The organism is Bacillus sp. V26 (assembly GCF_034296245.1).
In the GTDB taxonomy this organism is placed as follows: Bacteria; Bacillota; Bacilli; order Bacillales; family Bacillaceae; genus Bacillus; species Bacillus halotolerans.
Genome location: NZ_JAXKQF010000001.1, coordinates 572,356 through 799,424, shown reverse-complemented (window position 1 = coordinate 799,424; position 227,069 = coordinate 572,356). Strand labels below are relative to the sequence as shown.

Sequence of the window (227,069 nt, the reverse complement as noted above, 5' to 3'; positions counted from 1 at the left end):
AAAGTTTGAAAATACGAAAGCAATCAAAAACACAACGACGAAGAACAAATAAAAAACACCCTTATACATACCAACTCTCCCTTTAAAAATAACTAACGTCATTTTACAGGATTCGCTGGTATTCTACAACAAAATCGATGTGAATTCAGCAAAAAAATTTCATGGCGAAAGAAGTCGTCTTTTGCGCTTTCCCGGGGAATATTTAAGAGGAATATTTCCTCTTCAGACGGGCAATTCTCACGTGCAGATTTTCCGTTTCTTTTTCTGATAAGGACGCCTCATCGGCAAGTAATTGTTCAGCTGTATGTAAAGCTTTCCCGAATTCCTTTTTCTTATGCTCAAAATATTTCGCAAGCTCTATCGCTGAAGTGTACCTGCATTTTTGGTGCTGAGACTGAGATAGTTTCTCCCAAAGCGGGACTGCATCTTCTAGGCGGTTTTGTTTTTTGTACAGCATTGATAAATCTAAAAGGGCTCTGTCTTTATTTTCAAATGACTTTTCTTTAAGTCTTTCAAGCTGATTGACTGCTTGGCCTGTTTCCTTATGGGCCATAAACCATTTCGCCATTGCGTAAGCTTCATCATGCTCTTTTGGCATATCAGAAGCGGAAAGAATTTTCTTTGACATATGAATGTACAGTGAAATTAACGACAGCACATCCATCTCATTATGGTGCAGCACACCCTTTAAAAGATCCGGTTCCTGTGCCTTAATAAAATGAAAGTACAGCATCGGCGCCAAATAGCCCGGGGTGTCTTCTTTTCTGTGTACGCCGAGCTCTTCTTTTTCAACTGAGCCAAGCGACACGCGTTCCATTTTGTGCTTCCACAAACGCCTTGCTCCATGCAAGAGGTCAAAATGCCCGAATTCCGGGAGCTTCGGAACTCTGTCACGAATCAGTGTATGCCTTGTTTTTACCTGCGGCCAATCAAAAGCTTTTCCGTTGTAGGTAACAAGTGAAGTAATATCAACCTCGCTTAAAAAGCTCTGATACAAGGCGACTTCATTCCCCGGTTTGGGCAGAAGATGCTGTTTGATTACCACTCGATCTTTATATACCCTTGCATGGCCGAGCAAAAAAATCGTATTGCCAACTCCACCGCCAAGACCTGTTGTTTCTGTATCAAAGAAAAAGAGGCTGTTGTTTTCATATCCTTTTGCAGATAGTGTATGCGACAGGCTGCTTTTATTCCATAACGCGATGACTTCATCAAGCTCGGAAAAACAGTAATGTCCGTGCCGATGGGAGAGCGGATATTCTACTTCCCTGATCAGACAGTATTCATCCTCAAAGAAGAAAGGCTTCACGCCATAAGCCTCCCACTCTTTAAGAAACGGTATATCAGAGCGAATGTCTGAGGTCCCATTCTCTTCTATCTTGTGTTCTGCTTCCTCCAGCACCATATGCTTTTTCATACGCTGGAGTTTTCCTTTTAACGACATGCCTAACCTCCTTTCCTTATGACATTTGGTCCAACAGCTGCAAAATTCGTTCCTTGGCTTTTATTCCTTCTATTTCAGTACCTATACAAGACGGACAGCCATCTTGACAAGGACATTGTTTTATCAGCCGCTTAGCCGCTTCATTAATGTCAGCAAACCGTTTAAAGACTTCCTCTGCCAAGCCGATTCCGCCCGGATAATGGTCATACAAAAATACCGTTGGCAAACCGGTATGGGCAGCTTTGATTTGCGAAACGACATGGACATCATTTCGGTCACACATAATATACACAGGGACAATATGCTGCAAAACATTCGATATGCCGAGAAGCAGCTGTTCGAGTGTCTTTTCTCCAATGTCTTCATCAATTGTTTTGATTTCAAGCCAAGCCGCACTCGTGTGGAGTTCTTCTTCCGGTAAATGGATAGGGCCTGATCCGATATTTTCAAAAGTAGTCATCTTAATCTTTTTAAAAATAGTGGGCAATGCATTTACCGTAACATCGCCGTAATGTAGGGATGTACGGCTCCTCTCTTTTGTTTTGTCAATTTCCAGCACCTTCAGCTGGACTGCCAGATTGGCATCCGTGTAATATTCCACATCAACTCTTCTGACATAAGCCTTTTTATGATCCCAATCAAGCTTTTCCACTTGGAATTGCACGCCTTCATGCAAATAAATCGCTTCATCATGAAGAAGCGTCATCGCACTAAACCGATCCATTTCACCGATGATTCTCACATTCGCAATATCCGTTTGATCGACAATGACCACATTTTCTTGTGAAGCCGAACGCAGACTGATATTGGAAGCAGGAAACGATTCGTTTGCCCAATGATAACGTTCCCCATTGCGGTGCAGAACACCTTCTTCCTGAAGGTACTCGAGAATATCACTGACGTCCAGCGGCCCAAACTCTTCATCGGCTTTAAAAGGAAGTTCATAAGAAGCGCATTTTAAGTGATCAACTAAAATAATTAGATTCTCTGGGTTGATTCTTGCCGATTCCGGCGAACGGTTAAAGAAGTATTCAGGATGGCGCACAATATACTGGTCAATCGGTGTTGAATTGGCGACCATGATAATCAAAGACTCACCGTGCCTTCTGCCGGCTCGTCCCGCCTGCTGCCATGCACTTGCCACACTTCCAGGATAACCCGTCATCACACACACTTGCAGCTGTCCGATATCAACACCAAGCTCTAAGGCATTCGTACTGACAACTCCTAAAATCTCGCCTTCTCTTAACCCTCTTTCGATTTCTCTCCGCTCTTTCGGAAGATAGCCTCCCCGATAGCCTCTGATTGACTTTGTCCCGATCTCTTTTTTCACAAGCTCTTGAATATGGCTTAAAATAATTTCCACCCGGACTCTGCTTCTGGCAAAAACAATGGTCTGCACTTTGTTCTTCAGGAACTCTTTCGCCAGCTCGTTTACTTCTACTGTTGCGCTTTTTCTGATGTTAAGCGGCTGATTAACAATTGGAGGATTATAAAATACAAAGTGCTTCCGTCCGCTTGGCGCACCGTTGTCATCGACCAGCCTCATTGAGTTTCCGGTCAGCTGCTCTCCCAATTCCTTTGGATTCGCGATCGTTGCCGAGGTACAAATAAAGATCGGGTCACTTCCATAAAACCGGCAGATCCGTTTCAGCCGGCGGATTACATTTGCCACATGGCTTCCGAATACACCGCGATACGTGTGCAGCTCGTCTATCACAATATATTTAAGATTTTCAAACAGACTCACCCATTTTGTATGATGCGGAAGAATTGCCGAGTGGAGCATATCAGGGTTTGTAATCACAATGTGCCCTGCTTTTCTGACTTTTTGTCTGATCGCTGGAGATGTATCTCCGTCATATGTAAAACTTTTAATATCAATGCCCATCTCATCAATGATTTCATTGAGTTCACTTTTTTGATCCTGGGCCAGCGCTTTAGTAGGAAATAAATATAACGCCCGGTTAGTATCGTCCTCAGCGGTAGATTGCAGGACAGGCAGGTTATAGCATAATGTTTTTCCGGATGCCGTAGGCGTTACAGTTACAATGCTTTCACCTTTTTGCACATATTGAAAAGCGGCATATTGGTGGGTATATAAGGCATCAATTCCCCTTTTGGAAAGGGCTGTTTTGAGTCTCTCATCTATACATTCAGGCATCGGACTTGTCCTTGCTTCACGAGGCTCAATTTCATGCCAGTTCACAACGTTTTCATTTCCTTTCAATTCAGAAATGAGTTCAGTCAGTGATTTCTTTTTCATTCTTTACACCTCTTTATCAAGTACAGTTTACCGAATATTTGTTTGCATGGCTAGGTGCAAATTTTATACAATCGGACAACAAAAAAGCAAGGCATCCGCCCTGCTTATTTCGCTCTTATTGTGAGCAGCTTTGTTTCGCCTTTGTGTGCAGCCTTTTCGCCTGCAGGCTCTATTGTTTCCACAGCTTCCCCATTCATAATGACGATTGGAATGACTGTGCTGCTCGCTTTTTCTTTTATTAACTCCAAATCACACGTGATGAGCGGGTCGCCGACCTTTACTTTGTCACCTTCTTTAATATGAGCGGTAAATCCTTCTCCATTCATATTTACGGTTTCTAATCCGACGTGAATTAACAGCTCGATTCCCGAACGTGTCCGGATGCCCACGGCGTGTTTTGTATGAAACAGCTGAATCACTTCACCTTCAGCAGGTGAAACAATTTCACCATTAGAGGGTTCAACTGCAATTCCTTCGCCCATCATTTTTTGTGAAAAAACAGGATCCGGCACATCTGTCAGATCCATTACCGTCCCGTCTGCCGGAGAATAGATGACCTCTTCCGTAATTTTTTCCTCTGATTTTCCCATTCCGAATAATTTTTTCAGCAATGTGTTATCTCCCTTCCAATTCATCAACGTTATCCCTTCATTCACCACCTATTTAACCACACTTTCAATTTCGCTTCAATTTATAACAACATCCGGCACAAACGCATAGTCTGATAAAAAAAGGCGGTGGCTCATTTGGAATTTAAAGATGACAAAAAGAATGAATTGTCTAAGAAAGAAGAGATCATCAATCAGGCAATGGACCATCTGTTTCAGTCTTCTGCATTAGGAAATCTTTTACATGGTTTTCAAAACTTGATCGGCTCTAGTTTCAAAGATGTACAGACAACGATAGACGTCAGAGAAAGTGATGACGGGCTGTATGTTGATATCACAATTCCAGCAACGTTTCGAGACGGCGAGATTCTCATCGACATTAAGTCCCGGTACCTCCATGTAACGCTTCAGGAAAAACAGAAGGAGCAAAACGCCTCCACATTAACAAGCATGACAAGAACCGTACAGCTGCCTTATGAGGTACACCAGGAAGAAATGGTAACGTCATGGAGTGAGCAGACAATGACGCTTTTCTTCCCAACAAATAAGCATGAATGATTTGATTCATTCATGCTTCTGTTATTTGAAAAAGCTGGTAAACCCCTTTATTAATGAGCCGACTTGATTCATGGCACTCATGACTTGGCCTGTCGTATCCATCATTTTATTAAAGTCAAACTGCCCGTTCGCTTTTTTGAATTGTGACATAATACTTTGAACCTGTGAAGGCTGCTGCTGATTCGGTCTCGGAATAGGATAAGGATTAGGAAATACCGGCGGCTGCATAGGCATAGACTGAGGCGGAATATACGGCTGATAAAACTCCTGTTGTCCGTAATGCTGCGGAACGTACTGTTCAGAATGAACAGGCGCATTCTGCTGATAATATCCCTGCACTTGCTGAGGATAATAATAACCCAATTGCCGAGGATCGTTTTGAGGTCTTCTTTTCATTGCGATTTCCCCCCTAGACTCAACAGTTTCTCTCCTATATATGTATGAATCATTTCTTTTGTTTGTGTCTGATGCCATCAAGCGTGTTTGTCAAATTGTGTCGAAAGTTTAAATTTTTTAAAAACAGAAAAAAGTCGAATCATTATGATATCATATTTTCAATACAGATGAGAGGGGATGCACCATAATGAACGTATCATACTTAAGCAAACGTTTTGCAGAAATGAAGAAATATGAAACAGACTGTGTGAATAAACTGATGGACTTTGCCAAGTTCCTCTATATTCAAGGACACCTCAACGCAACTGAATTTCGTAACAGTATGAAGGTTCTGGAAGCAAATGGAGCAGAAAGCCCGGCATATGAGCTGAGTTAATGTCCGGCCCCCTATAATAAAAATGAAGACAGCCTTTATTGGCTGTCTTCACTTGCAATTTCATCCTTCACTGTCTGCAATGTGTAAATGACTGATTCAGTGATGTCTTTGAATCGCTTTTTATGAATATGATGAACATATGATTGAAGAATCAATTCCAGGAAATTATCTTTTGCGGTCTCTATCTGCTCAGCATGCACATATTTCGGGCGGCGAGCCTTTATAAATTCAAGCGCCCCTTCCGCCCAGTGAGCTGCCAGGGCATCATTCTCCTCCACAGCAGGCTTTATCGTCTCAAAAAAATCGTACGAATGGTTATTTTCTTTCCCTTCCAGATATCGTGCAGCACCTGTTTCAGCGGCTTCAATCATCTGCTCGGTAACTTTCAGCAATGTTTGTGGTTGCAACATCCTTCACCTCAAAGCTTATCGTACCAAATTTTGCTCATAAATTCAGCCGGTACGGTATACCTTGTCCACAGCATACCTCTCTTGAGGGGATCGGTACAGCTCGTTTATACATATATGAAGATCCATGATTTCTTCTTCCAGAACACTCAAACGCTCGTCCTCCGTTTCACGCATTTCAGCCTCGAATACATCTATAGAACGGCTAAGGCTCTGTTCAGCACAGTTTATTTCAGTTTCTATATCAGAAAGCATTCGGAGAATATCTGTCTTGCTTACGTAACCGGACATTTGTGTTCCTCCCTTTACTCTTCTCTCCCGGTTAAATTCTTTGCTCGTACGGCGCAATCCTTCCGCATGACAAAACTAGAAGCAAATCGCCAAACAAACAGGTATTCCACGAAAAGCTGAAGTTTTCGACAAAAAGACACGCAAAAATTGTATGATCCTCACGCTTAATGCACACGATACTTGTGAGGAGGTGCCGTATGAAATCTAGACCGAAAAAAGCCGGCCAGCAAAAAAAGACGGAATCAAAAGCAGTTGATTCTTTAGATAAAAAACTAGGCGGCCCGAACCGTCCTTCTACGTAAGAAGCAAGGAAATTCCTTGCTTCTTTTATTTCTTCAGCCAATGCTCCACCGCAAAGAGCGCATGCAGCTGACGTTTTTTGTTTACATACCAGTCAGTCAATTCTATCTGCCGCGGCAATGCCTCCCGCGCAAAGAGGCCTTTCTTTATCTTTCCATGAAACCAATCTGTTTTCTTTCCGTCTAATGAGTGAGTTAATTCAGGGTAGCATGTCCTTAGCATAGGAGATGTCCTTTTTGTGATTCCGATCAATTTTTCCATATCAAAACGGGAGCCTGTATGCGGCACTGTGTGCAAAAAGTCATAAAAAGAGGAAAACAGTTCCGGACTGAACAGCAATTGTGACAGCTGTTTTCCGAGCCTTATCCTTTCTTCGGTTTTAGAAAAACGCTTGGCCGAAATACCGTAAAGAATGCCGTCTGAAGAAGGAAAAATAACGGTGTTGAAATGAAACCAGTCACTTAAATAAAAAGGAATCGTGCCAAAAACGTTCTTTTTGAACGAAGGATTTTGTATAATAGGTGTTTGGATAGTGTTTTGTTCATTTATAATGAGAGCATACATGAGCCGCTCCGTGTTTCGTTCATGCCAAAACCGGATCCACTCTTCTGTCATAAATTGTGATACGCCAAACAATTGCAGATAGTTGAACAGGGGCTTCCCGATTTTTACAGACCAGTGGTACAAAAGAAGCTGCGGATAGGCATCTGAAAAGATGAGCCAATTCGCTCTCTCGTAGGCCAAAAAGAACCACCTTTGCTGTGACTCACGCAGACCAAGCTGAAACAGACTGCCCTTTAAATCAGTCATTGACCAGCCGGCATTGCGTGAAACGAAGGAAGCTAAGAGCGACCATTTAATTTCCGGATGACGGTCATAGAATGCTTTATAAGCATTCGTTCTTGAAATATTATCGGCGTTTTTGACTGCCGTCTGCCGCTCAATCCGGCGAAGAAGCTTTCTGATGGCCTGTTGTTCTTGCACGTTCATTCACTTCCGTCACTAATAGTTTAATAAGGAGGATGAGAAAGTGATTCGGTATCCTAACGGAAAAACGTTTCAGCCGAAACATCCGGTTTCATCCCAAAACAGTCATAAAAGAGCGCCATCTTACAGTAATCGCGGAATGACCCTCGAAGATGACTTAAACGAAACGAATAAGTATTATCTGACAAACCAAATTGCCGTGATACACAAAAAGCCGACACCTGTTCAAATTGTAAATGTCCATTATCCAAAAAGAAGCGCTGCAGTCATAAAAGAAGCCTATTTTAAACAATCATCGACAACAGATTATAACGGAATTTATAAAGGGCGGTACATTGACTTTGAGGCGAAAGAGACAAAAAACAAAACCTCTTTCCCCCTGCAGAATTTCCATGACCATCAAATTGAGCATATGAAGCAGGTAACGGCTCAAGACGGTATTTGTTTTGTTATTATATCCGCTTTCGGCCAGGTTTATTTTTTAGAAGCCGATAGGCTGTTTTATTTCTGGGAAAGAAAAGAAAAAAACGGCAGAAAATCAATTCGAAAAGATGAGTTAGAGGAAGCAGCTTATCCGATTTCTCTTGGATACGCGCCAAGAATTGATTATATTAGTATTATTGAGCAGCTTTATTTTTCGCCATCATCTAGTGCGAAAGGTTGATTAACGAAAGGTTGAGATGTTATGTCAGATCAATTTACGAGTCGTGAAGCTCGACGTAAAGCGAACAGCAAGTCGAATCCTTCACCGAAAAAAGGCAAGAAACGAAAAAAAGGCGGTTTGTTTAAAAAGACGCTATTCACTTTACTCATTCTGTTTATCCTTGGGGTAGTCGGCGGCGCCGTAACATTTGCCGTCATGGTTTCAGATGCGCCATCACTGAACGAAAACAAATTGAAGACGCCTTATTCTTCAACTATTTATGATAAAAATGGAAAAGAAGTCGCAGAAGTCGGTGCCGAAAAGCGAACCTACGTCTCGATAGATGAAATACCTGATGTTGTAAAAGAAGCCTTTATCGCGACAGAGGACGCACGTTTTTACGAACATCACGGGATTGACCCTGTCCGTATCGGAGGTGCCCTTGTCGCCAACTTTAAAGACGGCTTCGGAGCTGAAGGCGGAAGTACGATAACCCAGCAGGTCGTTAAGAACTCCCTTCTGTCCCATCAAAAGACGCTGAAACGGAAGGTACAGGAAGTGTGGCTTTCAATTCAGCTGGAGCGCAATTACTCTAAAGATGAAATTTTAGAAATGTATTTAAACCGGATTTATTTTTCTCCTAGAGCTTACGGAATCGGAAAAGCGGCGGAAGAATTTTTCGGCGTCACTGATTTAAGCAAATTGACTGTGGAACAGGCTGCGACACTTGCGGGTATGCCGCAAAGCCCTACAGCGTACAATCCGGTTAAAAACCCTGATAAAGCGGAAAAAAGACGGAACATTGTACTCAGCCTGATGAAAAAGCAAGGATTTATTTCTGATTCTCAATATACTAAAGCTAAAAAAGTGGCGATGAAAGATGAAGGCGTTGTTTCACAGAAGGAATATGAAAAAACAAATTCAAACAAATACAGCGCGTTTGTCGATGAAGTCATGAAAGAAATAGATGAAAAATCTGATGTCGATCCATCTGCTGACGGATTAAAGATCTATACAACACTGGATACAAAAGCACAAGACACTTTAGATGAATTAATGGATGGGGAGACTGTCGGATTTACTGAAGGAATGCAAGGCGGCGTTTCGCTTCTTGACACAAAAACTGGTGAAGTCCGGGCAATCGGTTCCGGAAGAAACTCAACAGTTGGGGGCTTCAACTATGCCACTCAAGCAAAAACTCAGCCTGGTTCTACCATAAAACCAATCCTAGACTACGGACCAGTTATTGAAAATAAAAAATGGTCCACTTACGAGCAAATTGATGACTCAGCTTATACGTATTCAGATGGAACACCTATCCGCGACTTTGACCGTCGATATAAAGGGCCTATGTCCATGCGGGAAGCACTGGCACAGTCCCGTAATATCCCAGCTTTAAAAGCATTCCAAGCAGTCGGAAAAGACGCTGCAGTGGATTTTGCTAACGGATTGGGACTCGGTTTAAATAAGGAAAAAGTGTATGAATCGTATTCTATCGGAGGATTCGGAGATGACAACCCGGGTGTCTCTTCTCTGACAATGGCAGGAGCATACAGCGCATTTGGAAATAACGGAACGTATAATGAACCGCATTTTGTGAAGTCTATTGAATTTAACGATGGAACAAAGCTTGACTTAACACCGAAATCTAAGTCAGCAATGAGCGATTATACAGCCTTTATGATTACAGATATGCTGAAAACAGCTGTTAAGACAGGTACCGGACAGCTTGCACAAGTACCTGGAGTCGAGGTAGCCGGTAAAACAGGAACAACAAACTTTAATGAAGATACAATACAAAAGTACAATATCGCCCCGGGCGGTGTGCCTGATTCCTGGTTTGTCGGGTATACACCTCAGTACACTGCTGCTGTATGGACAGGTGTAGATTCACAAAACAAGTTAGGGAAAAAATCTTTAAATAAAACGGAACAGCAAGTCGCAAAACGTCTATTTGCACAGCTCATCGCCGACGTCGATGACGGAAGCGGATCATTTGAAAAACCTGATAGCGTAGTGGAAGCGACTGTGGAAAAAGGCTCTAATCCGGCAAAACTGGCAGGGCCGAATACGCCAAGCGATAAAAAGGTCACAGAGTACTTTGTAAAAGGTACATCTCCTTCTACTGTTTCTAAAACATATGAGAAAGAAGAGAAAGAAGAAACAGCAAAACTGTCTGGTTTAAGTGTGAAATATGATAAAGATAATCAATCATTGACATTAAGCTGGAAGTACGACGGAGATGCTACCTTTGCTGTTAAGCAATCTGTTGATGGCGGCAGCTACTCTGAAGTTCAAAACAGCTCTGCAAAAGAAGCAGTCATTTCGGGCGTACAGCCAGGCTCTGTATACAAATTCGAAGTGACAGCCGTCAGTGATGATGGCAAAAGTTCAGCGTCGACATCCTATGAAGTGCCAAAAGCCGAAGAGGATGAAGATAAAGAAGACCAGCAGCAAACGGATGATGAAAATAAAGATGATGAGAAGACTCAGGATGACACACAAACTGATGATTCTCAAACAGATGACAGTCAGACAGATCAAGATCAGACAGATAATTCAACAAACGATCAAGACAAAAAACAAGACAACACGAACACCAACCCGTCTGACAACAGCAACCAAGACCCATCTAACGATAACAGCAACAATAACAATGGCCGCAAAGAAGAGGACGCGTCAGATGGTGACTCAACGGATGATTCATCAGGATCTAATCCAGATAAAAACAAAACAAATACATCTGACAATACACAAACGAATTCATTATCAACTGAAAAAACGAATTAAAGACAAAGCCATCACCCTTTAAAAGGTGGTGGCTTTTTTCTGCACAAAAAAACCTCCTTTTTAGGGGAGGTTTTATCGTTTCATCGCGTGATGCTTATAGAAATGCTTCTTCATTTCTGTAAAAAGTTCATCTAGCTGGATAAAGCAATGGTACTGGGTCGGCTTCAGCAAAATGAACTCCACTCGTTCATCCCAATTAATCGGCTTAGCCGGAAAAGATTTCTTTGTCAGTTCTGACCAATTCAGCGATATCACCCGCTCACCCGCTGTCCAATGAAATGAAGCCAGTAAACATACAATACCTTTAAGCATGTCGTTTTGGTCGCATCTGGACTTTCTTGTTTGAAATACAGGGAGAAGTGATTCTTTTGTTTCTTCCCACACTTGAAATAGATACGGAACGTACTTGCCGCTGTTTTCCCATGGCAATATGTCCTGCGTGGTCTCGCAGAAGTCAAAATACAAAGGATTAATCCTTAATGGTTCCTTGATATCAGAGAAGTCAATGTGTCCTAGACTGCGCAAATATTGCTCATAAGAAGCTAACAATTCATTCGCTGCTGTCATCGTTTCACCAGCCCTTTTTTATCTCTCTTCTGCCCTTCTCTGCACAGAGAAAACAATGGACATTCCGCACAGCGCGGCGATTGTGCCTTACAGTGGTATCTTCCGAAGAATATGAGACGATGATGGGTAACGGACCAATCTTCTTTAGGAACCTTGCGCATCAGTGTCTTTTCGACTTCCAGCACCGAATCCTTCCACCGGCAGATTCCCAGACGCTTGCTGACCCTCTCGACGTGTGTATCCACTGCAATGGCCGGTACGCCAAAGGCAACAGATACGACAACATTGGCGGTCTTCCGGCCAACTCCTGGGAGTTTCACAAGCTCATCACGGTCCTTCGGTACTTCTCCGCCATAATCTTCAATAATCATTTTACTCAGTTTTTGAATATTTTTTGCTTTATTACGGTACAGACCGATTGATTTGATATCCTGCTGAAGCTCTTCCAGAGAAACAGATAAATAGTCTTCCGGCCGTTTATATTTTTGAAATAATGTTTTGGTCACCCTGTTTACAAGTGCATCTGTACATTGCGCAGATAAAGCGACTGCCACCACTAATTCAAAAGGATTGGAATGAACAAGTTCACACTCCGCGTGGGGAAACATGTCGCCTATCTTCTCTAAACAGAATTCAATTTGTTTTAGATTTAACACGATTGTCACCTTTTCACTTTATTGTTCAAGCCAATTGTAAAAAGGAACCTGCCTCTTATACTCTTTTTGCGGTTCATTCTGTTTTGTTTGAACACGCCGGAATTTTTGGCTGTGGATTTTGGCCTGTTCCACTGTTTTCAGCCCGTTTTTCTTCCATTCAAACAAAATCCGGTCAATGTAGCGGAAGCTGAGTTTTCCTGATAATACAGCCTCTTTTAAAGCGTGTTTAATCAGCTGTGCATCATGCTGATCCTGATCCTGCCAAATGGCCAGCGTTTCACACTCCAAAGGAGATAACGGTCTTGCAAACTCTTCTTCAAAAATCGTATAAAGGCTTCTTTGTTCCCCTTCTGCTTTTCTTTCTTGTGTTTGATTCTGTGCAAGCTCTATATACTCATAGAGCTTGCCCCATAAAGGCTGGAGTGAATATTTCTCAAACTTGATGCCGTTTTGGTCTTCGCCTTCCTCAATAAACAGAAATCCCTTTTGGATAAACATACGCAATCTGTTTGTGCATTCTTCAACAGAAATCGTCATGCCTTCCTGCAGTTCATGCGGTGTAGGAAAATAAGATCCCTTTTCTAAATGCATTTTGATTTTCAACAGCAGAATCAGTTCTGTTTCGTTAAGTCCAAGCTGTTTATAATGGGTCAGCAGAAGATTGGGGATCGTCGACATCCCCATCTCCTGCATATCAATAAATTGCTGTTTTTTCATCGTTACACCTCTTACTGTAAAGGATAGTGTTTTCCCCTTTACTGTAAAAAGTCTCCCTTGCAGGAGACTCTTTTTTTGTTTCATTAAAATGTATTACGGATACAGACGGTTCAACAGTCTTGGGAACGGAATTGTTTCACGTACGTGAGGCGCTCCGCTGATCCAAGCTACTGTACGCTCTAATCCAAGGCCGAATCCGGAATGTGGAACTGATCCATATTTTCTAAGTTCAGCATACCATTTATATGCGTCAGAATCCAGTCCATGTTCTTTAAGACGCGCTTCCAAAAGTTCCATATCGTGAATCCGTTCAGAACCGCCGATGATTTCTCCGTAGCCTTCAGGCGCGATCAGATCTGCGCAAAGCACTACATCTTCGCGGTCAGATGCCGGCTGCATATAGAACGGTTTTAAGGACGTCGGATAGCGAGTGATGAAAACCGGTTTGTCATAGTGCTCGGCAATCGCTGTTTCATGAGGCGCTCCAAAATCGTCTCCCCACTCGATATCGTCAAAGCCTTTTTCTTTCAGAAAATCAACCGCTTCGTCATACGTAATTCTTGGGAACGGCGCTTTGATTTGCTCAAGTTTTGACGTGTCTCTTCCTAGTGTGTTTAATTCAATTTTGCAGTTCTTAAGAACCGATTGCACGATGAAAGAAACGTAATTTTCCTGTACTTGAAGGTTCTCTTCAAATTCTACAAACGCCATTTCCGGTTCGATCATCCAGAATTCGATTAAGTGACGTTTTGTTTTAGATTTCTCTGCTCTGAACGTCGGTCCGAAGGAGAATACTTTTCCTAATGCCATCGCCGCAGCTTCCATGTACAGCTGTCCGCTTTGAGAAAGGTAAGCATCTTCATCGAAGTATTTTGTCGCAAAGAGCTCAGTTGTTCCTTCAGGCGCACTTCCAGTCAAAATCGGCGGATCTACTTTTACGAAGCCTTCGTTATTAAAGAATTCGTAAGTCGCGCGAATGATTTCATTACGGATTTTCATGATCGCATGCTGACGCTTTGAACGAAGCCATAAGTGTCTGTGATCCATCAAAAATTCCGTACCGTGTTCTTTTGGCGTAATTGGATAATCAGTCGCTTCGTGAATGACTTCAATATCTGTCACAGCTAATTCATAACCAAGCGGAGAACGCTCGTCCTCTTTGACAATTCCTTTTATATAGAGTGACGTTTCCTGCGTCACAGATTTAGCCGTTTGGAAAATGCTTTCTTCAACCTCCGCTTTTACAACGACACCTTGAATAAAACCTGTACCGTCTCTCAGCTGTAAAAACGCGATTTTCCCGCTTGAACGCTTATTAGCGACCCAAGCTCCGATCGTTACTTCCTCACCTACGTGCTTGTACACTTGGTTGATTGTTGTTTTCAAAATATTTCCCTCCAAAACAAGAAGACATTCGGAAGCTTTTGCCCCGCGAACTCTTTTATCATCACTTTATTATACCCGGTCTTAACTGACAGGGTCAATGCAGATAAAAAGCGGCTTTTTGTCAGCCGCTTTCTGATCCGTTAGCTATGTTTTTCTACAAAACGTTTGATTCGTTCCACCGCTTTTTCTAGAAGGTCTAATGATGTCGCGTAGGACAACCGGACATTATCAGGAGAGCCGAATCCGGAACCTGGAACAATCGCGACTTTTTCTTCTTCAAGAAGCGCCTTGACAAATTCATCTACATCTTTGAAACCGCAAGTTTGAGCTGCTTTTTTTGCATTCGGAAATAAGTAAAAAGCACCTTCCGGCTTCACGCAGCTGAAGCCCGGGATTTCAACGAGCTGATCATAAATCGTGTTTAATCTATGCTCAAATGCTTTTCTCATCTCCTCCATTGGCTCAGAAGGTCCGTTGTATGCGGCAATCGCTCCGTATTGTGCGATAGATGTCGGATTTGACGTGCTGTGGCTTGCAAGGTTTGTCATCGCTTTGATGATCTCTTCTGCTCCAGCCGCATAACCGATTCTCCAGCCTGTCATGCTGTGTGATTTTGATACGCCGTTGATGACGATCGTTTGCTCTTTCAAACGGTCAGACAGCTGTGCGATGGAAACATGTTTTTTTCCGCCGTATGTAAGTTTTTCATAAATTTCGTCAGATACTATCAGGATATCATGATCAAGGCACACTTCGCCAAGCGCGGCCAGCTCTTCTTCCGTATACATAACGCCAGTCGGATTGCTTGGTGAATTAATAACGATTGCTTTTGTTTTTTCTGTAATCGCTTTTTTCAGCTGCTCAGGAGAAATTTTAAAGTGATTTTCCTCAAGCCCTTCCACATAAACAGGCTGACCGCCAGCGAGTTTCACCTGTTCCGGATAGCTTACCCAGTACGGCGTTGGGATAATCACTTCGTCTCCTTCATCCAAAATCACTTGGAAAAGGGTATACAGTGCATGTTTGGCACCAGTACAGACAATCAATTGAGACGGTTTGTATTCAATATTCTGGTCACGTTTAAATTTCTCTGCAATGCTGTTCTTTAATTCAGCCAAACCGCCTGAAGGCGTATATTTCGTATGTCCTTCGTTCATTGAGCGTACAGCTGCATCAATAATGTGCTGCGGTGTATTGAAGTCGGGTTCGCCCGCTCCAAGGCCGATGACATCATGGCCTGCCGCTTTCAATTCTTTCGCTTTCGCTGTAATGGCCAGTGTGGTAGACGGTGTTAATGCGGATACTCTTTTTGCCAGTTTCAACTTGAACTCCCCCTAATTCGTCTTAAGGCGTGATATTTTTGAGAATCTTTCCAGTTGTAAAGTCCACATAACTTAAACTGTATTGCCCTTCTTTGTCTAAGTACGTTACTTCCCAAAGCAGGACGTTCCCTTCTCTTGCCAGGTGAACCTCTTTTTGCTTTGAAACCAGCCCTTCATCTTGTATGATTTTCGCCGCTTTGTCCTCGGTGATTCCCTCTTTTGCTTCTTTTGAGAGAATTTTTGCTTTTTTATCTTCAGGAACCCATACATATAATTTGATGCCTTTTTTGTCGGTTCCCTTTACGATATAATACTTTTCTTTTCCGACAAATGTTTCGACTTGATCAACGCTGGTGAGGTCGGTTTCTTTTTTCGCTTCAGCAGCTGCTGCTTCGTGCCCCTTTTCCTTTTGTGCCATGGCTGATTTATAAATGTTTGCCGAGACAAGAAGTACTGCTAAAAAAATAATACCAAATATGGCGGTAAATATTAATGCTTTTTTTCTCATCTTCTCACCTACGTACGATAAATGGTAAAAACGGCTTGGTTTTTGTTTTCTTCATCAAGCGCAAGACCGAACATCAGATTATCTCTTTTCAGTGTCCGATTCAGCGTGTCTACAATTTTATAAAGGTCATCCGAATGCTCTACATTAATTGTTGAAAGAATTTCGATTTTGCTTTCCATTTTTTCATCCTCCAAATTGAACAAATATTGTTAGTCATACTCCTTTTCAGGACGCGCCATACTAGTACCACAGAGCGGAAAAACCCGCTTTTACAAATAAAACACGTCCTACTCCCACACCGGAAAGCCGCTTTATGCGGCTTTTATTCACTTTTTCCGGCAACATAAGCTTCAATCTCACTGTCAGTCACTTCAGATATTGCGGACGTCGGCAGAGCGTCAAGAAACAGGCGCCCGTAACCAGCGGTTTTGACCCGTCTGTCTAATATGACAATCGTTCCTTTGTCTCCGGCTGTCCGGAGCAAGCGCCCAATTCCTTGTCTGAATGTCAGCACCGCTTCCGGCAGTGAGACCGTTTGAAACGGATTGCGCCCTTTTTTCCTCGCCAGCTCACATTTTGCAGCATGCAGCGGATGATCCGGAGCCCGGAAAGGAAGTCTCACGATGATCACTGTCGTCAGCTCATCGCCAGGGAAATCAACGCCTTCCCAAAAATGATTCGTTCCAAGCAAAATGGCCTGATTGGCTGTTTTGAACGTTTTCATCAGTTTTCCGGGACTGCCGCCGGTTATGCCCTGAGCCAAAAGCTGAATGCCTGAAACACTCATGGCGAGCTTGAGTTCCTGATGCACTTTTTTCAGCATGTCATGAGACGTAAACAGCACAAGGATTTTCGGCTGTTTTTCTTTTGCCATCAGTTCGATATAATGTGCGGTATCCTGTATAAATTCAGTCTGCCCCGTATCTTGGATCGATTTTATTTCTTTTGGAATCATTACCTGCATCCGCTCATCATAAGAAAAAGGCGACGCGATCCTCATTGTGCGGGGGAAAAAGTCGCTTAACCCCAAACGCTCAATGATAAATTGAAACGAATTTTCTATCGTTAGGGTTGCAGATGTAAGAACGACACTGTTTTTCCGGGCAAAAAACTGATCAGCAAGAAGCTCGCCCGGTTCCAGCGGCTGCGCATATATAGCTACTGCATTCTTCGCACCTTTAGCATCTATCTCAATCCAAACCGCTTCATTGTCATCTGAGCCAAAGAACAGCTGATTTAGAGTCTGGCAGTACTCCCCCAAATCATTCATGCTTCTATTATATTCATCGGCCAAAAAAGCATTTTTGCTTTTCATAACCGTCAGATGTTCTTCCATCAGAGCCGTCTGGGTCTCAAAAAGCTGCTGCAAATGCGCCAGCATAGAACAAAGCCTTTCCGCTCCATCTGTTAAAATAGGCCATCCTTTATCGTGACTTTTTTTGTTCACGTTAAAGACAAGACGGTTTAAGTCTTCTTTAGGTTTTCTTCGTTTGACAAAAGAATGCACAGAGCTGAAAAACGCATCACTTTCCGCCTGAATATGCTGAATCCACTCCTCCACTTCGAAAAATGAATCCACCGGCAGGCTGTGGCGCTGAAAAAGCTGTCTCATTTTTTTCAGAAGCCCCTGCTCTTTCAGCGTTCCGATTCTGCTCAATTTTGTATGCAGTTCTATGTAAGTTGCTCTTTTTCCTAAATGTTCGCTTGCAGCACGTTCAAAATGGTGTGCTTCATCAATTACAAAAGTCCCGCTATCCGGGAGTCTTTTTTTCCGGCTTGCCTCATCGGTTAGCAGAAGAGAATGATTCGTAATCACCAGATCAGACCGCATGGCACTTTGTTTGGCTCGTTCATAAAAACCAATCACTTGATCCCTCTGATTTCGTTTATAAGAATGATCATCATATGCCAATCTGTCCCACAGCAGTTTTCCGCCTGACGGCAAATTCAGTTCTGCTACATCTCCCGTGTTTGTCTCTGTCAGCCAAACAAGAAGCTGGGCTTTTGTCAAAACGGCATCATAGTTATCGTCTTCCTCATGAAGCACCTGCTCAAACTTATAAAGGCACAGATAATGCGTTAGCCCTTTTAAAATAGCCGCAGTCACCGAAAAAGGGAACATATCTTTGATGATCGGCAAATCCTTCGTCAAAATCTGCTGCTGAAGAAGGGTTGAATACGTGCTGATGACGACCGGTTTTTTTGATTTTTTAGCAAAAAGCGCAGCCGGAATCAGGTAGCCGATCGTTTTTCCGATTCCCGGAGCAGCTTCAATCAGCGCGTGTTCACGATTGGCAAAGGCCTCAGCCACTTCTTTCATCATCAGCATTTGGCCTTCTCTTTTTTCGTACTGGGGCATGAACTCAGAGAGCGCTTTTTCATTTCCTGCTGCCCAATTTTCTATCTCAAATAGAAATTCTTCATCTTCTTTGAGACGGTCAACCACAGGCTCAGGTTCTCTGACAGAAAAAGATGAAAAACGCGTAAAGCCTGGCATATCTGTATGTCTGTTTTCATAAATGAACATATCTAACAAATGCGTCAGATCACTGATAAAATGCTGTGACAGCCTTCTTAACTGCTTTAATGTCGGGTAAGGAAGCCGCCTTAGCTTTTCAAGAATTTCCAAAAAAATAAGTCCTGTGACTTCAGCGTCGCTGTCAGCTCGATGCGGCTGATCATGCCGCAGCTGAAGCTCTTCGCTTAATTCAGTCAGCTTATATCCCTCAAATCCCGGAAATGTGATACGGGAGAGCTCAACAGTATCCAGCACTTCACAATCTGGGAGCTGGACACCCGCTTTATGTAACTCATGCTTCACAAACCCAAGGTCAAAATGGATATTGTGGGCGACAAAGTAAGCGCCGTCAAGCAAATGAAACACTTCTTCAGCCACTGCTTCAAACGGCGGCTGATTTTCTACCATTTGATTCGTGATTCCCGTAAGCTGTTCAATAAAAACCGGAATGGATTTATTTGGATTAATATATTTTGAAAACCGCTCAGTAATTTGTCCATTTTCAATTACAACCGCTGCAATTTGAATGATTTTATCGCCCTTTTTTGGCGAATTCCCTGTTGTTTCTACATCTATAACAACGAACCGTTGCTTTTTCATTAAAATGGACACCTCAATTCTTGCATACGACAAAAGTGTAACACGTTTTGTACGGAAATGGAGCGGCAAAACCGTTTTACGCTGAAAATCTTAAACGAAAACCCCCGATAAAGGGGGCGGTATATCTACAAAATGGTGCTGGCAGGTTCTTGTCCAAGCATTTGTTCAATTTTGTTTTGGTCATTCAAAACGGCAACTTTCGGCTGATGGTTTGCCGCTTCTTGATCAGACATCATTTTGTAGGAAATAATAATAACCTTATCGCCTTCCTGTACAAGGCGTGCGGCAGCTCCGTTTAAACAGATGACTCCGCTTCCGCGCTGACCGGGAATAATGTACGTTTCCAGGCGTGCTCCATTGTTATTATTCACAATTTGCACTTTTTCATTAGGAAGCATTCCTACCGCATCAATAAGATCTTCATCAATTGTAATGCTGCCCACATAGTTAAGATTTGCTTCTGTAACTGTTGCCCTATGAAGCTTTCCGCTCATCATCGTGCGATACATCATTATATTCTCTCCATTTCTCGAATATCAATAATGATATTGTCTATTAATCGCGCTTTTGAAAATGCAACTGCTACAGCCAGAATAATCTTTCCTTCGAGCTTGTTTACAGGCTCAAGTTCCGGATAAGAATATAGCTCAACATAATCAATTCTGCCGCTTGTCGTTTCAATGATGTCTTTTGCAGCATTGATGACCGCTTCAGGATTTCTCTCACCTGCTCTGATCAGTTCGGCACTCGTCTGAAGGGCTTGGTAAAGCTTAGGCGCTTCTCTTCTTTCCTCAGGCGTTAAATACACATTCCGGGAGCTTTTGGCTAACCCGTCTTCCTCTCTGACCGTATCTACAGCAACCAGTTCAATATCCATGAAGAAATCACTGATTAAACCATCAACAACTGCCACCTGCTGCGCATCCTTTAAACCAAAATAAGCGCGTGTCGGTTTAACAAGATTGAACAGCTTCGTCAGCACGATGGCAACTCCGTCAAAGTGTCCTTCTCTTGAACGCCCGCATAAAACCTCTGTACGTCTCTCAACATGTATCGTTACATTTTTTTCACCGGGATACATGTCACGGGCATCAGGAGTGAAAAGAATATCAACGCCGGCATTTTCCGCAAGAGCGGCATCACGTTCGAGATCGCGCGGATACGCTTCAAAATCCTCCCCGGGACCGAATTGCGTCGGATTTACAAAAATACTCATAACGACGGCGTCATTTTCTTGTCTGGCTTTGTCTGCCAAGGTTAAATGCCCTTCATGAAGAAATCCCATCGTCGGAACAAATCCGATTGTTTTGCCTTCTGCCTGATATTGTGTAATGATTTCTTTCAGCTGTGAGATATCTGTAATCTGCTTCATCTTATTTTCCTCCGTACAAGCCTTCCAGGACTGCCTGATTCATCTGAAAGGAATGCTGTTGTTCAGGGAAAGCACGATGTCTTACATCATGGACATATCCACTGATTGCTGTTTCTATCGTGCCGTCAATTTGCGTATATTGTTTCACAAATTTAGGTGTTCTAACAACACCATGGCCGATAACATCGTGATAAACAAGAACCTGTCCGTCCGCTTTTACACCAGCTCCGATTCCGATGACAGGAATGGATAATGTTTCTGCGATTTTTGCCGTGAGTTCTGCAGGCACACATTCAAGCACAAGCATCATGGCTCCCGCTTCCTCACATTTTATACTGTCTTCTATTAATTTCTTGGCGCTTTGTTCATCTTTGCCCTGTACTTTATATCCGCCTAATACACCGACTGATTGCGGTGTAAGCCCTAAATGACTGACAACAGGAATGCCACCGAGCGTCAAGGCGCGGATGGATTCAAACACTCCCTCACCGCCTTCCAGCTTCAGCGCGTCGGCTCCGCTTTCCTGCACGATAGCTGCGGCATTTTTCAGCGTATCCTCTTTAGACAAGTGATAGGACATAAACGGCATGTCGGTTACGATAAAAGTATTTGGCGCACCTCTTTTGACCGCTTTCGTATGATGGATCATATCCGCAACTGTCACGCCGACAGTTGAATCAAGACCTAGCACGACCATTCCTAGTGAATCGCCGACTAAAATCATATCCACTCCCGCTTGTTCAGCAAGCTTGGCTGCCGGATAATCGTATGCCGTCAGCATGACAATCGGTTCTTCCTTCTCTTTCATTTTTAAGAAATCAAGTTTTGTTTTCACTTTTTCTCCTCCTCATTTTTAGAGGAGATGAGCTGCCGTTTCTTATACAAGCCAAAAAACCTTCCGCTACACGAGAAGGATTCTTCACTTTCTAAAGTTCGGCGAGTTTCATCCCTCTGTCCCAGTCCTTTTTGGATCAAGGCAGACTGCTGCTATGTCTATCTATTTTTTATGAATAGGTGCAGTTCGCAGGCGATACTGCCCAATGGAAGTATATCAAAATCAACAGGCTTGTACCAACTACAATGAACCCATTTCGATATCTGCCGAATAGATTTTTTTTATGCCTTCCTTTGTTTCTAAAAGAAGAACACCCTCTTCGTCTATTCCTAAAGCTTTCCCATAAAATGTTCCGTTTAGCGTTCTTGCTCTTAATTCACTGCCGATTCCAAGCGCATAGCTTTCCCACAGAAGTTTAATCGGCGTGAAACCATGCGCTAAATAATCGCGGTACCGTTTTTCAAAAGAAAGCAAAATATGCTGCATGACGCTGGCCCGATCTATCTTTTCACCGGCTGCCTGACTAAGGCTCGTTGCGGTTTCCTTTAGCTCCTCGGGAAAATCATCGGCCTCTTGATTAACGTTTATGCCTGTTCCGATAATGACTGAACGGACGCGGTCTTCTTCCGCCTGCATTTCAGTTAAGATGCCGACTGCTTTTTTTCCGTGAATTAATATGTCATTAGGCCATTTAATATCCGTTTGGAGACCTGTTGCCTCCTCTATTCCTTGCACAACAGCTACCGCAGCAAGAAGCGTAAGCTGAGGTGTTTTTTGAAGCGGAATGTCTGGACGCAAAATCAGGCTCATCCAGATGCCTGTTCCTTCTTGAGAATGCCACACCCTTGACATACGCCCTCTGCCGGCTGTTTGTTTATCCGCGACAACGAGAGTGCCTTCCGGCGCGTTATCATTAGCAAGCTCATGAGCCTTTTTTTGAGTGGATGAAAGGACGTCATGATAAAAAAGATGCTGGCCCATCACTTCTGTTTTCAGCCCAAACCGTATTTCACTTTCACTGAGTTTTCCAGGCTTTTTGATAAGCCGATACCCTTTTCTTCTGACAGCTTCTACTTCATAGCCTTCTTTGCGAAGCTCCTCAATATGCTTCCATACAGCTGTTCTCGAGCATCCGAGAGCATCACTGATTTTTTGGCCGGAAATAAACTCGCTTCCGGCCTGAGAAAATAATTCAATAAGATCATTTCTTAAGGTTGATCGCATGTCTTCAGCCACTCCTCTATGTGTTCCTTCTGATTGGAGAGCTTTCCCGTTACAACAGCCTGCTCTATCCGCTGTAATTCTTCAGACACCCATTTTCCAGCGGGCTGGTTTCGCAGTGCAAGTAAATCCCGACCTGTGATGGCAAGATCCTTTAGACTTTTGATGGGCAGGCTTTGATAAGCTTCTCTGACTTCCTTCAGTCTCTCACCGTTCAGCTGCTTGGTTTGCCGGAGCATTGATATTTTGACCGCGGATAAAAGCGCTTTTTCACCAGCCTTGTACATGGACATAGCGTCAAGACTCTGGCCAAACGTATCGGCAATGTGAGCGGCTTCCTTCATCACTTTTCCAGGGAGCTTCCAAGCTTTCAGGAAAAGCATCGCTTCTTTCAAGTCTATCTGAAGATCAATTAAAAGCGCTGCCCAAAGCTCCTCACGAGAAGCGAGAAGAGAAAACGGAAACTCACTCGCCGTCAGCAGGTTCTCTCGTTTGTGATAAAAACCGGGCAGTTCTTCATAAAGCCCCGTATGTACAAGCATTTGAATGGCCTCTTGGGACGCTTTTCCCAGTAAAAGCTTCTCGAACTCTATTGTTTTCCGTTCGACTGATACATGAGACAGAAGTGTTTTCTCTTTTATGATCGCTTCTTCTGTTTCTTTCGAAAGCGTAAATCCGAGCTGGCTCATAAATCGCACCGCTCTCAGCATGCGAAGCGAATCCTCCTGAAAGCGGTCCTCCGGTTTTCCAACCGTTCGAATCAGCTGCTTATCAATGTCTTTCTTGCCGTCAAAATAATCAAGAACTTGGCCGTCAGCTGTCATGGCCATCGCATTAATCGTCAAATCCCTGCGTTTCAAATCCTCTTCTAACGAGGTGATAAAGTGCACTTCTGACGGTCTTCTGTAATCTTCATAATCTGATTCAGTCCGGAATGTAGTGACTTCATAGGTATCATTTTCCCAGAGCACAATAATGGTCCCGTGTTCTTTGCCGACATCAACTGTCCGCTTAAAAAGCCGTTCTACTTGGTCCGGTGCCGCATCTGTCGCAATATCGACATCTCCAATTGTTCGTTTCATATAGCTGTCACGAACTGCGCCTCCGACAAAGTAAGCTTGGTGACCTGCTTCAATTAATGTGCGGAGCACGGGAAGTGCTTTAATAAAAACTTGTTCCATGTCATCACTCCGGTTCTGCTAAATCGGCATATATCTGTTCATACTGGCTGACAATCTTTTGTGACGAAAAATCATTATTGAGCATTTCCATGGCCGCTTCGGTAAACCGCTTGCTCAGCTGTTCGTCTTCTAAAATGCGAACCGCTTTGGCTGAAGCGGCTTCGACATCGCCGACATCCACCAAAAACCCGCTCACATTGTTTTTTATTACTTCAGGGATACCGCCAATATTCGTTCCGATGCAAGGTACTCCGCATGCCATCGCTTCAAGCAGGACAAGGCCGAAACTTTCTTTTTCAGACAGCAGCAGCTTCAAATCACTGATAGAGTAAAGCTCCTCGACACGGTCTTGATTTCCAAGCATCAGCACTTGTTTTTCCAGCCCATATTTTCTGACAAGCTCACAGGCCACTGATTTCTCAGGACCGTCTCCGACTAAGAGCAGTTTTGCTTTTGTTTTGCCGGCTATATTGCGAAACACCTGGATGACATCCTGCACACGTTTGACCTTTCTGAAGTTGGACACATGGATCACGACTTTTTCATCCGGCAGTATGCCGTGTTTCTCTTTAATGGCCGCTGTGTTTTTCTTAAGGTATACACGTTCATCTATGAAATTATAAATCGTTTCTATTTTTTTCTCCGGCTTAATTAAATCGTACGTTTCAGCAGCAAGGGCTGATGAGACCGCTGTCACCCTGTCTGAAGCCTCTATCGCAAAACGGATAAGATCTTTTAAGGATGGATCGTAGCCTAATACTGTAATATCCGTTCCATGCAAAGTTGTTACGATGCCGATATTCCGTTTCAGCATCTGCTTTGCGAGATAAGCACAAACGGCATGCGGCAGAGCGTAGTGAGCATGGATAATGTCTAAATTCTCCCGTTCCGCCACCTCAGCAATTTTGCTTGCCAATGTTAAATCATACGGCGGATATTTAAAAACGGCATATTGGTTAACTTCAACTTCATGAAAGTGAATATTAGGATGGTATGTATTTAATCTGAACGGGATGCTCGATGTTATAAAATGGATTTCATGACCCTTTTCAGCAAGCTGTTTCCCGAGTTCTGTCGCAATGATACCTGAGCCGCCGACGCTCGGATAGCATGTAATGCCTATTTTTAACTTTTTCATTGTTCGCCCCCAAGCACATCATGATCCAGCATCAGCATCCGATTGGAAAAGAAACCCTCGGCGTACCCTACACCCGCTTCTTTGCCGTACAGCTTTTCTCTTGCTTCAATAATCTCGATATAACCGTTCGTCAATGGTGTTGAAACAGAATTCTGTGACGGTACAAACTGGCTTTTGTAGGCATTGAGGCTTTTCTTTTTATCCTCTATTGTATCCGAGATATCAATAACAAAATCAGGCTGATGAAAACCATTTATCATATAATAGTAGACCTTACTTACTTTATGCGCAGGCAGGCTGTTTTCATCTTTATATTTATGAATTCCTGCTGAAAAGATCGCTTCTTCTACAAGTGCGGCAGCATTGCCGTGATCCGGATGACGATCCTTTTTATATGGCATAAACACCGATTTCGGCCGGCAGGTTCTAATGACTGTGACAATCGCCCGAATCGCCTCATCACTCATCATCAGCCCGCGGTCAGGGAGCGTCAGCTGAATTCTTTTGTCCACACCTAATATACGGGCTGCTTTGGCCGCTTCTTCTTTTCGCAAACTGACTGTTCCGTTTGAAGATAACTCCGCTTCAGTCAAATCGCATATCACAGCTTTTTTTCCCTGTTTGACAAGCTTTGCTATTGTGCCGCCCATACCGATCTCGACATCATCACTATGGGCGCCAAAAGCAAGAACGTCAGCATTATACATGAGGTTCTTCTCCCCGAAGAAGATTGCGGAATTCAAAAACGCCTTCATCAAGTGTGCGAACAAGAATTTCTGCAGTTCCCATATTGGTGGCAAGCGGAATCGAATAAACATCACATAAGCGAATTAATGCCGAGACATCCGGTTCATGCGGCTGTGCGGTCAGCGGGTCGCGCAAAAAGATAACTAGGTCAAGTGCGTTAGCGGCAATTAACGCGCCGATTTGCTGGTCTCCGCCTAAAGGGCCGGATTGAAAACGCTGAATTTTAAGGCCGGTTGCCTCTTGAATTTTCAATCCCGTTGTTCCCGTTGCATATAGATCATGATGACTTAAAATCTCTTGATAAGCGGTTGTAAATTGGATCATATCCTGTTTCTTCTTGTCATGCGCGATCAAAGCAATTTTCATCATTTATCCCCCTGTCTAATCAATGATATTTTCCAATCCGTAGACAAGCTGATCAATCTTCATGACTTGTTCTACAGACAGTTTTACACCGGACATGAAGGAAGCACGGTTATAAGAATCATGACGGATCTGGAGCGTTTGGCCGTCCATGCCGAACATCACTTCCTGATGGGCGATCAACCCTGGAAGACGAACACTGTGCAGACGGATTCCGTTTAGCTCCGCACCTCTTGCTCCTGGAAGAATTTCTTTTTCATCTGGATGTCCTTGCTGTTTTTCTTTTCGAACCTCGGAAATCATTTCAGCTGTTTTGAGAGCCGTTCCGCTTGGCGCGTCAAGCTTCTGATCATGGTGAAGCTCAATAATCTCAACATCATCGAAGTAATTAGCAGCCATTTTTGAGAATTTCATCATGAGTACCGCACCCAATGCAAAATTTGGAGCGATGATAGCCCCGATCCCTTTTTCTTCTGTCAGAGATGTAAGTTCTTTCAAATCAGTTTCAGAGAAACCGGTCGTACCCACTACAGGGCGGACACCGTGTTCTAATGCAACTTTTGTATGTACTTTCCCGATCTCGGGTGTAGTTAAATCAATCAATACATCTGGTTTTGTTTCTGTAAAGCAGGCATGGATATCTGTGTAAATAAGAGCATCAGACTCAACAGACATCACATCAGATAATTTGTGCTGATCGTATGTATGGTCAACTGCTCCGACTAGGTCAAAATGAGGTGTTTTTTCCGCCAATTTAACAGCTTCTTGCCCCATTCTTCCCCGCGGTCCTGCAATGACTACTTTAATTGTTTCGTTTGACATCTTGATCTCCTCTACTTTCCTTCTTCTTTTCTTGTCCAGCGGTCTTTATCTCTTGTATTAAATTTATGCATGACTCGGTCGTGGGCTTCCTCTAATGAAATATCAAGTGAGTTGGCTAAACAAACCAACACAAACAGCACATCGCCCATTTCCTCTTCCATGCTTTTATCATCTTCAGTCGCTTTTTTTGGTTTTTCTCCATAACGATGATTGACTTCTCTTGCAAGCTCGCCCAGTTCTTCGGTTAATCTTGCCATCATGGCAAGCGGGCTGAAATACCCTTCCTTAAATTGGCCGATGTAGCGGTCCACCTCAGCCTGTATATCTTTCATTGTTTTATCACTCACTGCACGAAACCTCCTATCATCCTCTTACATGTTAGCTAATTCGGTTACGTTTGACAAATGTTTAAGCACGTTTGCTGTTTTCTTTTGCATCCACTATAATATAAACGCTATCTAATGGAAGGAAAAGGGGTTTTGTGTGATGCTTGGAGAAATTAGATTAAAAAACATATTTTTTATTTTAATCGGTGCAGCAATTTTTTCATTTGGCCTGGTTCATTTCAATATGCAAAACAATCTGGCAGAGGGTGGATTCACGGGAATTACGCTATTGCTGTATGCCCTTTTCCATATTAGTCCTTCTATTTCAAACCTGGTTTTGAATATCCCGATCTTTTTTATCGGCTGGCGTTTGCTGGGCAAGACGATGTTTGTATACACCCTAGTCGGTACTGTAGCACTGTCTTTATTTCTCAGCATTTTTCAGCGATATGAAATACATATGCCCCTTCAGCATGATCTTGCGCTTGCCGCTTTATTTGCCGGCGTATTCATTGGAGCCGGCTTAGGCATTATTTTTAAGTTCGGCGGTACGACGGGCGGGGTTGATATCATTGCCCGTTTGGTCAATAAGTATTTTGGGATACCAATGGGCCGAACGATGTTTGCTTTCGATGCTTGCGTGATCATTTTATCATTGCTTACCTATCTCTCTTACAAAGAAGCCATGTACACATTGGTTGCCGTTTTTGTGGCGGCAAGACTGATTGATTTTATTCAGGAAGGCGGATACGCAGCTAAAGGTGCAACGATCATCTCTGCGAAAAACGACCAGATTCAGAAGAAAATTCTTGAGGAAATGGAACGGGGCGTTACCATTTTGAAAGGACAGGGATCCTACACGAAAGAGGATCTAGACGTGCTGTATTGTGTAGTGCCCAAAAACGAACTGGTCATGCTGAAAAGTGTGATTAACTCCATTGACCCTCATGCCTTTGTCGCGGTCAGCGATGTCCACGATGTGCTTGGAGAAGGATTTACACTCGATGAAAATAAAAATCCGCTCCCGCGCTAATGTTTTTTTGATAACAAAAGGCGGCTGCCGCCGCCCCTCTTACTCATTTTGGATAATCCCGCTTTTTTAGTTTCTTTTTCTCCGCTCTGTATTTTCTGTAACCGACATAAGTAAGTGCAGTAATGATGATACCGCCTGTAGTGATCATCACCCATAACAAAGACGGATCTGCATCATCCTCTTCCACCCTGTCAAATACACTCTTCAGATCGTTCTGGAGTAGGGAAAGCCGTTCAAGCTTCGTACTCTCGGTCATTTGCTGAAACCCCTCTTGCTCAATCACTTCAATATGTTTTCCGACTGTATCAAGCTGATCTTCTGATATATCGATTGTAAGACTTGGATAAATCAAATCATACAAGCTGATAAATTCGTTCCACTTTTCATGAAAGCTCGTACTTTCATTTTTTTGGACATCCTGCTTGAGTGCGGCAAAGACCTCCATAATCGGCTTCTCCAGTGACCCCCAAAGGGGATCAGACTGATTGTCAACAGCATCCATCAGCATTCTGAACTGCGCGGCTGCTCTGAGCTTTTGTGTGTCTGATGCATCAGCCTGTTTTAAACTCCGTACCATATCGTTATAGCCCAAAGTAATTTGGCGAATTTGGGCTCCAGTTAACATACTGTCTTGCTTCTGTTTTTCAGCGGATTTTAATGTTTTTTCAAAATAAGATAAGACTTGTAGCGCCTCTTCATATTTCGACTGGCGGGTCATTTGAAAAACCGTATCGGATAAATCATTCAATTCCTTGAGGCTTCCCCGCTCTTCAGCCTTGGCATTCCCATTATAAAAAATAAGAGCAATCAACAAACAGATCGTCAGCTTTCGTTTCATGCAGGTCCCTCCCACTCTCTCTCCTTACAGAATATGAAGGAAAGGACAAGGATAGACCAAGATTGTCTTTACGTTAGTTGAAGCTTTGTTTGCTTTTTCGAAATGACGAGATAGAAGGCAAGTCCGATTGAAAAGATGCTCAGCCAAAACGTTCCGTATCCTATGTCAGTCATATATTCAGAAAGCATGGAGTATTGCGGCATCATCCCAAACAGGTAATCAATGACATCATTATGAAGCGTCCAGACCGCAGCGATAACAAGATGCCATAACGAAAATCGAAAATACGGGCTGTACAGCACCCCCTGGACAGCCATTGCAAAATGCGAGGCAATCAGCATATAGCCTTCCCATGGCAAATCACCTGTGACAGACAATACGAGAAGATTCATTCCGACCGCCCACAAGCCATATTTCACGAGCGTCACTAACGCAAGCGCTTCAAAAAGCGGAGCATTCCGCTTCATGAGAAAGGCCAGCAGCACAAACAAGAAGAAAAACGTTGCTGTCGGGCTGTCCGGAACAAAGATGAGGAAACGGGCCGGCGTCTCCAAAAGCTGAGGCAAGTACCAATAGTAGCCGTAAACCGTTCCCAGAAAATTGATCGCTAAGACAAGAATAAGCATCGTTCGCTGTCCTAATACATATTGAAACCATTTCACATCAAATCAACTCTCAGTCTGTAAAAATAATGTGTCCATATAAAAAAGCTGACGCCTGGTCAGCTTTTGATAATAAAAGTATATCCTTCCGTTTCACAATTCACAATACGTTATTTTGCCGTTGTTTCGGAAATGAATTTCGCAAGTTCTTCGAGCTGCTTATCATTTCCTTTGAACACGCCTGCCGGCATTTGGCCTTTTCCTTCAACAGCGATCTTTTTGATTTCTTCCGGCTTCAGTCCGGTGTCTACCAATGAAGGCCCGGCCGCTCCGCCTTGAAGATTATCCCCGTGACATGAAATACAGCCCTGCTCCTGAAAAATTTTATATCCTTCGGCACTGGTATCGATATCCGCTTCTTTTGTGATTTTCCCCTGCTCCTCCGCCTTTGCCCAGTCGTGAGTAGCTACGGACTGCCAGGTCAAAAATACAGCCGCGGAAATAGCCAAGAGCATCATCCCGACAGCCACGGGACGCTTCCAAGGCCTTCTTTCCGTTCCCCTGTCGAGAAATGGCGCCAAAAGCAGAGCGCCAAAGGCGATCCCCGGCATAATCATAGCGCCGACCACCGTAAAGCTCCCAGCGGCGTATTCATATTTCAAAAGCTGATATAAGAAAAGAAAATACCAGTCCGGCAGCGGAATATAACCTGTATCCGTCGGGTCCGCCATCCGCTCCAAAGGCGGCTGGTGTACAATCGTCAAAACAAGAAAACCGATCAGAAAGACAGCTCCGACCATCCATTCCTTCAATAAGAAATTTGGCCAGAAGGCTTCTGTTTTACCGGGATACTCTGAGTAATCCTTCGGTATATTCGGCTTTTTCTCAGCCGGTATCCTTGAGTCTCCTACAAATTTCATCCCTTTGCCCCGGTGCATGTCATCCCCTCCCTTTTATTCGCAGATCAAGTTTAAAGCGGTCCTGAAATCCCCTGCTTGCGGATCATAATAAAGTGTGCGGCCATCAATCCAAACAAGGCGGCAGGAAGAAAGAATACATGGATCGCAAAAAACCTAGTCAGCGTTTGGGCGCCTACAATATCCGGATGCCCTGCCAGGAGTGTTTTGACTTGCGTCCCGATCAAAGGAGTGGCTTCAGCGATCTGCAGCCCGACTTTTGTGGCAAACAGAGCCTTCATATCCCAAGGAAGCAAGTAGCCTGTAAACCCAAGCCCAAGCATGACAAAAAAGATTAACACACCGACTATCCAGTTCAGTTCCCGCGGCTTTTTATACGCCCCTTGGAAAAAGACCCTCAGCGTATGTAAAAACATCATCACAATGACCAAGCTGGCGCCCCAATGGTGCATTCCCCTGACAATCTGGCCGAATGCAACTTCATTTTGCAAATAATATACCGATTCCCAGGCATTTTTAATATCAGGCACATAATACATCGTTAAAAACATCCCAGACAACACTTGGATAACGGTTACAAAAAACGTCAGTCCCCCAAAACAGTACACAAACGCAGAGAAATGATGGGCGGGATTCACATGTTCCGGCACTTCGTGATCGGCAATATCCCTCCACATCGGTGTAATATCAAGCCGTTCATCTACCCAGTCATAAATTTTGTTCAGCATGTCACCCTTCCCCCTTAGGCTTTGCTTTTCCAAGATACAGGAAGCCGTCTTTAACTTCTTGCTCGTAATGATCAAGAGGCGCAAGCGGCGGCGTGCCCGGGACATTGGTGCCGTCTTTTTCATAGAGTCCGTAGTGGCAAGGACAGAAAAATTTATTCGGATTTTTAGGATCGCTGTTCCAGTTCACCGTACACCCCAAATGCTTACAAATTGGTGAAAGTGCTACAATCTCATCCCCATTTTTGAAAACCCAAGCTGATCTCGACTCTTCCGACTCATACCAGGCATCGACTTGATTAATTTTGAAATCAAAGCGCTGCGGCTCTTTTGTCAGCTCATCTACGCTGACAACCTGAACCATGTCCTGCTTTCCTGTCGATTTTAATACCGGGTCGAGTGCAAAGCGAACCATAGGCATGAGCATACTAGCCGCCATAAACCCCCCTACGCCTGTTAGCGTATAATTTAAAAACTGACGTCTCGATATATCATGTCTTCCGCCCATCTCTTCTCCCCCCTCAAGGTCAACCCTGCAAACTGACTAAAATAGAAAATATTTCATAACTCTAGACACCCTCATAATATATGAATCTCTCAGCAAGGTCAATATAGCCAAAATATTGTTTATAAGGAAATGTAAGTGTTTTTACGAAGCGTTCCATAACTGTAACAAAACGTTCAAAATTTCAGCTGTGCGTTCATCTAATATTTTTCTTTTTATGGAGTCATTTAAGTGCTCTAACGGAACAGAAGGCGCAACAATAATCTTCCCCAATGACTCTTCGCTACTCCAATGATCATCAGCTGTCAGCAGTACAACATGCTGAAAATCTGATTTGGCCTCCTCCTGTAAATCTTTCAGCCCTTGAACGGTATTTTCATTTCTATCAACATATGTATAAGCCGGCAATAAATATACCCGTCCTTTTAACTGCCTTTCCAATTCATCCGCTAGAAGCTGCGTAAATTCGCCTCTTTCTGCTGCTATTTTTAATTGGTTCCCCATTTTTATGTTAATTAATGGTATGACAGCGGTATCAATGTAATCTTTAGATTGTAAATAGTCCTTGGCATCAGGCATTTTCCACCTCATCATCGTTCTCCCCTTTTTACGACAACCAGCCTTGCATTACACTGCAAGGCTGGTCATGTTATGTGAGCTGATTCAATTGGTGCGATAATTGTTCAAATGCTTCTTTATCGTGACGATCGAGCGCATCGTCAATGTCTTTTAATAATTTTTCTCTTTGGAATGTAGAAATGGCGTGCTCCAGGATTTGTTCAGCCAGCCCCTGATCTTTTTTGTTTTCAAACAGATCTTTCGGAATGTGAGGGTTGGACTCCAGCACCGCCGCATACTCAGGAGAACTGTAGGCTGAACGGAAATTAAGCTGGATAAACAAATCCTGCTGTTTATTTAATCTAATATCATGAAAAGATTTTTCCGCGTCGGTTGTCATGACATTCTCTTTATAAAACCGAAACGGAACTTCTTCAACACAATGTGTTGACATTATAATGCCTCTCGGGCAAAATTCTGCCTGCTCTACAAAATGAACCTTTTCCATTAAAGAATCGTGGCTCATTAAGTAGTTCAAGATCCATACGCACTCTCTGCGCTTTAGCTGATAATGGTTTAAAAACCAACGGATAAAATCCTTTTTCTCATTGACAGAAACAGGGGTCTGCATGTAATTCCCTCCTCTATCGTTCGTATAATCTATACTTATATGTTCCACATAAGCGGTTAAAATTCCTGCTTATCTCGAAAATTCATCCTCGATCCGCAAGATTATTTCTTCCAGCTCTTCATTGGCTCCGTCTATTTCGAGTACCTTTTTCAATAGCGGCAGCGCTTCTTGTTGGAGGCCTTCTTCTAATAAAAAGGTTGCGTATTCGTATAAGAAATCTCTGTCCTCACGATAGTGAAGAAAAGCAGCTTCAAAGGATTGTTTTGCTTCTTCGTACTGCTCTAATTCGGTGTAAGCGCTGGCCAGATACCAATTGTATTTCGGATCTTCTTCCCCGTAGCCCCGCACCTCTTGAATCAGATCAATAATTTGCTCATAATCCTCTTCCTTATGATACACAGCAAGTAAAGTATGGAGTGCTTCGACGAAGCCAGGATCAAGAGCAAGCGCTTCCTGAAGAAGTTTTTTCCCTTCTTCTGACTTCCCGATTTTTAACGCCATCTTTGCGGCATAGAGGAAAAGCTCTTTGTTATATTCATCATATCTGATACCCTCTTTTGCCGTTTTTAATGCCTCTTCATACATCCCTTCAGCCTCATAGCTCTTTGAAAGCGGCATATAAAGTGATGAATAGGATGGATCAAGCTCCTTTAAATCGGACAGCTGTTTAATAGCCGTTTTGATCAGTCCCGCCTGCGAGGCTGTAAATCCATAGCCGAAAATTGTATTAGGGTCAGGATTCTCATCTACAGCTTTTTCATACCACGGAATGGCCTCCTCAAAATCTCCTGATGCACTTAGCGATTCCGCCAGTCTTTGGTGGACATTAACGCCTCCGATCTCACTCTGCTCCCCAGCCGTTCTTTTAAAATATTGAACAGCTTTTGCATAGGCTCCTTGAGTAAAGTATAGCTCGCCTAACGCAAAATCAATGATTGGTTCATTTTCTAGAATAGACTTTGCCTGTAAAAGCTTTTGCTCACTTACTTCGAACAGCCCCTGCATCTGATAAAGATCAGCCATGAGCAGCAGGCTTTCCGGATATGATGGGTCTGATTCCGGGATCGTTTCCAGCACAGCCAATGCTTTTTCTTCTTCGTCAATATCTATTAAAAGTTCAGCATAAAAATTCGTCAGTTCTGTTTCATTCGGATATAAATCATGCAAATCACTGATCAGTGAGATCGCTTTCTCTACATTTCCCCACTCGTAATAAAGCTGTGCTGCGATGGCTTTATCTTCATCATGAAGCTGTTTTTCGGCCTTCGAGAGGGTGTTGAGTCCCTTTTCTGTTTCTCCTGCTTCAACTAATTTTATGGCTTCTTGAATTAATGTATTCAAATCGGACCGGTCCTTTCTTTTCCTAACAACATCAATCATACATAAAAGTCTTATTTGTTCGGGTTAATCCTATCATAATTCAGAGGATAGCCCTCGGCAAATAAGATGCTTACACTGTACGTCAAGGAATTTCTGAGTCTTATTAGTTTATCAAAAGATCCTGCGATAGCAAATAAAAAAAGGAAGATAGCCCTCTATTACAGTAAAGCAGCCCTTGACCTGCCGACTTGTAAGTAAAGCCCCCCTCCCTCATTTGAGTTTTTATATTCCTCTATAAGACAGGCTATGTTTTTTTCCTTCAGTTTATGACTGATAAACGCTCACACAACAAATCCTGAAGCATAAACTTCAGGATTTGTTTGAAAGCTTATTTAAATGATCAAAAAAGTTTGGATATGACACATGAATGGCGTCTGTCTGTCCGATCTCAACCGGCTCTTCTGTTAAACAGGAAGCTATACCGAGCATCATTCCGATCCGATGATCTCCATGACTTGATACTTTCGCGCCGCCTTTGAGAGTTTGTTTGCCGTATACCTTCATTCCGTCTTCAGTCGGTTCAATCTCAGCACCGAGCTTTCGAAGCTCTGAAACAACTGTATCGATACGATTCGTTTCTTTCACTTTAAGCTCTGCGGCATCCTTAATGACTGTTGTTCCCTCCGCCTGAGTCGCAAGAAGGGCAATAATAGGAATCTCATCAATCAAGCGCGGAATAATATCTCCGCCAATTTCAACCGCTTTAAGAGATGACGTTTCAATGATCAAATCTCCATAAGGCTCTGCGCTTTCGTCAACAGATGGTTTGATTTCCAGCTTTGCCCCCATGTTTTGAAGCACATCGATGACACCTGTCCGAGTCGGATTTAACCCCACGTTTTTCAGTACAATTCTGCTGTTTGGAATCATTGCGCCAGCTGCAAGGAAAAACGCGGCTGAAGAAATATCTCCGGGAACAAAAATATCTGCAGCCGTAAGCTGCTGGCCGCCTTTTATGGAGACACTTGTCTTGTCCTCTGCCAGTTTCACTCCGAAAGCAGACAGCATCCGTTCAGTATGATCTCTGGATTTATGAGGCTCGGTGACAGTGGTAGTTCCCTCAGCCTGCAACCCGGCAAGCAGAACAGCCGATTTAATTTGAGCGCTGGCCACAGGTGATACATAGTCAATGCCTTTTAATGTACCGCCGCTTACTGACAGCGGTGTAAATTCTCCGCCGGCTCTGCCGTCAATTTTAGCGCCCATTTGTTTCAGAGGCTCTGTTACACGCTTCATTGGGCGTTTCGCAATGCTTTCATCCCCAGCTACCGCGCTGTAAAAAGGGCGGCCCGCAAGGATTCCGAGCATCAGACGAATCGTTGTGCCTGAATTACCGACGTCTAACAGACTTTCTGGTTCTCGCAGGGAATCCATCCCTTTCCCGTGAATGACTACATCACTGCCGTTTCGCTCAATTTGAACACCCATCTTACTAAAGCAATCGATGGTGCTCAGACAGTCTGCTCCCGGCAGAAAATTTTTAACAGTTGTTGTGCCTTTCGCAAGCGCGCCAAACATAACAGAGCGGTGAGAAATAGATTTATCACCGGGAATATGTATTTCGCCGTTTAACGCCTGCACCTTTTCTCTTTTCATTGTTTCCACCTCAATCAGCATAAAAAGTTTCGTATTCCGCGCGGGCTTCTATGCACTGTTCGGCCCGTTTGCGGTCATCATCGGATTGAAAACTGATCCTTAAAATCCCGTTAATATCTTCTCTCGTTTCAATAATGCGGATATTCGTTATACTGATGCGTTCCGCAGCAAGTATAGCCGTTATCTCGGAAATCACCCCAGGATGATCTGGCACGTCTACGTATAAATCATAAAATGCCGGTATTGCGCCCTTCTGGCGGAGAGGCAGTCCATCACGGTAGTCCTTTGCCGTTTTAAAATAATTGAATAGTTTTTCCGCATCTCCATGCTCTACATATGTCCGGATCGTTTCAATCTCACGAGTCCACTCATCAAAACGATCTAAAATCTTATCTTTATTATGTAACAGAATATCACGCCACATTGCAGGACTGCTTGATGCAATCCGGGTAATATCCCGAAAACCGCCGGCAGCAAACCGCTTCACAAGCGGATAAAGCTCTTCCGAGTGATGGGTCTGATGCACAAGACTGGCTGCAACAATATGCGGAAAATGACTGATCACGCTTGTTACGCCATCATGCTCTTCAGGCGACATTTCTACAAATTGGGCATTCGTCCCTTGCAGCAAATGTTTTAACTGATTGACCGCTTGTCTGTCCGTTTTACGGCCCGGGGTTAAAATATAAAACGCATTTTCAAACAGAAATTCCTTTGCAGCGGCAACTCCTGATTTATGCGAGCCCGCCATCGGATGCCCTCCGACAAATTGGTAGCCGGCAGGCAGCACTTGATCGGCGTAATGAACCACTTTTTGCTTTGTGCTTCCTACGTCAGTAATCAAAAGCGGATGCTTAATTTCTGAATGGGCCAACTCTTCAAGCATAAGCAGCGTTTGCGCAACAGGTGTTGCAATAATAACGGTTGCAGCTTTTTTCGCGCCGTCAATAAACGATTCAGCACTCTCGTCTATCACACCTAATTTTAAGGCAGCCACTACCTGCTCATCTGAGATATCGACCCCAATAATGCGTTTTTCCGGATGTTTTTTTTTGATGGCTAACGCAATAGAACCGCCTATCAATCCGAGACCGGCGAGCAATATTGTATCTTTGATTTGATTCATTCATCATCACCTGGTTCATAGACTAAAGAGGTGATTCTTGACCACCTCTTATAAAATTTCAGCTAAAGTTGCGAGAATTTCCTCGTTTTGCTCTTTCGTGCCGATCGTAATCCGGAGTGAAGTCGGGAACCCTAATGCATTTCCTGATCGGACAATATAACCTTTTTGCAGCAATGCCTGAAACAACTCATCAGACGGGCGGTTAAAGTCTATTAAAACAAAGTTTGTCTGTGAAGGGTAGCACTTTAATCCGTGTGTTTCCGCAAAATCATAATACTGCTGAAGGCCTGCTTGATTTTTCTCGATACAAGAAGCGATAAATTCTTGATCGTCAAGGGCTGCAATCGCTGCAGCCTGGCCAAGGCGGCTGGTGTTAAACGGCTCTCTTGCCGGCTCTATTTGGCGGATCAATTTTTCGTCAGCAATACCGTATCCGACTCTAAGCGCCGCCAGACCGTATGCCTTTGAAAACGTACGCAATATCATCAGATTGGAATACGTATTCAAAAGCGGTATGCTTTCCGGGTAATCCTCAGCTGTTACATATTCATAATATGCTTCATCTAGAACAACGAGGACACGAGAAGGAACACGTTCCAGAAATGAAATCAATTCTCCTTCAGCTGTATAAGTGCCCGTCGGGTTGTTCGGGCTGCAAATCCAAACGACTTGAGTCTGTTCGTCAATCGCTTCAAGCATCGCGTCTAAATCATGAGAGCCGTCAGAACGAAGGGCAATTTCACGAACTTCAGCCCCTTCAATCACCGCATTATGCTTATATTGCGGAAAAGTCGGTGCTGCTGCAATCGTGTTTGTTTTGTCGTTTAAAAAAGCCCGGCATATAATTTGGATGATTTCATCTGAACCATTGCCGAAAATAAGTGATGTTTCGCTCACATTGAGGTGCTCACTGAGCCTTGTCCGCAAAGCTGCGCTATATCCATCGGGATAAAGCGCAAGCTGTTGAATTTCATGATGAAGTGCCTCTTTTGCAGCTTCCGAACAGCCGTACGGATTTTCGTTTGATGCAAGCTTCACGACTTTATCCAAGCCATATTCTGCTTTTACTGCTTCAATCGGTTTACCCGGCTGATAAGGCTTCAGTTGTTTTAAATGTTCTTTGATACGCAAATCCAGTCACCTCATTTTAAACTGTACAAACCGCCAAACGTCTTCGCGTAATCTTCAAACTCCTGCACTGCACGATCTCTCGTCTCAGTGCTGATGAGCCGATCCTTTAATTCTTCTATCTTTTTGACGAGCGCACTTCCCACTACGACACCGTCACAGATTTCATTCATCTTGACCACCTGCTCGCGGCTGGAAATACCAAACCCAACAGCAACCGGCACAGCGCTGAGATTCTTCACTGTCCGGATAAATGGATAAGATGATGAATTGAACTCATTTCGGACACCGGTCACACCTAACGAAGATACACAGTAGACGAAGCCCTCGGCTTGTTCAATAATCGTTTTCAAACGGCTTTCGCTTGTCGGTGCAACTAAAGAAATATACGTTACCTCATGGGTTTTGCATTCCGCTTGAAGGCTGGCGCTCTCTTCTAAAGGCAGATCCGGAACAAGCAGGCCGTCTATATGATTTTCCCGCAGTAAAGCGAAAAAGTATTCTTTGTTCAATTGTAACACAGGATTATAATACGTAAAGAGGATAATGGGAATATTGACGCCATTTTTTTTCATTTCTCCGCCTAATTCAATCGCTTTTACAATATTCATCCCGTTCTCAAGCGCCCGTTTTGAAGCTCGCTGAATCACCGGACCGTCTGCCAGCGGATCTGAGTATGCTACACCAATCTCAAGTGCCGTGGCACCCGCTTTTTGGAGAGACTTAGCCAGTTCGATTGATACTTCCGGCAACGGATCACCCGCTGTAATAAACGGGATAAACAACTTTCCCGACTGCTGCAGGTCTACTTTAAACATGCGCTTTCACCTCATCTTCCAATACGTTCATTAATGTGTTGACATCCTTGTCTCCTCTTCCTGATAAACAGACGAGGATAGTTTGATCCCGCCCCATCTCTTTTGCGATTTTAAATGCCTTCGCTAATGCATGAGCAGATTCGATCGCTGGTAAAATCCCTTCTTTTTCTGACAAAAGTTTTAACGCGTCTACTGCTTCTTCATCAGTTATGCTATCGTATGTGACACGGCCGCTTTTATGCAAATAAGCGTGCTCCGGACCAATTCCCGGATAGTCAAGTCCTGCTGAAATTGAATAAGGCTCAATAATTTGACCGTACTCGTCTTGAATGAGGTAAGTGAGCGAACCGTGAATCACACCGACAGTACCTTTCGTAATGGTAGCGGCATGAAGCAGGGTGTCAATTCCTTTTCCTGCCGCTTCAGCACCGATCAGTTCAACATCTTCGTCTAAAAATGCCTGAAACATGCCTATCGCATTACTTCCGCCGCCTACGCAGGCAACGACTTTATCAGGCAGTGTTCCCTCAATGTCCTTCAGCTGATCCTTCGCTTCCTCTCCGATCATTTTTTGAAATTCCCGGACAATTTGCGGGTAAGGGTGCGGTCCGACGACCGATCCGATCATGTAAAAATGATCCTCACAATGCTGAACCCAATAGCGGATAGCCTCATTTGTCGCATCCTTCAGTGTCCCGTTTCCGCTTGTGACCGGCACAACCTCTGCTCCAAGAAGCTTCATTCGGAATACGTTCAGAGACTGGCGGGCGACATCCTCTTCACCCATAAATACAATGCAGGAAAAACCAAACTTTGCAGCAACCGTGGCGGCGGCTACCCCATGCTGTCCGGCACCTGTTTCTGCAATGATTTTCGTTTTGCCCATTTTTTTTGCAAGCAATGCCTGGCCTAAAGCATTGTTGATTTTATGGGAACCTGTATGGTTTAAATCTTCTCTTTTCAAATAAATTTTAGCGCCGCCTAAATGCTCTGTGACTCGATCGGCATATGTTAATGCGGTCGGCCTGCCGGAATATTCAGCTAACAGCTTATGATATTCTCCCCTAAAAACAGGATCATCCTTTATTTCCTTAAATGCTGTTTCAATTTCTTCTAACGGCTGCATAAGAGTTTCCGGAACAAATTTCCCGCCAAAATCGCCGTATCTGCCTATTTCATTCGGATATGGATACATATCGGTTCATCCTTTCTTCTAAGAGCCTAATCAGTTTGACATCTTTTTGTCCGTTTTTTTCTATTCCGCTGGCAAGATCGACTCCGCCCGGTTTCCATTTCAATAAGTCTGCGATTGTGTCGGGATTCACACCGCCTGCGATGAAACACCGTTTCCCCGTTTGTTCAGCTTTCTGCTGATATTCAGGCACACACTCCCAAGCAAAAGCCACTCCAGTCCCGCCTCTTGCCCCTTTTACAGATGAGTCAATCACAAAACCGTCTACAGAACCGTTAAAGCGGTCCAAGTCCTGAATTGCTGTGCTGTTATGATGAAGCGCCTTCCATATTTCACAATTTGTCAGCAGACGGAGGACTTCAGCATCCTTTGGAGTCTCATCACCATGAAGCTGAATGACGTCAAGCTGCAAATCGTCTGCTATACGGGCAATCGTTCCCAGCGATTCATTCACAAAAACGCCTGCAATCTGTTTCTCGGTGCGAACTTGGCTCAGCCACTTTTTCACATCTGCCGGAGATACTTTTCGTTTACTGTCAGCAAAAATAAAACCCAGATAATCTGCCTGTGAATCCGCTGCAAGCCGCAGGTCCTTCAGTGACCGTATACCGCAATACTTTAATGCCGGTTTTTTCACAACCTCACTCCCCATACAAAGCATGGATTGCTTTTTGTTGTGAATGCTGTCTCATCAATGACTCTCCGATTAGAACAGCTTGTGCTCCATGTTCTTTGACAAATGTTAAATGTTCTAAAGAACCAATGCCGCTTTCACTGACAAGCAAGCATTCTTTCGGAACTAGGGATGCAATCTGTTTCGTCTGTTCGAGCGAAGTTTCAAACGTTTTTAAGTTTCGATTATTAATACCGAGAATATCAGGGGTGAATACCTTCACTATTTGTTCAAGCGTCGTTTGATCATGAACCTCCACTAACACGTCCATTTCCTTTTCCCCTGCTTCGAGATACAACTCGTGAAGCTGTACGGGATCAAGCACCTCTCCGATTAACAATATGGCATCTGCTCCGATTCTCTTTGATTCCTCCACTTGAATCGAATCAATAATAAAATCTTTTCTCAGCACCGGAATCGAAACAGCACGCTTTACGTCTGATAAATAACTGTTTTTCCCTTGGAAAAACGGAAAGTCAGTTAAAACAGAAAGCGCGTCTGCCTGCGCAGCTTCATAGTCTTTTGCAATCTGCTCCGGAACAAAATCTTCTTTAATGATTCCTTTTGACGGCGACGCTTTTTTGACTTCAGCAATCAATCCGATAAAACGGTTCGGGTTAGCCAGCGCCTCTTTAAAAGACCGTTTTTCAAAAGGCTGCTCTTCTGGCAGGATGAGAGTTTTGACTTCTTCTTTTTTTTGATTGATTATGTTTTCAAGCATAGATCTCTCCCTCTTTCTGTTTCAGTCTATCGAGCTGCGCTGCGGCACCTCCGCTTGCAATCGTTTCTAACGCAAGCTCCGTTCCTTCTTTCAGTGTTTCGGCAATACCCGCCGTGTATATCGCAGCGCCGGCATTAAAGGCTGTAATATATATAGCTGATCGGCTGCTTTTATTTTCAAAAATATTCTGAATCAGATGAGCGCTTTCTGTCGGTGACTGCACCTGTATATCTTCAAGTCTGCCATTTTTGAAGCCGAAGTCTTCGGGTGAAACAGTATATTCCCGGCGCTCTCCATCCTTTATTTCAATCACATCGGTCGGTGATGTAACCGAAAGCTCATCTAAACCGTCACGGCTTGCTGCGAATAGTACATGCTTCGGCTGGAACATTTCCAGTGCGCTTGCCATCAATCCCGCTTTTTCAGCAGAATAGACACCGATCACCTGACGCTTCGCCTGCAAAGGATTGCTGAGCGGTCCGAGCAAATTAAAAATCGTTCTGAATCCGAGCTCTTTTCTTGTGCCCGCCACATGTTTCATGGACGAATGATAAAGCGGCGCAAAGAGAAATCCCATGTTATTTGTTTCAATGCTGACTCTGACTTCTTCAGGAGTGGTTTGAATTGGTATCCCAAGCTCTTCAAGAACATCGGCACTTCCGCTTTTAGAAGATACGGAGCGATTGCCGTGCTTTGCAATTTTAGCTCCTGCTGCTGAAGCAACGATTGCCGATGCCGTTGAAATATTAAAGGTAGAGATGCCGTCACCGCCTGTACCGCATGTGTCAACCACATCATGAAGTCCGTCTACCGTAAGGGCATGTGTCCGCATGGCCTTCACAAACCCCGCCAGCTCTTCTGCAGTTTCGCCCCGATGAGCCAGGATTGACAATATACCGCCCATTTCAGAAGGAGTCATTTCTGCTGTCATCATCATATTCATAAGCGCTTCCGCTTCAACAGCAGTAAGTGTCTTACCGTCAACGCACGTTTGCAGAAATTGGTTCATCGGTTTCATCCCCCTTGCTACGAAACATGTCTTCAGCAATATGAATGGTTTTCAGCAGTGCGCCCGCTTTGTTGCAGCTCTCTTCATATTCGGCTTCCGGCACAGAATCAGCAACAATACCTGCTCCAGCCTGTATCGATGCAACACCGTTTTTTACGCTCATGGTCCGGATCGTAATACAGGAGTCGATATTCCCGTCAAATCCGATGTAGGCGATGCAGCCGCCGTATGTCTCTCTCGGTGTCGGCTCCAGTTCATTTAAAAGCTGCATGGCGCGGATTTTTGGGGCCCCGGTTAAAGTTCCCGCAGGAAAAGCCGACATTAGCGCATCGACAGGGTGAACTCCCTCTTTCAACCTCCCTGTGACGACTGAAATGATGTGCATAACATGTGAAAATGAGACGATCTTTGTGAACTCCGGCACAGCAACCGATCCATACTCTGCCACTCTGCCGATATCGTTTCGAGCTAGATCAACGAGCATATAATGCTCCGCTTTTTCTTTTTCATCTTTCATCAGCTCAATTTTGAGTTTTTCATCTTCCTCTTTGTCTGCGCCTCTTTTTCTTGTTCCGGCAATCGGATGGATTTCCAAATGCCCGTCTTGAACGTGGATTAACCGTTCCGGAGAGCTGCCGACAATCTCTCTGTCCGGGAGTTTTATATAATACATATACGGCGAAGGATTGACGATTCGCAGCACTCTGTACAATTCGAAGGAATCTGCTGTTATCGGAATCTCAAATTTTTGTGACAGGACACCTTGAAAGATGTCTCCTGCTTTTATATATTCTTTGATCTTTTCTACATCTGCCATAAACGCTGATTTTTCGTAATTTGAAGATACTGAATTGAAACCTGGTGTCTTATATGACTCAGATGAAAGAAACAGTTCTTTTATGTTTTTTTGATCCATCATCTTATCAATGAGGCCTTGGAGCTCTCGGTGATTTTTATTGAACACAGCAATTTTTTCAGCTTCAGTTTCTTGTCCATTCAATCTAGCATACTGAATAAAGTGGACGTTTTTTGTTTCATGATCATAAGCAATTAATGTGCTGCAAACAAACAGCATACACTTTTCAAATTCCGTTTCCTTCCTGTGGCGAGGAACAGAAGGTTCAATCATCGGCATCATATCATAGCTTAAATACCCGACAGCTCCGCCTACAAAGGGAATGGCAAGCTCTGGCGTTTTGATTTTGTATGCTGCATTCATCCAATCCAGAACCTCTTTTAATTCTTTTCCAGTGTAAAGGGATCGGTCATTCTCATCTTGAGCAGTAAAATCATTTTGCTGTTCTTTGATCGTGAGAAATGGCTGAAGGCCGATGAACGAATATCTGGACCAATTTGATGTGTCATCCTTGCTTTCAAGAAGGTAAGTGATCTTCCTGTCCAGCTGCTCGATCATTTGGATAGGTGTCAGTGTGTCAACTGTGAATGTCTCCACAATCGGTATGGTGCGGTAGGACATACTGTCCTCTAAAAATGCAGAAATGTTTGATTGGAAATTCATTGCTCTCACTCCTTTTGGCAAGGAGAATGAGAAGAAGGCATGAGAGGGAAAATCAAGATATAACAAAATAAACCCAAAAGAAAGGCTTCTTTTGGGTAGAATAAACATACATGTCTCAGCTCAACTACACTCATTCTCTGCTACCCTATTCTCTAACTCAACTCATTCACTAAGCTTTATACACACTCTTGTGTATTTCTAAGCTGTTCTAATCGTATTACAATTCATTATTTTTTGTCAATGATAAATCGGGTCTTAATACAACCGCTTTTTCTAAATAGACATGTCTGATTTGATTCTGAGGAACATCAGTCTGAACAGTCATCATGACCCTTATACATTTTTTCAGACCGCCTGTAACATCCATTTCCTGCATACATGTCACCGGCACATACTGCCAGCCAGAAAGCTCGCGGACAGCTTTTGCCGGGAAAACAGAGTGCAGGTCAGGCGTCGCCGATAGAAGCATTTGAACAACATCTTCCGGCTTTGTTTTGTTTTCTTCTATCATTTTTTCTAACAGCTGTTTGGTTTTTTGTAAAATCTCTTCTTCAGTATCCTTTTCTACTGTAGTTGCTCCGCGAATTCCACGAATCATCATGATGTCTCCTCCATTCGCCATTTGTTCAGCCAGCTCTCAAGTTCATCTCTTGAAAACGTATGGTCGGCGACTTTTCCTAATTCTTTGAGAACGATGAATTGAATCATACCGCCGCGGGTTTTTTTATCATTCATCATACGGTCTAAAAGCACGGAAGTTGCCGTTTCTTTTTTAATGCGGCTTGGATAGCCCAGGTTCTTAAGCCAGCTGACTAATCGATTTCTGTCCATTTCACAGCCGGCTTCCTGTTCACTTATATATAAAGCAAACTGCATACCGAGTGCTACCGCATCACCGTGGGTGATCTGTCCGTAGCCATACTCCGCCTCAACTGCGTGGCCGAGTGTATGCCCAAAGTTAAGATAGGCTCTGATTCCTTCTTCCTTTTCATCCTGATGAACGACAGACGCTTTAATCGAAATACCTTTAAAAATCATGTCATTCAGCTGCTCGCTGGTGATATCGTCCAGTGAGTGAATGCCCAGCAGGTCTTTCAGGAATTCTCTGTCATAAATAAAAGCATGCTTAATCACTTCTGCCATCCCGGACCGAAGCTCTTTTTCCGGTAGGGAACGGAGAAAGTCCGTATCGTAAAGCACGGCTTTGGGCTGATAAAATGCGCCGATCAGATTTTTTCCAAGCGGATGATTCACCGCTACTTTTCCTCCGACCGCGCTGTCATGCGCCAAAAGCGTTGTAGGCATTTGAATGAAATCAATGCCGCGCATAAAAGTGGCAGCCACAAATCCAGCAAGATCTCCTACAACACCGCCTCCAAAAGCGATGATGCATGAGGAGCGATCCATATGAAATCGAATCGCTTCACTCTGCAGCTTCGTGTACATATCCATTGATTTCGCCTGCTCTCCGCTCGGCACCGTCACTTTTTTCACAGGCCATTTTTCTTCCAGCAGGTGAAGCATTTCATCACCGTACAGGCGATCCACTTCTTCATCGGTAACAAGCATAATGCGTGTTAATGGCCTGTTTAGCGAGGTTAATAGTTCACAAGCCTTTTTTCTGATTCCTTGTCCGATAAATACAGGATACGAAGAGGAAGCGGTTTGAACATGCAGTGTTCTCATTAAAATTCCCTCGACAGTTTTCTCATATTCTCCACGTTTTCTCTAATGCGGTCAATTTGGTCTAAGCCGAATTGTTCAACAACAGCGTTCGCAATTTCCCATGCAACAGCAGCTTCCGCCACTACACTTGCCGCTGGCACTGCGCAGCTGTCTGAACGTTCAATGCTGGCAGAAAACGGTTCTTTCGTTTCGATATCCACACTTTTCAGCGGTTTATATAATGTCGGAATCGGCTTCATGACTCCGCGGACAACGATTGGCATTCCTGTCGTCATGCCGCCTTCCAATCCGCCAAGTCTGTTCGTAGCACGCGTATATCCTTTTTCTTCGTCCCAAATAATCTCGTCATGAACCTCGCTTCCGTTTCTTCCGGCCGCTTCAAAACCGATGCCGAATTCCACACCTTTAAATGCATTAATAGAAAGTACTGCCGCTGCAAGCTTGCTGTCCAGTTTACGGTCATAATGAACGTAGCTGCCCACGCCCACCGGCATTCCTTCAACAATCACTTCCACAATTCCGCCGATGGAATCTCCGTTTGCCTTCGCTTCGTCAATGGCATCCATCATTTTTTTGCCTGCTTCTTCATCGTAGCATCTGACCGGAGACTCTTCAGTCACACGCTTCAAGTCATCAATTGAAGTATAATCTGTTTTTTCAGCCTTAACTGCCCCGATCTGTAATACGTGGCCCGCTACCTTAATGCCAAGCTCAGAAAGGATCTTTTTAGCGACAGCGCCTGCCGCCACTCTTACGGTCGTTTCACGTGCTGAAGAGCGCTCAAGCACATTTCTCATATCGCGGTGGTTATATTTAATCGCACCGTTTAAATCTGCGTGTCCCGGTCTTGGTCTGGAAATTTGGCGTTTCATTTCCTTTTCTTCTTCTTCAGTAATCGGAGCCGCACCCATAATTTTAGTCCAGTGTTTCCAATCGTTATTTTCTACGACAAGTGCGATTGGTGAACCGAGAGTGCGGGCATGGCGCACCCCGCTCATAATTTTCGCCTGGTCCTTTTCGATCTGCATGCGTCGCCCGCGGCCATGGCCTTTCTGGCGTCTGCCAAGCTCAAAGTTGATATCTTCCTCAGTTATGTAAAGCCCCGCAGGCACACCTTCAATAATGGTTGTCAATTGGGGGCCGTGTGATTCACCGGCTGTTAAATATCTCATGACTTCTTCTCCCTTCATCGCATTAACGCTTTTAAGTAAAACTACTATAACATATTTTTCAGCAAAAAGTCAGTCTATCTTTTTTGATAAAAGAATGTATCCGCGGGAGAAAGGCCGAATTTCTCCGGATTGAAGATCTGCTCTGTGCTGCCGACAAAGAGAACCCCATTCTTTTTTAAGCTATGCGCCATTTTTAAGTACAGCTCTTCCTTTGCGTTTTCTGTAAAATAAATAAAAACATTGCGGCACACAATCAAATCAAAGTCTTGCTCGTAGCGATCCGCAAGCAGATTATGTTTTTGAAACCTAATGTTCTTCTTTATGTCCTGTTTCACTTCATAGCTCTTATCAGCGTTTTGAGTAAAATAACGATCCTTCACAGAAGACGGCACTTCTTGCAAAGACCGCTCCTGATACACGCCTTTTTTCGCTTTTTCCAATGCTTTATCATCTATATCAGTCGCCAAAATCTGATAGCCTGGGAGCCCTTTCTGCTGGTCTAAAATCATTGCGAGCGTATAAGGCTCCTCCCCTGTAGAGCATGCCGCGCTCCATATTTTTAAAGGCTTTGAATGTTTGATTAAAGGCAAAATAGCTGTTTCAAGAACTTCCCATCTTTTATAATTTCGATAAAATTCTGAAACATTAATCGTCATTCTATCCAATGTTTCATTTAAAAGCGCCTGATCCTTTTCTAATGCCGCTGCAAAATCCTTAAAGCTTTGAAAACCTTTTTTCTCATAAAGGGATGTCAGCCTTCTCTTCATTTGCGCTTCTTTGTATAAAGTTAAATCAACTCCGGTTAATTGCTTCCATTTGGTTGTAAATACGCTGTATGTATCCATCTCTTCTCTCCCAGTCTCGCTGTCTTTTGTCCTAGTATAGCTTGTTTTATCAGGAAATTGTATTGTTTCAAATAAAAAAATCAGCTTTTCAGCTGATTTCAGATGATTGGTAAAGACAGTGGTGGATCCCCTGCCGTTTAGCCATATATTCAAGTCAATGTAAACCTTTACAAAAAAGCCGGAACCGGCGGAGTGCAGATACCGGCTCTTCTCTCGGCTTTTTCAGCAATGATTAATAGATCCAGCCTGTCATGAGTTGTTGATATGATACTAACTCTTCATCCTTAAAGAAAATATTAATCTCACGCTCAGCGCTTTCCAGAGAATCAGAGCCGTGGATAATATTTTTTCCGACAAACATGCCGAAATCTCCGCGAATGGTGCCTGGCAATGCTTCTTTAGGGTTTGTTTTTCCAATCAGCTGCCTGGTCACTTCAACGACATTTTCGCCTTCCCACACCATCGCAAAAACTGGTCCGGAAGTAATAAACTCAACAAGTTCTCCAAAGAAAGGCTTCCCTTGATGTTCGGCATAGTGTTTCTCAGCCATTTGTTCAGTTACTCTCATCAGCTTTGCGCCAGCTAATTGTAAGCCCTTACGTTCGAATCTAGATAAAATTTCCCCGATCAGCTGCCGTTGGACACCGTCCGGTTTCACCATGATAAAAGTCTTTTCCATCACATTCTCCACCCCATCATATGTATGTATAGGCTTTCACATTGCACACCGAAATCGTAACATCTTTCAGATAATTAATCAATCCGGGGCGGAGAAATTTCTTAATATCTACAAAAAATTAAAATTTTCTTTTGCCGATATATTTTGCGATGGCTGCAAGAGAAGAACGCGCACGCCCTCTCGGAAGCGTGTTAAGTTTTTGGAAAGCTTTTTGCAGATACATCTCGCTTACTGCCATCGATGCTTCAATTGCATCTGTCTTTTTGATTTCTTCAATAATAGGCGCAAGCTGTTCTTGTGTCGTCTCGCTGTTAATTAATTTAAGCTGATTCTTTAAAGCTGGATTTTTTAATGCATATAGGACAGGCAATGTAACATTTCCTTGAAGCAAATCGCCTCCAACCGGTTTACCCAGTTCTTCTTCAGTTGAAGTAAAATCAAGAATATCATCAATGATTTGATAAGACATGCCGACATAATATCCAAACCAGTAGAGCGCCTTATGAATCTTTTCTTCAGCTCCGGATGCAATAGCCCCCAGCTGGCAGCTGACAGCGATAAGAAGCGCCGTTTTTCTCTTTATGCGCCGCAGGTACGTTCTGAGATTCTGTTCCATGTTGTATTTGTCTTTGATTTGTTCAATCTCTCCAAGACACACTTCAACAATGGTCTGCGACAAAATCCGATGAGCTTTCGGTTCATTAATTCTCGTCATCATTTCAAGAGATCCGGCAAGCATATAATCGCCTGTATACATCGCAATTCGGTTATCCCATTTGGCTTTGATCGTCGGCTTTCCCCGGCGAAGCTCCGCATCGTCAATGACATCATCATGAACCAACGATGCCATATGAATCATTTCCAGAGTGACAGCGACATATTTAATCTTATTGATATCGTAATCGCCAAACATGCCGGAAAGCAGAACGAAGACAGGCCGAATCCGTTTGCCTCCTGCCTGCAATAGATGAAGACCCGCCTCGCTCAAAAGCGGATAATCGGAGCGTACGGTTTGTTCAAGCTCCCTTTCAATTACATCAATATCGTCATTTAAAAAAGAGTAGGCCATTTTAAATTTCATATCATTCACCCAAACATCTGTGTTTTCATTTCCATCCGATATGCGTGGCAGCAACTCCGCCAGTAAACGAATGATATTTGACATTTTTCAGACCCGCCTCTTCAAACAGGCCTGCCAGTTCCTTCATACCAGGGAATTCTCTGGCTGACTCTTGGAGCCACGAGTATTCTTTATAGCTTTTCGCAAACAGCTTCCCGAAAAACGGCATAATATACTTAAAGTACATAAAATAAGCCTGTCTAAATCCAAACATTTCAGGCTGTGAGGTTTCCAGGCATACTACTTGTCCTCCAGGCTTCACCACACGTCTCATTTCTTTCAGTACGGTCAAATAATCAGGCACATTACGCAGACCGAAGCCAATTGTTACAAAATCAAATGTATTATCATCAAAAGGGAGCTCCATTGCATTTCCGTGCAGCAGTTCGATTTGACTGAAACCGCCGTCTTTTACTTTCTGTTTGCCGACGCTCAGCATGTTTTCGCTGAAATCCAAACCCTTTATCTCACCGGTTTTACCGGCTGCTTTTGCAAGAGCAATCGTCCAGTCAGCTGTTCCGCAGCAAACATCAAGAGCTTTGGCGCCTTCTTTTACACCCATGATGCGCATCGTTTTATCACGCCATTTTTTGTGCTGCTGAAAACTGATGACAGAGTTCATTTGGTCGTAGTTTTTATATATTTTTTCAAATACTCCGTGTACGCGCTGTTCTTTTGAGTCCTGCATAATGGTTACCCTTCTTCCACTTTCTGATGATAAGTTTGGTCTTGGCTGATTGTCTTCAGGCGGTTTAATAAAATTTGCTGAATAGGTGAGCTTAGAGGCAGAAGTGACTCAATGCTGTTCTTTGCTTTCTTAAAACACTCTTCCAGCATCTCTTCTTTTGTATTCCCCAGCTGTATAACACTGCCGATCACATCTAAAAATGTATCATTTCCGGTCATAAGCCGCTTATATACAAAAAAATCACTCGATAGCTTCTTCCAGCGCGGGAGATTGAAATGTTCAGACACCCGATGGAATAGAGCTGATTCAACGATGCCGACACTTTCGAAAAAATGGTGTTCGTCCTTTACAGATCGGTCATACAGACGAATTTTATGTTCATTGATTTCTTTAATTGCTGTAGCGAGCGTTCTAATCATGTAGATATCCTTCATTTCAGATAGTAATGAATAGTACAGTCCGCTGAAATAATCGCCTGCAAGAACAGTCAATTGGCGATTCTTGTTTTCGTCTCGTTTTATGACTCTGGCTGTCGTTACTTCATCATGGGTATCAAGGGCGCTTTGTACAAGCATCGCTGTTACAATATAATTTTCTCTGTCATTGTTTTTTATGTCCGCTTCCTCAAATAATGCATGAAAAAGAAGAAGCTTATCCTCATCGATCTTAGGCGCAGAAATATGCTTCGCTAAATAAGGATGAGACAGCTTTTGTTTTATTTTCGTGTTCAGATTGGCTAAAGTTCCGTAGATGTCTTGCAAAAATATCACCCTTGTCCCCAAATTCACATTTATTTCTAAATCATATGTATGAGTTTTATTTTGTCATAAGATTACGCAGGTATCATTATAGCATAAAAAAAACAAATTGGCTGTATCCTCCCGCTGTTTGCGAGCATTGCTTTAAAACAGCGGGGACAGCCAGCTTATTTTTTTTCGCTTTTCATTTCTCCGTATGCGGTTTGAATGAGCGCCTCTCCTCTGACTTTAATGGCAGAAGTATGCTCTGTAAACTGAGCAATGATCACTTCTCCCTTGTCGAGTTTTTCGGAGTGGTGAAACTTTGTGTCTGTTCCTCTTGTCAGGCCGATCACATTCACTCCGTCCTCAACCGCTTTAATGACGACAAAATCACTTGAATGCTTTTCGTTCATTTATAGCACCCTCTATCTTTATTAGTCCTGGCGTTTAATATGTTCCAATACTTCAGCGCGGGCAGCGGCATCATCTTTAAAAACGCCTCTGACTGCTGAAGTGACAGTTTTTGCACCCGGTTTTCTGACACCGCGCATCGTCATGCACATGTGTTCTGCTTCAACCACTACCATTACGCCATGCGGGTCAAGCGTTTCTACGATGCTTTCCGCAATTGTAGAAGTGATGCGCTCCTGAAGCTGCGGACGCTTTGCAACTGCCTCAACGGCACGCGCCAATTTGCTGAGCCCTGTGACTTTTCCGCCCCGCGGTATATATGCAACATGTGCTTTTCCGTAAAAAGGAACAAGGTGATGCTCACACATAGAATGAAACGCGATATCTTTTACTAGAACAAGCTCCTCATGGTCCTCACCGAAGATAGTCTGGAAATGTTCTTTTGGATCTTCATTCAAGCCGGAGAATACTTCGGCATACATCTTTGCGACTCGTTTCGGAGTATCAAGAAGCCCTTCTCTGTTTGGGTCCTCTCCGATCGCTTCTAAAATTTGACGAACAGCTTGTTCGATTTGTTCTTTATTAACTTCTTTCATGTTCTGTGTCCTCCACCAATGAATACATTTAATTTCGATTCTAGCACACATGCCCCGCTAAAAGCAAAGTGAATGCACACGCTCCTAAAAAAATGAAAAGCCCCTTAAGAAGGGGCTTTTCTGTGAAGAAATAAAGTGTATGTAATCTAGATGCATACACGATCTATATTCACAATTATTTTCCGGCAACTGCGTCTTTAAGCGCTTTACCTGGTTTGAAAGCAGGTACTTTGCTTGCTGGAATTTCGATTTCTTCACCTGTTTGAGGGTTGCGTCCTTTACGTGCAGAACGTTCACGCACCTCGAAGTTACCAAAACCGATCAGTTGGATTTTATCACCGTTTTTAAGTGCATCTAAGATCGTATCAAAAACAGAGTCAACTGCTTTTGTCGCGTCTTTTTTAGACAATTCGCTTGCTTCCGCAACCGCATTAATAAGTTCTGTTTTGTTCATGCCTTTCACCTCCTCCCAAAAGGAATAAGCTCAGTTCGTTTATTATCATTTCTTCACAGTTCAGTCTGATTCTAAACCTGCCTGAGAAAAAAATCAGACAAGCAAGAGAAAGACAATTAAACGGCTTTTAAGAAAAACTGCACTCCAAGGAATGTTTGTCCATCAGAGTGAAGAATTTCTGTATGTAGAGTAACACATATAAAAAGCCATATCAAGCATTTTAAAGCGTCAATCCCTTGCTCGTCAAGGATTTAACGTGATTTATCGAACAAATATTCCTTTTTTTCCTTTTTTCATCCTATTCCTTGATCCTTTTCCAATATTAAGAGCAAAGAAAAAAGACCTCCTATTCTATAAAGAGGTCTCCCCGCATTACAGGATAATGGCGATTAAGCCGCCTGATCCTTCGTTTATGATTCTTTCTAATGTTTCTTTTAATTTATATCGTGCGTTTTCAGGCATCAGTGACAGCTTAGCCTGAATCCCTTCTCTCACGATAGAGCTGAGCGATCTTCCAAAAATGTCAGAATTCCAAATTGAAAGCGGATCATCCTCAAAGTCCTGCATTAAGTAACGCACCAGTTCCTCGCTTTGTTTTTCAGTTCCGATAATCGGCGCAAATTCGCTTTCGACATCCACTTTGATCATATGGATTGACGGTGCGACAGCTTTCAATCTTACGCCGAATCTGGAGCCTTGCCGTATAATTTCCGGCTCATCCAGACTCATGTCAGTTAAAGCAGGCGCTGCAATGCCGTATCCCGTCTGTTTGACCATTTTTAAAGCATCGGACACCTGGTCATATTCCGTTTTCGCATGGGCAAAATCCTGCATCAGCTCAAGCAGGTGGTCTCTGCCCCTGATTTCAACGCCTACCACTTCTTTTAGGATTTGATCATATAAATGGTCGGGCGCATACAAATCAATTTCTGCAACCCCTTGGCCGAGCTCAATCCCGGCTAATCCGGCACTTTCAATAAACTCAAACTCGCTGAATTGACCGACAACCCTGTCGACATCACGGAGCCGTTTAATATCCTTAACAGTTTCCTTCACTGATTCCTGATAGCTCTCGCGCAGCCAATGGTTTTCTTTCAGCACCATGACCCAGCTTGGGAGATTTACATTTACTTCAAGCACCGGAAACTCATAAAGAGCCTCTCTGAGAACATTCAGTACATCGTTTTCCCGCATACTTTCTACGCTCATTGCCAAAACAGGGATATCGTATTTCTCGCTTAAATCCTGGCGCATCGCCTCTGTCTCCGGGTGATACGGTTTTACTGAGTTAATGACCATAATAAAGGGTTTTCCGACTTCTTTCAGCTCTTCAATGACTCTTTCTTCCGCCTCTATATAGTCACTTCTGGCGATATCGCCAATCGTGCCGTCTGTCGTAATAACCACTCCGATGGTCGAATGTTCTTGAATCACCTTCCGCGTTCCGATTTCAGCAGCCTCATGAAACGGGATCGGTTCTTCGTACCAAGGTGTATTAATCATCCGCGGGCCGTTTTCATCCTCGTATCCTTTTGCACCCGGCACTGTATAGCCTACACAATCTACTAATCTTATATTGACATCGAGTCCGTCTGATACATGAACAGACATCGCCTGATTCGGAACAAATTTAGGCTCTGTAGTCATAATCGTTTTTCCGGCTGCGCTTTGAGGCAGTTCATCCTGCGCACGTGCCCGGTCTGCTTCATTACTGATATTCGGGAGCACCACAAGCTCCATAAATTTCTTAATAAACGTAGATTTCCCTGTACGGACAGCACCAACGACTCCTAAGTATATATCGCCTCCTGTTCGTTCAGCGATATCCTTGAAAATATCGACCTTTTCCAAGTGATCCCCTCCCGGACTTCCTATCCTTATCAATTTTATTAACCTTTTTCAATCAAACACAGGACACTATATGTGTATGACGTTGTCCTATTTCAATATGACATCTTTAGAAAATTTTCCATCCTTAATCTATTAAAGTATAAAAAAACCTTTCTCCCTATTTGTATGCAAGGGAGAAAGGTTCATTCCTTTTTTATATCATTTTCTAAAAAAACAGGTTCTTGTTTGTCATTAACGGTATATTTCACTGAAAATGCGGGGACGAAAGGCGTCTCTTCCCATATTATGTCCTGTATTTCCGTGCCGGGTTTAAAAGTTTTTTTGCTTTTTTTGAGACAGGAAACGAGCTCTGTCCGATAGTCGGCATAAATTTCTCCGTCTCCGTCAATCATAAGCGGCAGGGAGTTTCCTGAGATTGGGCTTGTGACAGAAAGAGAGTCAGCCTCCCCTAGTTTTTTCCCATCAAGCGTAAACAAGTCACGCGCTAATACATCCTGATATGGCGGATATTTATGTTCTTGGCGGTACATTTGAACGCGTAATTTGATATCACGTATTTTTTCCGCCATCTTTACATCAATCAGTTTAACAGTCGGATTATTCTCTACATCGACAAGCACGTATTGATAGTCTCCGCCGCTTTCATATGCCGTGCTTGGAGGTTCAGCCATATATCTCGGCGCTAAACGGTTAAAATCTATCGGATATTTTTGATAAAGCGGTGTTGACATATCTTTTGTTTGAATCGGAAGCAGTCCTCCGTTTGCCTTTTGAAATTCATCAACGGCTGATTGAACCAGCTTTAATTGGTCCTGATATGGAGTGGCTTGTACACTGCTTTTCCGTTCATGCGGATATAAACATCCAGATAAGAAAATCACTGCTACAAAAATCATAGCGCACTTCAGTTTACCCATACAGCACTTCCTTTTAACAGCTTTATTCATTAACAGGGCCGCTGAATACCACCATAAATACAATAATTCCCGAAATTAATACACACATGTAAGCAAACGATGAAACCGCAATCTTCAGAAAACGGTTTCGGCATTTAAAACGGCTTAAATAGATGCATGCTACGGCCAGAAACATCAGCCCCATGGAACCAAGGGCAAACCACATTTTGATCAATGCCAGACTCAAATGACCCGCGCCCCCTCCGACATTTGTTTTGTAAGCGTTACATTTTATTTTAATATACAGCGCTTGAAAAGATCAACCAGATTTTCCATCCTTTGATAGAATAAAAAAACTGAAGCAAAGAGGGGGACTTTGCTTCAGTCAAATTGACTATATTCACCTACGTTTAAGAAACACTCTCTTGGACTTCGATGCTATAGTATGCGACTTTGCATACAGATGCATCCTCTCTTGCCTAAATCGGCAAAATGTTTCAGGAGATCCCAAGGCATGGGTATTCTTCTGTGTTTCGGGCTTTCGTGCAATTAGAATATGCGGAATTCTATTCCGTTGACACTTTTATTTAACTTGGTTATCAAATGTATTCACCAAGTCCTCCATCTCGTGGGTTTTCCCTCTCGCCATCAAGGATTCAACAGCGGTTTCTACCTTTTGTCCATTAAACAGAACTTGATGAAGGGCTTCTGTAATCGGCATTTGCACCTGATATTTTTCTGAAAGCTGGTAAGCCGCTTTTGTCGTGCGCACTCCCTCAACGACCATTCCCATTTCTTCGAGAACGTCCTCAAGCTTGTACCCTTTTCCGAGTAAATTGCCGGCACGCCAGTTTCTGGAGTGAACACTTGTGCACGTAACAATCAGGTCTCCGACACCTGTCAATCCGGAAAACGTTAGCGGATTCCCGCCCATTTTTGTGCCGAGTCTCGCAATTTCAGCAAGACCCCGCGTAATCAAAGCAGCTTTGGCATTATCGCCGTATCCTAAGCCGTCTGTGATGCCAGCAGCAAGGGCGATAATATTTTTCAGAGCGCCTCCGATTTCAACACCGATAATGTCAGGATTTGTGTACACCCGAAAATTGTGGTTTATAAACAGATCCTGCACCTCTTCTGCAGCCTGCATGCTCTTTGAAGAGGAAGTGACGGTTGTCGGATGCCGGAGTCCTACTTCTTCAGCATGGCTCGGCCCGGAGAGCACGACAATGTCCTTTCTGACATCACTCGGGAGCTCAAATTCCATAATTTCAGAAATACGCAGGAGCGAATCCGGCTCTATCCCCTTACTCACATGAACAAAAACTGCTTTTTTCGTCATAAAAGGCACTGCCTGTCTCAACACTTCCCGAATCGCTTTGGTCGGAACAGCAACTATGATGAAATCTGCGTCTGACACAGCTTCTTTCATATTGGTTGTCCCTTTCATAGTTGTAGGCAGCTTAACATTTGGCAAATAGTCTTTATTCTCATGCAGCTCATTGATTTGATGTATTAACTCTGCACGGTGAGCCCAGACGCATACTTCATTTCCGTTATCGGTTAAAACTAAAGCCAGCGCGGTTCCCCAGCTCCCTGCTCCAAGCATTGTTACTTTTTTCATTTTGATTCACACCTTTTTATTTTCTAGCTCTTGCAAATATTTTGATTGGTGTCCCCTCAAAACCGAACGCGTCTCTGATTCGGTTTTCTAAAAATCGTTCGTATGAAAAATGCATCAGTTCCGGATCGTTTACAAACACAACAAAACTCGGCGGCTTCACCGCAACTTGAGTCGCATAATAAATTTTCAAGCGTAACCCGTTATGAGTCGGTGTCGGATTCATTGCCACAGCATCCATAATGATGTCATTTAAGACATTCGTCTGGACACGAAGTGAGTGATTTTCACTTGCTTTAATGATTGCAGGCATGAGCGTATGAATCCGTTTTGTCGTTAATGCTGACATGAACAGAATCGGTGCATAGTCAAGAAATTGAAAGTGGTCGCGGATATTTTGTTCAAATTCTTTCATCGTGCTTTCATCTTTGTCAACAGCATCCCATTTATTCACTACGATCACGACAGCCTTGCCTGCTTCATGTGCATAACCCGCGATTCGCTTGTCCTGTTCGATAATGCCTTCCTCGCCGTCAAGCACCACCGCAACAACTTCAGAGCGGTCGATGGCTTTCAGCGCCCGCAGCACGCTGTACTTTTCAGTCGTTTCATACACTTTACCTTTTTTTCTCATGCCGGCAGTGTCTACAATGACAAAATCCTGCTGGTTATAAGTAAATGTTGTATCAACCGCATCTCTTGTTGTTCCTGCCACGTTACTCACAATGACACGATCTTCGCCAAGAATCGCGTTTACCAGAGAAGACTTCCCTACATTCGGGCGTCCGATCAGGCAAAATTGAACGACTTCATCATCGTATTTTGTCTCAGGGATATTTTTGAAATGCTCCGCTGCGGCATCCAATAAATCACCTAGGCCCAGCCCGTGTGTTCCTGAAACCGGATACGGTTCACCAAAGCCCAGCGAATAAAAATCATAAATATTCGCTCTCATTTCTGTGTTATCCAGTTTGTTTACCGCTAAAACAACAGGCTTTTTCGTGCGGTACAAAATTTTCGCTACTTCTTCATCAGCAGCAGTCACACCTTCACGGCCATTCACCATAAAAATAATGACATCCGCTTCATCCATGGCGATTTCGGCCTGCTCGCGTATCTGTGTTAGAAACGGCTCATCACCGATATCAATACCGCCCGTATCAATCAAATTAAAATCATAATTCAGCCATTCAGCCGAGCTGTATATCCGATCCCTTGTCACACCAGGGGTATCTTCTACTATTGAAATTCTCTCACCCGCAATCCGGTTAAAGATTGTGGATTTTCCTACATTCGGTCTCCCGACAATGGCTACGACAGGTTTACCCATAGTACCCTTCCTTTCGATCCAGCCGCTTTCATTTTTACATAAATTCTCAACCGGTTATTTAAATCATCTCATTCACTTTTATGAAAAGAAACCCTTCAGAGGAAGGGCTTAACTCATTTATTATATCAGTTTTTACTGGGATCACAACTATTCTTAAAAATGTTTCACGATCAAATAAACATCTTCCCCAATTCTATGGGCAATTCCGTCAAGGATTGCCTCAAGGTTTTTAGCGAAAAGCTCCATCTCTTTTTGGTCATTACAAAAAAAGATAGGTGTCCCTCCTGAAGCACGGTTCCGGTTTGTCGTGATAACAGACAAAATCACTTTCGTCAGCGATTCACTCATCCTATCACCTTATCCTGTTTTTTGATAAATTCCGTAGGCATTCTGATCGCGTTTTCCAAGGTCGGAACATTGCTGATAATCTGAACAGCTGTTTCCGGGTGATGAATTTGCGGCAGGACAAAAACGCCCACTCTTCCGTCATTAAGATCCCTTTTCGCGATTGGCGTCAGGGACGGCTCTCCTGAGTCCCGATACACCCCCAGCACATTGGAGACATCAAATAAAATGGCCTGGCGCTGACCCAGGTTGGCAATGGTTGCAGCTGAATTAAAATTTTTAGGCGTTAAAATAAACCCCATGCCATGCTTTAAAATCAGCTCCTGTTTCTCCGGAAGTCCGATGTTCATCATATAAATATTATCTACAAACAGACCCGGCCCTTCAAAGTGAGGCTCTATGTACTCAATATCGACAATATCTTTCAATACACTGCCGGACATAAATTTCATCGCTAACAAAAAACAAACAACAGCGGTGATGACAGCAGCCCAGATTGAGAAAAACACGTACGCCGATGTTGTCAAAAGAGCAGTAAAAATTACGATATAATTTCTGCTTTCAAACGCAATGGCGATTCCTTCAATGTAAGTGCTTCCTCTTGAGACAAGTTCGTACGAATCCATTTGTGTCAGCGTATTCCGCTCCATATTTCTGACATCTCTGAATTGAGTGGCTGCAAGTGTCAAAAACGTGATGGCCGTAAACTCCTCCTGTAATAGCGCCGGCATAATAATTGCCCCTAACCCTGCCGCAATAAGCCCAAGTGCTATATGAATGACTTTTCCGTGAATATAGGTCGGATACTGACGGTAATCTGTTTTCAGCATATACAGCCTTGTGGCGACTCCTGCTACGACCCCCGCAATAATCGGATAGATGTAATCACTCATGACATTTTAGTAGCTCCTTTGTTTGATCTTTTGCCTCTCTGGCCAATTTGACTGGCGAGCTGTTCATATTTTGATATGCCAAACAGCAATATCGTTCCCGCAGAGCACGCGTTAAGCCATTGAAAACCTCCGACAGCTGTATGCCCTGCCAATTGTTGAATGACAAAAGAATACACCAGTTCGCCTTGGCACATTCCTAGAACATATAAGGCAAGCTGCATCTGAAAATCCCTTTCAACAGAAGCAGTCAACAGCACACATAATACAACAGCGGTCCACTCAGGTTTTATGATGAACCAAACCGGATCATATAATGCAAAAAGATAAACAAACGCATACCCGGAAACAAGCGTCAGGTGCACCATGATATAGCGAAATCGTTTATACATCCCTAAATATCCGGCATAGGCGCACCCGCAAACGAAAAACATCACGTACGCCGCATTCAGAGAAAAATATAAAGTAAAGTGATGTATGCTTAAGATGATATTAGTCAAAATAAATACTGAGACGGCAAAGCGCCTTTTCGTCTTTCCAAGAATAAAGGTTGTCAGCACCCACAAAAACCACATTGACCAATAATAATAAAATTGTTCCATATCGCTTCCTCCATACTCCCAGTATGGAGTCTAAACACTTTTTTTAAACAAACCGCTTTACGTAAAGGAGAATGATCATGGGAAAAGACAGACAGGAGAAAAAACTCAAGGCTTCGGGCAGAGTGGAATCAGACCGGGACCAATCGATTCACTATGACGGAGCCACCAGCCTTGAACAAAACGGCAAATTTAAAAAGCGTAAATCATAATACAAAAAGCCCAAAACTCACACCGTTTTGGGCTTTTCTTATACAGCTGTCAACGCACATTGTAATTGAAAGTATGAATGCCTCTCTCTGTCAGCCAGTGATGAGTCTCACCTTTTATGACAAGAGGAGCCTTTTGCAAATCAGAAATCGTACTGGTGCCAAGCACAGTCATAATCATTTTTAATTCCTCTAGGATCAGCTGAATCTCTTCAAGCAGCCCTTCTTCGCCTTTTTCAGTCAGCGCTTTTAAGAAGTGCCCTGCCATTCCGGTACAGGAAGCCCCAAGAGCTATCGCCTTCGCGACATCAAGCGCATTTTGAAGGCCGCCGGACGCAATCGTTGTTTTACTGGGAAACTCAGAGCGGATTTCTGCCAGGCTCGCTGCTGTTGAAATCCCCCATGAGTTGAAAAAAGTGATCTGGCGCTGTCTTCGGAGATTTTCTATTTTCGAGAAATTTGTCCCTCCGTAACCGCCGATATCAACAGCTGCCGCACCAGCTTCATACAGCTTCCTTGCTGATTCTTTGCTCATTCCGAAGCCTACTTCTTTTATTATGACAGGCACTTTGACTTCGCTGCAGACCTGTTCAATACGGGAAAGAGCGCCGTTAAAGCTTCTGTCACCTTCGGGCATGACAATTTCCTGAATCACATTCAGGTGAATCTGCAGCGCATCCGCCTCAATCATTTCGACAGCTTCCTTCGCCTGACGAGCTGTCGCCTCACTGCCCAGATTGGCAAAAATCAGCCCATTCGGATTTTCCTTTCGGACGATTTCATACGAATAGCGTTCAGACGGGTCTTTTAACGCCGACATTTGTGAGCCGACAGCGAGAGGAATATCAGCTATACGAGCTGCTCTAGCAAGCGCCTTATTAATTTCATATGTAAGTTGTCCGCCGCCGCCAGTCATTGCATTGATAAAAATCGGCGAACTGCTTGAAAGTTCGCCGATTTTTGTGGAAATATCTACTTGTTCTAATGCAAGATCGGGCAGACTGACATGAACAAACGTAATATCATCAAGACCCGTCTCCCGCTTTTGGCCGGTAGACAGGGCATGATTGATGTGTTCTCTTTTCCGTTCTGCTCGAGTCACGTTTATCACCAATTATTTTAGTTTATTAAGCTTATCTCCGATCAGATCTCCAAGCTGGAAGCCAGTGCTTGTTTCTTCCTTCGCCTGATATTGGCGGTAATCCTCTTGATCGGCTTTAGGAGCTTCTTCAAGCTCACGCATGCTTAATGAAATGCGCTCTTCATTTTCATTCACATCAAGAACCTTCACTTTTACAGTCTGTCCTTCTTCAAGAACTTCATGCGGCGTGCCGATGTGTTTATTAGAAATTTGAGAAATATGAACGAGACCTTCTACGCCAGGAAGAATTTCAACAAACGCACCGAAGCTCACGAGGCGCTGAACCTTTCCTTCAAGCACATCACCCGGCTTGACCTTCTCCCCAATTTGGCTCCAAGGCCCAGGTAGAGTTTCTTTAATAGATAAAGAAATACGCTCATTATCCCGGTCAACCGATAATACTTTCACTTTCACTTCCTGTCCCTCTTCCACAACATCAGACGGCTTTTCAACGTGGGAGTGGGAAAGCTGTGAAATGTGCACAAGCCCGTCGATACCGCCGATATCAACAAACGCGCCAAAGTCAGTCAGGCGCTGCACTTTACCATCGAGTACACTTCCAACTTCTAGAGACTGAAGAAGGTCTTGTTTTTTATTCGCCTGCTCACTTTCAACAACCGCACGGTGTGAAAGGATGACGCGGTTTTTATCACGGTCAAGCTCTACTACGAGCAGAGACAGTGTTTTTCCTTTATAGTCGGTAAAATCTTCTACAAAATGCGCTTCTACAAGTGATGCCGGAATAAAGCCTCGAACGCCGATATCAACGACTAGACCGCCTTTTACGACATCTTTCACTTCAGCTTCAAACACTTCTTTTGTTTCAAATTTTTTCTCAAGGTCTTCCCAAGCGCGGTCTGCATCAACAGCACGTTTAGATAAAATCAAAGCATCGTCTTCCACTTTTGTTACTTTCAGGTCAAGCTCGTCGTCTACTTTTACGACATCCGATGCTTTCTCTACATGAAGACTTGATAATTCACTGATTGGAATAATACCGGACTGTTTGACATTGATAATTTCAACATCCACATGCTTGTCCTCTACCTTTGTCACAATCCCTTTTACTACATCTCCAACCTCTGGTACTTGAACATCAATTTGATTCATTTCCTCTGTCATTTGAATAACCTCCTTGGTCCAAACCTACACAGCTTAATTAAAAACGGTTTGAAAGCTGAACACGTATCATGCATGTCCGCTTTTAGCCGAATATGTATTAAAGAATCATCCAAAAAAGATTTTGAATGATCAATAAAAAGTTTTATTAGTATTAACTTCTAATAAAAGGACAGGTTTGTCAAGCAATAACATTCTTTCTTTGTTGAAAAATTCAAAAAAAGTGGCCTCCGCTGGTATCAGCGGGACTTTTGCTCCACTACATCAAGGATTTTTTCAGCAACTTCCTGAATGGAGAGAGAAGTCGTGTCGATTTCAAGCGCGTCATCTGCTTTTCGAAGCGGAGAAACTTCACGCTCTGAATCAAGTTTATCTCTTCTTGCAATTTCCTCAATTAATGTTTCGTAATTGGCATCGTAGCCTTTTTTTACATTTTCTTCATAACGGCGTTTCGCTCTCTCTTCAACAGATGCCAAAAGAAAGATCTTCACTTCGGCATTTGGAAGCACATGAGTTCCGATATCACGTCCGTCCATGACAACGCCGCCTTTTTCCCCGAGCTGCTGCTGGCGTTTCACCATTTCTTCCCTGACGCTTCTGTGCTTGGCAGCAATTGAAACTTGATTGCTGACCTCGTCTTTTCTGATGTCCTCAGTCACATCTGTGCCGTTGACAAGCACCTTTTGTCCTTCTTTTGTTGTAATCAGCTCAATATCGGTTTGCTTTAACAGCTCAGCCAATTTTGCTTCATCTGTCAAATCAACTTTTTCTTGTAAAGCCACATATGTAATGGCCCGATACATCGCTCCCGTATCAATATATATGTACGATTTTTTTTCAGCCACAATTTTGGCAACGGTGCTTTTCCCCGCAGCAGCCGGGCCGTCGATCGCAATCGATATTTTCTTTTCCATAATTCCTCTCCTTGCTCTTTTCTCCTCTATGGATTGTATCATGAACTTTATGAAAAAGGGTGAAAAATTCATGAATAATTAATGTTTGAAGGTTTCTATCCAATCATTAACTTCCATTTTATCCACCCCTTCATATTGAATCACTTTTGAGACATAAGGTTCAATATGCTGATAGTGAAAAAGAAACTGGATACCAAGTAAAATCACTGCCTGAATGAACAATAATTTGAGCAGCAGCCGTTCAAAGGTCTTCATCAGCCCACCTCCATCACAAATAGTATGGAAGTGTTAGCCGATGTTTATTCCAATCGTCCCTTTCTTCTCTTGTTTACCTGGCGGCGAATGCAATACTGAAGAAGGAGCTGCTGATCACCGGCTGAAATCTCCGAATACTCCAAGGTCATTTTACGTTTGCCTGATTTTGAATCATTAAACACACGCCTGACAACCGCGTCAGCCTCTATTTGATGCGTTTTTTCCTCATCCTGAAGGCTGATGAACAAGCGCAGCGTATCCCCGTGCTGAAAAGAATAGCCATCTGTCACAATCAAAGCAATACCGCCGGCGCTGATATTGTACGAGAGTGTATGAAACCCGTCTTTTTCATCTGCCGGCTCGACCAGCACATCCAATACCGCGTCAGTTCTTACATATTGCCGGCGCTGAATTCGCTTCATTTTTTCACGGGGAGGCACTTCAAGGCAGATCATTTGAAGCTTGTCCGTCACTTTTCCCTTCATGCGGCTTGAGAAGCGGTAAGGCACTTCGTCTTTACCAACAAATTCTACCGTTACTTCAGTATCATGATGCAAAATCACGGTTCTTCCTGTGTTTACATCAACCGGATATGCGATCAGGAGCTCTCCGTTTTCTATACTCACGGCTTTGCTATTTGCTATTTTTAAATCATTTTCTTCAATGTATTCTAAGTGTACAGTTTCACCAATCTCTATCATTGACTTCACTCTTTCGCATTCAATATACTCACTTTTTTATTAAATCATGTAATGAAAAAAAGGAAAAGACTTTTAGTCCTTTCCTCCTAGTTTTTATAGGTCTTTATATATAGGTTCAGCATTTTTTAGTTTTTCAACTTTCTCTTCCGTTCCGTCATTAGCATTTATATACATTCTGAATGTATCATTTTCAATCGTACCCAGCATTTCATAGCATAATACTTCCTGTCCTAATTCATTTGTGATCACAGCAAGCCTTGTTTCTCTCACTTCTACATTTTTGTTTAATTTTGCTTTCGCATCTTGTTCAGAGATAGCCGGCTTTGGTATGTCTCTTTTTCTGTGGGATGTTAAGAAATCTCGCGCTGAAAAACCGACAACCTCGCCGTCATCCAAGGCAACTTTCATACGGATGGCTTCTGGATACATCCGGACATTATTTTCTATTGGAACATATGAGAATACACCGATTTTATCGTATTGCGCACTTTCATCGATTTCCAGATCTTTTGTTTCATATCCGTTTTTCTTTAGAAAAGCAAGGGCTCGATTCGATCCGTCATTCAAGCTGATTTTCTGATCTTTCACTTCTCTGTTTTGGATTAAATAAACCGGGTGTCCGCCTTTTTTTGTAATATCCATATATATCGCTGCTTTATGATCAGGATCTTTCATACTGATACTGTAGACGTCACGGTTTGTTTTTTTTCCGCTCTTTATCACTTTGATTGCATAATTGTCATCAGGTGCAAAGCGTTGGGCAATTTGTTTGGCTTCCTGTGCAGAAATTTCTTTTCCCTTCAGATGGGCAAAACCCTTCTCCTCTTTTTTGGTGCTGGTGAAACTTGGCCCAAGATCTGTTCCTGAGGCGAAGGATCCGACATTTTTTTCAACCGTTTTAAAGCTGTTGATGATCGTGTTATCACTCTGTTTTTCATCAGAGGCCAGCGCCATCTCTACATCCATCCAGCGCAAGTTCTTGCTCATGACAAGGTGCTGAACGTGGCGCAGTTCATTTTGTATATCTTCTGATTGCTGATAAAGCTTATTTAACGAAGTATACTCTTTTTCATCGAGCGGTTTTTGATCCAAATCTCTGATTGACGTTTTATAGCTGAAATCACCGATCTTGGATAACAGCTCTTCCGTTTTGTTAAACGGCATTAATGTAAGCGGCAGCTGACTGACACTGTTATGGGCTTCTGATGTAATTCTCCAAACATCTATCAATGCGGGGGACAGTGATTTTTTGCTGTTCATGGCAAGCGTTGCACCAATTTTATCATGCAGCTGGTCTACCTGATAGGTGAGCTCATGAAACGCCCGCTGATAGTTATTTTCAGCATGAAGAAGGACAGCGTCTTTTTCCTGGTGCTCTTTGTATCCCCAGTAACTAGTACCGACAATTGCAATACCGAGCACTGCGATTAAAATAGCTCTGATCATTTATCACACCTCATTTTTATGCTTTCTTATGTCCTGCTACTCACAGAAAATGTGTTTACCGATTCTCTTAATCTGCGGGCGTCCCCAAATCCACGCGCTGGTAGCTGTATCCGGATTAAAGTAATACAGCGCTTCCTCGGAAGGATCCCAGCCATTAATGGCGTCTAATACTGCTTCTTTTGCTGTTTCGTTCGGCTGCATATAAATTTGTCCGTCAGCCACCGCTGTAAAGGCAAGCGGTTCAAAAATAACACCTGATATTGAATTTGGAAATAACGGACTGTTTAAACGGTTCAAGATAACTGCTGCAATAGCAACCTGTCCCTCGTACGGCTCGCCACGTGCTTCCCCGTAAACCGCTTGAGAAAGCAGCCGAATATCATTATTGGAAAAACCGCCCGGCATGTTAGCTGCAACCGCATCCTGTTTTCTGGTTTTTGCAGGCGTGTTGTTGTTTTGCTGTTTATTCGCTTGCGGCTGCTGTGTTATTTTTTCAGCAGGCTGTTTCTGCCGCGTCTCTGCTTGCTGTCTTGCTTTTTGAGTCGCTGTTTTTGACGGTTTTGTTTGGTATTTCAGCGGTATTTTTCCGTAATGCGTGAATTTATTTCCTTTTTGAAGCTGCTCCATGACATATTCACGGTAATATTTAGACTTACATATCAAGGTCTTTTTGGTTTGGGCTCCGACCAGACCGTCTACCTCTTTTAAGCCGAATTGATCCTGAAAGTTTCGTACTGCCCAGTATGTCCCCCATCCATAAACCCCGTCAATTTTCCCATTATAATATCCGTTATATTGAAGACGCGCCTGCAGCTCGATCACATCGTCCCCTGTTGCCCCTCTTTGAATGACTTGATTAGAAAAGGCTGAAATGGTTTCAGTATTGATAAACGTCGTAATTATAAAGGAAAATAAGATGAGACATGCCATAATCGATCCTTTGGACTTCATTTTTTCAAGCCTCCTACAGCAAATTTTTGAGTGTAATCGTATTTTCTGTAACGAGGTTATTTTTATACACTCTTTCCTTCTTATCCCTCACAGCTTAAAAATTTCAGCAAATCAAAAAGCCGCACTATCGCTGTGCGGCTCTTCTAAATCTGCATCATATTAACAGAACGGGCTTTTTTTGCTTTTCGCAAACCAAACCACCATAAAAATAACATAAATGGAAGCATGTAATAGATCCAATTACTGAGGGCTGTCAGGATAAAGTCATACGACCCATGTAAAAGTGAAGGTACGGCCAACGAAAGAAAAAGCCATTTTACACGTGCTTTATCAGCGGAAAAACGCGCTTTCCCTAGGTAAAACCCCATAATCACTCCAATTAAGGCATGGCATGAAACGGGCAGCAGCGCTCTGACAAACGCATGCTCCACGCCATGACCGATTAAATAAAGAATATTTTCGAGTGTCGCAAATCCGAGCGAAACACTTGCGCCGTATACAATTCCGTCATAATGTTCATCAAAGTGGGCGTGCGGGTAAACACTGATCATTAAAATAAACCATTTTAATGATTCCTCCAAAAAGCCAGAAGACAAAAAAGAAACAAAAAAGCTTCCGCCTCCCACATTCTCTTTTTCAAGCACATACTGGATAAACATGGTGGGAAATACAAGAACAACCCCAAGAAAAAATGACCGAAGCACCATATGTACAGGTTCATTATCATACTGATCTTTTAAATAAAAATAACTTAACAGCGCGATGCCGGGAGCAATTCCTGCAGAGATGATTGCAAACATCAGGCAACCTCTTTCCTTTATATTCCTATGTCTATCCTACCATGTTGTGTATGAATTTACATCTGTCTGCCCTTAAAAAAACAAAAAGAGCATACGAATCCTTCAGTATGCTCTCCTCTTTTCATTTATCTTCTCTTTTTGCGATTTCATTTGCGATGTGGCCGCCGTGAAATCTTCCGTTTTCAATAAATATTTCATTTGCATTGTTTCCGGCAGCGATGACCCCGGCAATAAAAACGCCCTCCACATTGGTTTCCATCGTTTCTTCATTAAAAAACGGACGCCCTGATTCCTCATCGATTTTCACACCGATTTTTTTCAAAAATTGATGATCAGGATGATAACCCGTCATGGCAAATACAAAGTCGTTTTTAATGGTAATCAGCTCCTGCTGGCCGGAGCGGAAAACGACTTCATCTTCAGTGATTTTTTCTACACAAGCGCCAAATTCCATTCGGATTGTACCGTTTCTTACTAAAGATTCGAATTCTGGCAGAATCCATGGCTTAATGCTTGAAGAATACTTATTGCCCCTATATAAAACGGTGACACGCGCTCCTGATTTGACGAGTTCAAGCGCAGCATCTACACTTGAATTTTTCCCGCCGATAACGACGACGTCTTTATCGAAATACGGATGTCCTTCCTTAAAATAATGGAATACTTTCGGCAAATCCTCACCGGGTACGTTCATATAGTTTGGATGATCATAATAGCCTGTGGCAATAATGCAGTATGGTGTTGAATACGTCTCTTTTGACGTTTCGATAACAAATGAATTGTTTTCTGCTTTTGTCACTTTTTGCACCATTTCAAATGCATTCACACGGATCTTTTTCCGCTTCACGACTTCCCTGTAGTACGACAAAGCCTGAATTCTGACAGGCTTTCTGTTTTCGGTAATAAATGCCACGTCACCGATTTCAAGCTTTTCACTTGAGCTGAAAAAGGTTTGATGCGTCGGATAATTGTAAATACTGTTAACGACATTGCCTTTTTCAATGACGAGGGCATCAATGCCAATTTGTTTTAGGTGAATGGCCGCAGATAACCCGCAAGGACCTCCGCCAATAATTATTGCTTTTTCTTCAATCATTTCCGTCAACTCCTGCGATTGGCATTCGATTCACATTTTTCTATTTCCAAATAAAAAAATCTCCTATTTTATCATAGGAGATTTTTATTTTTTATGCAAATCATCAACTTATATCCAGCCTCTAAAGCGCGAAGCCTCCGCCATTTTACGCACGCCTACCATATAAGCGGCAAGTCTCATGTCGATTCTTCGGTTGTTGGCCATTTCATAAATATTGTTGAATGATTTTACCATCATTTTTTCTAATTTCTCTTCTACTTCTTCCTCGCCCCAGTAGAAGCCCTGATTATTCTGAACCCATTCAAAATAAGAAACGGTTACGCCTCCCGCGCTTGCCAGTACATCCGGAACAAGCAGAATGTCACGGTCTGAAAGAATTTTTGTTCCCTCAAGCGTAGTTGGGCCGTTTGCTGCTTCAACAACGATTTTCGCCTGAATGTTATGGGCATTTTCTTCTGTAATTTGATTTTCAATCGCGGCAGGAACTAAAATATCACAATCCAGTTCCAGCAGCTCTTGGTTTGTAATGGTATCGTTGAAAAGCTTTGTCACTGTGCCAAAACTGTCGCGGCGGTCGAGTAAATAATCAATATCCAGGCCTTCAGGGTCATACAGTCCGCCGTATGCATCGGATATGCCGACAACCTTTGCCCCTGCATCATGCATAAATTTTGCCAAATAGCTTCCGGCGTTTCCGAAGCCTTGAACGACAACTCGCGCACCTTTAATATCGATGCCTTTTTTCTTCGCCGCTTCTTTTATGCAGATGGTTACACCTTTTGCTGTCGCTGATTCTCTCCCGTGAGATCCGCCAAGCACAAGCGGTTTGCCTGTAATGAACCCAGGCGAATTAAATTCATCAATTCTTGAATACTCATCCATCATCCAAGCCATGATTTGTGAGTTTGTAAATACATCCGGTGCCGGCACGTCTTTCGTCGGACCGACAATTTGGCTGATAGCTCTGACATAACCCCTGCTTAGACGCTCCAGCTCTCTAAACGACATATCCCTTGGATCACAAACAATTCCGCCTTTACCACCGCCATATGGAAGATCAATGATACCGCATTTTAAACTCATCCAAATGGAAAGTGCCTTCACCTCTTTTTCAGTTACGTTCGGGTGAAAACGTATCCCGCCTTTTGTCGGACCGACAGAGTCATTGTGCTGGGCACGATAACCCGTAAAAATCTTGACTGAACCGTCGTCCATACGAACTGGTATTTTTACCGTTAATAATCTCATCGGCTCTTTTAACAGTTCGTATACTTCTTCAGGATATCCCAATTTTTCCAGAGCCTTATGTATTACGGTTTGGGTTGATTTTAATACATCAAGTTTGTCCTCTTCTGTATGACCGGTGTTTCGATCGGCTGCCATTTGAGTTAACCTCCTAGAATCTTCTGTTTCTCACATGCTCCCTTTCAGAGAATAGTATACACCTTCATATGATCTATGCATAGGATAAACGTTATGTTTTTCCATGTTTTTTAACAAAAAAAACCGCTGTAAAAAACAGCAGTTTTTCTTCCATTCTTATGAAAAATGAGTTTGGATTGTCTCTACAGCATTTCCGTCCATAATGAGCTTACCATACTCTTGTAAGCGATAAATCGTTAATGTTGTCGGATTGCCGTATTCAGCCAGGACCGCCACAACACCCTCGGCAGTCTGTGATCCCAAGTCTTCAAGGCTCAGAAAGTACTGTCCTTCATAGTGGTAGACAGTTCCTCCTGTAATACCGATCCGCTGTAAGCTTTCAGAAAGCTGAATGATATCTTCAAAGGAATGGAATTGATATATGATGTCCGCGCTTTCGTCAAGCTTGACTTGCATTTCGATGTAATCATCATCATACTCATCTTCTTCTGAATCCGCTTCTTGGTTCTTTGTTACGATCACAACCATCCCTTGTGCTTGGAGAGAATACACTTCCACTGCAATCGGTCCATTCGCTTCAAAGCCGAGCTCTGTATTTGCTTCATTCATCATATCTTTAAATAACTGGTGGACTTTAAATGAGTCCTTCCAGAGGTCTTCTTTTGTTAATCCACGATCAGTTAAATCATCGAGGGTCAAGAAGATTTTGATCTTATTATAATTCAGACGCTCAAGCCGCATAACGTTCCCTCCTGCCTCTACTTGCACACAAATCATATAACACATTATATGAGATGATGAGTCATAGGTTCTTAATTGTTATCAGTTTACACTGAGTTCACTAGTAAGACAAGCACAATGCAGTTTTTTATTGACACACTCTTTGGGAAGTCATTCAGGTGCTGCAAGTGTCACGATGTGTGCCTCAGGCTCCGCCCCTAAACGAAGGGGCACTTTTGTTGTGCCGTACCCATTGCTGATGAGGTACGCAGCATTTTTAACAAAACCGGTTGTCCCAAGCTCATAAGGGCCAAATTTCCCAAATCGAATCTGCCCGCCATGGGTATGCCCGCTGAATATCACATCAATACCGTCAGTTTCATTGATTTGTTGATGGATCTCAGGGTTGTGGCAAACCAGAACGTTCACCTGGTTCCCGTCAATTTCTTTAATCGCTTCTTCATAATCATCCATCTCCATCCTGATGTCATCCACTCCGGCTATGGTGATGGTATGTCCGTTATACGTAAAAGGAACCGATTCATTTCGCAGCGTAATAATACGGTGCGTTTTAAATATAGCATACAGTTCCCGCTGACTGATTTCATAATCATTGTTTCCCCAGACAAACATGACAGGAACTCCCAAACCCGCAAGCCTTCTGACGTTTTCCTCAATTCTCGAGCAGGACACCCCGCCCTCAGCTAAATCACCGCCGATTATAACCAGATCCGGCTGATGACCCTGCACTTCCTCTAAAAGACCGTGATCAACAATACGTTTATGAATGTCAGATATAAAAAAGATCGTAAGAGGCGGCTTCCCCTTCATTTTTGATAACGTAAATGTATGGATTTTTAGGTGATTGCCTTTTGCCACTGAATACATTTTTGCCGTCATTGCCGCTGCTGCAATAGCCAATGCACCGGCAATTTTCATTGATCGCTTCATTAAAAACTCTCCATTCTTTTAGAACTTATCAATAAGACGGACAATAAAAAAAAGACGTTTCTATCGTTTGAGAAAACGCCCCATTTTATTTACTTTCAAAATATAGATTAATATCGTATTGGTGCTTCATCAATTGAAAAACAGATTCTCTCGCCTTCCATTTATCAGGCTGCGGCCAAAGATCAGTGCTTTTCTGAATAATTTCACACCTCAGTTTATGGAAATCACCCTCGGCTTTTTCTTCTTTTTTCTTAAAATAATATGAAGTGCAGTATGCAAAAGCAGTTGCCATCATCCAAAATAAATAAAAGGTATGGCTGAGCATTTCTTGAAGAATGAGCTGAGGCGCCGGACTTTTGATCATCATTAAAAGACATAATAAGCCCAGGCAAATGAGTGAGGTCCACCGCCACCTGCGGCATTGCGCAGCATAGTTTTCGTATTTTTGTTTTCGTTTCACCAACGCCTGTAGCATCTGTTTGGTCGGCGCGTCCGTAAATCGGTCCAGTTGGTTCCATAAGGATTCCATACGCTTCACACCTTGTCCCTTTTCATTGCTACAATATATGAACCTGCGATCAAAAAGATGCCCGCTAATACGTCAAAGGGATGTCCAAAATTTGCCCGGTATAAACGTCATTTCCGTTCAAATGGTTATAGGCACGGATCTTTTCTTCTCCTGATCTGCTTTTATAATATTTCATGGAAATGCGGTACAGCGTTTCTTTCTTTTGAACGGTGTGCTGAACGATACGTTTTGCCTCCGTATCTTGAACTGGTTCAGACTGCTGCTGTACCTGTTCCTGCTCTTTTTGGACTGTTTTTTCCGGGGAAGGGGAAGCAGCCGCGCTTTTTGCTTCCTGTTTGTTTGCTGTGTCCTCTTTTTCCGCTACAGCAGGCTGCTTCTTATCAGTTGTTGCTTCTGTTTGTTTCTCTGTCTTTTTGCCTTCAGATTTTTTTTTTAACTCTTCGCGCAGAACTGTCTCTGCCGTTTCTTTTTTGGCCTCTGGTTTTTGGACCACCTCGTATTTACTCTGGCTGCTGTTTATAAAAACATCTTCATAATCATCGGGATTTCCTGGATGGCTTTTCATTAGATAAAATAAGGTGACAAAGACGATAACCGGCACAAATACAAACAGTACTGCGAGAGTGGTAAATAACGGCGTTCTTGTTTTGCCTTGCTTTTTTTTCTTCTCTCTTTGATTTTTTACAGATTGTCTTGTCGGAAGGCTTTCTTCATCATCTTCGAAAAGGTCATCCGCCAATGCGGTTTTATGGTCTTCATAAAGATTCTGGGCTTTTCTTCTCTCTACTCTAGACATGTTCGTCATGTGTATCCCTCCTAACATGTTCAAAACGAATCTGACAGGCAAACACGGCATCAATAATAAAATGCGCCGTTACCGGAACAAATAGATTGCCGGTCCATTCATAAATCAGTCCAAGCAAAAAGCTGATTGCCGTCACCATGATAAAAAGCAGCCATTTTGTCAAATACCGAAAATGAAGAACAGCAAATACAAGACTGGACGCCCATAAACCAATATGGGTCTGCAGCACTCCCCTGAATAACATTTCTTCAGCAAAAGAAATCAGAAGCGTTAAAAATATAATATGAGGGATTGGCCTTTTACTGAATAACTTTTTATTGATTCCGCCGTCATCATATAAATGAGTCGGACACCATTTCATGATTGCCATGTCGGCTAAAATGACAATAACCGCCAAAGAAACACCATAGTAAATGATTCTTGTATCCCTAATATGCCAGAGCCTGAAAAAATCACTTGCATCCTGAAAAAAGAACAAAACGGCAGCAGCGGACACCATGATGATCAGAAGCTGTGTCATGTATAGCTGCTTCAGTATATCACGGTCAGACAGATGCTGGATCAAATCCTTTTGCTGTTTCAGTTCGGCTCACCTACAGTCTGCAGACTGAATATACGGTGCAATTCCGATCTCCAGCCGTCTAATGGCTCTATTTTGACGCGCTCCTCTTTTTGTTCATACAGCGAAAGATCAAAACCGCAATGTGAACAGCATGGCATGCTTCCCTTATCGGGCTCGTAGGTTTCATCAAAATAGGCTAACAGCGATTGTCTTAAACAGCCATCGCGATGAAGCAAAGCTGATACGTGACGCATTTTATCAAGTTTCAGCTCCATGCGATACGTGATTTCCTGCTTGATCAGTTCAATTGATGTTTTCCCCTGCATAAAGAGATGGATGATCATTCGCGACTGCGTCTCTGTGATACCACATTGCATTAATAATTCGCGCAGTTTTCTTTCGTCCCGTTCTTCCGTTTCTTCCAGCACGCGAATAACATTGGCGATTTCTCCATCCGCAAGGCTCTCCATTTGGAAAATCTGCTCCTGCAATTCGAAATCTCCAGGCGCTCTGAGCAAAATGCTGACACTCGGTTTTCCGTCACGCCCTGCTCTGCCGATTTCCTGCATAAAAGCTTCAGCCGTCTGCGGGAGATAAAAATGGATGACATATTTGATATCAGATTTATCAACACCCATTCCGAACGCATTTGTACAGCAAATGACATCAAGCTGGTTATTGATAAATTGCTGCTGAATTAACATTCTGTCACCAGAATCCATGCCGCCATGGTAATAATCAACCCTGCTGCTTGTTTTATTTTTAATTTCCTCCGCTAATTCCTCTGCCCATTTCCTTGTCGGACAATAGACAATTCCCGGGCCTTGCAGGTTTTCAACCAGCTGAACGACCCTAGCTATTTTTTCGGCAGTATCCGCGGTATTTTCAACTTTGAGTGCAATATTCGGCCGGTTAACCGAGTTAAGATGCTGTTCGGCATGATGCAGATCAAGCAAATTCATGACATCATGCAGCGTATCCTTCGTCGCCGTAGCCGTCAGAGCAAGCACCGGCGGATGCCCAAGTTTTTTTCTCAGCTGTCCAAGCTTTGAATAATCAGGCCTAAAATCATGTCCCCACTCCGATATACAATGCGCTTCATCAATAACAAAAAGACTGATCGGAACGCTCTTTAATTTTTCCAGGACATATGACGACTGCAAAGCTTCGGGCGACAAATACAAAAATTTGTAGCGGTGGATATGCTCCAACACGAAATGTCTTTCCTGCCTGCCGAGCATGCTATTTAATGCGGCAGCTCGTTTTTCTCCCCGCGCTTTCAGCTGCTGCACCTGGTCCTCCATTAAAGAAAGCAAAGGAGAAACGATTAATATCATACCGTCAAGCATATAACCGGGCAACTGGTAGCAAAGAGACTTTCCTCCCCCTGTCGGAAGCATTGCAATGGTATCCTTTCCGCTGAGTACGCTTCTGATGATGTCCTCCTGCCCTTTTTTGAAGGAATGAAAACCAAAAAACTGATATAACGCTTGCTGTAATTTAGTCATACTGTTTCACCTGCTTTGCCAATGCCAGCCTGATTTGAAAGTAGCTGAACCGCTGCTCTAGGCCTTCTCGAATTTGTTTGATCTTGTTTGTCCGCATTTGTTTGGCGAACTCAGCAATTTTGAGCTGATCTTCAGCCGAAATATATCCATCAATCACAAAAGCCGGCTCATGAAGAGAAATTTCGACGATATGGTCTTCAATTGTGGCGGTTTTCAGCTTTCTGATTTCTGCAATTCGCTGAATCGGAATCCCTTGTCTGACCATCTGCCATGTTTTTCTCGTAGACTCAGTCAGTGCATTCTCCAGATGCACATCAGAAAGAAGATCCTTTAATATAGAATCTTCACATTGCGGCAAGGAATGAATAAAATAATGTACCGCAGCCCAAAACAAGACATAAACGTACCACTCGTCTTCTTTCAGATTGTCAGCAAGCTGCCTGCTCGTATAACCGATCCTATTATATGAAGTTAATGAGTAGACAAAGATAAGAGCTGCTTTCTCGTCAAGCTTTTGCAAATGATTCTCCAGCATATCCTGCAAGCCTCTTGCCAGTTTTTCATGATCCTTTTGCTTGTGCATGTATCGCTTGACCCAGTGAAGCGTCTTATAGTCTTTTGTGACGGGAATATACTGTCTGCTGCTGTGCTGCTTATTTGACAATACCTGTACGAGAAGGGAAAGTCTTTTCCAGAGCACGCTTGCGGCCTGCTGAAAATAAGCGCCGTGGCAATGGGCTGGCCAAGGCCGTTCACTCAGTGCCTGCCTCAACATGCTTTCGCCTCTAATAGTCACTCTGTATGTATCTGTTTCTGACATCGGTTCCAGAAATGACTGCTGTTCAAGCTTGCGGAGTGAGGCTGAAATGTCGCTTCTTGAACATTGCGGAGCCATTCCAAAATATCTTGCAGTCTGAAATAAGCCGGCATCTTGAATGGTTTGTGACGATCTTTTCCCTTTGAATAAGTGAAAAACGGCACTTCCTGTCCGTTCCCCGTTTATTTTAGAAAGGCAATCGAGAACCATGATATCAAAGTAATTTAATGACAACCTATCCACCCACATTCTTCCTGACAAAAATCGCTGGTTTGTTCTTTTTATTTTAACAGATTTTAAACAGAAATCGACGTTTAAAGTCATCATTAGGGGGGATGTTATGTAGATAACCCCTTATGTGATAAGCATTCTCAATCATTTTTCTGTTGAAATGTGGCATCAACATCATTACAATAAGTAAGAGGAATAGGTGTTAAATTGATTAAATATAAAGATTGATCCATTTGTTCCACCAAGAACAATCTGGGAGGTTTTATTCATGGCAAAGTACACAATCGTAGACAAAGATACATGCATTGCATGCGGCGCTTGCGGAGCGGCTGCACCAGACATTTACGATTACGATGATGAAGGCATCGCGTTCGTAACGCTTGACGAAAACAAAGGCGTTGTCGAAGTTCCTGAAGTACTGGAAGAAGATATGATTGACGCATTTGAAGGATGCCCTACTGATTCCATCAAAGTGGCGGATGAGCCGTTTGAGGGCGACCCGCTTAAATTTGAATAGAAGTAATCGAAAAAGCTCCCCTGCGGGAGCTTTTTTTATTTAATGAATATGCGCGCTTCTTTGCTGTTCAATCCACGGTTTAAGCTTGATAAAGATAAGTGTGAATACAATCGTAATGACAATGCCTTTTATGACGTTAAATGGCAGGATACCAGCGACTACCGCTGTTTTCAGCGCACTGTCGGATAATGCCGGGGAGTGTAAAAACCATGTGTAGGCCGGAAGGATCAGAACATAATTCAGAATGCTCATCAGCACCGTCATAGCTGCAGTTCCAAGCAGAAGACTTACTGCCAGGCCTTTTGCTGAGTTCAGCTTTTTAAATAAGAAAGCAGTCGGCAAAATAAAGAGTGTTCCGGCAATGAAATTTGCAATTTGTCCTACAGGCACTCCAGCCATGCTCCCCTGAATGATATATTGAAGAACGTTTTTTATCGCTTCAACGGCAATACCCGCTAAAGGTCCGTATATAAGAATCGCAATAATGGCAGGGACATCACTGAAATCAATTTTTAAATAATCAGGAAGCCCCGGAAACGGAAAATTTAACAGCATCAAAACAAATGCGATGCTGCTCAGCATGCTGATCACGACTAATTTTTTTACTTTCAATTTGCTCTCTCCTTTTCGATCACATCTTACTCGAAAAGCGGAAAGGTTCTTTTTCCAGCCAATAAAAAAACCGCTCTATGATATAAAAGCGGGGTTTCAAAAATTTGGCTTGGTAAAGAAACGTTTGAAAACCTTTCTTTCAAAACGCTGCTGAACCTCCATCTTCTCCCATCCAGACTATACTGTCGGCTTCGGAATCACACCGAATCCTGCTGTCAAAAACAGCTCGCGGGCTTAGAGCCATTGCTCATCACCGCCGGTAGGGAATTTCACCCTGCCCCGAAGACTGATCATATGAATTTGGTTCCATTATAAACGATAAACGGCTGGTTGTATAGATAATTGCTTCAAATTAAATATAACGCCAAAAGTCTCTAAAACTGGTCAATTCCTCACTTTCCTTTTATCCTTTACTGCGTCAATACACATTGACACTCTATTGAGAATATGTTAAATTATCAGATATTTAGTTTGTCAATTTAGGAGGAAATCTTACGATGTTTCGAGTATTGGTCTCAGACAAAATGAGCAACGACGGCTTACAACCACTTATTGAATCAGACTTTATTGAAATCGTACAAAAAAACGTAGCAGATGCAGAGGATGAATTACATACCTTTGATGCTCTATTGGTGCGAAGCGCGACAAAAGTAACAGAAGACCTTTTTCAAAAAATGACTTCTTTAAAAATCGTCGGAAGAGCCGGTGTCGGTGTGGATAATATCGACATTGACGAAGCGACGAAACATGGGGTAATTGTTATTAATGCACCAAACGGAAACACAATTTCCACAGCTGAGCACACATTCGCGATGATCTCATCTTTAATGAGACACATCCCTCAGGCCAATATCTCTGTAAAATCCAGAGAATGGAACCGCACAGCATATGTCGGTTCGGAACTTTACGGCAAAACACTTGGAATTGTAGGATTAGGAAGAATCGGAAGCGAAATTGCACAGCGTGCGAGAGCCTTCGGTATGACCGTGCACGTTTTTGATCCTTTCTTAACAGAAGAAAGAGCGAAAAAAATCGGTGTAAACAGCCGTACGTTCGAAGAAGTCTTGGAAAGCGCAGATATCATCACTGTGCATACACCCTTAACAAAAGAAACAAAAGGCTTATTAAACAAAGAAACAATTGCAAAAACGAAAAAAGGTGTTCGCTTAATTAACTGTGCACGAGGCGGCATTATCGATGAGGCAGCTCTTCTTGAAGCTTTAGAAAGCGGCCATGTTGCCGGTGCGGCTCTTGACGTTTTTGAAGTTGAACCGCCAGTTGATAATAAACTCGTTGACCACCCGTTAGTGATTGCCACTCCTCACCTAGGGGCATCGACAAAAGAAGCGCAGCTGAATGTTGCAGCGCAAGTGTCAGAAGAAGTTCTGCAGTTCGCAAAAGGTCTTCCTGTTATGTCAGCCATTAACCTGCCTGCCATGACAAAAGATGAATTCGCTAAGATTAAGCCGTACCACCAAATCGCAGGAAAAATCGGCAGCCTCGTATCACAATGCATGAAAGAGCCGGTACAGGATGTCGCGATTCAATATGAAGGCACAATTGCTAAACTTGAAACATCGTTTATTACAAAAAGCCTTCTGTCAGGCTTCTTAAAACCACGCGTTGACTCAACAGTTAACGAAGTAAATGCGGGCGGTGTCGCAAAAGAACGCGGCATTAGCTTTAGTGAAAAGATTTCCACTTCTGAATCTGGATACGATAATTGCATTAGCGTAAAAGTGACAGGAGACCGCAGCACCTTTACCGTTACAGCTACCTATATCCCTCATTTCGGAGAACGCATTGTCGAAATCAACGGGTTTAATATCGACTTTTATCCAACAGGCCACCTGGTTTACATCCAGCATCAGGATACGACGGGGGTCATCGGCCGAGTGGGACGTATTCTCGGAGATAACGATATTAACATTGCAACCATGCAGGTTGGCCGTAAAGAAAAAGGCGGAGAAGCCATCATGATGCTTTCTTTTGACAGACATTTAGAAGATAAAATTGTGAAAGAACTAACAGATGTTCCTGATATCGTGTCTGTGAAACTTATTGATCTTCCATAAGAAAAAAACTCAAGCTCTGCAGCTTGAGTTTTTTTCTGCTTTTTAACGGTTTCCTGTTTATGTATGTTTGTGCAGTACTTCTAACACGTTTCTCAGCTCGGATACAGGTATTTGCCCAGGTGCTGAAGCCTCTTCTCCTGCGCCGAATGTGCAAGCTGATCCAAATATCTCACCGCTCAGCCTGCTGACTAATCCCGTTCCCGCCATTGACATTGTGATCATTGGACGGTCCGCATATTTTGTCTTCATCGTATACGTCGCATCAAGCAAGGTTAAAAGATCTCCTGCATCCTTCGGCATTACGGCTATTTTCGGAATATGCGCTCCTAACTCCTGCATTTTACGAAGCCGAGAAATGATCTCGTCCTTTTCAGGTGTTTTCTGAAAGTCATGATTAGACATAATCACATAGACACCATTTTCTCCCGCTAAAGATACTAACGCTTCAACGTTTGCCTCTCCTGAAAATAATTCAATATCGATAAAGTCTATATCTTTTGTGCGGATTGCCGTTTCCAGCAAAGCGATGTAGGAACTTACATCCATTTCTTTGCTCCCACCTTCTTTATGCGATCTGAATGTAAATAGAAACAGCTTGTCTCTCAAAGACTCTCGCAGCTTTGAGATCATCTTTATGACTGCTTCATTGTCGTCTGCTTTTTCAAATACATCGACTCGCCATTCGACAATATCCGGATCCAGTAATTTCACAGCTTCTGCTTCTTTTAAAATTTGCTTTTCTGTTTTCCCCATCAGCGGAACGATGATTTTCGGCATCCCTTCACCGATGGAAACTCCTTTGATTGTTAACACGTTCACTCGTCTCAAATCCTTTCAATCTTTACCTTGTTTTATTATACACGGACAACTTTTTTTTGAAAATTTCTATTATATGAAAAGCAACGAAAAAAGAGCCTGAAAAAAGGCTCTTTTAATGTAAGGAAATCGGATTTGGAGCAGCAGGAACCGGAATAGCTTCTGTTACATCGTATCTGCCGATTTTTTTTGTTCCCGTTTCCGCAAAGGTCACTTCTGTAAAGCCAAACTCCTTTGCTGTTAAAAGAAGTCCCTCCAGCATTAAGATGCCGGCAATAGAATCCTCAACCCCCGAGTGTTTTGTGAAATGGATATATAAGTGATTCTGTTTCTCCGTTACAGATTTGACGGCACCCGCTTGAATAAGAGGTGCAGTATTTGTTTGATTGCTCGATTCCATTTCCTTAATAGCTTCTTTTACAGTATTAAATGTTCTTTCTGTTGGAACGAGAAAGTCTTGTCCTTGTTCATTTTGGTACAAGGAGTAGGCTCTGTTCGACTGTTTAGGAATAGGAATTTCAGTAAAAGTACCATTTGAGCCAATACTGGCGCCGTCCTTTTTCTGCTCCGATGAAAAAATTTTGATTTTTTCATAAGGACTCCATTTTAAAGATTCTTTCAGCAATTTTTTTAGTATTGCGTCGTCTTTTACAGAAAAAGCCTCAATGGGCTGATCGACTTGTATATTTAATTCCTTATGATTTTGGTTTTCCTTTACTTCTACTTCATCCATGAAGGAGGGAATCGTGATGGCGTGATCAAGGATATCCAATTGATCACTTTCAAACAGCACCTCCTGTATGGTTTGGTTTGATTTCGTTTTTTTAATGCTGACGGGTATAATTGTGGATGTTTCGGCATCGGCAATTGCTACAGTCGTATAGTTGTTCTGCTCCTTTTCAGGAACAACTAACGATGACTGATCCAGGGATAATGCAGCTTTTTTGCTGTCTGCTGTCTCAGTTTTCGTTATAGCGTTTTCTTGGGACGCTTCTTTTTGTTGAGGCTGTGCCTGATCAAAGAAATGAGGAGAAATAAAGAAGGCGATATAAACCGCAACCGCAGTGGCACATGTGGGGCCAATCCACCTAACAGCGGACTTTTTTTTGCTTTTTGCCATCGAAAGCCGCTTATATATGTCTTGCGGAGAACGATGGTCTTTAACTGCCGGCAGTTGACTTAACAACTCCTTTATCTGTTCTTCGTTCCAATCTGACTTCATCATCCATTAGCTCCTCCCTCAAAAGCTCCATATGTTTCCGAAGTACTTTGAGCCCTCTGTGTTGGGTCGTTTTCACTTTGCTTTCCGAGAAGCGCAGAGCATTGGCTGTTTCCTGTATTGAATATCCCTGAATAAACCGTAAGATAATCACAGCTCTTTGATCGATCGTACATTGATCGAGCGCAGCATAAATTTCCCGGACATTTTCATGTTGAACCGCGAGTTCGTCCGGAAGCAATTGCTGATCTCTGACATCCTGTGTATCCCAATCAAATGTCCCGAGTACACGCTGTCTGATCGTCTGCTGCTTACGGAACCAGTCTATCGCCACATGGCGTGCAATCGACAAAAGCCATGTTTTTTCACTGCTTCTTCCTTCAAACGTATGATATGAATTTAATACACGGATATAAACCTCCTGAAGAAGGTCTTCAGCCTGGCTTTTATCCTTTACCATATAAAATAAAAATTGATATAAATCTTGATGGTAAGTTTTATATAACGCTTGAAAGGTTTCTTCCATAGGAAACCCCTCCGTTCCTTTAGTCGTAATAATAGCTTAAAAGTTACATTACAACTATATTACGAGAAACTGGAATTTGGAAGGGAATTTATATTAACATATCCTTAAATTTTATTAAGAAAAACCTTTTAAAAAACACCCGCTTGGATCAGCGGGTGTTTCTTATGGAACAAGATTCTTCGGCAAATTCAGACTCGACTTGATCATTTTGTCGGAATATAAAACGTAAACGTCGTTCCTTTGTCCATCCGGCTGTGCACCGTAATGGTACCGTTGTGAGCTTCCACAATATTTTTGACAATAGCAAGTCCCAGTCCGGTTCCTGCTCTGCCTCTTGTCCGTGCTTTATCTGCTTTATAGAACCGCTCAAAAATAAATGGCAGATCCTCTTCCGGTATGCCGGAGCCGGAATCTTTGACGTCTATTTTTATTCCATCCTTAACCGTATGAACGGAGATGGAGACACTGCCGCCTGATTGAGTATGACGCAGCGCGTTATCGATTAAATTGGTAAACACCTGCTCCATCTTATCTTCATCAAACATTAATTCCTCTTCAGTGAGAGAAATGTCCTGATGCAAAGAAATATTTTTTTCCTTGGCAACGCCGGAAAATTTGCGCATGATCTTTTCTATAAATTCATTAAGATTGATTTGTTCATAATGCAATCCAGTATGCCCTGATTCCATTCGCGCTAAATCAAGCAAATCGTTGACAAGCCGGCCCATTCGCAGTGACTCGTCATATATAATTTGAGCAATCTCTTTTCGGTCTTCTTCGGAACTCGCAATGTCATCGACAATGGCTTCACTATACCCTTGAAGCATGGAGATCGGCGTTCTTAATTCATGGCTGACATTTGCGATAAAGTCTTCGCGCAATTTATCAAGGCGGCGTTCTTCGGTCATATCTCGAAGAACGGCAACCGCGCCTCTGACATGCGATTCCGCATACAGCGGCGACATCAGCAGCACCCATGATCTGCCCTGCAGCGTCATTTCAATCATTTGTTCTTTTTCTGTGCTGACAGCATTTTGGAACAGTTCTTTTGCTTCTGGCGGAAGATTGTCGCCTTCTTTAATATTCATATTCTGCTCATAATACCAAGCCTGCAGAAAACGTTCGGCCGGCGGGTTTGTCACGAGAATCGTGCCGTCGATATTGATGGTAATCACTCCGTCAGCCATACTGCTTAATATGTTTGAAAGCTGTTCTTTTTCTTGGTTGAGTGCATTGATATGAAAGTTAAGCTGCCGACCCATTTGATTAAAGGCGGTTGCCAGCTCACCGATTTCATCCTGGGTTAAAATCGGGATTTTCGTGTCAAACTTGCCCTTTGCCAAATCCTGTGCGCCCTCTCTCATTTTTCGAAGCGGATACGTGACCCTGCTTGATAAAAAGAAAGCAAAAAATGTGGTCAGCACAATCGCAATGCCTGCGGCAAGGAATATATAACGGGTCGTGTGTTTTGTTGTGTCTTTGACAGCAAGCAGAGACTGAGATAAAAAGACCATGCCTTTTTTTCCGTCTTTTTCATACGGAACACCCACAATCAGGCGTTCATTATCCGTGTCTCTGCCGCTCAGGCCCGTACGTTTACTGACTTTTTTATGGTTGTCCAGAGCCTGATGTAAATCCTTGTCCCGCTGTATTTGCTCAAGCGTGATAGATGAGAGCCGATTTTTATCGTTCGGCGAATACCAGTATTTTTTCTCATCCTGTATGATCGCAATGCTTGTTAAGTTATCAGCAAGCTCCCAGGTGATCGACCTTGCCAGCGCCTGATCCTCGTGTTTTTCTAAGATGACTGCGACTTTATTTGCAAGCTGGGTTAAATCATTTTCGGCTTCTTCCACATGATAATTTTCGATAAACTCGAGTAAAAGCACTGTTAAAATAAATAATACGATCAGGACAAGAGAAAGGATCGTAGCCCACAGCTTGCCTACTACGCTTTTCCAAAATTTCATTCAGCGCCTACCTCGAATTTATAACCGACGCCCCATACGGTGACGATTTTTTTGGCAGCTCCCGGTGATACTTTATTGAGCTTTTCCCGGAGACGTTTGACGTGTGTGTCTACTGTACGCAGATCGCCAAAAAATTCATACTGCCACACTTCCTTGAGAAGCTTTTCCCGATCATACACTTTGTCAGGTGTTTTCGCTAAGAAGTAAAGGAGCTCATACTCTTTCGGTGTTAAGCTCACTTCAGTTCCGTCAGCAGTTACCCGATGGGCATCATGATCGATTGACAGATGAGAAAACACCAATACGTTTTTCGTCGGCGTATTCGCATTGAAATAAGAGTTTTGAGATGCCCTTCTCAGAAGCGCTTTTACCCGCAGCACAACTTCTCTCGGACTAAACGGTTTGACAATGTAATCATCTGTTCCCGATTCAAACCCCTGCACCCGGTTTGCTTCTTCTCCTTTTGCGGTCAGCATGATGATTGGTGTAGCTTTTTTTTCGCGAATTTGGCGGCAGACCTCAATTCCGTCTGTGCCAGGCATCATTAGGTCAAGCAAAATTAAGTCATAATTGGTTTCGAGGCCTTTGGCAATGGCTTCATCACCATTTTCCGCTTCTTCAATCACATAATTTTCACGTTCAAGATACATTTTTAAAAGGCGGCGAATTCTGGCTTCGTCATCAACTACTAATATTTTGGTTTCATTGGTTTGGTCCATCGTTTTCCCCCTGCTTTCCTTCTGTTACTTTCATTTTATCAAATCGTGAGAAAGGTTGAGAACTGTATCGCTTTATTCTGGACTATGCATAAGAATGAAGTCCGGCAAGCACAAGATTTACAAATATTAAATTGAACATAATGATGGCAAAACCGATTACGGCCAGCCATGCTGATTTCTCACCGTGCCACCCTCTTGACAGCCTTAAATGCAAATAAGCGGCGTAAAACAAAAACGTGATCAGCGCCCATACTTCCTTCGGGTCCCAGCCCCAAAATCTCGTCCAAGCGAGCTGAGCCCAAATCATTGCAAAGATCAGCGCGCCGAGTGTAAAAATCGGAAAACCGATGGAAACGGCTCTGTAGCCAACCTCATCCACCAGATCAAGATTCACATTTTTCACCAGAGGATGTAAACAAGCACTGATTCTTTTTCTGACGATCAGGCGAAGCGCTCCGTACAATAGGAGTCCAGCTCCAAACGACCAAATCACTGTGTTTACCTTTCTGCCTGAGAAAAGGGCCGGAAGCTCTGCAATGGGCTGCATTTTCCCCTCGGTGGTAAGCTCACCCTCATGCGGACCTACAAGTGCGGGCATTTCATAGACCATCACGCTTTTTTCCTTATTCTTATCCACCCAGTTAAACTCAGCTTCATAGCCGGCAAAACGAAACACAGATGTTATCACAATAAAGGCAACTGCCGTCACCATAATAAACATGATAGCTTCAAGCCAAAAGGTTTTTTTACTTGGTTTTGTCTGGTCAACATGCTTCAAAAGAAAAATGACACCTGCGACAAAACTGATGGCGAGTATAGCTTGCCCCAGCGCAGCCGTAGTTACGTGGATATACAGCCAATTGCTCTGCAATGACGGAATTAAAGGCGAAATGTCCGTCGGAAACATGCTGGCGTATGCAATCAGCAATAAAGCGATCGATAATGTAAACAGACCTAATGAAGGCAATTGATAGATAAAATAAAGGATAATAAACGCAAGCACAAGCATCATGCCAAAGGCCGTTGTAAATTCAAACATGTTGCTGACAGGCGCATGGCCGCTGGCAGCCCACCTTGTAATAAAATAGCCCAGGTGGCAGAGAAAACCGATAATCGAAAGGGTAATCCCGATCGTCGCCCACCGGTTTGCCCTGTCTTTTTTATTTTTCCTTCCGCGTATGGCCCCGCCGAAAATCGGGACCGCGATTAAATACACGAGAAAGGCCGCATAAAGAAAATTTCCGCTCAGCTCCGCCATGACACCACTCCCTTTTCGCCTATTTCTGTGTTTTCATTAATTCTTTTTGGTCTGCTGGTTCAGTCAGCCCCGTATCGGCTAAAACAAATTTTAAATCCTGCTTCATTCCGTACCAGTTTTTATTGGTATGGCCGGCAACCATGACTGCACCTTCCTGTGTATGCAGCCAGATTCTGCGGTGCTGCCAGTACATTCCTTGAATGACGCCAATCATAAAAATGGCTCCGCCGATGGCAAGCACCCAAAGCGTCAGATCTTTTCTGACTGTCAGACCGGTTATGTTTTTCGTTTCGACATGGTCAAATTTTAACTTGTACTTATTGCTGCCCGACCCTTCAATTGTTTCTTGAATGACAACAAAGCTTTTTTCGCCTTTTGGCTTATCTGGCGTTATGATATTAAAGACAAACGCCGGATTGTTAGGGATTTTTGTTTTTGTGCTCGGCTCTCCGTCCTGATTAAAATAGAAGTCAGGAAGGTAGCTGGCGACCTCAACTTTGTAACCGTTGCCAAGATCATAAACCGAATCTGGATCCAATAGGTTGATCTGTAAGCTCCCAAAGGATTTTTTTGATTTTTTGTCAATCAGCTGAAACACCATCTGATCGAGCTGATTCTCTTTATAATCCACCTGATAAACAGAAAACGAATCAAAGCGCAGCGGCTGGTTGACACGAATATCTTCTTCTTTTATTTTTTTCAGCTTCGGCTTCTCTCCATAGACAATTTTGCCTTCCCGTTTATAGAGAACCGCGTCTGTTTGAAAATTTTTCGCGACCTTTCCGCTTCCGACTCTGTCAATGGCATCAGCGAACACCTTTTTTTCTGTATCGCTGTTATAAGTCTCTACACTGAATTGATTGTTTTTCAAATAATATCTTCCGTCTGTGCCTGGAATTGCCGCAGTTTCGCCTTCTCTGACCCAGAGCGTTTCATCGACGTACATGCCCGGCACAAACCTTAGCATTGCGCCAATCAGGAAAATGATTAGTCCTATGTGATTGACATACGGACCCCAGCGGGAAAAACGCCCTTTTTCCGCCAGAATGCTGCCCTCTTGTTCTCGTATTCTATAACGCTTTTTCTTTAAGAGAGTCACAATCTTTTCTTTTTCTTCAAGGTTGAGCTCGGTCTCCGTTTCACTGAACAGCCGCTGCCTTTTTAAGAAAACAGGGCTTCTCCTGACCCCCTGATTTTTCAATGCTCTGTACAGGGGGATCACGCGGTCAAGGCTGCAGATGACAAGAGAAATGCCGATAGAGGCAATCAGCAGCAAATACCACCAAGATCCATATAAATGATGGAACCCGAGTAAATAATAAAGCTGGCCGAACGTGCCGTATTGTTCTTTATAATATGTATCAGCCTGAGCGCCGGGGGGCAAATAGGCTTCTTGAGGAAAAATAGTCCCGAATGCTGATGCTGCAAGGGTTATGACGATAAGCCATATTCCGACCTTAACCGAAGAAAAGAAGTTCCATATTTTATCAATGAACGTTTTGTTATAGGTTTGTGAACGTCTCGCACTTCCATCGTATCTCATATCAGCAAGCGGGGGCTGCGTTTCCTGAAGCGCCCTGCCGCACGATTCACATAAAACGGTTCCGACCGGGTTGATATGTCCGCATTCACATTTTACCTGCTTCATCCCGAAGCCGCTCCGGGTTTTATCAGATTCATATAGTCATGGATCATGCTTTCTGTCATAGTGCCGGTCACCACCTTGACAACTTTTCCTTCCGGATTGATTAAAAAGGTTGTCGGAAGCGGAGATACGCCATAGGCATCAAGCACCTGACGATCTGTATCCAGGACAACCGGAAAATTTACTCCGTAGGATTTCATAAAATTATGTACTGCTATCTTTGACTCCCCAACATTTACCGCGACAATTTCAACGCCCTGGTCTTTAAAATATTTGTATTGGTTCGCCATATAAGGAAATTCTTTTTTGCACGGCTCACACCAGGTGCCCCAGAAATTCAAAAAAACACCTTTTCCTTTTAAGTCACTCAGCTCAATACGTTCCCCATTCGTATCTTCAAGGACAAAATTCGGTGCCTCGGACCCTTCGGATATGCTCTCTTTGTCGGCAAATACAGCATTGTATATTGTATAGCCCAGCGCGCAGATTAAAACGAGAAGGATGCCGGTCCGAATGAATAAACGCCTTTTTTTCTTCATTGTCCACTGCCCCCTTCCCCTATTGCAGATCCATTCAATTATATCATTTCACAATCATTTCACATTTCTAACTTTTTGAAGGTTATGTGAAACTTAGAAAGCGTTTTTACCGTGTTCCGCTAGCGCTCGGAGTCTTTTGACTTCGTGCGGCGTAAGCTCTCTTGCGTCTCCCGTATTTAAGCCTCTCAGATTTAAAAATGCGTATTCTTCCCGCTTCAGCTTGATTACTTCATGTCCGATTGCTTCAAACATGCGGCGCACTTGCCTGTTCCGTCCTTCATGGATGGTCAGCTGTATAATGCTTGTTTGTTTTTTCTTATCCAATGAAAGCAGCTTCGCTTTGGCAGGCGCTGTTTTGCCTTCCTCCAGCATAATGCCGCGCTCCAGCTTTCTGATCAGCTCTTTAGACGGTATGCCTTTTACCTTTGCTACATATGTTTTGTTTATTTCATATTTAGGGTGCATCAGCTTGTTGGCAAACTCGCCGTCATTGGTTAAAAGCAAAAGACCGCTTGTATCGTAATCCAGACGTCCGACCGGATAGATGCGCTGCGGCACTTCTCTAAAAAAGTCCGTCACGACTTTGCGCCCTTTGTCATCGTCCGCTGCGGAGATCACGCCTCTTGGTTTATATAGCAGAAAATAAACAGGCTCTTCACGTTCGACCTTCAAGCCGTTTACTTCAATCTGATCAGAACCGGTGACTTTAACACCAAGCTCTGTTATTACTTTGCCGTTCACCTTTACTTTTCCTTCTTTAATCAGCTCTTCTGCCTTTCTGCGCGATGCAACTCCGGCGTGAGCAATTACTTTTTGCAGTCTTTCCATGTCTTTCACCTCAAGTATTATCTTACTTTTTTCAACCTGAACAAACAAGCTTTTTCAGATTTCGCATGCTTTATCTAAAAAAACGCCATTTTCAGGCGCTCCCAAATAATAACGTAACGATGATGATAGATGCAACTACACCGATTAAATCAGCAAGAAGTCCCACCTTTAACGCATCACCCATTTTTTTAATGCCGACAGCTCCGAAATACACCGTCAGCACATAAAGTGTTGTATCCGTTGATCCCTGCATCACCGATGCCAGCCTGCCAATAAAGGAGTCCGGTCCATACACTGCAATTAAATCAGTGGTCATACCCAGAGCAGCCGTACCGGAGATCGGACGAATCAGCGCAAGCGGAACCACCTCAGCCGGTATGCCGATGGCGGAAAAGGCCGGCTTTAATAGATCCATAAAAAAGTCAAGCGCCCCTGATGATCTGAAAACAGTAATCGCAACTAGCATCCCGACTAAGTAGGGGATAATCGAAAATGCGATCTCAATTCCTTCTTTTCCGCCTTCAACAAAGGATTCATATGTCGGCACCTTTTTGATTGTCCCATAAAGAAGAATGCCGGCTATAATAATAGGGATCATGGCTAAAGACAGCCAGTTGATAATTTCCATCGGCTTACCTCCCCTTCTTTTTACGGCGGTAATAAAAATACCGGTCAATAATAATGGCGCCGATTCCAGAAATAAGAGTCGCCAAAATGCTCGGTCCGACGATATCTGTCGGCGTTTTGGAGGAATAGGCCATTCGCACGGCGATAACCGTTGTCGGGATGAGAGTAATGCACGAAGTATTAACAGCTAAAAAAGTGATCATGGAACGGCTCGCTTCCGAACGGTTTCCATTCAGCTTTTTCATTTGCTCCATTGCTTTAATGCCAAGAGGTGTGGCCGCGTTCCCGAGGCCGAAGAAGTTCGCCATGAGATTTGATAAAATGTAGCCCATTGCGGGATGATCCGGCGGTATGTCAGGGAACAGCTTAGAAATAAAAGGCCTGCACATACGGCTGAAAATATCCAGCAGTCCTGACTGTTCAGCTATTTTCATTAAACCCAGCCAAAAAACAAGCACGCTCATAAGTCCAAATGAGATTGTGACAGCTTCTTTGGCTCCTTTAAACACCGCCTCATTTACATCCTGCAGCGTTCCATTGCACATCGCAAATACTAGCCCGATCACAGTTAAGCTGACCCAGATTATATTGACCATTTTGCCCCGCCAGCCGCATTCAGAAAAATGGATTGAAACGTTTCAAAAAACTTTTTTTTCGGTTTTTGATTTCGTTCGTTTTCGTAATAGATCGGCACATTTGCGATGGTTTCATCGTTGAACATGACTTTCATGTGTCCTACAATATCCGGAATTTTTGAGACATCCTTTTCCCAGGCTTTTTTCGGTTTGAGCAGGGTAGTGTTGATTTTGACATCTTCTTTTTCTTCTTCGGTAAGCAAATAGGTGATGTCCCGTTTGATGAAAGCTTTAGACTCATAAAATGTACCTTTGAGCTTCGGAATGTCTCCTTTTTTTGCGATTAAATATGTTTGATAATGATCAAATACATAGTTAAACATATTCATATGATCATCCCAATCGTCGGGGTCATTAATGGTAACGGCTATCAGATTTACGCCGTCCTTTGAAGCGGTTGAAACGAGTGTGCGTTTTGCAAGCTTGGTATAGCCTGTTTTCCCCCCTGTGCTGTATGGATACAGCATCGTCAGCAATTTATTTTTGTTTTTCCATACGCTTTCCATTGTTTCTGCTTTGTATATTTTTGTGCCGGAGATGGTTTGATAGTCTTTGAGCTTCATGGCGTATTTCGTTAAAACAGCCATGTCATAAGCTGTTGAATAGTGATTTTCATGGTCATCCAATCCGTGCGGGTTTTGAAAACGGGTATTCTCCATACCGATTTGTTCTGCTTTTTGGTTCATCATATAGACAAATCCATCGAGGCTTCCCCCGACATACTCAGCAATCGCAACAGCAGCATCGTTCCCGGATCTCAGCATCAGGCCATACACAAGATCCTTTAATTTTACTTTTTGCCCTTCGGTTAAATAAATGGCCGAACCCTCTGTTCTGACCGCATTTGCAGAAACAGTCACGGTTTCTTCCATTTTTCCGGATTCAATGGCGAGAACAGCGGTCATGATCTTTGTAATACTGGCAATCCGCCTTTTTTCATGCTCGTCCTTGGCAAATAACACTCTTCCTGATGTGCCGTCAATGACAATGGCGCTCTTCGCACTGACATTTATAGCTGCATGTGCTGTGTTCACATTTACATTTGCAAATAGAAAAGAAATGATGACGATTAATACAGCTTTTTTAAAAATGCGCATGTTTGTTCACGTCCTTGTGGTGGTTTGTACAAGTTTATGCGCATGTCCATCAGTTATGAATAACAATTGTGTCCTGGCCTGCAAACATAAAAAAACTCTCCCGTAAAGGGAGAGTAAGTGTTATCTGATTGATGCCATGCTAGATCCGGACGCTTCGTAATGAGCCAGTTCTTCCCTCATCTTCAGAAACGCTGCGCTCAGCGGCAATAATAATTGCTCCAGAGACTGCGGAACAGCATGGTAGAACTCAATTGCGCTGACTCCGGTATATGACGCCCGGCTGTTTTCACACCAGGTGTCTTTCTTTGGCATAAAGAACTCTTCAATGCATTGATGATACACATTGTAAAGTGTTTTTTCCGCTCTGGTTTCCTGAAATGGCTCTTGCATAAGGAGACGGCGGCATGCTTCAGCGCCTCCTTCACAAAATACTGTCATTCTTCTCAGCGTGCTCAGCACATCACAGCAGTATGCCTCTTCAACAGGCAATTCAGCCTGCATAGACGCCAGTGTGGTTTGATTTAAATAATCATTAACGGTATTGACAACCATTGATAAGAATTCGCCTGTTTTTTGAGTCTGCACTCGCACAATCGAATGTCCCATTTCGTTTGGTATCTTCCCCTCATGTCTTTGTCTCTCACATTTTGCTTCTTTCATGATAGCTACTTCTTCCTTATATCTTATGTTGATGAAAAAGCGCGATTCATTAAATCTCTATTTTATGTCTTCAAAGGTTTGGTTAAAGTTTTCAAAGAATAAATCCGCTTCTTCTTGAAGAACGTCATCTTCCGCATTTTCAGGCAGCGGCGGAAGCTCGTCCAGCGTTTTTAAGCCGAATTGCTCAAGAAAAGTCGGCGTCGTGCCGTATAAAATGGCCCGTCCCGGACCGTCAGCGCGTCCGACTTCACACAGCAGCGCCTTGGCGACAAGGCTGTGTAAAATTCTTTCTGATTTCACGCCTCTGATATCTTCAATTTCCGCTCTCGTAATCGGCTGTTTATATGAAACAATCGCCAGCACCTCTAAAGATGCCTGGGAAAGGCCTTTCGACGGTACTTCGATCAGTTTTTTCAAGTACGGCGCAAAGTCCTTTTTGGTGGAAAGCATGTACGTATCTGCATATTCAATTAGTTCAATGCCTCTTGTATCATGACGGTAATCGTCTGCCACATCCGCCATAATGGTGTTCAGTTCAGGCTCTTCTATTTCAAGCACTGTTAACAGCTGTTTTTTAGTCAGTCCTTCATCGCCTGCCGCATATAGAAGGGCTTCCACTATAGCTTTCCAATTCACGATATCAAGCCCCATGAATGGATTCACTCCCCATAATGTAAATATCTGAAAAATTTTGCTCCTGCTCAATCAAAATCAGCTGATTTTTCATCAGTTCTAAAACCGCCAGGAAGGTGACAACCAAATGTTCTTTTTGCTCATATGAAAAAAGATCCATAAAATTGATTCTTTTCCCTTTTGATTTCAGGCTGTGCACGATTTCATTCATTCTGTCTTCGATTGGTATTTCCTGTCTTGTAATTGTTGTTTCCATCGGCCTTGTTATTTTTTTTCGCTTCAGCACTTTTTGAAAAGCGCCAATCATATCGTAGACTGTGACTGACAGCTTTTGCTCCGACTGTTTCACTTCTTTTGCATATTCGCTCAAGTCACTCGGCGGTTTCGTGAATGATTTTTGTCTTTCTTCTTCCCGTTCCTTTAATTCCTTCGCCGCGTCTTTATATTTTCTATACTCAATCAGCTTTTCAATCAGTTCCTCCCGCGGGTCTTCTTCCTCAAGCAATTCATCCTCAAACAGCTCTTCCTCTTGCTTCGGGAGCAGCATTCTGCTTTTAATACTAAGCAGCGTGGCAGCCATCACCAAATACTCGCTGGCGATATCAAGCTCAAGCACACGCATCGTATGTACATATAATAAATATTGTTCAGTAATCTTCGCCACAGGTATATCATATATGTCAATTTCAAGACGATTGATTAAATGAAGCAGCAGGTCCAATGGGCCTTCAAACGTATCAATTTTTACTTGATATTCTTCCATCATCTCACCATTTTCAAGTATCACTCTCATTGCCGGATAAACTGGCTACCCTTTAGTATAAGCCACCAAAAAGCTCTCGTCCAATACTATTTCATTTCTGTATTTCAAGAGATTTGTGCTGAATATTCAAATAACAAGATATCCGCCTACACAAAAAAGGGCAGGTGTACATAGGATGCTCGCGTAGACCACAACAAAGGAGGCTGAATGTTCATGGGAGAAAAGTGCTTCAGCGGCGGTTTCGCTTTAATTGTCGTTTTGTTTATTCTGCTGATTATCGTAGGTGCCGCTTGGATTTGCTAGAACTAAAAATGAGCAGGTCCAATGCGCTGTTTTTTCCTTTTATCTGTCCTGTGTTACACTAAAGGCGGATTAAAAGGAGGAAGCATCTTGTACCCGAAAGCTTATATCGATTATCTCGTTGAATTTCACGCAACACGGGATTATTTTGAATGCCATGAAATACTAGAAGAATATTGGAAGGAAGATCCTCCGAACAAACGAAAAATACTTTGGGTCGGCTTTATCCAGCTTGCTGTTGCTTTGTATCATCACAGAAGACAGAATACAGCCGGGGCCAAAAGATTGCTGGCAAACAGCATACGGATTCTTCAAGCGAAAAAACAAGCGGTGGAAGATTTGGGGCTTGATCATACCCGTTTACTGGAGCTTATGCAGTCGGTTTACGAACAAATTGAACTGGGATCTTCCTATAAAAGCATCATGCTGCCAATTAAAGATGAGAAGCTGAAGGAAGCATGCCGCATTGAATGCAAGCGAAAAGCTTACACGTGGGGACAGCCCAGCACACTCACTGATAGATTTCTAATTCATAAACATTGTTTGCGGGATCGGACTGATGTCATCCGCGAACGCGAGAAAGAAATTGAACGAAGAAAAAAAAGCAGAGGCTGATAACAGCCTCTGCTTAATTATTGTATGAAATGTCTTGATCCTGCTGACCTTGACAGCGTTCGAAAAAGCTCTGCGTTAATTCATTCGGAACCAGTACCTGCGTTTTGAATAAATGCTTTAAAGCATCCATCATCTGTTTTCCGATTCCTTGATGGCGATGAGAAGGATTCACACTGATATGCCGGATTTCAACCTCGGAATCCTTTTTTTCAACTCCGATTGCTCCGACGATATCCTCGTCCTCTTTCCAAAGAAAGAGCTGGCGGTCTGTATCCGTTTCGTAGTCCTTAATTGTCTGCTGAAGCTGCTTAAGATCTTTTTCATTTGGCATAAATGAAAGAAGTCCCATCGCAATCTTTTCAAACGATTTTTTATAACGAATTAACATAAAAACCCCTCTATATCCTAATGTCCAGTTCTATCAAACGGATAAGTGTAGGTGATCCGTTTTCTCACATTATATCATTTTCGCCATATTTTTAAACTGTTTTCAGCAAATTATTCAAATGAACGGTTTAAATTTGCCATTTCTATGGCAGAAACAGCACAATCTACGCCCTTATTGCCTGCTTTTGTTCCAGCTCGTTCAATGGCCTGCTCAATGTTTTCCGTAGTGACAATTCCAAAGATCACAGGTACGCCTGTTGTGTTCGCTGCTTGCGCGATGCCTTTTGCTGCTTCGTTGCAGACGTAATCGTAATGAGTTGTCGCGCCTCTGATGACAGTGCCGAGTGTAATAACGGCGTCATATTTTTTTGTTTCCGCCATTTTTTTAGCAGCGAAAGGAATTTCAAATGCGCCCGGAACCCAAGCCACATCAATATCGTTTGTATCCACGCCGTGTCTGAGCAAAGCATCTTCTGCCCCGCTCAAGAGCTTGCTTGTAATAAAATCATTAAATCTTCCTACTACGATTCCGATTTTAAGACCTGTACCAACTAAATTTCCTTGTATGATATTCATATGATTCCCATCCTTTTTTGTGATTTTTGTTATTAGAAATGAAGTAAATGACCTAGTTTGTTCATCTTTGTTTGCAAATATTTTTTGTTGTGCTCTTTGGCCTCCATTTGAAGCGGCACTCTTTCTGTAATGCTAAGACCATACCCTTCAAGCCCGGCAATTTTCCGCGGATTATTCGTCAAGAGCTTCATATTCCGCACGCCGAGATCGCGTAAAATTTGAGCACCAATGCCGTAATTGCGCAAATCAGGCAAAAAGCCGAGCGCTTCATTAGCTTCTACGGTGTCATACCCTTCTTCCTGAAGCTTATAAGCTTTTAACTTATTGATCAGACCGATGCCCCGGCCTTCTTGGCGGAGATACAAAAGCACTCCCCGGCCTTCTGCGGCAATTTGCGTCAGCGCGGCGTGAAGCTGCGGGCCGCAGTCACAGCGATGAGACCCAAACACATCACCTGTGAGACACTCTGAATGAACCCGAACCAATACTGGTTCTTCATTAAACGGCACATCTCCCATCACAAATGCGACATGCTCTTTTCCATCGATCTCATTTGTGTATCCGTACACCTTAAATGTGCCAAAATCAGTAGGCAAGGTAATATTGACTTCCCGCTCTACAAGTGTTGTCAAGTTGTAGCGGTACTCAATTAAATCCTTAATGGTGATCAGTTTTAATTGATGCTTTTTCGCAATTTCAATGAGCTCAGGTACCCTTGCCATCGTTCCGTCTTCATTCATGATTTCACAAATGACGCCAGCTCCCTGAGAACCGCAGGCTTCAGCAAGATCAACTGCCGCTTCTGTATGGCCCGCTCTTTTCAGGACACCTCCCTTTTTCGCAATCAGCGGAAAAATGTGCCCTGGACGCTGAAAATCTGCCGGCACTGAATCGCTGTCCAGCAAAGCTTTGACAGTAAATGATCTTTCCTGTGCGCTGATTCCCGTTTTTGTCTTACGGTGGTCAATGCTTACTGTAAAAGCAGTGTGGTGGGAATCTGTATTGTGCTCAACCATAGGATGAAGATCGAGCCTGTCAGCGATTTCCTCACTGAGAGGCGTGCAAATCAGCCCTCTTCCGTGCGTCGCCATAAAGTTAATCACTTCAGGAGTCGCATGCTCCGCAAGAGCCACAAAGTCTCCTTCGTTTTCTCTGTCTTCATCATCCACAACAATGATGACTTCGCCTTTTTTTAAAGCGTCTAATGCCTCTTCTATCGGATGAAACATGCAAATCTTCCTCTCTAAAAGCCGTTTTCGCTTAAGAAGGCTTTTGTTATGGTTTGTTGGTTCTTATTTTCATTGGCTTTATGCAAAAATCGATACATATATTTTCCGATCATATCGCATTCGATATTCACTTTAGAGCCGATTGTTTTTTCTGAAAAAATCGTTTCGCTGATGGTGTGAGGGATTAAAGAAATCGTCACGGTATCATCTGTCAGCCCGAAGATGGTTAAACTCACGCCGTCCACGGTAATAGATCCCTTTAAAACCAACGTTTTTGTTAATGACGGATCCATTTTCAAATCATAGTAAACTGCGTTGCTTTTTTCTTCAATACGCGTGATTTCTGCGGTTCCGTCGACATGACCTGAAACGAAATGGCCTCCAAAACGCCCGTTTGCCGCCATGGCTCTTTCCAAGTTCACTTTGCTGCCTTTTGATAAATCGTTCAGCGACGTTGCTTTGACCGTTTCAGGCATGACATCAACTGTGAAGTGACTTTTCGTGAAATCAGTAACAGTCAGACAAATGCCATTCACTGCAATGCTGTCGCCCAAATGAACATCCTCTAATATTTTTGAGCATTTAATTGTTAAGGCCATAGAGGGGCCTGCTTTTTTCATGGATTCAATCGTGCCTGTTTCTTCTATAATCCCTGTAAACATGGTCACCATCCTACTCGTTTTTCGGTTTTGCCGTCAGTCTGATATCACGGCCAATTTGGGTTATATCTGTGAATTGTAATAAGGGGACATCTTTCATTGATTGAAAACCTTCACCGGAGATTAAGCTGGGAGCAAGCGTTCCTCCGATTAATTTAGGGGCAAAATAGTAGATGATCTCTTGAAAACAGCCTGCTTTGACGAAGCTTCCGTGAACAGCTGATCCGCCTTCCACATACACCGACATGATGCCTTCTTCCGCAAGGATTTTCAGTACATCGGAAATTGGTATACGATCTGTTTCCAGAGTAAATATTTTCACGCCAAAAGCGGAAAACCGTTTTTTCTTCTCCTCATCAGCACGTGTTGTTGTAAAAATCCAAGTCGGCGCTGCCTGATCGCAAATCACATTCGCGTCATCGGGAATCGAAAGTTCGGTATCAAGTATCACCCTGACCGGCTGTTTTGAAACATTCGGGAGCCTGCAGGTTAAGCTTGGATTGTCAGCTTTCACAGTGCCTGCTCCGACCAAAATGCTTTGATGTGATTTCCTGTATTGCTGAGCATCCTGTCTTGCAGCTTCTGATGTGATCCATTTGCTGTCACCTGTACTGGTCGCTGTTTTTCCGTCTAGGCTTGCGGCAGCTTTTAATGTGACGTAAGGGAGGCCTGTCCTCATGAAATGCAGAAATTTTTCATTCAGCTGTTCCGCCTGATCTGCCAGAATGCCTTCCTTTACTTCGATGCCGGCTTCTTCTATCATGCTGATTCCCCGTCCGGCCACAAGCGGGTTAGGATCTCTCATTGCGACAAATACTCTCTTTATCCCGGACTTGATAATCAGTTCGGCACAAGGCGGTGTTTTTCCGTAATGGCTGCACGGTTCAAGGGTGACATAAATATCAGCGCCTTTCGCATGTGCGCCTGCCATATGAATAGCATGGACTTCCGCGTGAGCTTCACCGTATTTTAAATGGGCGCCCATCCCGACAATCTGTCCGTCCTTCACCACAACAGCGCCTACGAGCGGATTCGATTCGGTCTGTCCTTCACCCTGCTTCGCAAGATCCAACGCCAGTTTCATATAATACTCTTCCATCTGTTTTCCCCTCCCTTCTTTATTCATTTACCGTCAAAAAAGCCCCGAATTTAAGAAAAATTCGGGGCTTTAGGTATTTTACGCAATAGGAAATAACACTATGCATGTTGATACATTTTGCATAGCGGTTCTTCATCCTTCTCCCATCCAGACTTTCACTGTCGGCTTCAGCTTAAACTGAATCCACCGCGTACATATGCACACGGGTCACGGGCTCTAAAGCGCATGTCGCTTTACTACCGCCGGTCGGGATTTCCACCCTGCCCCGAAGGATACAATCTTTATTCATTTGTCCTTAATGGCTATTATAGCGATCCTTTCTTAAGTACGCAATGAAATAAACTTACAATTTGAGAAATCAAAAAAACACCCATCGTTCCGAAAGGTGTTTTTTCACTTAATCATTTACTTTTGCAACCTTGATTAAACCGTCGATCCGCTTTGATTTGCTGAAGTACGCCTTGATCTTATCGCCTTCTTTTATATCAGACAAATCTTGATTTAACTTTTTTCCGTTGAAGATGATCTTCGTGCCGTTTTCTGCTTCTCCATGATATTCTGTGCCGTCAATTTTTGTCACTTGATATTCCTCGATTGTATACTCTTCTTCTTCGGAGGACAAGGTTTGTCCAATCGCTGTCGGAACGTCCTTCAGTTCAACATCATTTATGTACATATACCCCCCTGCAAGTAAAACCAGTAGCACTAACAGAATGGTAATCTTGGTTTTTATTCTTCCCATTTTAAAAAACCTCCAGCCAATATGAATCTATTCATTCATATGAGTTATTCCTTTTTTTCATGAATAAAAAACCGCAAATTCTCGTAAATTATTAATATAACGATGCATAACGGGAATATGTTTCGCATTTCTGCAAAAATTTCTTTTCTATAGATATACGAATTTATGTTCTGGTTTTAGGGGATGCATGAGAAAAAGAATAAAAAAGCAGCTCCTTTTCAGGAAACTGCTAATACCTAGTTGGTTTTACGAATGTCGTTAAATGGGAAGAAAACAAACTTTGACGTACCCGCAATTTGTTTTTTCGTAAAGAGTCCAAGCCCGTTTCGGCTGTCCATTGAGTTTCGGCGGTTATCACCCATAACAAAATACTTGTTATCAGGCACTTTGATCGGGCCGAAATCATCAGTTAGATGGTCATATCCATCTTCTTTTGCTTGCTTTTTATTTGCCTTCAAATAAGGCTCAGCCACTTTTTTTCCATTGATATAAAGCTGGTCGTTTTTCATTTCGACTGTGTCTCCGGGCAAGCCGATCAGCCGCTTGACATAGTGGACATCATCCCCGTTTAGCACGATGATATCCCCTCTCTTAAACTCGCCTATGTACTTAACTGTCATATTGACAAATACCCTTTCATGGTCAAGAAGGGTAGGCTCCATGGACTCACCGTCAACGACATACGGCGCAAAAATAAAATTGCGGATGAGTAATGCCAGAACAACTGCGATAATAATCGCTTTGGCCCATTCAAATATTGATTTTTTCTTAGAAACGGTTTCCGCTTTCAACTGAGTTCCTCCAATAAACAACGGTCTTCAATTTATGTTATCACGAATCGATAAGAAATCCCATTAGGACCATTGAAGAAAATTTTCACATCTATTTATTCTTCTGCCAGAATCAATTTGTTCCCATTTCCTAATGAAATCGGGAGAAGAATCAATCAGCCTCCAAAGAACAAATCCAATATATTGCCGGCAGCTGAAGTTTCTTTATTATAAAACTCCGAATATCCGCATTTCTTACAGTAGACGACGAGAAAACGGTTATGCTGCACATCAAACAACTTTGACAATCCGGTTCCAGTTGTGGCAATTTCTTTTTGGCCAGCTTCAGTGCTTCCGCATTTTATACAGCCTTTGTTGTTCATCAAACGCAGCTCCTTTTCAAAAAAATGACATTGATATTATTTCATTTTACTACAAATGCCGTTTGGGATGAAGCATGTCAACTTTAAAATTTGTTTAATTTTCCCTGATGAGTGTATCTGACTGTATGAATGCCCCACCCATACAAGCGCGGACTAGCTTACAATCTCATTTTGTTTTTTACTTGTTCGTTTAAGCTATTTCATACGGTCTCTAATATGTATAAAGAGGAGAAGAGATAGGGATGATTTCCCCATTACGATGAATCATATTGAAGGGAACAGCGTAGTCAGTGCATTTTCTATAAGCCCGCTGAACGTATCAAAATCAGTGTTTTGGTTCCGTCGGATTGAATACAATTGTGGTTGAACACTTATGACTTGAAACATAGCTATAGGATTCCTATCAAATCTCTCTATGCCTCCTCGTTCTACCTTAAAAACGTCTGTTGTTAACTGCCACAACCAGATCAGGCTGTGAGCGAAAAGAAAAAGCTCCCCGATATGAGGGAGCTTTCTGCCTGCCTATTAGCCTTCTACGCGAACTTCTTTCATCACGTCACCGTTAGACATGTTTTTCGCGAATTCTAGACCGCTTGTTACTTTGCCGAATACAGTGTGAACACCGTTTAAATGAGGCTGCGGCTCATGGACGATGAAAAATTGGCTGCCGCCAGTATCTTTTCCTGCGTGTGCCATAGAGAGTGCGCCTGCTTCATGTGTGTGCGGGTTTCCTTCTGTTTCACATTTGATTGTGTATCCGGGACCGCCTGTTCCAGTACCGTGCGGGCATCCGCCTTGGCTGACGAAGCCTGGAATGACTCGGTGGAATGTAAGGCCGTCGTAAAATCCTTCGTTTGCAAGCTTTTCAAAGTTTGCAACTGTACCCGGTGCTGCTTCCGGATAAAGTTCAAATTCAATTTTGTTGCCATCTTCTAATAAAAAGTAACCTGTTTTCAATTGTATGCCCACTTTCTTTATTTTAATTTTCAAAGGAGAAATTTATGTATCATCATTATGGCTTGTCTCTCCTTGTCGCGGCTATTATACCACACCTTTTTGGGGAAAACGACTCTCCCGGCTTTTCTCCAAAATAAAAATGAAACCTGAACCTCTCTATCTCCGTCTAACCTATCGGAACTGTATTTTTCATCATGATTCAGGTCCTCGCAAAGCAGCTTTAACTGCTGCTTGTGAAATGAAGGAGGTCAACTGCTTTGAAAAAAATATGGATTGGAATGCTGGCAGCGGCCGTTTTGCTGCTGACGATTCCGAAAGTCAGTCTCGCGGATGCCGCAGTCGGAGATGTCATCGTGACACTTGGTGCAAATTTGTCAGAATCAGATAAGCAAAAAGTGCTTGATGAAATGAATGCCCCTGATAATGCCACAACCGTGACCGTTACCAATAAGGAAGAACACGAATATTTAGGAAAATATATACCAAGCGCGCAAATTGGCTCAAGAGCGATTTCATCATCGTCTATTACCATTGCCAAAAAAGGCTCCGGATTAAATGTTGAGACACATAATATCAGCGGCATTACGGATGAAATGTACCTCAATGCCTTGATGACAGCCGGCGTTAAGGACGCGAAGGTTTATGTTACCGCTCCGTTTGAAGTGTCCGGTACTGCGGCTTTGACAGGCTTGATTAAAGCATATGAAGTTTCTTCTGACGAAGCGATTTCTGAAGACGTTAAGCAAGTCGCCAACCAAGAGCTTGTGACGACCTCAGAGCTTGGTGACAAAATCGGTGACGAAAATGCGGCTGCGCTGATTGCAAAAATAAAAGAAGAGTTTGCTAAAAACGGTGTGCCTGACAATAAAGCCGATATTGAGAAAAAAGTGGACGATGCGGCTTCCGATTTAAACGTCACACTGACAGACAGCCAAAAGGATCAGCTTGTATCCTTGTTCAATAAGATGAAAAACGTTGATATCGACTGGGGACAGGTCGGTGACCAGCTTGATAAAGCGAAAGATAAGATTAGTAAATTTTTAGACTCAGATGAAGGCAAGAACTTTATCCAGAAAGTCATTGATTTCTTCGTTTCCATCTGGAACGCGATTGTTTCTATATTCAAATAAAAAAAGCGCCGAATTCCCGGCGCTTTTTTCATTGCTTCACACTCGTTTTAAATGGCAGATCCAGTTTTACAATATCCTCGTACGTTTCTCTTTTTACGACTAAATGAGCCTCTCCGTTTTCTACAAATACAACGGCAGGTCTTGGAATTCTATTATAATTATTGGCCATGCTGTAGCCATAAGCGCCTGTACAAAAAACAGCAAGCAGATCTCCTTCTTTTACTTCCGGCAGGTCAATATCCCAAATGAGCATATCTCCGCTTTCACAGCACTTGCCGGCAATCGATACCGTTTTATCGTGCGCTTCACCGATACGGTTAGCTGTAACAGCTTCATATTTTGCCTGATAGAGAGCCGGACGGATATTGTCGTTCATTCCTCCGTCAACTGCTACATACTGCCGGACACCCGGCACTTCTTTTTGGGAGCCGACTGTATAAAGTGTTGTGCCTGCGTCTCCTACAAGCGAGCGGCCCGGTTCGATCCAAATTTCCGGTATGTCAAATCCATAGCGGGCTGCATTTGTTTTTACAGCTTCGATGATTTTTTCTACATATTCAGTGGCATGAAGCGGTTCATCTTCTTCCGTATAACGAATGCCAAAACCGCCTCCAAGGTTCAGCACCTTTGAAACAAATGAGTAAGCTTCTCTCCATTCGTCAAGTTTTTTGAAGATTTTTTCTGCCGCTAGCACAAAACCGGCTGTATCAAAAATTTGCGAACCGATATGGCAATGAACACCCAGCAGCTGAATGTGTTCTGATTGTAAAACCTGTTCAATCGCCTGTTCAGTTTGTCCGTTATGAAGGTCAAAACCAAACTTTGAATCTTCCTGTCCCGTTGTAATGTAGTCATGTGTATGCGCCTCTACTCCGGGGGTAATCCGCAGGAGAACATCAATTGAGTGCCCAGTTTCTTTGCACAGGTCTTCAAGAATCGAGATTTCATAGAAATTATCAACCACAATGCAGCCGATACGGTGTTTAAGCGCCATCCGCAGCTCTTCCCTGCTTTTGTTATTTCCGTGAAAGTGAATGCGCTCCGCCGGAAATCCTGCTGCAACAGCTGTGTAAAGTTCTCCTCCAGACACGACATCTAAGGAAAGCCCTTCTTCCTCGGCAAGCTGAATCATCGCAACAGAAGAGAATGCCTTGCTCGCATACGCGACCTGCGCTGTCAGCCCTGCAGTTATAAATGCCTGCTTAAAGCTTTTAGCACGCTCACGTATTAAAGCCACATCATATACGTAAAGAGGCGTGCCGTATGTTTCAGCTAAATAGAGAGCGTCCACACCTCCGATTTCCAAATGCCCATGTTGATTTTGTCTGCTAGTGCCGTGTAAGAACAATGTCATTCCCTCTTTCTCCGCTTATGGGTGAAAAGGACAGTTTTATGGACTGTCCTTTCATAATTAAGACATACATTATCATACTCTTCAGTCAGTTTCAATGCGATTATGAATTGGTAGGCTGTCTTAAGCGATTTCTTGGGTGAACAATGCTTGGTCTTACTTTCGCACCAGGTTTCGCCGTGCGAATCAGCACCTGCCACAGCGCCTTTCCGTTAAACGGAATGAGCGGCCATAAGTATGGGGTTTGAAGGGATTTTATGCTGGCCATGGCTATAATAAGAACAGTAAATCCTATAACGAGCCCTTTTACATGAAAGAGCGCTACTAATATCATAAGTGTAAGACGGGCCATTTTATTTGCCAGGCTTAATTCATAGCTTGGCGTCGTAAAGGTTCCAATAGCGGCAAGCGAGACATACAGTATGACCTCAGGAGAGAACAGCCCCACATCAATGGCAATTTGCCCGATTAGAACCGCGGCAATTAATCCCATTGCGGTAGATAAAGCGGTCGGTGTGTGAATAGCGGCCATTCTGAGAAACTCAATTCCTAAATCAGCTAAGAAAATCTGCAGAATGATCGGGATATGCATATCTTTATTCAACCCGATAAATTTTAGATTCTCTGGCAGCAATTCCGGTTGAAGAACAAAGAGAAACCAGATGGGGAGAAATAAAGTAGAAGCAAGAATGCCGAAAAATCGTACCCATCTTAAAAAGGTTCCCACAGAAGGAGCCTGTCTGTATTCTTCAGCATGCTGAACATGATGGAATAAGGTTGTCGGCGTGATGATCACACTAGGCGATGTATCAACCATAATCACGACATGGCCTTCAAGTACGTGATTGGCCGCCACATCGGGCCTTTCTGTATAACGGACGAGCGGAAACGGGTTGTAGCTTTGTTTGATAATAAACTCTTCGACTGTTTTGTCTGCCATTGTTAATCCGTCGACATCAATAGCAGCAATTTCTTTTTCCACGATGTCAACCAGATCCGGATCTGCAATGTCTTCGATATAACAAATGCTCAGATCCGTTTTTGAACGCTCGCCGACCTTTGTCATCTTGACGCGAAGGCGTTCGTCCCTGATCCGTCTTCTGAGAAGTGCGGTATTGACGACGATATTTTCAACAAATCCGTCTCTGGCGCCTCTGACCACCTTTTCCGTATCCGGTTCTTCCGGATTTCTTCCCGGATAGCTTCTGACATCAATGATAAAAGCAAATCCTGCATCTTCAACAATAACTGCGACTAACCCGGACAGCACCTGGTCGGTGGTTTCATCCAGCGTTTTTACTTTTTCGACCTGGGCGTTGAGCAACCTGTTTTCAACGATATCGACCAGCTCTTCAGGGTCCTCTTTTCCTGTCCGGTTGTTTATGGTAACAAGCTCTCTCATTAAGTGAATGATAAAGGCAGTGTCACATAATCCATTCAAATAGTACAGCTGAACTTCTCTGTCTAAAATGGTAAGCTTGCGAACACCTACATCATAGCTGATTCCCATTCCGACGCGATTTTTAAAATAAGCTTCATTTTTGTCTGGATTCCGATAAACCCGGATTTTCTCTTCCTTTTTGTCCGGCATGATACCCGCTCCTTTCTAAAATAAACTCGACCGCTTTCATGGTGATTGGCGACCCTTTCGATATATCGTCTTTCCTGCCCATTTTGCCGATATCCCCGATACCAACGATAAGCGGCAGATCAAGTTTATCAAGGCAATAGACCGTATCCCCGTTCATTCTGTGTTCATCGAATTCCCTCTCTCCGATTTTATCCACGCCGTATTCTGTTATCTCTCCATTGCGGTCAATGCTTACGTCAACCCTGGTCCATTCAGCCTGATGGGTTTTCGATGCTATCGCAATCACACCGAGCACTTCAATTGCCGGATGAGTGGCCACATAGGTCAGAGCGGTTTCTCCCGGTCCCTCTCCTTGAAGGCCGGAGTCGTCAAACATGACAAATACAGGGTCATACGGTGCTGATGTAATCAGCCTGACAAGCTCGGCGCCGCTGCGGGTGGAGGGATTGCCTTTTGATTGAGAAATACATCTCCCTCCAACTCTTCTTGCGGCGTATTCAATTGTTTTAGCAGCATACACATCTCCGTCTGTTACCAGTATGACCTTGCGTTTTGTCGTCATCTCGGCATTATCCTTTCGGTTTAAAAATAACAGCGACGATAAAGGCGAATAGAATGGCGGCTGAGATACCGGCAGATGTCAGCTCGAATATCCCCATACCAATTCCGATAAATCCGTGTATATGCGCCTGATGCATGGCACCGTGCAGAAGGCTGTGGCCAAAGCTGACAATCGGAACCGTGGCGCCTCCTCCAGCAAACTCAATAAATTTATCGTAAATGCCAAAACCATCTAAAATCGCCCCGATGACGACAAAGGATGTCATGACGTGGGCAGGCGTCAATTTAAATATGTCCAGCAGCAGCTGCCCAACAATACAAATGGCGCCTCCGCAAACAAAAGCCAAAAGATAGTCCACTTAAGATGCACCTCCTGCACGTTCAAATACAACCCCGTGTGCGATGGTCGGAATAGTTTGTTTTTGCTGGATCATGGTCGGGCTTAACAGCGCCCCGGTTGCTACTACAAACACACGGTTTAATTTTCCTTCTTTCAGCTGCTTGAAAATATGTGAGTAGGTTACAACCGCGGAACAAGCGCATCCGCTTCCTCCGGCAAACACCTGCTGATCTGGTGTGTAAATCAGAAGCCCGCAATCATCATGTTTTGTGCCGACCGGATATCCCTCTTCTTTCAAGATATCTTTGACAATAGGAGATCCGACGCCGGAAAGGTCTCCCGTCAGGATCAGATCGTAGTCGTCTGCTGTGCGGTTCATGTCTTGAAAGTGCTGTTTAATAGTATCAGCAGCAGCAGGAGCCATGGCTGATCCCATATCAAACGGGTCTGTAATTCCTAAGTCAGCCACCTTCCCTATAGTTGCACTTGTAATTTGAATATCACTCGGTGTCTGACTGATGACAACCGCACCGCTCCCAGTTACAGTAGATGTCGCAGTATCCGGTTTTTGCCCGCCGTATTCCGTCGGATAGCGGAACTGTCTTTCAGCTGTGGCATTGTGACTGCTTGTAGCAGCAATCGCCCGATTTGCAAATCCGCCGTCGACTAAGGCAGATGCAACAGCAACTGTTTCCATTGATGTTGAGCATGCGCCAAACATGCAAAGAAACGGGATTTTCAGATGCCTTGCCACATAGTTGGCTGTGACATTTTGATTCAACAGATCGCCTGCAAGCAAAAGATCAATATCATCTTTTTTCAAATTGTTTTTTTGCAGCACGGTATTGATGGCGTCCTCCATTAGCTGCCTTTCAGCCATTTCCCAGCTTTTTTGATTACAGTGCATGTCGTCATAGGTTTTATCATATAAAGACCCGAGCGGACCGTCTTTTTCCTTAGGCCCTACTGCTGTTCCCGCTGCATTGACAAATAAGTGATGCTCAAACACCCAGGTTTGCTTTCCTGTTAATTTCATTTCTTTCTCCTCCTATGACATCAGTTTCTCAAAAGCAAACCGAATCATTCCGACGATGTAAGCAGCCACAACACCGAATACGATGACGTTTCCCGCCAGTTTAAACATGTTTGTCGCTACTCCCAATACTAAACCTTCGCTTTTATACTCAAGAGCCGCGCTTGCCATACTGTTGGCAAAGCCGGTGACAGGTACAGCTGATCCTGCGCCTGCAAACTGACCGATTCTGTCATAAATGCCGAATCCGGTGAGCAACGCTGACAATAGGATCAGCGTTGCCGCCGTAGGGTTTCCTGCTGTTTTTTCGTTAAAATCAAAAAAATGGATATAAAAATTCTGCAGACCTTGCCCGATCATGCAGATCAAACCGCCTACAAGAAAGGCTTTTACACAGTTCCATACGTAAGGCGGCTTTGGCTGATATGTTTTTACTTTTGATTTGTAGTTTTCTTTTATGTTTGTCATATTGAAACCTCCTTATGAATGATGAATAAAATACAGCCAATGAAATAAAGATCCCGCGATTTTTCCAATGACAATGGCCATTAATAGAATAATGATTTTACTTCTGAGGCCGATTCGTTTAGCCAAGATCGGCAAGACATTTAACACTTCTGTCAGCGCGGCTGCAAGCATCCCGACAAATACTCCGGCCAACAGCCCGACCGGCACGGCAATCCACTTTGATAAAAAGAGATGGTGCATATGCAGTGTTTCCCAGCCCCCGCAAACCGCACCGAGAATAACAGCCGCTTCATAAGCTTGAACAAATCTCATCGTTTTGGTGAGCTGCATCAGACGCGGAATGATTCCCATCACGGTTAAAAAAGCCACGAAACCTGCCCCGACTGTGATGCCTCCGCCGAGCCCGACAAAAATGATGAACAATACACTAACGATCATGCAGGTCCTTTATTGTTTCTTCATTTTCATGCATGGCCACATATTGATCGAGATCAAGCTGATAGTTAAACATTTCAACCTCCAGCGGGCTGGGCTCTTCATTAAGGCGCTTTTTAAAAATGTGGTTAAAAAACACAATCATCCCCAGTCCCAAACCGATGCTGTAAGGGATTTGAAGTAAATATGGATAGTCATTCCGCTCTCCGGTTATGATTTCATATAGCGCAATATGAACATCTCCCATACTGACATCCTCATGGAAGTTCATGATGGCAAGGCACGATCCGATAAACAGCAGCAGCCAGACACCAATAAAAAGAACGGTTGATATGTGCCGTTTCTGATACTGAATTTCAACAATGGTTTCAGCTCCGCCCACAGTTTGAACATCAAGTGAGGGATCCTGCTGATAAATGGCTTTGAGCACTTTTATGATATCCAGAATTACGATATTTTTATCTTTTTCGCTCACCTGATACAGCGGCATAGCCGACAGTTTCTTTTTCAGCTGATGCTGCCCTTCTATTTGCGCGGCATCCCCGACCGTTATGATATCCCCCGGATGTGCCAAAACGCGGTGGCGAAGCCTGATAAATAGTCGTCGTTCCATCATTGATCACCATCTTTCGGTGGTTATATATGTAGTATGTGGTTCGATTTTGTTCTCATTCATCCGCTTGAAAAGACCATAAATTACCACGCTTTTGCAAAACAAAAAGCCAGCCTGCAGTGACAGACTAGCTTTCCGTATGATCCATTTGAACCTTGATCTGCTTTAATATTTTCTTTTCAAGCCTGGATACCTGCACCTGAGATATCCCCAGCCGCTCAGCAACTTCTGACTGCGTCTGATCTTTATAATACCGAAGATAGACGATTAATTTCTCCCTTTCTTCTAAATCGCTTATGGCTTCTTTCAGCGCAATTTTATCAAACCATTTCTCTTCTGAGTTATCGGCGATTTGGTCAAGCAGGGTAATCGGATCTCCGTCATTTTCATAAACTGTCTCATGAATCGAAGACGGAGCTCTTACTGCCTCTTGGGCTAACACGACATCTTCAGCTTCAATCTCCAAATGTTCGGCGATTTCCTGTACGGTCGGCACCCTGCCCAGTGTTTTTGAAAGTTCATCTTTCGCTCGGCGGATTTTGTTGCCAAGCTCTTTTAATGATCTTGACACCTTGACAGTTCCGTCATCACGGATAAAACGCTGGATTTCGCCGATAATCATCGGCACTGCATATGTCGAGAAGCGCACATCATAGGTTAAATCAAATTTATCAACAGATTTTAACAGCCCGATGCAGCCAATCTGAAAGAGGTCATCAGGCTCATATCCTCTGTTTAAAAACCGCTGTACGACAGACCAAACAAGACGCATGTTTTTTTCTATGAGGAGGTCTCTTGCCTGCTGGTCGCCATCTTGGCTCTGTTTGATTAATTCTTTTACTTCATGGTCCTTCAGCTGAGCGTTCTTACCGTTTTTCTTAACCTCCACATCCATAACAAATCTCCTTAATTACAAAGCGCTTTGCTTTTTGATAAGTGCTTTGTTAAGCGAATCGTCGTCCCCATTTCGGGCGATGAATCGATACTGACATCATCCATGAAGTTTTCCATAATGGTAAAGCCCATTCCAGAACGCTCCAGCTCAGGCTTTGTCGTGAATAAAGGCTGCCGGGCTTCTTCCAGATCTGTAATGCCGAGCCCTTCATCACGGATGGTCATATATACGACATGATCTTCCAGCGTCACCGAAATATATACTTTTCCGTCGCCATTTTCTTCGTACCCATGGATGATGGCATTCGTCACCGCTTCTGACACCACGGTTTTGATCTCGGTGAGTTCATCCATGGTCGGGTCAAGCTGTGCAATAAATGAAGCAACTGTCACACGCGCAAACGATTCATTTTGGCTGAGAGCTGAAAATTCAAGGTGCATTTCATTTTTCATGATGCCACCCCCAGCGTGAGCAGTGCCTGCTGCTCAGATTGTTCAAAACGAATAATTTTAAACAGGCCAGACATATCAAACAGCCGTTTCACTGCCGGAGAGATGGCGCAAACGACCATTTCCCCGCCAATTTGCTTAATTTGTTTGTATCTGCCTAAAATAACGCCAAGCCCCGAGCTGTCCATAAAGGAAAGGTCCTCCAGATTCAGCACGATATGACGAATATCATCCTTTTCCAATGATTCCGTTACTTTTTGTTTCAGCGTTTCAGCCGTATGGTGATCGAGTTCGCCTGTTAATCGAATACAAAGCACTGATTCTTTGACATGCATGTCAATTCCAAGGCTCATGCTCATTCCTCCTTGATATGATCGGATAATGAGTGTTTCGATTTCGCAGGAATGAATTCCTTCACCGTGACAAAACTAGTGATCATTCGGCATAATTACTTAAATTTTGTCCAATCTCCCATTGCCCTCTTTAAAAACGTTAAGTATCCGGCTTTTTCCATATCATCTTTAGCTACGACAGGACTTTCAGCAAGCACTTTTCCGTCCTTTTTCAACACCAGCGTGCCAAGCTCTTGGCCCTTTTGAACCGGAGCGCTAACATTGTTGTTCATTTTAATTTCTTTTTTCACATGTTTCATATCCTCGCCTTTTTTCGTCAATACAGAAATCGGCTCAGAAGTGGTGAGTTCTATCACTTTTTGTTTGCCTTTTTTGACCTTTGCTTTTGCTACTGTTTCATTTCGTTTGTATAAAGGATGTGTCTCATATTGGCTGAAAGCATAATCAAGCATCTTTGTGACTTGCGCATTTCTTTCCTTAGGTGTGCTTGCCCCGAACACAACGGCAATCGCCCGCATGTTCCCTTTTTTAGCCGAAGCGGTCAGGCAGTATTTCGCTTCTCCTGTATAGCCTGTTTTGACGCCGTCTACACCGGGATAAAATTTGATAAGCCTATTTGTATTCACTAACCAAAACTTTTTATCTGTGTTTTCACGTAAATAATCCTCATACGTACCTGTAAACTTGGTGATTGATTCATATTTCAATAATTCCTTAGCCATAATTGCCATGTCATAAGCCGAGCTGTAATGCCCTTCCTCGGTCAAGCCGGTCGGGTTTTTAAAGGATGTATCTTTTAATCCCAGCTCTTTCGCTTTTTTGTTCATTTTTTTCACAAATTCATCCTCGGAGCCTGAAATAAATTCAGCCATCGCTACGGACGCGTCATTTCCTGATGCAATCGCAATGCCCTTCAGCATTTCTGTAACTGTCATTTCCTCCCCGGGCTCAAGGAAAATCTGTGATCCGCCCATTGAAGCAGCATGTTCGCTCGTACGGACCTTATCACTCATCTTGATTTTTCCTTCGTCTAAGGCTTCCATGATTAAAAGCATCGTCATGATTTTTGTCATGCTTGCAGGCGCCAGTCTCTCACGGCTGTTCTTGTTGTAAAGCACTTTTCCAGTATCACGTTCAATCAGCACCGCAGACTTGGCTTCATGAGCAAGCTCCGATGTATGTTTTCCGTCTTGTTTTGCAAATGCGGACGGTGCAAATGTAAGCAGCATGATACCAATCAACAAAGTGGATAAAAGACGTTTCATCTCAAAAGCCCTCCATTTCATAATCCCTTTTATTTTTTCCAAGCTGAATGGTTTTATACACCACTGTTGGAAAATGTTTCGGGACTTTTTCGACATAAAAAAAGACAGCTGTTTCAATTAGAAACAGCTGTCTTCTTATCTTTTCTGAATTCCATTTTTATTCGTACTTAGCAACTACCGCTTTCACAAGCTGCAAGAATCCGGCTTTCACCTTTTCTGTCACTTCCATGACCTCATCGTGAGATAAAGGCTGATCCAAAATTCCGGCTGCTGCGTTCGAAATGCAGGAAATGCCGAGTACGCGGAGACCCGCATGGTTTGCCACAATCACTTCCGGTACGGTAGACATGCCGACTGCATCAGAACCCATTGTTCTTAAAAAGCGCACTTCCGCCGGTGTTTCGTAGGAAGGACCTGTCACAGCGGTATACACACCTTTTTGAATTGGAATGTTAAGGTCTTTCGCCATTTTTTCAGCCAGGCCGGAAAGATCTTTATCATAGGCTGAAGACATATCAGGAAATCTGGCGCCGAAATCTGCTTCGTTCGGCCCGATTAATGGGTTTGTCCCCATAAAGTTGATGTGATCTGTAATGATCATTAAGTCTCCCGCACGGAATTCAGTGTTTACGCCCCCTGCCGCATTTGTCACGATCAAAGCCTCGACTCCGAGCGCTTTCATGACGCGAACAGGAAAAGTGACTTTTTCCATTGAATAGCCTTCATAGAAATGAAAGCGGCCCTGCATGGCGATGACGGCAACTCCCTCAAGTGTGCCAAGCACAAGCTGTCCGGCGTGTCCCTCAACCGTTGATACCGGGAATTCCGGGATATCCTCATATTTCAGCTTAACAGGATTTTCGATTTCATCAGCCAAAATACCAAGACCTGAGCCTAAAATAAGGCCGATCTTTGGTGATTCAGGCAAGTTTTGTTGAATAAAAGCGGCTGCGCGTTCAATTCTGTCTTTCAAGAAACAGTCCCCCTATTGTAATAAAGATAAAAAGCTTTTACCGTATTTCGGTTTTTTTGTTTGGAAGTTATCCGCGATGGTTGCGCCGATATCGGCAAATGTATCTGCGAGCGGCAACATTTGTGCTTTCTCATGTTTTTTGCTGTACGCAAGAATCGGCACATACTCACGTGTATGGTCTGTTCCGTGATGAATCGGATCATTGCCGTGATCGGCTGTAATGATTAACAGATCATCTTCTTTCATTTGTTCGAATACTTCCGGAAGACGAGCATCAAATTCTTCAAGCGCGCGTCCGTAGCCCTCCGGATCACGGCGATGGCCGTATAAGGCGTCAAAATCAACAAGGTTTGCAAAGCTCAGACCCGTAAAGTCTTCTCCGAGCGTGTCAACCACCTTGTCCATTCCGTCCATATTGGATACCGTTCTGCGGGAAGACGTAATTCCTTCTCCATCATAAATATCAGAAATTTTTCCGATTGAAATGACATCTAAGCCGCTGTCTTTCAATTCATTCATCACAGTGCGGTCAAACGGCTTAAGCGCATAGTCGTGGCGGTTTGGCGTCCGTTTGAAATGTCCCGGCTCGCCGACGAACGGCCGTGCGATAATACGGCCTACCATATATTTCGGATCAAGCGTCAGCTCTCTCGCCGTTTCACAAATGCGGTACAGTTCTTCAAGCGGAACAACTTCTTCGTGAGCGGCAATTTGCAGAACAGAATCAGCTGAAGTGTACACAATTAAAGCGCCTGTCTCCATATGCTCTTTGCCGAGTTCGTCCAAAATAGCTGTGCCAGAAGCCGGCTTGTTTCCGATAATTTTGCGGCCCGATCTTTTCTCAAGCTCCTGAAGCAGTTCATCAGGAAAGCCTTCAGGGAACACTTTAAACGGTTTATCAATGTATAAGCCCATGATCTCCCAATGGCCTGTCATTGTATCTTTGCCGTTTGACGCTTCTTGCATTTTTCCAAAGTACGCGAGCGGCTGTTCTGTTTTTTCAACGCCCTTGATATCACCAATAAGGCCAAGGCCAAGTTTTGCCATATTCGGCATATGTAATCCGTTCATGTGCTCGGCAATATGCCCGAGCGTATTGGCGCCAACGTCATTAAAGTCGGCGGCATCAGGCGCTTCGCCAATACCGACTGAATCCATTACGATTAAAAACACGCGATTATATTTGTATGCAGGCATCATAAAAGCCTCCTTTTTTTCTATACGTCTATTGTATCGCCTAGAGGTCTGACAACTCAAGTATAAACCGTTTTCATTCCCGTTGACAATGCATTTGAAAATAATGAGAAACTTCATTATTTTCTGTCTGGCCTAAAGAAAAAAGCCGCAGCCTGCTGCGGCTAGGCACGCGGATGGTACTGCTTGTACACATCCTTCAGCCTTGTTTTCGTCACATGCGTATAGATTTGCGTCGTAGATATATCCGCATGACCGAGCATTTCCTGCACCGCTCTTAAATCAGCCCCGTTTTCAAGAAGATGCGTTGCAAAGGAATGCCTGAGTGTATGCGGGGTGAGCTCTTTTTTGATTCCGGCTTCGAGCGCAATTTTCTTCAGATTTTTCCAAAACCCCTGGCGGCTGATCTGCTTTCCGTGATGATTTAAAAAGAGTGCGTCCGACACTTTGTTCTTCAGCAGTTTCCCCCTGGCTTTCATCATATATTCTTCAATAGCAGAAGCAGCGGTTTCACCGATCGGCACAATCCGCTCTTTCCTCCCTTTTCCGAAACAGCGGACAAACCCCATTGACAAATGGACATCTGTCGTTTTCAATTCAATCATTTCACTGACTCGGATACCTGTGGCATAGAGCAGCTCCAGCATCGCTTTATCCCGATAGCCAAAAGGACTCGTAAGCTTAGGCGTGTCCAACAGCCGCTCAACCTCGTTCAGCGCCAGCACCTTTGGAAGCGTCCGTTCTGTTTTTTGTGTTTCGATATGTACGGAAGGGTCTTTGTCCGTCACCTTTTCCCTAAGCAGAAATTGATGAAAAGAGCGAATCGATGCCAAATGCCGCGCTGATGTCTTTCCGGATTTCCCCGAGTCCTTCAAGTGCTTCAAATATTGGATAATATGTATACGGGTCACATCGTTCCAATTGTTGATATGAAGGGTTTCTGTTAAATAAAGAGAATAGCTTTTCAAGTCACGTTCATAGGAGACCACCGTATTTTGAGAAAGCCCTCTCTCTACCATGACGTAGTGGATGAAATCCTTTATTTGATCTTTCACTCTAGATCTACTCCCCATTTTGGTAAAAAAAGATTAACCGGTCAAACCATCCGCCTTTTTCTTCCGCATCCATTTCAACAACTTTTACGGCAGAGCCTTCCGGTTTATCGTACCGATGATAGTTTTCATACTCTTGATTTACCCATATCATAGCATAATAGAAGAGAGCGGTAAAACCTGTGAACAGAATAAAAACCTTCAATGTATCAACAGCCGTTTTCAGGAATCTTCCCATGTCCCAATCGATCCTTTCTCTATGGTTCCAGTTATTTAAACCATATGCCAAATCAGAAAGGAATTATACGTCGAAACAGCAAAAAACCCTTTCCCCAAGAGAAAAGGTTCGAGCCCGGCATCGTCTATTCAGTTTCTTTTCCGTTACAGCGGTGGCAAATGCCGTGAAACGTCAATCTATGATCTTTGATCTTAAATTTCCAATCACGTTCAATGACTTCTTCTACGTCTTCAAGCAAATCTTCTTCAATTTCATCAACGGCTCCGCACTCCATGCACACCAAGTGGTGATGAAAGTGAGCTGCCCCCTCCTTACGAAGATCGTAACGGGACACGCCGTCTCCAAAGTTAATTTTATCAACGACTTTTAATTCAGTTAGTAATTCAAGCGTACGGTATACTGTTGCGAGACCGATCTCAGGAGATTTCTCTTTTACGAGGAGGTATACATCTTCTGCGCTTAAATGGTCTTCTTCGTTTTCAAGCAGCACTCTTACTGTCGCTTCACGCTGAGGCGTAAGTTTGTAGCTGGACGAGTGCAGCTGTTTCTTAATTCGATCAATACGGTTTTCCATGTCTTTCCCTCCTACGCCGCATTCCATGACTCATTATAACAAAATAAGCGCGGAGTTCCAACTATAATTATTATAAACTGATAAATAAAATGATTTTCTTTTAATAATGTTTTTAAAAAAGTCGCGATGTCAGCTTTTCCATCAAAACAGGCGACATGTATGCTTCAAAGAGAGACGAGATCAGCGCTAAAAATAAAATGATCAGGAGAACAACAGCATACCGCCCGAACCACTGGATCGGCGCATCATGCAGACTTCGTTTGACGAACAGCTGCCTGATCAGCTTTAAAGAAAATGCAATCGCACACGTGCCCATAATGAGGTAAGCTGGAATGAGCAGCACATTTTGCGGCAAAACCGAGACAAAGGATAAGAAAAAACCGCTGATTCCCATCTGGTTGACGAGAAATCCCACAGTAAATCCGACGACAATTCCTTTTAGAAAGATCATAATAAAAATGATCGGCATACCAATCACAGAAATGCCTAAAATCCACATCAGCCCTAAATACTTTACATTATGAAAAATGCTTTGCCAAAACATATCGGATGAGCTGGCCTGCTTTCCGTCTGATAGCTGTCCGAAAAATTGGCTTAAATAATAATATAAATCTTCTTTCTGGCTGATCGTCATGCTGTTGACAATAATAGCGCCAAAAATCACACCCATGAAAAACAGGACAGACACAAATATATAAAGAGAGAGATGATCCTTTACATGCCCGAGAAACATGTCCTTATAAGAAATTTTCCGCATATCGTTTCCTCCCGCCCGCTCTATTGATTTGATTTAATAGATTGTATGAAAGAAACGGAAAAACATGCTCTTTTTCAAAAAGAAACGATAGAGATTGCTAGGCGGCGGTTTCGGGCATAAAAAAATCCCTATCATCAAATGCATTATGATCATAAGGATTTTTGTGTTTATGCTTTCTTTTATTCAATATGTCTTTTATGCTTTTTGTCATTCTTTCATGGGTGCTGAAGGATGGAAAACTGCCTCTTGATAATAAGGCGTCCCGTCCGCTGTTTCTAAGCAGATGCTCCCGTTTTCTTTTCGCTCGGCTTTTTGCCATGCTGATCACTCCCTGTTTCATTTTGGTTCATTATAGCAAATGGAACTTGTTATTAAAATGTTTTGAACCTGTCAGAAAAAAACAGCACCTGTCGTGCCAGGTGCTGTTTTCATTTTAATGTTTGACCGCTGTAAGAGCTGCGCGTTCAACGGCGGCTGTCACTTCGTGATGGACCTTTGAATCCAGCGGCTGCGGAACCACATCGCCTGGCTTTGTGCAGGCTGCAATGGCCTCTGCTGCCGCCACAAGCATATCGTGATTGATCTCCTTGCTTTTGGCATTCAGTGCTCCTCTGAATATACCCGGGAAGCCAAGCACATTATTCACAGACCGCCCGTCAGCTGCATACGCTGCGCCGGCCTGCAAAGCAGCCTCAGGCTCAATTTCCGGCTTCGGATTGGATAAAGCCAATATGACCTGACCAGATCGTACGAATTCAGGTTTAATTAAACCAGGAACTCCTGTGGTGGCAATGACAATATCACATGTTTCCATTAACTCTTCGATGCTGGCAGCTGTCTGTCCGCCGTATTGCTTAAGACGACTCATCGCCGCCTCTGATTTATCTGTACCGCATACAGCTTTGACGCCGTAAGCCATAAACATCCGGCAGATGGCTACGCCCGCTGCGCCGAGGCCGATCTGCCCCACTTTTGCTTCTTTCAAGTCAACGCCCGCGCTTTTACATGCCGAAATGGCAGCTGCCAGCGTGACGACAGCTGTCCCATGCTGATCATCGTGCATGACAGGAATATTGAGCTCCTCTTTTAGGCGATCTTCAATTTCGAAGCAATGCGGTGACCCGATATCCTCAAGCAGGATGCCGTTAAATCCTGGTGAAATATGTTTTACCGTATTGATGATTTCTTCAGGGTCACTTGTATCCAGCAAAATCGGGATACCGCTGATCCCTGCCAGCTGATCAAACAGCGCGGCCTTTCCTTCCATAACAGGCATTCCCGCCACAGAGCCGATGTTACCAAGGCCGAGAATCGCTGTTCCATCGGTTACAATTGCGACCGAGTTGCTGATTGTTGTATAGATATCAGCCTTCTGAGGTTCTTTCTCGATCAGTCTGCAGACGTCTGCTACACCTGGCGTATAGACGCGCCCGAGCTCTGCCAGCGAACGGATTGGCATTTTGCTTTTCATTTGGATTTTTCCGCCTTCATGAGCAGACAGGACTTCATCAGATACCGTGTGAAGCCTGATCCCTTCGCCAAGAGCCTGAACAGCCATGATCACTTCCTGAAGCTGTTCTTCATTTTCCACTTGTACAGTAATATTGCGCATCGTGTAATTGGGTCCGACTTTTACCGTCTCCACATCACCAATGTCTCCGCCCAGAAGGCCGATTGCTGTAGCCACTCTTCCGAGATTTCCGGGAACCGAAGGCGTTTCTATCATCAGTGTCCGAATCATGTGTTTCGCTATCATTCAGTGATCCTCCCCTTAGCCTAGTTTTTCAGCTTGAGCTGTATCGTTTTTCGTATACCATATACATTTTCCTGTATAACCATAGATAATGGCAAGACCTATTGCGACAAAACTGAGCCACATAAACGGCAGATAAGAGAAGGTAGAAACTCCTAAAATCCCGGCCATGTAAATGCCGTTATCAGACCAAGGGACCATACCTGAAGTCAAAGTTCCCCCGACCTCTGAATTACGGGATAGAACTCTTCTGTCCAGATGCAAACGGTCATAGCTGTCTTCCATAATCTTCGGTGTCAAAATAAGAGATACATACATGGCACACCCAAAGATGTTCGCCAAAAATGCTACAATCAGCGTAGATAACGTCACATTGCCCGCTGATGTCAATTTCTTTTCAAACAATGAAACAATGACTTTTAACACACCTAGCTTCTCAAGCAACCCGCCAAAACCGAGACCAAAGATAATCACGACGAGAGACCCGAGCATGCCTACGATGCCTCCGCGGTTTAAGAGGCCGTTTAAAAATTCAACATCTGTTTTAATAGAGAACCCGTTGTACGCTGTTGCAATCGCATCCGCGAAATTCATGCCTTGGAAAACAGCAGCCCAGACAGCGCCAAGCAATGCACCAATTACGATAACCGGCATAGATGGCTTTTTCATCGCTAATAAGACGATAACGATTACAGCCGGGATCAGCATCCAAATATGAATGTCAAATGTATTCTGCAATGAAGATTTCAAAAATTCAACTTTGTCGAGGTCAATATTTTTCCCGCCGTACATAAATCCAACAGCTGTAAAGAGAATAGCCGTAATCACATATGCTGGTATTGATAAATAAAGCATCGCTCTGACGTGGTCCAATACATCCACTTTTGATAATGAAGAAGCCAGGACTGTGCTGTCAGACAGAGGAGACAGCTTGTCCCCGAAGTAAGCTCCGGAAAGAATGGCTCCAGCTACAAGAGGAAGCGGGATTCCGAGGCCTTCACCAATTGCGATCATGGCGATGCCGGCTGTTCCTACTGTTCCCCATGACGTTCCTGTTGCCACAGACATAATAGAACAAATAATTAATGTTGCGAGTAAAAAGATACTAGGATGAATAAATTCTAATCCATAATAAATCAAGGTCGGCACGACGCCTCCGGCAATCCATGTTCCAATGAGCGCTCCGACTGAAACGAGAATCAGAACAGCTTCAAGACCATTAGATATCCCATGAACAATCGCGTTTTGCAGATCTTTATATGAATAACCCAGTCTGATTCCGAGAATCATTGCAATAAACCAAGAAACAAAAAGCGCTAGCTGTATTGGCAAGTCTAAAAAGACTGTAAACGACAGAACAAGTGCTAAAAATGCTCCTAGTACGATAATAATTTCAAATAGTGTTGGCAATCTTACATCCTTCAAAAGAAGTCCCCCTTAATGAAAAAGCTAAAACGCTTTCAATAAATAGTGCAACACGTATACTATACTTCCTCATCCCTATGCTTGTAAACAGCTTATTCACCGGCTATCCAGAGGTGAATAAGCTGCATTTTGTTTAAATTTTATTTTTCTAATAGCTCTTTTCCGGCAATCCCTGGCTTTGTCATCTCGTATGGATTTAAAATGATATCCAGTTCTTCTTCTGTCAGCACATCATGCTGAAGGCAAAGATCACGGACGGATTGGCCTGTCATAATCGCTTCCCTGGCGATTCGGGCAGCCGCTTCATAGCCAAGATGCGGATTCACAGCGGTAATAACGCCAGCGCTTTTTTCTACGTATTGTTTCAAGCGTTTTTCATTAGCTTCGATGCCTTTTAAGCAATAGTCAGTGAAGGAACGGAAACCATTGTTCATAATGCTGATTGATTGCAGCAGATTAAAGACGAGCACTGGCTCCATAACGTTTAACTCAAGCTGACCTGCTTCTGAAGCTAGGCAGATGGTATTATCGTTTCCAATCACCTGGAACGCAATTTGGTTAATGAGCTCCGCCATAACCGGATTGACTTTACCCGGCATGATGGAAGATCCCGGCTGGCGGGCAGGCAGAGAGATCTCCGCAAGTCCGGCGCGCGGTCCCGATGCCATTAAACGAAGGTCGTTTGCGATCTTCGACATGTTCATCATGCAGACTTTTAATGATGCAGAAACTTCTGTGTAAGCATCTGTATTTTGCGTTGCATCGACAAGATGGTCAGCGCCGACAAGAGGCAGTCCGCTAATATCAGCAAGGTGTTTAACGACTTGTTTGATATATTCCGGATCGGCGTTCAGTCCAGTGCCGACAGCAGTAGCGCCCATGTTGACTTCATACAGGTGCTGCCGGGATTGTTTAATGCGTTTAATATCACGCTCAAGAACACGGCTGTATGCTTCAAATTCCTGGCCGAGACGAATCGGAACAGCGTCTTGGAGGTGAGTCCGTCCCATTTTAATGACAGAATCAAATTCCTGTGCTTTTTGTTTAAACACACCATGCATGTCTTCCATCGTCTTAAGCAGTTTTTCCAGCAGATTCAGTGTGGATATATGAATGGCTGTCGGAAATACATCGTTTGTTGACTGAGACATATTAACGTGTGTGTTAGGGCTTAAATGGATGTATTCTCCCTTTTTATGACCCATGATTTCAAGCGCGCGGTTTCCGATGACCTCGTTCGCATTCATGTTCATGGATGTACCAGCGCCGCCTTGAATCGGATCAACGATAAACTGGTCGTGCCACTTGCCTTCCAGAATCTCGTCAGCGGCTTGTACGATAGCTTGGCCAATTCCTTCATACAGCCGTTTTACATCCATGTTTGCAAGAGCGGCAGCTTTTTTTACAATCGCCAGCGCGTTAATCATTTCTTCATGGATTTTATATCCCGTAATCGGAAAGTTTTCTGAAGCACGCAGCGTTTGGATGCCGTAATAGACATCTGCTTCAATTTGTTTTTCTCCAAGGAAATCTTTTTCCACGCGGTATTCTTTTTGGCCGTTCAACATAATCTTTAACCTACTTTCTCTATAATGGTTATAGTTTTAGCTTTTTTACAGGACAACGTCATCGGCAATCGGTGTTTCCATAATTCTTTTTACGACTGGCAGATCTGAGGATTGGCCGAGTGCCCACATTAATTTAGGAACGATTGCTTCAGTGTTCATGTTTCTAGAGCGGATAATCAAGTCCTGATTGACTCTGCGGCCGACTTCGTAAATACTCATATCTTCGCCTTCTTCCAAGCATTGAGTCGTAATGACGACAACGATGCCGCTTTCAATCAGCTCATTTACTTTGGACAAAATGTCTCTGCCTTCAAACGGAACGCCTCCGCTGCCATAACTTTCGATGACAATTCCTTTGTACATGCTTCTCAGAGCGTCCAGCATTTCCGGCTTTAAGCCCGGATGCAGCTTAAGCAGACAAACATCTGTGCATAGTGACGTGTCAACTGTGAAAGAGTCGTTCTCTGGTTCCGTTACTTGTTTGTTGTATTCAATCCCGTCTTCTGTAATAAAAGCGATATATGGATAATTGATGCTTTCAAACGCGTCATAGCTTTTCGTTCTTAACTTGATCGCACGTGTTCCTTGAATGACTCTGCCGTCAAACACAACATAAACCCCACCTACGCCTTCACAGGCAAAGCGAATGGCATCTGTAATATTTTTTTTGGCGTCTGTCTTTTGAAAGGTAATCGGAATCTGCGAGCCTGTAATCACAATCGGCTTTTTAGCATGCTGCAGCATATAAGATAATGCGGCAGATGTATAGGCCATTGTATCTGTACCATGGGTAATAACAAACCCGTCATAGGCATCATAATTTTCCTTAACGGCTTCCGCTATCTCCACCCAGTATTCAGGCTGCATATTGGTGCTGTCTATATTCATAAGCGATTGGGTTTCCATCGTGTAATCGTTATCAAGTTTTGATACGTAACTTAACAACTCGTCAGCCTTCACCCCCGGGGCAAGCCCGTTTTCCCCTTCAACTGAAGCGATCGTTCCCCCAGTTGTCAACATCAATAATTTTTTCATACCATACACCTCTTCACTATATCTAAAGATGGGTTTGCGAGAAGGCATTCGCTTTTCGCATACTTTTAATGCAATTATAGACACGGAAAATAAAATACGCAAGACATTATTATTCAATTCGCGTACACTTCCGAATACCTATATGATATAATCAGCTCAAGTTGAAAAAGGAGCGGAAGTCCATGAATTTAGATCGTTTAACTGAATTGAGAAAAAAGAAAAATTGGTCGCTTCAATATACGGCTGACCTCCTGGGCATCGCAAAAAGCACATACGCGGGATACGAGTCCGGCTACCGTCGCCCTTCGCTTGAGGCGCTGGCAATGCTGGCAGACCTTTTTGACACAACCTGCGATGACCTCTTAGGCCGCCCAAAGCAAAAGCAGACTGCTCCTCAGACCATTGAATTGACCACGTGGAGCAGCCTTGACATTGACATTGCTGTTGACGGCAAGCCGCTGTCTGAAGACGAAATTATACAGCTGATCACCTTTATCCGGACAAAGAGAAAAGTCCAGGAGGAACTGAGTTAATTTTCACTCAGGACTTAACTTTCCCGTAGGTTCCTCCTCCTCCGGCTTTCAGTTCAAGCTTTCCTGACCTCGCTTTCACAATAAGAGCGGCGGTTTTCGGCGGAACAACCCGCGCCAGATCCTCCTCTGAAGTCTCATGGAGAACAGCCATTTCTGTGCCAAAGGCAGTCTTCAGCTTGTGCAGGGTTTTCGGTCCGACACCCGGAACAAATTGCAGCGGTATTTGATGGACATATCTAGGACGCGTTATGCCTTTTCCAAACTGATCACTCAGTTCGCGCAGTCTCTCGCTGACACCCTTTGTCAATCTGGCACTTCCGCATTCCGCGCACGCCGTTGCCCCGCTCACTGTACGCTCCCCGCATACTTCACAAGCCGTTTGATAATACTTCCCCAACAGCGGATCTAATCCGTAATTTGCAGTAATTTTCCTGTTATCCTGTCCCTTTAATGCAAGAGCAAACTCAGAAAAATCAGCTGACTGCACATATAGTTCATTATATTCTCTGCCGATCTTCCCTAAGGAATGCGCATCAGAATTTGTTAAAAATGAATATTTATTTAATTCGGATACCCGTGAAGCCATAGGAGTGTCACAGCTTAAACCAAGCTCGACCGCATCTATCATAGAAGGATCAAAAACCTCAGTTAAACTTGACTTAACCCCTTTTCCGTACAAGCTTTTGTGGGGCGTGAAAATATGGGCGGGGATAAACAATCCGCCCATTTCCTTTACTTTTTTTTGAAGGTTCAAGCCTGTTTCGTATATCCGCTGCGAGCTTAAGTGAATATTTTTCATCCGCGCTGAAAGCCAGGCTGAAAATTGTTTCATATCAGCGAGTGTCGGCATAAAAGCGAGCACATGAATCGGCCCGCTGCAGGCTTCATCGTAAATCTCCAGCTCGCTTCCCAATAAAAGAGTTGTGCTGCGATAACGGATTCCGCCGCCCTCAAGCTCGTGATACCTGCCTGAAGCAATGCCTTCCTCAAGCTCTAATATTACTTCCGGGGAATGGCAGTCAATAATCCCCAGAAGTTCAATCCCTTTATTTTCACTGGCCTCAACCAAAATCCGGTCCAGCGTCAGGGTTTTTGCACCTGTTATTTTGACAGCCCTTCCTGTATAGGTCCGGCCGATATGAATGTGTAAATCCGCGTAAATCTTTTTCATTTTTATGCTTGCAGCGCTTCTTTCAGCTGAAGATATTGAATCGCATAGGCTGTCTTTGCGTCGTATACCTCACGCGACACAACCAGCTTCAGTGCGTCTTCAAGCGTCACCTCCATCACTTCAACAAACTCGTCCTCATCAAGCTCCCGTTTTTCTTCAAGCACAGACAGCTCTTCCGCAAGAAAAACGTGAACAATTTCATCGGCAAAACCGGGCGATGTATAGAATGCTGTGATTTTCGTCAGCTTTTTCGCTGTGTATCCTGTTTCTTCTTCCAGCTCCCGAAGCGCCGTATACTCCGGCTCTTCTCCTTTTTCCAGCTTTCCGGCCGGTATTTCAACGATCGTCCGCTCCAGCGGCTTCCGGAATTGTTTCACCATTATGATTTTCCCTTCGTCTGTGACAGCCAGCACCGCTACAGCACCCGGGTGTTTTACAATTTCGCGTTTACTCGTTTTTCCGTTTGGGAGCTCGACGTCCTCTACATAAAGATCAATAACTTTACCCGAAAAAATCTGTTCTTTAGCAATTGTTTTTTCTTCTAAGTGTTTCATTTCTTCATCTCCCGTTCTGTCTCTATATCATGCCCCATACATTTTATCATACTAGAGAAAAGGGGGCTTCTTTATGAAAGTGTACCGTATGCAAAAGGGCGTCGTTTTAGTGGGAAAAGCGTGGGAGGTGCGGGCGAAGCTTAAGGAATACGGGCGCACATTCCGGTATGTGAAAGATTGGGTTTCCGAGCCGTAAAAGTTGAAAACTCCGCTCCTTTATATTACGGTCATTACAAAGCCTAAAAAAAGGAGTGTGCACATGAGAAAGCGCAAACTAGGTTCATCTGATTTAGAAATAAGCGAAGTCGGACTTGGCTGTATGTCCCTTGGAACCGAAAAAAATAAAGCGCTGTCGATCCTTGATGAAGCCATTGAGCTTGGCATCAACTATCTCGACACAGCTGATTTGTATGACCGCGGCCGCAATGAAGAAATCGTCGGCGAAGCGATTCAAAACAGACGCCAGGATATTATTTTGGCCACAAAAGCGGGAAACCGCTGGAGTGACGAAAGTGAAGGCTGGTATTGGGACCCTTCAAAAGCTTACATAAAAGAAGCTGTGAAAAAGAGCTTGACACGTCTGAAAACGGATTATATCGACCTGTATCAGCTTCACGGCGGCACAATAGAAGATAACATTGATGAAACGATTGAAGCATTTGAAGAATTAAAACAAGAAGGTGTCATTCGTTATTATGGAATTTCTTCTATTCGCCCGAACGTCATTAAAGAATATATAAAAAAGTCAAACATCGTCAGCATTATGATGCAATTCAGCCTGTTTGACAGACGGCCGGAGGAATGGCTCCCGCTTTTAGAGGAACATCAGATCAGTGTCGTTGCCAGGGGCCCGGTCGCTAAAGGGCTGCTGACTGAGAAACCGCTTGAACAAACGGCTGACAGTATCAAACAAAACGGGTACTTATCCTATTCGTTCGAGAAACTGACAAATGCCCGCAAAGCGATGGAGAATGTCGCGCCAGATCTGTCCATGACAGAAAAGTCGCTGCAGTATCTGTTAGCACAGCCTGCTGTCGCCTCAGTGATTACAGGCGCCAGTAAGATTGAGCAGTTACGGGAAAACGTTCATGCTGCAAACGCACGGCGTTTAAGTGAAGAGGAAATCAAAGCGCTCCAATCTCATACGAAACAAGACGTTTACGAAGCCCACCGCTCTTAACAGAAAAACCAGCACCTGTACAGGTGCTGGTTTATTTATATTGATGCCAATCCAACGGACTTTCATTTAGGAGCTCTTCGAAGGTTTTATTTTTTTCGATCTCCTTTTTCTTTCTGATCTGTTCTGCTTTTTCTCTTTTCTGTCTCTCCTGATCCTCTTCCTTCAATTGGCTTTTCATCTGCATCAGCTTTTCTTTTATATCGGATTGAAGGTCGTCTTTTAATTGGTGTTTGTCAGCGGATTTTTGTTTTTTCATGCTCGCTTCCCCCGTGTTTTTGTTTTGAAGCCAGTTTATCACGGAGATTCAGGCTGAACAAGAAGACTCTCTTCTGAAAAAGCTGTCATATTTTTCTGCCGGCTCATCAGCGTTTAGGTATAATGGTTTTAGAAGGTTATCCATAATAGAGTTGAAAGGTGCTGTGTCTTTTGAAAAGATTCCTTTTAGCCGTCGGCGCTGTCTTGGCAGCTGTAGCTGCTATCGGTATTTGCTTCACAAATATCATTATGTTCATAAAGAAAAAAACCGACGATGAGATTATGAAAAGAGAAACAGATGACGGGCATGATGTATTTGAATCGTTTGAACGCATGGAGAAAACGGCTTTTGTGATTCCATCGGCTTACGGATATGCTATAAAAGGCTACTATGCTGCACCGCACGATACATCAAATACAATGATCATCTGCCACGGTGTGACCGTAAATGTATTGAATTCTCTCAAATATATGGATTTATTTCTTGACCTCGGCTGGAATGTGCTGATTTACGATCATCGCCGGCACGGACAAAGCGGCGGAAAGACTACAAGCTATGGTTTTTATGAAAAGGATGATTTAAACGAGGTCGTCAAATGGGTCAAAGACAAAACCGGTAACCGCGGATTGGTTGGAGTTCATGGTGAATCAATGGGAGCAGTGACAGCTCTGCTGTATGCAGGCGCACATCCTGACGATGGCGCTGATTTTTATATTGCCGATTGCCCGTTTGCAAGCTTCGAGGAACAGCTTGCGTATCGTCTGAAAGCGGAATACCGGCTGCCTTCCTGGCCGATTCTTCCCATTGCCGACTCCTTTTTGCGGTTCAGGGACGGCTACCGCGCACGCGATGTATCTCCGCTTGCCGTCATCGAAACGATCGAAAAGCCGGTCCTCTTTATTCACAGCAGGCACGATGATTATATTCCTGTTTCTGCAACCGAGCGGCTTTATAAAAAAAAGCCCGGTCCAAAGGAACTCTATATTGCTGAAGCTGGAGAACACGCCATGTCGTATACAAAAAATCGGGACACGTATCGAAAAACCGTGCAAGCCTTTTTAGACAAAATAACGTAAAAAACGAAAGGCCCCTATCGGCCTTTCGCTTTTCCATCATAAAACGTCTGTGATGCCATCCATATGTTCACTGATCCACTCAATCGCAAGGTCTATCGTTGTAAACTCCTGCGCTTCAAATGTCATTTCATCCTGCAAAAGCCAAACATCCTTCTCGACGGATTGCGCTCCTCCGATTGACCAATGCAGCAGTGTGTAGGGATGGTTTTTGTTCAGAAAGGATACCCACGTTTTATTCTGTGCTGTATTCTTAATTGACTTCAGCTTTTGTTCCACGTTTCGTGTCTCCCTACTTTACTAATATGCTCATTCTTGGACTGAGCATTTGAGCCGGACTTTTCAGCGCCAGCGTTTTGGCTTTTTCATTGTAATCGATTGTCATTTGATCGTCAAAAAACACTTTTTGCGACGACTGGATATATAGCGGAATGCCGTTCGTTTCCAGCTGCTCACACTGTCCCGCTAATTCCTCTGTCACCCAGATGGTCGGTACACCGCTTACTGCGCAGCCGCATCCTTCAGCGTCATAACGGAGCTGTGCCTTTTTTCCCGGGTTGGCGTCAAGCGCCTGCTGCAGTGCCTGTTTTGCTGCATCTGTCACATGAATGTTCATAAGGTGAAACCCCCGTTTTTTTCATTTTCGCTATTGTAGCACACCACGCGTCCGTTCGCATTGTTTCTGCTTTTTTTCCACCGCTTCGCTTTTTCTTCTGCAGCCTTGATCCAATCGTTTTTTCCCTGTATGTATTGCTTGATATTATCCGGGTACTGGGCCGCCAGCTGTTTTTTGAGCGCGGCGTATTCATTCGCTATTTCCGGATGAGCTGTGAGATAATCTCTGAACACCAAATGCCTTTCAATAGCAGGATGCCCTCCCTCATAGATATGGACATGATGAGTACGCTTATTTCCGCCCTTTTGAAAATAGCGTCTGCCAATCATGCCGTTTTCTCCTTTCGGCATATAGTCGAGCTCCGCCATTTTCGAATCATATTGGTTCACGGCCGCGATATCCTTTACTGAAATCAGGATATCAATGACCGGCTTTGCCGCCATATTTGGTATCGATGTGCTTCCGACATGATGCACGTCAATGATCTCCGGGCCAAGCACAAGCTTCAGACGATCTTTTTCCTCACTAAACAGCCGTGCCCATTCTTCATTGTAGTGAACGACTTCAACCTTTCTTTTCGGATAGAGATGAAAGACTGACAGCAAAAGCCCCTCTGACGCTTTGACGGTTTTCGTCTTTACAAACCCTGCCTGCGTATACAGCGACACGGCCGGGTTGTTTTTCTCGGCTGTTACAACCTCGATTTTCTCAGCGTCTTCGTTCTGATCAATAACAAATTGCACGAGTGCTCGTCCAATGCCTTTTCTGAAACCGTCGGGATGCACAACAAGTCTGCAAATTGTCAGCTCATGTATACACTTCTCGTATGAAATGACACCGAGCAGTTTCCCGTCTTCCCGGTATCCCGCAAATCGCTCCTGAGAGGCTCTGATATCCTCAGCTTTTTCGTGTAAAGCAGGGATTCCGTCAAAACCGATAAGCTCCGCTTCTTTTACATAAGCTGGCTTTTGAACGTCAATAATCTCACGCGATACAGCCTCCTCCTTATGCTGAAGAAATGCAATCATTTGTTTTCTCCTGAAAACAGCCGCTGCTTCTCGACTTTGGCGACGCGGACCGCATACGATTCATACCATACGCTTTTTCCTTTCTCTTTCGCTGCCTGATGTTCGGTGTGATGCTTCCAATGATTGATTGCGTCCATACTCTCCCAATAGGAAACTGTGATGCCGGTTCCATCCGCTCCGCGAACGCTTTCCACACCTAAAAATCCGGGCTGGCTCGCCGCAAGCGAAACCATCCGCTCTGCTGTTTCTCCATAAGCTTCGTCATTTTCACTTTTGACAGAAGAAAAGATAACAGCATAATAAGGAGGCTCAGGTGTTTTTTTAAAAAAATCCATAGCGGTTCCTCCTCATATGTTTTTCACAAAAAGAACCCTGTCTTGGCCCGGTCCATCGTAATTTGCAAATACTGAGATGCCATTCACTGTTTTGCTGCCTTTTTCAATTTCAAATCCCAGTCTTGTATGATACGCGATTGACACCTTATTTACCGGGGACGTCACGCACTTTACCCGGGTGCATCCCCTTTTCTTAACTGTTTCAATAAACACCTCGTATAATTGTTTTCCAATTTGCATTTTTCTGAAATCCGGATGCACACCGGAAAAATGGATGTATGCCGTTACAGGATCTGATTGCGATTGAAATCCGATTAAAAATCCAGTCATGCTGTTATGTTCATGTGTGATAAAGCTGGTGTCCTGAAAATGTTCAAAAAATAATCGCGGGAGCTTTTCTTTCAGCTGCCTGCCGCCCCACCATTCATTCATTACAGACATTACCATTTCATAATCTGAAGACGTGATTGTTCGAATATCCATTACGATTTGATCTCCCTCCGTCTGGCAAAACGAATGTCTCTTTTTTCTCACAATATAAAAATTATATTTTGCCTGACTGGAATTGTAAATGCCTTCTTTTCTGTATCATACGTTTCCAGACTGCTGACGGAACAATGTTTGCTATTTTCACTTCTAGTTCTCCCCCTCCATGAGGGGGGACATTTACAGAAAAATATCAAGCACCTGATCAAGTCTCAGCTTACAGAGCTTGCCGGCGTCCCCTTTTATCCACACTGTTTTTTCAAATTCCTCATAGCGGCAGATTTTCCCGCTGCAGGTGACAATTTCGCCATCTTGAAAGCAGCTGACAGTAATATCCTGAGCAAATTCCATTGCCATGCAAAGCGTTTGGTTCATCTCCTCCAGCTTATCCGAGTCAAGGATTGGCCTTTGCAGCTTCTGTTTATGGTGTTTTCTCTCAAGCAGGCTTTGTTTATGTTCAGGCAGAAACATTCGGCTTCCTTCCCACAGCAGATTGCCTCTTTTTAAATGCTCATTCATTTATAATGCCCTCCTATTTTAGCCGCACGTTCAAACGCCTGGCCTGCCGCTGTCAGTGAGGCCGCCCTGATGATCGCCGTGTCGCCGAACCGGTTTTTAATCCCGTCCATCACATAGCCGAGGCTCATCTTCTTTGCATAATCCTGAAATAAATTAAGCTGCCATACTTCATCAGATGAGAGCTGAGAGAGATTGACCCCGAGGCGGCGGACAGGCTTCCCGTCCCAAAACTTGAGAAACAGTCTGCATACAGCTTGGTACACATCCTGCGTAGAATTGGTCGGTTCCGCCAGCTTCACTTGCCGGTTGAAGCCGGTCGGCAAATCAAAGTCAGCCCCCCTGCAGCTCACCGAAACCGTCTGCCCCATCATCCCGGCGTTTCGGCTTCGCCTGCATACCTCTTCACTCAGCTCCAGCAGAACGACCTTTATTTCTTTGTCAAAGTGTTCATAGTCTTTCGGGAGTGTCATTCCGTGGCCAATCGCTTTTTGTCCGTCCAGCGATGCCGTTGACACAGGAGAATAGTCGATTCCGTTCGCCGTCATCCACAGCACGTGTCCGTTAATGCCCCATTTCTTTTTTAACAGCACGAGCGGAAAAACCGCAAGCCCGCCGATCGTGCTGATGCCCATTCGATTTAAATGATGTTTCATCCGGCTCCCGACGCCAAACATACTCCCCACCGGAAGCGGCCACATCTCGGTTTTCATATTTTCTTTCGTTAACGTGAAAATACCGTTCTTATTCTTTTTGGCAAAATTGTCACACGCGATTTTGGCGAGCGCTTTATTAGGGCCGATTCCGACCCGGGCATAAATGCCGACCTCCCGCATAATTCTGTCCTGAATGCTTTTGGCAATTTCCTCGGGCGCCCCAAACAGCTTCTGGCTGCCTGTGATATCCATGAACTGCTCGTCAATGGAATAGGGCTCCACAAGATCTGTATATTCCTCTAAAATGGCGGTGATTTGCAGCGATACATCAATATACCGCTGCATACGAGGCCGGAGCACAACAGCTTCAGGGCACTTTTCCTGCGCTTCCCACAGGCGTGAGGCATTGGCTACCCCTTTTCGTTTCGCCAGCGGGCATGCAGCCAATACAACTCCGCCCCGCCTTTCCGGATCACCCGAAACAATTACCGGCTGATTTTTCAAATGTGGATTTTCCGCTTTCTCTACAGATGCATAAAACGATTGCATGTCAACGAGAAAAATCACTTTTTCTTTCATCATACACACCTCTAAAAAGAACTTATGTTCGCTTTCACTATTATATGCGAAAATATGTTCGATTTATACTGGTAAATGATTCTTGTCTGACAGAAAATATGATGCAAGGGTTTGAGAGAAGGAAAACATTTAGTAGAATGAAAGCGAACCATAAAGATAGGAGAGTCAAAATGGAGAAATTTGTCGAAAAAATGCTGGGACAGGCATTGCGCCAATACTGCCGAAATGTCGCCGTTGATCCGTTAAGCCCGTATGAAAAACAAAGCCTGAAAGCTGCTTTAGAGGAAAGACAAAATGAAGATCCAGACGAGGACCTGCATGCGCATATAGAGGATATCATTTATGACTACGTCACAAACCAAGGGCTGTTTTCTTAGTGTCATGCACCTTCATTGTTGAAGAAATTTCTTATATCTGTTTTCGTATGGCCAGAAGGGACGCGGCTGATATCAACGGGAAGCGCCCCTTCTCATGTAAGGACGCTCAAGCCCATCAATAAACTTTACTCACTCAGCATTTCAGGAACCCCGACGATATGAGCTAGAGCCTGATGGGTCAACGTCTTTAAACGGAAATCCGTTTGCTTCTCCCGTCTTCCTGATGTCTTTAAACTGCCCGGGCATTTCTGCTCAATGAGAATTGCACTTTCATGATATAAGCGCCGGACAAAAAATCCGCATACTTCAATCTCCGCTTCAACGGCGTAAACGCCATCGTCAAAACGTGAAACATGAACCATTCAAAAACAAAGGTCATCCTGCGCACCCATAGTGTAATACAATCCCATATAAACCGGTAAGTAAAAATATTTAATCCGCCGTTGGATAAGGAAATTTTTTCATGTATGATAGGAAAAGATCTTACTAACAGGAGAGAACAATAGACATGAAGACATGGAAAGATATCCACCCAATCAGCTGGACAATTATTATCGGAACCATTTTTGGCAGGATGGCAACATCGATGAGCATTCCGTTTTTAGCGATTTATTTAACAGCTGTCCAAGGCGCATCAGCGTCCTACGCGGGGCTTGTCATTGCGGCGAGCTCATCAGTCGGTATCATTGCAAGCTTTTATGGCGGATATATCTCGGACAAATTCGGCAGAAAGAACATGATGCTTGTATCCATTTTCGGCTGGATGCTGGTGTTTGCAGGGTTTGCGGCCGCTTCTCACCTCTGGGTATTTTTTGTGGTAAATGCGTTAAACGGACTTTGTAAATCACTGTTTGAACCTGCTTCAAAAGCTTTGCTGTCAGATATGACAGAAGAAAAAACAAGATTGCTGGTTTTTAATTTACGGTATGCAGCCATTAATATCGGCGTTGTCTTCGGCCCTGTGCTCGGTCTGTACTTTGGTTCATCACAATCTACCGCTCCTTTTTTGGTGCCCGCGGTGATTTATGGGATGTACGGTGTCATCCTTGCCATCCAATTTAAAAAGCATCCACCCGCGACATTAGAACAATCCAGAAATCTGAACGTTCGGGAAGCGTTTATGGTAACGCAAAAGGACCGTCTTTTTACAGTTGCTCTTATCGGCATTACACTATGCATCTTCGGCTATTCGCAGTTCAGCTCTACATTTCCGCAATATATGGCGCAGAATCCCTTTATCGAAAATGGGACAAAATTGTACGGCTTGATGCTGACATTAAACGCAATTGTTGTTTTGGCAACACAGTTTCCCATTGTCCACCTTGGTAAACGGTTTTCGCCGCTTTGCTCCCTGATGCTCGGCAATATCATGATCAGCGCCAGCATGATGACCCTTACCATGTCACACGGGGTTTCTTCACTTGTTATCATTGTGATTGCATTTACAATTGGAGAAGTGCTCTTATTCTGTATGATGGATTTGTTTGTAGATCAGATTGCAAAACCCGGATTAAAAGGAACGTATTTCGGAGCGATCGGCTTTTCGCAGTTTGGGAATGTGATTGGCCCTTGGGCCGGCGGCTTATGTATAGATGCATTTGGTGCCGGGCATCCAAGTTCCATTTTTTCTGTCCTTAGCGGCATTACCCTGCTTGGCCTGCCGTTTTTAGTGTTTGCCTATCGGAGGATGAAAGCGGGAATCACTGAGCAGCAACCCGGACTGGGGAAGCCGCTTTAACACAAGAAGACGGGAGAGAATCGCTCTCTCCCGCAAAAACGAGGTGATGAAATATGAATATAGGTGATATCATGTTTCAGCTGATCGTATTTTTCATGTTTGCCGCTGTTATCTCGGCGGCTGTGATCGGCTCTACATATGCGAAAAACCGTAAAGCACAGCTGGACCGAATCGAAAAAAAGCTTAACAGCATGTCCGGAGACCAAAACGATTAACCGCTTGGGGCAACGAGCTCTACCTTGATCCGGTCAGGGTCCTCACAATAGACTGCATAATGCCCGTCTCCTCCGGCAAAAGGATGCCGGTCTCGGTACAGCCTTTTGCCAACAATTTTTCAGTCATCAGGTCGACTTGAAGCTTGATTTCAGCATGAAACGCGAGATGGTTCAGGCCGACACGGCACCTGTGATATTTCGGCTCTAGACATTCTTCTTTTGCCTGAACAATCACAAGGTAAAAGTGATCTTTCTTCCAGCTGATGCCCGAACTCCATTTTTGAAACTCTTTATAGCCGCTTCCAAATCGGAGACATACAGTTCAATATGGTGCATAATGGTCACACCCTTCTCACTAACACTTCTTCTACCTTATGCCGGTCTCCCTTTCGCAATATTAAATCTGACCTGAATTTAGTCGGCAAAATATTTTCATATAAATTAGGGCGGTTGACATTCTCCCAAATCGAGGTTGCCATCTCGTCAGCCTCCTGGTCAGACAGGTCTTTAAACTTATGAAAATACGAGTCCGGATTTTGAAAGGCTGTTTCCCGAAGAAGGCGGAAACGCTCTAAATACCAGGTAAGAATCCGGCTTTCGTCCGCATCTACGTAAATTGAAAAATCAAAGAAATCGGAAACAAAGATGCGGGGATTTTCCCGGTCATCCTCCAAGGTCGGCGATTGAAGAACATTAATCCCTTCGATAATCACGATGTCAGCCTGTTCTACAACCTCGAACACACCTTCCTCGCGGTCATAGGTTAAATGAGAATATACCGGGGCCTTCACTCTTTCTTTTCCTGACTTTACGTCATTCAAAAATTCGAGGAGCGCTTTCACATCATAGCTTTCAGGAAATCCTTTTCTTGACAGCAAGTTTTTCTTCTTCAGCTCAGCTGTAGGAAATAAAAAGCCGTCTGTCGTGATCAGGCTGACCTTGGGGCGATCCGGCAAACGCGAAAGCAGCTTCTGCAAAATCCGCGCTGTCGTGCTTTTTCCGACTGCGACACTGCCGGCAATGCCGATGATAAACGGAATTTTGGCTGAATGAGGGTGCTTCAAAAAAACATTCACATGCTTATTTCGTTCGGCAGCCGACTTGACATGCAAATGAAGCAGGCGAACAAGCGGAATATAGATCGTCTCCACTTCCTCTACGGATAGATGATCATTCAGCCCTTCAACAGCTTTTGCCTCTTCTTCAGAAACAGCAATCGACAAATGGCCCCCAAATCCTGACCAAGACTGCCGGCTGTGCTGTGTATATAAAGTATGTAAATTAAGCTCTTTATTTTTCACTGTTTACACCTGACTCTCTGTAGCTTTAAACAAACGCTTACAAAGATTGTAACGGAAAACATTCCTACTGTCTGCTTATTTTTTCAATTTACCTTTTAACAAGTCAGCACCGATTCGGTTATATGCAGCCATTTCTTCTTTCGGAACCATACTGCCTCCCGTTCCCCAGACAACATGTACGGCATTTTTCATGCTGTGACGCAGATCATTTTCAGACATGTCGTGTTTCCCGGTTTCCGATAAAAACAGCTGAACAGGCCCGAACATGCCGGCAAGCGCAGACGGCTCTAAATGCTTATTTTCAGATAAAGCCAGCAAATGAAGCAAGGTATACAGCGTTTCGTCTTCAATTGTATAACAGCCGCTCAGCAAAGGTTCTATCAGATTGCCGACAAATCCTGACGGACGCCCTACGGCAAGCCCGTCAGCAGCCGTTACATTATCCAAGCCGATATCCTGCACAGAGATCTGGTCATGCAGGCCGGAATATACACCTAAGAGCATAGACGGTGAATGGGTAGGCTCCCCGAAAAATACATGGACATGGTTTCCGTACAATAGCTTCAGTCCAAATGCCACACCGCCCGGCCCTCCGCCGACTCCGCAAGGCAAATACACAAACAGCGGTGTTTCAGGACCAGGCTCGATATCCATTAAGCTGAGCTGTGTTTTTAAACGACTGGCCGCTACCGCATATCCTAGGAACAGCTGGCGGGAATGTTCATCATCAATAAAATAACAGAATGGATCTTGTTCCGCCTGCCGCCGTCCTTCTTTAACCGCTTCACTGTAATCTGATTCGTACTCGATTACGGTGACGCCCTTTTTGTGAAGTAAATCCTTCTTCCACTGTTTAGCGTCGGAGGACATATGCACCGTCACTCGAAAACCTAGTTTGGCGCCAATGATGCCGATGCTTAAACCAAGATTGCCTGTTGAGCCGACAGCAATGGAATAGCGTGAGAAAAATGAAGTGAACCGCTCTTCGTGCAAGATGCGGTAATCATCTGTTTCCTTAAGCATTCCTACTTGAAGCGCAAGCTCCTCCGCATGTTTCAGCACTTCATAAATACCGCCGCGTGCTTTAATCGATCCCGAAATCGGAAGCTCATGATCGCACTTTAAAAGCCATCTCCCCGGAAACGTTTCGCCATACACTTCCTCCAGCTTCTTTTTCATATGGCGTATTTCAAAAAGCGGCGATTCAATCATCCCTTCGGCAGCTTTTGTTTCCGGAAACGCCTCGGCAATATAAGGAGCAAACCGCCGAAGTCTTTTGTCCGCCTCGGCTATCTCGCTTTCCCACTCAGCCGCTTGTAGAACCATCCCCTCTTTCTTGCCGGGATTAGCCCAGAATACCGGTCGTGCATCAATCAATTTCTGAATCAATGGATCTTTTATCAGATTACGCAAAGTTTCTTGATTTATCGACATCAGCCATTTCTCCTTCCCTTAACAAATGTATATCTTTATAAAAAACTGCCTGCAAACACACCAAAAGGCGCCTCACACAGGCAGTTCCATGCTTATTTTTTCATGAACACCCGTCCAGCCAGCTTTTCCACAAGGGCTGGAAACAGCTGATATAGCTTTGTGCCGGCATTCATCAAACGAGGAAGGTTGATTTCACGTTTGTTCGTCATAATGGCAGACGCGATTTGTGCTGCCACATCATCTGGGTCAAGCATCCAGCGTTCGACATTTTTGGCATAGTCTCCGCCTTTGTCAGCAATAGAAAAAAAGTCAGTCTGAATCGGCCCTGGATTGACTGTCGTCACATGGACGCCCGTGCCCGCCAGCTCCATACGCAAAGCGTTTGAATAGCCGAGCACAGCGTGTTTTGTCGCTGAATAAAGGCTGGATTTCGGCGTGGCAATTTTCCCTGCTTGAGAGGCAATATTGATGATATGGCCGCTTTTTTGCTCAAGCATATGCGGAAGAACAGCTTTTGTACAGGCGATCAGACCGAAAACATTGACATCAAACATTGATTTCATCTCATCAAGTGTAGAGTCTAAAACCGTTTCAAAAATACCGAAGCCTGCATTATTGATCAGCACATCAACCGGACCGATCTGATCACGGACGAGGGTGATATCTTCAAGACAGGAGACATCCAGAGGGAAAATATCACACTGTCCGTTCCATTCCTCGGTCATTTTTCTTTTGATTTCCTTCAAACGATCCTCACGTCTTGCCGACAGCAAAACATGGGCTCCTTCAGCCGTACATAAATAAGCGATTCTTTCACCAAGCCCTCCTGAAGCACCTGTAATCCAAATACGCTTGCCAGCTATATTTTTCACCCTGTTCACCTCTCTATTGCTCTAAAGTACGCGGTTTTTCCATCCCAATATGACGTGATGCCTGCTTCGGCTGCCAATATATCAAGATGCCCAACCGTTTCTGATATCGTTAAAAACAACTCTTTTTCATAAACGGCAGGAAAGAGCTGCTGACAGACCTGAAAAGCGGTAAGCGGTTTTTCCGACAGCATATGACGCACATCCTCGGTTCGGCTGCTCTGCTTGTCAAACCGCTTCTTGATCAGTGCTCGTACATTGCCAATCGTCTCGCCATGACCGGGAAACACTGTGTTCGGGGCAAGTTCAGACAGCCTCCGCAACGACCGCTGATAATCCAGTAAAGGCTCCGATCTTTTTTCTCCCGTTTTTGGCGCTTCAAGAATCGGGTTAGACGAGCTGTTCGCCAGCAGCAAATCACCGCCAAGCACTCTTCCGGTCTTTTCATGAAAGAGAACAATATGCGACTCTGCATGCCCGGGCATTTCCAGAACAGTCCAGTCACCCATCCCGTCAATTTTCATCCCTTCCGTAACCGTTTGGGTCAAGGATCTTGTACAGGAAAATGCGTACGCCGATCGGATGAGCCTTTCTGCTTTCACCTCATCAAATGGAACGCCTAACTCAGGCAGCAGCTTTTGAAAAAAATGTTTTTGCCACTCCATAAATGCCTTGTCTCTGCTGATATATGGTTCGTTAAACGGATGTCCAATCACTTTAATATCATCAGAAAAAACATCAAGCAACCCCGCATGATCTGCGTGATGGTGAGTCAGCACGATCTGCTCAATATCTGACATTTCTATATGTATACTATCAAGCTGCTCTTTTAGGACTTCAGCTGCTTCTTTAGTGTTCGGTCCGGCATCGATCAGTGTCAGCGCGTCACCTTTCACTAAGTAAACGATGACATCACCGACGGCAAACGGTGTCGGGACGCGAATCGGAATGATATCTGCAGTTGTCATTCTTTTGCTCCTTGTCTTCATTCATTACTCATATTTTAGCTTTTTCTCGGTCCTGTGTCATTATTGCCGTATGAGAATGTCCCTTTTTGAAAAAGCTATTGACATTAGCTTATCCCCCATTGCATAATGAACAACAACTAAAATGAGAACCATTGGAACGCTATGACGAGGAATAGTATACAGGCAATGGCCAGAGAGAGCGATATCCCCAGGCTGAAAGGTATCGCGGCCCGCTTGTTTGTAGAACCTGCCCTCAGAGCGGTTAGGAAAACCTAAACGTTTCCCGCGTTACGGGATTTGAGCTGAGCACAAGTTGTGCTAATGAGGGTGGTACCGCGAACCTTTTCGTCCTTTACGTGATGAAAAGGTTTTTTGTTGTTCTGATAGAAGGAGGATATCCATGAAAAAGATAGGATTTGTCGGCGCCGGGTCCATGGCTGAAGCAATGATCAACGGCTTTTTGCAAAGCGGCATTACAAAACCTGAAAATATTTATATCACAAACAGGTCAAACGAAGAGAGACTCAATGAATTAAAGGAAATGTACGGCGTGCGTCCATGCAGGGATAAGAGCGAGTTTTTCACACAAACTGATATCGTCGTTCTCGCTTTTAAGCCTAAGGATGCGGCAGAGAGCATTGACAGCATTCGTTCTTACATGAAGGACCAGCTTGTCATTTCTGTGCTTGCAGGCCTTACCATCGAAACCATTCAGCATTATTTCGGCAGAAAGCTTGCTGTCATACGGGTGATGCCGAATACTTCAGCTGCCATCAGAAAATCAGCAACCGGATTTTCCGTAAGCGCTGAAGCAAGCCAAGACGATATCACGGCGGCTACAGCATTGCTAGAAACAATCGGTGACGCCACATTGGTTGAGGAGCAGCACCTTGATGCCGTTACCGCGATAGCAGGCAGCGGTCCCGCTTACCTGTATCGCTATATCGAAGCGATGGAAAAAGCGGCGCAAACGGTCGGTTTAGAGGAGGAAACGGCTAAAAAATTGATCCTGCAGACAATGGCAGGCGCAACAGACATGCTTCGTCAAAGCGGAAAACAGCCCGCACAGCTGCGCAGGGAGATTACGAGCCCAGGGGGAACAACAGAGGCAGGCCTTCGCGCTTTAACGGAAGCCCGCTTTGAAGAAGCGATCATTCATTGTATTGAAGAAACAGCCAAACGAAGCGCTGAAATCAAAGAGCAATTTGCCGGAGCCGCCTTAGAGAAGCATTTATAGAAAAAAACACAAGACAGAAGGCAAAGCGCTTTCTGTCTTCTTTTATCTTAAGGCTGGCTGGCAGCTTCTGATTGTTTTAATAATGCAGAGATTGTAAAGGAAAGCAAGTCGGGAAGCACCTCAAAGGAATAAGGCACATACAGTCTTTCTGTCCATTTGTGCGGGTCTTTTCCAGCCGGGCCGACATTTAATACCGGGACATACAGCGCCTTGTCTTTACTGCTGGGAAGTGAATATCCTCTGTTAAAGAGCGGCATATTGCTTGTGTATGCACCAACCTCCTGTTTTTCCAGCTGAAGATAGCTCAAATCCGAGAGTCCTGGGAAATACTGAACCTCCCGTAAAGCAATGCCGTACCTGTCAGCTGCATATTGAATGAGCTTGCCAGCAGCATTCTTGATTACCTGATCGTTCTTTGATGACACTGCGGGATAAAATGGAGGGCTGTAAAAGAGAACGATGAGCGGCGCATCTTCCTTACACAGCGCTGCGAGCTCAGATACAATTCTAGTCGAAAAATCCCTGTCTCCAAGATCTCCCCTGTTTGCATAAGTGAAATTCAGTATTCGTTCTGTTTCCGAGCTTCCGACACGCCTTTTCGCACGTGCAAGCAGCTCATCAAATGTAAAAACAGAGACAGTTCGTTCAATTGGATGAAATGGCTCAAACTTCTGGAAATCACGTGTTTTTTTCTGAATATGGTTTGAAATCTTCTCTGCCGCCTGCTCTGCGGTTCTCCGCAGCATGTTATGCAGCTCACTCGCAGAACGCTTCATTGTCAGTACATTAAATAACGTAACGGCCGTATGCGGTGTTTGGACGGAATATGCCTCCTTCAAGTCCTTTTGCATTAAGTTTACCGGCGGCGGGGTGACTTCCCCGTCAGCCATTTCGCAGTAATTCACGTTCAGTTCCAGCAGACGGTTGATCTCAGAAACCATTAAATTTGCATTTAAACCGGAAAACGGCTCTCCAACATGCGTCTCTATCCCTTTGCAGAAAAACCCTGCGAGAACCTTGCCGATGCTTCCTGAATACACATATTGCTGCTGGTCGCCCGGAAACTTTTCAAACATCGGTTCGCTATTCAAACAAGCAGTGTATGTAAGATGATATTTTTTCTCCATTTCTTTCAGCGCAGGAACGGCTTCGATCATTCCCCTTGAGTTCACTTCCTCGTCAGGAACCGTAATCAAAAGCACATTCCCATCAAAATGACCATTCATTGCCCGCTCAAGCATCGACAGCTGAATAGCCAGCCCCGCTTTCATATCCATCGTGCCTCTCCCGAACAGCCAGTCGCCGCTTTCCGCGTCTGTTCTCACACGTTTAGGAAGCAACTCTTTTTTCTCTAAAAAGGAGTTCAAAAGCTCAGCCGGCTTACAAGCCATATGTTTGAATTCTCCGTAGTCCTCTATGTCCACGACGTCAAAATGACTCAGCAAGAGCACCGTCTGTTTGACATCTTTCTTTTTGACAAGCGCTGTCAAAAACGTTCTGCCGTCTTCCATCGGATGGAGTGTTACATGATCAGGGTTATTTTGAAAATAAGGCTTGTCCTTTAAAAGATAATAAAGATATTCTGCAAGTGCGGCCTCCCCTTTCGAACCGGTGACACTTTCGTACTGGACAAGAGAAGTTAAAAGGGTAAGCAAATCATCCTTAGTCTGCCAATTCATCATTTCCGCCCTCCTATGTATAAAAACGCTTCGATCCTAAAAAATAAAATGATTCCCTGTCTATTATACAGAAATATTTGACAAATTCGGATCGTTTGAGCAGTTTATATGACGTGAAAGAAATGACTTGTTATAATCAATCTCTAAAAACCTTACGGGAGGCGAAAGAAATGGCCAGAAAATTATTCACACCTATTACAATTAAAGATGTAACGTTAAAAAACCGCATTGTGATGTCACCAATGTGCATGTACTCTTCTCACGAAAAGGACGGAAAATTACAGCCGTTCCACATGGCTCACTACATAACGCGCGCAGTCGGCCAAGTCGGATTGATTATTGTGGAAGCATCGGCGGTTAATCCTCAAGGACGAATCACAGACCAAGATTTAGGGATATGGAGCGACGAGCATATCGAAGGTTTCGCAAAGCTGACTGAGCAGGTAAAAGCGCAAGGCTCAAAAATCGGAATTCAGCTTGCCCACGCAGGACGTAAAGCAGAGCTTGAAGGAGATATTTTCGCTCCGTCTGCGATCGCGTTTGACGAGCAATCAAGCACGCCGGTTGAAATGACAACTGAAAAAGTGAAAGAAACCGTGCAGGAGTTCAAACAAGCGGCTGCCCGTGCAAAAGAAGCAGGCTTTGATGTGATTGAGATTCATGCAGCACATGGTTACTTAATTCATGAATTTTTATCTCCGCTTTCTAACCATCGCACAGATGAATACGGCGGCTCACCAGAAAACCGCTACCGTTTCTTAAGAGAAATCCTTGATGAAGTCAAACAAGTGTGGGACGGTCCTTTATTTGTCCGTGTATCGGCTTCTGACTATACAGACAAAGGCTTAGACATCGCTGATCATATCGGTTTTGCAAAATGGATGAAGGAGCAGGGCGTTGACTTAATTGACTGCAGCTCAGGTGCCCTTGTTCAGGCAGACATTAACGTATTCCCTGGCTATCAGGTCAGCTTCGCCGAGAAAATCCGCGAACAGGCTGACATGGCGACTGGAGCTGTCGGGATGATTACAAATGGTTCAATGGCTGAAGAAATTCTTCAAAATAACCGTGCAGACCTCATCTTTATCGGCAGAGAGCTATTACGCGATCCTTACTTTGCAAGAACTGCCGCAAAACAGCTGAATACAGACATTCAAGCCCCTGTTCAATACGAAAGAGGCTGGTAATCTTAATCCGAGATATCCGCGGCTCCGCCGCCGGATATCTCTTTTTTTATTTTTGGAGAAACGATCAGCTGAGGTTCTCCGTCTCCCTAGTAGAACCAATTAGAGGAGATGACTCCAATGAATGCAGCATGGATCGAAAGGACCTATACGGTTGACGGTTGTGAATTTCATACAAAACACCGAAAAGGATTTAGCGGAGTAACCATTGTCTTTGAAGCCGGCTACGGCACTTCTTCAGAGACGTGGAAACCACTAACAGCGGACATTGATGACGAATTTGGCATATTCACATATGATAGAGCGGGCATTGGGAAAAGCGGACAAAGCAAGGCAGAACGAACAGCCGACCAAAAGGTGAGAGAATTAGAAAGCTTGCTTAAGGCAGCAGGTATAAGACCGCCTTATCTGGCTGTTTCACATTCATACGGATCGGTTATCAGCAGTTTATGGGCCTGTAAAAACCGACAGGATATTATCGGCATGGTGCTCCTTGATCCCGCTTTAGGAGATTACAGCAATGGCGGCTTTACATTTATTCCTGAAGAAATGCATACAGCATACAGAAAGCAGATGATGCTTGAGGAGACACATGCAGACTTTTCGAAAAGTCTGCGGCAGTCCAAACAGCAGCAAGTCCATTTAGGGAACATGCCGCTTATTGTACTGTCATCAGGTGAACGCACTGAGAAATTCGCCTCCGCTGAAGAGGAATGGAGAAACCTGCATAGCAGCATTTTGTCTCTATCCGATCAAAGCGGCTGGATACAAGCTAAAAACAGCTCACATAACATTCATCATGATGAACCTCATATCGTCCATCTGGCGATTTATGATGTTTGGTGCGCGGCCTGCCAGCAGGCCGCCCCGATATTCCAGGCAGTCAATTAAACAAAAACCCCGGCTAAAGCAGCCGGGGTTTTTGTTATTTTGTTTCGCGATGAAGGGTATATTTCTTTAACCGCGGTGAGTATTTTTTCAGCTCTAAACGATCAGGATTTGTGCGTTTATTTTTGGTTGTGATGTAGTTTCTGTCCCCTGATTCAGTGCAGGCCAAAGTAACATTTACTCTCATGTTAACATCTCCTTATAAAACGTAATGGTTACGTTTTATTATACAGCTTAACAACAGATTGTCAAACACCATCTCTTTCTCAGCCTCTCGGAACTTGAACCTCTAAGAAATCATACGCTGTGATGCTGTTCGGAAAAACGGCTGCCGCTTCTTTTTGGAGCTCTAAAGAAGCCTCTCCCTGATATCTCGCGCTGATATGAGTTAAAATGAGCTGCTTCGCCCCAGCTTCTTTGGCAGTTACAGCTGCTTGTTCTGTTGTACTGTGAAAATAATCAAAAGCAAGCTTCACATCATCCTTAGCAAAGGTGGCTTCATGCACAAGCACATCACAGTCCCGCGCAAGCTCTTTTATCTTATCGCTCACTCTCGTATCCCCGGAAAACACGACAGCTCTCCCCTTTTTAGGAGGCTCCAGAAAATCCTTCCCGTTTATGATGCGTCCGTCTTCAAGTGTCACAGTTTCACCTTTTTTCATTTTCGAATATACAGGTCCCGGCGGAATATTCATTTCCTTTAATAACGCCGCCTTTAAAGAACCAGGCACATCTTTTTCCTGTACGCGGTACCCGAAGGCCTCTACACCATGAATCGCGGATACAGCTGTGACGATAAACTGGTCGTCCTCAAATACCGCTCCCTCTTCAATCTCTTGTATCACAAGCGGATATGTTAGGTGAGTTTTCGTGACGGCAAGACTTGTTTCAATAAACGCCTTGATGCCTTTCGGTCCGTAAACCGTCAGCTCGTCCTCACCGCCCTGAAAAGAACGGCTGCCAAGAAGCCCTGGAAGACCGTATACATGATCGCCGTGCATGTGAGTAATGAAGATTTTTTCTATTTTTCGAGGTTTAATCGATGTATGTAAAATTTGATGCTGTGTGGCTTCCCCGCAGTCAAACAGCCATACAGATCGCCTTTCTTCAAGCAGTTTTAATGCGATCGACGTCACGTTTCTCGACTTAGCGGGAATTCCGGCTCCCGTCCCTAAAAAAAGTAATTCCACATTTCCTTCCTCCTACTAGAACTAGTTACCTACAAGAATACAGGATCATGCGTAAAATGTGAATCTTGCCTCTGATTCGGGCAATCCTTTCGTTCTAGAAATATTTTTGCGCCATTCTGCAAAAAAAGGTCTTAAATGTTTGCTTTCGTTGAATTTTAGATTTAAAATGAAGGAAATATGCGGGGTACTAAAATAAAGCTTCGAATAAAGTGAGGTACTTTTAGTGAAAACAAACCAACAACCAAAAGCAGTAATTGTCATATTCGGTGCAACGGGAGATTTAGCAAAACGAAAACTCTATCCGTCCATTCACCGTTTATATAAAAACGGACAAATCGGAGAAGAGTTTGCAGTTGTAGGAGTCGGAAGAAGACCCTGGTCCAATGAGGATCTTCGCCAAACCGTCAAAACATCTATTTCCTCAGCTGCTGATAAGCAATTAGATGATTTCACGTCTCACTTCTATTACCACCCGTTTGACGTGACAAACCCTGGTTCTTATCAAGAGCTTAACGTGCTGCTCAACCAGCTGGAAGATACATATCAAATCCCGAACAACAGAATGTTCTACTTGGCAATGGCCCCAGAATTCTTTGGAACAATTGCAAAGACATTAAAATCAGAAGGTGTTACAGCAACTACAGGCTGGTCCCGCCTTGTGATTGAAAAGCCGTTCGGCCATGACTTGCCAAGCGCGCAAGCATTAAATCAAGAAATTCGCGAAGCATTTACAGAAGACCAAATTTACAGAATCGATCACTATTTAGGAAAACAAATGGTGCAGAATATTGAGGTCATTCGATTTGCCAATGCGATTTTCGAACCGCTCTGGACAAACCGCTACATTTCAAATATCCAAATCACATCAAGCGAATCACTTGGTGTTGAAGACCGTGCTAGATATTACGAAAAATCAGGCGCCCTTCGCGACATGGTCCAAAACCATATTATGCAAATGGTTGCGCTTCTCGCAATGGAGCCGCCGATTAAACTGAACACAGAAGAAATCCGCAGCGAAAAAGTGAAGGTGCTGAGAGCCCTCCGCCCTATTGCAAAAGACGAAGTGGATGAGTATTTTGTGCGCGGACAATATCAAGCCGGTGAAATTGACGGTTTGCCAGTCCCTGCTTATACAGATGAAGATAACGTCGCTCCTGACTCAAATACAGAAACCTTTGTTTCTGGAAAGCTTCTGATCGACAACTTCAGATGGGCTGGTGTTCCATTCTACATCCGTACCGGAAAACGAATGAAAGAAAAGTCCACAAAAATTGTCGTTCAATTTAAGGACATTCCGATGAACCTGTACTACGGCAATGAAAACAACATGAATCCGAACTTACTCGTCATTCATATTCAGCCTGACGAAGGCATTACACTTTACTTAAACGCTAAAAAACTCGGAGGAGCAGCACACGCGCAGCCGATCAAACTGGATTACTGCAGCAATTGCAATGACGAGCTGAACACTCCTGAAGCATATGAAAAATTGATTCACGACTGTCTTCTCGGCGATGCGACGAACTTCGCACACTGGGATGAAGTTGCCCTTTCTTGGAGCTTTGTCGATTCCATTTCTGAAACATGGGCAGCCAACAAAACCCTATCGCCAAACTACGAAGCAGGTTCTATGGGTCCAAAAGAATCAGATGATCTTTTGGCGAAAGACGGCTTGCATTGGTGGAATATATAAAGAAAAAGGCTGAAAGTGCTTGTAAAGCATTTTCAGCCTTTTATTTATGTATCAAGCTTTCTTGCCTCTAAGCGGCTCAAAAAGACGATTGATTCTCTCTCTGTCGTAATCTAATATCCAACTGTTATATGTTTCATACATATCCCGTATTGTTTCAGCTGCAGCAGCTAAAATATCGCAGCCTCGATCATCATAAAGATAAAAAATGGTTCTCTTTTTTATATTGATAAAGTAAATTTTTTGAGAAATGCTTGGTTTTATCCCCATATCTTGATTACATATTGCTCTCAGCAATGGGATATATCTTATATCACCGGCTTTGCATTTAAGAAAAAATCTATGCGTTTTATCATCATAATTATCAGAACAAGTATAAGGAACAGCAACGTGCTGCAGTTTTTTCAACACAGCTTTTTCGCGAATGTACCGTGAGAAAGTATGCAATTTGCTCTTATATCCCCTTCTCCCTTCAAAACCAACAGCATCAGCTATAACAAATATATCATCATCTTCGGCATGTAGAGATTTAAATAAAGTGACAGCTCTCTTATATGCGTTATCTAAATAAGGGCTGTGTTGATAGGCATCGTTCACATTATACCCTACACCTATTTCAAACCGGATTCCGATCTGCCAGTTATAAAACAAAGGAGGCATAAGTCGTAAACCAGGAAAATTTTCAAGTAGATACTCATTTACAGGCAAAATATACATCCTTTCGTCGGCACTCTATTTCAAAAAAATCCCGCAGCTGTCAGGCTGCGGGATTTCCACATCATTATTTCATCCATTCAGTATGGAAGACACCGTCTTTGTCTGTGCGCTCATAAGTATGGGCACCGAAGTAGTCACGCTGCGCTTGAATTAAGTTTGCAGGCAGCACGGCTGTGCGATAGCTATCATAATAAGCTAGTGCGCTTGAGAATGAAGGTACCGGCACACCTTGGGCAACTGCAAGTGAAATCACTTGGCGAAGCGCTCCTTGGTAGCTTTCTGCAATGTTCTTGAAGTGGCTGTCAAGCAGCAGGTTATCAAGCTCAGGATCACGGTCGTAAGCTTCTTTGATTTTCTGCAGGAATGCCGCACGGATGATGCAGCCGCCGCGGAAGATCATAGCGATTTCACCGTAATTGAGATCCCAGTTGTATTCTTCAGAAGCTGCTTTCATTTGGGCAAATCCTTGGGCGTAAGAACAGATTTTGCTCATGAACAGCGCTTTTCTGACTGCTTCGATCAGCTCTTCTTTATTTTCTGTAACAGGCTTCACTTCAGGCCCTGAAAGAAGGCCGCTTGCTTTCACACGCTCATCCTTCATCGCTGAAATAAAACGTGCGAATACAGATTCAGTGATAATCGGAAGCGGAACACCTAAGTCAAGTGCACTTTGGCTTGTCCATTTTCCTGTTCCTTTTTGACCCGCTTTATCAAGAATCACATCAACAAGCGGTTTGCCTGTTTCTTCATCTTTTTTCGTGAAGATATCAGCAGTAATTTCGATCAGATAGCTGTCAAGCTCGCCTTTATTCCATTCAGCAAATACTTCATGAAGCTCATCAGCTGAAAGGCCGAGTACCTGCTTCAGGATGAAATAAGATTCAGAGATCAGCTGCATATCCCCGTATTCAATACCGTTGTGCACCATTTTTACATAATGGCCGGCACCGTCCGGACCGATATATGTCGTACACGCTTCACCGTCAACTTTTGCAGAAATCGCTTCAAGAATTGGCTTCACAAGTTCATGAGCTTCTTTTTGTCCGCCAGGCATGATAGAAGGCCCTTTAAGCGCTCCTTCTTCTCCGCCTGAAACACCTGTGCCGATAAAATGAATGCCGCTTTCAGCAAGCTCTTTGTTTCGGCGCTGTGTATCTTTATAATATGTATTTCCGCCGTCAATTAAAATATCGTCCTTCTCTAAGTGAGGAAGAAGAGATTGAATTGTCGCATCTGTAGCAGTTCCCGCTTTAACCATTAACAAAATTTTGCGCGGTGTTTCCAAGGATTGAACAAATTCTTCAATACTGTAGGTGCCAACAACGTTTTTGCCTTTAGCCTCCTGCAAAAATTCCTCGGTTTTGCTGCTTGATCTGTTGTAAACAGAAACAGAAAATCCTCGGCTTTCAATATTTAAAGCCAGATTTTTACCCATTACCGCAAGTCCGATAACTCCGATTTGTTGTTTTGACATATTCTAACGTCCCTTCTGCAAACGTTTAACCATTTTAAAATTTACATTAAAATAAAATGATATTTATACTATTGAAATTACCATACTTCACCCCCTTATTTCAAGACATTCAGCTTTTCTTTTCATCTTGAAAAAAATCTTTATTAAAGCTTGTTCCGCTTGTTTTGCTCTCGTCTTTTTTAACCTTTGCACCTTTTCTGATCAGCTTGGAACCATACTTTTCGTTCAGTTTTTCCATCATTTGCTGAATCGGTTCATCCTTCGCATCCTCTGTAAAGCTGAACAAATCGAGCTGCTTATAGGCCTGCTCTTTTTCTACCAAATCCGTTCCGGTAATGCCGAGCAGCCTGATGGGGTTTTTGTTCCAATGCTTAAAGAAGAGATGTTCTGCTTCATTATATATTTCGTTTTTTTGATCTATCGGATTCTTCAGTGTGATGCTTCTCGTAATGGTTTTCCAGTCCGCATATCTGATCATAATAAACAGCTTTGAAGCCATTACCTCTTTACGCTGCAAACGGTCGCTAACTGATGCGGACAGTTTGCGAAAAACAGCTAACAGCTCATCCTCATCGGCAGAATCATGAGAAAGTGTGGATGAATTGCCTACGCTTTTAAATTCATAAATGCGCTCCGGATCAACAGGGGCATGGTGAATGCCGTTCGCTTTATTTTTTAGACGGGGCCCGTTGATGCCAAGCAGCCGTTTCAGCGAGTGTTCGTCAGCAGCCGCTAAATCTCCAATCGTATCAATACTGAGCCCGTTCAGTTTTTCCGCCGTCTTTTTGCCTACGCCATGCATTTCTCCAACTGGGAGAGGCCAAAGGATATCAGGCACTTCTCTTTTTCTCAGGATGGTGATCCCAAGCGGTTTTTTCATATCGGATGCCATTTTGGCGAGAAATTTATTAGGGGCGATTCCGATGCTTGACGGAAGCAGCAGCTCTTTCTGCAGTCTGCTTTGTATTTCTTTTGCCGTCTCATAGGCATTGCGGCTGAATGGTGTATCCGTCATATCCATATAGCCTTCGTCGATGGATACAGGCTCCACCAGATCTGTATATTCACGAAGGATGCTAAACATCGCTCTTGAAGAGCTTCTGTAGCGGTCAAAGTTCGGCGGAAGGACGATGAGCTCAGGACAGTTGCGTTTTGCTTCCCAAACCGGCATGGTTGTTTTCACGCCGTGCGCCCTTGCTTCGTAGCTGCATGTGACGACGATGCCTTTGCGTTCTTTGACGTTTCCGGCAACTGCAACCGGCTTTCCTCGGAGAGACGGGTCATATGCCATTTCCACCGATGCATAGAAACTGTTCATATCAATATGGAAAATAATTCGGCCCTTCCCCGGCATAAACATATCTCCTTTCCGTTCATTAGACAACGGCTTGTACATATAGTAAAATGAAGGTATTGAATGGATGTGATTACAATGTTTGTGGAATCGATAAATGACGTTTTATTCTTAGTCGATTTTTTCACAATTATTCTTCCGGCTCTGACCGCCATCGGGATTGCTTTTCTCTTGCGAGAGTGCCGTGCCGGCGAGCAGTGGAAATCAAAACGAACAGATGAACATCAGACGGTCTTTCGAATAAACCGAACAGACTTTCTTATTATTATATATCATCGCATTACAACTTGGATACGTAAAGTCTTCCGCATGAATTCACCTGTGAATGATGATGAAGACGTCAGTTCCCTTCTTTTATAAACCGCATTTATAAAAAGGAGGAGAACAAATTGTTAAAAACATATCAGAAACTTTTGGCTTTAGGGGCCTTTTTGATCGTATTATGCTCGGGCAACGCAGCTTTTGCTGCAACAAATCAGGTGGGAGGTCTCAGTAACGTCGGTTTTTTCCACGACTATTTAATTGAGCCGTTTTCCTCGCTGCTGAAAGGCGTTGCCGGACTGTTTCACGGAGAATACGGGTTGTCTATCATTCTTGTAACCGTTATTGTGCGCGTTGTGGTACTTCCTTTGTTTGTCAATCAGTTTAAAAAACAGCGTGTGTTCCAAGAGAAAATGGCAGTCATTAAACCGCAAGTAGACAGCATTCAAGCCAAAATCAAAAAGACAAAGGACCCGGAAAAGCAGAAAGAACTTCAAATGGAAATGATGAAGCTGTATCAGGAGCATAATATCAACCCGCTTGCGATGGGTTGTCTTCCAATGCTGATTCAGTTTCCGATTATGATTGGGTTTTATTACGCAATTCGTTCAACACCTGAAATTGCGTCACACTCGTTTCTGTGGTTCAGTTTAGGGCAATCTGATATTCTCATGTCCCTTAGTGCAGGGATCATGTATTTTGTCCAAGCCTATGTCGCTCAAAAGCTGAGCGCGAAATATTCCGCTGTCCCGCAAAATCCGGCAGCGCAGCAATCTGCAAAGCTAATGGTGTTTATCTTCCCTGTGATGATGACGATTTTCTCGCTTAATGTTCCTGCGGCCCTTCCGCTGTACTGGTTCACCAGCGGCCTGTTCTTGACAGTGCAAAACGTCGTACTTCAGATGACACACCATAAACATAAAAAAACAGCCGCTCTTACAGAGCCGGTGAAATAGAAAAACAACTCCGACTTTTGTTCGGAGTTGTTTTTTTATTTCCATCACGTTTTAGAACCTGCATCCGTTTAAAAAGAAGAAAATCGGGAATACCTTTACTCACATCCAAATGAATGGAGCTGGTGTCGTGACGGAACAGTCTCAACAAAAAAATATTTCTGTGCCTGAGGGAATTTGGATCATGAAACAAACATGGAATGATGTCTTATTTGCTCATTGGCCGGTTAATTACTCTACCCTTCGAGCTAAGATTCCGCCGCTATTGGACATAGATACATATAACGGACAAGCTTGGGTCAGCGTGCTTCCCTTTATGCTCACAAACCTTCGCGCGCGTTTTCTCCCTCCTATTCCCGGAGCCCAGTCCTTTCCAGAGCTTAACCTGCGCACTTATGTCACCTATAAAGGCAAGCCGGGCATTTATTTCTTCAGCTTAGATGCTGATCATCGGCTGGCAGTTCAAGGTGCACGGACTTTCTTTCATTTGCCTTATTTTTACGCCGATATGAAAGCCGAAAAAAATGGGGCTGATATGGAATATAGAAGCAAACGGAGAGACGCTGGAAAAGCAGAATTCGGCGCCAAGTATCGGCCGCTCTCTGCGCCTTTTACAGCGCAAGAGGATTCGCTTGATTACTGGCTGACGGAGCGCTACAGACTCTACACCGCCCATCGTGACAAGCTCTATTATGAGGACATTCACCATCATCCTTGGCTTCTTCAAAGAGCCGAGGCCCAGTTTTCAATCAATACAGTGGCTGATGCTCACGAAATCACTTTACCAGACTCAGAACCGCTGCTTCATTATGCCAACAAACAAGACGTGTTATTTTGGCCGCTTCGACAATGGCGCTGACTGTCAGAAAAAAACCCGAATGCCAGATCCGCACTCGGGTTTTTCTTCATTATTTTGCTGCTTCTTCAATAATGGCAACAACCATTTCTGCTGTTTTCACCAGCTCTTCAATCGGCATTTTTTCGTTCTTCGTATGAATTTGCTCATACCCGACAGCAAGATTGACCGTTGGGATGCCATGGCCTGCGATTACGTTTGCGTCGCTTCCGCCGCCGCTCGTTTGCAGCTCGCTTGTGCGTCCGATTTTCGCAGCCGCTTTTTTCGCGATTTCAACGACTTGGTCGCCATCTTGATATTTAAACCCTGGATACATGACTTCGATTTCAACTTCTGCACGTCCGCCCATATCAGCTGCCGCCTCTTCAAAAGCAGCTTTCATTTTTTGAACCTGCGCTTCCATTTTTTCAGGAACTAAAGAACGGGCTTCAGCGAGAATATGAACTTCGTCGCACACAATGTTCGTTTGTGTGCCGCCTTCAAACCGGCCGATGTTTGCTGTTGTTTCTTCATCGATGCGGCCCAATGGCATTTTTGAAATCGCCTTGCTTGCGATTGTAATCGCTGATATACCTTTTTCTGGTTCAACTCCGGCGTGTGCGGTTTTACCGTAAATCGCCGCTCTTACCTTCGCCTGAGTCGGTGCCGCAACAATGATATTGCCGACTTTTCCGTCTGAATCAAGCGCATAACCGTAGGATGCTGTCATCATGGAACGGTCAAGCGCCTTTGCCCCGATAAGACCTGATTCTTCACCTACAGTGATGATGAATTCAATCGTGCCGTGCTCAATGTTTTCTTCTTTGAGCACTTTAATTGCTTCAAACATGGCAGCCAATCCGGCTTTGTCATCGGCGCCTAAAATCGTTGTGCCGTCTGTTTTGACATATCCGTCCTCAACAACCGGTTTTACGCCGTTTCCGGGTACGACTGTGTCCATATGAGATGTAAAATAAATTGTATCTGTCTTTTTCGTCCCTTTTAATGTGCAGATCAGGTTGCCGGCTCCGTGGCCAGTGATATCCATTGTATCGTCTTCTTTTACGTCTACACCTAAATCAGAAAATTTTTGTTTCAGCACTTTACAGATTTCAGCTTCGTGCTTCGTTTCTGAATCGATTTGAACAAGCTCTAAAAATTCTTCCAGCAGGCGTTTTTCATTCACCATTTGTAAGTCCCTCCATGTTAAAGCGGTATGTTACCGTGCTTTTTTTTCGGTCTCTCTTCTGTCTTATGTGCAAGCATGTGAAAAGCTTGGATGAGTCTATTCCTAGATTCTTCCGGCAAAATGATGTCATCGACCATTCCGCATGCCGCCGCTTTGTAAGGGCTGGCGTTTTGTTTTTTGTATTCAGCTGTTTTTTCGCGTTTTGTTTTTTGCGGGTCAGCTGACGCTTCAATATCCTTATCATACAAAATAGATGCCGCACCTTCAGCACCCATCACTGCGATTTCGGCATTTGGCCAAGCAAACACAAGATCCGCTCCGATGGATTTGCTGTTCATGGCTACATACGACCCGCCATACGCTTTTCTGATAATGAGCGTTACTTTGGGGACCGTCGCTTCTGCATAAGCAAACAGCAATTTGGCTCCGTGTCTGATAATGCCGTTATGCTCCTGCTGAATGCCGGGCAAAAACCCCGGAACATCTTCGACAGTTAACAGCGGGATGTCAAAGGCGTCACAAAACCGGATAAATCTCGCTGCTTTATCAGCCGCGTCAATCGTCAGGCTTCCTGCTAAATGTTTCGGCTGGTTTGCCACAATTCCGATCGTTTTTTGGCCAAGCTTCGCAAATCCGATGACGATATTTTTCGCAAAATACGGCTGAATCTCAAAAAAAGACTGCGGATCAGCCAATTCCTGAATCACCGCCCGAACATCATACGGCTTTGTGCTGTCAGCCGGCACGAGGCGGTTTATTAACGAGCTGGAGGCCTCATCCACAGATGAAGGTAGTGATATCTGTTTGTCGAGCGGCAAATAAGACAGCAGCTTCTTCACTCCTGCCAGAACCTCCTCTTCCGTTTTTCCAGAAAAGTGGGCATTTCCGCTGACGGCATTATGTATTCTCGCTCCTCCTAAGCTCTCCGCATCAACCTGTTCTCCTGTTACTTTTTCAATGACCTTCGGACCGGTAATAAACATTCGGCCCGTCTGTTCTGCCATAAAGATAAAATCAGTAAGTGCCGGAGAGTACACAGCGCCTCCAGCGCACGGCCCTAATATAACCGAGATTTGCGGAATGACTCCGGAATATAAGACGTTTCGGTAAAATATGTGACCGTATCCATCTAATGATACCACACCCTCTTGAATTCTCGCACCACCTGAGTCGTTCAGCCCGATAATCGGTGCTTTATTTTTTGCTGCAAGATCCATCAGAGAGGTGATTTTTTTCGCATGGGTTTCGCCAAGCGCCCCGCCGAATACGGTAAAATCCTGCGCAAACACATATACAGAGCGGCCGTCAATCGTCCCGTAGCCCGTCACGACTCCATCTCCCAATATACGCTGCTCCCTTGTTAAGCTTCGGCTCTCCATGAAGGGATATAATTCGATAAAACTATCCTCATCCAGGAGATAGGCGATCCTTTCCCGCGCTGTGAGCTTTCCCTTTTTCCGCTGCTCAGCCTGCTTTGCTTGTCCTCCGCCTTCTTCCGCCTGCCTGCGCCTGTTGTATAGATGACCGATATGTTCATTCATGTTCAATGTCTTGATCTCCTTTCGGTTCACAGAGCTCTACAAGCACGCCATTTGTTTCCCGCGGAGAAATAAACGCGATCTGTTTCCCGTTTGCTCCCTGTCTCGGCTGCCTGTTTATTACATCAATTTGCCGGTTTGATAATGCTTGAAGCTGATCTGTTAAGCCGCTGCATAAAAACGCAACATGGTGCAGCCCCTCTCCTTTTTTATCTAAAAATGTACGGACAGGGCTGTCAGGCGTTAACGGCTCGATCAGCTCCAAATAAACGCCCCCCGCTTGGAACAGAGCAATGATCACCTTTTGCTCTTCAACCGTTTCTTGATGAAGAAACGTTAATCCCAATACATCTTCATAAAAAGCTCTGGCTTTTTTTATGGAATAAACGGCAATCCCAATATGGTCAAGTCCGGTCATTTTCATCCCTGCTTTCCGGCAATAGATATCGCTTGTCCGCCCATACAAAACACGTTAAAATATAATCAGATTGTCTAAGGAGTGAAACCATGTCTCAAAAACTGATGAAAAGCGTTTTAATCGTGATTTTGGGAGTTTTTATTCTTTCAACAGTACTCTCAGGAATCGTTATGTTTTTATAATGATAAAAAAGCAGGCGGCCTTATTGAACGGGAACATCCTGCTTTTTTATCAGGGCTTTATGCTCAATGGCAATCACCTCAAAAGACCGGGAGTCTTTCGTGATCAGCACTCTCGTCCCCACCGGAATCTCTTGAAACAGATGGACAACTTCATCGTTATGCATACGTATACAGCCGTTAGATACAAATTGACCGATAGATTCTTCCCGGTTTGTCCCGTGAATACCGTAGATCCGGCCGTCTGTCCCTCTCGCATCAAACCCAATCCATCTTGCCCCAAGCGGGTTCTCAGAAGCTCCGCCTTCAATATTTTTCCTTCTGTAATAAGGATTCGCCGCTTTTACTGTAATCGAAAATTCTCCCTCAGGCGTCAGATCATCCGACTTTCCGGTTGCCACACGATAAACGCCTTCAATTTTGTTATCGATGATGACAGCAAGCTCATTTGTTTTCTTGTTGACGATGACATACGGGTCACCTGGAAGCGGATTTTGGCCAAGAGGCCATATCGGAGAAATAATCATCATTATTGAACATAAGAAAAAACGCATAAGCTCCTCCTTTTCCATTAGGTTGACCAATGTAGGATGAGCTCATGCGAGTTAAGCGAGCGATTTTTCTGCTTTGATTCCTTTGAAATAACTTTTGATTACCAAATATTGCTCCATTTCCCCCAGAAGATGAAAAAGTGCGGCTCTTGCTTCAAATTCTTCTCTCGTCGCAGGAAGCGGCATCTCCTCGAATTCTTTTCTCATATCAGCAAGTCTTTTCAAAAACTTGTAGGCTGTATTTCCCGGGTGGATTGCTTCCCGCAGATCACAAAGAAATTCGGCAATCATTTTTCCCTGATCCACCGTAATGGAAATCGATGTCACTTTAGGGAGAAGGCGCTCGATGATTTCAAATTGTTTTTCTCTCATTTTAAAATAATGATAGTGCTGATTTTCGTGGCGCAGAATGTGGTTTTGTACATCTCGATACGCCAGGTTTTTGGCTTCAGTGATTAACTGGTGTGTTTCCGGAATTTCTTTTCCTGTCCAATCTTGCTCACCAGTTAACAAATACCGTTCGATTTCTGCGAAAATGACAGCAAAATTGTCCTCTATCTTTTTTCGATAGGCGATAAGCTTCCGGTCAAGGCTCGGCATATACAGATTCATGAAAAGAGCAACGCCGATTCCGACCGTAATTAACTGGACTTCATTCCAGATGAATTGGGGCGTAATGCCGCCGGACATATACAGATGAAGGATAATAACTGAGCTGGTGACGATGCCTTCGTTTATTTTTAAAACAACAGTTGTCGGGATGAAAATCAGCAAAAGCAATCCAATGACAAACGGATGATAACCAATCAGTTCGAAAAAGAGATAGGAAAAGAGAATTGCCAGACAGCATGCTGCAAATCGGGCCCATGACGCTTGAAGCGACCGTTTTTGTGTGATTTGTATGCACAAAATGGTGATGATTCCTGCTGATGCGAAGTTTTGCAAATGCAATAGCTGGCTTATATAAATAGCCAGAGCTGTTCCAAGTGCGGTCTTTATTGTGCGGTAACCAATTTTAAACATGTCGGACTCCATTCTATTTGTTTCTTCAACAAAAAAGAAGAAGCACAAGCCTTCTCCTTTTTCTCTATATTCTATAATATTTTTTCTAAAAAGTCCTGCGCTCTTTTGGATTTCGGCGAAAGAAAAAATTCTTTCGGATTGCCATCCTCGACAATCATTCCTTCATCCATAAATAACACGCGGTCGGCCACTTCTTTTGCAAAGCCCATTTCGTGTGTAACGATTACCATAGTCATACCGGTTTCGACCAGTTCTTTCATGACCTGGAGCACTTCTTTGACCATTTCAGGGTCAAGCGCGGATGTCGGCTCGTCGAACAGCATGATTTCAGGATTCATTGCCAAAGCACGAGCGATGGCGACACGCTGCTTTTGTCCGCCTGATAAACGGTTTGGATAGTCATTTCGCTTTTCAAACAATCCGACTTTGCGCAGCAGCTCTTCGGCTTTTCCCTGTGCAGTCTGCTTTGATTCTTTTTTGACATTTACAGGTGCGTACATGATATTTTCGAGAACCGTTTTGTGCGGAAAAAGATGAAAATGCTGAAATACCATTCCGATGTTTTCCCGTACCTTTAATGTATTGGTTTTCGGCTGCGTGATCTCTTTGTCTTTAATTGTGATGGTTCCGCCGTTAGGTTTCTCCAAAAGATTCAAACAGCGAAGAAATGTTGATTTGCCTGAGCCTGAAGGGCCGATGACGGCAACAACCTCACCTTCAGCGATGTTTGTTGAAATGTTTTTTAATACTTCATGTTTCCCAAATGATTTTGACAGCTTTTCAACCTTAATCATTGGATTTCAGCTTCCTTTCTACAGCCTTGCCGATAAACGTTAAAATAAGGACAAGCACATAATAAATCAATCCGGCGATAATCAGCGGCTCAAGGTAATTGTAAGTGGCGGCGCCAGCTTGATATGCGCGTCTCATGACATCGCCAAGACCAATAACTGTAACGATCGCCGATTCTTTTGTTAACGTAATTAATTCATTTACAATGGCAGGTGATATATTTTTGAAGGCCTGCGGCAAAAGCAGATCCTTCATCATTTTGCCGTACGGAACACCCAGTGCGACAGCAGCCTCTTTTTGCCCTTTATCAATTGCGTTGATTCCCGCTCTGATAATTTCCGATACATAAGCAGCGGAATTCAGTGATAATGCGACAACCGCCGCCCAAAACTGGTCAATTTGAAAGCCGAGCAGCTGCGGGAGCCCGAAATAAACAATCATAAGCTGCAGCACTAAAGGCGTGCCGCGAAATACTGATGTGTAAAAATCAGCAATCCAGATCAGCGGGCGGAATGTGCTGATCTTGCATAAGCTTAGCACAATCCCTAATATAAGTCCGATAACAGCAGATACCACAACAATTTTTAATGTGATTGCTAAGCCTTCTAATATAAAAGGAATTTGGGGGATCGTTGCTGAAAAATCCAAATTCATAGCCTTTGTCTCCTTTTCTTACAGGAAAAAAGATTTCCTATTCAATAAAAAGGCTCAACGAAAAAGTTGAGCCGCTTTTTTTACTTCTCGCCAGTGAACCATTTTTTCTTCAATTTATCGAGCTCTCCGTTATCTTGCATTTCTTTGAGCGCTTTATTGAATTTGTCCGTCAGCTCACTGTCTTTTCTGAAAGCAATCGCAGAACCGGCTTCTTCCGCTTTCGCATCAGGAATCACGAAGCCCTGCAGGTCATCATTTGATTTGAAATACCCTTCTGCCACCATGTCTTCAATAATCGCGGCGTCAAAGCGGTCAGATTTGATTTCCTGCACCAAATCAGAAATTCTGTTGCGGTCTTCTGTTTTGAAATCATATTCCGGAGAAAGCTCTTTCCCCTTCTCTTCCTGAATGGAGCCAAGCTGAACGCCGACAGTTTTTCCTTTCAGATCTTTTAAAGACTTAATGCCGCTGTCTTTTTTGCTGACAATCATATGATTCGCTGTGTAATATACATCGGAAAAATCAACTTGTTTTTTACGATCAGGCGTCGGTGTCATTCCTGACAAAACCAAATCCACTTGTTTTGATTTCAGTGCTGTAATTAAGCTGTTAAAGTCCATATCCTGCACTTCAATTTCATAGCCGGTTTTCTTCGCAAGGGCCTTTGCCAAATCTACATCAAAACCGACAATGTTATCGCCATCTTTATATTCAAACGGTTTGTAATCCGCCGAAGTTCCCATAACTAATTTTTTCTTGCCGCTTTCTGAACCTGAACTGCTTGAGCCGCAAGCAGATAATGCAAAGGTGATGCACGCAGCTATCAGTAATAAGAGCCATTTTTTCATGATCCATTTCCCCCATATTCATTACTTTTATCACATTTGAATATTTATTCGTTAATTTGTATTTTAAACACTTTCTTATTTTTATGCAATACTATTTTTAAAAATTATCTCGGAGCTTATTTTTCCAGCAATCTCTTTTCATATTACTAGATAAAAGGACATCTTCTGTAGCGTAGCCATTAAATAAACTCTAATATTTATTCATTATGACTTGGAATTTTATGCACAAAAAAACCCCGTGCCGCTCAGGCATCCGGGGTTTTATCTTATACTTCTTCGCAATATTCTTCGAAGGCTTCCTGCAGTTTTGAGACAACTGCCATCGGCTCATGGCCTTCAATTTCATGACGCTCCACCATTTTCATGATTTTCCCGTCTTTTAGAATAGCAAATGACGGAGAAGATGGCGGATATCCTTCGAAATATTCGCGCGCTCTTGCCGTCGCTTCTTTATCCTGTCCCGCAAACACAGTCACGAGCTGGTCAGGTCTTTTGTCATAATGAACGGAATGGTATGCAGCCGGTCTTGCGATCCCGCCCGCGCATCCGCAGACAGAGTTGACCATGACAAGCGTCGTTCCTTTTTTCGTAAGTGCCTCGTCCACCTCTTCAGCTGTTTTCAGCTCGGTATATCCGGCAGCCGCAATTTCTTGTCTCGCTTGGCGGACAACATCATTCATAAATAAATTAAAGTCCATGTTCAATGAAGACCTCTCCTTTTTCATCATCTGTTCTTATGATAGCAAGGAAACCGCCTTATCGGCAAATGCCACCGCTTATATCGGAGGATTTTTTGCTTTCCGTTTACTGCTTACAAGAAAAGGGAATTATATAATCAGATGTATAAATAAAGGAGCAGTTTTGTATGAGCCACAGGAAAGCTTTACTTATTCATAATGGAAACGCCGGCAACAAAAATATAGAAAAAGCATTAGGAACTGTTGTGCCGGTGTTATCACAATCGTTAGATGAGGTGATCATTAAACAGACAAAGAAAAAAGACGATGCCTATCATTTTTGCCGTTCGATAGATGATTCTGTCGAGACTGTCTTTATTCTCGGCGGCGACGGTACAGTCCATCAATGCATCAATGGCATCAGTACGTTAGAAAGAAGGCCAGCTGTCGGTATTTTGCCCGGCGGAACGTGCAATGACTTTTCAAGAGTGCTGGACATTCCTCAAAATCTTGCAAAGGCAGCCGAAGCACTCGTGTCAGGAAAAAAATCCAAGGTTGATGTATGCCAGATGAACGATCGTTATTTTTTGAATTTCTGGGGGATCGGGCTGATCGCAGAAACATCGAATCAAATCAACGAAACGGAAAAAGCGCTATTAGGAAAAATCAGCTATTTTACAAGCGCGTTACGGACCGTCTCATCTGCTGAATCCTTTCCTATTTCATTGACAATCGATGGGCAAGAGATAAAAGATGAAGCTGTTATGCTGCTTGTCATGAACGGACAGTACATCGGAACGAATCGAATTCCCCTGCCGGATGCCAGTATATGTGACGGATTACTTGATATCCTCATTTGCCGCAGCACCAATCTCTCCGCTTTGCGCGAGCTGATGAATATGGAACAAGGCACAATAGAGCTGTTCACCGGTGAGCTGTCCTATGTTCAGGCCTCTCGTATCGAAATTGAAACGGATACTGTTAAAAAGGCTGATACAGATGGAGAGGTGTACACACATACACCGGCTGTGATTCAAGTCCTTCCGCAGCACATTGACATGCTTATTCCCCGCAATGAGTAACTGTCCGCTGGTAAAGGACGTTTATGAAGAGCGAACAGCTTCATAGAAAGAAATTCGTTGACTCTCCCCTAAGAGGAGGTCTTACAGTATAAGGGATACACTTTCGTAAAAAGGGGAAGTCACATGAAGAAACAGAACATCACATTAGTTATATTATTAACCAATTTATTCATTGCCTTTTTAGGGATCGGGCTTGTGATTCCGGTAACGCCCGCGATTATGAATGAATTGCATTTATCCGGTACCGCGGTCGGCTATATGGTTGCATGCTTTGCTGTTACGCAGCTTATTGTGTCACCAATCGCCGGACGCTGGGTTGACCGCTTCGGACGCAAAATTATGATCGTGATTGGCCTGTTGTTTTTTAGTGTTTCAGAGTTTTTATTCGGCATCGGAAAAACAGTTGACATTTTATTTATATCCCGTATGCTTGGCGGCATCAGTGCTGCTTTCATTATGCCCGGGGTCACGGCTTTTATCGCCGATATCACTACTGTTAAAACACGGCCGAAAGCGCTCGGCTATATGTCAGCCGCTATTTCAACAGGTTTTATTATCGGTCCCGGCATTGGCGGATTTTTAGCGGAAATCCATTCCCGTCTGCCTTTCTTCTTTGCGGCAGCCTTTGCGTTAATAGCAGCCATTTTATCGATGCTAACGCTTCGGGAACCGGAGCGAAATCCTGAGAATGAGAAAATAGAGGGCCAAAAGACAGGATTCAAGCGGATTTTTGCACCTATGTATTTCATTGCTTTTCTCATCATTTTAATATCGTCTTTTGGATTAGCATCATTTGAATCTTTATTTGCGTTATTCGTTGATCATAAATTCGGATTTACGGCCAGTGACATTGCCATTTTGATAACTGGGGGAGCAATTGTCGGAGCCATCACGCAAGTCGTCTTATTCGACCGCTTCACAAGGTGGTTTGGGGAAATCCGTTTAATCCGCTACAGCTTAATTCTCTCAACAAGTCTTGTGTTTTTGCTGACCATCGTAAATTCATATGCTGCGATTTTATTAGTTACCTTCACCGTATTTGTCGGATTCGATCTTATGCGGCCGGCCGTAACAACCTATCTGTCAAAAATTGCGGGAAATGAACAGGGATTTGCCGGCGGGATGAATTCCATGTTTACGAGTATCGGCAATGTGTTCGGCCCCATTATCGGGGGAATGCTATTCGATATTGACTTAAACTATCCATTCTATTTTGCAACAGCAGCTTTAGCCATAGGCATTGCGCTGACCATTGCCTGGAAAGCCCCTGCCCATATAAAAGCCAGCATGTAAAAAAAGCGTATTCTTTGTGTACTGCAAAGGATGCGCTTTTTTATTATACTGATCATAAGGGGAGTGATGGCATGAAGGACTCGTATTACTCAATTGGACAAGTTTCAAAACTGGCAAATGTGTCGATTAAAGCGCTTCGTTATTATGATAAGATTGATTTATTTAAACCCGCCTACGTCGACCCGGATACCAAATACCGCTTTTATACAGACTCCCAGCTCTATCATCTTGATTTGATTAAATCATTAAAATATATCGGCACACCTTTAGAAGAGATGAAAAAGGCACAGGAATTAGAGATGGAAGAACTGTTTTCTTTTTATACAGAGCAGGAAAAGCAAATCAGGGAGAAATTAGATTTTTTATCAACATTGGAGCAGACCATTGCTCTGGTGAAAAAGCGAATGAAACGGCAGATGGAATATCCTGCGCTCGGTGAGGTGTTTGTTCTAGATGAAGAAGAAATACGGATTATACAGACAGAGGCAGAGGGAATCGGGCCTGAAAACGTGCTCAACGCTTCATACAGCAAACTAAAAACCTTTATCGAATCAGCTGATGGGTTTACGAACAATAGCTACGGTGCTACTTTCTCGTTTCAGCCGTACAACAACATTGATGAAATGACTTACCGTCATATTTTCACGCCTGTCTTAACGAATAAACAAATTTCTTCGATTACGCCGGATATGGAAATCACAACGATACCAAAAGGCAAATATGTTTGTATCGCTTATAATTTCTCTCCGGAGCATTATTTTCTCAACTTACAGAAGCTGATTAAGTATATCGCGGACCGTCAATTAACGGTTATCAGTGATGTTTACGAGTTAATCATACCGATTCATTATTCTCCGAAAAAACAAGAAGAATATCGGGTTGAGATGAAAATTCGAATCACAGAATAATGGTACATAAAAAAGAGCATTTTTTGAAGTTATCGTTCAAAAAATGCTCTTTCTGTTTGTTTAGTAGACAGAGGTTTTCTCATCTATAGATTCTAAAATTTCTTTGACACGCGCCAGGAATCTTCCGCACACGAGGCCGTCAAGCACTCTGTGATCTAAAGACAGGCACAGATTGACCATATCTCTGACCGCAATCATGCCGTGATCCATGACAACCGGGCGTTTGACGATCGATTCCACTTGAAGAATCGCAGCCTGAGGATAATTGATGATTCCCATCGACTGAACAGATCCGAAAGAACCTGTATTGTTGACGGTAAACGTTCCTCCCTGCATATCGTCTGCTGACAGTTTTCCGTCTCTCACCTTTTTGGCAAGGTCGGTAATTTCTCTCGCAATGCCTTTAATTGTTTTTTCATCAGCGTTTTTGATCACCGGAACAAATAAAGAATCTTCCGTGGCAACCGCGATTGAAATATTGATATCTTTTTTCTGAATGATTTTGTCCCCCGCCCACATGCTGTTCATTTGCGGGTATTCTTTTAACGCCTGAGCGACCGCTTTTACGAAAAAAGCGAAAAAAGTTAAATTAAAGCCTTCTGTTTTCTTGAAGGAATCTTTTATACTGTTTCGGTATGCCACCATGTTTGTGACATCGACTTCCATCATCGTCCAAGCGTGAGGAATTTCTGTTTTGCTTCGTTTCATATTTGAAGCTATCGCTTTTCTAACAGCTGTGACAGGAATTTCTTTATCCCCGGCTGCTGAAGCAGGATAAGAAACGTCTTCTTTCGTCTCCTGTTTTTGCGCTGGTGCAGGAGCTGCTGCTTTTGGCTCCTCAGTCCGTTCGGAAACGCCGCCTGAATCAATGATACGCTGAATATCTTTTCTCGTAATCCTTCCTCCGGCGCCCGTTCCTGTCACTTGCTCAAGATCAATGCTGTGCTCTCCTGCCAAACGAAGTACGGCTGGAGAAAAACGTTTCTTATTGGCCTGGCTGGCTGCTTCAGTGTGGCTTTCAGGAGCAGCTTGCCTGTCAGTTAGCGCTTCCGTCTGATCTTGTTTTTGTTCAGCCGGCTTTGCGCCTTCTGTTTCGATTTTGCAAATCACTTCTCCGACTTGCAGGGTCTGGCCTTCTTCTCCCACAAGCTCTGTTATTGTACCGGTAAAAGAGGACGGAACCTCCGCGTTTACCTTATCTGTCATGACTTCCGCAATCGGATCGTATTTGTTCACCTTATCTCCAGGGGCGACAAGCCATTTGCTGATTGTGCCCTCCGTTACGCTTTCGCCAAGCTGTGGCATCGTCATTTGTTCTATTGCCATGATCGTATCCTCCTTACGTCTTTAAAACTCCGCTAATTCTCTCATCGCCGCTTCTACTTTATCAGGATTGACCATAAAGTATTTTTCCATTGTCGGCGCATAAGGCATAGCCGGAATATCAGGACCTGCAAGCCGTTTGATCGGCGCGTCTAAGTCGAACAGACAATGCTCGGATATTATGGCAGCCACCTCACTCATGATACTGCCCTCTTTTGTATCTTCTGTGACCAAAAGGACCTTTCCGGTTTTGGATGCGGCTTCGATGATCGCTTCTTGATCAAGCGGGTATACCGTTCTTAAATCCACCACATGTACAGAAATGCCGTCTTTTTCGAGACGTTCTGCAGCCTGTAAAGCAAAGTGGACACAAAGCCCGTATGTGATCACCGTGATGTCGTCGCCTTCCCTTTTTACATCAGCTTTGCCGATAGGAAGTACATAATCATCTGCCGGAACCTCTCCTTTGATCAGACGGTACGCGCGCTTATGCTCAAAAAACAGCACCGGGTCTTCATCACGAACTGCGGCTTTTAAAAGTCCTTTCGCGTCATATGGCGTTGAAGGCATCACAATTTTCAGTCCGGGCTGATTGGCGAAAATCGCTTCGACTGATTGAGAATGATAAAGCGCTCCGTGCACACCGCCACCGTACGGCGCTCTGACAACGATCGGGCAGCTCCAGTCATTGTTGCTGCGGTAGCGGATTTTAGCAGCCTCAGAAATAATCTGGTTTACCGCCGGCATAATAAAATCAGCAAACTGCATTTCAGCAATCGGCCTCATGCCGTACATAGCCGCTCCGATACCGACTCCGGCGATCGCTGATTCAGCAAGCGGCGTATCCATGACACGCTCTTCTCCAAATTGTTCGTACAGACCGGCTGTGGCTTTAAATACACCGCCTTTTTTTCCTACATCTTCCCCAAGAACGAAGACACGTGAATCTCGTTCCATTTCTTCTTTCATTGCCAAATTGATCGCATCAATATATGACATTACTGACATTTATACTTCCTCCCTACTTCGCATACACATAATCGAGCGCTGACTCAGGAGCTGCATAAGGAGCGTTCTCCGCTTCATCTGTCGCCTCGTTTATGATTGCCATGATTTCGTCCAGCATGGTTTGTTCTATCTCTTCGGTCAGCAGGCCTATTTCCTTTAAGTAAGCTTGATAAGTAAACAGGGGATCACTTTTTTTCGCTTCCTCTACTTCTTCACGGCCTCTGTAGCTGCTGTCGTCGTCATCGCTGGAATGCGGAGTCAGGCGGTAAGAAATCGTCTCAATTAAGGTAGGGCCTTCTCCTCTGCGCGCCCGTTCACGCGCTTCTTTCACCGCTTGATAAACTTCGAGCGGATCGTTTCCATTCACAGTTACGCCAGGCATTCCATAGCCTACGGCACGATCTGAAATATTTTCACATGCTACTTGCTTATCGTAAGGGACCGAAATCGCGTATTTGTTGTTTTCACACATAAAAATAACCGGAAGCTTATGAACAGCGGCAAAGTTTGCCCCTTCATGGAAATCGCCTTGGTTTGAAGATCCTTCTCCAAATGTGACAAAAGCCGCGATATCTTTTTTCTCCATGCGTCCAGCCAGCGCAATGCCGACCGCATGCGGCACTTGCGTTGTTACCGGAGACGACCCCGTCACGATCCGGTTTTCCTTTTGACCGAAATGCCCCGGCATTTGGCGGCCTCCTGAGTTTGGATCTGCTGCTTTGGCAAACCCGGACATCATTAAGTCCTTCGCAGTCATGCCAAACGCGAGCACGACACCCATGTCTCTATAGTAAGGCAGCACATAATCCGTTTCACGGTCAAGGGCGAAAGCTGCTCCTACTTGTGCTGCTTCCTGTCCTTGACAAGAGATAACAAAAGGGATTTTACCAGAGCGGTTTAACAGCCACATTCTTTCATCGATTTTTCTTGCTAACAGCATGGTTCTATACATATCAACGGCTTCCTGATCAGTCAGCCCTAATGCTTGATGTCGGTTTGTACTCATTCAAGCGCCTCCTTTATGCTTTTAAAAATGAATGGCTTTGCCATCTGCAGCAAGCGCTGCTTCTCCAATCGCTTCAGACAGCGTCGGGTGCGGGTGGATCGTTTGTCCGACCTCCCATGGCGTCGCATCCAGCACTTTTGCAAGACCTGCCTCTGATATCATGTCAGTGACATGCGGGCCTATCATATGCACGCCGAGAATATCATCCGTTTCACGGTCCGCCACGATTTTTACAAATCCGTCGCTTTCTCCATATACAAGCGCTTTTCCAATTGCCATAAATGGGAACTTGCCGATCTTGACATTATGCCCATTCGCTTTTGCCTCATCTTCTGTTAAGCCGACACTGGCAGCTTCAGGGCTTGAGTAAATGCACTTCGGTACAAGTGTTGGATCAAGTGGATGCGGATTGAGGCCCGCAAAATGCTCAACGGCAATGATTCCTTCATGCGATGCAACATGAGCTAACTGAAGGCCACCGATTACGTCTCCGATTGCATAAATATGAGATTCCTTCGTTTGGCAGCTTTCATTTACTGAAATGACGCCATTTTCAGTGACAATATCGGTGTTTTCTATACCGATTCCTTCGATATTTGCCTGTCTGCCGATGGAAACGAGCATTTTTTCAGCAGAGTAGGTAACGGTTTCTCCGTCTTTTTCCGCTTGTATGCTGATTTCGCCTGACGATTTTTTCAACGTATCAGGCAGCACTTTAGCTCCTGTGACAAACTGAATTCCTTTTTTCTTAAGAAGGCTTTGCATTTCTTTTGAAATGTCCTGGTCTTCAGTCGGCAATATCCGGTCCGCATATTCAATAACCGTTACGTTTACGCCAAAGTCATGAAGCATGGATGCCCATTCGATTCCAATGACCCCTCCGCCGACGATGATCATCGATTTTGGAAGCTCCTCCATTTGGAGCGCTTCATCCGAGGTCAAAACAAACTCTCCGTCCGCTTCCAGACCCGGAAGCATTCTCGGCCTTGAACCTGTAGCTATAATGACCTGCTTCGGGATCAGCATATCATTTTCTTCGCCATTTCCACGTTCAACAGAAATCGTTCCCGGCAGCGGAGAGAAAATAGACGGTCCGAGGATGCGCCCATATCCGTCATACACGTCAATTTTTCCTTTTTTCATTAAATGATTGACGCCTGCTGCAAGCTTATCGACAACAGCCTGCTTACGGTGCTGTACCTTTTCAAAGTTGAGGGAAACGCCGGACGTTTCGACTCCGAATTGATCGGCTTCACGGGCTGTCCGGTACACTTCCGCGCTTCTAAGCAGCGCTTTACTCGGAATACAGCCTTTATGCAGGCATGTTCCGCCGAGCTTTTCTTTTTCTACAACGGCTGTTTTTAAGCCGAGCTGCGCCGCTCTGATCGCCGCGACATAACCGCCTGTACCGCCGCCCAGAATGACTACATCATACTCAGTTGCCATCTGACTCACTCCTGTCTGTCTATTCAATGCAATATTGTTTGGATTGCTCTTCGCCCTGCAATACCCTGAGCGCCCCTTGTGCCAGAGATTGCAGTTCGTTTTCTCCCGGATATACTAAAACGTCCGAAATCCAATCTATGTATGATCTGATGCTGGAAACAAAGCTTTTGCCGTAAGCCAGACCTCCTGTCAGAACAATGGCCTCGACTTCGCCTTTTAAAACGGCGCTTGCTGCTCCGATTTCTTTCGCTACCTGATACGCCATGGCGTCAAAAATTAAGCGGGCTTTTTCATCGCCCTCCTGAATCATTTGTTCTACTTTCACAGCGTCATTTGTACCGAGATAACCGGAGAGCCCGCCGGTTCCCACCAGTTTTTTCATCATTTCTTCTTTTGTATATTTTCCTGAAAAGCATAAATTGACGAGATCCCCTGCAGGCACTGTTCCTGCGCGTTCAGGACTCAACGGCCCCTCTCCGTGAAGGCCGTTGTTGACATCCACCACCCGACCCCGGTCATGTACACCTATTGTAATGCCGCCGCCCAAATGAGTAATGATCATTTTCATATTCTCATATCGTTTGCCAAGAGAGGCTGCCGCCTTACGGGCGACAGCTTTTTGGTTTAAAGCATGAAAAATGCTTTTCCGTTCAATTTCCGGCATGCCTGATATTTTAGCGAGCTCTGACATTTCGTCAACTACAACAGGGTCTACAATATAAGATGGAATGTTGAGGCCGTCAGCAATTTCTCTTGCGATAATGCCTCCTAAATTGGAGGCATGCTGTCCTGCATAACCGCTTTTCAAGTCCTCAATCATGTCGTCATTCACTTCATATGTCCCGCCTTCTATCGGGCGGAGAAGACCGCCTCTGGCACAGACAGCATCAAATTTTGAAATATTGATGCCCTGTTCATGAAGCGTTTCGAGGATATGCTTTTTTCGAAACTCATACTGGTCAATAATATGGTCGAACTGCTGCAGCTCTTCTATGTTGTGTCTCAGTGTTTTTTCAAAAATACTGCGTTCATTATGAAAAACACCGATTTTCGTTGAAGTTGAGCCTGGATTAATGGTGAGAATGCGTTTTTCATCATGTAGCATTTCAAAACCTCCAGATCAATTTCTTAGCGTCTGCTTAATATATGGTGGCCGTTTTGCAAAAACTGGCTTCTTGAGCGGCGATTGCGTTCAATTCGTTCTTCAGCCAAGCGGTCAGCCGCTAAATACGTCGGAATGCCGTCACGCTGGGAAATTTCAAGGACACGTTCAATATTGGCGTAAATGCCCTCAACCTTTTTCAGTGCACGTTCCGCATTATAGCCGTAAAGCTCATCCGCCACGTTGATAACGCCGCCCGCGTTGATGACGTAGTCTGGTGCGTAAACAATGCCCATTTCGTGAATTTGATCGCCGTGGCGAGTTTCTTTCAGCTGATTGTTAGCCGCGCCTGCAATCACTTTAGCTTTCAGCTGCTTAATAGTATCGTCATTGATGGTTGCACCAAGAGCACACGGCGCATAAATATCGCAGTTCTGAGAATAAATATCTTCTGGATCAACCGCACGTGCACCAAAATCTTGTACCGCACGTTCAACTGATTGCTTGTTGATATCCGTAACGATTAAGCTTGCTCCTTCTTCATGAAGGTGGCGGCATAGATTGTAAGCCACGTTGCCAACACCCTGTACAGCGATGGTTTTTCCTTCAAGAGAGTCCGTGCCGAATGCAGCTTTAGCGGCAGCCTTCATGCCTTTATACACCCCGTAAGCCGTAACGGGAGACGGATTTCCTGAAGAGCCGAATGCAGGGGAAATACCTGTGACAAAATCTGTTTCATCATGAATGATATCCATATCCTCAACCGTTGTGCCGACATCCTCAGCCGTAATGTATCTGCCGTTAAGCCCTTGAATATAACGGCCGAACGCGCGGAACATTTCTTCATTTTTATCCTTGCGCGGATCGCCAATGATAACCGTTTTTCCGCCACCCAGGTTTAAGCCTGCCGCCGCGTTTTTATAGGTCATGCCTCTTGCAAGTCTCAGTGCGTCTTCAATCGCAGCTTCTTCATTTTCATACGTCCACATTCTCGTTCCGCCGAGCGCTGGTCCAAGCGTTGTATCATGAATTGCGATAATTGCCTTTAATCCGGATTGTTCGTCTTGGCAGAAAACCAATTGCTCATAATCGTACTGCTCCATATATTTAAAAAGTTCCATATCAGTTCCTCCTAAAGTGTGTATTCTTCAGATGCGCATAATGCCAGCGCGATCGAATACAGTTTGTTTTCAGCGGAATCCGCTCTGCTCGTTAATGCAATCGGCGCTTTGGCCCCCGTAATGACAGCCGCCACGTGTGCTTTCGCAAAATAAATCAGTGATTTATATAAAATATTTCCCGCTTCAATCGAAGGGACAAGAAGGATATCGGCGCTGCCCGCTACGTCTCCTGAAATCTTTTTCTGAGCTGCGGCAATTTGCGATACTGCGTTATCCAAGGCAAGCGGTCCATCTACAATGCACCCTTTAATCTGCCCTCTTTTGCACATTTGGGCGAGAGCAGCTGCATTGACCGTCGCTTCCATCTTCGGATTTACCGTTTCTACCGCTGCAAGGGCAGCCGCTTTTGGCATATTGTTCCCTATAGCACGCGCGACATGAACAGCATTTTGAAGAATCTGCTGAAGCTCCTCCAGCGAAGGGGCAATATTCATAGCCGAATCTGTCACAAACATCAGTCTCTCAAAGTCAGGAATATCAAACACGGCCACATGAGAAAGGACACGGGATTTCCGCAGCCCTTCCTGTTTGTTTAATACCGCTTTAAGCAAAACAGAAGTCGGCACATTCCCTTTCATTAAGACGTCTGCTTTTTTTTGATGAACAGCGCGAACCGCTAGCTTCGCCGATTCCTCCGGCGTATTGGCATGAATGATTTCCACTTGATGCCCTTGGATGGATGATGTCAGGTCGTTCAGTTTTTTGCTGTCGCCCACTAATAAAAAACGGACGGACAAATGCTCGGCTGCCAGTTTCACAGCCCGGATCACTTCCTCATCCTCAGCATGAGCAACCGCAATGGTCTTGTTTTTGTACATCGACGCTTTGCCGATCAAATCTTTCAGCTTCATCAGTTACCACCTTTCTTGTCTCGACTCCGCTTTTTATTATGCAAGTTCTATGCCAGCTCGGTGCGATGCTGTCATGATGGATGCGAAGAAAGATTCGTGCAGACGTTTGCGCTTATTCTGCAAATTATTGCATGCCTTCATTTGCAAGGCCGTATTTATCCATTTTGTAATATAAATTTCGAATGCTGACGCCGAGGGCTTTCGCTGTTTTCGTACGGTTAAAATGATGCTTTTCCAGCGTTTGCTGAATCAAGTGCGCTTCAAATTTTTCAACGGCCTTAGACAGCTTTTCGCCTTCGATGTCAGGAAAATCAAAACCGGCTCCCTGTTCTGCGCTGTTTTCTTTTTGTTCTATTTCAAATACAGGCAAATGCTCTTTTTCAATCCATTCCATGTGCGGCTTCAGAAAAATCATTGCTCGTCCAAGGACATTTTCCAGCTCACGGACATTCCCCGGCCAATGGTAAGCCGACAATGCCCGCAAAGCCTGCTGGGTCAGTCCCTTTACATTCCGGCCGTAATCGCGGTTAATTTTTTGAATGAGCCTTTCACTGAGCGCTTCAATGTCTTCAATCCGCTGACGCAAAGGGGGGATAGAGATGGGATAGCGATTGATGCGGTAATACAGATCTTCACGGAACGTCCCATCCGCCATTGCTTTTTCGATATTTACATTTGTGGCTGCAATAATTCTTACATTAACAGGGATTGCCTTCGTGCCTCCCACTCTGACGATCTCTTTTTCTTGAAGGACGCGCAGCAGTTTCGCCTGCATATTTTGCGTCAGCTCGCCGATTTCGTCTAAGAAAATGCTGCCGTTATTGGCTTCTTCAAATAAGCCCTTCTTGCCGCCGCGCTTCGCTCCCGAAAACGCGCCTTCCTCGTAGCCAAACAGTTCTGATTCCAGAAGATTTTCTGAAAGAGCGGCGCAATTTACGCGGATGAATTTATTGTATTTCCTGTCGCTTTCGTTATGGATGGCATGGGCAAACAGCTCTTTGCCCGTGCCCGATTCTCCGCGCAGCAAAATCGTTGCCGGCGTTTTCGCTCCAAGCTTCGCCTGCTCAAGCGCCACCAGCATTTGCTCACTTTTGCCGATAATGTCGTCAAAGGTATATTTCGCTTCGAGCGTGCGGATAATCTGTCTGGCTCTGTTAAGCTCCGCGGTCAGCATTTTAATTTCTGACACGTCATGGATCACTCCGACACTGCCTTTTAAAATGCCATCCACAATCACCGGTGCTACATTGACGATGACCTCTTTTTCATTTGGGCCGACCTTCAGTCTGACGCCGCGCACTGGGCGTCTTGTCTCAAGCACCTTTAAATGCATGCTTTCCCCTTCAGAAATATCAGTGCTCGCCGGCTTGCCGATGACTTCTTTTTCAGAAAGCCCAGTCATTTTTGTGTATGCTTTATTGATCAACAGGCCAATGCCGTTTTCATCAACGACAGAAATCGCCTCGTCGGAGGATTGTATAATCGCCTCCAGCATCGTACGCACCTGTTTTAGATTTGTCACTTCCTCCGCCAGCTCGACCGCATCTGTAATATCCTTAAATACACTGAGTGCTCCGAGCAGACGTCCGCCTTCATCAATGATCGGCAGCCTTGTTGTTACAATTTGCAAATTTTCACCCAAGAGCTGTTTTTGATTGTATTCAGGCTCTCTCGTTTTTAAAATCCGAGGCATCTTTGTGCTCGGGATGACTTCTTTGATTGGGCGTCCAATGACTTCCTCACGTTGTTTTCCCACCATATTTTCAGCCATATGATTAAACAGAATGATCTCTTCATTGATATCAATAAAAATCATTCCGTCGTGGGTGGAATTAAAGATTCGGTCATGTTTGTATGTTTGTTCTTTTAGCATTTGAATCAGCTGCTGTTTTTCTTCCATAAGCTGAAACACAATGTAAGCCATCTTTCCCGGCATAACAATGGTCTGCTCATGTTTTTCCTGAAGGAGTTCGTCAAGTACAGCTTGATCACCCGTTGTATGAATGACGATATCCGGCTTTTGTTGTATGTATGGTTTCCAATCAGATGAAACGGCAATTCCATAATGTTTTGCTTCTTTTAATCCCGGCGCTTCGGGGTTTTTGTCAACCACGGCAATAATGTCTATGATGGCTGTTTTAATGAGAATTTGTAATAACGCCGTTCCCCTTTTACCGGCACCTACGATCAGTACCTTCTGCATCCCGATACCCCTTTGCATGAAAAAATTTGCATACCTGTTTTTTCCGTTGCAATAATTTGCACAACCCTATGTTACCACGTTTTCTTCTCTTGACAAAATATTTTTTCCGCTGGACAATAAAGGAAATGAAAAATAAAGGGGTTTTCTGAACATGAGCCGACTTCTTGCGCTTTTGATTTTAGTGCTCCCCGGCGCCATTTCTGCTTTAGGCATTAAACTGATGAGAGATATGCTTTTCGGCCATACGGTAAAGCCGTTTTCTTCTCTTTGGCTCCAAGGTTTATCAGGATTAATCTTTTTCGTTTTCGGCCTGTATGTGCTGGCCGGGTTCATCTTGTACAGAGACAGGAAACGCAATCAAGTCAGTCCGCGATTCAGAAAACAAAAGATGTAAAAAAGCCGGAGAATGCTCCGGCTTTTTTGTTCGCATTATTTATCAGGCAAGACGGTTTTGGCAATCGTTTTGTCCAGTGCTTCATAATCATAATAAGAAATCGTTTCATACAGCTCCTTACGCGTCTGCATATCATCAAGCCCTTCTTTTTGCGATCCGCGCTCCCTTATCAAGCTAAACATCCGTTCATAAGCCTTTGCCGCAGCTCTGAGCGAGGTGACCGGATAGATCACCATCTGAAACCCCATAGCAGCAAATTCATCTGCATGATAATACGGCGTTTTCCCAAACTCAGTCATATTGGCAAGAAGCGGGACAGGGATCTGTTCAGCAAACTGGCGAAATTCGTTTTCCGTTTGAAGCGCTTCCGGGAAAATCGCGTCCGCTCCCGCCTCAATGTATGCCAAAGCGCGTTTTACTGCGGATTCAAGCCCTTCCTGCGCTCTTGCATCTGTACGGGCGACAATCACAAGTGATGGTGCCGCTTGTTTAATGGCTTTTATTTTTTGCGCCAATTCCTGAGCCGGGACAAGCTGTTTGCCATTCAAATGCCCGCATTTTTTCGGAAGCTGCTGGTCCTCTATTTGCACAGCTGCCACCCTTGCTTCCAGCATCTCGCGGGCGGTGCGGGCAGCGTTTAATACCCCGCCAAAGCCCGTATCGATATCAACGAGCAAAGGCAGGTCTGCTGCGCGCACGAGATCTTTTGCCCGTTCGGCCATTTCTGCCGACGTAACAATTCCGAGATCAGGCAGCCCCCTGCTGGCCGTATAAGCCGCACCCGATAAGTATAAGGCAGAAAAACCGGCCTCCTTCGCAAGCAAGGCGGCCATCCCGTCATGAGCGCCGGGAATTTGCAATATTTCCGGCGCACACATCAGCTTGCGGAAGCGTTCAGCAAGCTCTTCTTGTGACGATTGCTCATTGACGATCCAAGACATGATATGAGTCCTCCTTTCACATACAGAACATATCGACAAAATCGTTTACGCGCATCGTTTGTAATGTTTCAGAGCTGGTGCAGCGCTTGTAAATATGTTTTTGCTGTTTCTCAGAAAAATGGGTTTTGAGATTCGCAGAAAACTTTTCTAACAATTTTGGCACAGCCTCGTCTCTTCGAAAACGATGCCCCAGCGGAAATTCACATTCAACCATCTCTGTACTCGTTCCGTCTTTAAAATGAATCTGAACGGCATTTGAAATGGAGCGTTTATCTGGTTTGAGATAATCTTCCGTATATGCTTTGTTTTCAGTCACTTCCATTTTTTCTCGAAGTTTATCTATTCTTGGATCACTTGCCGTATCAGCCTCATAATGCTGTGCAGTGATATCACCGAATATTAAACCAATCGCTGTGATGTATTGCAGACAATGATCGCGATCCGCGGGATTATGCAGCGGGCCTTTTTTATCAATGATGCGAATAGCTGATTCATGCGTTCTGATCACAACACGGTCAATTTCATCGATACGATCTTTGACATGCGGATGAAGAATGACGGCACACTCTGCCGCTGTCTGAGCGTGGAATTCCGCAGGATAAGAGACTTTGAACAACACATTTTCCATGACATACGCGTCAAGCGGGCGGGCGAGCTTGATCTCTTTCTTATTGAATAATACGTCTTGAAAGCCCCAGCCCGGAGCGGTCAAAGCTGTCGGATAACCCATTTCGCCTTTTAGCGCCATCAGTGCGAGATGAACGCCCCTGCTGGTCGCATCTCCTGCGGCCCACGATTTGCGCGAGCCTGTATTAGGTGCATGCCGGTATGTCCGCAAGGCGGCATTGTCAATCCAAGCATTCGAAAGCGCATGATTGATTTCTTCTCTTCCGCCGCCCAGCAGCTTTGCGGCTACAGCCGTCGTTGCCACCTTGACAAACAACACATGATCAAGCCCGACTCGGTTTAAGCTGTTTTCTAAAGCCAGCACGCCTTGAATTTCGTGAGCCTTGATCATCGCTTCAAGGACATCGCGAACCGTTAATGGCTCTTTTCCTTCAGACAGCCTCACTCTCGATACATAATCAGCCGCCGCAAGAATGCCGCCTAAGTTATCTGACGGATGCCCCCACTCCGCCGCAAGCCACGTATCATTGTAGTCAAGCCAGCGGATCATACACCCTATGTTAAATGCTGCCCGTACAGGATCAAGAACATATGACGTTCCCGGCACTCTGCTTCCGTTTGGCACACTGGTTCCCGGCACAATCGGGCCGAGCAGCTTGGTGCATTCGGGATAGCGGAGCGCTAAAATCCCGCAGCCGAGTGTATCCAGCAAAACGTGACCTGCCGTTGTAAACGCTTCTGAACTCGTAATCTCTTTCTCAAGCACATAGTCTGTTATTTCTTCAATGACATGATCCGTTTTCAGCATTCGACCAATTCCTTTCATGATTTGGATGTGTTCTCATATCGCGGGCCGGTATAGCGGACACGCGGGCGGAACAAGCGGTTATTGGTATGCTGTTCAATCACATGTGCGCATAAGCCTGCCGTTCTCGCACTGAAAAAGACAGGTGTAAACAATGGAATTGGTATGCCAAGCATCCAATACACCGGGGCGGCGTAATAATCCAAGTTCGGATAAAGCCCTTTTTCCCGCTCCATCAGCTGCTCTCCTGCTTCACACATTTCGTATAAACGGTGATCTCCGGCTTGATCGCATAACTGCTGAAGCGCTTCTTTCATCATAAGCGCTCTCGGGTCCATTTTTTTCATGTACACCCGGTGGCCGAAGCCCATGATTTTTTCTTTTCTTCTCAGTTTTGATAACAGGATATGTTCAAAATCAGCCTTTGTTTTTGCCTCCAAAAGCATATACATGACGGCTTCGTTTGCGCCTCCATGAAGATTCCCCTTCAAAGAAGCTACAGCTCCTGTCAATGCGCCATAAAGATCCGATTGTGTTGAAGCAATCACCCTGGCCGTAAAGGTTGAATTCGGCATCTCATGCTCGCTGTACAGAATGAGTGAACGGTCAAAGATCCGCTCTTCCAATGCGGACGGTATTTTCCCTGTCATCATGTATAAGAAATTCGCGCTGTAGGATAGGTGCTGGAGCGGGAGAATCGGTTTTCCTTTATTTATCTTTCTATAGCTGCTTGCTGTGAGCGCAGGCATTTTCCCTAATAGCTGATAGGCGCGTTCCTTGTTTGCAGAAGGCGACCGATCGTCAATTTGGCGATCGTAGCCGGCAAGAGCCGATACCCCGGTTCGCAGACAATCCATCGGATGAGTATGTTCAGGCAGCAGCTCAAGAAGACGGACAATGTCAGCCGGCAGGTTTGAAGCGCTGTTGACCTTCCTTTTGACCGTTTCCGTTTCATTTTCATCCGGCAGCCTCCCCTCCAGCAATAGATGCACCAGTTCTAGATAGCTTTTGGTTTTTGAAAGATCAATTAAATCATAGCCTCGAATCAATATCTGGCTGTACTGTGTGTCAAGATAAGAAATATCCGTTTCTGCCGCGACGACCCCGTCCAGACCTGGAGAAAAATGCTGTTTACCATCCATATTCTCAACCTCCGCTTTGCGTTATTATCTGTCAGATTGCGCCAAGCAGGTGCTTGGAAATAATGAGTCTTTGAATTTCATTTGTACCTTCATAAATTTGTGTTACCTTTGCATCCCTAAGCAGCCGTTCGACCGGATAATCCTTCATATAACCATATCCTCCATAAATCTGGACTGCCTCAAGCGCAGCTTTCACCGCTGAATCGGAAGCAAATTGTTTAGCCATGGACGCTTCCTTTCCGCAGGCCATGCCGCGGTTATGGAGATCTGCCGCATGATAGACAAGGTGCCTTGCCGCCTCTGCTCTTGTCGCCATATCGGCGAGCTTAAACGATATGCCTTGATTGGCTGCGATAGGCCTGTTGAATTGGACACGCTGTTTCGCGTAAGCAACCGCATATTCTAGGGCAGCCTCTGCGATTCCCAGCGCTTGTGCTGCAATGCCGATGCGCCCCACATTCAGATTCGCCATCGCGATTTTAAATCCATCGCCCTCTTCGCCCAGCAAATTCTCTTCCGGCACTTCCGCATTTTCAAATATCAGCTCTGTTGTATTGGACCCGTGAAGCCCCAGCTTTCTTTCTTTTTTACCGACTGTAAAACCCGGTGTGTTCTTTTCAACGATAAAAGCCGAAATCCCGTTCCTGTTTTGGCCTGGGGCTGTTAAAGCAAACGTAATATAGAGGTCAGCGGCACCGCCGTTTGTTATGAAAATTTTCGATCCGTTTAAAATATATTTGCCGTTCTTTTTGATTGCTGTGGTGCGAAGGCTCCCGGCATCCGATCCAGAGTAAGGCTCAGTCAGCGCAAATGCACCCAAGTAGTTGCCTGAGGCGAGTTTCGGTATATATTTCACTTTTTGCTCTTCGTTTCCGAAGTACAAAATCGGATTTGTGCCCACTGAGGAATGAACCGAAAGAATGACACCGACCGCCGCGCTGATTTTAGAAATCTCATGAATGGCCAAAATATAAGAAACAACGTCCGCTCCAGCGCCGCCATACTGTTCCGGCACTGGTATTCCCATCAAGCCGTGTTCGCCCATTTTCTTCATTAGCTGAAATGGAAATTCATCTGTTTTCTCCATGACCTCCGCAGCAGGAGCAATTTCTTTTCGGGCAAAATCACGCACCATCTTTCGCATCATGACTTGCTCTTGGGTTAAATGCAACTCGGCCACCCCCGGATTGGAATTGACTTCAGGTATTCTTCTCCTCGCCGTAATGATAAAAGCCGCGTCCGCTCTTTTTGCCGAGCCACCCTGCTTTAACGTACTTACGAAGCAGCGGGCAAGGACGGTACTTGGAGTCTCCAAGCCCGGAGTGAAGGACTTCCATAATCGACAAACACGTGTCCAGCCCGATAAAATCAGCTAATTTAAGCGGACCCATCGGGTGATTCATGCCAAGCTTCATGACCTGGTCTATTGCGTTTGGCTCAGCTACCCCCTCATAAAGACAATAGATGGCTTCATTAATCATTGGCAGAAGCACACGGTTGGAGACAAATCCAGGAAAATCATTGACTTCGACCGGTGTTTTCCCCATTTTTTCCGCTAATGCCGTAATGGTTGATGCCGTTTCATCTGATGTCGCCAGGCCGCGAATAACTTCAACCAGTTTCATAACAGGGACGGGGTTCATAAAATGCATGCCAATGACATGTTCTGGACGATTTGTGACAGCTGCAATTTCTGTTATAGGCAAGGAAGATGTATTGCTGGCCAAAAGCGTATGAGCCGGGCAAATATGATCAAGGTTTTTGAACAATTTAGTTTTTGCCGTCATGTTTTCTGCAATTGCTTCAATCACAACATCCGCATGCTGCGCCTCCTCCAGCGCGGGAGAAAGCGAAATACGGCTGATAACAGCCTTCACTTCAGCTTCCGTCTTTCTTCCTTTTTCAGCAGCGCGGTTCAAATGCTTTTTTATGTGCTGAAACCCAGTATCCGCTGCCTCCGGATTCAAATCATACAGCCGCACATAAAAGCCGGCTTCAGCCGCTGTTTGGGCAATTCCGCTTCCCATCTGTCCGGCGCCGGCTACCATGATATGTTTGATTTCCATTCAAATCCCCTTCTCCGTCAATGTTTTAATGAACTTGAACCAAGACAGCGTCTCCCTGAGCCGCCCCGCTGCAAATAGCAGCAATACCCAGTCCGCCTCCCCGGCGCTTTAATTCGTACACAAGTGTCATCAAAATTCTCGCACCACTAGCGCCGATCGGGTGGCCCAGCGCAATCGCTCCGCCATTTACGTTTACTTTTTCAAGATCAAACCCGACGATTTTTTCACATGTTAATACAACAGAAGCAAATGCTTCATTGATTTCAAAAAGATCAATATCCTGTAATGTAAAGCCGGTCTTTTTCAGCAGCTTGTTTATTGCGTATCCCGGAGCAGCCGCAAGCTCATGCGCTTGCATTCCGGCTGTTGAAAAACCAAGAATGGTTGCAAGAGGACGCTTTCCAAGTTCAGCGGCTTTTTCCTCAGACATTAATACAAATGCTCCCGCTCCGTCGTTGACTCCCGGCGCATTGCCGGCTGTAATGGATCCGTCACTCGAGTATATCGGAGATAGTTTCGCAAGCTGATCGAGAGTGGTATCGCGGCGAATCGCTTCATCTTTGTCAACAATGTTTGTTTTTCCTTTCCGGCCAAGCCAGCTGACAGGAACAATTTCTTCATCAAACTTTCCTTCATCGGCCGCCTCGGCCGACCGCTTGTGGCTTCGAAGGGCCCATTCATCCTGCTCTTTACGTGAAATTCCATATTCCTTGGCCGCCGTATTTCCGTGAACAGCCATGTGCACTTCATCAAAGGCGCACATTAATCCGTCATAAACCATTAAATCCCTTAGCTCACCGTTACCCATCCGCGCGCCCCAGCGGCCAGCGGGAACAGCATAGGGAATATTGCTCATGCTCTCCATGCCTCCGGCAACAAGAATGTCCGCATCATGCGCCCGAATCATTTGGTCACATAGAGTGACAGCGCGAAGGCCGGAGGCGCAAACTTTATTCAGCGTTTCCGATGGCACGCTCCAAGGCAGTCCGGCTAAACGGGCAGCTTGCCGGGAAGGTATCTGGCCCGCACCGGCTTGGACAACCATACCCATGACCGCGCCTTCCGCCTGATCTCCAGAGACTCCGGCACGCTTTAACGCCTCTTTCATAGCAGCGCCCCCGAGTTCAGCAGCTTTTACTTCTTTTAATGCCCCGCCAAATTTGCCAAACGGGGTTCTCGCAGCACTTACAATAACTGTTTTCCTCATAGTTCCACCTCAAATCAGAAGATAGACAGCGCTTACATTTCTTGATGTCTTCTATGAATGTATGCTTTGAAACAGGTATGAATGAATGAAAAAAGAAGGCTGCTCCGGCAGCCTTCTTGAAAACTAATTTCTTCTATTCAATTTCTTAGCGATGGCAGCAGCCCGCTCAGGAAAATCTGTGAAAATGCCGTCTGCTCCCATTTTCATCAAATGCTCCATATCGTCTGGCCGATTGACTGTAAAAGGCCTTACCTTAATCGAACTGCTCCGCATTTGCTGCAGCACTTCATCCGTTACCGCCGGACTATGCAGCTTTGGGTGGTAGCCGGCTGCCGGAATGGATTTTACATATTGATCAGCCTGATAAAGCACATCTGAGGTCAGCACCGCCCGCTCAATATGGGGTGCCAGCCGGCCGCATAACGCTAAGCTTTCATGGTTAAATGCGGACAGAATCGTTCTTTCTTCTATTTTGAATCGCTTTACTGCCTCAAGCACTTTTTCTTCCATTCCTTCATAGCGGATCACGCTGTTTTTCAATTCAATGTTAATCAGAAAATCCTTTTTTTCAGCCCACGAGAGCACGTCTTCAAGCAGCGGCACCCTTACATCGCCGACTGTTTGATGATGACCGGCAGCCGCATCCGCGGTTTTCAAGACATCGTACACCGTGTCCTTTACGAAACCTTTTAAGGATGTCGTCCGGTCGAGCCTTTCATCATGAATAACGGCAATACGTCCGTCTTTTGTCAGCTGAACATCAAGCTCTATTCCGTCTGCTCCGTCTTCAATCCCTTTTTCAAATGCAATCATTGTATTTTCGGGATAATGACCTGATGCCCCCCGATGGGCAAAAATCTTTGTCATTGTTTCACCTCAAGCCTAAAGTTGCCCGTTTTCTTCATTATACTGATTTTGGCCTTGTCACTCTAGAATTAAGGTTTCTTGTACCCAGACTATTGCGCGTAATAAGAATCGATCCCCGCGACAATCGCGTCTGCAGCTTTTTCCTGATATACTTCACTCCCAAGCTTGTCCGCATCAGAGCTGTTTGTAATAAATCCAAGCTCAGCCAGCACGCTCGGCATTTGTGAATATGTAATGACATAAAAATCTGATTCTTTCACACCCCTGTCTCTTGTTTGTAAGGATGATACCAGCTCTGACTGAATATCTGATGCCAGCCGCTGACTGTTTTCCGCTTCATAATCAGACTGAAAGTACGTTTCCGTGCCTGAAGCGGAGGAAACGCCCGAATTCACATGAATACTGACAAAAAGATCGGCATGGTTTGCACTTGCTTTTGCCACTCTTTCCTCCAAGGTCAAAAAATGATCATCTGTCCTTGTAGCGACAGGGCTCGCTCCTTCCGCTTTCAGCTTGTCCACAACATGACGGGAGACAGCCAAATTAATATTTTTCTCCAAGAGCCCGTTTCCGACTGCCCCGCTGTCTTTACCGCCATGGCCGGCATCAATATATACCGTCTTCCCTGCTACCGGCTCTGCCGCTTGCGCACAGGGTGCGAGCATAAAAGCCAATCCGCATATCGCTAAACTCCTCCATAACATTCTCAACGTTTCTCCCTCCGGTCTGTCATTACGAATTCTTTTGCTGAATATCTTCCAGCTGTAAGGTTCCGTTCTCTTTTTTTATATATTTCACCTGGACATTTGTGTGATCTGGAAGATCCTCACAATCATCGCGCTTGTCTCTTGGAACTTGTATCATGGTTTCTTCTCCGTTAAGGGAAACAGCGATTGTATGAGGATCGGCCGAGCCGATGTATTTGCCCTCTTCTGTAAACCTCGGGGCTGATTCATCCGCGCTTGCAATACTGCATCCGGAAAGCAGCAGTACAGTAAACAGAAATAGACCAGCTTGTTTCACATGATCACCTCTTCCTGATGTTTGGCTTTTATCTTTGACCAGAATGGCGGATTTGTAAAGCTTGCACAAAAGCCGGCACAACGTTTCCATGATTTTCAAAAGGGCTATCTGACCTGCTGATTTCCTGTTGTTAGAAAGAAAGCAAGCGAATCTGTCTATGAGGATGTCTCTAAAAGAGCAGCATTTTAGAAAAAATTTGCTGAAAGAAGCAACTTTATATTCATTTTCAAAAAATTGATGAATACGGTGAGCAGAAGGTTTGACGGAAGGGTTGGGCAGGCGTAAGCTTTTAAAGAATATTTACTTTACAGAAAGAAGTTACAGCTCATGAAAAAATTCGTTCTGCTGCTAGCCGCGGCGGTCATCACTTGCTCCATTGGCCATCAAATCAAAGGCGGCTACAAAAGCCCCGAAAAAGAGCGAAGAAAACCACATTCGGCACTCAAGATATTCAGCCGGTGAAGCAGATTGATTGCATCAAATTTTACATATAGGCTAGAATATGTGCGAATCCAAACGAAAGAAGATGATCTTATGAATCCAAAGTACAAACCGCTCTTTGAATCATTTACATTCCGAAGCGGCGTTACGATTGACAACCGGATCGCGGTTGCTCCAATGACCCATTATTCTTCAAATGAGGATGGTACGATTTCTGAAGCGGAGCTGGACTATATCATCCCCCGTTCAAAAGAAATGGGAATGGTGATTACAGCATGCGCAAACGTCACGCCTGATGGAAAAGCGTTTTCCGGACAGCCAGCCATCCATGACGACTCACATATTGCCGGGCTAAAAAGATTAGCCCAAGCCATTCAAGCACAAGGATCAAAAGCGATTGTGCAAATTCATCACGGCGGAATTGAATGCCCTGCTGAGCTCGTTCCGAATCAGGATGTTGTCGCGCCAAGTGACGTGTCTGATAACGGCAAACAAATGGCCCGCGCTTTAACAGAAGCAGAGGTTGAAAACATTGTGAAGGCTTTTGGACAAGCGACAAGACGCGCCATTGAAGCCGGATTTGACGGTGTCGAAATTCACGGTGCAAACGGCTACTTGATTCAGCAGTTTTATTCCCCAAAAACAAATCAGCGCACAGACCGCTGGGGAGGAAGCGATGAGAAACGATTAGCATTCCCGCTTGCTATTGTGGATGAGGTGAAACAAGCAATTGCCGATCACGCGAAGGGTGCATTTTTAGTCGGCTACCGCCTGTCTCCGGAAGAGCCAGATACACCGGGACTGACAATGACAGAAACCTTCACGCTTGTTGATGCCTTAGCAGAAAAAGAACTGGATTACCTCCATATTTCATTGATGGACGTCAACTCCAAAGCGCGCCGCGGGGCAGACCCGACACGTACGCGCATGGACTTATTGAATGAACGTGTCGGACACAAGGTGCCTCTGATTGCTGTTGGTTCCATCCATTCTGCTAATGACGCGCTTGCTGTGATTGAAAACGGTATTCCGCTGGTGGCGATGGGGCGTGAAATTTTAGTTGATCCTGATTGGGCTGTAAAAGTAAAAGAAGGACGCGAAAAACAAATTGAAACTGTGATAAAAGGGACAGACAAAGAAAAATATCACTTGCCTGAGCCGCTATGGCAAGCGATTGTGAACACACCTGGATGGGTTCCTTATAAAGATTAATTTGATGTGACTGCCGGAATGTTTCGGCAGTCTTTTTGATAAAAAAAGACCCTTAAGAAAGGGTCTTTTTCGTCAATCGAATAGTTTGTGCACATATTTAAATGGCAAAATGAGAAGCTGACCAATTCCTTCGGTTAGAAAATCGAACAGCAGTCCGTCACGTTTTCTGTTTTTCTTTTTTCTCTTTTTCACGATATGTCTCCTTTATACCTCAATTGCTCTTTTTACTACGAACATACAGCATAAAGGGTGTCAATCCGTTTTTGACTTTCTGTTTCTCATGGTCCAACCAACGAATATACATATGACCATTGCAGCAAATGAAATGAAGTCAATCAGCATGCCTATTTTGTGTGACTCCACGATGATGTTTGAATTGACACAAAGCGAAAGGATAAATATAGCCATCAGCAGCCCGTACGTTTCACACATTTTCGATCACTCCAAGCGTATAAACAAATATTCACCCATCTACCGCATTTATTATAACAGATTTATCCAAAAACAAAACGCCTCCTATTTATCAGCGGAACCAATAAATAAAAGACGTTTGATTTAAGTGCTTGTGCTGATCATGCTTAAGAAGCCTTATGCTCTAATCTCAGCTTATCTGCAACCATCGCAATGAACTCTGAATTTGTAGGTTTTGCCTTCGTCATGCTGACTGTATAACCGAACAATGAGGAAATGGAATCAATATTCCCTCTGCTCCATGCCACTTCAATCGCGTGGCGGATCGCTCTTTCTACACGGCTAGCGGTTGTGTTGAATTTTTTGGCGATGTCCGGATAGAGGACTTTTGTAATACTGCCGAGCAGCTCGATGTCGTTGTACACCATTGAGATCGCTTCACGCAGATAGAGATAGCCTTTAATATGTGCAGGGACGCCGATTTCATGGATAATGCTTGTGATGCTCGCGTCAAGATTTTTCCTTTTTGGTTCAGGCTGGCTGCTGCGTATAATGCTGCTTTGTGACGACGGCGCGCGATGCGTCACACTGCTGGCATTTCCGCTGACCTGGCGAATATGGCCGACAAGGTTTTCCATATCAAACGGTTTGAGAATAAAGTAGGACGCTCCTAAATCGACGGCCTTTTTCGTGACATCTTCCTGCCCGAAGGCTGTCAGCATGATGACGTTTGGCTGTTTTTTCAGATCGGATTCTCTCAGGCGCTCTAAAACAGCAAGTCCGTCCAAATGAGGCATAATAATATCCAAGACGAGCACATCAGGATCTTTTTCTTTAAATAGCGACAGGCATTCCTGTCCGTTATACGCAACTCCGATGACTTCCATGTCTTCCTGTCCTTCTATATATTCACTCAACAGGCTTACCAGCTCTCGATTATCGTCAGCAACACAAACTTTAATTTTCTCCACGTTTCTTCCTCCCCCAATGTAGTTAACAGGATTCCACCTTGCTACATGTTTACATTCGACAAAACCGCTATATACCCTCTAAAAAAAATCATAACTAACAATAATAGTGGCATATCTTCGTTATTCTATGTTTTTCTCTGTTTTTCGACTAAAAATGAAATTTGACAAATAAGGAAACGTGAATTTGTCGAAAAATCTTCTTTTGTTCATTTTAACGTATGTATGATGAGAAGTGAAGAGGGGGAAAAGCAAAAAACTGCCGGAGATCCGGCAGTCAGCTTGCTTTTTCTTTTCCGTAAATATCGATTCCTGCTTCAGACAGCATCCATTCAATATGCACACCGTAACCGCTTGTCGGGTCGTTGACAAACACATGGGTGACAGCGCCGACAACCTTTCCATTTTGAATGATTGGGCTCCCGCTCATGCCTTGTACAATGCCGCCTGTTTCCTTCAGCAGTCTCGGATCGGTAATTTTCAAGACCATTCCTTTTGTAGCCGGAAATTTTTGCGGTGTCGTGCTGACGATTTCGATATCAAATTTTTCTACCTTATCATCATCAATGACCGTTAAGATTTCCGCAGGCCCTTTTTTCACTTCATTTGAAAAGGCAACCGGCAGCGCCTTATCTGATATTTTGTTTTTAATCGGCTGATGTAACGTGCCGAAGATTCCAAATGGGCTGTTTCTGTTAATGTCCCCGATCGTTTTGCGTTCAGAGGAAAATCGCGCCAGTTTTTCTCCAGGATTTCCGCCTGTCCCTTTTTCAATTGATGTCACAGTCGATTTGACAATTTCTCCATCTTCCACGACGATTGGTTTTTTCGTATCCATATCGGAGATCACGTGGCCAAGCGCTCCGTATTTTTTGGTTTTCGGCTCATAAAAGGTCATTGTGCCGATGCCCGCGGCAGAATCCCTGATATATAAACCGATTCGGTATTTGCCTTCAGCTTCATCCTTTTGAGGAATCAGCTTTGTTTTGATCTTCTGTTTATCACGTTTGATCAGCAAATCAAGTGACTCTCCGGTATTTCCCGCTTTTTGAATAAACGGGGCAACATCATTCATTTTTTCAATTTTCTGTCCATTCATCTCAATAATAATGTCGCCTGCTGTAATACCTGCCGATTCACCAGGGGATTTTTTCCCTTCGCTTGTGTTAATTTGATGAAACCCGACGACAAGGACTCCCACGGAATGAAGTTTTACACCGATGGATTGCCCGCCCGGTATGACTTTTAAATCCGGAAGAACTTGCACTTTTGTTTTTTTGATTGGAAATCCGGCAAGATCATATACTAATTCTGACTGGCCTGATTTTTTGCCTGTGACTTTGATTTCATGCGGGTCTTTCTCAACTGTAAACGCTTCTGATGATTTTTCCTGGGCGTTTACCGATAAACTCGTTTCAATGGCTTGTGTTTGGGTTTCAAATACTCTCATTTGCGTTGGAATCAGTAAATACTCTTTTAATGGTTTGCATAAACCTACACTTAGTAACGAAACAAGGAGAATTAAACCTATTGCTTTTCTGATGTTATCCGGCATTCACTACTTCACTCTCCTCGCTCCTACCCCACACCTTCTTTATGAATTGCTGCTACATCATTACTTTTGCCTTCTCAGCCCTTATTTATAACTGTCTTATAAAGAAAAACATTGGATATACTGATGAACGAATGGATGTGTATACAAAAAAATAAGCTGCGCATATCGCGCAGCTTACCCAGTTGTTTTGACTTGATCCGCTTGTTTTAACAGCTCTTTCGCATGGCGTTTCGTCAAGTCTGTGACTTCGACTCCTGCTATCATGCGTCCGATTTCCGCCACCTTCTCTTGTTTAGTCAGCGGCTTTACACGCGTCGTCGTTCTTCCGTCTTTTAATTCCTTCGCAATGTAAAGATGGGTATCGGCCATGGCTGCTACCTGGGGCAGGTGCGTAATGCATAGCACTTGTGATCCCATCGATACTTTGTGAATCTTTTCAGCAATAGCCTGAGCGACCCTGCCGCTTACGCCTGTATCTACCTCGTCAAATATAATCGAGGTAACGTCCTGCTGTGAGGAAAAAATGCTTTTAATAGCAAGCATGACCCTCGACAGCTCTCCGCCGGAAGCGACTTTAGAAAGAGATTTCAGCGGCTCGCCCGTATTGGTGGAAATTAAAAACTTCACCAGATCAATCCCTTGTTCAGTGAGCTGAACAGGCTGTCCGTTTACGACCGGCGCTTCCTCACCGCGAGTCGCCGTTCTGACCTTAAACTCCGTATCGAAAGTCGACTTTTCCATATATAAGCTTTTCAGTTCACGATGGATTTCCTCAGCCAGCTTTTTCGCCCACGTTTTTCGGATTCGGGAAACGTTTGCCGCTTCTACTGCAACATCTTTACCAACCGAATCCAGCTCCTGCTTCAGGCTTTGCAGATGGCTGTCTCTGTTTTCAATTTGATCAATCTCTTCTTCAATTTTAGAAGCATATTCTAAAATATCTTCAACGGTTGCCCCGTATTTCCGCTTCAGCTGCTTGATCTCATTAAGACGCGTCTCAATAAAATTCAAGCGCTCGGGGTCATATTCAAGCTCATCCAGCATATTTCTCATCTGAAATGTAGCGTCCTCTAAAAGGTAGTAGGAGTTCGAAACACTCTCAGAAAGTTTTTGCAGCGGTTCGTTAATATCGGATAAATCTTCAAGCTGAGACGACGCCATTCCGACCCAGTCCAGACCGCCCTGCTCGCTGCGCAGCGCGTTATAAGCATTTTGCAGTGATTCAAATATTTTCTCAAAATTTGAAATTTGCTGGCGCTCCTCTTGCAGCTGCTCATCTTCGTTCAGTTCGAGCTTTGCTGATTCGATTTCTTCCAGCTGAAATTGAATCAGATCAAGCCGGTGTGCCATTTCCTGCTCACTTTCAGAAAGCTGCTTCAGCTTTTTAAGCAGCTTCATATATCGCTGATAGCCTTCCTGATACGCTTGAAGTGCGCTGACCACTTCGGCTCCCGCAAACTTGTCCAAAAGCTGAAGATGGTTTTCGTCCTCCATTAACAGCTGGTTATCGTGCTGCCCGTGAATATCTAATAAAAGCCTGCCGATTTCTCTAAGCGACGCAATCGTTACAAGTTTGCCATTAACCCGGCATACGCTTTTTCCGTTCGTGCTGATATCCCTTCTCATGACGATCATTTCATCTGAAACGTCAATCCCCTGTTCAGCACAGACGTCAAAAACGGGATGGCCGCTATCTAACAGAAACAGCCCTTCAAGCTCGGCTTTTGTTTCTCCATATCTGACAAATTCAGATGAACCGCGGCCACCGACCAAAAGTGAAATGGCATCTATGATGATGGATTTGCCGGCTCCGGTTTCTCCTGTTAAAACCGTAAGCCCGCGTTCAAAAGAAACCGTCAGTTCCTCAATAATGGCAAAGTTTTTAATCGATAATTCAGCTAACAAACAGCATTACACCTCTTATCTTTGTTAGATTTCCTTTATAGCAGCTCTAGGAGCCGGCTTTTTACGCCGTCGGTATCTTCAGGAGTCCGGCAAATAATTAAAATGGTGTCATCTCCGCAAATGGTCCCCATAATTTCGTCCCAGTCCAGATTGTCCATAAGCGCTCCGATTGCCTGGGCATTGCCCGGCATGGTTTTCAGCACAATCATATGGCTTGCTGAGTCTATTTTCACAAAAGCATCCATCAGTGACCGTTTCAGCTTAGACAGCGGATTGAAACGCTGGTCCGCCGGTAGGCTGTATTTATATGAGCCGTTATTTGTCGGCACCTTCACAAGGTGAAGCTCTTTAATATCACGTGAAACCGTGGCTTGTGTCACCTTGTATCCATCCTGCTTCAGCATGTCGACCAATTCATCTTGGGTTTCGATTTCATTGCTTGTAATGATTTCTCTGATTTTGATATGCCTCTGGCCTTTGTTCATGTAAGCACCTCTATTTCCAGCTTATCTGTTCTTATATGGTATATGATTCTCCGCAAAAAGTACATGAATGCAGAAAAAAGGAATAATAGCGCCCTATTATTCCGGTACATCTGCTTTTTTTTCTTTTAACGTCTTATGTGCTTCTTCCACTATACGGCTGATTTCCTCCTCAGGCAAGCCAGCGCCTTCTTGACCTTCTCCCGGCCAGTGCAAATGGAGGAGAAATTCAATATTTCCGTCTCCTCCCGTAATTGGAGAAAATGACAGACCTTTGCAGATATAGCCCTCGCCAGCCGAAAAACTGACCATGTGCCGCAGGACATCTGCATGCACCTTCGGATCTCTGACAATGCCTTTTTTGCCGACAGATTCCCGGCCTGCTTCAAACTGAGGCTTGACAAGCGCAATACAATCGCTGCCCGGTACAAGCAATGTTTTTAAAACGGGCAGGATCAGCCGAAGTGAAATAAAGGATACATCAATCGTAGCAAACTCCGGCATACCCTTTGTGAAGTCTGCCGGAGTCGCATAACGGAAATTCGTGCGTTCCATCACGACGACGCGTTCGTCCTGTCTTAGCTTCCATGCAAGCTGATTATAGCCTACATCCACCGCGTACGACTGTTTTGCGCCATTTTGCAGAGCACAGTCTGTAAAGCCGCCGGTGGAGGAACCGATATCAATCATAATTTTGTCCTGAACAGAGACAGGAAATTCTTTTAGCGCTTTTTCAAGCTTTAAGCCGCCTCTGCTCACATATTTCAGCGGGTTTCCTTTGATGGTCAACGGAAGCTCGCGGTCAATTTTTTCTCCAGGCTTGTCCAAGCGGTTTTCATTCGAATACACGATCCCTGCCATAATGGCCCGTTTCGCTTTTTCCCGCGTTTCCGCAAGCCCTCTTTCCACTAGTAATACATCTAATCGTTCTTTCTTAGCCGTCATGATCCAATTCCTTTATGTGTCTTCGGCGGTGCCAGCAATCGAATTCTGTCTGCCACCTGCTGTTTCGTTAATCCTATTTCTTCAAGAAGCGCCGTTACGCTACCATGTTCTATAAATCGATCCGGTATGCCCATTCTGTCGATCGGCGTATGATACATTCCCTGATCATGAGCGAATTCTAAAACCGCGCTTCCGAATCCGCCTTCTAAGACCGCTTCTTCAATCGTTAGAATCGGCAAGCCTTCATTTAGTATGTCCTTCATCATCTTTTCATCAATCGGCTTAATGAATCGCGCGTTGACGACGCGTACGGAAAGGCCTTCTTTTTGCAGCTCTTCAGCAGCTTCAAGCGCCATTTCAATTGTTGTTCCAAATGTTAAGATGACCGCGTCGCTACCCGGACGCAGCACCTCCCACGTGCCGATTGGGATCGTTTTAAGCTGTTCATCCATTTTGACGCCGAGGCCGTTTCCGCGCGGAAAACGCATGGCGATCGGACCGTCGTCATAGCTGAGCGCTGTATGAACCATATGCTGCCCTTCATTTTCATCCTTTGGCATCATTAAGACCACATTTGGAATGTGGCGCATAAACGCGATATCAAATACGCCTTGATGGGTCTCGCCATCTGCACCGACTAATCCGGCACGGTCAATTCCGATAAACACATTGGCGTTTTGACGGCAGATGTCATGAACAACCTGGTCATATGCACGCTGCAGGAAGGTTGAATAGATAGCCAGAAACGGCTTCATCCCTTGTAATGCCATAGCTGCTGCCATTGTAGCGGCATGCTGCTCTGCAATTCCGACATCGAACATTCGGTCAGGAAATTCCTGCGCAAAGCCTTCAAGCTTCGAACCCACAGGCATTGCCGGTGTTATCGCCACGATTCGCTCGTCCTCACGTGCCATTCGCTGTACTGTGCCGCTGACAAGGCTGCTCCATGCAGGCGCTGCGGCTTTTGGTTTTACAAAGTCACCTGTATTAATTTTATATGGGCCGGTTCCGTGCCACGTACCGGTCGTATCGGTTTCAGCAGGTTTGTACCCTTTTCCTTTTTTGGTGATCACATGCAGCAGGACAGGGCCTTTTGTTTTTTTAGCGTATTGAAGATTCTCAATCAGCTCATGATAAGAGTGTCCGTCCACAGGGCCTAAATAAGTAAATCCGAGTTCCTCGAAAAACATGCCTGAGACAAGCATATACTTTAGGCTGTCTTTGACACGTTCTGCCGTAGCGGCAAGCTTGCCCCCAACAGCCGGAATCTTCTTAAACAGGTATTCAAGCTCATCTTTCACCCATTGATATTTCCCGGCTGTTCGCAGCCGTCCGAGCATGGAATGAATAGCACCGACATTCGGAGCGATACTCATTTCATTATCGTTGAGGATAACAATCATGTCTTTTTTCTCGTCACCGATATGGTTCAGCGCTTCAAGCGCCATTCCGCCGGTCAGCGCACCATCACCGATAATCGGAATGATAAACTCATCCGTTCCTTTAATATCGCGAGCGGCCGCCATCCCCATCGCACCTGACAAGGAAGTTGAGCTGTGACCGGTTTCCCATACGTCATGTTCGCTTTCGCTCCGCTTCGGGAATCCGCAAAGCCCTTTATACTGACGAAGGGTCTCAAATTCTTTTCCCCGGCCCGTCAGCAGCTTATGAACATAAGACTGATGGCCTACATCCCACAAAAACTTGTCTTTCGGGCTGTTAAATTCCTTATGCAATGCAACGGTAAGCTCAACGACACCCAAATTAGGGCCAATGTGACCGCCAGAAGCCGATAAAGTCGTAATCAGAAACTGACGGATTTCATCACTTAATTTCTCTAATTCATCAATGGACATGTTTTTTAAAAACGACGGGTCCTGTATTGATAAAAGATCCAAAGCGGATCAACTCACTTTCAGCATGAATTTCTGCATTGATATATGTCTTAAATGCCGAGCTGAACTCAGATCATTTCTCAGGCATAAAAAAAGACAAACGCGCTCTTCCTTTTGATTTTCATCGAAACTGCTTACATTTTACCATATGTCGTGCAGCCGCTTCAAATAAGGATCGTTTTAGTGGTCTCTTGCCGCAATTAAATCACAAAGCTCATACAAAAGGTCTTTTTGAAGGGAGAGCCCGTCGATCAAGCGCTTTGCTTCTTTTATGTGACCGTCCAATTTCTTTTTGGCCCCTTCCAGTGACAGAAGTGACGGATAAGTCGATTTGTCGTTTGTTGTATCCGAGCCGACACGTTTGCCGATTTTCTCTTCACTGCCTTCTAAATCTAAAATGTCGTCTCTGATTTGAAAACCGATTCCAATGTGCCTGCTGAAGACGCGCAATGTTTCAATTTCTTCCTCAGGCGCATCCGCCAAAATAGCGCCGGCGATGACGCCAAAACCGAGCAGTTTGGCTGTTTTCCGTTCATGAATGGATTCAAGTTCTTCAAGCGTGACCTGACGGTTTTCTGCTTCCATATCGGCGATCTGCCCCCCGACCATGCCCTCGGTTCCCGCTGCTGAAATCAGTTCATTCACAAGACGAAGCCGCTTTTCTGCGGATACTTCGTCTGACACATGGGACGTAATCAGCTTAAAGCTTTCCGTCAGCAGCCCGTCTCCCGCTAAAACAGCCGTGGCTTCACCAAATACTTTATGGTTTGTCGGCTTTCCGCGGCGCAGATCATCATCATCCATGCAAGGCAGATCATCATGAATTAATGAATACGTGTGAATCATTTCAACAGCGCACCCGACTGGGATACCGTCTTTTTCACTTTTTCCGTACGCATTCAAAACCGCCAGCACGATGAGAGGCCGCAGCCGTTTCCCTCCGGCCTCAAGAGAATACAGCATAGATTTTTTTAATGAATCCGGGATATTAAGGTTTTCTGTATATACAAAGAGCTGTTTTTCAACCGTTTTTTTACGCTCCGCCAGAAAGCTAGCTAAATTATTTGTCACCTTCGTCTTCCTCCTGAACACTAAAAGGTGCCAGTTCGCCGTCTTCTTTTAAAATGAAGTCCATTTGCTTTTCTACTTTTTGAAGCTTTTCATGGCACATTTTTGAAAGAGCCATTCCTTCTTGAAAGTAGTTAATTGCTTGCTCCAGAGGCACATCGCCTTCTTCAAGCTTTGATACAATGCTTTCTAAGCCTTTCATCGCTTCTTCAAACGTCATGCTTTCATTTTTTTTCATGTCTGTCATTTTTCTTCCCCTCTCTTATTTAATACTTCACAGGTCAGCACGCCATCCTTCAGCTTTACCTCAAGCTGGTCTTTCTCTTCTATCTGACTGACGCTTTTTATGAGTTCATCTTCCTTATAAGCCAAGCTGTATCCTCTTTCCATAATTTGAAGGGGACTTAGCGCGTTCAGCTTGCCAAGAACGGTTTGAAACTGAGAATGCAGCTGCTTCATTTGGATATTCATATTTTTTTTCAGCTGATTCGTCTGATCCTCATACCGTTTTCTCGCCTGTTTCAGCTGTTCATGGGGGTGCAGTGCCTCTAATCTGTAAGTTTCGCGCTCAAGCTGTCTGCTTTTCCGGTCCAACAGCGCAGTAAGCTGAGCTTGGAACTGCTGGTATGCAAGGTCAAACTGCTGCTCTTTTTGCTCAAACAGCCGCTTAGGAAAGCGAAATGCATATGAGGATTGAAGTGTTTGAACCCGTTCTTTTTTTTGGATGAGATGCTGCTGCATCGCTCTTGTCATTCTGACTTCCGCCGTTTTCGTCCGTTCAATTAAATCAGTGGTATGGGGCACTGCAATCTCAGCTGCTCCTGTAGGTGTCGCCGCTCTGATATCCGCAACAAAATCACTGATGGTAAAATCCGTCTCATGCCCGACTGCCGAAATGATCGGTATGTTGGAAGCAAAGATCGCACGGGCTACGATTTCTTCGTTAAACGCCCACAGTTCCTCTATCGATCCGCCGCCTCTTCCGACAATTAATACGTCGCACGCCTGTTTTTCATTCGCCTCTTCAATGCGCCTAACAATTGATCTGCTCGCATTTTCACCCTGAACGAGCGCTGGAAGAACAATGACTTTTACAAGGGGATATCTTCTTTTTAGAGTTGTAATGACATCTCTGACAGCAGCACCTGTGGGTGATGTCACAACCCCGATTGTGGCTGGAAATGCGGGGATTTGTTTTTTGTAGCGTTCGTCAAATAAACCTTCTCCGGCTAGCTTCTTTTTTAATTCTTCATACGCTAAATAAAGCGCTCCGACCCCGTCAGGCTGCATTTCTTTTGCATATAATTGATAGTTTCCGCTCGGTTCGTATACGGAAATTCCGCCTCTCACCAGCACTTTCATACCGTTTTCAGGTTTAAAAGGAAGACGCTCGCTCTGTCTGGCGAACATGACCGACTGCATCCGGGCGTTTTCGTCTTTTAACGTGAAGTAAATATGACCTCTCGTGTGTATCTTTACATTCGATAATTCGCCTTTAATCCAAATATTTTCAAGGTGAGGATCTACATCGAATTTTCGTTTTATATACTTTGTCAGCGCTGAGACAGTAACATACGCTGTTTCACCCATGTCTCAAACTCCTCTCGTAAGCATTCCTGCACCATAACTAAAGAAAACCCGCTCTGGCTTAAGGAGCCTGAAGAAGCGGGTATCGTGCTCATTATCCAGAGGCAGGGTTTTTAGCCTGTCTCTGAATATCTCCAAAGATCTATGATAACGTACGTTTCGCAGATTTAACAGTATTATGCGCAAGCATCGTGATGGTCATAGGACCGACTCCGCCCGGAACAGGTGTAATAAAGGATGCTTTTTCCTTCGCACCTTCAAACTCAACGTCTCCGCAAAGCTTTCCGCTTTCCAAACGGTTAACGCCGACGTCAATAACGATGGCGCCTTCTTTCATCTGGTCAGCAGTGATGAAGTTGGCTTTACCGACCGCCACCACCAGGATGTCCGCTTTTTTCGTATGTTCAGATATATCTTTTGTTCTTGAATGACAGTATGTCACTGTCGCGTTTTCATTTAATAAAAGCTGGCCGACAGGTTTACCGACAATATTGCTTCGGCCGACTACAACAACCTCTTTACCGGAAAGGTCAATATTGGTTTTCTTCAAAAGCTCGACAATTCCGTGCGGCGTGCAAGGAAGAAATGTATCTTCGCCTAGCAGCATTTTCCCTACATTTAACGGATGAAAACCGTCTACATCCTTATCAGGAGAAATACGCTCAATCACCGCTTTTTCAGAAATATGGTCTGGAAGCGGAAGCTGAACGAGAATTCCGTGAAACTCAGGGTCTTCATTGTATTTGTCAATAATCGAAAGCAGTTCAGCTTCTGTGAGGGAGCTGTCGAATTGATCAAGCTTAAAATTCATGCCCATTGTTTCTGCTGCTTTTTTCTTTCCCCGCACGTAAGAATGAGAAGCTGGGTCATCTCCAATCAAAATAACCGCCAGGCCGGGAGTGACGCCTTGCTTTTTAAGCTCTTCTACTTCTTTTGCCAATTGTTCGCGTTTTTCTTTTGCCGTTTCTTTTCCGTCGATGATTGTTGCAGTCATTTTCTTTCCTCCTATGATTGTTCAATATCAGATTTAATGTTAGAAAGAACCCCGTTTACAAATTTTGTCGCTTTGTCATCACCAAACCGTTTCGCCAGCTCAATCGCTTCGTTCATGGAGACATTTACCGGAATGTCTTCGGCATATGCCATTTCGTATGCTGCCAGACGCAAAATAGCACGGTCAACATTGGCAATCCGGTCAAGCTTCCAATTCACCAGATGTTTCGAAATCATTTCATCCAGCTGAACCTGGTGTTCAAGTACACCGTATACAAGCTTTTCAAAGAAAGGATCTGTCTTTTCTTCATCTAATGCGTGTTCAATGGCTTCATTCACTGCAATATCGCTGACATCAATTTGAAATAGTGCCTGCAAAGCTTTTTCTCTTGCTGTTCTTCTTTTCATTTTCTTTCTCCTTTGATCCTCTTTATCCGCTTGTCGTTAAGCCATAAAGAGATCATAACATATTTTTTTCGTATCCGCATATTGAAATCAAGGTTTTTCGACCCTATTACCGAATATTTTTACACACCTTCATATGATCATTCGGATTTCACGATCATGAAGAAACTCGGCTGCCTTGAGCCGGCTTTCTTCATGCTTTGAAATAAAGGGTAACGTGTAAAAAAACCAAAGGGCCGCCCTCCCCTTGGTTTCCTGTTAAGCCATTTACATTTCTTCGTCGATTTCGACTTCCTGGGCTTTTGTGTCAAATTGAATGCCGACGATGTGAATATTGATCTCGTTAATTGAAAGAGACGTCATATTTAATAAGGTTTGACGAATGTTTTCCTGAACGGCCGCTGCGACTTTCGGAATGGAAACGCCGAATGCGACAACACAGTAGACATCGATCGTAATTCCGTCATCCGCCAAGTCGACTTTTACGCCCTTGCCGTGGTTTACTTTGCCGAAGCGCTCGACGACGCCTGTCGCAAAGTTCCCGCGCATTTCAGCAACGCCGTCAACTTCTGAAGCTGCGATACCGGCAATCACCTCAATGACTTCCGGCGCGATCTCAACCTTACCTAAATGCGTGTCTTCATGATCCATTTTAAGCAAGCTGTTGTCTTTCATTCAATTCACCTCCGTAAAAATTATGAGCCCATTACATCATATGTTTCTAAAAACTTCGTATTAAACTCTCCGCTGACAAATGTTTCGTGTTCAAGCAGTTTGATGTGGAACGGGATTGTTGTTTCTATGCCTTCGATGACGAATTCGCTTAATGCGCGCTTCATGCGGGCAACCGCTTCATCTCTCGTTTTTCCGTATGTGATTACTTTCGCAATCATGCTGTCGTAGTACGGAGGGATGGTATAGCCCGGGTACGCGGCTGAATCTACACGGACACCTAAACCGCCCGGCGGCAGATACATTTTGATTTCACCAGGTGACGGCATGAAATTTTTGCTTGGGTTTTCCGCATTAATTCGGCATTCGATGGCCCAGCCTTCAAATAGAACATCTTCTTGTTTGAGGCTGAGTTCCATTCCTGATGCGACTCTGATTTGTTCCTTAATCAGGTCTGTTCCTGTCACCATTTCTGTGACTGGATGCTCTACTTGAATTCTTGTGTTCATTTCCATGAAGTAGTAGCGCTGTTCTCTGTAGTCATAAATAAATTCAACTGTGCCCGCGCCTGTGTAGCCAACTGCTTTTGCAGCCTTAACCGCTGCTTCACCCATCTGCTCTCTGATTTCTGAATCAAGCGCAGGAGATGGTGATTCTTCCAAAAGCTTTTGAAGGCGTCTTTGAATCGAGCAGTCGCGTTCGCCCAAATGAATGGTATTTCCATAATTATCGGCAAGCACTTGGATCTCAACATGACGAAAATCCTCTATGTATTTTTCGATGTAAACTCCAGGATTTCCAAATGCAGTTGCAGCTTCCTGCTGAGTAATCTTAATGCCGTTAATCAATTCCTCTTCGGTGCGTGCAACCCTGATTCCTTTTCCGCCTCCGCCTGCGGTGGCTTTTATAATTACAGGATACCCAATTTCATTAGCCAGCGAAACCGCTTCTTCCACATTTTCTATAATTCCTTGTGAACCTGGAACGATCGGCACGCCCGCCTGTTTCATCGTCTCCCGCGCAACGTCTTTTGTTCCCATTTTTGAAATGGCCTCAGCGCTTGGTCCGACAAACGTGACATTTACTTCTTCACATAATTCCGCGAAGTCGGCGTTTTCAGCTAAAAATCCGTATCCCGGATGAATAGCGTCTGTGCCGGTAAGCTTGGCGACACTTACGATATTTGTAACGTTTAGATAGCTGTCTTTTGATGCTTTCGGTCCGATACAAAAAGCCTCATCAGCCATTTGCACATGCAGGGCATCTTTATCAGCTTCTGAATAAACAGCGACAGTCTCAATGCCGAGCTCTTTGCAGGCTCTGATGATTCTGACAGCAATTTCTCCTCTGTTGGCGATCAATAGCTTTTTTATCATGTTAAGTCTCCTTACTCTGCTTTTACAAGAAATAGAGGTTGTCCATACTCAACCAGCTGGCCGTTTTCAACTAATACTTCAACGATTTCGCCTTTTACTTCAGCTTCAATTTCGTTGAATAGCTTCATTGCTTCCACAATGCAGACAACTGTGTTTTCATTTACTTTAGAGCCTGCAGTTACATAAGGACCGGCTTCCGGTGATGAAGAAGCATAAAATGTTCCCACCATCGGCGATTTGATTTGATGCAGGTTTTCATCTTGTTTCGGCGCCTCTTGTGCAGGTGCCGGCGCTGCTTGCTGCGCTTGCGGCTGTGCCGTTTGCGGAGCCGCTGCTTGTACAGGTGCTGCCGGTGCTTGCTGCATCACTTGTACTGTACCCGCTTCGTGTTTTTTCAGTTTTAGGGAAACACCTTCATTTTCATATACGAATTCATCAATTGAAGATTCGTCAATTGTTTTAATCAGCTCATGGATTTCTTTAATATTTAACATTCAATCGCACTCCTATGTATTGAAATTTCTTTTTATAGGTTACTACTAAAAGTACATACTATGTTTATCTTACAGGAGCAGACTTTTGAATTCAACTCTAATATGATTGGCATGCAAAAAGCCCGCGTTTCGGCGGGCGGTTGTTCATTAACTATTTGGAAGGCTCAAATGTGACAGCAACGTCTTTCATCGTTTTAATTTCTTTGGCAACAAGGTCTATGATGGCTGTAGCTTTAGATTTGGAGTGTTTGTCAGACTTGACCGTGATGTTGATTTTGTCTCCTTCCGCATTTACGAGGGCATCTTCATAGCCTTGTGTTTTAATCAGTGTTTCAAGCTGTTTTTCTGTTCCTTCCGCTTCACTGAGGGCTGTCATTTTATCATATGCTTCGCTCTTTTCCTTTGCTGTTGCATCGTCGCTGGATACGATCGCATTCAGTTCTTCCCTTTCCTTGCTTCTGGCATCCTCTAAATCAAGGCGGTACGTTGTGAAGAGATCATCATCGGCGGTTTCGGTCACAACTGTTCCTTTTTCACTCGCTTCAGCGGAAGTTTCTTTGTCTGATGAAGAATCTTTCGTACCCTTTGTTCCGTCTTCTTTCTCTGTTTCAGCACCGTTTTTTTCCTTTGTGTCTTCCTTGGCAGGTGTTTTTTCAGTTGCTACCTCACCGCTGTCAGACGGGCTTTTTTCACTTTGCATCTGCACCGCATTTTTACTTTCCGGCGACATGATATAATAAACACTTAACACCACAACAAGACTGAGCATGGTTAACAGCCAAACGGTTTGTTTTTTGAGCATTTATGAATCCTCCTTTATTTTTTTAGGGGCAACCGCAACCCGGTGGCTTGGAACATCCAGGACCCGTGTCACCGCTTCAATAATGGTTTGTTTTATTTGAACGTTGTCCACTCCTTGAGCAACAACGAGTACACCGCGTATATCAGGTTTTTTCGTTTGAACCACAACAGGGGTTTCTTTATCCCCATTCCTGATCATGACGATTTCTTCCTCTGATGTTTGATCCGTCACACTTCTAGTTCCGCCTTCTTTGTCTGTTTCTTCAGTTGTTGTATTTTTGCTTGATTTGTTTTTTTCATAAACCTTCAGTGACGTTGCGTCTACATTGACCACAACCGAGACATCCTCCACGCCGATAATGGTTTCAAGAATTTCTTTCAGCTGGTTTTCATATTCTTTTTCATAATCGCCAATAGAGTTTTTAGGATCATCAGATTTAGAGGCTTTAAACACTTCAGCTGTTTTCTCTTTGCTGTCCGCCGAATCAGCTGATGCGGGTGCTGTTATGGTCTGGGCGTTTTCCGTTTTCTCCGGTGAAGAAAAGAGCTGGCTGACTAGCATAAAGGAGACACCGAGAACAAAAACGAACAGAAAGTAATGATATTTGGTCAGCTTCGGTTTTTCGCCGTCCTTCGATTGCCTCGGAAGAAACTGCTTTTTCAATACGTTCCATAATCCGTTTTTATTCATTGCCGATCCTCTCCCCGCCTTCCATATGAACCGTAATTTTCTCACTGCCGATTTCCCAAATGTCCGCAAGCTTTGTCTCAATCTGTTTAGCTTCTTTTTGTTCCGCTTTTTCTTTCGTGACGTATGCATGATCCGTATTAATGTCGATCGGCGCGACCGTTTGGACCGTTTTTTCAGAAGACGGGGCCATATACACGCTGATTGTTTTGATATCCTCTTCTGAATCTACTTTTTCTCCTGCCGTGATCTTGATTTGGTCTACTTTATATTTGTCATGACTGAACATCTCCTCCGCTTTCTTTTTTAGTTGGACAGCCATTTCTTCTAAAATATATGCGCGCTGGGAAGCTTGTATTTCTATTTTTTTTGAATTGATCTGATTTTTTATTTCGGCAGATTCCGATTGCCCGTTTTTTGTGAGGTATTCAAAGATGACTTCGGGGTCTGTTTTGAAAAGCTTAAAGATTGGAGTAAGCATGACGACGATCAGCAGCAGGCTGACTACCATTTTTGCGTACTTTTGCATGCTGGAGCTCGGCAGCAGCATATCAATGACGATTGCAAATAGAATAAATAAGACGATGCTGGTAAGCCATTCAGTTAAAAAACTCATCCGTCAGCCTCCTTTATTTCATCATCATCGTGAGGTTTCCGGCAGTAATAATGACGGTAAGGCTTAAAAAAAACATGAGAGACACAATAGCGAGAGCCGCAAAAATATAAATGACGCTTTTGCTGATGACATCGAGACAGGTAATGACCGGACCGCCGCCGAGCGGCTGGAGAATCGCGGCTGCCAGCTTGTAAATAAAAGCGAGAGAAAGCACTTTGATTGCCGGGAAAGCCGCAATACAAATCAAAATGGCGACACCCAGGATTCCTACCGTATTTTTCAGCAATAAGGAAGCGCTGATCACTGTATCCGTTGCGTCAGTAAACATTCTTCCAAGAACAGGAATGAAGTTGCCGGTAATAAACTTAGCCGTCCTGAGCGTAATGCCGTCTGTCACTGCCGCCGAGGCACCCTGCACAGAAATGACGCCGAGAAACACAGTGAGAAAGACTGCCAGCGCTCCGATGGCAATATTTCTGAGAAGATTGGACAGCTGCGTTACTTTGTATTGTTCAGTCATTGTACTGACGATGCTCAGAATCGCTGATAAGAAAATCAGCGGCATGACGATATTTTGAATCAGCAGACCGCTCGTATTCATTAGAAAGAGAATAACAGGATGAAAGAAGGCCGCAGATACAGCTCCTCCAGAGGAAGCCAATAGTGCCAGCAGGAGAGGAATGAGAGCCAAAATAAAACTGGTCATCGTCTGAATCGCCTCTGTCGCATAATTGATCGCTACATGAAAGCTGTTCAGCGCAAGGATAATCAGCACCATATAAACAATTGCGTAGGCAACCTTGCTGACTGTGCTTTGCTGAAATGCATTTTGCAGAAGCTGAAGAATGACGCAAAAAATCGTCAGCAAAATCAACGTGCCGAGAAGCTTTCCATTGGCAAGCACTTCATGAAACAAATAAGAAAAGAGAGCCTTCAGCCATTCTTGCGGTGAAAAGGATTTATCACCGTTTATAAACTCAAGCAAACTTCCTTTTTGACTTTCCGGCAGAAGCCCGCCGTACTCTGTCATTATGTCATTCCAAAATTCACCGATCTTGTCTGTTTCAAGCGACTCAGCCGTTTTTTCAGCCAATTGCTCCGGCGTTTCGGTATGTTCTTCTGTTTGGACCGAATCGTCTTCTGCTTGTACAATTTCTGTGCAGCCGAATATGAGCAGCACCGCAAGAACCAATGCCCATCGAAAACGCTTCAATCTGCCGCCTCCTTTCGGTTATGACATGGAAGGTATAAGTCCGAGAATCGTTTCAATAATCACGGTTAAAATAGGAACAGCCATAACGAGAATCAGAATTTTCCCCGCCAATTCTATTTTCGAGGCGATGGCCCCTTGACCGGCATCCTTGGTGAGCTGCGCCCCGAATTCAGCAATATAGGCGATTCCGATAATCTTTAAAATCGTTTCAACATATACCATGTTGACATTGGCGTTAACGGCTATTTTTTCAATCATTCTGATAATGTCGTAGATTTGATCTACCAAATAGAGAAAAATAACACATCCGGCAAATACGACAATTAAAAAGGCAAATGTCGGCTTTTGTTCTTTTACGATCAAAGAAAGGAAGGTGGCGATCAGCCCTAAACCTACAATTTGAACAATGTCAATCTGTAAGCCCCCCTATCCTTGAAACAAAAACACAGCTTTTATCTTTTTAAAGAGGTCATCCACAATGGTGGCGACCATAAATAAAATATAGATAAAACCTAACAGCGTCACCCACTGGGCGTATTCTTTTTTTCCCATCTGATCCAAAATCGTGTGTAAAAAAGCGACCACGATTCCCACTCCGGCGATTTGAAAAATGACATTCACGTCTACTCCCATTTTATTTTTGCTCCCCTCACGTTTACATCAATAGAAGAATGAGTAACAAGCCCGCTAAAAAGCCTAAACTTTTTATCATCTTTTCATTTTTCGCTTGTGCCTGCTCAGCATCCGCTTCCGATGCCTCTAAGTGTGTAAGTGCCAGCTTGATATGTTTTTGCTGTGAGATTCGATCGTGAATCCCAAGCGTCTCGCCGAATTGCTTCAGCACATCATATTCGGCTTTTTTCAGTGACATGTTGTCCCACACTTTTTTTAAGCTTTGCTCCCATGCCGTTTTAGCGGAATCACTGCCTTTCTCCAGCTGTTCGCTAAAACTGAGAAACAGAGCCGAAACAGGCTGCGCAAGCTGTTTTGCGATCTGCTGCGAAGCGGTGTGAAGCGGTGTATGGCCGTACATAATTTCCGCCTCAAGGGATTGGAGCGCCGCACGCAGCTGACGGATTTGCCTTGGCCGTTCTGTATAAATTTTCGCCGTCTCGAAACCTGTCCATGTTGTCGCAGCTACAATGAATACAGCGCCTAACAGCTTCAGCATGTTTTCACGTCCCTCGTTCCCGAAAGCACGTTTCCGTCTTTGTCATAAATACGGCTTACTGTGCCCGGTCCCTTCGTTCTGGATAATTCCAAATAGCGGTCAAAGGCTTTTTCTTCCCACAGACGCTTTAATGAAGGCCGCTTCATCAGATCAGAAATACTCCAGCCATGCGCGGATACGATGACCGAAACACCGGCATGCAGCGCCTCGAGAAGTGCTTCTGTATCCTCCGTTCTTCCGATTTCATCAACGATTATCACCTCGGGACTCATTGACCGGATCATCATCATCAGCCCCTCAGCCTTCGGACAGGCATCTAACACGTCAATTCTCTGTCCGAATTGATGTTGCGGAATGCCGCGCAGGCACCCGGCAATTTCCGACCGTTCATCGACAATGCCTGTCTTTACGGGCGGAATGCGGTTCTTGCCGCTGCTCGCAAGTCTGGCAAGATCCCGAAGCAGCGTTGTTTTACCGGTTTGCGGCGGACCGATAATCAATGTATTCAGCCAGCCGTTTTGATGCAGATAAGGCAGCAGCGGTTCTGCAATTCCAAGCTTTTGCCGGGCAATTCGTATATTAAAAGACGCAATGTCGCGGAGGCCCTTCACCCCTCCGTTTTCTGTAATGACTCTGCCTGCAAGTCCGACTCTGTGGCCGCCCCTGATGGTGACATACCCTTTCTTCAGCTCTTCTTCGAGCGTATACATACTATAATTGCTCAGCCGGCTGAGGATCAGGTGGGCATCCTCGGCCGTGCCCGCATAGGACAAAAAAAGAGGTTGTCCTTTTCGTATCAGTTCAACAGGGCGGTTAACCCGAATTCTGATTTCTTCGATTTCCAGCCATTGATGTTCCGGTATTTCAGAAAGGGCGTTTTTCATGGATTCAGGGAGAACGTCAGCAATTTCATTCAACAGAGTCTCCTCCTTTCTACCGATCGGCTTCTTTAAAATGTATGATGTGCGGCAGACTTTATGACAAGCCTCTCTTTATTTGTGGACACCCGCTAAAATCAACACGACACCCGTAAAAATCAAGATCAGTTTTGCATATGACAGCTGCCCGGCAATTTGGTAGATTCCCACAGTCATGGTGATGATAAAAATCAGCGGACCGACAATAGCAAGAATGCTGTTGACCACAACCGCTTTGCGGACATCATTTGTCACAAGCATCACAATCGCGGCCGTCAGCTCAATCATGGAGGATAAAACTCGCAATCCGGCCATTGTCAAAACAGTAGAATTGATATTTCCAAGAAAAAATTTCATAGCACTCTCCCAACCTCCCATTTTTTTATATGATATGCTCTAGCTGGCGGAAGTAGTCTTGCCATTTTCGTATAAAAGAAAGATTCTGTTTTTGCGCACAAAAAAAGCCTGCTCCCAATTGGGAACAGGCCTCTTTTTTCTCCTTATGCTCTTGAAACGTAAGAACCATCTGATGTGTTGACTACAAGAGTGTCGCCTTCATTGACAAAGAACGGCACGTTTACAACAAGACCAGTTTCGGTTTTCGCAGGTTTTGTACCGCCTGATGCCGTATCACCTTTAATGCCAGGTTCAGTCTCTACCACTTTCAGCTCAACCGTGTTCGGAAGTTCGATACCGAGTGTTTCATCTTGGTACATCATGATGTGTACAGACATATTTTCAAGCAGATATTTTAATTCCTCTTCAATTTGAGTTTCACTCAGTTCAAGCTGTTCATAAGAACTTGTATCCATGAATACGTGCTGGTCTCCGTTTGCATATAAGTATTGCATTGTTTTTGTTTCGATTTGCGCTTTTGCCACTTTTTCACCAGCACGGAATGTTTTTTCCTGAATCGCGCCAGTACGCAGGTTGCGAAGTTTAGAACGGACAAATGCCGCACCTTTACCCGGTTTTACGTGCTGGAAGTCAACGACGCGCCAAATGCCGCCATCCACTTCGATTGTTAATCCTGTACGGAAATCGTTTACTGAAATCATGTTTAATGTCCTCCTATATTCCAATCACAAAATAATGAGTTCTTTTGGGGAATGGGTAATTGTCCGGTTGCCGTTTTCTGTCATCACGATGTCATCTTCAATTCGGACACCGCCTGTTTCTGGTATGTAAATGCCCGGCTCCACTGTAACCACCATGCCCGGTTCAAGGATAGCTGAAGATCTGACGGACAGCCCCGGCGACTCATGAACTTCCATGCCGAGCCCATGCCCGGTTGAATGGCCGAAGTACTCACCGTAGCCTTTTGCAGCGATATGATCCCTTGTCAGGGCGTCAGCCTCTTTGCCTGTCATGCCCGGCTTAATATGTTCGACGCCGAGTGCCTGAGCATCAAATACGACCTGATAAATTTCTTTCAATTGATCACTAGGCTGGCCTACAGCGACCGTTCGGGTAATGTCAGAACAATATCCTTTATAGTAAGCGCCAAAATCCAGCGTAACAAGATCCCCGCTTTCAATCAGTTTGTCACTTGCCACCCCATGGGGAAGGCTTGACCGAAGGCCCGAGGCGACAATCATATCAAAAGAAGAGCTGTCCGCTCCTTGGCTTCTCATATAAAACTCCAATTCATTGGCAACAGCTATTTCAGAAATGCCGGGTTTCATAAACGTCAAGATATGGCTGAAAGCATCATCTGCAATCTTCGCAGCTTCCTCTAATATCTTAATCTCTTCATTAGACTTAATCAAGCGCAACTTTTCCACGGATTCAGCCACAGGCACTAATTCAGCCTCACTGACAACCGCGTTGTAGGACGCGTATGTGCCGTAGGTCATACTGTTTTGTTCAAAACCAAGACGTTTGATGCCGAACTTTTCAATTGTGTCGGCAGTGGTTTGAATCAGGCTGCCGCCGTGCTCAATGATTTCAAAGCCCTTTACCTGAACCTTCGCCTGCTCCGTATAACGGAAATCCGTAATAAACGCAGCCCTGTCTCCGGATATGACAGCTAAGCCCGCTGACCCTGTAAAACCGGTCATATAGCGCAAATTGATGCTGCTTGTAATCAGCATTCCGTCTATCCCCAGCTGTTCGAACAAGTTTCTTAATTTCTCAAGTTTCATCTTTATTCTCCCCCTTGCTGGCTTAATAAATAGCGAACAGCAAGCTTGTAGCCTTCAGATCCGAGGCCGACAATCTGCCCTTTCGCAACAGGAGCGATCACTGACTGATGCCTGAATTCTTCTCTGGCGTATAAATTTGATAAATGCACCTCAACCACAGGAGGGCTGATGCTTGAAACAGCATCCCTGATTGCATAGCTGTAATGGCTCAGCGCGCCCGGATTCAAAACAATTCCGTCATATTGTTCCTCAGCCTCGTGTATGGCGTCTATCAAATCGCCTTCATGATTAGACTGGAAAAAAGTAAGCTGAATATGTAAGGCTTCAGCAAATTGAAAAAGATCTGTTTCAATATCTGTCAGTGTGTGACGCCCAAATACATCCGGCTCACGCTTCCCCAGCCGATTGACATTCGGGCCGTTCAAAATCAAAAAATGAGGCACATGGCTCTCTCCTTTTCGCGAGGGTTTCTCATGTAAAAAATGTTCACTTCTCGTGAACATTTTATCATAACAAAAAAGGATAATACACTATTCTCTCTGTGTTCCCAGCGCACGTGCCAGCTTTTCCGAGTTCAGCTCATTATATTCAAATGAAATTGAATATCCGACAAACAGCCCGTAAAGCAGATAGATGCAAATTGTTGTAATAATCGTATCTGATTTCAATTCAGTTACGGCGCGCACATCTTGGAAAATCGGATTAAACACAAAAAACACGAGCAGCCAAAGCAGCAAGCCGTATAACATACCAGGCCACATCGTTTTCAAGCGTTTCAAGAGAAGATAATAAAGAAACGCCCCGCCAATCGAAATGATGCCAATCACAATGATGCTGATAATCGTTCCTAAACCATGTTTTTTCCACTCTCCGAGTACAAACGGCTGCAATATCATATTGGGGCTGATTTCGGAAAAATGAAATAAGTAGGCGATATAACCGACGAAACTCCATAATACGCCTCCGCAAAAACCCGTCGCCGCTACCCTGCCGCCCATTGGCACAGGCGGTCCCTGATCCTCTTTTGTTTGTTCGTTTTGATCTGTATTTTTTTCACTTGTCATAACGGCCACCTCCTTGTTAAAGTGTGCCCAAAAAATGAAATGTCAATAAAAAAGCTCACACATTTTGACAGCAGCGAGTAAAATTTGAAAATAACGGGTATACTGTAGAAAAAGCAAGGCTCTGGCAAATTTTCAGCCCGTCAATCTAGAGGTTTCGCGCTGTTTCCTGTACAATAGAGTGAAAGGAAATAGTTAGCAATCCTAAAGAAATAGGCAGGTTGATGAATATGTCAAAACATAAAATTCCGCCCGCTTACGGCGGGCAGGCGGTTGTGGAAGGCGTTATGTTTGGCGGAAAACACAATTACGTTACGGCCATACGAAGAACAGACGGAAGCATTAATTTCTTCAAGCTTCCCCGGAAACACAATCCGAAGCTGAACAGGGTAAAAAAAATACCATTTATAAGAGGGATCGCGGCTATTATTGAAGCGAGCGCTAACGGCACAAAGCATTTGAATTTCTCGAGTGAACGCTATGGACTTGATCCGTCTGAGGACGAGACGCTTAAGGAAGAAAAAAAAGCCTCGGGGCTGTCAATGTATCTCAGCCTTGCAGTGATCGGCGTCTTATCATTTTTGTTCAGTAAATTCGTATTTACATTGGTTCCTGTTTTCTTAGCTGAACTGACAAGACCGGTTTTTCCATCGGACACAGCGCAAATCGCAGTTGAAAGTCTATTCAAATTGATTTTGCTGCTCGGTTATATTTATTTTTTATCCATGACACCGCTGATTAAAAGAGTGTTTCAATATCATGGAGCCGAACATAAGGTCATAAACTGTTATGAACAGAATTTGCCAATTACTGTAGAGAACGTTCAAAATCAATCACGGCTTCATTACCGCTGCGGGTCCAGCTTTATTTTATTTACCATTATTGTCGGTATGTTTGTATACTTGCTTGTTCCGACAGACCCGCTTTGGTTGCGTGTTATAGATCGTGTCGCTCTCATACCGGTTGTACTTGGGATTTCCTTTGAAGTGCTGCAGCTGACAAATAAAGTGCGTGATATTCCCGGTTTGAAATGTCTCGGGTACCCGGGCCTCTGGCTTCAGCTGTTAACGACGAAAGAACCTAAGGATGACCAAGTTGAAGTTGCAATCGAAAGCTTTAACGAGCTTCTCAGACTCGAAGAAAGATCTGAACAAAAAGAGCAGCCTTCTCACAACGTCATCTAATATCCGTTGCCCTGCTATTACTTTCGGAGGTGGACAGTTATGAATCATCGTGTACAACCTATTATTGCTGTATTAATTGCGCTGGGAGCGTTCGGTTTCCTCTATGTGCTGGTAACCAATCCCGGAGAAATGGCAAAAATGGCGATAACCGTCATCTTGGCAGGTATCATTATTTATTTTATTGTGAAATATGTAATGAAGCGAAATACTGGCAGTGAAGGAGCGGCTTTTAAAAAAGCGGCCAAACAATCGCGGCGCCGGCTGAAAGAACAAAAAGCAAAGCACCGTGCCGGGCATAAAGGACGGGTAAGCCATCTGCGAAGCGTTCCGAGCGCCAGCAAACCTAAGCCGATGATTCTCAAGAAAAAAAGCCAGACGCAGCTGACTGTCATAGAAGGGAAAAAAAATAAAAAGAAAAACAGAGCGCTTTTTTAATAGGTCCACTGCTTTAAAAACTGCTCTGTCCGACTTTTACCTAGCTCAATCAGGGCTAGTTTTTTTTGTTGTGTTAAATGAAATTCGGTCGCCATCACGTTGTCAACCGGAAGAAAAATGATATTTTGCTCATAGCGTGACGCGATATGTCTTGCGTCATGCGCATCCTTCATCGTTTCAAACAGAGCGCCAAACAGTTCGAAAGCGTTTCCGATATTTTTTTTCGGCCGCTCCCTTTCATTCGGCGCAAGCGTCACACCGATAACAGGTCGTTTTCTTTCTTTAGAAAACAGCCATATGGGAAAATTGCTTAAAACGCCCCCATCCACTACGGTGGCAGTTCCTGTATCTGTTTTTAATTTTATTGGTTCAAAAAAATAGGGAATGCTGCAGCTCATTCTTACTGCTCTGGCAACCGGAAACATATCCGGATTTAACCCGTAGCGGACCAAGTCGTCCGGCAGCACGATCATTGTGCCGTTTGTCAGATCCGAAGCAATGAGCCGCAAAGAGCCTTTTTTCAAATCGCCAAAGACGCGTACGCCTTTCGCTCTTAAAAGGTCGGCGATCCACTTTTCTAATGTGTCTCCTTTAAACAAGCCCAAACGCCAGTAAATGGACACCCATTGGAGCATTTTTAAGGGGAGAAATGAGTATCGCTGGTCCAGCAGCCTCTCTCCGTCCACTTCTTCAATCAAAGCGTGAATTTCCTTGCTTGAATAACCTGATGCAATAAAAGCGGCAATAACGGCGCCGGCGCTTGTGCCGGCAAGCCGTGCAAAGCGGAAGCCTTTTTCCTCAAGCGCTTCATAAGCGCCGGCAAGCGCCACGCCTTTTACCCCTCCGCCAGAAAACACACCGTCAATATACATCCCATACCCTCCCCCTCCATCCAATGGTTTACTATCATTTTAAGAAAATACGCGAAGAAATAGACCAATGAATGAAGCAGGGCGCATTTCATCAAAAAAAGGCGGCCTCCTTTGAGACCCGCCTTTTTACTGATTATGATGTTCTGTTTTCTTTTGGATTGATTTCAGCTCTTTTTTACGCGCATCGTCTTCTTCAAAATATTGAACAAGATCACCGATGCGATCAATGCTGTTCCAGCTTAAATGATGCTCGATTCCTTCGACATCGTTATATATTTTCTCTTCATCAACACCAATGATTCTTAAAAACTGCTCAAGCAATTCATGTCTGTATACTAGCCGTTTGCCTATTTTCTTTCCTTTAGACGTTAGCACGAGACCGCGATATTTTTCATAAATTAAATATTCGTCTTTATCTAGTTTTTGAACCATTTTTGTTACAGAGGAGGGGTGGACTGCCAATGCTTCCGCGATATCAGAAACCCTTGCATATCCTTTTTCTTCAATCAGCATATAAATCTGTTCAATATAATCTTCCATACTTGGTGTCGTCATCGAAACCCTCCCAAAAAGCACCTTAACTTTATAAATCATTACAAGTTTACACTAATGAACTTGAAAAAACAAGGATGCTCTGCAGGCCAAAAAGCCCTTTTTACCGCTTATAATTCCATTCATCAGAAGCATATTTTGTTTCTGCCAAGTCCTGAACAAAATCAAGCTCTTCCTGGGATAATTCGTATGGCTCCAAGTGAATATTCAAGCCGGTTTCAAATCCGGATTTAAAAGCCTTGCGTGCATCGTCCATCGTCACCGGGTGATCAGTGAGTTCATTAATCGCAACCGCTTTATTTTTAAAATTGCGCTGCATCCGCTCTCTGACTCTTTCACTCGGATACAAAAACAGATCAAACAGCTTGTCCTCATCCAAATCAAGCAGAATGGAGCCGTGCTGAAGGATGACGCCTTTTTGTCTCGTTTGCGCGCTTCCCGCCACCTTGCGTCCCTCGACAACAAGCTCATACCAGGACGGCGCGTCAAAACAAACGGATGAGCGCGGGTTCTTTAAGCTTTCTTTTTCTTTTTCGGTTCTCGGAATGGCAAAATAAGCGTCCAGACCAAGATTTCTAAAGCCTTGAAGTATGCCTTCTGAAATAACCCGATATGCCTCGGTTACAGTCGCCGGCATTTCCGGATGATCCTCAGAAACGATTACGCTGTATGTCAATTCCTGATCGTGGAGCACCCCTCTTCCTCCGGTCGGGCGTCTGACAAATCCAAGCTTATACTTATGTACTGCTTCAAAATTGATTTCCTTTTTAATATTTTGAAAATAACCTACAGAAAGCGTCGCCGGATTCCAGCCGTAAAAACGGATGACCGGAGGAATTTTCTTTTCACTGTGCCAATATAAAAGCGCTTCATCAAGCGCCATATTGAAAGCCGGGCTTGCATTTCCTGAGTCTATAAACCGCCAAGTTTCTTTTTCCATTTTGAGACCTTCCTTACCGTTTTAATAGAATCAGTTTAACAAACTGCCGGGAAAATGAAAAATATTTTAGTTCCATTATGGATGACAATCGCGCCGTGCTTTACTATAATAGTATTTGTCGAAAACGTCTCTATGCCCTTGTTTAAAGAAGCAAGGTTTTGATTTTATACGTTAAAGGAGTAGAATCACATTGTCTAATATGATCGTTTTAATTATTTTTGCTGCGTTTATCGTCTATATGATTGCTTCATATGTCTATCAGCAGCGAATTATGAAAACACTTACGGAAGAAGAATTCCGCGCTGGTTACCGCAAAGCGCAGCTTATCGACGTTCGTGAACCGAATGAATTTGATGGCGGACATATTTTAGGCGCCCGCAACATTCCGCTTTCTCAGCTGAAACAGAGAAAAAATGAAATCCGGCCGGACAAGCCTGTCTATCTGTACTGCCAGAACAGTGTCCGCAGCGGACGCGCGGCACAAACCCTGCGCAAAAACGGCTGCACTGAGATTTATAACCTTAAGGGCGGCTTTAAAAAATGGGGCGGAAAAATTAAAGCCAAAAATTAAAAAAACAGCTGTCTGATATCAGACAGCTGTTTTTTTATTTTACAAGTTCGCTACTTACATTTTTCTCATATCTAAGTACAGGCTGTCTGGCTGCTTTTGTTTCATCCATTCTTTTGACGATTGTTGTATGCGGAGCCTCCTGTACGAGCTCCGGAGTTTCCTCTGCTTCTTTCGCAATTTGGATCATAGCATCAATAAATGCATCCAGTGTTTCCTTGGATTCTGTCTCTGTCGGCTCAATCATGATGCACTCCTCAACATTAAGCGGAAAATAAATTGTAGGCGGATGATAGCCGAAATCGAGCAGCCGTTTTGCAATATCCAGCGTACGCACCCCAAGCTTTTTCTGGCGTTTCCCTGACAATACAAATTCGTGCTTGCAATGGCGGTCAAACGGCAGATCGTAATAAGGGGCAAGCTTTCTCATCATATAGTTGGCGTTCAGCACCGCGTTTTCAGTAACGGCCTTTAACCCGTCCGGGCCCATAGAGCGGATATACGTATACGCTCTGACATTGATGCCGAAGTTGCCGTAATAAGGCTTAACACGGCCGATCGCGTGAGGGCGGTCATAGTCAAAAGTAAATCGCCCTTCTTTTTTGATTAAAACGGGTTTTGGCAGATAAGGAATCAGATCTTCTTTTACGCCAACCGGACCTGAACCCGGACCGCCTCCGCCGTGAGGCCCTGTAAAGGTTTTATGCAAATTAAGATGCACCACGTCAAATCCCATATCACCGGGTCTCGCTTTACTTAACACGGCATTTAAATTAGCGCCGTCATAATACAGCTTTCCTCCGGCTTGGTGAACGATTTCCGCCATCTCGGTGATCTGTTCCTCAAATAATCCGAGTGTATTCGGATTCGTCAGCATAAGAGCTGCGGTTTCTTCATTTACCGCTCTTTTTAAATCCTCTAAATCAACAAGCCCGTTTTCATTCGATTTCACCGTCACCGTTTCAAAACCGGCAACTGTTGCAGACGCAGGATTTGTCCCATGAGCTGAATCGGGGACAATGACCTTTGTCCGTTTCATATCTCCGCGCGCCTCATGATAAGCGCGGATCATCATCAGTCCCGTCCATTCGCCATGCGCCCCCGCCGCGGGCTGAAGCGTGACCTCATCCATTCCCGTAATTTCCTCGAGATGCTTGCTTAAGTCATATAAAAGCTCCAAAGCGCCTTGCACTGTGTCTTCGTCCTGAAGAGGATGAATCGCGGCAAAACCGGGAATCCGCGCGATTTTTTCATTCAATTTCGGATTGTATTTCATTGTACAGGAACCGAGCGGGTAAAAGCCCGAATCAACCCCGTGGTTCCGTCTGGACAATGCTGTGTAATGCCGCATAATATCCAGCTCAGAAACCTCCGGCAGCTCTGCGTCCTCATCACGGATATAGCTGTCTGACAAGAGGTCCTCCACTTCCATTTCCGGTACGTCAAGCTCCGGCAGACTGTAGCCGACACGGCCTTCTCTTGAAAGCTCAAAAATAAGTGCCTGATCCTGATTATTCATGGCGATCCCCCAATTCCTGAATGAGTGCGTCAATTTCTTCTTTTGTTCTCAGCTCTGTTACGGCAATAAGCATATGGCGGTCAAGCTTCGGATACGTCAGACCCAAATTGTAGCCGCCGATGATCCCATTTGTCAGCAATCTTTGGTTTACCGATTTCACAGGTTCATCTAGTTTGATAACGAATTCGTTAAACATCGGCCCGTCAAACATTACGGTGAGCCCCGCTTTTTTCGCTTCTTGCTTAGCATAATTGGCTTTTAAGAGATTTTGGCGGGCGATTTCTTTTACGCCGTTTTTCCCGAGAGCCGTCATGGCGACGGAAGCGGCCAGTGCGTTTAAAGCCTGGTTCGAGCAGATGTTTGACGTCGCCTTATCCCTGCGAATATGCTGCTCTCTGGCTTGCAAGGTAAGCACAAAACCTCTTTTTCCGTTTTCATCCTCCGTTTGTCCGACGAGGCGGCCCGGCACCTTTCTCATTAATTTTTTCGTGACCGCAAAAAAACCGCAATGGGGTCCGCCGTATGCGGAAGGAATCCCGAATGGCTGTGCATCGCCAACCACAATATCAGCCTGAAAAGCGCCCGGCGGGGTCAGAAGTCCCAATGCAAGCGGATTGGCTGAGACAATAAACATGGATTTTCCCTGATGAGCGATCGGCTCAATATCCTTCAACGGCTCAACCAGACCAAAAAAGTTCGGGTACTGCACAATGACTGCCGCCGTATCGTCACAAACGGTTTCGCGCAAAGCATCAAGATCAGTCACTCCATTTGCGGCAGGGACTTCAACAACTTCAATATACTGTCCTTTTGCATATGTTTTCAGCACTTCTCTCGATTCAGGGTGCACGGTTGTTGACACCACAATTTTTTTCTTTTTCGTATGACCGGAGGCAAGCATCGCGGCTTCCGCCAAGGCTGTTCCGCCATCATACATAGAAGAGTTGCTGATATCCATGCCTGTTAATTCACAAATCATCGTTTGAAACTCGAAAATCGCCTGAAGCTCTCCTTGAGAAATTTCCGGCTGATATGGTGTATAAGCTGTATAAAACTCAGACCTTGAAATGACATGATCCACAATAACCGGCTGATAATGATCATATACACCGGCGCCTAAGAAAGATGCGTATTGAACGGTATCACAGTTTTTAGACGCCAGCTTTGTCAGTTCTTTTGTTAATTCTGTTTCTGATTTTGCCTTTTTGATTTGATACTCTTTTTTGAATCTGACGTTCTCAGGTATATCGGCGAATAAATCATCGGTCGTGTTAGCGCCGATGGCATCAAGCATTTCCTGTTTATCCTTTTCTGTCGCGGGCAAATAGCGGTGCTTCATGTGTTGACCCCTCTCCAAAGAAAAATTTTTAGCGTTTATAAAATGGTGTTTTAACTACCTTTGCTTTCACTAATTTTTTGCGAATCTCCACTTCTACAACAGTTCCGATCTCACTCGCTCCAGCATCAACCAAGGCTAGGCCCACGTTTTTCCCCAATGTCGGTGACTGGGTGCCTGTTGTCACCTTTCCGACGGACTTGCCGCTTTGAAACACTTCATATCCGTGTCTCGGTATTCCTTTTTCAATCATTTCAAGACCGACGAGCTTTCGTTTCGCCCCGTTTTCTTTCTGTTCACTCAATACAGACTTCCCGAAAAAATCAGACTCTTTTTTTTGTTTTACGGCAAATCCTATACCTGCTTCAACCGGCGTGATATCCCGAGTCAGCTCCTGGCCATAGAGCGGGAGCTTCGCTTCAAATCTGAGTGTATCACGCGCCCCTAGCCCGCATGGCATAAGCCCATGTTCTTCACCCGCTTCAATGATTTGTTTCCAAATTCGGACGGCGTCATCAGCACGGCAGTAAATTTCGAACCCGTCTTCACCCGTATAGCCGGTGCGCGAAATGAGTGCTTTGCAGCCGCTGATATCAGCTTCATCAATAAATGCAAATGGTTTTAAAGCAGACACATCTGAAGCTGTCAGATTTTTTAAGATTGTTTCTGCCTTCGGGCCCTGCACGGCCAAAAGCGCAATCTGATCTGACAAATTGTGAATCTGGACATCTCCTGCTGCGTGTTCTTTAAGCCAAGCAAGATCTTTATCTATATTTGAAGCATTTATGACAAGCAAATAGCGGTTTTCAGCTTTTTGATAGATGAGTAAATCATCAACGGTGCCGCCATCCGGATAGCACATCGCAGTATATTGCGCACGGCCGGTTTTTAACGCGGATACATCATTTGTCATCAGCTTTTGTAAAAAAGACAGACTGTCATCCCCCGTGATTTCGACTTCCCCCATATGAGATACATCAAACAGCCCGGCTGCTGTTCGGACAGCCTCATGCTCTTTTTTGATTGAAGAAAATTGAACAGGAAGCTCCCAGCCTCCGAAATCAATCGTTTTCCCTCCATATTCCTTATACAATTCAAATAACGGTGTTCTTTTCAGCATCAAATTCCTCCCCTTTTTCAACGGCGCAGCTAAAAAAACATACAAAAAAGGACAGAGAAACACCTCATATTAAATGAAGGTTCTCTGTCCTGGCACCTGAAAGTTTACTTTGCAATAGCAAAGACGTCCCCTTTGGTGGCTTGCGCATTTCACACAAACACTCTCCAGAGTTGCGTCGAGCAAGAGTTCTTTTGCCTGAGAGATTCACTCCGCAGTTTGCTCCTTCGGCGCCTGTATCCCGTTTTCTCGGTCAGGTCTCTCCCCTTGCTGTCATTCGCTCATATTTTCATGCTGTTATGGACATACTATAGCAATATCTTACATCAAATACATACTCATATCCTACCATCATCACTATATGCGGGGCAACAGCAATTTGGGCGGATTTTTCTTATATTGTTCATTTAAAAAATTGAAGAATATGAAAGGCGGTTTCACAGTAATGAATGCAGAAATCACATATGATACAAAATGGCCCGAAGAATTTGCCGAAAGACTGAAAAACGACGGTCCGTGGTCAAACTGGGAGCTGTACAAGCTTTCATCAGAAATCCAGAAAACATTGGCGATTCCTGAATTTGAAGGCTTGCGGGCCCCATTATATCTCCCTTCCTTCACGCCGCTTCCCCATCAGCTTGAGGTTGCGCAGAAGGTTGTTGAAAAAATGAACGGAAAAGCGATTTTAGCAGATGAAGTAGGGCTCGGCAAAACTGTTGAAGCCGGACTGATTCTAAAAGAATATATGATTCGCGGGTTAGCCAAAAAAATTCTGATCCTTGTGCCAGCTTCACTTGTTTCGCAGTGGGTGAAAGAGCTTCAGGAAAAATTTTTGATTCCGGCTGTTGAGCAAAAGAAAAGCTATGTGTGGGAGCAGTGCGATATCGTCGTGTCCTCCATCGATACGGCAAAGCGCTCACCCCACCGGGAAATTGTGCTGTCAATCCCATATGATCTCGTCATTATTGATGAGGCCCACAAGCTCAAAAATAGCAAAACAAAGAACTATGAATTTGTCCGGAATCTTGTGAAAAAATACTGCCTGCTGCTGACTGCGACGCCAATCCAAAACCGTGTTGAAGAAATATTCAATTTGGTTTCATTATTAAAGCCTGGTCATTTAGGCAATCAGAATCACTTTCAAGAAATGTTTTCTAAAAAGAAATCCAGCTTAGAAGCGCATGATCATTTAAAAGATCTAGTGAATAAAGTTATGATTCGCAACAGGCGGCATGATACCGGGCTGAATTGGAAGCAGCGCCGCGTCGAAACAGTGCCGATTGAATTTTCTCCATCAGAGCAGGCGCTTTACGATGAGATTTCCCGCCTGAAAGAAAGCATTAACAAACCGGCCAGCATGTTCTCCATTATGACACTCCAAAGAGAATGCTGTTCAAGCAGGGAAGCTGTGTACATGACACTGAAAAAAATGCTCGACCAAAAAGAAAAACAGGCACCAGCCATTGATGAACACACCATTTCTATATTAATGGACCGCATCAATCAAGTAACGCAAAATTCTAAAGCGAATCAAGTCGTCGACCTGATTAAAAAGATAGACGATAAAGTCATTATTTTTACAGAATACCGTGCCACTCAAATTTATCTGCAGTGGTTTCTTCAGCAACACGGCATCAGCTCTGTGCCGTTCAGAGGCGGATTTAAACGCGGAAAAAAAGACTGGATGAAGGACCTTTTCCGCGGGAAGGTTCAAGTTCTGATTGCAACTGAAGCAGGCGGCGAAGGGATCAACCTGCAGTTTTGCAATCACATGATCAACTATGATTTGCCATGGAATCCGATGCGGCTTGAACAAAGAATCGGAAGAATCCACAGGCTCGGGCAGGAGCGTGACGTCCATATTTATAACATGGCTACCAAACATACAGTGGAAGAGCATATTTTAAAGCTTTTATATGAAAAAATTCATTTATTTGAAAAAGTGGTCGGCGAGCTTGATGACATTTTAACAAAAATTCAAGTCAACAATTTTGAAGAGCACCTGCACGATATTTTGTACCATTCGGCAACCGAAGAAGAAATGAAAATTAAAATGGACAACTTAACCTCATTTTTGTCTTATAAAAAACAGCAGCCCGCTGAAAAAAGAGGTTCTTAGCCGCAAGGAGGTTTTACAAGTGAGACAGCAAGAGGTTCACCAATTTCTGCTTCGTTTTTTCCAGGCAAACAGCTGTCCGATCATCGACCAAGGCCCCGGTTACATGACGGTTCAGCTTACAGTTGAAATGGACAAACAGATCATGAATCGGCCTTTTTACTGGCACTGGCGCGAGAAGACCGGCGGCGACCCGAATCCGATGAAAATGACGTTCATTACAGATAAGGAATCTGCTCCAAAAGACCTAGATGGCGAATTTATTTATTTCGGGGCGCCACGCCTGTTTCAAATCTTTAAAGCAGTTAAACAAAATGGGAGATTTACCAGAATGTATGAGAAAATTGAATCAGCCGGAGCGAAAATTCCGCTTCAGCCTTGGCTTGGTATAAATGTCATGATTTCATACCAGTCCGACATGAAAAAGGATAAGCTATTGTCACTAGGTCTTCACCTTGTCTCTGGAACCATGATTGAAGATTTTCAAAGTAAGCTCGTACAGCTTTCATTGACATCACAAATATGTGACTATTGTTTCACCATATCGCCTATGATCAAACCTGAAAGCGGTCTTAAGCGGATGGAGAGCTACATTACCCAAGCCGCTATGCAAGAACCGTCAGACTGGGCAGAGCAGGCGGTAAACAGGTGGCAAAACGATATGAAATTGCTTGATCAGTTTTATGAGCATACAGAAGAAAAACCAGAAGAGTACCATCTTGAAAAACAAGCGTTAAAAGCCTTGTATCAACCAAAGATATCAGTTCAGATCGAAAATGGCGGATTATTTTTTCTGCAAAATAATATTTCGAGCTAACTTTTTTCAGATTCGACATCGTTCTCGTTTTTTTTGGAAAAATGCTATTATAATAAAGGTATATTGGAAAAAAATTCTGGCTATTCAATTAGCAAATGACTTCCAGAGACCACAGAAGGCGTACAATGGTCATGGCCGGACTGGCTGAAATACATAAACAAGTATTTTAGGAGGAGAAACTGCATGAAAAATGCAAAACAAGAGCACTTCGAATTAGATCAAGAATGGGTTGAATTAATGATGGAAGCCAGAGAAGCAAATATCAGCCCTGAGGAAATACGCAAATATTTACTTTTAAACAAAAAGTCTGCTCATCCTGGTCCGGCAGCCAGAAGTCATACCATAAATCCTTTCTGAATGTGCTATAATATCACAAGGAAGGTGATGACATTGATTGGCCAGCGTATTAAACAATACCGTAAAGAAAAAGGCTACTCACTATCAGAACTAGCAGAAAAAGCTGGGGTAGCGAAGTCTTATTTAAGCTCAATAGAACGAAATCTACAAACGAACCCCTCCATTCAATTTCTCGAAAAAGTCTCCGCTGTTCTGGACGTCTCGGTTCATACTTTGCTTGATGAAAAACATGAAACCGAATACGATGGTCAATTAGATAGTGAATGGGAGAAATTGGTTCGCGATGCGATGACATCTGGGGTATCGAAAAAACAATTTCGTGAATTTTTAGATTATCAAAAATGGAGAAAGTCCCAAAAAGAGGAGTAGTGCCTGAGCAGAGGCACTTACTCCTCTTTTGTCAATGAACATAAGAATGGCTCAGTACGCATGTACTGAGCCACCTCTTTTTTCTATTAATTTTTATCCTCGCTATGCGCTTTTTCATTTTCTTTAATGTAACCGTCTTTATCAGTATGTTCCTTTTTGATTGTCAAGCCATTCCACTGTGTTGCTTCGAATGAGAATTGAAGCTGTAATGAGTTGCCTTGATATTTATTTTGAACCATTTGTCCCTTTTCATCTTTTGTTTTATCGTCTTTAAATTGAATTTCCATTTTAACCTGGTCAAAATCAGTCGGTGTTTTTGGAACACCGTCATATTCAGGAGCGGTTTTACCGTCAATTGTCGCTATATTGACTTTTCCGCTTGCGTTTAAGAATTTAGGATCAATTTGATTTTTAATTTTTTCAGTCGCCGCAGCATCATTCTTAGAGGACATTAAATATAAGTCTTTAAGGTTGGCATCATCTAAAATGATGTTTTTCGGATAGCCATTGCCTCCCTCTTTGCCGACTGTCAATAATGTAACCTCAAACTGGCTTAGAAAATCTTCTGGGGATGTATTACTTCCCCCGTTTGCTTTAAATTCTCCATAATTCAGCGCCATTAATACCTCTTTGATCGCAAGAGAGCCGTTATTTTCGAATTGGAAATCTTTTGTCAATTTATCTCCCGGCTTTAGATTTGATAAGTTGACACTGGCTGAATTTTCTTTCGCTGCTAAATCAAGCGTGCCTGATGCAAAAGTAGCATCCGTTGATTTAATATCGTTAAATGCTGCCCATGTTCCTCCTCCTACTAAAGCTAACCCTAGTGCTGCTGATGCAACTCCTAAACTCAATTTCTTTTTCATACCCATGGTAAACTCCCCTTTTATTGAATGATTATATTATCGAAACCTGTTGCCAGGTTTACAACTGATGTTAAGTGGACATCGTATTGTCCTTTGTCTCTGTTTCCAAGGCTTTCGTCTTTCTTTCAATCTCTCTGATCGCACTGCTGATTGTCACAAAGGAGTAGATCAGCAGCATAACGCCGGGAACAATCAGTAAAATAGCAGTGCCGATCGGCTGACTGGCAAAATGAAGCATGTAGCCGGCATAAGGAAGCTGAAAACCTGTATATTGCGCGCGGACATTTTCATCCGACACAGGCGCAGAATCAGCTGCGGCGTTATTATCCCCTTTTGTTTGGAATAACAAATGATCGCCTTGCTTTTTCATATCAATAATTCTATGGGTCACCGCTGTGTCTTCATCCTGCATAAATGTGATCACGTCGCCCTTTTGGAGCTCTTTCACATCTGTGATTTCTTTAACGAGAATTAATGAGCCCGTTTTAAATTCAGGGTCCATTGAGCCAGACAGTACTGATTTTAGCGTGTACCCGAACACTGCCGGCTCTCCCCCGGATGAACGTGTTGATATGACAACTAGCGTTAACACAATAATCAGAGTAAAGATGATTACGTAAAGGATATTACTGATCAGCTTTAATGCTTTTTTCATCCTCTTCCCCGCTTTCCTTCTGAACTGGTTGATTTTCTTTGTCTTCAGTTACGGCTTTGTCAGCTGTTTTTTCTTTATCAGTTTTGTCTTTTCTGTCACTGTCTGCTTGATTGTGCTGATTTTTTACAGCCGGCTGACTTTCCTTTTTCGGTGCTGTCGGTTTTTCGTCACACTTCACAATTGTCATTGGTTCCGACCACTCAGATTTGCTGCCGTCCGCCGGATAGCCGGCCGGTTTATATACTTTAAACGCATAAATGCCGGGTTTCACTTTTTTATTTGTTTCAATTTTGTAAAGTGATTCGCCTATTTGGGTGGAAACGTATCCTTTATCTATGACGTTCCCGTCTTTTAGCGGTTTGCGGGTGTTTGCCAGTTTATGAAGCTCCCACTTCCATTTCGATTTCGTAAGTTTCTCGCCTCTGTTTTCCAGCTCGGCAAATAGACGAACAGGGGAACAGACAGTACCTTTTGTATCTGTTTGATTCACCACGTGTAAATCACTTTGGTCCCACCGTTTATCATAATGACAGTTTTTATCTGTATGCTGAAAGTTCTCACACGTTTGAAGCGAAACATCAAAGTTTTCAATATCATAAAAAGCAGCGCTTGTATCTCCGATAAATTGTAAGCATATAGCGGCTGTCAGACTGAATATGGCTGTAAGCTGAAAAACAAGCAGCACTCTTAATTTTGTCTTAGCCTTATGCTGATTGCGGAACAATCGAAACATACCTTACCCCCTGTAAAACACTGTAACTTGATGTGACAATCGTTCTTTTTTAAGAACCACACAAACTGAGTATACTCAACGATTGAAGGATTTAAAAACGCCGAAATTCGCCATTTTGTTCGTTTAAAAGAATATTTTCATCATATTGCATAGCCTTACTCAATATTGCTCATCTTTTTAAGTTTTTAGAATTTTTTAGGATTATTATGTGAGAAATTAAACGCATATCCGGTTAACATTTGGCAATAATAAACAACAAAGAAAGGGTGACGGCTTATGATCAAACAATGTGTGATTTGTCTGTCTCTTCTCGGTTTCGGCACCAGTGCCGCTCAAGCAGAAGAAGGGCCGCTTGTAACCGCCCGCCACATGTCAAAATGGGAAGAGCTTGCTGTAAAAGAAGCAAAAAAAAGGTACCCGCTCGCACAGGTACTGGTTAAACAAAAAGTTTGGGACCGCAAAAGAAAAGACGAAGCTGTGAAGCAATATCATTTAACCCTGAGAGAAGGCTCAAAGGAATTCGGCGTGTTTGTCACAATTTCTTTCGATCCTCATAGTCAAAAGGTGAATAAAATTGCAATTTTAGAAGAATATCAATAAGGTCCTCCATGTGAAGGACCTTGTTCGTTATATTGGTACAATTTATTTTTTTCTTTTCAGCCATAACCTAAAACCATAAGGTAAAATACCGAACCAATGCTGAGAAGCAGGCGTTTTTGTTTCTTTTCGAACCTCTTTTCGTTCTTTTCGCTCATCTTTTGGAGTGTCTATATATTTCACAAATTGCTGAGTCATATATTTGACATAATCATTCGTTTTCACGTGATCACCTCATCATTCAGTTATTATGAAGTGTTGGCTCACACGACTTTTTTTATACACATACCGCTGGTTTATTCTGTCCAGCTCAGCAGTTTTTTCTGATTTTGATCGAACAGCAGCTGAGCGCTTTTTTCTGTTCCCGACTCTGTGATGGCTTTAAGGGTGATTTCTTGCTGTTCTTTTATGGTTGTTTTGCGAATATCATAAGAAACATGTCCATATTGAAACTGCTGTGAACCCTTTCGGCCTGGTCTGTGCTCAAGTATATGCCTGATGGATAGAAGCGCGCCATTTTGCAGCAGATTTTCTCCTGTGTAATACTCTTTTGTTTCCTTCTCAAACATATGGCGTGAAACAAATTGAGGGGCGGTGAAATTCACAATCAGCATCACAAGGGCAAATGTAAAAAGAACAGCCGGATAGATAAACCCTTTTGAGTAGTACATTCACCCACCTCCTAACGACGTATATACCGGAAAAGCGGTTTGATACTCTTTATCATTCTCATTCTTGACTTTCAGCCAAAGCATCCCGTTTTTAACCTCGGCTTTCATTGTTTTAATATGGTCAAGAATCGGAACATGCCCTTTTTCGTCTACTCTTTTCCTGATCATTGAATGGTAGATTTCGAAACGGACCTCTTGCCCTGACAGATTTCTGCAGATTAAGACGCTGCCATGCTCATCTGTCTGCACTGTCTGCGACTGCTTGCACTCATTCATGATCTGCTCTACCGAAATGACCCATTCCCGCTGCATGAAGCCCTCATTCTCCTGTTGACGTGACAAAAATAGATGAAAGAACATCGCTAACGATCCTGATATGAGCAAATAAGCAGAGAGCGAAAATAATACATTAAGAAGCGTATAGCCAGTCTGTCCGCAAAATGCTGAGGCAAAATGGCTTGTCTTTATAGGAGTCTTGTGAGATGCATACGTTTTGATACTCTCCCTCCTCCTCCCATGTCATCGAGTATTTGCTATTGTTCATCGAAACAGTTTGTGACGAATTTCCTTTTCCTGTAAGCATATATTTGCCTATGCTTTCATTAACAAGCTGATAACCAATTTCTCTCGACTCCGCTATATGTTCATCAGCTATCAGCTTGTTCCACAACGGCACGATCGTCAGAAGCATAAAGAGCCATATGCTGAGGGCAGCCATTGTTTCAATTGTAGAAAAGCCTTTATTTTCTCTCCACATTCACTCTTCCGCTCCCTAAATAAACTGTTATGTCATAGGCGGCACGTCCTTTTATACGGATTTTCCCGCCTATATTCGGGTGCCCTTTCTCGTTAAATTCCAAGCGGTCTTTTAATGTCAGTAACTCTGCCGAAAGCCCGTTATGATAAGTACGGTCTATAACAGTGTCACCTATGATTAATTGATATTTTTTCTCTTGAAAAAGAATCTTTGTTCTTTGATGATTGGAAATTGCGGTCTGCTGCGCAAGTAAAATATCATTTTTCAGCTGGTATACTGTCTGCCGTAATGCTGTATTTTCATAAACAGGAGGAAGCGTGGTAAACACCGCAATCAGCATAATAGAGGCGAGGCTTAAAACAAGCAGGCTTTCTAAAAGGGTGAATCCAGCTTCCCTTTTTAATTTAATGTTCAACCTTAACCTCCCCGCCGGTAATGATAATTTGCTTTCCATTTGGACAAACCGCATCTTTTTTCACATAACCTTCTGCCTGTAAATCGCCGAGGCTTGGTGTCTTCCCGTCATGATCGAGTTCATATGCTGTTACCTGCGCCTTTATCATGTTTTGCAGGCCTTCACAGCCCTTTTTCTGAATGGTTTGATTATGTTTTGTTACATTCGGTATGGTGATCAATAGCAAAATAGAAATAATAAAGAGCACGATCAGCATTTCCACAAGTGTAAACCCTTTCTCATTCATCAGCCTCTTCCTTTCACATTTGATTCATCATCTGATACATAGGCAGTAGCATCGATAGATAAACAATTAAAATCATCCCTGCGACAAATCCGTAAATAATGGGCTGAAGAATACCTGTCCATTTTTGTGACTTGTCCTCAAGCCGCTGCAATATAAACTGGCTGTATGTGAAGAGTTCCCGATCCAAGCGGCCGCTTAGCTGGCCATGAGATATCACTTTTGAAAAATCATTTTCGTAAAAAGGCCGTTTGCATAAAGCAGCTTCAATGGTTTCACCGGCTTTTAACCGTTCAATCATTTGTTCAGCTTCATGGCGGTAAAAAGGGAGAAACGTTTGCTTCCTAAATGCTTTCAAACTGTCATAAATAGAAAGACCTGATGCAAGCAGACTGCTCAGCTGTAAAGAAAAAAAGTAGCTGTTAAACAGCCTGACCAGCTTTCCAAACAAAGGAATGCTTACGCAAATGAGCATTTGATGGTCAGGGGATTTTTTCTTGAACACAAACCAATAATAAACACCTATTCCTGCAGCCAAAATGGCCATTAATATGAACACAGCATCAAGGTGCTGAAAAAACGCAAAAATGAAGTCTGTTGTGCGTGACGTTTCTACATTCATCGATTGATAAATACCGGAAAACTGAGGGATGATGATGTTTTGCAGCATATAAAGCATGACAACAACGGTAAAGATGAGGAAAAGAGGATATCGCAACACCCTTTTTATCTGTTCTGCCTGCGCTGCTTTTCGTTCCAGCAGCTCTCCGCTCTGAATCATGGAAGCCGGCAATTCCCCATGTGTTTCAGCAAAATAACAAATACCGACGGCTTCCTTATGAAATGACAAGCTCTTTAATACATGGTAAAACGATTTCCCTTCTCTCAACCGTCTTATTGCGTTAGCCAAGTCCGCCAGCTGCCTTTTATTCATTTGCAGCTGCATCAGGCGCAATCCGTCTAAAAGACTGTATCCGCCCGCTGTCATTTCACCCAGCCTTTTCAGTAAATAGGCTTGATCCTTTAGCGGCCAAACTTTTCTAATCTGTTTCATGATAAACCCACCGGTCATAGTTGTTTGTCGTTAAATAGCCGAGCGCAATCCCTTTTCTTATAATTTGACGCAGCGTTTGATATTGGTAATTTGCATTGTCCCCTTTCGCTTCCTGGATACACTGCTGAAGGTTTTTTCCGTAAAGCAGCTCGTATACGCTTGCTCTCCTGACATTTCGTGACAGGCGGCAATACACTGATGAACATCCGTCTTCACAAAACGGGCAAGCCAAATCAACTAAACGCTGAGCCGCTATCGCAATAACCGTTTGCTCGATTTCATTCATATTAATGCCAAATTCAAGCAGCCTGTAAATCGCGCCCTTCGCATCTCTCGTATGAAGGCTCGTCAGCACTAAATGACCAGTCATCGCTGCCCGCACCGCGATCTGGGCTGTTTCAGCGTCTCTAATCTCACCTAAAATGATCATATCGGGGTCATGGCGCAAAATAGCCTTCAGTCCTGTGGAATATGTGACACCGGCTTTTTCATTCACCTGCACTTGAAGAACATCTTCATCCCTCGTTTCTACTGGATCTTCAAGTGTGACAATGTTTCGATTAAAATGTTTTTTTGCATATTGGATCAGAGAATATAATGTTGTTGTTTTCCCAGAGCCTGTTGGCCCGGTAAAAATCAGCATGCCGTGGGAGTGTTTTAAAAATGATAGCAAGGTGGCTCCTGTCTTTGGGAATAAAGACAGTTTGTCAATCGAAGGGATATTATACTGAGGCATCACTCTGATGACGAGGCTTTCTTCGTTAATTGTCGGGAGCGTTGACATCCTTAAGTGAACGTCACCCTCTTTTAATTTTAGAGTAAGAGATCCATTTTGCGGCTTTCTTCTTTCCCCTATATCCATAGCTGAGAGAAACTTAAAATGAGAAATGAGCCTTACACACTCTTCTTTTTTCATGTTTCGCTTTTTCAGCAATGCATGGTCAACCCGAAAATGAATGATTGCGTCCCGTTCCCTCGGCACAATGTGAATGTCAGAGGCCTTCGTCCTATATGCCTCTTCAATTAAATTTTTGCTTATTTTTTCTATCGAATCCACTTTGATTCCCTCTCCTTTCAAAGCGTATTGTAGAAAAAGAAGACATGGTAATCAAACAAAAAAAATGTGATTTTCTGATGTATTTACAACCTAAAAAAACATTTCACTCCTATCAAAAATAGAAATTCAGATATATGTATCACATCATTTTCAATTTTAATAAGGATTTGAAAAGAGATTGATGGACAGATGTACGCAGTCCGGATCTGGCATCCAAAGAAGGATTTATAAATCGGAGTTTGACGCTTTCTAAAAATGGCGAATCAGTTTATTGTATACAAAATAAAAAAGGAAGAGGCAGTTACCTCTTCCAAACTGTTTGTTATGCTGATTTAGAAATTTCACTTAATGCTTTTCCGGCTTTCTGGTCTGTGTTTTTCTTAACGGAAAGGTCGCCTAACGCAACAATACCCGTTAAACGTTCATTTTCAAGAATCGGTAAACGGCGGATTTGATGCTCTGCCATGAGCTGACTCGCTTCATCAGCAGACATATCAGGATGACCGGAAACGATTTCTGTGCTCATGATATCACTTGCTTTCGCCTCCATTTGATCTTCAGCTAAGCTTCTGGTGACAATGTCCCGATCCGAAACGATGCCTTGAAGTCTGCCGCTTTCACAAATTGGAATAGAACCGACATTGGAGTCTTTCATCTTTTTGGCTAGTTCAGTGACTGATGCAGTTGGCTCGCAGCATTCTACATTCGCAGTCATGATATCTCTTACTTTCATTTCAATTCCTCCTTTACCGTGTTCTATTTATTCTTTATCCGCTTCACAAAAAATGAAACATTCTACAGTATC

The 227,069-nt window shown here is 44.0% G+C and carries 260 protein-coding genes, 2 pseudogenes and 3 riboswitches (2 of these 265 only partly in view); of the genes and pseudogenes, 41 read left to right on the top strand and 221 right to left on the bottom strand.

Annotation, left to right across the window (positions count from 1 at the left end):
- The 4 genes from UJ203_RS04405 to UJ203_RS04390 form a co-directional block, all read right to left on the bottom strand.
- Positions 1–102 carry the 5' portion of a hypothetical protein gene (locus tag UJ203_RS04405; protein ID WP_003230707.1) on the bottom strand. 27 nt of this gene lie to the left of the window's left edge, so only the first 102 of its 129 coding nucleotides appear in the window; its start codon is at positions 100–102; its stop codon lies beyond the left edge, outside the window.
- Between the two features lie 100 nt (positions 103–202).
- Positions 203–1,444: a ribonuclease H-like domain-containing protein gene (locus UJ203_RS04400; protein WP_322008690.1), complete on the bottom strand. Its 1,242-nt coding sequence runs from the start codon at positions 1,442–1,444 to the stop codon at positions 203–205.
- A 16-nt stretch (positions 1,445–1,460) separates the two neighbouring features.
- Entirely contained in the window at positions 1,461–3,710 is a 2,250-nt protein-coding gene (gene mrfA, locus UJ203_RS04395) for an ATP-dependent helicase MrfA (protein WP_322008689.1), read from the bottom strand.
- A gap of 104 nt (positions 3,711–3,814) precedes the next feature.
- Complete coding sequence (locus UJ203_RS04390; RefSeq protein ID WP_044155315.1) at positions 3,815–4,321, bottom strand: PTS glucose transporter subunit IIA; 507 nt, start codon at positions 4,319–4,321, stop codon at positions 3,815–3,817.
- Between the two features lie 135 nt (positions 4,322–4,456).
- On the opposite strand from UJ203_RS04390, the gene UJ203_RS04385 reads away from it, so the two are divergent.
- Complete coding sequence (locus UJ203_RS04385; RefSeq protein ID WP_322008688.1) at positions 4,457–4,876, top strand: Hsp20/alpha crystallin family protein; 420 nt, start codon at positions 4,457–4,459, stop codon at positions 4,874–4,876.
- A gap of 21 nt (positions 4,877–4,897) precedes the next feature.
- On the opposite strand, the gene UJ203_RS04380 is transcribed toward UJ203_RS04385, so the two are convergent.
- A complete protein-coding gene (locus UJ203_RS04380; RefSeq protein WP_024121828.1) occupies positions 4,898–5,272 on the bottom strand; it encodes a YppG family protein in 375 nt (124 codons plus the stop codon).
- Between the two features lie 187 nt (positions 5,273–5,459).
- Here UJ203_RS04380 and UJ203_RS04375 point away from each other — a divergent pair, with 187 nt between their 5' ends.
- On the top strand, positions 5,460–5,648 hold the full coding sequence (locus tag UJ203_RS04375; protein WP_105991748.1) for a YppF family protein: 189 nt from the start codon (positions 5,460–5,462) through the stop codon (positions 5,646–5,648).
- 35 nt (positions 5,649–5,683) lie between these two features.
- On the opposite strand, the gene UJ203_RS04370 is transcribed toward UJ203_RS04375, so the two are convergent.
- Both UJ203_RS04370 and UJ203_RS04365 read right to left on the bottom strand, forming a co-directional pair.
- Positions 5,684–6,055: a YppE family protein gene (locus UJ203_RS04370; RefSeq protein WP_322008687.1), complete on the bottom strand. Its 372-nt coding sequence runs from the start codon at positions 6,053–6,055 to the stop codon at positions 5,684–5,686.
- Between the two features lie 45 nt (positions 6,056–6,100).
- Complete coding sequence (locus tag UJ203_RS04365) at positions 6,101–6,346, bottom strand: DUF5446 family protein (RefSeq protein ID WP_322008686.1); 246 nt, start codon at positions 6,344–6,346, stop codon at positions 6,101–6,103.
- 197 nt (positions 6,347–6,543) lie between these two features.
- Between UJ203_RS04365 and sspM the strand changes: the two genes are divergently transcribed.
- The gene (gene sspM, locus UJ203_RS04360) at positions 6,544–6,648 is read left to right on the top strand and encodes an acid-soluble spore protein SspM (RefSeq protein WP_010334703.1); all 105 of its coding nucleotides are present in this window, start codon (positions 6,544–6,546) and stop codon (positions 6,646–6,648) included.
- 25 nt (positions 6,649–6,673) lie between these two features.
- Here sspM and UJ203_RS04355 read toward each other — a convergent pair whose 3' ends face one another.
- Positions 6,674–7,636: a DUF2515 domain-containing protein gene (locus tag UJ203_RS04355; protein ID WP_322008685.1), complete on the bottom strand. Its 963-nt coding sequence runs from the start codon at positions 7,634–7,636 to the stop codon at positions 6,674–6,676.
- 40 nt (positions 7,637–7,676) lie between these two features.
- On the opposite strand from UJ203_RS04355, the gene recU reads away from it, so the two are divergent.
- Complete coding sequence (gene recU / locus UJ203_RS04350) at positions 7,677–8,297, top strand: Holliday junction resolvase RecU (protein WP_044155259.1); 621 nt, start codon at positions 7,677–7,679, stop codon at positions 8,295–8,297.
- A 21-nt stretch (positions 8,298–8,318) separates the two neighbouring features.
- Positions 8,319–11,066, top strand: a complete 2,748-nt coding sequence (locus tag UJ203_RS04345; RefSeq protein ID WP_322008684.1) for a PBP1A family penicillin-binding protein — start codon at positions 8,319–8,321, stop codon at positions 11,064–11,066.
- A gap of 72 nt (positions 11,067–11,138) precedes the next feature.
- Here UJ203_RS04345 and UJ203_RS04340 read toward each other — a convergent pair whose 3' ends face one another.
- The 18 genes from UJ203_RS04340 to UJ203_RS04255 all read right to left on the bottom strand — a co-directional run bounded on the left by UJ203_RS04340 (position 11,139) and on the right by UJ203_RS04255 (position 27,366).
- Entirely contained in the window at positions 11,139–11,633 is a 495-nt protein-coding gene (locus UJ203_RS04340; RefSeq protein ID WP_105954966.1) for a YpoC family protein, read from the bottom strand.
- The gene (gene nth / locus UJ203_RS04335) at positions 11,630–12,289 is read right to left on the bottom strand and encodes an endonuclease III (protein WP_105954965.1); all 660 of its coding nucleotides are present in this window, start codon (positions 12,287–12,289) and stop codon (positions 11,630–11,632) included. Before nth ends, UJ203_RS04340 begins: the two co-directional genes overlap by 4 nt.
- Positions 12,290–12,307: 18 nt before the next feature.
- Positions 12,308–13,006 carry a DNA replication protein DnaD gene (gene dnaD, locus UJ203_RS04330; RefSeq protein WP_095713168.1) on the bottom strand — a complete coding sequence of 233 codons (699 nt, stop codon included), beginning with the start codon at positions 13,004–13,006 and terminating at the stop codon, positions 12,308–12,310.
- Between the two features lie 93 nt (positions 13,007–13,099).
- Positions 13,100–14,392: an asparagine--tRNA ligase gene (asnS, locus tag UJ203_RS04325; protein ID WP_202852563.1), complete on the bottom strand. Its 1,293-nt coding sequence runs from the start codon at positions 14,390–14,392 to the stop codon at positions 13,100–13,102.
- 140 nt (positions 14,393–14,532) lie between these two features.
- Complete coding sequence (aspB, locus tag UJ203_RS04320; RefSeq protein ID WP_024121838.1) at positions 14,533–15,714, bottom strand: aspartate transaminase AspB; 1,182 nt, start codon at positions 15,712–15,714, stop codon at positions 14,533–14,535.
- A 22-nt stretch (positions 15,715–15,736) separates the two neighbouring features.
- A complete protein-coding gene (tseB, locus tag UJ203_RS04315; RefSeq protein WP_024121839.1) occupies positions 15,737–16,222 on the bottom strand; it encodes a cell wall elongation/penicillin-binding protein regulator TseB in 486 nt (161 codons plus the stop codon).
- An 8-nt stretch (positions 16,223–16,230) separates the two neighbouring features.
- Positions 16,231–16,401 carry a YpmA family protein gene (locus UJ203_RS04310; RefSeq protein ID WP_003225588.1) on the bottom strand — a complete coding sequence of 57 codons (171 nt, stop codon included), beginning with the start codon at positions 16,399–16,401 and terminating at the stop codon, positions 16,231–16,233.
- A gap of 143 nt (positions 16,402–16,544) precedes the next feature.
- On the bottom strand, positions 16,545–19,340 hold the full coding sequence (gene dinG / locus UJ203_RS04305) for an ATP-dependent DNA helicase DinG (RefSeq protein ID WP_322008683.1): 2,796 nt from the start codon (positions 19,338–19,340) through the stop codon (positions 16,545–16,547).
- A 125-nt stretch (positions 19,341–19,465) separates the two neighbouring features.
- Positions 19,466–19,849: an aspartate 1-decarboxylase gene (gene panD / locus UJ203_RS04300; RefSeq protein ID WP_044156733.1), complete on the bottom strand. Its 384-nt coding sequence runs from the start codon at positions 19,847–19,849 to the stop codon at positions 19,466–19,468.
- Between the two features lie 2 nt (positions 19,850–19,851).
- Positions 19,852–20,712 carry a pantoate--beta-alanine ligase gene (panC, locus tag UJ203_RS04295; RefSeq protein WP_322008682.1) on the bottom strand — a complete coding sequence of 287 codons (861 nt, stop codon included), beginning with the start codon at positions 20,710–20,712 and terminating at the stop codon, positions 19,852–19,854.
- 1 nt (position 20,713) lies between these two features.
- Positions 20,714–21,547, bottom strand: coding sequence for a 3-methyl-2-oxobutanoate hydroxymethyltransferase (panB, locus tag UJ203_RS04290; RefSeq protein WP_322008681.1), 834 nt, complete (start codon positions 21,545–21,547; stop codon positions 20,714–20,716).
- Between the two features lie 240 nt (positions 21,548–21,787).
- Positions 21,788–22,771 carry a biotin--[acetyl-CoA-carboxylase] ligase gene (locus UJ203_RS04285; protein WP_059293705.1) on the bottom strand — a complete coding sequence of 328 codons (984 nt, stop codon included), beginning with the start codon at positions 22,769–22,771 and terminating at the stop codon, positions 21,788–21,790.
- Entirely contained in the window at positions 22,756–23,949 is a 1,194-nt protein-coding gene (locus UJ203_RS04280) for a CCA tRNA nucleotidyltransferase (protein WP_322008680.1), read from the bottom strand. Before UJ203_RS04280 ends, UJ203_RS04285 begins: the two co-directional genes overlap by 16 nt.
- A gap of 4 nt (positions 23,950–23,953) precedes the next feature.
- Positions 23,954–25,087, bottom strand: a complete 1,134-nt coding sequence (bshA, locus tag UJ203_RS04275; RefSeq protein WP_322008679.1) for an N-acetyl-alpha-D-glucosaminyl L-malate synthase BshA — start codon at positions 25,085–25,087, stop codon at positions 23,954–23,956.
- Complete coding sequence (gene bshB1 / locus UJ203_RS04270; protein WP_322008678.1) at positions 25,084–25,794, bottom strand: bacillithiol biosynthesis deacetylase BshB1; 711 nt, start codon at positions 25,792–25,794, stop codon at positions 25,084–25,086. Before bshB1 ends, bshA begins: the two co-directional genes overlap by 4 nt.
- Entirely contained in the window at positions 25,787–26,200 is a 414-nt protein-coding gene (gene mgsA, locus UJ203_RS04265) for a methylglyoxal synthase (RefSeq protein WP_322008677.1), read from the bottom strand. The genes bshB1 and mgsA overlap by 8 nt, the downstream gene beginning before the upstream one ends.
- A gap of 15 nt (positions 26,201–26,215) precedes the next feature.
- The gene (gene dapB, locus UJ203_RS04260; RefSeq protein ID WP_322008676.1) at positions 26,216–27,019 is read right to left on the bottom strand and encodes a 4-hydroxy-tetrahydrodipicolinate reductase; all 804 of its coding nucleotides are present in this window, start codon (positions 27,017–27,019) and stop codon (positions 26,216–26,218) included.
- A gap of 11 nt (positions 27,020–27,030) precedes the next feature.
- On the bottom strand, positions 27,031–27,366 hold the full coding sequence (locus UJ203_RS04255; RefSeq protein ID WP_004398044.1) for a nucleotide pyrophosphohydrolase: 336 nt from the start codon (positions 27,364–27,366) through the stop codon (positions 27,031–27,033).
- Between the two features lie 139 nt (positions 27,367–27,505).
- On the opposite strand from UJ203_RS04255, the gene UJ203_RS04250 reads away from it, so the two are divergent.
- The gene (locus UJ203_RS04250; protein ID WP_044155146.1) at positions 27,506–28,378 is read left to right on the top strand and encodes a YitT family protein; all 873 of its coding nucleotides are present in this window, start codon (positions 27,506–27,508) and stop codon (positions 28,376–28,378) included.
- A 43-nt stretch (positions 28,379–28,421) separates the two neighbouring features.
- Here UJ203_RS04250 and ypjB read toward each other — a convergent pair whose 3' ends face one another.
- The 36 genes from ypjB to UJ203_RS04070 form a co-directional block, all read right to left on the bottom strand.
- Positions 28,422–29,216, bottom strand: a complete 795-nt coding sequence (gene ypjB / locus UJ203_RS04245) for a sporulation protein YpjB (RefSeq protein WP_101860373.1) — start codon at positions 29,214–29,216, stop codon at positions 28,422–28,424.
- Between the two features lie 68 nt (positions 29,217–29,284).
- Positions 29,285–29,878, bottom strand: a complete 594-nt coding sequence (locus tag UJ203_RS04240; protein WP_322008675.1) for a DUF1405 domain-containing protein — start codon at positions 29,876–29,878, stop codon at positions 29,285–29,287.
- Between the two features lie 110 nt (positions 29,879–29,988).
- Positions 29,989–30,756: a menaquinol-cytochrome c reductase cytochrome b/c subunit gene (locus UJ203_RS04235; protein ID WP_010334724.1), complete on the bottom strand. Its 768-nt coding sequence runs from the start codon at positions 30,754–30,756 to the stop codon at positions 29,989–29,991.
- Between the two features lie 32 nt (positions 30,757–30,788).
- On the bottom strand, positions 30,789–31,463 hold the full coding sequence (gene qcrB / locus UJ203_RS04230; RefSeq protein ID WP_003225560.1) for a menaquinol-cytochrome c reductase cytochrome b subunit: 675 nt from the start codon (positions 31,461–31,463) through the stop codon (positions 30,789–30,791).
- Position 31,464: 1 nt separating this feature from the next.
- A complete protein-coding gene (locus UJ203_RS04225; RefSeq protein ID WP_010334725.1) occupies positions 31,465–31,968 on the bottom strand; it encodes a ubiquinol-cytochrome c reductase iron-sulfur subunit in 504 nt (167 codons plus the stop codon).
- Between the two features lie 141 nt (positions 31,969–32,109).
- Positions 32,110–32,556 (bottom strand): YpiF family protein, encoded by a 447-nt coding sequence (locus tag UJ203_RS04220; protein ID WP_322009464.1) that lies wholly within the window; start codon positions 32,554–32,556, stop codon positions 32,110–32,112.
- A 58-nt stretch (positions 32,557–32,614) separates the two neighbouring features.
- Positions 32,615–33,154, bottom strand: a complete 540-nt coding sequence (locus UJ203_RS04215) for a ReoY family proteolytic degradation factor (protein WP_322008674.1) — start codon at positions 33,152–33,154, stop codon at positions 32,615–32,617.
- Between the two features lie 69 nt (positions 33,155–33,223).
- Positions 33,224–34,495 carry a tetratricopeptide repeat protein gene (locus tag UJ203_RS04210; RefSeq protein ID WP_059336621.1) on the bottom strand — a complete coding sequence of 424 codons (1,272 nt, stop codon included), beginning with the start codon at positions 34,493–34,495 and terminating at the stop codon, positions 33,224–33,226.
- A gap of 348 nt (positions 34,496–34,843) precedes the next feature.
- The gene (gene aroA, locus UJ203_RS04205; protein WP_322008673.1) at positions 34,844–36,130 is read right to left on the bottom strand and encodes a 3-phosphoshikimate 1-carboxyvinyltransferase; all 1,287 of its coding nucleotides are present in this window, start codon (positions 36,128–36,130) and stop codon (positions 34,844–34,846) included.
- Between the two features lie 10 nt (positions 36,131–36,140).
- Positions 36,141–37,256: a prephenate dehydrogenase gene (locus tag UJ203_RS04200; protein WP_059293699.1), complete on the bottom strand. Its 1,116-nt coding sequence runs from the start codon at positions 37,254–37,256 to the stop codon at positions 36,141–36,143.
- A 48-nt stretch (positions 37,257–37,304) separates the two neighbouring features.
- The gene (gene hisC, locus UJ203_RS04195) at positions 37,305–38,387 is read right to left on the bottom strand and encodes a histidinol-phosphate transaminase (protein ID WP_024121856.1); all 1,083 of its coding nucleotides are present in this window, start codon (positions 38,385–38,387) and stop codon (positions 37,305–37,307) included.
- Positions 38,388–38,398: 11 nt separating this feature from the next.
- Complete coding sequence (gene trpA, locus UJ203_RS04190; RefSeq protein ID WP_227597612.1) at positions 38,399–39,202, bottom strand: tryptophan synthase subunit alpha; 804 nt, start codon at positions 39,200–39,202, stop codon at positions 38,399–38,401.
- Positions 39,195–40,397 carry a tryptophan synthase subunit beta gene (gene trpB, locus UJ203_RS04185; protein ID WP_322008672.1) on the bottom strand — a complete coding sequence of 401 codons (1,203 nt, stop codon included), beginning with the start codon at positions 40,395–40,397 and terminating at the stop codon, positions 39,195–39,197. The genes trpA and trpB overlap by 8 nt, the downstream gene beginning before the upstream one ends.
- A complete protein-coding gene (locus UJ203_RS04180; protein ID WP_322008671.1) occupies positions 40,378–41,031 on the bottom strand; it encodes a phosphoribosylanthranilate isomerase in 654 nt (217 codons plus the stop codon). The genes trpB and UJ203_RS04180 overlap by 20 nt, the downstream gene beginning before the upstream one ends.
- 4 nt (positions 41,032–41,035) lie before the next feature.
- Positions 41,036–41,788 carry an indole-3-glycerol phosphate synthase TrpC gene (gene trpC, locus UJ203_RS04175; RefSeq protein ID WP_322008670.1) on the bottom strand — a complete coding sequence of 251 codons (753 nt, stop codon included), beginning with the start codon at positions 41,786–41,788 and terminating at the stop codon, positions 41,036–41,038.
- Positions 41,781–42,797, bottom strand: a complete 1,017-nt coding sequence (gene trpD, locus UJ203_RS04170) for an anthranilate phosphoribosyltransferase (protein WP_322008669.1) — start codon at positions 42,795–42,797, stop codon at positions 41,781–41,783. The genes trpC and trpD overlap by 8 nt, the downstream gene beginning before the upstream one ends.
- Positions 42,769–44,316: an anthranilate synthase component I gene (trpE, locus tag UJ203_RS04165; RefSeq protein ID WP_322008668.1), complete on the bottom strand. Its 1,548-nt coding sequence runs from the start codon at positions 44,314–44,316 to the stop codon at positions 42,769–42,771. Before trpE ends, trpD begins: the two co-directional genes overlap by 29 nt.
- 217 nt (positions 44,317–44,533) lie before the next feature.
- The gene (gene aroH, locus UJ203_RS04160) at positions 44,534–44,917 is read right to left on the bottom strand and encodes a chorismate mutase (RefSeq protein ID WP_044155077.1); all 384 of its coding nucleotides are present in this window, start codon (positions 44,915–44,917) and stop codon (positions 44,534–44,536) included.
- Positions 44,914–46,002 (bottom strand): 3-dehydroquinate synthase, encoded by a 1,089-nt coding sequence (gene aroB, locus UJ203_RS04155; protein ID WP_322008667.1) that lies wholly within the window; start codon positions 46,000–46,002, stop codon positions 44,914–44,916. The genes aroH and aroB overlap by 4 nt, the downstream gene beginning before the upstream one ends.
- Complete coding sequence (gene aroC / locus UJ203_RS04150) at positions 46,002–47,174, bottom strand: chorismate synthase (protein ID WP_024121865.1); 1,173 nt, start codon at positions 47,172–47,174, stop codon at positions 46,002–46,004. Before aroC ends, aroB begins: the two co-directional genes overlap by 1 nt.
- Positions 47,175–47,248: 74 nt before the next feature.
- On the bottom strand, positions 47,249–48,019 hold the full coding sequence (gene cheR, locus UJ203_RS04145; protein WP_322009462.1) for a protein-glutamate O-methyltransferase CheR: 771 nt from the start codon (positions 48,017–48,019) through the stop codon (positions 47,249–47,251).
- Positions 48,020–48,251: 232 nt separating this feature from the next.
- Positions 48,252–48,701 (bottom strand): nucleoside-diphosphate kinase, encoded by a 450-nt coding sequence (ndk, locus tag UJ203_RS04140; protein WP_081638330.1) that lies wholly within the window; start codon positions 48,699–48,701, stop codon positions 48,252–48,254.
- Between the two features lie 115 nt (positions 48,702–48,816).
- Positions 48,817–49,779 carry a heptaprenyl diphosphate synthase component II gene (hepT, locus tag UJ203_RS04135; RefSeq protein ID WP_024121868.1) on the bottom strand — a complete coding sequence of 321 codons (963 nt, stop codon included), beginning with the start codon at positions 49,777–49,779 and terminating at the stop codon, positions 48,817–48,819.
- A 25-nt stretch (positions 49,780–49,804) separates the two neighbouring features.
- Positions 49,805–50,506, bottom strand: a complete 702-nt coding sequence (menG, locus tag UJ203_RS04130; RefSeq protein WP_024121869.1) for a demethylmenaquinone methyltransferase — start codon at positions 50,504–50,506, stop codon at positions 49,805–49,807.
- A 5-nt stretch (positions 50,507–50,511) separates the two neighbouring features.
- Positions 50,512–51,267, bottom strand: coding sequence for a heptaprenyl diphosphate synthase component 1 (gene hepS, locus UJ203_RS04125; RefSeq protein ID WP_322008666.1), 756 nt, complete (start codon positions 51,265–51,267; stop codon positions 50,512–50,514).
- A gap of 164 nt (positions 51,268–51,431) precedes the next feature.
- A complete protein-coding gene (gene mtrB / locus UJ203_RS04120) occupies positions 51,432–51,659 on the bottom strand; it encodes a trp RNA-binding attenuation protein MtrB (RefSeq protein WP_003225517.1) in 228 nt (75 codons plus the stop codon).
- 21 nt (positions 51,660–51,680) lie between these two features.
- Entirely contained in the window at positions 51,681–52,253 is a 573-nt protein-coding gene (folE, locus tag UJ203_RS04115) for a GTP cyclohydrolase I FolE (RefSeq protein WP_322008665.1), read from the bottom strand.
- 175 nt (positions 52,254–52,428) lie between these two features.
- Complete coding sequence (hbs, locus tag UJ203_RS04110; RefSeq protein ID WP_003153447.1) at positions 52,429–52,707, bottom strand: non-specific DNA-binding protein Hbs; 279 nt, start codon at positions 52,705–52,707, stop codon at positions 52,429–52,431.
- Positions 52,708–53,079: 372 nt separating this feature from the next.
- Positions 53,080–54,558 carry a stage IV sporulation protein A gene (gene spoIVA, locus UJ203_RS04105; protein WP_010334746.1) on the bottom strand — a complete coding sequence of 493 codons (1,479 nt, stop codon included), beginning with the start codon at positions 54,556–54,558 and terminating at the stop codon, positions 53,080–53,082.
- Between the two features lie 182 nt (positions 54,559–54,740).
- Positions 54,741–55,475, bottom strand: coding sequence for a hypothetical protein (locus UJ203_RS04100; RefSeq protein ID WP_024121872.1), 735 nt, complete (start codon positions 55,473–55,475; stop codon positions 54,741–54,743).
- A 22-nt stretch (positions 55,476–55,497) separates the two neighbouring features.
- Entirely contained in the window at positions 55,498–55,701 is a 204-nt protein-coding gene (locus UJ203_RS04095; RefSeq protein ID WP_322008664.1) for a DUF2768 domain-containing protein, read from the bottom strand.
- Between the two features lie 336 nt (positions 55,702–56,037).
- Complete coding sequence (locus UJ203_RS04090; protein WP_103671758.1) at positions 56,038–57,075, bottom strand: NAD(P)H-dependent glycerol-3-phosphate dehydrogenase; 1,038 nt, start codon at positions 57,073–57,075, stop codon at positions 56,038–56,040.
- 16 nt (positions 57,076–57,091) lie between these two features.
- The gene (gene der, locus UJ203_RS04085; protein ID WP_322008663.1) at positions 57,092–58,402 is read right to left on the bottom strand and encodes a ribosome biogenesis GTPase Der; all 1,311 of its coding nucleotides are present in this window, start codon (positions 58,400–58,402) and stop codon (positions 57,092–57,094) included.
- Positions 58,403–58,555: 153 nt separating this feature from the next.
- Positions 58,556–58,750, bottom strand: a complete 195-nt coding sequence (locus UJ203_RS04080; RefSeq protein ID WP_024121875.1) for a capping complex subunit for YIEGIA — start codon at positions 58,748–58,750, stop codon at positions 58,556–58,558.
- Positions 58,747–59,640 (bottom strand): YIEGIA family protein, encoded by an 894-nt coding sequence (locus UJ203_RS04075; RefSeq protein ID WP_044155014.1) that lies wholly within the window; start codon positions 59,638–59,640, stop codon positions 58,747–58,749. The genes UJ203_RS04080 and UJ203_RS04075 overlap by 4 nt, the downstream gene beginning before the upstream one ends.
- Entirely contained in the window at positions 59,637–60,239 is a 603-nt protein-coding gene (locus tag UJ203_RS04070; RefSeq protein ID WP_322008662.1) for a hypothetical protein, read from the bottom strand. Before UJ203_RS04070 ends, UJ203_RS04075 begins: the two co-directional genes overlap by 4 nt.
- A 77-nt stretch (positions 60,240–60,316) precedes the next feature.
- Here UJ203_RS04070 and UJ203_RS04065 point away from each other — a divergent pair, with 77 nt between their 5' ends.
- Positions 60,317–60,448, top strand: coding sequence for a YpzI family protein (locus UJ203_RS04065; RefSeq protein ID WP_010334754.1), 132 nt, complete (start codon positions 60,317–60,319; stop codon positions 60,446–60,448).
- Positions 60,449–60,497: 49 nt separating this feature from the next.
- Here the strand turns inward: UJ203_RS04065 and fni are convergent, their stop codons facing one another.
- The 17 genes from fni to UJ203_RS03980 all read right to left on the bottom strand — a co-directional run bounded on the left by fni (position 60,498) and on the right by UJ203_RS03980 (position 76,377).
- Positions 60,498–61,547 (bottom strand): type 2 isopentenyl-diphosphate Delta-isomerase, encoded by a 1,050-nt coding sequence (fni, locus tag UJ203_RS04060; protein WP_322008661.1) that lies wholly within the window; start codon positions 61,545–61,547, stop codon positions 60,498–60,500.
- Positions 61,548–61,559: 12 nt separating this feature from the next.
- Positions 61,560–62,708 carry a 30S ribosomal protein S1 gene (rpsA, locus tag UJ203_RS04055; protein ID WP_024121879.1) on the bottom strand — a complete coding sequence of 383 codons (1,149 nt, stop codon included), beginning with the start codon at positions 62,706–62,708 and terminating at the stop codon, positions 61,560–61,562.
- A 236-nt stretch (positions 62,709–62,944) separates the two neighbouring features.
- Entirely contained in the window at positions 62,945–63,619 is a 675-nt protein-coding gene (gene cmk, locus UJ203_RS04050; protein WP_322008660.1) for a (d)CMP kinase, read from the bottom strand.
- Positions 63,620–63,697: 78 nt separating this feature from the next.
- Positions 63,698–63,874, bottom strand: a complete 177-nt coding sequence (locus UJ203_RS04045; protein WP_105954937.1) for a YpfB family protein — start codon at positions 63,872–63,874, stop codon at positions 63,698–63,700.
- A 44-nt stretch (positions 63,875–63,918) separates the two neighbouring features.
- Positions 63,919–64,575: a flagellar brake protein gene (locus tag UJ203_RS04040; RefSeq protein ID WP_322008659.1), complete on the bottom strand. Its 657-nt coding sequence runs from the start codon at positions 64,573–64,575 to the stop codon at positions 63,919–63,921.
- A gap of 93 nt (positions 64,576–64,668) precedes the next feature.
- The gene (gene ypeB, locus UJ203_RS04035; protein WP_283912420.1) at positions 64,669–66,021 is read right to left on the bottom strand and encodes a germination protein YpeB; all 1,353 of its coding nucleotides are present in this window, start codon (positions 66,019–66,021) and stop codon (positions 64,669–64,671) included.
- Between the two features lie 36 nt (positions 66,022–66,057).
- Positions 66,058–66,972, bottom strand: coding sequence for a spore cortex-lytic enzyme (gene sleB / locus UJ203_RS04030; RefSeq protein ID WP_322008658.1), 915 nt, complete (start codon positions 66,970–66,972; stop codon positions 66,058–66,060).
- A gap of 143 nt (positions 66,973–67,115) precedes the next feature.
- Complete coding sequence (gene prsW, locus UJ203_RS04025; protein WP_322008657.1) at positions 67,116–67,772, bottom strand: glutamic-type intramembrane protease PrsW; 657 nt, start codon at positions 67,770–67,772, stop codon at positions 67,116–67,118.
- 121 nt (positions 67,773–67,893) lie between these two features.
- On the bottom strand, positions 67,894–68,868 hold the full coding sequence (locus UJ203_RS04020; protein WP_322008656.1) for a YpdA family putative bacillithiol disulfide reductase: 975 nt from the start codon (positions 68,866–68,868) through the stop codon (positions 67,894–67,896).
- A 108-nt stretch (positions 68,869–68,976) separates the two neighbouring features.
- Positions 68,977–70,251, bottom strand: coding sequence for an NAD-specific glutamate dehydrogenase (gene gudB, locus UJ203_RS04015; RefSeq protein ID WP_044154979.1), 1,275 nt, complete (start codon positions 70,249–70,251; stop codon positions 68,977–68,979).
- Positions 70,252–70,407: 156 nt separating this feature from the next.
- Positions 70,408–70,992, bottom strand: a complete 585-nt coding sequence (locus UJ203_RS04010; RefSeq protein ID WP_010334765.1) for a genetic competence negative regulator — start codon at positions 70,990–70,992, stop codon at positions 70,408–70,410.
- A gap of 150 nt (positions 70,993–71,142) precedes the next feature.
- A complete protein-coding gene (locus UJ203_RS04005) occupies positions 71,143–71,922 on the bottom strand; it encodes a metallophosphoesterase (protein WP_322008655.1) in 780 nt (259 codons plus the stop codon).
- A gap of 85 nt (positions 71,923–72,007) precedes the next feature.
- The gene (locus tag UJ203_RS04000) at positions 72,008–72,451 is read right to left on the bottom strand and encodes a YpbF family protein (protein WP_024121889.1); all 444 of its coding nucleotides are present in this window, start codon (positions 72,449–72,451) and stop codon (positions 72,008–72,010) included.
- Positions 72,452–72,515: 64 nt separating this feature from the next.
- Complete coding sequence (locus UJ203_RS03995; RefSeq protein ID WP_322008654.1) at positions 72,516–73,256, bottom strand: LysM peptidoglycan-binding domain-containing protein; 741 nt, start codon at positions 73,254–73,256, stop codon at positions 72,516–72,518.
- Positions 73,240–73,821, bottom strand: coding sequence for a CPBP family intramembrane glutamic endopeptidase (locus tag UJ203_RS03990; RefSeq protein WP_322008653.1), 582 nt, complete (start codon positions 73,819–73,821; stop codon positions 73,240–73,242). The genes UJ203_RS03995 and UJ203_RS03990 overlap by 17 nt, the downstream gene beginning before the upstream one ends.
- Positions 73,822–73,835: 14 nt before the next feature.
- Positions 73,836–75,326, bottom strand: a complete 1,491-nt coding sequence (locus tag UJ203_RS03985) for an ATP-dependent DNA helicase RecQ (RefSeq protein ID WP_322008652.1) — start codon at positions 75,324–75,326, stop codon at positions 73,836–73,838.
- Positions 75,319–76,377 (bottom strand): helix-turn-helix domain-containing protein, encoded by a 1,059-nt coding sequence (locus tag UJ203_RS03980; protein ID WP_322009459.1) that lies wholly within the window; start codon positions 76,375–76,377, stop codon positions 75,319–75,321. Before UJ203_RS03980 ends, UJ203_RS03985 begins: the two co-directional genes overlap by 8 nt.
- Positions 76,378–76,642: 265 nt before the next feature.
- Between UJ203_RS03980 and UJ203_RS03975 the strand changes: the two genes are divergently transcribed.
- Positions 76,643–76,891, top strand: coding sequence for a ferredoxin (locus UJ203_RS03975; protein ID WP_003225461.1), 249 nt, complete (start codon positions 76,643–76,645; stop codon positions 76,889–76,891).
- A gap of 39 nt (positions 76,892–76,930) precedes the next feature.
- Here UJ203_RS03975 and fmnP read toward each other — a convergent pair whose 3' ends face one another.
- On the bottom strand, positions 76,931–77,503 hold the full coding sequence (fmnP, locus tag UJ203_RS03970) for a riboflavin transporter FmnP (protein WP_024121894.1): 573 nt from the start codon (positions 77,501–77,503) through the stop codon (positions 76,931–76,933).
- A gap of 156 nt (positions 77,504–77,659) precedes the next feature.
- A riboswitch (FMN riboswitch) is annotated at positions 77,660–77,794 on the bottom strand.
- A gap of 206 nt (positions 77,795–78,000) precedes the next feature.
- Here fmnP and serA point away from each other — a divergent pair.
- Positions 78,001–79,578, top strand: a complete 1,578-nt coding sequence (gene serA / locus UJ203_RS03965; protein WP_010334772.1) for a phosphoglycerate dehydrogenase — start codon at positions 78,001–78,003, stop codon at positions 79,576–79,578.
- Between the two features lie 57 nt (positions 79,579–79,635).
- On the opposite strand, the gene aroD is transcribed toward serA, so the two are convergent.
- From aroD to scpA, 15 genes are all read right to left on the bottom strand, one after another.
- Positions 79,636–80,397, bottom strand: coding sequence for a type I 3-dehydroquinate dehydratase (gene aroD, locus UJ203_RS03960; protein WP_105954926.1), 762 nt, complete (start codon positions 80,395–80,397; stop codon positions 79,636–79,638).
- Between the two features lie 112 nt (positions 80,398–80,509).
- Positions 80,510–81,619 (bottom strand): sigma-X negative effector, encoded by a 1,110-nt coding sequence (locus tag UJ203_RS03955; RefSeq protein ID WP_322008651.1) that lies wholly within the window; start codon positions 81,617–81,619, stop codon positions 80,510–80,512.
- Complete coding sequence (gene sigX / locus UJ203_RS03950; RefSeq protein WP_024121898.1) at positions 81,555–82,139, bottom strand: RNA polymerase sigma factor SigX; 585 nt, start codon at positions 82,137–82,139, stop codon at positions 81,555–81,557. Before sigX ends, UJ203_RS03955 begins: the two co-directional genes overlap by 65 nt.
- 203 nt (positions 82,140–82,342) lie before the next feature.
- Positions 82,343–84,109: a sensor histidine kinase ResE gene (resE, locus tag UJ203_RS03945; protein WP_322008650.1), complete on the bottom strand. Its 1,767-nt coding sequence runs from the start codon at positions 84,107–84,109 to the stop codon at positions 82,343–82,345.
- A complete protein-coding gene (resD, locus tag UJ203_RS03940; protein WP_010334777.1) occupies positions 84,106–84,828 on the bottom strand; it encodes a DNA-binding response regulator ResD in 723 nt (240 codons plus the stop codon). The genes resE and resD overlap by 4 nt, the downstream gene beginning before the upstream one ends.
- Positions 84,829–84,910: 82 nt before the next feature.
- Positions 84,911–86,086 carry a c-type cytochrome biogenesis protein CcsB gene (gene ccsB, locus UJ203_RS03935; RefSeq protein ID WP_105954922.1) on the bottom strand — a complete coding sequence of 392 codons (1,176 nt, stop codon included), beginning with the start codon at positions 86,084–86,086 and terminating at the stop codon, positions 84,911–84,913.
- Positions 86,087–86,105: 19 nt separating this feature from the next.
- Positions 86,106–87,734: a cytochrome c biogenesis protein ResB gene (gene resB, locus UJ203_RS03930; RefSeq protein ID WP_322008649.1), complete on the bottom strand. Its 1,629-nt coding sequence runs from the start codon at positions 87,732–87,734 to the stop codon at positions 86,106–86,108.
- A complete protein-coding gene (gene resA / locus UJ203_RS03925) occupies positions 87,731–88,270 on the bottom strand; it encodes a thiol-disulfide oxidoreductase ResA (protein WP_103671745.1) in 540 nt (179 codons plus the stop codon). Before resA ends, resB begins: the two co-directional genes overlap by 4 nt.
- A 93-nt stretch (positions 88,271–88,363) precedes the next feature.
- Positions 88,364–89,098, bottom strand: a complete 735-nt coding sequence (gene rluB, locus UJ203_RS03920; RefSeq protein WP_024121903.1) for a 23S rRNA pseudouridine(2605) synthase RluB — start codon at positions 89,096–89,098, stop codon at positions 88,364–88,366.
- A 91-nt stretch (positions 89,099–89,189) separates the two neighbouring features.
- Entirely contained in the window at positions 89,190–89,726 is a 537-nt protein-coding gene (gene spmB, locus UJ203_RS03915) for a spore maturation protein SpmB (protein WP_010334782.1), read from the bottom strand.
- A 4-nt stretch (positions 89,727–89,730) separates the two neighbouring features.
- Positions 89,731–90,321 carry a spore maturation protein SpmA gene (gene spmA / locus UJ203_RS03910; protein ID WP_024121904.1) on the bottom strand — a complete coding sequence of 197 codons (591 nt, stop codon included), beginning with the start codon at positions 90,319–90,321 and terminating at the stop codon, positions 89,731–89,733.
- Positions 90,309–91,457 carry a D-alanyl-D-alanine carboxypeptidase family protein gene (locus tag UJ203_RS03905; protein WP_322008648.1) on the bottom strand — a complete coding sequence of 383 codons (1,149 nt, stop codon included), beginning with the start codon at positions 91,455–91,457 and terminating at the stop codon, positions 90,309–90,311. The genes spmA and UJ203_RS03905 overlap by 13 nt, the downstream gene beginning before the upstream one ends.
- A 120-nt stretch (positions 91,458–91,577) precedes the next feature.
- On the bottom strand, positions 91,578–92,117 hold the full coding sequence (locus UJ203_RS03900) for a YpuI family protein (RefSeq protein ID WP_038954213.1): 540 nt from the start codon (positions 92,115–92,117) through the stop codon (positions 91,578–91,580).
- A gap of 57 nt (positions 92,118–92,174) precedes the next feature.
- Positions 92,175–92,768 carry an SMC-Scp complex subunit ScpB gene (gene scpB, locus UJ203_RS03895; protein WP_044154877.1) on the bottom strand — a complete coding sequence of 198 codons (594 nt, stop codon included), beginning with the start codon at positions 92,766–92,768 and terminating at the stop codon, positions 92,175–92,177.
- On the bottom strand, positions 92,758–93,513 hold the full coding sequence (gene scpA / locus UJ203_RS03890; RefSeq protein ID WP_024121908.1) for a segregation/condensation protein A: 756 nt from the start codon (positions 93,511–93,513) through the stop codon (positions 92,758–92,760). The genes scpB and scpA overlap by 11 nt, the downstream gene beginning before the upstream one ends.
- A gap of 213 nt (positions 93,514–93,726) precedes the next feature.
- On the opposite strand from scpA, the gene UJ203_RS03885 reads away from it, so the two are divergent.
- Both UJ203_RS03885 and UJ203_RS03880 read left to right on the top strand, forming a co-directional pair.
- Positions 93,727–93,816 (top strand): YjcZ family sporulation protein, encoded by a 90-nt coding sequence (locus UJ203_RS03885; protein ID WP_024121909.1) that lies wholly within the window; start codon positions 93,727–93,729, stop codon positions 93,814–93,816.
- An 87-nt stretch (positions 93,817–93,903) separates the two neighbouring features.
- On the top strand, positions 93,904–94,428 hold the full coding sequence (locus UJ203_RS03880; protein ID WP_105954918.1) for a DUF309 domain-containing protein: 525 nt from the start codon (positions 93,904–93,906) through the stop codon (positions 94,426–94,428).
- A 13-nt stretch (positions 94,429–94,441) separates the two neighbouring features.
- Here the strand turns inward: UJ203_RS03880 and ribT are convergent, their stop codons facing one another.
- The 9 genes from ribT to UJ203_RS03835 all read right to left on the bottom strand — a co-directional run bounded on the left by ribT (position 94,442) and on the right by UJ203_RS03835 (position 101,230).
- Entirely contained in the window at positions 94,442–94,816 is a 375-nt protein-coding gene (gene ribT / locus UJ203_RS03875; RefSeq protein ID WP_003223910.1) for a GNAT family N-acetyltransferase RibT, read from the bottom strand.
- A gap of 110 nt (positions 94,817–94,926) precedes the next feature.
- The gene (gene ribH / locus UJ203_RS03870) at positions 94,927–95,391 is read right to left on the bottom strand and encodes a 6,7-dimethyl-8-ribityllumazine synthase (RefSeq protein WP_024121911.1); all 465 of its coding nucleotides are present in this window, start codon (positions 95,389–95,391) and stop codon (positions 94,927–94,929) included.
- A 32-nt stretch (positions 95,392–95,423) separates the two neighbouring features.
- Complete coding sequence (locus UJ203_RS03865) at positions 95,424–96,620, bottom strand: bifunctional 3,4-dihydroxy-2-butanone-4-phosphate synthase/GTP cyclohydrolase II (protein WP_322008647.1); 1,197 nt, start codon at positions 96,618–96,620, stop codon at positions 95,424–95,426.
- Positions 96,621–96,634: 14 nt separating this feature from the next.
- Positions 96,635–97,282 carry a riboflavin synthase subunit alpha gene (gene ribE / locus UJ203_RS03860; RefSeq protein ID WP_103671742.1) on the bottom strand — a complete coding sequence of 216 codons (648 nt, stop codon included), beginning with the start codon at positions 97,280–97,282 and terminating at the stop codon, positions 96,635–96,637.
- A gap of 10 nt (positions 97,283–97,292) precedes the next feature.
- The gene (ribD, locus tag UJ203_RS03855; protein ID WP_101864469.1) at positions 97,293–98,378 is read right to left on the bottom strand and encodes a bifunctional diaminohydroxyphosphoribosylaminopyrimidine deaminase/5-amino-6-(5-phosphoribosylamino)uracil reductase RibD; all 1,086 of its coding nucleotides are present in this window, start codon (positions 98,376–98,378) and stop codon (positions 97,293–97,295) included.
- A gap of 131 nt (positions 98,379–98,509) precedes the next feature.
- A riboswitch (FMN riboswitch) is annotated at positions 98,510–98,655 on the bottom strand.
- 120 nt (positions 98,656–98,775) lie between these two features.
- The gene (locus UJ203_RS03850; RefSeq protein WP_024121915.1) at positions 98,776–99,120 is read right to left on the bottom strand and encodes a hypothetical protein; all 345 of its coding nucleotides are present in this window, start codon (positions 99,118–99,120) and stop codon (positions 98,776–98,778) included.
- 236 nt (positions 99,121–99,356) lie between these two features.
- On the bottom strand, positions 99,357–99,911 hold the full coding sequence (sipS, locus tag UJ203_RS03845) for a signal peptidase I sipS (RefSeq protein ID WP_322008646.1): 555 nt from the start codon (positions 99,909–99,911) through the stop codon (positions 99,357–99,359).
- Positions 99,912–100,066: 155 nt separating this feature from the next.
- On the bottom strand, positions 100,067–100,273 hold the full coding sequence (locus UJ203_RS03840; protein ID WP_322008645.1) for a zinc ribbon domain-containing protein: 207 nt from the start codon (positions 100,271–100,273) through the stop codon (positions 100,067–100,069).
- Between the two features lie 525 nt (positions 100,274–100,798).
- The gene (locus UJ203_RS03835) at positions 100,799–101,230 is read right to left on the bottom strand and encodes a peptidylprolyl isomerase (RefSeq protein ID WP_003223931.1); all 432 of its coding nucleotides are present in this window, start codon (positions 101,228–101,230) and stop codon (positions 100,799–100,801) included.
- Positions 101,231–101,487: 257 nt separating this feature from the next.
- Here UJ203_RS03835 and UJ203_RS03830 point away from each other — a divergent pair, with 257 nt between their 5' ends.
- Positions 101,488–102,360: a DUF1002 domain-containing protein gene (locus UJ203_RS03830; RefSeq protein ID WP_322008644.1), complete on the top strand. Its 873-nt coding sequence runs from the start codon at positions 101,488–101,490 to the stop codon at positions 102,358–102,360.
- Positions 102,361–102,388: 28 nt separating this feature from the next.
- Here UJ203_RS03830 and lysA read toward each other — a convergent pair whose 3' ends face one another.
- From lysA to ansA, 23 genes are all read right to left on the bottom strand, one after another.
- The gene (lysA, locus tag UJ203_RS03825; RefSeq protein WP_322009457.1) at positions 102,389–103,708 is read right to left on the bottom strand and encodes a diaminopimelate decarboxylase; all 1,320 of its coding nucleotides are present in this window, start codon (positions 103,706–103,708) and stop codon (positions 102,389–102,391) included.
- Between the two features lie 106 nt (positions 103,709–103,814).
- On the bottom strand, positions 103,815–105,302 hold the full coding sequence (gene spoVAF, locus UJ203_RS03820; protein ID WP_322008643.1) for a spore germination protein SpoVAF: 1,488 nt from the start codon (positions 105,300–105,302) through the stop codon (positions 103,815–103,817).
- Positions 105,247–105,864, bottom strand: coding sequence for a stage V sporulation protein AE (locus UJ203_RS03815; protein ID WP_322008642.1), 618 nt, complete (start codon positions 105,862–105,864; stop codon positions 105,247–105,249). The genes spoVAF and UJ203_RS03815 overlap by 56 nt, the downstream gene beginning before the upstream one ends.
- A 7-nt stretch (positions 105,865–105,871) precedes the next feature.
- Entirely contained in the window at positions 105,872–106,222 is a 351-nt protein-coding gene (spoVAE, locus tag UJ203_RS03810; RefSeq protein WP_003230467.1) for a stage V sporulation protein AE, read from the bottom strand.
- A complete protein-coding gene (gene spoVAD / locus UJ203_RS03805; RefSeq protein ID WP_322008641.1) occupies positions 106,223–107,239 on the bottom strand; it encodes a stage V sporulation protein AD in 1,017 nt (338 codons plus the stop codon).
- Positions 107,240–107,251: 12 nt separating this feature from the next.
- Entirely contained in the window at positions 107,252–107,704 is a 453-nt protein-coding gene (spoVAC, locus tag UJ203_RS03800) for a stage V sporulation protein AC (protein WP_024121922.1), read from the bottom strand.
- A gap of 12 nt (positions 107,705–107,716) precedes the next feature.
- Complete coding sequence (spoVAB, locus tag UJ203_RS03795) at positions 107,717–108,142, bottom strand: stage V sporulation protein SpoVAB (protein ID WP_024121923.1); 426 nt, start codon at positions 108,140–108,142, stop codon at positions 107,717–107,719.
- Complete coding sequence (locus UJ203_RS03790) at positions 108,132–108,752, bottom strand: stage V sporulation protein AA (RefSeq protein ID WP_322008640.1); 621 nt, start codon at positions 108,750–108,752, stop codon at positions 108,132–108,134. Before UJ203_RS03790 ends, spoVAB begins: the two co-directional genes overlap by 11 nt.
- A 127-nt stretch (positions 108,753–108,879) precedes the next feature.
- Positions 108,880–109,647: an RNA polymerase sporulation sigma factor SigF gene (gene sigF, locus UJ203_RS03785; RefSeq protein WP_024121925.1), complete on the bottom strand. Its 768-nt coding sequence runs from the start codon at positions 109,645–109,647 to the stop codon at positions 108,880–108,882.
- An 11-nt stretch (positions 109,648–109,658) separates the two neighbouring features.
- Positions 109,659–110,099 carry an anti-sigma F factor gene (gene spoIIAB, locus UJ203_RS03780; protein ID WP_010334803.1) on the bottom strand — a complete coding sequence of 147 codons (441 nt, stop codon included), beginning with the start codon at positions 110,097–110,099 and terminating at the stop codon, positions 109,659–109,661.
- A complete protein-coding gene (gene spoIIAA / locus UJ203_RS03775; RefSeq protein ID WP_010334804.1) occupies positions 110,096–110,449 on the bottom strand; it encodes an anti-sigma F factor antagonist in 354 nt (117 codons plus the stop codon). The genes spoIIAB and spoIIAA overlap by 4 nt, the downstream gene beginning before the upstream one ends.
- A 95-nt stretch (positions 110,450–110,544) precedes the next feature.
- Complete coding sequence (locus UJ203_RS03770; RefSeq protein ID WP_322008639.1) at positions 110,545–111,714, bottom strand: D-alanyl-D-alanine carboxypeptidase family protein; 1,170 nt, start codon at positions 111,712–111,714, stop codon at positions 110,545–110,547.
- 157 nt (positions 111,715–111,871) lie between these two features.
- A complete protein-coding gene (locus UJ203_RS03765) occupies positions 111,872–112,687 on the bottom strand; it encodes a purine nucleoside phosphorylase I, inosine and guanosine-specific (protein WP_322008638.1) in 816 nt (271 codons plus the stop codon).
- 12 nt (positions 112,688–112,699) lie between these two features.
- The gene (gene deoB, locus UJ203_RS03760; RefSeq protein ID WP_024121929.1) at positions 112,700–113,884 is read right to left on the bottom strand and encodes a phosphopentomutase; all 1,185 of its coding nucleotides are present in this window, start codon (positions 113,882–113,884) and stop codon (positions 112,700–112,702) included.
- Between the two features lie 161 nt (positions 113,885–114,045).
- Entirely contained in the window at positions 114,046–114,936 is an 891-nt protein-coding gene (xerD, locus tag UJ203_RS03755) for a site-specific tyrosine recombinase XerD (RefSeq protein ID WP_095713215.1), read from the bottom strand.
- A gap of 7 nt (positions 114,937–114,943) precedes the next feature.
- Complete coding sequence (locus UJ203_RS03750) at positions 114,944–115,171, bottom strand: YqzK family protein (RefSeq protein ID WP_010334808.1); 228 nt, start codon at positions 115,169–115,171, stop codon at positions 114,944–114,946.
- A 124-nt stretch (positions 115,172–115,295) separates the two neighbouring features.
- Positions 115,296–115,745 (bottom strand): ferric iron uptake transcriptional regulator, encoded by a 450-nt coding sequence (fur, locus tag UJ203_RS03745; RefSeq protein WP_024121932.1) that lies wholly within the window; start codon positions 115,743–115,745, stop codon positions 115,296–115,298.
- Between the two features lie 112 nt (positions 115,746–115,857).
- Positions 115,858–116,502 (bottom strand): stage II sporulation protein M, encoded by a 645-nt coding sequence (spoIIM, locus tag UJ203_RS03740; protein ID WP_024121933.1) that lies wholly within the window; start codon positions 116,500–116,502, stop codon positions 115,858–115,860.
- Positions 116,503–116,599: 97 nt separating this feature from the next.
- Positions 116,600–116,821 (bottom strand): hypothetical protein, encoded by a 222-nt coding sequence (locus tag UJ203_RS03735; protein ID WP_322008637.1) that lies wholly within the window; start codon positions 116,819–116,821, stop codon positions 116,600–116,602.
- Between the two features lie 114 nt (positions 116,822–116,935).
- Positions 116,936–118,258, bottom strand: a complete 1,323-nt coding sequence (locus UJ203_RS03730) for an NAD-dependent malic enzyme (protein WP_322008636.1) — start codon at positions 118,256–118,258, stop codon at positions 116,936–116,938.
- 15 nt (positions 118,259–118,273) lie between these two features.
- On the bottom strand, positions 118,274–119,680 hold the full coding sequence (mleN, locus tag UJ203_RS03725; RefSeq protein WP_322008635.1) for a malate-H+/Na+-lactate antiporter MleN: 1,407 nt from the start codon (positions 119,678–119,680) through the stop codon (positions 118,274–118,276).
- A gap of 140 nt (positions 119,681–119,820) precedes the next feature.
- On the bottom strand, positions 119,821–121,248 hold the full coding sequence (gene aspA, locus UJ203_RS03720; RefSeq protein ID WP_010334814.1) for an aspartate ammonia-lyase: 1,428 nt from the start codon (positions 121,246–121,248) through the stop codon (positions 119,821–119,823).
- A gap of 45 nt (positions 121,249–121,293) precedes the next feature.
- Positions 121,294–122,283, bottom strand: coding sequence for an asparaginase (gene ansA, locus UJ203_RS03715; protein WP_322008634.1), 990 nt, complete (start codon positions 122,281–122,283; stop codon positions 121,294–121,296).
- A gap of 182 nt (positions 122,284–122,465) precedes the next feature.
- On the opposite strand from ansA, the gene UJ203_RS03710 reads away from it, so the two are divergent.
- A complete protein-coding gene (locus UJ203_RS03710; RefSeq protein WP_024121939.1) occupies positions 122,466–122,816 on the top strand; it encodes a helix-turn-helix domain-containing protein in 351 nt (116 codons plus the stop codon).
- Between the two features lie 7 nt (positions 122,817–122,823).
- On the opposite strand, the gene UJ203_RS03705 is transcribed toward UJ203_RS03710, so the two are convergent.
- Positions 122,824–123,987 (bottom strand): TIGR00375 family protein, encoded by a 1,164-nt coding sequence (locus tag UJ203_RS03705; protein WP_322008633.1) that lies wholly within the window; start codon positions 123,985–123,987, stop codon positions 122,824–122,826.
- A 2-nt stretch (positions 123,988–123,989) separates the two neighbouring features.
- Positions 123,990–124,541: an ADP-ribose pyrophosphatase gene (gene nudF, locus UJ203_RS03700; protein ID WP_322008632.1), complete on the bottom strand. Its 552-nt coding sequence runs from the start codon at positions 124,539–124,541 to the stop codon at positions 123,990–123,992.
- Between the two features lie 73 nt (positions 124,542–124,614).
- On the opposite strand from nudF, the gene mciZ reads away from it, so the two are divergent.
- Together mciZ and UJ203_RS03690 are read left to right on the top strand one after the other, a co-directional pair.
- Positions 124,615–124,737: a Z-ring formation inhibitor MciZ gene (gene mciZ, locus UJ203_RS03695; protein ID WP_024121940.1), complete on the top strand. Its 123-nt coding sequence runs from the start codon at positions 124,615–124,617 to the stop codon at positions 124,735–124,737.
- 63 nt (positions 124,738–124,800) lie between these two features.
- Positions 124,801–125,721: an aldo/keto reductase gene (locus UJ203_RS03690; RefSeq protein ID WP_322008631.1), complete on the top strand. Its 921-nt coding sequence runs from the start codon at positions 124,801–124,803 to the stop codon at positions 125,719–125,721.
- 31 nt (positions 125,722–125,752) lie between these two features.
- Here UJ203_RS03690 and UJ203_RS03685 read toward each other — a convergent pair whose 3' ends face one another.
- Positions 125,753–125,977 (bottom strand): YqkE family protein, encoded by a 225-nt coding sequence (locus tag UJ203_RS03685; RefSeq protein WP_248338802.1) that lies wholly within the window; start codon positions 125,975–125,977, stop codon positions 125,753–125,755.
- A gap of 170 nt (positions 125,978–126,147) precedes the next feature.
- Between UJ203_RS03685 and UJ203_RS03680 the strand changes: the two genes are divergently transcribed.
- Positions 126,148–127,053, top strand: a complete 906-nt coding sequence (locus tag UJ203_RS03680; RefSeq protein ID WP_322008630.1) for an alpha/beta hydrolase — start codon at positions 126,148–126,150, stop codon at positions 127,051–127,053.
- 36 nt (positions 127,054–127,089) lie between these two features.
- Here UJ203_RS03680 and UJ203_RS03675 read toward each other — a convergent pair whose 3' ends face one another.
- From UJ203_RS03675 to UJ203_RS03645, 7 genes and pseudogenes are all read right to left on the bottom strand, one after another.
- Positions 127,090–127,329 carry a DUF2552 family protein gene (locus UJ203_RS03675; protein ID WP_044154756.1) on the bottom strand — a complete coding sequence of 80 codons (240 nt, stop codon included), beginning with the start codon at positions 127,327–127,329 and terminating at the stop codon, positions 127,090–127,092.
- A 13-nt stretch (positions 127,330–127,342) separates the two neighbouring features.
- A complete protein-coding gene (locus tag UJ203_RS03670; RefSeq protein WP_024121945.1) occupies positions 127,343–127,666 on the bottom strand; it encodes an iron-sulfur cluster biosynthesis family protein in 324 nt (107 codons plus the stop codon).
- Entirely contained in the window at positions 127,663–128,694 is a 1,032-nt protein-coding gene (locus tag UJ203_RS03665; protein WP_322008629.1) for a GNAT family N-acetyltransferase, read from the bottom strand. Before UJ203_RS03665 ends, UJ203_RS03670 begins: the two co-directional genes overlap by 4 nt.
- Positions 128,672–129,029, bottom strand: a pseudogene (locus UJ203_RS03660) (antibiotic biosynthesis monooxygenase family protein). Before UJ203_RS03660 ends, UJ203_RS03665 begins: the two are co-directional and overlap by 23 nt.
- A gap of 12 nt (positions 129,030–129,041) precedes the next feature.
- Positions 129,042–129,512 (bottom strand): GNAT family N-acetyltransferase, encoded by a 471-nt coding sequence (locus tag UJ203_RS03655; protein ID WP_322008628.1) that lies wholly within the window; start codon positions 129,510–129,512, stop codon positions 129,042–129,044.
- Positions 129,513–129,695: 183 nt separating this feature from the next.
- Entirely contained in the window at positions 129,696–130,034 is a 339-nt protein-coding gene (locus tag UJ203_RS03650) for a YolD-like family protein (protein ID WP_024121949.1), read from the bottom strand.
- On the bottom strand, positions 130,031–131,269 hold the full coding sequence (locus UJ203_RS03645) for a DNA polymerase IV (protein WP_322008627.1): 1,239 nt from the start codon (positions 131,267–131,269) through the stop codon (positions 130,031–130,033). Before UJ203_RS03645 ends, UJ203_RS03650 begins: the two co-directional genes overlap by 4 nt.
- 167 nt (positions 131,270–131,436) lie before the next feature.
- Here UJ203_RS03645 and UJ203_RS03640 point away from each other — a divergent pair, with 167 nt between their 5' ends.
- A complete protein-coding gene (locus tag UJ203_RS03640) occupies positions 131,437–131,643 on the top strand; it encodes a YqzH family protein (protein ID WP_322008626.1) in 207 nt (68 codons plus the stop codon).
- Positions 131,644–131,768: 125 nt separating this feature from the next.
- Here UJ203_RS03640 and UJ203_RS03635 read toward each other — a convergent pair whose 3' ends face one another.
- Entirely contained in the window at positions 131,769–132,005 is a 237-nt protein-coding gene (locus UJ203_RS03635) for a hypothetical protein (RefSeq protein WP_322008625.1), read from the bottom strand.
- A 146-nt stretch (positions 132,006–132,151) separates the two neighbouring features.
- Between UJ203_RS03635 and UJ203_RS03630 the strand changes: the two genes are divergently transcribed.
- Both UJ203_RS03630 and UJ203_RS03625 read left to right on the top strand, forming a co-directional pair.
- Positions 132,152–133,381, top strand: coding sequence for an MFS transporter (locus UJ203_RS03630; protein WP_322008624.1), 1,230 nt, complete (start codon positions 132,152–132,154; stop codon positions 133,379–133,381).
- A gap of 53 nt (positions 133,382–133,434) precedes the next feature.
- On the top strand, positions 133,435–133,596 hold the full coding sequence (locus UJ203_RS03625) for a hypothetical protein (RefSeq protein ID WP_322008623.1): 162 nt from the start codon (positions 133,435–133,437) through the stop codon (positions 133,594–133,596).
- Here the strand turns inward: UJ203_RS03625 and UJ203_RS03620 are convergent.
- The 5 genes and pseudogenes from UJ203_RS03620 to UJ203_RS03600 all read right to left on the bottom strand — a co-directional run bounded on the left by UJ203_RS03620 (position 133,593) and on the right by UJ203_RS03600 (position 138,168).
- Positions 133,593–133,932 (bottom strand): annotated as a pseudogene (locus tag UJ203_RS03620) (VOC family protein). The gene UJ203_RS03625 and the pseudogene UJ203_RS03620 sit on opposite strands and share 4 nt — an antisense overlap.
- Positions 133,933–133,937: 5 nt before the next feature.
- Positions 133,938–134,897 (bottom strand): type I pantothenate kinase, encoded by a 960-nt coding sequence (gene coaA / locus UJ203_RS03615; RefSeq protein ID WP_105991695.1) that lies wholly within the window; start codon positions 134,895–134,897, stop codon positions 133,938–133,940.
- Positions 134,898–134,972: 75 nt separating this feature from the next.
- Positions 134,973–136,331, bottom strand: a complete 1,359-nt coding sequence (gene dsdA, locus UJ203_RS03610) for a D-serine ammonia-lyase (RefSeq protein ID WP_322008622.1) — start codon at positions 136,329–136,331, stop codon at positions 134,973–134,975.
- Between the two features lie 92 nt (positions 136,332–136,423).
- Entirely contained in the window at positions 136,424–137,203 is a 780-nt protein-coding gene (locus UJ203_RS03605) for an SDR family oxidoreductase (protein WP_322008621.1), read from the bottom strand.
- Between the two features lie 5 nt (positions 137,204–137,208).
- A complete protein-coding gene (locus UJ203_RS03600) occupies positions 137,209–138,168 on the bottom strand; it encodes an MBL fold metallo-hydrolase (protein WP_322008620.1) in 960 nt (319 codons plus the stop codon).
- 400 nt (positions 138,169–138,568) lie between these two features.
- On the opposite strand from UJ203_RS03600, the gene proC reads away from it, so the two are divergent.
- Complete coding sequence (gene proC / locus UJ203_RS03595) at positions 138,569–139,405, top strand: pyrroline-5-carboxylate reductase (RefSeq protein ID WP_024121960.1); 837 nt, start codon at positions 138,569–138,571, stop codon at positions 139,403–139,405.
- A 47-nt stretch (positions 139,406–139,452) separates the two neighbouring features.
- Here the strand turns inward: proC and UJ203_RS03590 are convergent, their stop codons facing one another.
- Positions 139,453–141,084 (bottom strand): M20/M25/M40 family metallo-hydrolase, encoded by a 1,632-nt coding sequence (locus UJ203_RS03590; protein WP_322008619.1) that lies wholly within the window; start codon positions 141,082–141,084, stop codon positions 139,453–139,455.
- Between the two features lie 170 nt (positions 141,085–141,254).
- Between UJ203_RS03590 and namA the strand changes: the two genes are divergently transcribed.
- Both namA and UJ203_RS03580 read left to right on the top strand, forming a co-directional pair.
- Positions 141,255–142,271 carry an NADPH dehydrogenase NamA gene (gene namA, locus UJ203_RS03585; RefSeq protein ID WP_105954886.1) on the top strand — a complete coding sequence of 339 codons (1,017 nt, stop codon included), beginning with the start codon at positions 141,255–141,257 and terminating at the stop codon, positions 142,269–142,271.
- A 117-nt stretch (positions 142,272–142,388) separates the two neighbouring features.
- A complete protein-coding gene (locus UJ203_RS03580; protein WP_322008618.1) occupies positions 142,389–143,159 on the top strand; it encodes an alpha/beta hydrolase in 771 nt (256 codons plus the stop codon).
- 34 nt (positions 143,160–143,193) lie between these two features.
- Here UJ203_RS03580 and rpmG read toward each other — a convergent pair whose 3' ends face one another.
- Positions 143,194–143,343: a 50S ribosomal protein L33 gene (rpmG, locus tag UJ203_RS03575; RefSeq protein WP_322008617.1), complete on the bottom strand. Its 150-nt coding sequence runs from the start codon at positions 143,341–143,343 to the stop codon at positions 143,194–143,196.
- Between the two features lie 79 nt (positions 143,344–143,422).
- Complete coding sequence (gene rnz / locus UJ203_RS03570; protein ID WP_216394033.1) at positions 143,423–144,346, bottom strand: ribonuclease Z; 924 nt, start codon at positions 144,344–144,346, stop codon at positions 143,423–143,425.
- Between the two features lie 223 nt (positions 144,347–144,569).
- Here rnz and zwf point away from each other — a divergent pair, with 223 nt between their 5' ends.
- The gene (gene zwf / locus UJ203_RS03565) at positions 144,570–146,039 is read left to right on the top strand and encodes a glucose-6-phosphate dehydrogenase (RefSeq protein WP_322008616.1); all 1,470 of its coding nucleotides are present in this window, start codon (positions 144,570–144,572) and stop codon (positions 146,037–146,039) included.
- A 51-nt stretch (positions 146,040–146,090) separates the two neighbouring features.
- Here zwf and UJ203_RS03560 read toward each other — a convergent pair whose 3' ends face one another.
- From UJ203_RS03560 to UJ203_RS03550, 3 genes are all read right to left on the bottom strand, one after another.
- Complete coding sequence (locus UJ203_RS03560) at positions 146,091–146,753, bottom strand: DUF3885 domain-containing protein (protein WP_322008615.1); 663 nt, start codon at positions 146,751–146,753, stop codon at positions 146,091–146,093.
- 64 nt (positions 146,754–146,817) lie between these two features.
- A complete protein-coding gene (gndA, locus tag UJ203_RS03555) occupies positions 146,818–148,227 on the bottom strand; it encodes an NADP-dependent phosphogluconate dehydrogenase (RefSeq protein WP_044154734.1) in 1,410 nt (469 codons plus the stop codon).
- Between the two features lie 109 nt (positions 148,228–148,336).
- Entirely contained in the window at positions 148,337–149,581 is a 1,245-nt protein-coding gene (locus tag UJ203_RS03550) for a DNA polymerase IV (protein ID WP_227597692.1), read from the bottom strand.
- 72 nt (positions 149,582–149,653) lie between these two features.
- Here UJ203_RS03550 and mifM point away from each other — a divergent pair, with 72 nt between their 5' ends.
- The 3 genes from mifM to UJ203_RS03535 all read left to right on the top strand — a co-directional run bounded on the left by mifM (position 149,654) and on the right by UJ203_RS03535 (position 151,654).
- A complete protein-coding gene (gene mifM / locus UJ203_RS03545) occupies positions 149,654–149,941 on the top strand; it encodes a membrane protein insertion/folding monitor MifM (protein WP_081638334.1) in 288 nt (95 codons plus the stop codon).
- 29 nt (positions 149,942–149,970) lie between these two features.
- Complete coding sequence (locus UJ203_RS03540) at positions 149,971–150,798, top strand: membrane protein insertase YidC (RefSeq protein ID WP_322008614.1); 828 nt, start codon at positions 149,971–149,973, stop codon at positions 150,796–150,798.
- A 127-nt stretch (positions 150,799–150,925) separates the two neighbouring features.
- Complete coding sequence (locus UJ203_RS03535; RefSeq protein ID WP_322008613.1) at positions 150,926–151,654, top strand: DUF2071 domain-containing protein; 729 nt, start codon at positions 150,926–150,928, stop codon at positions 151,652–151,654.
- A 49-nt stretch (positions 151,655–151,703) separates the two neighbouring features.
- On the opposite strand, the gene UJ203_RS03530 is transcribed toward UJ203_RS03535, so the two are convergent.
- Genes UJ203_RS03530 through mce form a run of 3 tightly spaced genes read right to left on the bottom strand, consistent with a single transcriptional unit; the run spans position 151,704 to position 154,775 of the window.
- Positions 151,704–152,819, bottom strand: a complete 1,116-nt coding sequence (locus UJ203_RS03530) for a tripeptidase T (RefSeq protein WP_044154721.1) — start codon at positions 152,817–152,819, stop codon at positions 151,704–151,706.
- A gap of 17 nt (positions 152,820–152,836) precedes the next feature.
- Positions 152,837–154,360, bottom strand: coding sequence for an acyl-CoA carboxylase subunit beta (locus tag UJ203_RS03525; protein ID WP_322009454.1), 1,524 nt, complete (start codon positions 154,358–154,360; stop codon positions 152,837–152,839).
- Positions 154,353–154,775: a methylmalonyl-CoA epimerase gene (gene mce / locus UJ203_RS03520; RefSeq protein ID WP_105955620.1), complete on the bottom strand. Its 423-nt coding sequence runs from the start codon at positions 154,773–154,775 to the stop codon at positions 154,353–154,355. The genes UJ203_RS03525 and mce overlap by 8 nt, the downstream gene beginning before the upstream one ends.
- Positions 154,776–154,864: 89 nt before the next feature.
- On the opposite strand from mce, the gene prli42 reads away from it, so the two are divergent.
- On the top strand, positions 154,865–154,957 hold the full coding sequence (gene prli42, locus UJ203_RS03515) for a stressosome-associated protein Prli42 (RefSeq protein ID WP_003226489.1): 93 nt from the start codon (positions 154,865–154,867) through the stop codon (positions 154,955–154,957).
- 20 nt (positions 154,958–154,977) lie between these two features.
- On the opposite strand, the gene UJ203_RS03510 is transcribed toward prli42, so the two are convergent.
- The 6 genes from UJ203_RS03510 to brxB form a co-directional block, all read right to left on the bottom strand.
- Positions 154,978–155,508, bottom strand: a complete 531-nt coding sequence (locus UJ203_RS03510) for a L,D-transpeptidase (protein WP_322008612.1) — start codon at positions 155,506–155,508, stop codon at positions 154,978–154,980.
- Positions 155,509–155,559: 51 nt separating this feature from the next.
- The gene (locus UJ203_RS03505; RefSeq protein WP_322008611.1) at positions 155,560–156,528 is read right to left on the bottom strand and encodes an aromatic acid exporter family protein; all 969 of its coding nucleotides are present in this window, start codon (positions 156,526–156,528) and stop codon (positions 155,560–155,562) included.
- Between the two features lie 71 nt (positions 156,529–156,599).
- Positions 156,600–157,322: an arginine ABC transporter ATP-binding protein ArtR gene (gene artR / locus UJ203_RS03500; protein ID WP_024121976.1), complete on the bottom strand. Its 723-nt coding sequence runs from the start codon at positions 157,320–157,322 to the stop codon at positions 156,600–156,602.
- Positions 157,315–157,974, bottom strand: a complete 660-nt coding sequence (artQ, locus tag UJ203_RS03495) for an arginine ABC transporter permease ArtQ (protein ID WP_044154690.1) — start codon at positions 157,972–157,974, stop codon at positions 157,315–157,317. The genes artR and artQ overlap by 8 nt, the downstream gene beginning before the upstream one ends.
- An 80-nt stretch (positions 157,975–158,054) precedes the next feature.
- Entirely contained in the window at positions 158,055–158,822 is a 768-nt protein-coding gene (gene artP, locus UJ203_RS03490) for an arginine ABC transporter substrate-binding protein ArtP (RefSeq protein ID WP_095713240.1), read from the bottom strand.
- A gap of 266 nt (positions 158,823–159,088) precedes the next feature.
- Entirely contained in the window at positions 159,089–159,526 is a 438-nt protein-coding gene (brxB, locus tag UJ203_RS03485) for a BrxA/BrxB family bacilliredoxin (protein WP_248338821.1), read from the bottom strand.
- Positions 159,527–159,687: 161 nt separating this feature from the next.
- Between brxB and UJ203_RS03480 the strand changes: the two genes are divergently transcribed.
- From UJ203_RS03480 to UJ203_RS03470, 3 genes are all read left to right on the top strand, one after another.
- Complete coding sequence (locus UJ203_RS03480) at positions 159,688–160,581, top strand: YegS/Rv2252/BmrU family lipid kinase (protein WP_322008610.1); 894 nt, start codon at positions 159,688–159,690, stop codon at positions 160,579–160,581.
- Between the two features lie 123 nt (positions 160,582–160,704).
- Entirely contained in the window at positions 160,705–161,874 is a 1,170-nt protein-coding gene (gene bmr / locus UJ203_RS03475) for a multidrug efflux MFS transporter Bmr (protein ID WP_322008609.1), read from the top strand.
- Between the two features lie 71 nt (positions 161,875–161,945).
- Complete coding sequence (locus UJ203_RS03470) at positions 161,946–162,782, top strand: MerR family transcriptional regulator (protein ID WP_322008608.1); 837 nt, start codon at positions 161,946–161,948, stop codon at positions 162,780–162,782.
- A 60-nt stretch (positions 162,783–162,842) separates the two neighbouring features.
- Here the strand turns inward: UJ203_RS03470 and UJ203_RS03465 are convergent, their stop codons facing one another.
- From UJ203_RS03465 to UJ203_RS03430, 8 genes are all read right to left on the bottom strand, one after another.
- Positions 162,843–164,108, bottom strand: coding sequence for a dihydrolipoamide acetyltransferase family protein (locus UJ203_RS03465; RefSeq protein ID WP_322008607.1), 1,266 nt, complete (start codon positions 164,106–164,108; stop codon positions 162,843–162,845).
- A 21-nt stretch (positions 164,109–164,129) separates the two neighbouring features.
- Positions 164,130–165,113 (bottom strand): 3-methyl-2-oxobutanoate dehydrogenase subunit beta, encoded by a 984-nt coding sequence (bfmBAB, locus tag UJ203_RS03460; protein WP_103672249.1) that lies wholly within the window; start codon positions 165,111–165,113, stop codon positions 164,130–164,132.
- A gap of 13 nt (positions 165,114–165,126) precedes the next feature.
- Positions 165,127–166,119 carry a 3-methyl-2-oxobutanoate dehydrogenase subunit alpha gene (bfmBAA, locus tag UJ203_RS03455; protein WP_024121984.1) on the bottom strand — a complete coding sequence of 331 codons (993 nt, stop codon included), beginning with the start codon at positions 166,117–166,119 and terminating at the stop codon, positions 165,127–165,129.
- A 21-nt stretch (positions 166,120–166,140) separates the two neighbouring features.
- Positions 166,141–167,565 carry a dihydrolipoyl dehydrogenase gene (gene lpdA, locus UJ203_RS03450; protein ID WP_105991959.1) on the bottom strand — a complete coding sequence of 475 codons (1,425 nt, stop codon included), beginning with the start codon at positions 167,563–167,565 and terminating at the stop codon, positions 166,141–166,143.
- Between the two features lie 19 nt (positions 167,566–167,584).
- Complete coding sequence (gene buk / locus UJ203_RS03445) at positions 167,585–168,670, bottom strand: butyrate kinase (protein WP_105955610.1); 1,086 nt, start codon at positions 168,668–168,670, stop codon at positions 167,585–167,587.
- 23 nt (positions 168,671–168,693) lie between these two features.
- Entirely contained in the window at positions 168,694–169,788 is a 1,095-nt protein-coding gene (gene bcd / locus UJ203_RS03440) for a branched-chain amino acid dehydrogenase (RefSeq protein ID WP_044154665.1), read from the bottom strand.
- Between the two features lie 11 nt (positions 169,789–169,799).
- Complete coding sequence (gene yqiS, locus UJ203_RS03435; protein WP_322008606.1) at positions 169,800–170,699, bottom strand: phosphate butyryltransferase; 900 nt, start codon at positions 170,697–170,699, stop codon at positions 169,800–169,802.
- A gap of 124 nt (positions 170,700–170,823) precedes the next feature.
- Entirely contained in the window at positions 170,824–172,902 is a 2,079-nt protein-coding gene (locus UJ203_RS03430) for a sigma 54-interacting transcriptional regulator (protein ID WP_322008605.1), read from the bottom strand.
- 151 nt (positions 172,903–173,053) lie between these two features.
- Here UJ203_RS03430 and UJ203_RS03425 point away from each other — a divergent pair, with 151 nt between their 5' ends.
- On the top strand, positions 173,054–173,296 hold the full coding sequence (locus UJ203_RS03425) for a DUF2627 domain-containing protein (RefSeq protein WP_024121990.1): 243 nt from the start codon (positions 173,054–173,056) through the stop codon (positions 173,294–173,296).
- A 35-nt stretch (positions 173,297–173,331) separates the two neighbouring features.
- Here the strand turns inward: UJ203_RS03425 and prpB are convergent, their stop codons facing one another.
- The 9 genes from prpB to UJ203_RS03380 form a co-directional block, all read right to left on the bottom strand.
- Positions 173,332–174,237, bottom strand: coding sequence for a methylisocitrate lyase (gene prpB / locus UJ203_RS03420; RefSeq protein ID WP_322008604.1), 906 nt, complete (start codon positions 174,235–174,237; stop codon positions 173,332–173,334).
- A gap of 16 nt (positions 174,238–174,253) precedes the next feature.
- Positions 174,254–175,672 carry a bifunctional 2-methylcitrate dehydratase/aconitate hydratase gene (locus tag UJ203_RS03415; RefSeq protein ID WP_322008603.1) on the bottom strand — a complete coding sequence of 473 codons (1,419 nt, stop codon included), beginning with the start codon at positions 175,670–175,672 and terminating at the stop codon, positions 174,254–174,256.
- Positions 175,673–175,686: 14 nt separating this feature from the next.
- Positions 175,687–176,811, bottom strand: coding sequence for a citrate synthase (gene mmgD / locus UJ203_RS03410; RefSeq protein WP_322008602.1), 1,125 nt, complete (start codon positions 176,809–176,811; stop codon positions 175,687–175,689).
- Between the two features lie 31 nt (positions 176,812–176,842).
- The gene (locus UJ203_RS03405) at positions 176,843–177,982 is read right to left on the bottom strand and encodes an acyl-CoA dehydrogenase (protein WP_322008601.1); all 1,140 of its coding nucleotides are present in this window, start codon (positions 177,980–177,982) and stop codon (positions 176,843–176,845) included.
- Positions 177,983–178,010: 28 nt separating this feature from the next.
- Complete coding sequence (locus tag UJ203_RS03400; RefSeq protein ID WP_322008600.1) at positions 178,011–178,877, bottom strand: 3-hydroxybutyryl-CoA dehydrogenase; 867 nt, start codon at positions 178,875–178,877, stop codon at positions 178,011–178,013.
- A 25-nt stretch (positions 178,878–178,902) separates the two neighbouring features.
- Positions 178,903–180,084 (bottom strand): acetyl-CoA C-acetyltransferase, encoded by a 1,182-nt coding sequence (locus UJ203_RS03395; protein WP_322008599.1) that lies wholly within the window; start codon positions 180,082–180,084, stop codon positions 178,903–178,905.
- Between the two features lie 123 nt (positions 180,085–180,207).
- Positions 180,208–180,951 (bottom strand): glycerophosphodiester phosphodiesterase, encoded by a 744-nt coding sequence (locus UJ203_RS03390; RefSeq protein ID WP_322008598.1) that lies wholly within the window; start codon positions 180,949–180,951, stop codon positions 180,208–180,210.
- 89 nt (positions 180,952–181,040) lie between these two features.
- Positions 181,041–181,661, bottom strand: coding sequence for an N-acetylmuramoyl-L-alanine amidase (locus UJ203_RS03385; RefSeq protein WP_322008597.1), 621 nt, complete (start codon positions 181,659–181,661; stop codon positions 181,041–181,043).
- A gap of 22 nt (positions 181,662–181,683) precedes the next feature.
- On the bottom strand, positions 181,684–181,974 hold the full coding sequence (locus UJ203_RS03380; RefSeq protein ID WP_024121999.1) for a hypothetical protein: 291 nt from the start codon (positions 181,972–181,974) through the stop codon (positions 181,684–181,686).
- A gap of 327 nt (positions 181,975–182,301) precedes the next feature.
- Here UJ203_RS03380 and UJ203_RS03375 point away from each other — a divergent pair, with 327 nt between their 5' ends.
- Both UJ203_RS03375 and UJ203_RS03370 read left to right on the top strand, forming a co-directional pair.
- Complete coding sequence (locus UJ203_RS03375) at positions 182,302–182,436, top strand: hypothetical protein (protein ID WP_024122000.1); 135 nt, start codon at positions 182,302–182,304, stop codon at positions 182,434–182,436.
- Between the two features lie 72 nt (positions 182,437–182,508).
- Positions 182,509–183,627: an NADH-dependent flavin oxidoreductase gene (locus tag UJ203_RS03370; protein ID WP_322008596.1), complete on the top strand. Its 1,119-nt coding sequence runs from the start codon at positions 182,509–182,511 to the stop codon at positions 183,625–183,627.
- A gap of 578 nt (positions 183,628–184,205) precedes the next feature.
- Here the strand turns inward: UJ203_RS03370 and spo0A are convergent.
- From spo0A to UJ203_RS03235, 27 genes are all read right to left on the bottom strand, one after another.
- Positions 184,206–185,009: a sporulation transcription factor Spo0A gene (gene spo0A / locus UJ203_RS03365; RefSeq protein ID WP_010334880.1), complete on the bottom strand. Its 804-nt coding sequence runs from the start codon at positions 185,007–185,009 to the stop codon at positions 184,206–184,208.
- 274 nt (positions 185,010–185,283) lie between these two features.
- On the bottom strand, positions 185,284–186,561 hold the full coding sequence (gene spoIVB / locus UJ203_RS03360) for a SpoIVB peptidase (protein ID WP_024122004.1): 1,278 nt from the start codon (positions 186,559–186,561) through the stop codon (positions 185,284–185,286).
- A 174-nt stretch (positions 186,562–186,735) separates the two neighbouring features.
- Complete coding sequence (gene recN, locus UJ203_RS03355) at positions 186,736–188,466, bottom strand: DNA repair protein RecN (protein WP_322008595.1); 1,731 nt, start codon at positions 188,464–188,466, stop codon at positions 186,736–186,738.
- 35 nt (positions 188,467–188,501) lie between these two features.
- Positions 188,502–188,951, bottom strand: coding sequence for an arginine repressor ArgR (argR, locus tag UJ203_RS03350; protein WP_010334883.1), 450 nt, complete (start codon positions 188,949–188,951; stop codon positions 188,502–188,504).
- Between the two features lie 96 nt (positions 188,952–189,047).
- Entirely contained in the window at positions 189,048–189,893 is an 846-nt protein-coding gene (locus UJ203_RS03345) for a TlyA family RNA methyltransferase (RefSeq protein ID WP_322008594.1), read from the bottom strand.
- Positions 189,890–191,791 carry a 1-deoxy-D-xylulose-5-phosphate synthase gene (gene dxs, locus UJ203_RS03340; protein ID WP_322008593.1) on the bottom strand — a complete coding sequence of 634 codons (1,902 nt, stop codon included), beginning with the start codon at positions 191,789–191,791 and terminating at the stop codon, positions 189,890–189,892. The genes UJ203_RS03345 and dxs overlap by 4 nt, the downstream gene beginning before the upstream one ends.
- Positions 191,792–191,968: 177 nt before the next feature.
- On the bottom strand, positions 191,969–192,859 hold the full coding sequence (locus tag UJ203_RS03335; RefSeq protein WP_322008592.1) for a farnesyl diphosphate synthase: 891 nt from the start codon (positions 192,857–192,859) through the stop codon (positions 191,969–191,971).
- Positions 192,849–193,103, bottom strand: a complete 255-nt coding sequence (locus UJ203_RS03330) for an exodeoxyribonuclease VII small subunit (protein WP_024122010.1) — start codon at positions 193,101–193,103, stop codon at positions 192,849–192,851. The genes UJ203_RS03335 and UJ203_RS03330 overlap by 11 nt, the downstream gene beginning before the upstream one ends.
- Positions 193,100–194,446: an exodeoxyribonuclease VII large subunit gene (xseA, locus tag UJ203_RS03325; RefSeq protein WP_024122011.1), complete on the bottom strand. Its 1,347-nt coding sequence runs from the start codon at positions 194,444–194,446 to the stop codon at positions 193,100–193,102. Before xseA ends, UJ203_RS03330 begins: the two co-directional genes overlap by 4 nt.
- Positions 194,447–194,585: 139 nt before the next feature.
- Complete coding sequence (folD, locus tag UJ203_RS03320; RefSeq protein ID WP_024122012.1) at positions 194,586–195,437, bottom strand: bifunctional methylenetetrahydrofolate dehydrogenase/methenyltetrahydrofolate cyclohydrolase FolD; 852 nt, start codon at positions 195,435–195,437, stop codon at positions 194,586–194,588.
- 11 nt (positions 195,438–195,448) lie between these two features.
- Positions 195,449–195,844, bottom strand: a complete 396-nt coding sequence (nusB, locus tag UJ203_RS03315; RefSeq protein WP_024122013.1) for a transcription antitermination factor NusB — start codon at positions 195,842–195,844, stop codon at positions 195,449–195,451.
- A 264-nt stretch (positions 195,845–196,108) separates the two neighbouring features.
- Entirely contained in the window at positions 196,109–196,516 is a 408-nt protein-coding gene (gene yqhY, locus UJ203_RS03310; protein ID WP_010334891.1) for a fatty acid biosynthesis protein YqhY, read from the bottom strand.
- Positions 196,517–196,536: 20 nt separating this feature from the next.
- Positions 196,537–197,889: an acetyl-CoA carboxylase biotin carboxylase subunit gene (gene accC, locus UJ203_RS03305; protein WP_044154640.1), complete on the bottom strand. Its 1,353-nt coding sequence runs from the start codon at positions 197,887–197,889 to the stop codon at positions 196,537–196,539.
- Between the two features lie 11 nt (positions 197,890–197,900).
- Entirely contained in the window at positions 197,901–198,383 is a 483-nt protein-coding gene (accB, locus tag UJ203_RS03300) for an acetyl-CoA carboxylase biotin carboxyl carrier protein (RefSeq protein WP_024122015.1), read from the bottom strand.
- Between the two features lie 151 nt (positions 198,384–198,534).
- The gene (spoIIIAH, locus tag UJ203_RS03295; RefSeq protein WP_024122016.1) at positions 198,535–199,185 is read right to left on the bottom strand and encodes a stage III sporulation ratchet engulfment protein SpoIIIAH; all 651 of its coding nucleotides are present in this window, start codon (positions 199,183–199,185) and stop codon (positions 198,535–198,537) included.
- The gene (gene spoIIIAG, locus UJ203_RS03290) at positions 199,186–199,875 is read right to left on the bottom strand and encodes a stage III sporulation protein AG (RefSeq protein ID WP_322008591.1); all 690 of its coding nucleotides are present in this window, start codon (positions 199,873–199,875) and stop codon (positions 199,186–199,188) included. It lies immediately after the preceding gene.
- The gene (spoIIIAF, locus tag UJ203_RS03285; protein ID WP_105991975.1) at positions 199,868–200,488 is read right to left on the bottom strand and encodes a stage III sporulation protein AF; all 621 of its coding nucleotides are present in this window, start codon (positions 200,486–200,488) and stop codon (positions 199,868–199,870) included. Before spoIIIAF ends, spoIIIAG begins: the two co-directional genes overlap by 8 nt.
- A gap of 13 nt (positions 200,489–200,501) precedes the next feature.
- Positions 200,502–201,701: a stage III sporulation protein AE gene (gene spoIIIAE, locus UJ203_RS03280; RefSeq protein WP_202853064.1), complete on the bottom strand. Its 1,200-nt coding sequence runs from the start codon at positions 201,699–201,701 to the stop codon at positions 200,502–200,504.
- 18 nt (positions 201,702–201,719) lie between these two features.
- The gene (gene spoIIIAD / locus UJ203_RS03275) at positions 201,720–202,115 is read right to left on the bottom strand and encodes a stage III sporulation protein AD (protein WP_081638335.1); all 396 of its coding nucleotides are present in this window, start codon (positions 202,113–202,115) and stop codon (positions 201,720–201,722) included.
- Between the two features lie 12 nt (positions 202,116–202,127).
- Positions 202,128–202,334 carry a stage III sporulation protein AC gene (gene spoIIIAC / locus UJ203_RS03270; RefSeq protein ID WP_003153142.1) on the bottom strand — a complete coding sequence of 69 codons (207 nt, stop codon included), beginning with the start codon at positions 202,332–202,334 and terminating at the stop codon, positions 202,128–202,130.
- Between the two features lie 22 nt (positions 202,335–202,356).
- Entirely contained in the window at positions 202,357–202,872 is a 516-nt protein-coding gene (gene spoIIIAB, locus UJ203_RS03265) for a stage III sporulation protein SpoIIIAB (RefSeq protein ID WP_024122020.1), read from the bottom strand.
- Positions 202,866–203,789, bottom strand: a complete 924-nt coding sequence (gene spoIIIAA, locus UJ203_RS03260; protein WP_044154635.1) for a stage III sporulation protein AA — start codon at positions 203,787–203,789, stop codon at positions 202,866–202,868. The genes spoIIIAB and spoIIIAA overlap by 7 nt, the downstream gene beginning before the upstream one ends.
- Before the next feature lie 75 nt (positions 203,790–203,864).
- The gene (locus UJ203_RS03255) at positions 203,865–204,146 is read right to left on the bottom strand and encodes a YqhV family protein (protein WP_010334901.1); all 282 of its coding nucleotides are present in this window, start codon (positions 204,144–204,146) and stop codon (positions 203,865–203,867) included.
- 143 nt (positions 204,147–204,289) lie between these two features.
- Positions 204,290–204,847 (bottom strand): elongation factor P, encoded by a 558-nt coding sequence (gene efp / locus UJ203_RS03250; RefSeq protein ID WP_024122022.1) that lies wholly within the window; start codon positions 204,845–204,847, stop codon positions 204,290–204,292.
- A 24-nt stretch (positions 204,848–204,871) separates the two neighbouring features.
- A complete protein-coding gene (gene papA, locus UJ203_RS03245; RefSeq protein ID WP_101861027.1) occupies positions 204,872–205,933 on the bottom strand; it encodes an aminopeptidase PapA in 1,062 nt (353 codons plus the stop codon).
- Between the two features lie 2 nt (positions 205,934–205,935).
- Entirely contained in the window at positions 205,936–206,376 is a 441-nt protein-coding gene (gene aroQ / locus UJ203_RS03240; protein ID WP_105955586.1) for a type II 3-dehydroquinate dehydratase, read from the bottom strand.
- A gap of 87 nt (positions 206,377–206,463) precedes the next feature.
- Positions 206,464–206,997, bottom strand: coding sequence for a YqhR family membrane protein (locus UJ203_RS03235; RefSeq protein WP_069487192.1), 534 nt, complete (start codon positions 206,995–206,997; stop codon positions 206,464–206,466).
- Positions 206,998–207,224: 227 nt separating this feature from the next.
- Between UJ203_RS03235 and UJ203_RS03230 the strand changes: the two genes are divergently transcribed.
- Both UJ203_RS03230 and UJ203_RS03225 read left to right on the top strand, forming a co-directional pair.
- Positions 207,225–208,178 (top strand): DUF1385 domain-containing protein, encoded by a 954-nt coding sequence (locus tag UJ203_RS03230; protein WP_105955585.1) that lies wholly within the window; start codon positions 207,225–207,227, stop codon positions 208,176–208,178.
- Between the two features lie 39 nt (positions 208,179–208,217).
- The gene (locus tag UJ203_RS03225) at positions 208,218–208,613 is read left to right on the top strand and encodes an SA1362 family protein (RefSeq protein ID WP_044154629.1); all 396 of its coding nucleotides are present in this window, start codon (positions 208,218–208,220) and stop codon (positions 208,611–208,613) included.
- On the opposite strand, the gene UJ203_RS03220 is transcribed toward UJ203_RS03225, so the two are convergent.
- The 3 genes from UJ203_RS03220 to lipM form a co-directional block, all read right to left on the bottom strand.
- A complete protein-coding gene (locus tag UJ203_RS03220; RefSeq protein ID WP_024122028.1) occupies positions 208,610–209,485 on the bottom strand; it encodes a patatin-like phospholipase family protein in 876 nt (291 codons plus the stop codon). The genes UJ203_RS03225 and UJ203_RS03220 overlap by 4 nt on opposite strands.
- A gap of 126 nt (positions 209,486–209,611) precedes the next feature.
- The gene (gene mntR / locus UJ203_RS03215; protein WP_010334908.1) at positions 209,612–210,040 is read right to left on the bottom strand and encodes a transcriptional regulator MntR; all 429 of its coding nucleotides are present in this window, start codon (positions 210,038–210,040) and stop codon (positions 209,612–209,614) included.
- 100 nt (positions 210,041–210,140) lie between these two features.
- Positions 210,141–210,977, bottom strand: a complete 837-nt coding sequence (lipM, locus tag UJ203_RS03210) for an octanoyltransferase LipM (protein ID WP_105991979.1) — start codon at positions 210,975–210,977, stop codon at positions 210,141–210,143.
- Between the two features lie 190 nt (positions 210,978–211,167).
- Here lipM and UJ203_RS03205 point away from each other — a divergent pair, with 190 nt between their 5' ends.
- Positions 211,168–211,548 carry a rhodanese-like domain-containing protein gene (locus UJ203_RS03205; protein WP_010334910.1) on the top strand — a complete coding sequence of 127 codons (381 nt, stop codon included), beginning with the start codon at positions 211,168–211,170 and terminating at the stop codon, positions 211,546–211,548.
- A gap of 34 nt (positions 211,549–211,582) precedes the next feature.
- Here UJ203_RS03205 and gcvPB read toward each other — a convergent pair whose 3' ends face one another.
- Genes gcvPB through gcvT form a run of 3 tightly spaced genes read right to left on the bottom strand, consistent with a single transcriptional unit; the run spans position 211,583 to position 215,520 of the window.
- Positions 211,583–213,064, bottom strand: a complete 1,482-nt coding sequence (gene gcvPB, locus UJ203_RS03200) for an aminomethyl-transferring glycine dehydrogenase subunit GcvPB (RefSeq protein WP_044154625.1) — start codon at positions 213,062–213,064, stop codon at positions 211,583–211,585.
- Positions 213,057–214,403 carry an aminomethyl-transferring glycine dehydrogenase subunit GcvPA gene (gene gcvPA / locus UJ203_RS03195; protein WP_322008590.1) on the bottom strand — a complete coding sequence of 449 codons (1,347 nt, stop codon included), beginning with the start codon at positions 214,401–214,403 and terminating at the stop codon, positions 213,057–213,059. The genes gcvPB and gcvPA overlap by 8 nt, the downstream gene beginning before the upstream one ends.
- Positions 214,404–214,431: 28 nt before the next feature.
- The gene (gene gcvT / locus UJ203_RS03190) at positions 214,432–215,520 is read right to left on the bottom strand and encodes a glycine cleavage system aminomethyltransferase GcvT (protein ID WP_322008589.1); all 1,089 of its coding nucleotides are present in this window, start codon (positions 215,518–215,520) and stop codon (positions 214,432–214,434) included.
- A 173-nt stretch (positions 215,521–215,693) separates the two neighbouring features.
- A riboswitch (glycine riboswitch) is annotated at positions 215,694–215,794 on the bottom strand.
- Between the two features lie 168 nt (positions 215,795–215,962).
- Here gcvT and UJ203_RS03185 point away from each other — a divergent pair.
- The 4 genes from UJ203_RS03185 to sinR all read left to right on the top strand — a co-directional run bounded on the left by UJ203_RS03185 (position 215,963) and on the right by sinR (position 219,176).
- Complete coding sequence (locus UJ203_RS03185) at positions 215,963–217,636, top strand: DEAD/DEAH box helicase (RefSeq protein WP_322008588.1); 1,674 nt, start codon at positions 215,963–215,965, stop codon at positions 217,634–217,636.
- 19 nt (positions 217,637–217,655) lie between these two features.
- Positions 217,656–218,450, top strand: a complete 795-nt coding sequence (locus tag UJ203_RS03180; protein WP_024122035.1) for a YqhG family protein — start codon at positions 217,656–217,658, stop codon at positions 218,448–218,450.
- A 183-nt stretch (positions 218,451–218,633) separates the two neighbouring features.
- Complete coding sequence (gene sinI / locus UJ203_RS03175; RefSeq protein WP_024122036.1) at positions 218,634–218,807, top strand: anti-repressor SinI; 174 nt, start codon at positions 218,634–218,636, stop codon at positions 218,805–218,807.
- 33 nt (positions 218,808–218,840) lie between these two features.
- Positions 218,841–219,176 carry a transcriptional regulator SinR gene (gene sinR / locus UJ203_RS03170; RefSeq protein WP_003226345.1) on the top strand — a complete coding sequence of 112 codons (336 nt, stop codon included), beginning with the start codon at positions 218,841–218,843 and terminating at the stop codon, positions 219,174–219,176.
- Positions 219,177–219,262: 86 nt separating this feature from the next.
- Here sinR and tasA read toward each other — a convergent pair whose 3' ends face one another.
- The 3 genes from tasA to tapA all read right to left on the bottom strand — a co-directional run bounded on the left by tasA (position 219,263) and on the right by tapA (position 221,430).
- Complete coding sequence (gene tasA, locus UJ203_RS03165) at positions 219,263–220,048, bottom strand: biofilm matrix protein TasA (protein ID WP_322008587.1); 786 nt, start codon at positions 220,046–220,048, stop codon at positions 219,263–219,265.
- 64 nt (positions 220,049–220,112) lie between these two features.
- Complete coding sequence (gene sipW, locus UJ203_RS03160; RefSeq protein ID WP_322008586.1) at positions 220,113–220,697, bottom strand: signal peptidase I SipW; 585 nt, start codon at positions 220,695–220,697, stop codon at positions 220,113–220,115.
- A complete protein-coding gene (gene tapA / locus UJ203_RS03155; protein WP_322008585.1) occupies positions 220,669–221,430 on the bottom strand; it encodes an amyloid fiber anchoring/assembly protein TapA in 762 nt (253 codons plus the stop codon). Before tapA ends, sipW begins: the two co-directional genes overlap by 29 nt.
- A gap of 276 nt (positions 221,431–221,706) precedes the next feature.
- Between tapA and UJ203_RS03150 the strand changes: the two genes are divergently transcribed.
- Positions 221,707–222,030 carry a YqzG/YhdC family protein gene (locus tag UJ203_RS03150; RefSeq protein ID WP_024122040.1) on the top strand — a complete coding sequence of 108 codons (324 nt, stop codon included), beginning with the start codon at positions 221,707–221,709 and terminating at the stop codon, positions 222,028–222,030.
- 42 nt (positions 222,031–222,072) lie between these two features.
- On the opposite strand, the gene UJ203_RS03145 is transcribed toward UJ203_RS03150, so the two are convergent.
- The 10 genes from UJ203_RS03145 to UJ203_RS03100 form a co-directional block, all read right to left on the bottom strand.
- A complete protein-coding gene (locus tag UJ203_RS03145; protein ID WP_003236949.1) occupies positions 222,073–222,252 on the bottom strand; it encodes a YqzE family protein in 180 nt (59 codons plus the stop codon).
- 71 nt (positions 222,253–222,323) lie between these two features.
- Entirely contained in the window at positions 222,324–222,698 is a 375-nt protein-coding gene (comGG, locus tag UJ203_RS03140; RefSeq protein WP_101864528.1) for a competence type IV pilus minor pilin ComGG, read from the bottom strand.
- Positions 222,699–223,082, bottom strand: coding sequence for a competence type IV pilus minor pilin ComGF (gene comGF, locus UJ203_RS03135; protein ID WP_322008584.1), 384 nt, complete (start codon positions 223,080–223,082; stop codon positions 222,699–222,701).
- Between the two features lie 25 nt (positions 223,083–223,107).
- The gene (gene comGE / locus UJ203_RS03130) at positions 223,108–223,455 is read right to left on the bottom strand and encodes a competence type IV pilus minor pilin ComGE (protein ID WP_322008583.1); all 348 of its coding nucleotides are present in this window, start codon (positions 223,453–223,455) and stop codon (positions 223,108–223,110) included.
- Positions 223,439–223,870 carry a competence type IV pilus minor pilin ComGD gene (comGD, locus tag UJ203_RS03125; RefSeq protein WP_322008582.1) on the bottom strand — a complete coding sequence of 144 codons (432 nt, stop codon included), beginning with the start codon at positions 223,868–223,870 and terminating at the stop codon, positions 223,439–223,441. The genes comGE and comGD overlap by 17 nt, the downstream gene beginning before the upstream one ends.
- Positions 223,860–224,156: a competence type IV pilus major pilin ComGC gene (gene comGC / locus UJ203_RS03120; protein ID WP_010334925.1), complete on the bottom strand. Its 297-nt coding sequence runs from the start codon at positions 224,154–224,156 to the stop codon at positions 223,860–223,862. The genes comGD and comGC overlap by 11 nt, the downstream gene beginning before the upstream one ends.
- 13 nt (positions 224,157–224,169) lie before the next feature.
- Positions 224,170–225,207, bottom strand: a complete 1,038-nt coding sequence (comGB, locus tag UJ203_RS03115) for a competence type IV pilus assembly protein ComGB (protein ID WP_322008581.1) — start codon at positions 225,205–225,207, stop codon at positions 224,170–224,172.
- Entirely contained in the window at positions 225,194–226,264 is a 1,071-nt protein-coding gene (gene comGA, locus UJ203_RS03110) for a competence protein ComGA (protein WP_305934795.1), read from the bottom strand. The genes comGB and comGA overlap by 14 nt, the downstream gene beginning before the upstream one ends.
- 322 nt (positions 226,265–226,586) lie before the next feature.
- Positions 226,587–226,997 (bottom strand): CBS domain-containing protein, encoded by a 411-nt coding sequence (locus UJ203_RS03105; protein ID WP_322008580.1) that lies wholly within the window; start codon positions 226,995–226,997, stop codon positions 226,587–226,589.
- 62 nt (positions 226,998–227,059) lie between these two features.
- Positions 227,060–227,069 carry the 3' portion of a magnesium transporter CorA family protein gene (locus UJ203_RS03100; protein ID WP_105991987.1) on the bottom strand. It continues 944 nt past the right edge of the window, so only the last 10 of its 954 coding nucleotides appear in the window; its start codon lies beyond the right edge, outside the window; the stop codon is at positions 227,060–227,062.

Bases quoted from the DNA above. Each gene is read 5' to 3' on its own strand.
- UJ203_RS04400 (WP_322008690.1), bottom strand. From the start codon at position 1,444: ATGTCGTTAAAAGGAAAACTCCAGCGTATGAAAAAGCATATGGTGCTG.
- mrfA (WP_322008689.1), bottom strand. From the start codon at position 3,710: ATGAAAAAGAAATCACTGACTGAACTCATTTCTGAATTGAAAGGAAAT.
- UJ203_RS04380 (WP_024121828.1), bottom strand. From the start codon at position 5,272: ATGAAAAGAAGACCTCAAAACGATCCTCGGCAATTGGGTTATTATTAT.
- UJ203_RS04375 (WP_105991748.1), top strand. From the start codon at position 5,460: ATGAACGTATCATACTTAAGCAAACGTTTTGCAGAAATGAAGAAATAT.
- UJ203_RS04365 (WP_322008686.1), bottom strand. From the start codon at position 6,346: ATGTCCGGTTACGTAAGCAAGACAGATATTCTCCGAATGCTTTCTGAT.
- sspM (WP_010334703.1), top strand. From the start codon at position 6,544: ATGAAATCTAGACCGAAAAAAGCCGGCCAGCAAAAAAAGACGGAATCA.
- UJ203_RS04355 (WP_322008685.1), bottom strand. From the start codon at position 7,636: ATGAACGTGCAAGAACAACAGGCCATCAGAAAGCTTCTTCGCCGGATT.
- UJ203_RS04345 (WP_322008684.1), top strand. From the start codon at position 8,319: ATGTCAGATCAATTTACGAGTCGTGAAGCTCGACGTAAAGCGAACAGC.
- UJ203_RS04340 (WP_105954966.1), bottom strand. From the start codon at position 11,633: ATGACAGCAGCGAATGAATTGTTAGCTTCTTATGAGCAATATTTGCGC.
- dnaD (WP_095713168.1), bottom strand. From the start codon at position 13,006: ATGAAAAAACAGCAATTTATTGATATGCAGGAGATGGGGATGTCGACG.
- tseB (WP_024121839.1), bottom strand. From the start codon at position 16,222: ATGAGAAAAAAAGCATTAATATTTACCGCCATATTTGGTATTATTTTT.
- UJ203_RS04310 (WP_003225588.1), bottom strand. From the start codon at position 16,401: ATGGAAAGCAAAATCGAAATTCTTTCAACAATTAATGTAGAGCATTCG.
- dinG (WP_322008683.1), bottom strand. From the start codon at position 19,340: ATGAAAAAGCAACGGTTCGTTGTTATAGATGTAGAAACAACAGGGAAT.
- panD (WP_044156733.1), bottom strand. From the start codon at position 19,849: ATGTATCGCACGATGATGAGCGGAAAGCTTCATAGGGCAACAGTTACA.
- panC (WP_322008682.1), bottom strand. From the start codon at position 20,712: ATGAAGCAGATTACAGATATCTCACAGCTGAAAGAAATCATTACACAA.
- UJ203_RS04285 (WP_059293705.1), bottom strand. From the start codon at position 22,771: ATGCGATCAACCTTAAGAAATGATCTTATTGAATTATTTTCTCAGGCC.
- UJ203_RS04280 (WP_322008680.1), bottom strand. From the start codon at position 23,949: ATGGAACAAGTTTTTATTAAAGCACTTCCCGTGCTCCGCACATTAATT.
- bshA (WP_322008679.1), bottom strand. From the start codon at position 25,087: ATGAAAAAGTTAAAAATAGGCATTACATGCTATCCGAGCGTCGGCGGC.
- bshB1 (WP_322008678.1), bottom strand. From the start codon at position 25,794: ATGTATAATGCTGACGTTCTTGCTTTTGGCGCCCATAGTGATGATGTC.
- mgsA (WP_322008677.1), bottom strand. From the start codon at position 26,200: ATGAAAATTGCTTTGATCGCGCATGACAAGAAGAAACAGGATATGATC.
- dapB (WP_322008676.1), bottom strand. From the start codon at position 27,019: ATGTCAAACGAAACAATTAAAGTAGTCATTGCAGGACCGCGGGGAAGA.
- UJ203_RS04250 (WP_044155146.1), top strand. From the start codon at position 27,506: ATGCTTGGAGAAATTAGATTAAAAAACATATTTTTTATTTTAATCGGT.
- ypjB (WP_101860373.1), bottom strand. From the start codon at position 29,216: ATGAAACGAAAGCTGACGATCTGTTTGTTGATTGCTCTTATTTTTTAT.
- UJ203_RS04235 (WP_010334724.1), bottom strand. From the start codon at position 30,756: ATGCACCGGGGCAAAGGGATGAAATTTGTAGGAGACTCAAGGATACCG.
- qcrB (WP_003225560.1), bottom strand. From the start codon at position 31,463: ATGCTGAACAAAATTTATGACTGGGTAGATGAACGGCTTGATATTACA.
- UJ203_RS04225 (WP_010334725.1), bottom strand. From the start codon at position 31,968: ATGGGCGGAAGACATGATATATCGAGACGTCAGTTTTTAAATTATACG.
- UJ203_RS04220 (WP_322009464.1), bottom strand. From the start codon at position 32,556: ATGAGGTGGAAAATGCCTGATGCCAAGGACTATTTACAATCTAAAGAT.
- UJ203_RS04215 (WP_322008674.1), bottom strand. From the start codon at position 33,154: ATGCAGACCCCTGTTTCTGTCAATGAGAAAAAGGATTTTATCCGTTGG.
- aroA (WP_322008673.1), bottom strand. From the start codon at position 36,130: ATGAAAAGAGAAAAGGTGCAGGCGTTAAACGGCGAAATACATATTCCC.
- UJ203_RS04200 (WP_059293699.1), bottom strand. From the start codon at position 37,256: ATGAATCAAATCAAAGATACAATATTGCTCGCCGGTCTCGGATTGATA.
- trpA (WP_227597612.1), bottom strand. From the start codon at position 39,202: ATGTTTAAAGTAGACCTGCAGCAGTCGGGAAAGTTGTTTATCCCGTTT.
- trpB (WP_322008672.1), bottom strand. From the start codon at position 40,397: ATGTATCCATATCCGAATGAAATAGGCAGATACGGCGATTTTGGCGGG.
- trpC (WP_322008670.1), bottom strand. From the start codon at position 41,788: ATGCTTGAAAACATAATCAATCAAAAAAAAGAAGAAGTCAAAACTCTC.
- trpD (WP_322008669.1), bottom strand. From the start codon at position 42,797: ATGAACCAATTTCTGCAAACGTGCGTTGACGGTAAGACACTTACTGCT.
- trpE (WP_322008668.1), bottom strand. From the start codon at position 44,316: ATGAATTTCCAATCAAACATTTCTGCATTTTTAGAGGACAGTATGTCC.
- aroH (WP_044155077.1), bottom strand. From the start codon at position 44,917: ATGATGATTCGTGGAATTCGCGGAGCAACTACAGTAGAAAAGGATACT.
- aroB (WP_322008667.1), bottom strand. From the start codon at position 46,002: ATGAGAACACTGCATGTTCAAACCGCTTCCTCTTCGTATCCTGTATTT.
- aroC (WP_024121865.1), bottom strand. From the start codon at position 47,174: ATGAGATATTTAACAGCCGGTGAATCACACGGCCCCCAATTGACAACC.
- cheR (WP_322009462.1), bottom strand. From the start codon at position 48,019: ATGGATACATACAGCGTATTTACAACCAAATGGAAGCAATTAACCGGA.
- hepT (WP_024121868.1), bottom strand. From the start codon at position 49,779: ATGAAATTTAAAATGGCCTACTCTTTTTTAAATGACGATATTGATGTA.
- menG (WP_024121869.1), bottom strand. From the start codon at position 50,506: ATGCAGGACTCAAAAGAACAGCGCGTACACGGAGTATTTGAAAAAATA.
- mtrB (WP_003225517.1), bottom strand. From the start codon at position 51,659: ATGAACGAAAAGCATTCAAGTGATTTTGTCGTCATTAAAGCGGTTGAG.
- folE (WP_322008665.1), bottom strand. From the start codon at position 52,253: ATGAAAGAAGTTAATAAAGAACAAATCGAACAAGCTGTTCGTCAAATT.
- hbs (WP_003153447.1), bottom strand. From the start codon at position 52,707: ATGAACAAAACAGAACTTATTAATGCGGTTGCGGAAGCAAGCGAATTG.
- UJ203_RS04100 (WP_024121872.1), bottom strand. From the start codon at position 55,475: ATGGGTAAACTGAAGTGCGCTATGATTTTTGTAGCAGTGATTTTCTTA.
- UJ203_RS04090 (WP_103671758.1), bottom strand. From the start codon at position 57,075: ATGAAAAAAGTAACAATGCTTGGAGCAGGGAGCTGGGGAACCGCGCTG.
- der (WP_322008663.1), bottom strand. From the start codon at position 58,402: ATGGGTAAACCTGTCGTAGCCATTGTCGGGAGACCGAATGTAGGAAAA.
- UJ203_RS04080 (WP_024121875.1), bottom strand. From the start codon at position 58,750: ATGAGTGAATCGCTGACGAAAGTGATTTTGTCTGTTATCACGACAAAC.
- UJ203_RS04075 (WP_044155014.1), bottom strand. From the start codon at position 59,640: ATGAGTGATTACATCTATCCGATTATTGCGGGGGTCGTAGCAGGAGTC.
- UJ203_RS04070 (WP_322008662.1), bottom strand. From the start codon at position 60,239: ATGGAACAATTTTATTATTATTGGTCAATGTGGTTTTTGTGGGTGCTG.
- UJ203_RS04065 (WP_010334754.1), top strand. From the start codon at position 60,317: ATGGGAAAAGACAGACAGGAGAAAAAACTCAAGGCTTCGGGCAGAGTG.
- rpsA (WP_024121879.1), bottom strand. From the start codon at position 62,708: ATGACAGAGGAAATGAATCAAATTGATGTTCAAGTACCAGAGGTTGGA.
- cmk (WP_322008660.1), bottom strand. From the start codon at position 63,619: ATGGAAAAGAAAATATCGATTGCGATCGACGGCCCGGCTGCTGCGGGG.
- UJ203_RS04045 (WP_105954937.1), bottom strand. From the start codon at position 63,874: ATGAAGACCTTTGAACGGCTGCTGCTCAAATTATTGTTCATTCAGGCA.
- UJ203_RS04040 (WP_322008659.1), bottom strand. From the start codon at position 64,575: ATGATAGAGATTGGTGAAACTGTACACTTAGAATACATTGAAGAAAAT.
- ypeB (WP_283912420.1), bottom strand. From the start codon at position 66,021: ATGATCAGAGCTATTTTAATCGCAGTGCTCGGTATTGCAATTGTCGGT.
- sleB (WP_322008658.1), bottom strand. From the start codon at position 66,972: ATGAAGTCCAAAGGATCGATTATGGCATGTCTCATCTTATTTTCCTTT.
- prsW (WP_322008657.1), bottom strand. From the start codon at position 67,772: ATGTTTGCAATCATCTCTGCAGGAATTGCTCCCGGCATCGCGCTGTTA.
- UJ203_RS04020 (WP_322008656.1), bottom strand. From the start codon at position 68,868: ATGATTGAAGAAAAAGCAATAATTATTGGCGGAGGTCCTTGCGGGTTA.
- gudB (WP_044154979.1), bottom strand. From the start codon at position 70,251: ATGGCAGCCGATCGAAACACCGGTCATACAGAAGAGGACAAACTTGAT.
- UJ203_RS04010 (WP_010334765.1), bottom strand. From the start codon at position 70,992: ATGCGGCTTGAGCGTCTGAATTATAATAAGATCAAAATCTTCTTGACC.
- UJ203_RS04005 (WP_322008655.1), bottom strand. From the start codon at position 71,922: ATGAAGCGATCAATGAAAATTGCCGGTGCATTGGCTATTGCAGCAGCG.
- UJ203_RS04000 (WP_024121889.1), bottom strand. From the start codon at position 72,451: ATGGAATCCTTATGGAACCAACTGGACCGATTTACGGACGCGCCGACC.
- UJ203_RS03995 (WP_322008654.1), bottom strand. From the start codon at position 73,256: ATGACGAACATGTCTAGAGTAGAGAGAAGAAAAGCCCAGAATCTTTAT.
- UJ203_RS03985 (WP_322008652.1), bottom strand. From the start codon at position 75,326: ATGACTAAATTACAGCAAGCGTTATATCAGTTTTTTGGTTTTCATTCC.
- UJ203_RS03975 (WP_003225461.1), top strand. From the start codon at position 76,643: ATGGCAAAGTACACAATCGTAGACAAAGATACATGCATTGCATGCGGC.
- serA (WP_010334772.1), top strand. From the start codon at position 78,001: ATGTTTCGAGTATTGGTCTCAGACAAAATGAGCAACGACGGCTTACAA.
- UJ203_RS03955 (WP_322008651.1), bottom strand. From the start codon at position 81,619: ATGATGAAGTCAGATTGGAACGAAGAACAGATAAAGGAGTTGTTAAGT.
- sigX (WP_024121898.1), bottom strand. From the start codon at position 82,139: ATGGAAGAAACCTTTCAAGCGTTATATAAAACTTACCATCAAGATTTA.
- resE (WP_322008650.1), bottom strand. From the start codon at position 84,109: ATGAAATTTTGGAAAAGCGTAGTAGGCAAGCTGTGGGCTACGATCCTT.
- resD (WP_010334777.1), bottom strand. From the start codon at position 84,828: ATGGACCAAACCAATGAAACCAAAATATTAGTAGTTGATGACGAAGCC.
- ccsB (WP_105954922.1), bottom strand. From the start codon at position 86,086: ATGGCGGAGCTGAGCGGAAATTTTCTTTATGCGGCCTTTCTCGTGTAT.
- resB (WP_322008649.1), bottom strand. From the start codon at position 87,734: ATGAAGCAGGTAAAATGTGAATGCGGACATATCAACCCGGTCGGAACC.
- resA (WP_103671745.1), bottom strand. From the start codon at position 88,270: ATGAAGAAAAAAAGGCGTTTATTCATTCGGACCGGCATCCTTCTCGTT.
- rluB (WP_024121903.1), bottom strand. From the start codon at position 89,098: ATGGAAAGACTGCAAAAAGTAATTGCTCACGCCGGAGTTGCATCGCGC.
- spmB (WP_010334782.1), bottom strand. From the start codon at position 89,726: ATGGAAATTATCAACTGGCTGTCTTTAGCCATGATCCCTATTATTATA.
- spmA (WP_024121904.1), bottom strand. From the start codon at position 90,321: ATGGTCAATATAATCTGGGTCAGCTTAACTGTGATCGGGCTAGTATTT.
- UJ203_RS03905 (WP_322008648.1), bottom strand. From the start codon at position 91,457: ATGCGCATTTTTAAAAAAGCTGTATTAATCGTCATCATTTCTTTTCTA.
- UJ203_RS03900 (WP_038954213.1), bottom strand. From the start codon at position 92,117: ATGAAAGAAGCAAAATGTGAGAGACAAAGACATGAGGGGAAGATACCA.
- scpB (WP_044154877.1), bottom strand. From the start codon at position 92,768: ATGGGGCTTGATATCGTGAATTGGAAAGCTATAGTGGAAGCCCTTCTA.
- scpA (WP_024121908.1), bottom strand. From the start codon at position 93,513: ATGGAAGAATATCAAGTAAAAATTGATACGTTTGAAGGCCCATTGGAC.
- UJ203_RS03885 (WP_024121909.1), top strand. From the start codon at position 93,727: ATGGGAGAAAAGTGCTTCAGCGGCGGTTTCGCTTTAATTGTCGTTTTG.
- ribT (WP_003223910.1), bottom strand. From the start codon at position 94,816: ATGTTAATTCGTTATAAAAAATCGTTTGAAAAGATTGCGATGGGACTT.
- ribH (WP_024121911.1), bottom strand. From the start codon at position 95,391: ATGAATATCATACAAGGAAATTTAGTTGGTACAGGTCTTAAAATCGGA.
- UJ203_RS03865 (WP_322008647.1), bottom strand. From the start codon at position 96,620: ATGTTTCATCCGATAGAAGAGGCATTAGACGCTTTAAAAAAAGGCGAA.
- ribE (WP_103671742.1), bottom strand. From the start codon at position 97,282: ATGTTTACAGGGATTATAGAAGAAACAGGCACGATTGAATCCATGAAA.
- ribD (WP_101864469.1), bottom strand. From the start codon at position 98,378: ATGGAAGAGTATTATATGAAACTGGCGTTGGATCTTGCGAAGCAGGGT.
- UJ203_RS03850 (WP_024121915.1), bottom strand. From the start codon at position 99,120: ATGGGAAGAATAAAAACCAAGATTACCATTCTGTTAGTGCTACTGGTT.
- UJ203_RS03840 (WP_322008645.1), bottom strand. From the start codon at position 100,273: ATGAACAACAAAGGCTGTATAAAATGCGGAAGCACTGAAGCTGGCCAA.
- spoVAF (WP_322008643.1), bottom strand. From the start codon at position 105,302: ATGCCGGACAAAAAGGAAGAGAAAATCCGGGTTTATCGGAATCCAGAC.
- UJ203_RS03815 (WP_322008642.1), bottom strand. From the start codon at position 105,864: ATGACGACAAAACGCAAGGTCATACTGGTAACAGACGGAGATGTGTAT.
- spoVAD (WP_322008641.1), bottom strand. From the start codon at position 107,239: ATGAAATTAACAGGAAAGCAAACCTGGGTGTTTGAGCATCACTTATTT.
- spoVAC (WP_024121922.1), bottom strand. From the start codon at position 107,704: ATGACAAACATAAAAGAAAACTACAAATCAAAAGTAAAAACATATCAG.
- spoVAB (WP_024121923.1), bottom strand. From the start codon at position 108,142: ATGATCGTTAGTGTATTGTTCATCATTTTTGTCGGGCTCGGCGGAGGC.
- UJ203_RS03790 (WP_322008640.1), bottom strand. From the start codon at position 108,752: ATGGAACGACGACTATTTATCAGGCTTCGCCACCGCGTTTTGGCACAT.
- sigF (WP_024121925.1), bottom strand. From the start codon at position 109,647: ATGGATGTGGAGGTTAAGAAAAACGGTAAGAACGCTCAGCTGAAGGAC.
- spoIIAB (WP_010334803.1), bottom strand. From the start codon at position 110,099: ATGAAAAATGAAATGCACCTTGAATTTTCAGCTCTCAGCCAAAATGAA.
- spoIIAA (WP_010334804.1), bottom strand. From the start codon at position 110,449: ATGAGCCTTGGAATTGACATGCATGTCAAAGAATCAGTGCTTTGTATT.
- UJ203_RS03770 (WP_322008639.1), bottom strand. From the start codon at position 111,714: ATGAAACGTCTTTTATCCACTTTGTTGATTGGTATCATGCTGCTTACA.
- deoB (WP_024121929.1), bottom strand. From the start codon at position 113,884: ATGCCTGCATACAAATATAATCGCGTGTTTTTAATCGTAATGGATTCA.
- UJ203_RS03750 (WP_010334808.1), bottom strand. From the start codon at position 115,171: ATGGGAAGATTCCTGAAAACGGCTGTTGATACATTGAAGGTTTTTATT.
- fur (WP_024121932.1), bottom strand. From the start codon at position 115,745: ATGGAAAACCGTATTGATCGAATTAAGAAACAGCTGCACTCGTCCAGC.
- spoIIM (WP_024121933.1), bottom strand. From the start codon at position 116,502: ATGCGGAAAATTTCTTATAAGGACATGTTTCTCGGGCATGTAAAGGAT.
- UJ203_RS03735 (WP_322008637.1), bottom strand. From the start codon at position 116,821: ATGGCAAAAAGCCGAGCGAAAAGAAAACGGGAGCATCTGCTTAGAAAC.
- UJ203_RS03730 (WP_322008636.1), bottom strand. From the start codon at position 118,258: ATGATAGCGAAACACATGATTCGGACACTGATGATAGAAACGCCTTCG.
- aspA (WP_010334814.1), bottom strand. From the start codon at position 121,248: ATGTTGAACGGCCAAAAAGAATACCGCGTGGAAAAAGATTTCCTTGGA.
- ansA (WP_322008634.1), bottom strand. From the start codon at position 122,283: ATGAAAAAATTATTGATGTTGACAACTGGGGGAACGATCGCTTCAGTT.
- UJ203_RS03710 (WP_024121939.1), top strand. From the start codon at position 122,466: ATGAATTTAGATCGTTTAACTGAATTGAGAAAAAAGAAAAATTGGTCG.
- UJ203_RS03705 (WP_322008633.1), bottom strand. From the start codon at position 123,987: ATGAAAAAGATTTACGCGGATTTACACATTCATATCGGCCGGACCTAT.
- nudF (WP_322008632.1), bottom strand. From the start codon at position 124,541: ATGAAACACTTAGAAGAAAAAACAATTGCTAAAGAACAGATTTTTTCG.
- mciZ (WP_024121940.1), top strand. From the start codon at position 124,615: ATGAAAGTGTACCGTATGCAAAAGGGCGTCGTTTTAGTGGGAAAAGCG.
- UJ203_RS03690 (WP_322008631.1), top strand. From the start codon at position 124,801: ATGAGAAAGCGCAAACTAGGTTCATCTGATTTAGAAATAAGCGAAGTC.
- UJ203_RS03685 (WP_248338802.1), bottom strand. From the start codon at position 125,977: ATGAAAAAACAAAAATCCGCTGACAAACACCAATTAAAAGACGACCTT.
- UJ203_RS03670 (WP_024121945.1), bottom strand. From the start codon at position 127,666: ATGAACATTCATGTGACAGATGCAGCAAAACAGGCACTGCAGCAGGCG.
- UJ203_RS03665 (WP_322008629.1), bottom strand. From the start codon at position 128,694: ATGATTGCATTTCTTCAGCATAAGGAGGAGGCTGTATCGCGTGAGATT.
- UJ203_RS03655 (WP_322008628.1), bottom strand. From the start codon at position 129,512: ATGGATATTCGAACAATCACGTCTTCAGATTATGAAATGGTAATGTCT.
- UJ203_RS03650 (WP_024121949.1), bottom strand. From the start codon at position 130,034: ATGAATGAGCATTTAAAAAGAGGCAATCTGCTGTGGGAAGGAAGCCGA.
- UJ203_RS03645 (WP_322008627.1), bottom strand. From the start codon at position 131,269: ATGATGAAAGAAAAAGTGATTTTTCTCGTTGACATGCAATCGTTTTAT.
- UJ203_RS03640 (WP_322008626.1), top strand. From the start codon at position 131,437: ATGGAGAAATTTGTCGAAAAAATGCTGGGACAGGCATTGCGCCAATAC.
- UJ203_RS03635 (WP_322008625.1), bottom strand. From the start codon at position 132,005: ATGGTTCATGTTTCACGTTTTGACGATGGCGTTTACGCCGTTGAAGCG.
- UJ203_RS03630 (WP_322008624.1), top strand. From the start codon at position 132,152: ATGAAGACATGGAAAGATATCCACCCAATCAGCTGGACAATTATTATC.
- UJ203_RS03625 (WP_322008623.1), top strand. From the start codon at position 133,435: ATGAATATAGGTGATATCATGTTTCAGCTGATCGTATTTTTCATGTTT.
- dsdA (WP_322008622.1), bottom strand. From the start codon at position 136,331: ATGTCGATAAATCAAGAAACTTTGCGTAATCTGATAAAAGATCCATTG.
- UJ203_RS03600 (WP_322008620.1), bottom strand. From the start codon at position 138,168: ATGACAACTGCAGATATCATTCCGATTCGCGTCCCGACACCGTTTGCC.
- proC (WP_024121960.1), top strand. From the start codon at position 138,569: ATGAAAAAGATAGGATTTGTCGGCGCCGGGTCCATGGCTGAAGCAATG.
- UJ203_RS03590 (WP_322008619.1), bottom strand. From the start codon at position 141,084: ATGAATTGGCAGACTAAGGATGATTTGCTTACCCTTTTAACTTCTCTT.
- namA (WP_105954886.1), top strand. From the start codon at position 141,255: ATGGCCAGAAAATTATTCACACCTATTACAATTAAAGATGTAACGTTA.
- UJ203_RS03580 (WP_322008618.1), top strand. From the start codon at position 142,389: ATGAATGCAGCATGGATCGAAAGGACCTATACGGTTGACGGTTGTGAA.
- rpmG (WP_322008617.1), bottom strand. From the start codon at position 143,343: ATGAGAGTAAATGTTACTTTGGCCTGCACTGAATCAGGGGACAGAAAC.
- UJ203_RS03560 (WP_322008615.1), bottom strand. From the start codon at position 146,753: ATGTATATTTTGCCTGTAAATGAGTATCTACTTGAAAATTTTCCTGGT.
- gndA (WP_044154734.1), bottom strand. From the start codon at position 148,227: ATGTCAAAACAACAAATCGGAGTTATCGGACTTGCGGTAATGGGTAAA.
- UJ203_RS03550 (WP_227597692.1), bottom strand. From the start codon at position 149,581: ATGCCGGGGAAGGGCCGAATTATTTTCCATATTGATATGAACAGTTTC.
- UJ203_RS03530 (WP_044154721.1), bottom strand. From the start codon at position 152,819: ATGGTGAATGAAAAACGCCTGCTGGAAGAATTTTTAGAGCTTGTTCAA.
- UJ203_RS03525 (WP_322009454.1), bottom strand. From the start codon at position 154,360: ATGAATGAACATATCGGTCATCTATACAACAGGCGCAGGCAGGCGGAA.
- mce (WP_105955620.1), bottom strand. From the start codon at position 154,775: ATGACCGGACTTGACCATATTGGGATTGCCGTTTATTCCATAAAAAAA.
- prli42 (WP_003226489.1), top strand. From the start codon at position 154,865: ATGTCTCAAAAACTGATGAAAAGCGTTTTAATCGTGATTTTGGGAGTT.
- UJ203_RS03510 (WP_322008612.1), bottom strand. From the start codon at position 155,508: ATGCGTTTTTTCTTATGTTCAATAATGATGATTATTTCTCCGATATGG.
- UJ203_RS03505 (WP_322008611.1), bottom strand. From the start codon at position 156,528: ATGTTTAAAATTGGTTACCGCACAATAAAGACCGCACTTGGAACAGCT.
- artR (WP_024121976.1), bottom strand. From the start codon at position 157,322: ATGATTAAGGTTGAAAAGCTGTCAAAATCATTTGGGAAACATGAAGTA.
- artQ (WP_044154690.1), bottom strand. From the start codon at position 157,974: ATGAATTTGGATTTTTCAGCAACGATCCCCCAAATTCCTTTTATATTA.
- artP (WP_095713240.1), bottom strand. From the start codon at position 158,822: ATGAAAAAATGGCTCTTATTACTGATAGCTGCGTGCATCACCTTTGCA.
- UJ203_RS03480 (WP_322008610.1), top strand. From the start codon at position 159,688: ATGAGCCACAGGAAAGCTTTACTTATTCATAATGGAAACGCCGGCAAC.
- bmr (WP_322008609.1), top strand. From the start codon at position 160,705: ATGAAGAAACAGAACATCACATTAGTTATATTATTAACCAATTTATTC.
- UJ203_RS03470 (WP_322008608.1), top strand. From the start codon at position 161,946: ATGAAGGACTCGTATTACTCAATTGGACAAGTTTCAAAACTGGCAAAT.
- UJ203_RS03465 (WP_322008607.1), bottom strand. From the start codon at position 164,108: ATGGCAATAGAACAAATGACGATGCCACAGCTTGGCGAAAGCGTAACG.
- bfmBAB (WP_103672249.1), bottom strand. From the start codon at position 165,113: ATGTCAGTAATGTCATATATTGATGCGATCAATTTGGCAATGAAAGAA.
- bfmBAA (WP_024121984.1), bottom strand. From the start codon at position 166,119: ATGAGTACAAACCGACATCAAGCATTAGGGCTGACTGATCAGGAAGCC.
- lpdA (WP_105991959.1), bottom strand. From the start codon at position 167,565: ATGGCAACTGAGTATGATGTAGTCATTCTGGGCGGCGGTACAGGCGGT.
- buk (WP_105955610.1), bottom strand. From the start codon at position 168,670: ATGCTACATGATGAAAAACGCATTCTCACCATTAATCCAGGCTCAACT.
- bcd (WP_044154665.1), bottom strand. From the start codon at position 169,788: ATGGAACTTTTTAAATATATGGAGCAGTACGATTATGAGCAATTGGTT.
- yqiS (WP_322008606.1), bottom strand. From the start codon at position 170,699: ATGAAGCTGAAAGATTTGATCGGCAAAGCGTCGATGTACAAAAACAAG.
- UJ203_RS03430 (WP_322008605.1), bottom strand. From the start codon at position 172,902: ATGCAGAAGGTACTGATCGTAGGTGCCGGTAAAAGGGGAACGGCGTTA.
- UJ203_RS03425 (WP_024121990.1), top strand. From the start codon at position 173,054: ATGAGCCGACTTCTTGCGCTTTTGATTTTAGTGCTCCCCGGCGCCATT.
- prpB (WP_322008604.1), bottom strand. From the start codon at position 174,237: ATGTCTTGGATCGTCAATGAGCAATCGTCACAAGAAGAGCTTGCTGAA.
- UJ203_RS03415 (WP_322008603.1), bottom strand. From the start codon at position 175,672: ATGCTGAAAACGGATCATGTCATTGAAGAAATAACAGACTATGTGCTT.
- mmgD (WP_322008602.1), bottom strand. From the start codon at position 176,811: ATGGATGGTAAACAGCATTTTTCTCCAGGTCTGGACGGGGTCGTCGCG.
- UJ203_RS03400 (WP_322008600.1), bottom strand. From the start codon at position 178,877: ATGGAAATCAAACATATCATGGTAGCCGGCGCCGGACAGATGGGAAGC.
- UJ203_RS03395 (WP_322008599.1), bottom strand. From the start codon at position 180,084: ATGAGGAAAACAGTTATTGTAAGTGCTGCGAGAACCCCGTTTGGCAAA.
- UJ203_RS03390 (WP_322008598.1), bottom strand. From the start codon at position 180,951: ATGACAAAGATTTTTGCCCATCGGGGGGCATCAGGTCATTATCCCGAA.
- UJ203_RS03375 (WP_024122000.1), top strand. From the start codon at position 182,302: ATGAAAAAATTCGTTCTGCTGCTAGCCGCGGCGGTCATCACTTGCTCC.
- UJ203_RS03370 (WP_322008596.1), top strand. From the start codon at position 182,509: ATGAATCCAAAGTACAAACCGCTCTTTGAATCATTTACATTCCGAAGC.
- spoIVB (WP_024122004.1), bottom strand. From the start codon at position 186,561: ATGCCGGATAACATCAGAAAAGCAATAGGTTTAATTCTCCTTGTTTCG.
- argR (WP_010334883.1), bottom strand. From the start codon at position 188,951: ATGAACAAAGGCCAGAGGCATATCAAAATCAGAGAAATCATTACAAGC.
- UJ203_RS03345 (WP_322008594.1), bottom strand. From the start codon at position 189,893: ATGACGGCTAAGAAAGAACGATTAGATGTATTACTAGTGGAAAGAGGG.
- UJ203_RS03330 (WP_024122010.1), bottom strand. From the start codon at position 193,103: ATGACAGACATGAAAAAAAATGAAAGCATGACGTTTGAAGAAGCGATG.
- xseA (WP_024122011.1), bottom strand. From the start codon at position 194,446: ATGGGTGAAACAGCGTATGTTACTGTCTCAGCGCTGACAAAGTATATA.
- folD (WP_024122012.1), bottom strand. From the start codon at position 195,437: ATGACTGCAACAATCATCGACGGAAAAGAAACGGCAAAAGAAAAACGC.
- nusB (WP_024122013.1), bottom strand. From the start codon at position 195,844: ATGAAAAGAAGAACAGCAAGAGAAAAAGCTTTGCAGGCACTATTTCAA.
- yqhY (WP_010334891.1), bottom strand. From the start codon at position 196,516: ATGAAAGACAACAGCTTGCTTAAAATGGATCATGAAGACACGCATTTA.
- accC (WP_044154640.1), bottom strand. From the start codon at position 197,889: ATGATAAAAAAGCTATTGATCGCCAACAGAGGAGAAATTGCTGTCAGA.
- accB (WP_024122015.1), bottom strand. From the start codon at position 198,383: ATGTTAAATATTAAAGAAATCCATGAGCTGATTAAAACAATTGACGAA.
- spoIIIAH (WP_024122016.1), bottom strand. From the start codon at position 199,185: ATGCTCAAAAAACAAACCGTTTGGCTGTTAACCATGCTCAGTCTTGTT.
- spoIIIAG (WP_322008591.1), bottom strand. From the start codon at position 199,875: ATGAATAAAAACGGATTATGGAACGTATTGAAAAAGCAGTTTCTTCCG.
- spoIIIAF (WP_105991975.1), bottom strand. From the start codon at position 200,488: ATGAGTTTTTTAACTGAATGGCTTACCAGCATCGTCTTATTTATTCTA.
- spoIIIAC (WP_003153142.1), bottom strand. From the start codon at position 202,334: ATGGGAGTAGACGTGAATGTCATTTTTCAAATCGCCGGAGTGGGAATC.
- spoIIIAB (WP_024122020.1), bottom strand. From the start codon at position 202,872: ATGCTGAAGCTGTTAGGCGCTGTATTCATTGTAGCTGCGACAACATGG.
- UJ203_RS03255 (WP_010334901.1), bottom strand. From the start codon at position 204,146: ATGAAATTTTTTCTTGGAAATATCAATTCTACTGTTTTGACAATGGCC.
- efp (WP_024122022.1), bottom strand. From the start codon at position 204,847: ATGATTTCAGTAAACGATTTCCGTACAGGATTAACAATCGAAGTGGAT.
- papA (WP_101861027.1), bottom strand. From the start codon at position 205,933: ATGAAACTTGAGAAATTAAGAAACTTGTTCGAACAGCTGGGGATAGAC.
- UJ203_RS03235 (WP_069487192.1), bottom strand. From the start codon at position 206,997: ATGACAAGTGAAAAAAATACAGATCAAAACGAACAAACAAAAGAGGAT.
- UJ203_RS03230 (WP_105955585.1), top strand. From the start codon at position 207,225: ATGTCAAAACATAAAATTCCGCCCGCTTACGGCGGGCAGGCGGTTGTG.
- UJ203_RS03225 (WP_044154629.1), top strand. From the start codon at position 208,218: ATGAATCATCGTGTACAACCTATTATTGCTGTATTAATTGCGCTGGGA.
- UJ203_RS03220 (WP_024122028.1), bottom strand. From the start codon at position 209,485: ATGTATATTGACGGTGTGTTTTCTGGCGGAGGGGTAAAAGGCGTGGCG.
- mntR (WP_010334908.1), bottom strand. From the start codon at position 210,040: ATGACGACACCAAGTATGGAAGATTATATTGAACAGATTTATATGCTG.
- lipM (WP_105991979.1), bottom strand. From the start codon at position 210,977: ATGGAAAAAGAAACTTGGCGGTTTATAGACTCAGGAAATGCAAGCCCG.
- gcvPB (WP_044154625.1), bottom strand. From the start codon at position 213,064: ATGAATAATCAGGATCAGGCACTTATTTTTGAGCTTTCAAGAGAAGGC.
- gcvPA (WP_322008590.1), bottom strand. From the start codon at position 214,403: ATGAAGCACCGCTATTTGCCCGCGACAGAAAAGGATAAACAGGAAATG.
- gcvT (WP_322008589.1), bottom strand. From the start codon at position 215,520: ATGCTGAAAAGAACACCGTTATTTGAATTGTATAAGGAATATGGAGGG.
- UJ203_RS03185 (WP_322008588.1), top strand. From the start codon at position 215,963: ATGAATGCAGAAATCACATATGATACAAAATGGCCCGAAGAATTTGCC.
- sinI (WP_024122036.1), top strand. From the start codon at position 218,634: ATGAAAAATGCAAAACAAGAGCACTTCGAATTAGATCAAGAATGGGTT.
- tasA (WP_322008587.1), bottom strand. From the start codon at position 220,048: ATGGGTATGAAAAAGAAATTGAGTTTAGGAGTTGCATCAGCAGCACTA.
- sipW (WP_322008586.1), bottom strand. From the start codon at position 220,697: ATGAAAAAAGCATTAAAGCTGATCAGTAATATCCTTTACGTAATCATC.
- tapA (WP_322008585.1), bottom strand. From the start codon at position 221,430: ATGTTTCGATTGTTCCGCAATCAGCATAAGGCTAAGACAAAATTAAGA.
- UJ203_RS03150 (WP_024122040.1), top strand. From the start codon at position 221,707: ATGATCAAACAATGTGTGATTTGTCTGTCTCTTCTCGGTTTCGGCACC.
- comGG (WP_101864528.1), bottom strand. From the start codon at position 222,698: ATGTACTACTCAAAAGGGTTTATCTATCCGGCTGTTCTTTTTACATTT.
- comGE (WP_322008583.1), bottom strand. From the start codon at position 223,455: ATGTGGAGAGAAAATAAAGGCTTTTCTACAATTGAAACAATGGCTGCC.
- comGC (WP_010334925.1), bottom strand. From the start codon at position 224,156: ATGAATGAGAAAGGGTTTACACTTGTGGAAATGCTGATCGTGCTCTTT.
- comGB (WP_322008581.1), bottom strand. From the start codon at position 225,207: ATGAAACAGATTAGAAAAGTTTGGCCGCTAAAGGATCAAGCCTATTTA.
- UJ203_RS03105 (WP_322008580.1), bottom strand. From the start codon at position 226,997: ATGAAAGTAAGAGATATCATGACTGCGAATGTAGAATGCTGCGAGCCA.